This is a genomic window from Paenibacillus intestini (genome assembly GCF_030803945.1).
Lineage (GTDB): Bacteria > Bacillota > Bacilli > Paenibacillales > Paenibacillaceae > Paenibacillus > Paenibacillus polysaccharolyticus.
Map to the genome: position 1 here is coordinate 57,672 of NZ_JAURUN010000003.1, position 230,686 is coordinate 288,357.

The window sequence follows — 230,686 nt, forward strand, 5'->3', positions numbered from 1 at the left end:
ATTCTTCCATCTATGGCTCCCGGCATGATTAGCGGCGGAATGTTGGCTTTTTCCAGAGCGCTCGCTGAATTTGGCGCGGTTGTACTGGTTGCCGGTAATATTCCAGGCAGAACACTAACCGCTTCCGTCTTCATCTATGGAGAGATTGAAAGTGATAACCCGACAGGGGCAGCTGCGGTATCCGTATTGCTATTAACACTCTCCTTCCTAATCCTCTGGCTGATCAATCTCGTACAGATGCGGGGGAGAAGAAGATGAGAAGACTCTTAATCGGACTTACGTTTGTAGTGTTCACATTGCTGTTGATCATTCCTCTCGGACGAATTCTGATTGGCGCATTTGAGGATGGTGCAGGCGGCTTTGTTAAAGGTATTATGCGTCCTGAGGCGCTTCACGCACTGATGATGACAGGGTTGGTCGTTCTGGTGGTTACCCTGTTAAATACATTGTTTGGCATCATGATGGCGATTTATCTGGTCCGCGCAGGATGGCTGAGTGATCGGGTGAAAGGACTGCTTAACAGCATTGTCGATTTACCTTATGCGGTATCGCCGGTTATTGGCGGTTTGATGATTGTTTTGCTGCTTGGACCAAACAGCATCATGGGGGGATTTTTTGAGGGCATCGGATTTAATGTGGTGTACGCTTTTCCCGGCATGGTGATTGCCACGTTGTTCGTTACGTTTCCGCTGATGGTAAGAGAGGTCATGCCTGTATTGCAGGAGCTTGGTTCCCAGCAGGAAGAAGCAGCTTCCACACTTGGTGCTTATGGCTGGAGAACGTTCTGGAGTGTTACATGGCCTTCCATTCGCTGGGCGGTGGTCTATGGTTTGGTTCTGACGGTTGCACGCTCACTGGGTGAATTCGGTGCCGTATTGGTCGTATCCGGTAACATTATGAATAAAACGCAGACAGCAACAACGCTGGTCTATCAGGATGTAGAGAATTTCAATGTGTCTGCCGCAAACGGTGTGGCACTGGTGCTGGTAACCTTCTCCGTAGGACTGCTGCTCCTGATGGAATGGGCCAAGAAGCGAAAGGAAGTGCATTGAGATGCATGTAGAAGTTCGTGATCTGAACAAACACTTTGGTGATTTTCATGCGGTGAAAGATGTCTCGTTCGATATTGCCAAAGGCCATCTGATCGGTCTGCTTGGACCCAGCGGAGGCGGGAAAACGTCGATTCTGCGTATGCTCGCAGGGCTTGAAAGCCCAGGCTCGGGGGAGATCCGCTTCCACGGAAAAGTCGTGAATCATCTGCCGCCTCAAGAGCGAGGCATTGGATTTGTATTTCAGAACTATGCGTTGTTCAAACATATGAGTGTTTTTGATAATATTGCGTTTGGCCTTAAGGTGAAAAAGACACCCAAAGCCCAGATTCGTGATCGTGTGATGGAACTCGTTGAGCTGACTGGGCTGAAAGGTTTCGAACAGCGTTATCCGCACCAGTTGTCGGGTGGACAACGTCAGCGTGTAGCTTTTGCCAGAGCGCTTGCGCCAGAGCCGCAGCTGTTGCTGTTGGATGAACCGTTTGCGGCCATTGATGCAAAGATCCGTCAAGAGCTTCGTTCATGGCTGCGTGAGTTGATCGAGCGGGTAGGCATCACGTCCATCTTTGTTACTCACGACCAGGATGAAGCGATTGAAGTCGCAGACGAGATTATGATTATCAGCCAAGGACGTTTGGAACAAAAGGGTACTCCTTGGGATATTTATAAAAACCCGCAGACCCCATTCGTAGCGACTTTTATTGGGGAGTCTACCGTGGTGGAGGATGCCTCTCAGCTGAAAGGTTTCGAACATGCTGTGCATGGTGGCAATACGCGCGCACTGATCAGACCGGAGTATATCGAGATTGGACTTAAAAACGAGTTCACGATGTTGTCTGCAACGGAAAAAGGCATTGTGAAACATCTTCACTTCCGCGGTAGTGAATGGATGGTTGAAGTTGAGGTGGAGGGACATAAGCTCATCACCTATCGCTCATTGGAGAAAACGACACTGGAGATCGGGCAAACGATTCGTGTGCTTGTGCACCGCGCCTATTTGTTCAACGACTCGGAGAGCTGGGTTGTTGAGAACCGACTTAAAGAAGATCCGATGCCTGTCATGATCTAGAGCCTGTTATGTTAAGAATAAAGCAGAAATGAAAGAAGGAGCGGCCATGCAGACGAGCCAAAACAATAAGAAATTTATACCTCTATACGTGATCCTGATGCTTGTGCTCGTCTGTGTGACTGCCGGATGTAGCAAGCAGGAGCCAGGGCAGCCAGCCGGGGTTTCGAGTGGGGATTCTTCGAACACACTGGTTATTGGTGCATATAGCGTAGCGAAGGATGCGGTAGGTGAACTGTTGCCCAAGTTCCAGTCAGAATGGAAAGCCAAAACGGGACAGAGCATTAATTTTCAAGAGTCTTATGAAGCCTCAGGAACTCAAGCTAGAGCGATCGTCGGCGGGTTCGAAGCGGATGTAGCCTTGCTGGCGATGGAAAGTGACATCGATAAACTGGTGAAGGCCAAGCTGGTCACTACGGATTGGAAACAAACGCCGAATGAGGGCATGATTACCCGTTCGATTGTTGTTTTAGGTACACGAGCAGGCAATCCACTGGGGATTAAAGATTTCCAGGATTTAACCAAGCCTGGCGTAAAGGTGCTGTATCCTAACCCGAAAACATCCGGTGGTGCACAGTGGGATATTAATGCAATCTATGGTGCAGGATTGAAGCTTTCGGAGGAGAAAGAGGGCAAGAAAGACCCTGCCGCAGCCAAAGCATTTCTGGAAGAGGTGCACCAGAACGTTGAATCCCTGGATAAGAGTGGCCGTTCCTCGATGGCGGCATTTGAATACGGTGTAGGGGACGTCATCGTAACATACGAAAATGAATTGCTCGCTCGAATCGCAAAGGGTGTAGATTATGATATCGTGGTGCCGAAAGATACGATACTCATCGAAAATCCTGCAGTGGTGGTGGATAAATACGCTGACAAACATGGCAATCGGGAGCTGGCGGAAGCCTTTATCGCATACTTGCGGACACCTGAAGCGCAGCGTATTTTTGCGAAACACGGCTTCCGCTCGGTAGACCCGGATGTATTTGCCGAGACGAAAGAATCGTTCCCGACACCAGCGGGACTGTTTGATATCAACTATCTGGGTGGATGGGATGAGGTTCGTAAGACGCTCTATTCCAAGCGCGGCGTATGGTATCAGGTACTGGCGGGACTGTAGCAGCTAATGTGAACCTTCATTTTACGGCATGCCGAGATGGAGGTTTTTTACTACGAAAAGGTTATAATAGGAAGTATACTAATACACATGTTGGCATAATCGTAATTGCAGAGAGGTGTGACCGTAATGAGTACAGAGATCAAATTGTCCCAAAGCACAGCGATTCGGCTGGAGCAGGCCCGCGGCAAGGGCATGTCAGACGCGGATATATTAAAAGCGATTCAAGCCAAGGATGTAGCGGCATTTGATAGCGTATCCGAAGAGCATTATCGGTACGATACGTTTTTCTCCTATGCGGACGAGCATGGTGAGAATTTGGAAGAGGCTGTACGGAACGGGTATCGAATTACGTTTAATACGCGTGGAGGACTTGGCATCTGGCTGGAAAAAGCATTTAATCTGCAAGTAGACAAGGATTTCACGGTCGGTGAGGGGATCATTACCGGTTTGCAGTTGACTGCAGAACAGGCTGAGGTGCTAGAGCAACGTCTGGCATGGAACTGGGTCATCACGGATGCCTTAGAGGTTCCTGCTGGCCGTGAACTGACGTTGAAACTGCGTGCGCTGGTGTGAGCGGACGCATACGGAATCATCATGTCTGAGGCTGGGTTTCTCCAGCCCGGTCAGACGACAGACTTTCCCGGACAGCTGTGATGAGCTGCGAGTGGGGGAGTCTTTTTTTTGCAAAAGCGGAGGTAGGGGATTACAATTTACATAAAATATTTGTGGCACAACTTTGTTGATAACGAAGGAAGAGACATCACATCTGAGCTGAATCGGCTTCAGGGAGCGAGAGGGGAATGCGGAATGAATCAGCTCACATTTCTGGGCACAGGCGACGCCATGGGTGTCCCAAGGGTGTATTGTAGTTGTGAGGTATGTGCAGAGGCGAGGCAGACAGGAGAAAATCGACGAAAACGTTCATCGGTCATGATTCATGATGGTAGTCACGTGGAAGATCAGCCTGAAGACGGGATGTTTATGATCGACTGCGGGCCGGACTGGCGTTCCCAGATGGAAGATCAGGGAATGCGCATGGTGCATACGTTGCTGATTACACATGCGCATTTTGATCATATTGGCGGCCTGCCGGAATGGGCGGATGCGTGCCGCTGGCTAGGCATGAAGGGCAAACTGTATGCCCCGCGTGAGGTAATTGTTACGATACAGGGACAATTTCCGTGGCTCGCTCGTCACATGGATTTTATGGAAACGGATAACGGGATTGAACTCGGTGGATGGAAGGTTCGTTCCTGGAAAGTGTGTCATGGACATAACGGTTTTTCCTATGCATATCGGCTGGAGCGTGAGGGTTATGCGTGGGCGTACTGCTCGGACGCTATAGATTTGAAGGAAGAGGAGCAGGAACTGTTGCGCGGACTGGACCTACTGGTATTGGGCACAAGTTTTGTGCATGAGCTGGCGGAGTTTTCGACGCGTTCGGTGTATGATATGCAGGAGGCGCAGGAGCTTTTGCTAGAGTTGAAGCCGGGACACACCTATTTTACACATATGTCCCATGATGTAGATGTAAGGCAGGACTATAAACTGGATCAGGGCATTACCATAGCACGAACAGGCATGACGGTGACGCTGGGCTAAGATTCGATGTGAAATCAGGATTCGGCATTGAAATTGGAGAATTTGAGGTTGAGGAATAGATTTTGTTGTAAAAAATAAATTTAGAAGAGCGTATCCTTTTCAGGAGGTTCTTCGTTTACATAATGAAACACTTAATCAGGAACCAGCAAAGGGGGGCCCCCGAGATGGCCTTTGTGAAGTCCGCAGATTGCGAAGTCAACAGACTTGAGCATGAATGGAGTAACACGCGTAATTACAAGACGGATCATGTTGGAGATGGCGGAATTACCAATCAAATGAATCAAGCTAGTCCAATAAATCAGATTACTACAACGAATCAGAGATATGATATGGATTGTACAAAGGATGCTGATGGGAAACGTATTTCGCACCCCATGTTGCACGATATATTGCCTGATTTGATGGCTTCACTCTATGCATATTGCTTGTCATTGACCAAATCAGTGACAGAGACAGAGGATCTCGTACAGGAAACCTGTCTTAAGGGATTATCGTCAGAGGTGGTGCAAGCTTCCGAAAGATCAAACGCGTCGTTTAATTGGGAGGCTTATCTGATTCGGATTGCACGCAATACATGGATTGATGGAATTCGTAAGCAGGAGAAGCTTCGATCTATTCTCGCGGAGATGAAATCTGTGATGTCCGAATGTACGGAAGAAGAATCATTTGAAGAGCTGGAGTCTGCGGTGCAGCTGTTAGTTCACACCTTGCCACCGTGGCAACGAGCAATCTATATATTACGTGAAATCATGGGATATAAGGCGGCAGAAACCGCTGAGATGCTGCATACAACCGAAGGTGCTGTAAAAGCGGCATTAAGCCGTGCCCGTACAGCTTTAACCAAGGTTAGGCATACATTGGAGGAAGCAGGGATGGATGCTGCATTGGAACAGGGGACGATGAAAGAGTCCGCAGATCTGGAGCAAGAGCAGCTCCGCAATTATCTGATGGCTTTCCGTCAAGGAGATACTGCACGTCTAATTGATCTGTGCCTGAACCGTATGCATGATCCGATAGCTGTGGCGGGTACGATTCTGCAACAGGTTCTGCCGTCTCGAGCGATGCAGCCAGTGATGTACGGTTATGTCACTTCGAGCACGAATCCAATGTCTTATGGAAGTGCGTATACGGTCATCATGGCTGCCTAATATAAGGAGGCGACACATATGAACGTAGTACCTTACGTTGTTGAACAGACCGCTCGCGGTGAGCGGAGTTATGATATTTATTCACGTTTGCTGAAGGACCGCATCATTATGGTGTCAGGAGAGATTGAAGATCAGATGGCCAATGCCATTGTGGCCCAATTATTGTTTTTGAGTGCCGAGGACCCGGATAAAGATATTCAGATGTACATTAACAGTCCGGGGGGATCGGTGACAGCAGGTTTCTCCATTTATGATACGATGCAGTTTGTGAAGCCAGATATTTCGACGATCTGCACCGGTATGGCGGCGAGTTTTGGTACGATTTTGCTGGTGGGAGGCACTAAGGGGAAACGAATGGCGTTACCGAACAGTGAAATTATGATTCATCAGCCGCATGGCGGCACACGCGGACAGGCATCAGATATGCTGATACATGCTAACCGTATTATCCAGCACCGCCAGCGTCTGAATCAGTTGCTTGCAGACCATACAGGCCAGCCACTGGAGCGCATTGAAAAAGACTCTGACCGCGATTATTTCCTCACCGCAGCCGAAGCGGTGGAATATGGTCTGGTGGATAAGGTTGTTACAGGTGCGTAAGTGTCACCGTAAATGAAACTGAAGAAGCGAGTGGAACAGAAAACAAATATAATCGAAACAACGAATGTAAAGATTTGGACGACAGCGGACTGTCGTTCTTTTTTTTGTATTTTCTGATGGAGAGAAGAAAAATGGATAAAAATAGGTTGACCTTAACCAGGTATAGTGTGTATATTATATATATACACTATGCCTGGTTATTTATATGAAACAATGGCAATGAGGTGAAGGAACGAACATGAATATACGGATATCCAATGCATCGAGCGATCCCATCTATATCCAGATTTTATCCCAGATTCGGCAGAGCATTCTGAACGGAGAACTGGCAGCAGGAGACCATCTTCCTTCCATCCGTCAACTTGCGAAGGATTTGCAAGTCAGCGTCATTACGACGAAACGTGTGTATGAAGAACTGGAAAAAGAGCAACTGATTGATTCCGTGGTTGGCAAGGGAAGTTTTGTATCCGGTGCAAATCAGGATTTTATCCGCGAGAGACGTATGAAGCAATTAGAAGCGAAGATGCTTGAGGTTATTCAGGAGAGCAAGGAACTGGGCATGAGCGCACAGGATTTGATTCATCATCTTACTTTGCTGTTAGAGGAGGAATAGGCAAGATGAATGCGATAGAATTGCGGAATGTTACGAAAGGGTATCCGTTATTTAAGGTGGATAACATATCCACAGATGTGAAACAGGGATTTATCACAGGGCTCATTGGCCCAAACGGAGCTGGAAAAAGTACATTAATCCGAATGATTACCGGACTCATCCATCCTGATCAGGGGACATTGCGAACGCTGGGCAGTGAGAATCCGAGCGGTGATGTGGCTGTCAAGCAGCGGCTCGGTATTGTGTCCGATGAATGCTTTTATTATGAACATTTGACCATCAGGGAGATGTCAAGGTTAATCGCTCCTTTTTACAGTCGCTGGGACCATGCCGTATTCAAGAGTTATTTGGAACAATTCGAATTGTCTCCAAAAAAGAAAATCCAGAATTTATCCAAAGGCATGAAGATCAAATTCTCGCTTGCGGTTGCCTTGTCTCATGATGCCGATCTGCTTGTCATGGATGAACCAACATCCGGTCTTGACCCGGTTTTTCGGAGAGAGCTGCTTGATCTACTGGCCGGCATGATACAGGACGAGGCCAAATCCATCATTTTCTCGACACATATTACGACGGATCTGGAGCGGATCGCGGACTATATCGCTTTTGTTAATCAAGGCAAGCTGATTTTTAATGAGGCCAAAGACGACGTACTTGAGCGCTACACCATTGTGAAAGGCGATATGGATCTACTGGATGCGGATACCCGGCGTCAATTCGTTGGCATACGTGAAACAACGATTGGTTTTGAAGCGTTATCGGACAACAAAGTGGAGGCACAGCGCATGTTCGGCAGTGAGGCTCTTTTGCATAGGCCGGCGTTGGAAGACTTGATTTATTTCACGGCAAAAGGGGGGCGTCAACATGCTTAATCTGCTTCGTAAAGACTTTATTGCACTGAGAAGTTCTTTGTGGATTATTGCTCTGTATGTGGTGATTTTCAGTTGGGCGTTTATTCCGAAGATGGAAATGTCCATGTATCTCGTAGGGATTTATACGGCTTTTGGCTCGATTATGCTAGCTACGATGATTGATATCAAAAACCATAATCATAACTTTTTAGTTACACTTCCAGTCAGTCGCAAACAGATCGTGCAAGCAAAGTATCTGTCTTCCATTCTCTATTCCCTGTTTGGAGTGCTTGTATCCTACGGCATTCACACGATTGTTAACCTGAATTATCCTGAACTCAACAAACCTCATTATTCCCTGTTGGATATCCTTATTTCTATGGGGTTGGTATTTATACTGGTATCTATTTATATGCCACTTTTCTATGCACTCAGCAAAAAGGGAGCAGGCATTATTAATACGGTTTTCTTCGTTTGTTTAATTGTTCTTGCTCAACCGACTGCGTTTATTCTTGATGTTGCGGGTAAAGATGGGCTGATCACAACACCCATTATCGTGGGGATTGCCATAGCCATAGTGACCTTGTTTTTTGTTTCGTATGTCGTCACGATCCGGTTATTTGAGAGAAAAGATCTGTGAGCGGATTGACTTTAGGGACTCGAAGCGGGCGCTAACGATCACAGATGAGCCTATTTGCTCCATTTCAGGTGATTTAAGAATGTAACGATCTCAGGAGATGCTATTTTAGTTATTTCGATGGAAAATGGGTAAAAATCACATGTTTCCATTGAAATAAGGTCACTGGTGATCGTTACATTTTTTAGGTTGTGAAAAACGCCTAAATAAGGTTTCTGGTGATCGTTAGCGTTGGCATGAAGTGGACATCGATGTGCCCACAGAGGAAACAGCCGTTTTGATTATAGACAAAAAGTGGTCTGACCTAAGCCTTGGACACCTTTCCCCATTTTCGTTGACTCTCTGAGCTTTCGTTGACCCACTGTTAGTGGGTACATTCAGAATTCTGCACACTTCTAAGACTTGGCGAGGTTCAATCCACTCTCCAAACTTCCTTATCCAGCCTGAATTCCGGTACTCCTTCGAGTCTTTGTTGCTCTTACTAGTTCTCTTCATCGATTCAAAACGAAGTTTCTTTTTAACTTCTCGCCGCTAAAGTGATCAGTCTGTCCATGCCTTCCCGAATCTGCTGTTCACGGGCGTAGGAGAAGGAGAGACGGAGTTTGCGGCTACCTGATGCGTGTGAGGGATCAAACACGGTGCCAGGCACAAAAGCAATGGAGTGCTCCATGCTTTGGTGTAACAACCTACCTGTGTCGATCCCCTCGGGAAGCTCGGCCCAGATGTTCAGACCGCCCTCGGGGCGTGTCCATGTCCAGTCTGTCTCCAGCAGACACTGCTCCATCACTTCCATTCGAAGTTGAAGCGCAGTTCGAAGTTTGGACAGATGCTGATGCATACGATCCGACTGGAAATAACGAAGAAACAGCTTCTGATTCAGAAGTGGTGATCCGTTATCTGTCAGGGCTTTGATCGCCTGGAGTCCTGCCATGAGATGTGAACGGCACATAATGGCTGCGATTCGCAGACCCGGAACAACATATTTGCTGTAGCTACGGATGTACAGTGTATGTCCAGAAGTATCATAAGTGAAGATTGGCGCAGGCGGTTTTTCTTTAAAATAAATATCGTATGTGCTGTCATCCTCCACCAGGAAACAGCCATATTGTTCAGCCAGTTCAGGTAACTGTTTGCGTTGCTCTACAGATATGCTGATGCCTGTTGGGTTTTGGAACGTCGGTGTCATATAAAAGAGGCGTGGCTTCTCTGTTTTCATCAGATGCTCAATCTGCTCCAGATCATACCCTTCGGGATGGATATCGGTAAAAACAAGCCGTGCACCCTGTTTGCGGAAAATTTCCATGGCAGGGCCGTAAGTTGGTCGCTCAATCAGTACCCGATCTCCAGGCTTGACCAGTGCACGGGAGATGACATCAATCGCCTGTTGAGCACCGGATGTAATCAGTACTTCGTCAGAGGACAGGTAGAAGCGTTCTTTTGCCGTCAAATGGCTGGCCAGACTGGTACGAAGCTCTAGATCGCCTTGGATCGTTGAGTACGTACCGAGTAGACGAGGATATTGATCTAACAGATCGCGCATCAATTCGCCCCAATATCGGTTGGGTAGTAGTGCAGGATCGATTAATGATTTGGAAAACTGATATTCCGCTTCCAGTGATTGGACTCGGTCAAGTGTGTCCCAATGGAGCCAGGCCGACACGGAGGGATCATCTCCCTGATCTGTATCGGATAGTGGTTTGGCTGGACTGACGTAATAACCAGATTTGTCTCTAACATAGACGATCCCACGTTGTTTTAACTCCTGATACGCTTTGAAAACCGTTAGCCGGTGTACGCCGAGCAGTTCGGACAAGCTTCGTACCGAAGGCAGTTTTTCCTGTTCAACCCACTCCCCAGCCTCAATCCGTACCATGAGATAGTGGATAACTTGCTCGTACCGTTTCATGCTGTTGTCTGCCATCATTACCGTTCTGCTCACCCGACCCACGCTCCTTTTGATCTCCATTGTAACAGCAAAAGGGAGGTAACTGTTCTATTTTGTTCATTCTGTTCTATAGACCATGAGCTATGATGGAGAACAGATAAAGGAGTGGTTAACATGGTAGGGATTGCATTTACCGTAATGTGTCTCGTTTTTGGAACAACTTTTCTGGCGATTAAAATTGGTGTGGAGGCAGGCATGCCGCCTTTTCTATCTGCTGGACTGCGGTTTGTGATTGCGGGAGCTTTAATGTTTACATGGATGTGGATGAAGGGGAAAGTGAACTTGTCCCTGTTATTCCGCAAAGAAATGCTGATTACAGGTGCAGGTCTGACATTTGCGACCTTTGCTACGTTATATTGGGCGGAGCAACATGTCAGTTCCGGTGTAGGAGCTATTCTATCGGCAACAGGACCGCTGATGATTATGCTCATGCAAACGGCATTATTGCGGCAGAAAACCTCTGCCCGCATGGTGATTGGCTGCCTGATCGGGTTTACAGGTGTCGTACTAGTCGTTTTGCCAGGCGTATCGCTTGGTGCAGGTTCTTTATTTTTATGGGGATGCATCGCGGTACTGGTGGGGGAAGTCTGTTATTCCGCAGGTACGTTATATTCCAAAAAAGTCATTCATCAATTCAGTGAGATGAATCCTGTTGCCATTAATGCGGTGCAGATGATGTATGGCGGTGTGCTGTTATTTATCCTCTCTGCACTGACGGAATCCTGGAATATGTCGGCACTGGATGTGCTACCGGCCGTGTCGTCCGTAATCTATCTGACGGTCATCGGTTCAATGGTCGGGCACAGTCTGTTCTATTGGATTATGTCACGCACTAATCCGCTGTTCCCGGCAACCTGGTTATACATATCGCCTCCAATTGCCGTTGGGCTCGGTGCGATCGTGTACGGAGAGCATGTCAGCTGGGTGACGTGGGTCGGTGTCGTTTTGGTTATCTCGGGGCTGTTAACCATGAATGAGAAGGTGAGCGGCTGGTTGAAGAAAGGGAGACGTACGAAGGTGATTGTGCAAGGCTCCTAGAATACCGGATGAATCTCCTCTATAGTATGATAGTAAGAGTACTTACTTTGAGGAGTCGTGTATAGTTATGAGAAAAATCTTCCTGAACTTCGTAGCCAGTGTGGCTCTTTCTATCTTGGTATTCATTCTTGTTTTATTTTTCGTTCATATATCCGATTCAACGAATATCATGGTTTCGGTTGCAATTACTGTGTCGTTACAGATTTCTTTTTTAACCGCAGTATTGCTTGCCAAAAATAAAAAATAACAAGAAAGCCCGGAACCACAAATCATTGTGATATCCGGGCTTTCTTGTTTTTGTACAACTACTTTGGTTTATTCCGCGTTCAGTACAAACTTCTCGATAACCTCTTTAACACCGTCTTCGTTATTGCTCGCCGTAATATAGTCCGCTAATTCTTTCAGGGCAGGGATGGCATTGCCCATCGCTACACCAAGACCGGCAACTTCCAGCATCTCGTGATCGTTCCAGGAGTCGCCGATGGCGATGCACTCACTAAGCTCGTGACCGAAATGGTCAGCCAGGAACGTCAGAGCATGACCTTTAGTACCTTCTTTATGCATAATTTCGAGGAAATACGGCTTGGATTTGGTGATGTGCACTTCAGATCCCAGCAGTTCACGAAGCTCTACAGCGACTTGGTCCAAATAATCCGGCTCATCAATAATGAGCAGTTTTGGTGTTGGTTGTTCAATGACTTTGATGAAGTCAGACTCGATGTAATATTGCGTGCCGTTTAGTTTGGCATAATCAAGCAGTTTTTGGTTTTCTTCACGAGCATACAGCTTGTCGTCGATGTACGTTTGCAGATGCAAGTTTTTCTCCAGGCAGTAGTCGAACAATTTGCGGGAAGCTTCTTGCGGCACATAGCGCTCATAGAGCACTTTTTCATCAAGCAGGTTTTTCACCAAAGCCCCCTGATACGTAATAATCGGCACGTTCAGCTTGGTTTGGCGTGCAAGTGCCTGTGCGGAAGCGTAAGCGCGTCCAGTTGCGAGGGTTACTACTACTCCGTGTGCTACCGCTTGTTCCAAAGCCGTTTGCGTAGCGGGTGTAACTTCTTTGTTGTCGTTGATCAGAGTGTCATCGATGTCGATAGCAATGAGTTTGTAAGTCATATGATGTTTCTCTCCTTTTTTAGCTGTGTCTATTTCATTGAACGAAATAAATAGATTACACGAGTCACTCCAAACGCAGAACCACCGATGATTTACACGAACACTCCGAAGACAGAATAACCTTCCGATCGCTGTTATCCCCAGATTTTTTGAATCCCTTTTAGAAGGGAGAAAATCCGGTGATAAAGGCGAACGCTTCACTTCTCCAGGTTTTTTCTGTCTTCTCCGTTATTTTGTAAACGAATAGTTCTGCCTTTTCCGTTAGAGGTGTCATCGAAAATTCGTTCAAACAACCTGTACCCATCTAAATGTCGTATTTCCTTCTTTATTTACTCTTCCAGGAAAACAAGACCGATAAAGTCTTCCAGCTCCAGGTTGCCGAAGTAATGTTTCACATCGAGACCTTCCAGGGCTGAACGCACTTCAGTCTCGTCATAACGCTTGCCGCGTAACATGTCCTCGATATCCGCTACATCGCCAACACCGAAGAAATCGCCGAAGATTTTAATATCTTCGATACGCCCATCCTTGATGTTCATGCGCAGATCGATGATGCCCACCGGGAATTTGCGGGTATGCTTCACATTGCTTTCCGGTGACAGACCATAGTTCCAGTCCCAATTGTTATAACGCTCCGCTGAAATTTCTTTAATCTTATCCCAGTCCTTCTCGGTCAGCTTGTACTGAGGAACGTCCTGCGGCTCCATGCGGAAAATGTGACGAAGCAACTCATCACGGAACTCTTCAATCGTCAGATTGGTGTCAATCAGATCACGAATGTTGGCAACGCGGCTGCGTACCGACTTGGTGCTCTTGGATTTGAATTTCTCGGGATTGACGTTCAGAGATGCCTGAACGTGCTCCAGATTCAGATCAAACATCAGCGTGCCGTGACTGAACATGCGTCCGCGGGTAGCGAATTGGGCGTTGCCCGAAATTTTCTTTTCGCCGACTTGCAGATCATTGCGCCCAGTCAACTCGGCATTGACGCCAAGTTCGTGCAGCGCTTCAACTACAGGCTGGGTGAATTTGCGGAAGTTATGGAAGGACTGACCGTCATCCGCGGTAATGAAACTGAAGTTAAGGTTGCCCAGATCGTGATACACCGCCCCGCCCCCGGAAAGACGACGTACCACCTGCACACCGTTATCCTGAACGTATTCGATATTAATCTCTTCAATCGTATTTTGGTGTTTGCCAATGATGATTGACGGACGGTTGATGTAAAACAGCAGGTAGCTGTCATCCTCCATCGGCAGATGTTTCAAAATGTACTCCTCAATCGCGAGGTTTACAGAAGGATCTGTAATGCCCTGGTTATCTACAAACAGCATGGTCATTCCTCCATTAATGTATGTGAGAGGCGCGTAGCCCCTTATGTAGTGATACTCGTACAAAAGAATCAGAAAACTGAAGTTTCTGAAATTCCTCTTCTATTGTAAACGAATTGTCGTTGGGACACAAAGAAAACAAGTAGATAAAGGCGGATTTGGGCCCGACTCATGACAACCAGATGAATGGAGAAGGAATACAGGATTGACCCATCCCACGTACGCCATTCATAATAAAAAGAAGATACAGAGAGGATGACGGAAGAATGACCAGTTATATCGAAGTGTTCGGACATGGTGGAGATGTGGAGACCGCAGCTTCGAGGTTTGGAGGCAATGCAGCGGATTTTCTGGATTATAGCGCTAATATCAACCCTTTAGGCCCTCCCAAAGAGGTTTTGGAAGCATTACAGCAAGGTCTGCATTCGGTGCTTCGTTACCCTGACCCGGGCCATCGGGGATTCAAAGCGCTTCTGGGTGAACGTTTGGGAGTAACACAAGAGCAAATTTCCGTAGGGAATGGTGCGGCTGAAAGTATGGCATTGATCCTGCTGGCACTTGCTCCGCGCAAGGTTGGAACAGTGGAACCGGGTTTCTCGGAATATCGCGCTTTGGCACGGCAATTCGGTGCGGAGACTTTGCATACAGAAGGCCTTGAAGAGCTGAATTGGAAAGCGCCAGCTGAACATATCGAACAGTTGATGGAAAAGGTAGACCTGCTCTTTCTTGGACAGCCAAACAACCCAAACGGTGTACAATATCCGGTGGAGACACTGCATAGGTTAGCACGGAAAGCCGAAAAGACGGGTACCGTGCTCGTTATTGATGAAGCGTTTATCGATTTTATTCCACCGGCTCTGCGACAGTCACTTGCTCCTGATCTGAATCAATATCCGCATGTGATCATCATCCGTTCGATGACGAAGTTTTATGCGATTCCGGGCTTGCGTCTCGGATATGCTATAGGTCATTCGAAGTACATACAGGCGATGACGGAGAAACAAGTCACCTGGAGTGTCAACGGACTGGCTCTTATTGCAGGGGAAGCCTGTCTGCGCAGCGGGGAACGGTTCGAGCTGGACACGATATCGCAGATTACGATTGAACGGACACGTTTAATCCAGGTACTGGAGTCGTATGGGTGTAGCGTAACGTCTGGTGAAGCCAATTTCATTTTGGTGCGTGTGCCAGAGCCTTGGACGGCAGCTTCTATGCAGGAAGCTTTGGGGCGGCGGGGTATTCTGATTCGTAGCTGTGCCATGTATCCGGGGCTTGAGGCAGGACATGTACGTTTTGCGGTCAAAGGTGCTGAAGCCAACGATAGGTTGCTTGACGTGCTCGGAAGTGTGCTTGAACAAAGCGGGGATCAGGACGTGGATATGGCATCTGTCGATCAGGGGATTCAGCAGGGGCATACGCAACATTTTGAAAAAATAAAGGGAGGGAAGCGGTTGTGACACTCCCGTTTTATAACTATTTTACAGATGGAAATAGAGACGAGAATATCTACGTGTCCTCTTCCTGGCCGGGTCTGCACATCGCTGCCGATGAACGGCATGTTAAAGCTCAGAGTCCACAACCTGCTCTCGCACTTTCCAGCGCTGTATATGGCGGCGGGATGCTTGAATTAAACCGTGTCTTTAACATCTATGTGGACAAACATTACCGATGTGATGATCCACCCCGTGATATCGCAGAGGCGCTGTATGAATGGCAAGAGCAAGCCGATCAGTGTGCCGGATTGTTAACTGCGGTCAGATTGGAGCATACCTCCATTCAGGAGTATTCGAGTTCGGCATTTGGTCTATTGTGCTGTATAACTGCCGGCGTATCCAATGCAGCACGAGCAGGTTCCGATAGAACCGTGTTTGATGTCCATGGGAAAAAACAAAACAGAATTCCATATATCCCTGGTACGATTAATATCATGCTGTGGTTCAACGGACAGATGACCCCTGGAGCGATGGTTAATGCGGTTCAGACGGCCGTGGAGGCCAAGGCCGCTGCCCTTGCCGATGCAGGTATTGCCGATTCGGAGAACGGACTTCCTGCCACAGGTACAACAACCGATGCCATTGTGTTTGCTGTACGTCAGATTTCTGCAGATGATAGCCAGCCGCTTCACTCATATGCGGGCACGGCTACTGCATTGGGAGCGGTTATCGGCAGACTCGTATATGACACGGTGACAGAAAGCCTACAGGCCGGATTGCAATGGAAAGAAAGGAACGGACACAGTAATGACATTTGAATTGGAGCATCTATGGACATCATCGTTCTGGATTGGCATGTCTGGAGCGTGGATCATCATTCTTGCATACATATTAGACCGATGCATCGGAGACCCGCGCTGGATTCCGCATCCCGTTATTGGAATGGGGAAAGGCATCTCGGCATTGGAGCGTATTATTAGGGCACGTGTACATACAAATAAAGGACTGAAAAAAGCGGGGATCTGGTTCCCGATCTTGATTGCGGGAGGTTCTTTTGCTGTCACATGGGGGCTTTTGTTTCTATTAGGTCTGATTCATCCGATCTTTGCGGCTGCAGCCGAAATTGTTCTGATCGCAACAACGATTGCTTCCAAAGGGTTGCGTGATGCAGGCATGGAAGTGTACCGCCATCTGAAAGAGCAGGATTGGCCTGGAGCCAGGCGTTCACTCGGTATGATTGTGGGACGTGATACGGCACATCTGGACGAGCCGGAGGTAGTTCGGGGAACGGTGGAGACCGTTGCAGAAAACATTGTGGATGCCATTGTATCGCCGCTATTCTATGCACTCATTGGTGGTGCTCCGCTGGCTATGGCCTACCGTGCCGTCAATACGCTGGATTCCATGGTTGGATATAAAAATGAGAAATATCTGCATCTTGGGTGGGCCTCCGCACGGCTGGATGATTGGGCTAACTGGATTCCCGCTCGCATGACCGCTTTGCTGTTAATTGTAGGCGCATGGGTGCTGAAACTGGATGCCAAAGGCGCAGCGCGTATGGTTGCCCGGGATGCGAGACTACACCCCAGCCCGAATAGCGGTTTTCCCGAGTCGGCAGTCGCTGGAGCACTAGGCATTCGGCTGGGCGGGCATAACGTGTATCACGGCGTTGCTTCATTTCGAGCTTATATGGGCGAGGCTACGCGGCCGATGGAGTCGGAAGATATCGTGCGAACGACGCGGCTGATGTTTTGGTCGGCGGGAGCTTTTGTGGGCCTTTGTTTCATAGCATCCTTGGGTGTGTGGTTAGCAGGAGGTGCGCTATTGTGGTAATTAAAGAATTAGAACAGCTTGGATCAAAACAGTCTCCGTACAAGCGTAGCATCGTATTGATCCGTCATGGAACAACCCAGTGGAATGTGGAAAAAAAGTATCTGGGGCATACCGACATGGGGCTGTTGCCTGATGCACAAGAAGAGCTGGTTCAGCTACGCGAGCAGTGTCGCGAGCTTACATGGAATACGGTGTATTGCAGTGACCTGCTTCGTTGTCGCCAGACGCTGGCACACATTGCACCGCAGCTGATTGAACAGGCGAAGTTTGATTCGCGCCTGCGCGAGAATGATTTCGGACAATGGGAAGGCCTGAATTATGAGCAATTGAAGGATAATCTCTTGTACCGGGACTGGATTGATGATCCACACAAGGTAACTCCGCCTGAAGGAGAAGCGTGGCAGACTTTTGCGGAACGAGTGGATTCTTTTCTGTACGAACAGATCTGGTCGGAGCATTCACACGAAAATTCACACAAGACACTTATTGTGTCACATGGCGGTGTCATCCGTTATATGATGTCCCGGCTCATCCATGGCGTCGGGTTTTGGGATACACATGTCATCCCTGGACAGGCTATTCAGGTTGATCTTGAAAAGAAAGGGGATCACTGGCTTGGCAGACGAATGGATTTTCCGTACATCGGGTTGTAAGGTGCTGCAATATACCCTATAATCACAACAGAAGTGTGACTCGGACGGACATATTGGGTATGATGGGCTGAGACGCCTGAACTGACGTGATTCGTGCGAAGAGCACTGCGACAATGTTTGATCTGAATTAACCATCTTTAGCGACCAAGGGTCCCGCGTGCCAAGCCGTTGTTCATGAAGAACAAGGACAAGTTATCATGCGCACAAGGGTAAAATGGGGAAGCTGGTGCAAATCCGGCACGGTCCCGCCACTGTGAAACAGGAGCCATCCTGTAAGTCAGATTACCAGCCCTGGACGTACAAGCCGGTGTTCCTTCGAGGAAAGGACAACGTTTCGGGCCATTCTGTGCGCATGGACAGCTAGCCGCTGTTACATGTACAGATTGCCGTATGCGAGACGTCATCCCTGATCCTTGTTTTAAGGATAAGGGATTTTTCTTGTTGTACACGATGTGTTGAAAAGTACTATGTTACACGAGGCCACTCCGATTGCAGTACCATTTTCCGATCGCTGTTATCCCCAGATTTTTTGATTCCTTTTCAAAGGGAAAAATCCGGTGATAAATGCGAACACTTCGTTTCTCCAAATTGGTTCTGCACTCTCCGTTAAACGTGTACACGTCTGCATTTTCGTTTCATCTAAACACCAAGATGGGGTAGAGCAATAAGAGTAAGGTAATAAGCAACAACAATAGTACAGATAGAGAAGGGGAGTTTAAATCAATGATTAAGAACTGGAAAGCACTCACATCACTGTTGAGCGCAGCAATGCTGGCACTGGCGCTGGCTGGATGCGGTAATACCGCAACAAAAGAAGGTGCGGGCAGCTCACAGCAGCCTGCACAGGAGCAGTCGCAGGAACAAACGCAAACGGATTTGAAAACCCAATATCCACTTACGGTTACGGACGCAACGGGTGAGTCTTTCACTTTTGAAAAAGCACCAACCAAAATCGTCTCTGTATCTCCAGCTGAAACGGAGTCGCTGTTTGCCCTCGGACTGGATAATGAGATTATTGGCGTATCCGACTATGACGATTACCCGGAAGCGGCGAAAACAAAAGCAAAAATGGGCGGCATTAACAAGCCGAATGAAGAATCTGTTATTGCAGCAGATGCGGATATCGTATTCGGAGGCATTTCATTGAGCGAGGATGCAGTGAAAAAGCTGCGTGATCTGGGCATTACCATTTTCAAAACGGATCCTAAATCCATCGACGATGTAATGAATAATATCGAAACCTTCGGTAAAATTACCGATCATCAGGAGCAGGCACAGAAGCTCATCACACAGATGAAGCAGGAAGTAACAGATGTAACCGAAGCGGTAAAAGCCGTGAAACCGGAAGAGAAGAAAAAAGTATACATCGAGTTCTCCCCAGGCTGGACGGTAGGTAAAGGTGAGTTTATGGACGAACTGATCAACGTAGCCGGGGGCATCAATGTTGCTGCTGACAAAGAGAGCTGGTATCAGATTAACGAAGAAAATGTTATCGCCTCGAACCCGGATGTTATCCTGTACGCCAATGACGTAGTTGAGGACAACAAGACGCTGGATCAGATCATCAAGGCACGTAGCGGCTGGGATCAAATTACGGCGGTGAAAAACAATGCTGTGATTGGGCTGGATGCTAACTTGCTGAGCCGTCCAGGACCGCGCGTAACTCAAGGGTTGAAAGATGTTGCCAAAGCGATCTATCCTGACCTGTTCAAATGAGCAGAAAGCTGATCCTGTTCGGAACGATGGGCATGGCGCTGCTGGTGCTTACCGTGCTCATCTGCACGGGCATCGGTTCAGTGGCGTTGCCCATCCGGGACATCGCTGGTATTCTCGTTCACAAATTGCCATGGGTGGGCGACTGGATTACACCTGATTGGAACAAGGCCGCCGAACAAATCATATGGAAGGTGCGTTTCCCGCGTGTCTTGCTTGCGATGCTCGTAGGTGCTTCACTAGCAATTGCAGGGGCGGGGTTTCAAGGTGTATTACGCAATCCTCTGGCTGATCCATTCACACTGGGGGTTTCCTCTGGTGCTTCGGTGGGGGCGGCGTTCCTGATATTCTTTGGTTTGCAGTACGCTATCATTGGTATTTGGACACTGCCGCTGGTTGCTTTTTTGACCGGGGTAGTCACGTTATGGTTCGTGCTGTCGCTGGCTCGTGAAGGACGTAAAATACCAACGCATAGCCTCATTCTGGCAGGTGTGGTCATGCAAAGTTTCTTGGGGGCGGTCGTTTCCTTCCTATCGACCATGTCGAAGCAGACAATCAATGAAATTATATACTGGACGATGGGAAGTCTGGCACTGCGCGGGTGGTCGTATACGACCATCCTTTTCCCGTATTTTCTGCTTGGACTGATCTTTCTATGGAGCCGGGCACGTTCGCTGAATGTCTTGGCACTGGGTGAACGTCAGGCAGCGCATATTGGTGTTGGTGTGGACAGGCTCAAGTTATCTGTGCTGGCTGTAGGCACATTGCTAACGGCAGGAGCTGTTTCGGTTTCGGGAGTCATCGGATTTGTTGGCTTGGTAATTCCGCATATTTTGCGCTTGCTGGTGGGGCCGGACTATCGCTTGCTGGTACCTTTGTCTGCGATTGGCGGTGCGATTTTTATGGTATGGGCAGACACCATAGCTCGCTCCTTGCTGGCACCGACTGAAATACCGCTAGGCGTCGTGACTGCTTTTGTCGGCGCTCCGTTTTTTGCCTATTTGCTGCATCGGAACAAAAAGCTGCAGAAGGGGATGATGCCGTGACGACCGACAAAAATTATGCTGCCGCTTCTCTAGTATCTGTTGTCCGGGCGGGCAAAACATACGGTGAACATCATGCCCTGCATCCTACCGATTGGCAGATCGCAGAAGGAGATTGGTGGGGTGTCGTTGGCCCAAACGGAAGCGGGAAATCAACATTACTCCAGCTTATAGCAGGAACGGAATCGTTAAGTGAAGGCCAGATCAGCATCGCTGGTGGTGATATCGGATCTTACGGCCGTAAGGAACTGTCACGGATGATCGCGGTTTTGCAGCAGGATGGCTTACCCGCAATCTCCTATCCGGTTCGGGATGTCGTCGAAATGGGACGGTATCCGTACCAAAATTGGTTAGGCCGGGAAACGGCGGATGGAGCACGTGTGGTGGACAGAGTGCTCGAAGAGCTGGGACTAATGGAACTTGCGGATCGGCCGCTGGATTCCCTAAGCGGCGGACAACGGCAGCGAGTGGCCCTAGCCAAGGTCATGGCACAGGAGCCGCGATTATTATTGCTGGACGAACCAACGACGTTTCTCGATATCAAATATCAATTGCAGTTTATGGAGTTGTTAGCGGCATGGCAGAAGAAGAGCAGTATCACGATTGTAGCGGTGTTGCATGATCTCAATCTGGCTGCGTTGTTCTGCAATCGTATTTTGGCTTTGCGTGAGGGGAAGGTAGTGGGAGAGGGAACACCTCATAGTTTAATGACGGGAGAGCAGATTCAAGAGATTTTTCGCGTTAAACCTGCGATGGTATCCCATCCGGATCATGCTGTTCCCCAACTGTTGTTGCGGCGGGACATGGATTAAATGAGGACGAGAGAGCCTCTATTTTGATGAAGGAAGTGCTGGTTGAATGAAGACAGAAGAACAGAAGCTGGAGCAAGTATTAAATAAGATTGTTGCTCCTGACCCAACCATTGCTGCCGAAACGTCTGCTCATGTGGATATACTCACAAAGCCACCTGGTAGTCTCGGCAAATTGGAAGACCTTGTGATTCGATTGGCAGGGATGACAGGGCAGGCACGTCCGCGTTTTGATCGCAGGGCTGTGATCGTTATGGCTGCGGATCACGGGGTCGTAGCTGAAGGGATCAGTGCTTTTCCAGCCGAGGTTACACCGCAGATGGTCATGAATTTTCTGGCTGGAGGCGCTGCAGTCAATGTCCTTGCTCGTCATGCCAGAGCGGAGGTGATCTGTGTCGATGTCGGTGTAAATGCTGACCTTGATCACGCTAACCTGCTCTCCCGCAACATTCGTAAAGGCACGGCCAACATGGCTCAAGGAGCCGCGATGACTCGGGATGAGGCGATTCAGGCTATTTTAGTAGGTGTGGATGTCGTTACCGCGGAAGTAGCAAAAGGGACAGGGTTGTTTGTCACCGGAGAAATGGGGATTGGCAACACAACGGCAAGCGCCGCAGTGATGAGTGCGCTCACTGGTATTGCACCAGCATCAGCTGTTGGGAGAGGGACTGGCTTGGATGATGCAGGTATGCTACGCAAGGCTGCTGTTATAAGTCAGGCTTTGAGTGTTAATACACCTGACCCTGAGGATGCGCTGGATGTGCTATGCAAGGTGGGTGGATTGGAGATTGCAGGACTCGCGGGCGTTATTCTCGCAGCAGCGGCCCATCGTTGTCCAGTTGTTATAGATGGTTTCATCTCGACTGCGGCGGCACTAATCGCAAGAAAGCTGGCTCCCCTGAGTACGGCTTATATGATCGCTTCCCATACCTCCCATGAGAATGGACATGCGGCTCTGCTACGTGAACTTGATTTGAAGCCGATGCTGGATCTGGATATGCGCCTTGGAGAAGGCACAGGTGGAGTACTCAGTCTGCATCTCATTGATGCAGCATGTCTGATTTTGAATGAAATGGCGACCTTTGCAAGTGCGGGTGTGTCAGACGGAACGAATCAGGCTTCCGACTCTGATTCCAGTGAGAAAGAGCATTCGACTGGTTCCTCCATTTTAACGGTCTCACCTATTCAGGGAGATGGCTCCCGATGAGTGTATTGGTTACTGGCGGTGCTCGCAGTGGTAAGAGTTCGTTTGCCGAACGTCTATGCATGCAGCGTTCCTCCGAAGCCTGGTATGTAGCAACTGCTCAGGCGTATGATGACGAGATGCGTGAACGCATAGCAATGCACCAGAAGCAACGTGAAGATTCCGGTTACCTCTGGCGTACGATGGAGGAACCCTTGGCTTTGCCTGCTCTAATTCAGCAGATGGGGGAAGGGCATACGGGAACGTCCGCACCAACGATTCTGGTGGATTGCTTGACACTTTGGCTGACGAATGTGTTATTGGCCCATGAACATGACGAAGGTCATGTGTTGCAAGGTCATCTGGATGCACTGGTAGAAGCGGTCCAAACCTATCCCGGATTACTTGTGCTGGTTACCAATGAAGTAGGGGATGGAATTGTACCCGAATACAAGCTTGGTCGTGTGTATCGTGATCTGGCAGGTGTTCTTAATCAGCGCATTGCAGCAATCTGTCGTGAGGTGTTTCTCGTGACGGTAGGCATTCCAATCGAATTGAAAAGTAAGGAGTATCGCTTATGAAGCATGGCTCAGCGGGTTCAGCCGTTCCGCAGCGGAAACATGCGGCTGCAGCGGCCTTTCAATTTCTGTCTCGTTTTCCTGTGAAAATGCAGCTCGATTTTGTTCCGCCATTGCTACGCGAAAGTGTGGTGTATTATCCACTGGTCGGTGCTGCAATTGGTCTCTGCCTGTGGCTGGTCGCCGCACTGAGCGGTGCCCTGCTTCCGGCTTTTCCGGCAGCGGTTCTGACCTTGACCGTATGGGTCTGGCTTACCGGAGGATTGCATCTCGACGGATGGATGGATACAGCAGATGGCCTGCTCAGTTACCGCAGCCGTGAGCGAATGCTGGAGATTATGAAAGACAGCCGAGTGGGCGCGATGGGGGTTATTGCCTGTGTGCTGCTCCTTATGATGAAGGCGGCGCTGATTGCCGATATGATTGCCCGTGGGAACTGGTTGTACGGTGCGTTGCTGATTTTGCCTATGATCTGGAGCCGATGGTTTATGGTCTATGCCATGTCAGCCTGGCCTAATGCTCGTGGGGATGATGGGCTTGCCGTTCTATTCAAAGGGCTCGGGGAGCGGAATGAAGTCCAGCGAGCACGTAGCGCTGCGATTGGACTTACGCTGGTCTTAGGCGTTATTACAATTGCTGTCGTATGGCTGTTTAAACCGGATATTGCTATTGCCGATGCCATGGTCAGCGGGTTTGGGTCACTCCCTTGGTGGTTGTATCCTGTAACGTCAGTTATCGTACTGCCTGTGGCGTGTTATTATATAGGGCGATTTGTTGCTACCCGGATCAGTGCCCGGCTTGGAGGGCTTACTGGAGATACATATGGTGCCATGAACGAACTGTTGGAAGCGGCTTTATTGACGGTATTAAGCGTGCTTCAAGGACTGTTTTGGCTGTAGAGGTTGAGGTGTAGAGGTGGGCTGCCCAAAATTCCATTGGAGAATTTTCGTTTGGTTTGAGCATTATCGTTATGTAGCAAGTTAATCGCGCGAAAGACAGGGGTGAGGGACCGTGGAAGATCAGGTAAAACAACCAGCGGCTGTACTCATGCTGCAAGGCACGGCTTCTGATGTAGGTAAGAGTGTCATTACAACGGCACTGTGCCGGATTTTCAAGCAAGATGGCTTCAGCCCTGCTCCGTTCAAATCACAGAATATGGCGCTGAACTCTTATGTTACAGAAGACGGCAAGGAGATTGGTCGGGCGCAGGGGGCACAGGCTGAAGCCTGTGGCATTGAAGCTACGACCGATATGAATCCGATTCTAATCAAACCTGTGCGGGATATGCATTCACAGATCGTGGTGCATGGTGTTCCTTTTGCCCAGATGAGCGCATCGGATTATCGTCAGCATTTCTTACCTGAAGCGAAGCAGACCGTAATGGATGCATTAAATCGGTTGCGCGATACATATGACATCGTTTTAATGGAGGGAGCAGGCAGTCCGGCAGAGATTAACCTCAAAGATCGGGATATTGTGAATATGAACCTGGCTGGCTGGGCCGATGCGCCGGTTATTCTGATCTCTGACATTGATCGTGGCGGCGTGTTTGCTTCGATCGTGGGTACGCTCGAACTGCTGGAGTCACATGAGAAAGCCCGTGTAAAAGGATTTATCATCAATAAGTTCAGAGGGGATCTCTCTCTGTTGCAACCGGGGTTAGACTGGCTTGAAGAACGGACTGGAATACCTGTGCTGGGTGTGCTGCCCTATATAAGAGATATTCAGATCGAGGCAGAAGATTCGGTGGTGCTGGACTCTCTTCGACATGGCAAAAAAGAAGAGACAGAACTGGATATCGCTGTCATTCGTTATCCGCGCATCTCCAACTTCACGGACTTCGATGCATTATCCCGTGAACCGGACGTGAATGTACGTTATGTGACTTCACCGGAGGAATTGGGTAGCCCAGACGCCATTGTTTTGCCAGGCACAAAAGATACGATCGGAGACCTGATTTATGTACGAGAATCGGGATTGGAACAGGCGATCCATTCTCACTCAGAGCTTGAACATGTTCAAGTTGTGGGTATATGCGGTGGATATCAAATGCTGGGGCAACACTTGGTTGATCCGTATGCTGTCGAGGCAAACCAAGCTCAGGAAGCGGTGGGACTTGGCAAACTGCCTTTATCAACAACATTTCTTCAGCACAAACAGACGGTCAGAGCTATGGGTAACGTACAGCCTGAACATCCCATTCGGCTACATGGTGGAAAACAAGTTGAGCCTTCGGCCATATCTGTTAAGGGATACGAAATCCATATGGGTGTAACGGAATGTCACGAACCTGAACAGGTAACCGCTTTGTTTGAGATCGCTCATGCTGGCGGACAAGCATTTTTGGAAGGATGGGGCACATCAGATGGGAAAGTGTGGGGAACGTATCTGCACGGTTTGTTTGAAAGTGATCAATTCCGGCGTTCCTGGTTGAACGGACTGCGTACAGCAAAGGGACTTGCACCGCTGGAGGAAACATACAGTGCTCAGGAGCGCAAAGAAATGGAGTTTGATCGAGTAGCCACATCTTTGCGCTCATCACTGGATATGCAACGAGTGTATGAGATTATGGGCGTGACACAGCCTGAATAATTAACATGTGCACTTTGTTCAGGACTTATCTGTAATGATCCGAGTGAGAAATATGGATGAATAGCAAAAAACACCCCCATGACCCGCGACCTGTTCAGTCATTGAACGATTGCATCTGGTATGGGGGTGTTTTTTATTAGATTATTTACAATGTTTAATATAGCAAATGCAGGGTTATAGATATGTGATCATTATTGATGATTGTTGATGGATGATTCGATTGAAGCTTAATCAATCATTAGTCGATTTTAAACTTCTTCATCGCTGTTTGCAGCTCGACAGCTTGTTCATGCAGATGGCGCACCGTGCTCGAATGAGAGTCCATCTCGCTGAGTTGCATTTCTGCGGTAGTTGCAATCTGTTCCATGCTCTCACGAGACTTGGATGTAATCTGTGCTGTTTCTTCCACCGAAGCGCTAACTTCTTCTGCACCTGCAGAAACTTGCTGTGTGGAGGAGGAGACGGTTTGAATGGTGAGATTGACGTTCTGGATCAATTCATTGAGTTGCTGGAAGGCTGAACCTGCTTGCTGTACAACAGCAGTTCCAGAACCAATCTCTTGCGTTACCCGGTTCATCGCACTTACGGATCGTTCGGCATCTTCACGAATCGTACCGAGATAATCGGCGATTTCTTCGGTCGCTGTCTTGGATTGTTCCGCCAGCTTGCGGACTTCTCCAGCAACAACGGCGAATCCTCGTCCGTGTTCACCCGCACGGGCCGCTTCAATGGATGCGTTAAGGGACAGCATGTTAATCTGTTTCGTAATTTCAAAAATAGAATTGACAATGGTTCCGATGGCAACGGAACGTTCGTTCATCGTTTCGATATAACGCAGCGATTCGCTGGCGGTTTGTCCGACAAGTTCCATCTGATTCACTGCATTTTGTGCCAGTTGATTGCCGTTAAGCGCCTCTGTTGCAGCTTCATTGATTTGTTCGGATACTTCGGCGGCAGAAGATGCGATATGCATAATTCCTTGGGTGATCTCTTCCATCGCTCTTGCGTTCTCGGATGCACTGGAAGCGATACTGACACTACCTTTTCCAGCTTCTTCGGCAGCATGGCTGGAGTTCTGTACCATACCGGACATGGACTCTACACGCTCAAGCAAGTCATTGGAACCGACAACGACCTCATTAGAGGTAGTTAGGGCACGGCTAATCATTTCTTTGAGATTATGTGTCATCGTCTGGAAGCTGAAGGCCAGTTGGGCGATCTCGTCTTTGCCTTTAATCTGTAGCTCAGCGGTAAGATCACCTTGAGAGATTCGTTTACTATGTTCTACAAGTTTAATGATGGGTTTGGTGACTCTTTTGATCATACTAGTAGAGATGAGCCAGCCAAGGACAAATACCAACGCGGTAATACCAAGGCATAGCCAGAAAATTTGAGCAATTTTATCCTGAACAAACTTGGCATCCATGCTGACGGCCATGAGCATATTGCTTCCCGCAATCGGCATAAATGCTGCTTTATGTACACCATAAGAATCAGAGAAGACCGGGCTGATGACCACTTGTTTCTTCTCGCTTGCTTGTGCCATGGAAGGTTCTACATCAATAGCATCTCCGGTCTTGAACTTGGAGTTGATGCTAGCGACAACAACGGTGGCTTTGCCATCCTGCACGGCAATGACATAAGCCGCATCCAGGCTATGTTCTTTGGATTGATCAGCCAGGTAGGATCCGACCGTCATGGCCGCTCCTTCAGCGCCTGCACCGCCACTTTGGATCTGCAGAAGTTTGGATGAAGATGTATTTTTGTAAATATCCTGAATGGACGTATTCAGAACTTTGTCGAACTGAGGTAGCACGTAACTTTGAATAATATTCATGGATACGGCATAAAAACTGATACTAAACAACAGGGAGGCAACGAGTAACACTAGGAATAACGTGCCCCTGATCTTGCCAGCAACGGTGCGTTTGCGAAACATAGAATCACCCTTTCACGTCATCTTCAATAACATTGTCCCTTATTCCGTTCTCTATGGCCTTTTTTACTAACGAAGAAAGACCTATTTTTTGTATTTACGAAACTCTCGAATAAGCGGATATACCCATTTTACAAAATTAACCGCGGGTTGAATAGCAGAATTTTCATAAAACTGCATAATTATTTTCATCGATCCAGAATGATTAACATGGATATTACATAATATCAATTAATACCTACCAGAATAGTTTGATATATGTTATATTGTTCATTGTCACATTTGAAGGCCAAATATAAATTAGAGAATCGGTTCAACACCGATGATACATGTCTGAGGAGGAACAAAGGTAATGAATACATTTCTATTAATTGTGAATGTAGTGGTCATGCTGGCGCTGCTGGGTGTTCTCTACTGGATGCAGAAGAAACACATCTCGTTTACGAAACGTGTATTTGCGGGTCTAGGTATGGGTGTTGTGTATGGTGTTATTCTGCAATTGATCTACACATCGGGTTCGGATGTGATTACGAAGTCAGTCGATTGGTTTAATCTGGTCGGTTCAGGATATGTTCGTTTGTTACAAATGGTAGTTATTCCACTCATCATGGTGTCGATTATCTCGGCGATCATGAATCTGAAGGGCAAGCAAAACCTGGGTAAGATGAGTTTCTCCATCATCGCTATTTTACTAATCACAACAGCGATTGCTGCAGGAGTCAGCATTGCAACAAGTCTGGGATTCAACCTGACTTCCATTGAGATTCAAGGGGGAGATCGGGAAACGGCTCAAATCCAGAAGGTGGAGGAACGTTTGGCTGATGTGAAGGATCAGACGATTCCACAGCAGGTGCTGGAGTTCATTCCTTCCAATCCATTTGCGGATATGACGGGTGAACGCCGTACGTCTACACTGGCTGTCGTTATTTTCTCAGCCTTTATCGGTGTAGCTGTATTGGGACTGGATCGCAAGAAACCGCAACAGGCGGAAACGTTCCGTGGCATGGTGAATGCCGTCTACGCTGTTGTAATGCGGATTGTCACGCTGGTACTGAGGCTTACGCCTTACGGTATTTTGGCGCTCATTACGAAAGTAACGGCGACCACCAATGCAGAGGAAATTTTGAAGTTGATCAAGTTTGTCATTGCGTCTTACGTGGCGCTGGCGATTATGTTTGTCATCCACCTGATCATCATCTCCCTGTCCGGATTTAACCCGGTTACGTATGTGAAAAAAGTACTGCCAACGCTGGTATTTGCTTTTACTTCTCGTTCAAGTGCGGCAGCGATTCCGCTGAACGTGGAGACACAGACGAAGAAACTCGGCGTATCCGACGGGATTGCCAACTTGTCCGCAAGCTTTGGTGCTACGATTGGGCAAAACGGCTGCGCCGGTGTATATCCGGCCATGCTGGCGGTTATGATTGCTCCGACGGTCGGAATCGACCCTCTGAGCTGGGACTTCATCGTGACGTTGATCCTCGTAGTTATGATCAGTTCGTTTGGTGTGGCAGGCGTTGGCGGCGGGGCAACCTTCGCCTCCCTGATCGTCTTGTCCACATTGAATTTGCCTGTGGCTCTGGTAGGACTGTTGATTTCCGTTGAGCCGTTGATCGACATGGGTCGTACAGCGCTCAACGTGAACGGGTCCATGACATCCGGACTGCTGACAAGCAAAATTTTGAAAGAAAACGATCGGGACACGTTCAACGATCAAAGCCGTGAGCTGGATTCTGCTGCTCACGCGTAAGCTGCGCGAAGCTTGCCGCGCACGGCTTGTGCACTTGGTGAGGCAGCGTGCGCAGAGCGAGCTGTATTAGAGTGGATGCAAGGCCGTCCTTTGGAGACATTCCGGAGGGCGGCTTTTGCGTGTGGGATTACACCGGAACGTGCAGATGCGGCGCGAGTGGTGGGAGTCTTTTTTTCAACAGAGAAGGGGGATCGGGGTGATGGCGGGTTAGAGCGTGTGAGGATATATGTGTTGGGTTAACGGTGTTATGCAACGCTGGAGGGATTTAGTGCTGTTCAATGTTGAGGAAATGTGATAGAGTTATTCATGTTTTGGCGCTGCGCCAAACCGCGGTTCGTAACCATCCCGCGTAATCAAAACTAGGAAGGCAGTGTATGTATTCATGTTTAATTTGGTGTGGGGAGCGGTATTCGTTCTCGTGACGTATGGATTTTTTCTTCTATGTTATCGTCTGTTCGGCAAAAAAGGTCTGTATGCCTGGATCGGTGTAGCAACGGTCATTGCCAACATTCAGGTGACTAAAACGATAGACATTATGGGAATCGTCTTAACGCTGGGTAACACGATGTATGTTAGCATGTATCTGACCAGTGATCTTCTCAATGAAAAGTACGGGGCGGATGAGGCACGGAAGGCGGTATGGTTTGGATTTTTCACATTGATCATGACAACCGTTCTGATGCAGATGGTGTTGTTATTTAATGCGGCACCGACGGATTTTGCTCAGGATTCGATGGAAACATTGTTTGGTCTGTTGCCACGTCTGGCGCTCGGCAGTCTGTCTGCGTATTTCATCAGTCAGTTTCTGGATGTGCGTTTGTTCAGTTGGCTACGTAAAATCGCACCGGGACGTAATCAGCTCTGGATTCGAACGAACGGTAGCTCGATTATCAGTTCCTTTGTAGATACGCTTGTATTCTGCACGGTTGCCTTTGTGTTTATCTATCCATGGGATGTGTGGCTGGAAATTTTCCTGACGACCTACCTGATCAAGTTTGTGCTGACTGCGGTTGGAACGCCGTTTCTGTATGCCGCACGTAACTTTAAATTTGAAGATGAAGCTTAAAATAGGATCGCCACTTCAAATCCCTCTGCGGAGCCACAGTTGCAATATGGACTCTGCAGGGGGATAATTTATACAACAGAATTTGTTTCCTGATAATATACGTCTACGATTACATAAGACAAGGGGGATTGAGCATGTATTCCACACTGCGCTACAAACTGGAGAGCAATGGCACAACCTATGAGAATGATAGCCTTAATGCCTCGGTATTTGTGGACTTGATTACGGATCTGGAATTGCATGATTTTGTCGTTCTGCAACCGTCAGAACGGGTAGAGGGAAGTATGTATTTGCAGGCTGCTTCGCTTGAGGAACCGGGGCAAATGGTGGTAGAGACCCGTTTGCAGGAAGGTGAGAGCGGATTTCGGCATTACAGTTACACCACGGCAGATACAACCAAGGTGATTCAGTGGTTTTTGGATTACTGGGGGAAACAGGAGTTGCCTGAACTGGAGGATTGGCAGGATATAACCCATGAAATGGACTAACGAAGATGGAAGCTGATTGAGCATGGAATACAAAATTTACGCCTGACATAGCAACCCTCTGATCGATTCAGATCGCGATGGATGTGAACTCTAATAGACGCTGATCCCCATCGCAAGAATCAAAATCCCGCAAGCCAAGTTGTCATGGGTTGCGGGATTTTTTGTGCTAATTGAAGTTGCAGTTGTCTCATGTTTTGCGACTGCATACTTGCTACTTGCAGCTTAGTTTGTCAGGATTTGCAGTTCTTTGGGATACGTAGTAAGTACCTCTACACCTGTATCGGTGACAAGAACATCGTCCTCAATACGCACACCGCCTGCTGCGGTGTAAATACCCGGTTCAATGGTAAACACGGTTCCTGCCTGAAGCAGATCCATGTTCTCTCCATGCAGGGATGGATACTCATGCACATCAATGCCGAGTCCATGTCCGACACGGTGCATAAAACGCTCGCCGTATCCTGCATCAATCGTCACCTGACGAGCAGCGCGGTCAACGGATGCGCAGGTAATGCCTGGTTTAACAACCTGTATCGCGGCTTCGTTGGCGGCAAGTACGGTATTATAGATGGTGCGAAGTTCAGGTGAAATGTCTCCGAAGGCAAAGGTACGCGTAATGTCTGACGCATATCCACCAGCGTACACACCCATGTCAAACATAAGCAAATCCCCGTGCTGCAGTTTGCGATCCCCAGGCGTACCATGCGGCAGGCCAGTTTTTGGTCCAGTCAGCACCATTGTATCGAAGGAGGGACCGTCGGCACCGAGTTTTTTCATCTGGTATTCCATCTCAGCGACCAGCTCGATCTCCGTAACACCTGCACGTACATGGGTAAGACCTTGTCGTAGCGTTTCTTCAATTAAGTAGATGGCATGGCGAATACGAGCGACTTCTTCCGGTGTTTTGTTCACACGCAGTGCGCGTAGCAACGAACCAACATCTTCAAAACTTGCACCGCCGAGAGCGGAGTTTAGTTGCTCATAACGAGAGACGGTAACGTATTCTTTTTCCAAACCTACCCGGCCCAGCCGTCCTTGATATCGGTCAAACAGCGAGTAGGGATTATCCGTGTCCGAATGTGTAGCAATGTTGGATACAGTAGAAGCTGCCGCAGCGGCATCCGCGTCCAGTGCAGGCACAATCAGTAACGGATCTTCACCGCGTGCCAGCATCAGGCCCATAAAACGTTCATGCGGATTGCTCGCATATCCCGTCAGATAATAAATATGTTTTGGATCTGTGATGAGCATGGCATCGAGTCCTTGCTTGGACAGATCGGCTTCCAGTCTGGATAAAGGAGTTTGGTTCATATTAGATATATCCACCTTTCATATGTACGCTCTTTTAAATACACCGTGTTTTCTTAACACTATAGCGTCTGTTTCTTCTATTATAGAAGATGTTGAAAAAATTCTAAACTAGCGGCGACTTTTAAGCCGAGGAATGCCTGTTTTTACCGTTTAGGCGAAGAGTGGCAAGGGTAATACAGGGCGAAACCGCTTTACAGGTGGAACGTTGGCTGAAAGAAAAGACGCATATATACTAGACATATAGACCTTGTAAGACAGACAAACGATACAGAAACACAACGCGAGAGATAATACAGGTACAACATAGGCTTGCAATACATTCAGAAGACAGAGAGACACAGACAAATCGGGCAGCAGACCATGAATCAAAGACTCACACATAAGACTCGTCAGGACTTCAGGCAACATACGAAAATGAGGGAGAGAAGCTGATCCACTTTTTTACTCAATCCAATGAAGTTGAAAGGGGAGTTTAATTCGTCATGAACAATCGATTAACTGTGCCGCTTTATGCCTCATTGCTTAGCATGGCTTTGTTAACAGCATCCTGTGCTCCCGGCACCCCGACGTCAGATTCGCAACGGCTATCTCAAGGAGAAGGAACGGGTCAAGGACAGACGGCAACCGGAGGCAACGCTGAAACAGGTACTGAAGAGCGGGATGAGCAAGGGAATACAGTCGTTCCCTATCAGGCTTCCGTTCTGGTCGAGGGATTGAATGCACCTTGGGAAGTGGTGACGGTTGCAGATGGACGAATGTTTGTGACCGAGCGCCCGGGCGTGATCCGAGTTATTACGAATGGAAAACTGGAGTCAGAGCCGCTGATTGAATTCGAGGCACCCTTTAACGAAGAAGGCGAAGGTGGATTGCTCGGGCTGGAGGCAGATCCGGACTTTGAGAGTAACGGTTATCTGTATGTGTATCACTCGTACTTGGAGGGACAGGATATTGCCAATCGCGTGCTGCGCCTGAAGGTGACGGATGGAAAAGCGGTAATCGACAAAGAGCTATTGACGGGCATTCCAGGCGGGGTCAATCACAACGGCGGACGAATCAAAATCGGACCGGATCAGCTGCTGTATATCACTACAGGCGAGCGTTATGAACCGGAACTGGCACAGAACCGGGATAGCCTTGGTGGAAAAATACTGCGCATCGGTCTCGATGGGTCGATCCCGTCAGATAACCCTTGGCCGAATTCCCCTGTATACAGTATGGGACATCGTAACGCCCAAGGGCTGGCATGGAATCCGGATAACGAATATCTCTATGCGACCGAACACGGTCAGCGCAATCATGACGAGATTAACCGGATTGTTGCCGGGGAGAACTATGGCTGGCCCGAAGTAGAGGGCGACGACGATGATAACGGAACTTATCAGGCTCCGCTGGCGCATAGCGGGAATGATACCTGGGCGCCTTCGGGTGTAGCCTTCATTGCGGAAGGCCCGTGGGCGGGTTCATTAGTGGCTGCGAATCTGAGAGGGGAGCAGCTACTGCGGGTTGTATTGTCCGAAGACGGTACGAAGGTCGAGCAGGTGGTCCCTTTTTTCGAAGATGAATGGGGCCGTATACGTAATGTCACCGCTGGTGAAGATAGTAAGCTGTACGTGCTAACCAACAATCGCGATGGCCGCGGCACACCGCGTGAAGGTGATGATAAGTTGATTGTGCTTACGCCCGAAGGGTAGCGGTTATTTAGCTGGATTGGTTGGTAGATCGGCGTCACAGGGGGAGATTTATAAAAAAAAGCAGGGATTTGACCACTCTGAGTAACTGTAATCAGAGCCAAGTAGCGGACAAATTCACAAAAATAAATGGCTTACTCCTCATTGATTCGGTTAGAACAACGTTTTTATTGTGAAAAAGCAAGCATAGCTACAAATTAATTGATGGAAAGTCGTCTCCAGCAGGACATTTCTTCAATTCTTTTGTATGTGTCCAGATCGGTATTCATACAGGCTGTGTTGTGTTTATAATTAATCATACCCAATAAAAAACAAATGAGGTGTTCGATATGATGGGATGGTTTACACGTAAAAACAAACAGGAAGATGCGGTTGCCAAAGCGGATCGCGTAATGAACAAAGGGCTTACGGGCATGATGATGAAAGGATTTGTACCAAAGGAACATCGGGATGCCATCAACCAGAGTTTGGACTCGGCTAAGCAGGCACAACTCGCTGCAAGCGGATCGTTGCCTCTGACAGCAACTGGAACCGTGATCAGTGTAACGGATACGGGAAAATTAATTAATTTTGATCCCATTGTGGTGCTTGTACTTGAAGTTACTGAAACGGGTGGTCACACGTATCAACGCACAATGGAAACACTTGTATCCAAGCTGCAGATTCCGCGTGTGGGTGATCGTGTCGGTTTGGGACAGCATCCGGCGAATCCTTCTGAACTGATCTATATGGGACTTCTTTCGGTTTAGGTGGATTCATAGCGATAGATATTAATGCGACTATTCCGAATATAGGAAAAAATTTGAATTATTAGTTTACGTGTTACAGATAACAACGCAAAGGAAACATACACACCGAAGATATAACAAAAGATATCAAATAGTAAAAAGTAAAAAGATTTATACAGCATAAATTAGATAGATAGGGTGATAGAGATGAGTCGTTTTTTTAGAGTAATTGGCTTACTGATGGTATTTGGGACAGGATTTTCCCCGTTCATAGCTCAGTGGCTGTGGGATGATCCGTTTATGGTCATGCAGGCGTGGTGGTTTAAACCGATGCTTTTTGGAGGAATTGGTTTACTGGTCATTTCGTCTATATTCGGTACAAGTTTGGGTCAGCGCAAGATCAAATCAGGATTGCCGGCAGTGGGTGTGATCCAAAGCATTCAGCAGACGGGTACCTATATTAATGAGCAGCCGGAAGTGAAAATGATGCTGAAGGTGTCTCGTCAAGGCCGGGAAACATATGATACAGATTTAAGAACCATTATTCCTCTGACTTCGCTGTCTCAGTTTCAGCCGGGAGCTATCATTCCGCTTGTCGTTTCCGAGAAAGATGAGCGCAAAGTCGGGCTGGATCAGCATGGAACCGTGTCGCAAGAGCATATGCAGCAACTGTTGAATGAAAAGATGATGCAACAAGGTATAGCACCGGAAATGGTAGATATCGCACGTACAGGAGAGAAGGGGTTGGCTAAAATTCTCGACGTTACCCCTATGGGAAGTGGACAGAATGGCAACATCAAGTTACAGCTTAAACTTAGTATTACGAAGCCAAATGGTGAAACCTTTGAGGTGATTACGCAAAAAGAAATCCTGCCTTCTGCCATGTCACAGGTTCAGCAGGGACATATCATTAACGTATTTTATTCGCCGCAGGACCCTTCCAAAGTGGCCCTTGCTCTTCAAGTGCAGGAACAACAGTTAAATCATCTTTTCTCGTCTTAATATTCTCATCTTGATCTGCTTATCCTTAGCATCACTTTAAAAAAAGCTGTACAAAATGGAACTGTAGCATTCTCGCGGTTCATTTCAGGAAATTAGAGTTATATATTCGAGCGCCCTCCCCAAGTCAAAGCGGACGATGAACGGGAACGGCGCTCTTTATTTATATCTCTACAATTAAATTAAGAACGAGTGCTTGAAGAAGAGCGCATCAGCATTTCCCGGAAAGAGTGAAAAAGAGGCTGTGCGTAGTGTTCAAGCTGCTCCCGGCTGGGCTGTCCCTCTTCTGTTAATATATCGTGATCGAACCACACGACAGCATAATCATTGTCATCATTTGGTTTACTCGAATCCCAGCAGACAGGCCCCGCATGATCTTCATAGGAGGCAAATGGAATATATCCCGCCTTAACCAGTAATTCCGATGATGACCAGAGGTTTCGTAATTCCCGCAGGGGGTAGTCAGAAGGTAGATTCGGTAATTCGATCGTAAATCCTTCATAGCGAAGATACACATTCAGAACATATCGGCTACTCAGATAGGCCGTATAGAGCGGCGGCAGAGAGAAAGATGGGCTATACGTACCCGAACCAGGCTTAACATAATTAGCAACTAATTCGTTAATCTGATCTACTGTAATCTCCGAATCCAGCATTCTCCAGCGAACCCATTCCTCTTCATCCACCTCGCCATCATGCATATCCGAAGGAACGCCATAGTCCCCTTCTTCTATTTTGGCCGGATGAGACATTAGAATATCGCGGTGAGGAGAATCGAAATATGCGTCCAGCCAGCTTTTGATGAAAAGTCGATCTTGTTCCAGCACCTCTTTGTTAATCAAAGTGGTCACAACCCTTCAAGATTCATAATCTTATATTTTTATATTCTTATTCTTATATCCTCGTATGCTTTTATTTTAAACGATACCGATTCGCATGCGATAGGAGAACAGCACTTCTTTTGATTTTCCGTCAAAAACAAGCTCTGCCCGGCGTCTGAAATCGTCCGCCATGTCATTCAATTCTGTGGCGCCCAGCTTCAAAGCTGTCTGGAGTCCGCCTTGGCTAAGAGCCAGGTTGGCATAACGCTCAGCTGTGAATGGCTCCTGATGATGGAACATAATTTCCCGGCTGTAACGGAACAGCCCGGATTGCTGGATCTGCTGTAAATGGCCTTCTTTGCTCCATTTATATGCTTGTTGCTCTGTACTCGATAGACGTGAGGCGAGTTCATCCGCTGTACTCACCAGTTGCTGGTATGCTGCTTCAAGTTGCCAGTCCAATACAGGCGGCCAGTCACAGTCGTAGGCAGCAAAAATACCGCCTGGACGCAGTACCCGTGCGAACTCGCGTAAGGTGGATTCCGGCTCCATCCAGTGAAACGACTGGGAGCAGGTCAAAATATCTACACTATCATCCGGCAGGCCGAGGTCATGGGACATTCCCGCCGCAAAGCGAAGCTGATCCGGTTTGCCTGCAGCTTCCCATTTCGCAATGCCAACGGAACGCATATCCTCGCTAGGTTCCACGCCGATTACTCGCTCGGCATAATCCAGCCAGATCCAGGTGGATAAACCTGTACCACAACCAACATCAGCCACGAAGCGTGGCCTTTTGCCCAGATAATGAGTCAAAATATCGACGACTTCGCGGGGAGCAGCGGGTCTGTTTCGATCATACAGTGTGCCAAATCCTTTAAAGCGTTCTACGTTATTGTGTCTGATCTGCTGATTCATGTATGTCCTCCCAACATCGCTAAATTCCTGTCAATCCTAATTTAAAATGAAATGGTATAGATACATACTATATTGTATCATCATACTCGGTTTTGTGCCCATCATCTTCCAGTAAAAGTGCGACGGCCTCTTGATGTCTGCGAAGTAACTCTTTGCGCACCGTCAAAGGAGCAATCACCTTTATTTTTGAGCCAAAGGACAGTAAGAATGAATAAAGCTGTTCACCCTCATCAATTGGAATAGAAACCCTTAGTTTCCCATTCGCTTCTTGCTGAATAATGGCGGGATCCAGCAGATCGTAAACACGATAAGCGATCGTTTGTTCAAACAGAAGTTCGATCGGAGTCTGTTTCTCAGACGGTTGGTTAGACTGTATCTTGATGTCTTGGTTTTCTCCGTGATAAGGTTCTTCTTTAACTCGATCTCCCTCCCCTGTCGATGGCCGAGTATGCTCATATGCGCCGGGCACAAAGCGAAGTTTCGTGATCCGTTTGATTTTGTACGTGACGAAGGTGTCGGGCGAATTGGATGTCATAGGCTGGGGTTGCTTTAGACCCTTGAAGTACCATGTATTGTTTTTAAAAATAAGCTTCACCGGCAACGCCGTCTCCTCACTCGCTTCTCCATTGGAATCGATATAGTGAAATGCGAGCAACTGACTTGCGAATATCGCCTGTTTCACCTGATTAAACAGGTGCATCTCTTGCTCGGGAATACTGCCCCACGGAGAATACTCAAATTCAATCCAGTCCAGTTTATGATCAAAAAGGGTTGTTAACCTGCCCAGCATCCGGGCGCTGTTCAGATGAGGAATGGCGCTGACGCTGTACAAGCCGAGCAAAATTTCATTCTGTTCATCCTCGCTCAGCAACGACTTGTCCATGACATAGTTATCCATCAGATGAATGCCGCCGTGCTTGCCCGTTGTTGTATAGACGGGGATGCCTGCGGCACTCAGACGGTCAATGTCCCGGTAAACGGTGCGAACCGAGATTTCGAACAGGCGTGCAAGCTCCGGGGCGGTTGTTTTCTTTTTTTCCAGCAACAGCAACAACATTCGGAATAATCGGTTATGTTCCATGACCAAATTATATCATGACAACCCTTGTCAGGGTATGGGTGCTACACTTGTACTATAACGTTATAGTTCTCAGCGTATTTCAGTGGATTGAAGATCACAGACGTGCTCTAGTAGCCGTCAACATTTAGAGGAGGAAACGCATCATGAAAATGAAAGATGGATTCTTTTGGGGCGGCGCAACGGCTGCCAATCAGTTTGAAGGCGGATGGAATAAGGATGGCAAAGGGCCAAGCACATCGGATATGATGACAGGCGGAACGCATACCACGCCGCGCCGAATTACACCTGTTCTTGAAGAGGGCACCTATTATCCGAGCCATGAAGCGGTTGATTTTTATGGACATTATAAAGAAGACATTGCGATGATGGCCGAGATGGGTTTCAAAATGTTCCGCATGTCGATCAACTGGTCTCGCATCTACCCGAACGGTGACGATCTGGAGCCAAACGAAGAGGGTTTGAAGTTCTATGATAACGTCTTTGCCGAGTTGAAAAAACACAATATCGAGCCATTGGTGACGATCTCCCACTACGAGACACCGTTTGGCCTGACACAAAAATATAACGGCTGGGCTTCTCGTGAAGTGATCGAGTTTTACATCCGTTATTGTACAACCCTCTTCAATCGTTATAAGGATCAGGTAAAATATTGGCTGACCTTTAATGAAATTAACTGTCTGACAATGCCGCTTGGTGCATATATGGCAGGTGGATTGTTGTTTGAAGGTAAAGAAACATTGACGGACGGCGTAGATCAGCCACAGACTCGGTTCCAGGCGCTGCATCATCAATTCGTGGCCAGTGCCAAAGCGGTGAAGCTGGGACACGAGATCAACCCGGATTTCAAAATCGGCTGTATGGTTGCTTTCATGACAACGTATCCGAACACGTGCAACCCGGATGATATTTTGCTTGCACAGAAGAAAGATCAACTGTCCAACATGATCTGTGGCGATGTACAGGTTCGGGGAGCATACCCAGGATTCGCAAAACGTTTCTTCGCAGAAGAAGGCATTGAAATTCAAATGCAACCGGAAGATGAGCAGACGCTGCGTGAAGGCTGTGTAGATTTCTACTCCTTCAGTTATTACATGTCTCTCGTGGAAAGTGCGGATGCATCGCTGGATCGAGCGGAAGGAAATCTACTGGGTGGTATCAAAAACCCTTATCTCGAAGCTTCCGACTGGGGCTGGCAGATCGATCCGAAAGGACTACGCTATACGCTGAACCACCTCTATGATCGTTATCAGGTACCATTAATGGTTGTGGAAAATGGTCTGGGTGCGGTTGATGTAATTGAAGAAGACGGCTCCATTCAGGATGACTACCGGATTGATTATCTGAAAGGTCATATTGAGCAGATGAAAGAAGCGGTTGCAGACGGCGTTGACCTTATTGCTTATACAATGTGGGGCTGTATTGACCTTGTAAGTGCATCGACTGGTGAGATGAAGAAACGTTATGGTTTCATTCATGTCAACAAAGATAATGATGGCAAAGGTGACTTGAGCCGCACACCGAAGAAAAGCTTCTACTGGTACAAAGATGTGATTGCTTCTAATGGAGAGAAATTGTAATTCAACAGCTGTAATCAAAAGATAACAAAACCCCAACGATCTTTCGGTCGTTGGGGTTTTTAGCGATGATGCATGTAACATGCGACTAGGCGAAGCTTCTGGCTTGTAATTCGGACAGCCGCTGCAAATGACGTCTGTAGAACCAGATACAGGTGAATAACCAGCACCCGCTCAGAAAGTAACCGCCAACGACGTCACTAGGATAATGTACGCCCAGATAAATCCGGCTAATGCCGATCATCAGGATAAAGGCAGCACTAGCTGCAATCATACATACACGCCCGGTAAAGGTCGGGATATGCTTCCAGATCAGAAAAGCAAGTCCACCATAAAGGCTGAACGCCGCCATGGAATGTCCGCTGGGGAAGCTGTAACCGCTTACTTCGATAATGCGGTTAATAGTTGGGCGAGCTCGTTGAAACAGCAGCTTGATCACGGCATTCAATAGCGTAGAGCCTGCAAGCACGATGGCAAGAAAGAGCAGTTCGCGTTTGTGGCGTAGGAAAACATAGAGGATCAGCATAACAATGACCGTAATGACAACGACCTGAAGTTCGCTGCCGATCCAGGTGAAAAATTGCATAAATCGGGTCATGCCAGGCGACTCCATGCCTTGGATCAAGTCGATGAGTACAGCATCAAAGCGATGAATCTGGTTATCGCTAATGGACAGCGCAATGCTGATAAAAGCGGACAGGCATAACGCTGCAACGAGCAGCGGAATGGAAAATTTTTTCGTCAAATTGTGCTTCAAATGTTAATTCCTCCATGATGTAAAATGTCTTTTATGTATAGCTTCACCTGTTGAACGAGGGAGATGGTTTAGACGAAGACTTCGATAACAGTACAGCCTTTCCATTCAACCGATGCAGTCAGCAGTATATACATAACCTTTTAACATAGTGTTAACATTCTACAATAAATCAAACAAAAACGAAAATGGAGACGTTAGTAAGATAAGAGAGGCTTCAGGATAACTCAAAGGGGGAGAATGTAAGGATGAGGAGAGTGGGAGCGGCCGTTTTAGTTCTGTTGTTTTTTGTAGCAAATGTGATGGTTTGGCCAGGGGAGCGGGCATACGCGTGCAGTTGTGTCGAATCCAGTGTTAAGGAGAAGTTGGAAACGTATAGCGCTGTATTTACGGGGAAAGTAGTCGAGATCGGAGGCGACTCCATAATCAGTAGTAGGGAATATAAGAAATATACGCTGGATGTAGACACGACCTGGAAAGGCGTAGATGCAAAAAAGACAACCATATTGATTAATAATATGGGCGAAGGTGCCTGTGGAATAACATTGGCAAAAGATCAATCTTATCTTATTTTTGCTAATCAGGATGATAAGGATGGCAAATTATACAGCAGCCTATGTAGCGGTAATCTTCAGATTGAACAGGCTGGAGAAGCAATTAATATGTTGGACAAAGGCACTCCTGTAAGCTCTGATGATTTCACGGACAGCAGCAGTGGATATAGCAATCCGTGGATGATTTCGCTATATGCTGGGGGTGCAGTTGTCATACTTGCGCTGGTAGGTGGCTCGCTGTGGAGAAAGAAACAGCGGAGAGCATAATATTTATAGTTGAAGCATCTGTATTGTTATCATAGAAGAGTTGTATGTGATATATAGAAGGTTTGTATGAGAGCGGCCATATGAAGGACAAGAGCTGCAGTGAACGCAGCGTGCAGTGGAATTTACCTGACCAAACATCCCCTTATGGACCTATATACTCTCCGTAAGGGGATGTTGATTTTTCAGCTGTGTTTTTGATTTCGGTGGGTGATGACCATCCTATTCGGGATGATGCAACTCCATACTAACGCTGGAGCTGTACCATATAATCATGCGCAGTCACACCGAAGACCCGTTTGAAATGTCTGTTCAGATGGGTCAGATCGACAAAGCCGCAGTCGGCCACGGCGGTATAGATGTCTCTATGTTTCTCAAGCGATTGACGGGCATGTTCGACCTTGCAGTTCAGGAAAAATTGATAGGGTGAAAAGCCAGTATGGGCTTTGAATTCACGGATAAATTGAAACTTGGACAGGCCGAATTCAGCTGATAGATCTTCCAGTTTCAGCACGTCTGCGGTGCTGCAAAACATAATCTCTTTTGCTTTGCGAACAAGACTGTCCTGAGGTTTCCAGAGCCTTGCAGGCTGTTCCTCCTGAGCGAGCATATGCACGAGTTCAAACAACCGGGTGCTACACTCGGCTTCGTCCTGTCTGTGCTGCACGGCATCGTTCAGCATGAGAATGCTTCGGGCAAGCTTTGGATCATAGACGATGGGAGTGGAGAAGCGAAGTTCTTTTTTACCCATAATTTCTTCAACTAATTCAGCCTTCAGGTAAAGCATCACATAATCAATACCCTCTTTATCATAGGAACTTCCATCATGTAATTGCTCGCGGTTAAACAACATGACGCCGTTCGGATGTGAGGCCTGATAGTGACCTTCCAGATGATATTGCTGAATACCGCGCAGCGTTACACCTACGGCATATTCCTCATGGCAATGCTTTTTATAAGTAAAATCGGTGAAGCTGGCGGATAGAGCCAGCACGTCTTCTGTTCTTTTGTAGCTAAACTGTTCCATACCGCACACCTCCTCAGATGAAGTAAGTCGTTAGATTAGACCTGACACAATAATGGCTGAGTATATCAAAAAAAGAGCCATAAGCATACTACATGTTCGCTGGTAACGATTCAGCAAGGATCGAAAGATCGTGCCGAACACCACCCAGCTGGAGTAAGCCAGAAAACCAATACATGTAATCAGCATAACATAGAAGAAAGCAGACCATGATTCTGTAGCGACGTAAGGAAGTACATAAGCTGGAATGACAGTGAAGGTAAACAGCACCACCTTGGGATTTACGAATTGCATCATTACACCGTTCCAAAAGCCTAATATAGCCTGGGGAGCGGCTTCAGTAGAGCCCATTCGATAGACCTGATAAGCGAGGTATAACATGTAAATACCGCCGATGATCTGCATGACTTGCAAGATGCCTGGCAAGATGTCAGCGAGAAGCTGATTTAACAAAGCAGACGCGGTCAGCAACAGACCGAAAGCTAAGGTAGCTCCCCAGACATAAGGCATGGTGCGGCGTGCGCCTACTTTTTGTGTGGAGGAGAGAATGACAATATTGCTGGGACCAGGTGTGAAAGTGACAACGATGCAGTAGATTAAAAAGGTTAGTATATTCATGTTAAGCTCCTTCTTCGATGATAGATTAAATTAAACGATTATTGTCGTAATCATACGGCGGAGCAGACCAGAGCTATAGTACATTATTGCGCAGCGGAGCTTGAGATCATGAGGCGTGTTTCTCCTAATCATTGCGCTCTCTATAAAAGTTGTGCGTATTTTATTTACACGTTAACGGAGTGCACTGTGTAAATCTTTAGTCAACTTATAGAGAGAGGTTCCCTTTTTGAATGATTGCGTTTACAATCGATAACGGAGTGAGGGTGTACAGGTAGACATAGACCACTTGAGGAAGTGAACAAAAATGAAAAAAATGCTGCTGATCTATATTGTGCTGATTGCGGCGTTTGCATTGTATGTATTGAGATTTGAATATACCAGTCAGGTGAACAGCTCGTGGGAAAACCGCGGACTTCGCGGTGATCTGGGTGAGACGTACATGATGATTACGTTTCAGTCCGGGCTGGAATATTGGAAGAGCCCGCTGAAAGGTTTTGAGGATGCCGCGGATGCGCTGGGCGTGACCGTCGAATATCGCGGGGCTACACGGTATGATGCCAAAGAGCAGATCACGGTGATTGAGCAGGCCATTGCGCGCAAACCTGCAGGCATTGCTATATCCGCAATTGATCCAAAATCGTTAATTCCAGCGATCAATAAAGCTGTGGAAGCGGATATTCCTGTAATCCTGTTCGATGCCGATGCACCGGGGAGTCAGGCGTATTCTTTTTTGGGGACGGATAATTACAAGGCAGGCGTAACGGCAGCGGATAAAATGGCCGAGCTACTCGGTCGTGAAGGAGAAGTCGCTGTATTAACGTTGCCGGGACAGCAGAATCATGAGGAACGCACCAACGGATTCCGCGAAACGATTCAGCAGCGATACCCCAATATGCAGGTCGTCGAAATTGCGGATGGACATGGAGATACGTTGAAATCCCGGGATGAAACGATCCGGATGATGAAGGCACATCCGAAGCTGGCGGGTATATTTGTCACCGAGGCAACGGGAGGCGCCGGAGCCGGGGAAGCGGTGCAAAATACAGATCCAGGCAATGGCCAGAAGCTACGCATCATCTCGTTTGACACAAATAAAGCGACACTTGATCTGATCCAAAATGGTACGATATCGGCTACGATTGCACAAGGGACCTGGAACATGGGGTACTGGTCACTCCAATATCTGTTCCATCTGCACCATCACTTGACCGTGCCTGCGCCTTCGCCTTCAGGGGAAAATGCACCGCTGCCTGTAACGGTAGATACAGGGATCTCGGTCGTGACACGTTCAAATGTGGATGATTATTATGCCAAATAAACAGAGAACATGGCGCTCTGAGCTTGTGAACGGTGTACGCCGCCTGCGTCTGCGTAACATGCCATTACGATACCAATTGATGCTGCTATTTCTGCTTTTTGCCATCGTGCCGTCCGTCGGTTTGGGTCTGCTCGTGAATTGGACGGTAGAACGAGTCGTGGAGCGACAGGTAGAGGGACATACGATGCAGCTGATTGGCAAGGTCAATGAAGCGTTGAATACCAAGATGGAGAATTTGCAAAATATGACCTACCTGATTGCATTCGAACCAGATGTCAATGCTTTCATGGACGAGAAGATCGGCGGAGACGGGAACACACGTGAACATGAACGTGAACGCGTCGAAAGACAAGCCAGCCAAGCGTATACGGAATCTGAACAGAACCGTTTGTATGGCATCAAACAGACGTTGCAAGGATTCACCACATTGTACCCGGAAATTGCGGGCATCGTGCTTGTGAACGGCAACGGTGATTATATAAGCAATGAGATGTATCCTCGAACGGAGCAACGTCTGACCGAGGAAGAGTGGTATCGGAAGGCTGCAATGCAACCAGGGATTTTCACGGTACTGGGTCAGCCGCGGGAGCGCAACATGACCACCCATGTCCGGTATAAGGATGATGAGATTGTATCGGTCGCCCGCTCTGTCACGGATGAAACGACCGGGCTCGTGAAGGGGGCTGTACTAATTGACCTCAAGCTGAGGTCCGTTTCACAGGCGGCTCGTAATGTAACCCTTGGCAAATCCGGTTATGTCATGGTCACCGATGCCGAAGGACAAAGTGTATACAGACCCGAACATCCGCTCATTGAACATATTCCGGCGAGCTGGTTTGCTTCGGGAGAGGGCGGAACGTTTACGAAAGATGTGGATGGCGAAGCGTTATTATTCATGTATCAGTCATCTACCTTTACGGGCTGGAGAACGGTGGGGGTGTTTCCAACCAAAGAGTCGATCTCCGAGGTGCGACAGATTCAGTTCTATGTGGTTAGTTTTGTCTTTGTCGTGTGTTTGTTTGGTTTGAGTGCATCCTTGTGGTTTTCCCGCTCCATTGCGCAGCCGATCTTCCGGTTGATGTCTTATATGCGCAGAGCCGAAACGGGCAATCTCAACGCAGGCCGGTGGAGTGATCGTGCCGATGAGATCGGTATGCTGGGAAATAGTTTTAACCGAATGCTGAGCCAGATTCGTCAGCTGATTACGCTGAATGAACTGAGGGAACGGCAGAAACGGGATGCCGAGATGCGCAGTTTGCAGGAGCATATCAAGCCTCATTTTTTATATAATACGCTGGATACGATTCACTGGATGGCTCGAAAAGAAGGCGCTGACGGTGTGTCTAATATGGTTGGGGCACTGTCCCGTTTGTTCCGAATCGGACTCAGCAAGGGACAGGATTATATTCCCCTACACTCCGAGCTGGAACATATCAGCAGTTATCTGCAGATTCAGCAGACCAGATATCGGGATCGTCTTGGATACACCATCCATGTCCCGGAAGAATTGCACAACTTGTATGTGCTGAAGCTGTTACTCCAGCCTTTGGTAGAAAATGCGATATACCATGGGATCAAGGGCAGACGAGGCCCAGGCCACATTGTCATAGAAGGGAATGTGGAGCAGGGGCGGCTACATCTGACAATTAAGGACGACGGAGCCGGAATGAGCGAAGAACGACTGGCGGAGATGCTGCAGCTGCTGGATATGCCGATGGAGAGTCTGGAATCGACTTTACCGGAGTGGACGGGTAAAAGTTACGGGATGCTGAATGTACAGGCACGATTAAGATTATCATTTGGCAGTGACTATGGGATTTTGCTGGACAGCAGGCAGGGTGAGGGAACCCGCGTTACGATTATTCATCCACTGATGCGGGAAATGCCTGTAACAATACCTTCCCGGGTTGAGCCCCGAGATAACCAAGATCGACAAAAGAAGGAGTGAAGAAGGCTGTGGATTATACAGTGACACCCGTCAATGCCAATGCAATGGATAACCTGTATCGTGTGCTGATTGCCGACGATGAACCGATTATTCGAGAAGGAATCCGCGAAGCTATGGATTGGGCTACGCTTGGCATGGAGGTTGTCGGTGAAGCCGAGGACGGTGAAGAAGCACTCGAACGGGCAGTTAAGTTGAATGTACATGTCGTGCTAGTCGATATGAATATGCCGTTCCTGAATGGAATTGAACTGATTCGTGCTTTACAGGAACAGTGCCCCGGGGTTCGGTACCTGATCATATCGGGGCACGATGAATTCGCTTATGCGCAGGAAGCGGTTCGTCTCGGGGTGGAGGATTACATCCTGAAGCCTGTACAAGCAGACCAATTGAGAGCTGCACTGGAGCGGTTGCGTCAGCGGCTGGATGAGGAACATCAGCGGACAGCCTATGTCAGACAGGCGGCAGAGCAGATTGAACGAAATATCCCGCTGCTTCGTCAGCGATTTTGTCAGGAGTGGATGAAAGGACAGGTAGATGGTAATAGTCTGATGGAGCAACTTGCTTTTCTACATCTGCCTTCTGTATCTCCTGTACAAGTTGGAGTGGTGCGTTGGCCTGCTGCCGAGGCGCGTCAGACCATACTGAGGGAGAATGATCGTCAGCTGTTTCTGTATGCCATGGAAAATATCATAGCAGAACTGCTCGGAGATCATCCGCACGTGCTCTTTCGTGATGCTAGTAGTGTTATCGGGATCTGCCTGTGGCAGGAGACCCCTGAGGAGATTGCACTCCTGCTGGAGCAGCAGATTAGTGCTTGCCTGAACATCGCTGTTCATGCCCATGTTGAACCTCATAGGGGGACGCTGGAAGAGGTGCCGGGTACGTATCGGCATTGCCGTGAACAGGTATATGAAGAAGTGAAGCTCTCTCCGCTCGTTCGCAGGGCAAGGCAGCTGATTCAGGAGGAGTACGCAGAACGGGAGTTGACGCTGGAATCACTCGCATCCCGTTTGCAGGTGTCGGCGGTATATCTCAGTCGTGTGTTGAAAAAAGAGTTGAACGACTCGTTCGTTACTCTGGTCACTCATACTCGTATTCGTAAAGCCGCACAGCTACTGGACTCCACGTCGCTCCCGATCCATACCATCGCTGAACGGGTAGGGTATGATACACAGCATTATTTCAGCACAGCGTTCAAAAAAACGATGGGTATCTCGCCTGCCCAATATCGTAAAAATGGCGGAACAGACAGTTCCAGCGCAGGCTCTGTGTAGATTTCGAAGCTTCATCGGAAGTATGGATATCAATAGGCTAAAAACAAACCCACCTTTAAAGGTTAACCACCTGTGGTGGGTTTTTCGTTTGCCCTTTTCCATCAAAAGTTAAATTTTTATAAAAAAGGTTCAAAACCTGCAAAGACCTTGCTCGCTGCGAAATGCTACCATGGGATGCAGAGAGGAACAATAAGCAACTGCAAGATACTCCGTGTGTTGTAAGCGTTATCTTACGAATCATACCGAACGCGATGACGTGAGGAAAGGGGAACTTCATATGAAAAAAGGAGCAATACTCATCTGGCTTCTGGTAATGTCCGTCATGCTCTCAGCCTGTAATCTGGCTGAAAGTGATGTGGGAAGCAAGGAGAAAGGATATGTCGGCATATCCATGCCTACCAAATCATCGGAACGCTGGGTGGGAGACGGAGAGAATATGGTTCGTCTGTTTCAGGAGCAAGGTTACAAAACAGATCTTCAGTACGCCGAAGACGTGGTAGAGAATCAAATCTCTCAGATTGAGAACATGATTACCAAAGGTGTTGATGTCATGGTCATCGCTTCTGTTGATGGCAACACGCTAACCGATGTCATCAAGAAGGCGCATGATGAAGGCATTCAGGTCATCTCGTATGACCGGCTTATTCGTAACACGCCATATCTGACTTACTATGCTACATTTGACAACTTTAAAGTCGGGGTGCTACAAGCCTCCTATATTGAACAGAAGCTGGGGCTTAAGGATGGCAAGGGGCCGTTTAACATTGAGTTGTTTGGTGGATCACCGGATGATAACAATGCATACTTTTTCTTCGACGGTGCGATGTCGGTGCTCAAACCGTATATTGACTCTGGCAAACTGGTCGTCCGAAGCAAACAGATGACGATGGCGCAAATTGCCACACTGCGCTGGGACGGGGCTTTGGCCCAATCAAGGATGGATAACCTGCTGAGTGCTTACTATTCAGGCGATAATCTGGATGCGGTGTTATCTCCGTATGACGGAATCAGTATCGGGATTATCTCATCCCTGAAGGGCATTGGCTACGGCAAGCCGAACAAACCACTTCCAGTTATTACGGGGCAGGATGCGGAACTGGCATCCATCAAGTCCATTGTGGCCGGAGAGCAGACCCAAACGGTCTTCAAGGATACACGTAAGCTCGCCGAGAAAACGGTGGAGATGGCTAACAGCATTTTGCAAGGAAAACAAGCAGAGGTGAATGACACAAAGTCATATAACAATGGATTAATGATTGTACCTGCGTATCTGCTCGACCCGATCTCTGTAGATCGTACCAATGTGGAAAAAGATATTGTAGGCAGCAAGTATTACACGAAAGAAGAAATAGGATTGCCTTAAAGGTATATCCAGGAAGAGAGAAGGCTGCCGTAAGATACGATGCAAGTGATCGGGCTAGCGTAAAGCGTGGAGCAAAAGATCGGCTTGTTATAACGCATCATCCAAGGAAAGGAGCACATGCCATGACGGACATTATTCTTGAAATGAAGAACATTACCAAAACGTTTCCGGGAGTCAAAGCGCTGGAGAACGTCAACCTGAAGATCCGGGAAGGCGAAATTCATTCCATATGCGGAGAGAATGGCGCAGGCAAGTCTACGCTGATGAAGGTGCTGAGCGGAGTATACCCGCATGGAAGCTATGAAGGGGACATTTTATTCCGAGGTAAGACTTGTGAGTTCAAAGATATCAAACAGAGCGAGGATCTGGGCATTGTCATTATTCATCAGGAGCTTGCGCTGATCCCGTATCTCTCCATTGCGGAAAATATATATCTGGGCAATGAGCGTGCAAGCAAAGGCATCGTGAATTGGAAGGAAACCTTTATCGGGACACGTGAACTACTTGGCAAAGTAGGTTTGAATGAAAACCCGAACACGCTGGTATCCAGCATCGGGGTAGGTAAGCAACAACTGGTTGAAATTGCGAAAGCGCTCTCCAAAAAAGTGCGTCTGCTTATTCTGGATGAGCCTACCGCAGCGTTGAATGAAGATGACAGTGAAAATCTGCTACAACTGATGCTGGAATTCAAAAAGCAGGGCATCGCCTGTATCCTCATCTCTCACAAGCTGAACGAGGTGTCCAAGGTCTCGGATGCGGTGACGATCCTGAGGGATGGCAAGACGATTGAAACGCTCGATATGAAAAAGGATAACGTCACCGAGGATCGCATCATCAGCGGCATGGTTGGACGGGACCTGACGAGCCGCTACCCTGAACGTCATGCCACCATTGGTGACGTGGTGCTGGAAGTAAAAGACTGGACGGTGTACCACGAGCATCAGGCCGAGCGCAAGGTGCTGGATCAGATCAACATGAACATCAGACGTGGCGAGATCGTAGGGATCGCGGGACTGATGGGCGCAGGACGTACGGAGCTTGCAATGAGTATTTTCGGCAAATCATATGGCCGTAACATCTCGGGGCAGCTGATCAAGGATGGCAAGCCGATTCAGAATAACAGTGTGACCGAGGCGATTCAGAATGGTTTTGCTTATGTGACGGAGGATCGTAAGGAATATGGCCTTATTTTGATGGATGATATCAAACGCAATATTTCCCTCACCGGACTTGGTAAACTGACCCGTAATGCCGTTGTGAACGAGCAGGAGGAAGTGCTGGTTGCGGAAGAGATGAAGAAAAGCATGAACATCAAGGCTCCTAATATCCTGCAGAAAACCGGGAATCTGAGCGGAGGTAACCAGCAGAAGGTGGTACTGAGCAAGTGGATTTTTGCCGGGCCGGATATTCTCATTCTGGATGAGCCGACACGCGGGATCGACGTGGGTGCCAAGTTCGAAATTTATACGATTATCCACCGGCTTGCTGCCGAAGGTAAGGGTGTGCTGGTGATTTCATCGGAGCTGCCGGAAGTGCTGGGTCTGTGTGACCGGATCTATGTGATGAATGCCGGACGAATTACGGGTGAAGTCAGCAGGGAGCAGGCATCGCAGGAAACACTGATGAGATATATGACCAAGTCTGGAGGCGGTAAGCATGGAAACGGTAACTAAACTGTTCAAAAATAATATACGTCAATATGGCATGATCATTGCCCTTGTTGTCATTATGCTTCTATTTGAGGTGTTAACTAGTGGGCTGTTGCTCAAACCAATTAATATTACGAACCTGATTTTGCAAAACAGCTACATTCTAGTCTTGGCCATTGGTATGGTGCTGGTCATTATCACAGGGCATATCGACTTGTCCGTCGGTTCCATTGCGGCCTTTGTCGGTGCTGTAGCCGCCATTATGATGGTGAATTGGCAGTTGCCAGCTTGGCTCGCAGTCATTGCTTCCCTGCTGGTCGGTGCACTCATTGGTGCATGGCAGGGCTTCTGGATTGCGTATGTGCGGATTCCCGCCTTCATTGTTACGCTTGCCGGCATGTTGCTCTTCCGTGGTCTGACGATGATTGTACTGGAAGGGCAGTCGATATCCCCTTTCCCTGCAGGATTTCAAAAGATCAGCTCCGGTTTCCTGCCGGATGTACAATTCTCAGGCATGGGTCTGGTGTCCATTATTGTGGGGATTGCGCTTACGATTTGGTACATTGTGAATGAACTGCGGGAACGTGCTTCCCAGCGCAAGTATGGATTTGAAGTAGTATCGCAAGGGCTGTTCCTGCTCAAGCTGATTGTGGTAGCAGCAGTAACCAACCTGTTCACGTTTGTACTGGCAAGTTATGCGGGTATCCCGAACATTCTGGTGCTTCTGTTTGTTCTGATCGTGGTGTATTCCTTTGTCATGAATCGTACCGTGATGGGACGTCATGTGTACGCACTCGGCGGCAATGAGAAGGCTGCAGGACTGTCTGGCGTTAAAACGAAAAAAGTAACGTTCTGGGTGTTCGTAAACATGGGGACGCTTGCGGCTGTATCCGGTCTGATCTTCGCCGCACGTCTGAATGCGGCTACGCCAAGAGCGGGTACGAACTTTGAGCTGGATGCCATTGCAGCCTGCTTCATCGGCGGAGCGTCAGCTTCGGGCGGAATCGGTACCGTATTCGGTGCGATCATCGGTGGTCTGGTTATGGGTGTGCTGAACAACGGGATGTCCCTGATCGGCCTGGGTATTGACTGGCAGCAAGGAATCAAAGGATTGGTGTTGCTGCTGGCAGTGGCATTTGATATCTATAATAAAAATAAACGAGCTGCTTAAGAGTAGTGGGAGCTAAAGAAAGGACCCTGATCTAATGATCAGGGTCCTTTTGGTGCATAAGAACCATAAGTCGTCCACCATATGCCGTCCGTTATACTGCACAAGAAGCTACATCAGTGCGCCTATAAAACGTGTAGCAATACCAAAGTAGATAAACAGGGACAAGATATCATTTAGCGTTGTAATTAACGGGCCGGATGCCACTGCGGGATCAACCTTGAAACGGCTGAGCAGGAGCGGGATGCATGTGCCTGTCAGTGTACCGATGATTAGCGTGAGAAACAGGGATACACCGATAATCATCCCGAGCAACCAGTCCCCTTGCCAGAAATAAGCAATGACCGTAATGAGCAGACCGCAGACAAGACCGATCATCGTACCGACTTTAATCTCTCGTCCAATCAGAGCGAGTACCGTTGACTTGTCCAGCTTGCGTCCAATAAGTCCGCGTACGACGACAGCAAGGGATTGCGTCCCTGTATTTCCCGTCATACCCGCAATCATAGGCATGAAAAACGCAAGAGCCACAACCTGATTCAGTGTATCTTCAAAAAAATCCACAATGCTTCCCGAGATCAAGCCGATCAATAACAGCAAAATAAGCCAAGGCAACCTTCGTTTGACCGCAACGAGCGGTTTGGTATCAAAATCAATATCTTTACCGCCACCGCCCATTTTGGCGAGGTCTTCGCTGGCCTCATCCATAATGATGTCAATGACGTCATCCATCTGGATGATACCGCACAGCCTATTATTCTCATCGACGACCGGAACGGCGATGAATTCGTAACGTTGGAGCAACTGGGCAGCCTCTTCCTGATCCATATCTACGGTGGCGTGAATGACACGTCTGGTCATCAGTTGTTCCACTTTGGTTTTGTCATCGGCCAGAGCAAGCGAGCGGTAACTAACGACACCAGCTAGCTTCCCTTCATCGTCAATGACATAAAGGTAACTGGACGGGGAGAGGTGCAGCGTACCTTGTGATTGCTTCAGTGCTTCCTTCGCTGTGTCGTGGGTGGACAACGTACGATAGCGGTCGGTCATGATCCGTCCGGCAGTTTCTGGTGGATAGCTGAGTACAGAGCGAATGATGGCGGAGTGATCCAGATTCATGCTGGATAACAATTCTTCCCTGCGTTTTGCGGGCAGGTCGTGCATGAAGCGAATGAGATCACTTTTGTCCATCTGCTGCATGACTTCCAGCGTACGCTCTGGTCCGAGTCGTTCAAACAGTTCAGCCTGCTCGTGCAGCTTTAAGTTTTCGGCCAGATCGGCAAGTGTATCCGGTTTAAATAGAAGAAGAAAACGATTCTTTTCGTCTTCAGGGAATTTTTTATAGATGAGTGAAAGATCATAGGGACGCAGTTCCTTCACCAGTTTATAGAATTCTGGCAGATTCTGGGATTGTACATGCTGTGTCAGTTGCTGGGTGATCTCCTCAACGGAGAGCTCTTTATTGGTTTGAGAACCGTTCATAATGACACTCCTTTCCTGAATGGTGCGCTTCATATTTTTAAACGGAATGCATTCGTTGTTAAACAATATTGAAATATTGCTCAAACATTCGAGATGGGCTTACAAAAGAAAGCAGTCAGGATATACTTGTTTTACAGTAATCAACGAGGAGGTCCAGTGCCCTTGGAAACCGATATTCGAACACAACTGCTCAGCCTGGCTGAGCCGGAATATCAGAAATTCGCAGCTTCCCTTATACCGAATATTTCAAACGTGATGGGTGTGCGCTTGCCGACAATCCGCAAAATAGCCAAACAGATTGCCGTTGCAGACTGGCGTACGTACCTGGATACGGCGCAGGATGAGTATTTTGAAGAAGTGATGCTGCAAGCGATGGTGATTGGTCACGTTCAAGCAGATCTGGACGAATTGTTAAAACGTATTGCGGCTTTTGTACCCAAAATGGATAACTGGTCGGTATGTGACAGCTTCTGTGCCGGACTGAAATACACGAAAGAGCATATGGATGCGATGTGGAACTTCATTCAGCCTTATATCAAGTCGGATCAGGAATATGAAATCCGGTTTGGCGTGGTCATGCTGTTGAACTTTTATCTGGAGCCGCCTTATATTCATCAGGTGTTGCCGTTACTTGATCAGATTAAACATGAGGCCTATTATGTGAAAATGGCGGTGGCCTGGGCGATCTCGATCGCGTATGTGAAGCAACCTGAGGTGACCATGCCGTATTTGCAAAACAATACGCTTGACGATTTTACGTACAACAAAGCACTCCAGAAGATTACGGAATCGTACCGCGTGACACCGGAGGACAAACAAGTGATCCGCAGCATGAAACGCAAGGTGAACAAACAGACAAGTGCCCCCAAACAGACAAGCTCCTGACTCAGATATATATAAAGAAAGGTCGAATATGAAATGAGACAAAAGATGATGTATGCCACGATGTTGCTGGACGGTCGTCCCTGGAGTCTGCTTGCGACCGAAAAGGGACTGTGCCGGATCGTTATGCCGAACGAAACGCTGGAAGACTGGCACGGCTGGATTAGTAAAATTGCCCCGGGTGTTAAACTTGAAGAGAATGAGCAGGCATTAAGACAGACGGGCATGATGGACTGGCTGGAGTCCTATTTTGCAGGGGAAAAGACAGCTTACACAGAGGACATCCCGCTGGACCTGATCGGTACCGAATTTCAGCAACAGGTATGGAAAGCGCTCGGGCGTGTGCCATACGGTGAGACACGTACCTATGGCGATATCGCTGCCGTGATCGGACGACCTTCGGCTGTGCGGGCTGTAGGTGCGGCGAACGGGGCGAACCCCATTCCAGTGTTACTGCCATGCCACCGGATTATTGGTGCCAATCGCAAGCTGACGGGTTTTCGTGGTGGTCTCGAGATGAAGCGCAGATTACTCGATATTGAACAAATTGAGGGCGTGACAGATGGCGGACATGCACGGTTTAATTTTTAATTAAAGAGAAAAGAGAAATGAGGGAAAGACAATGCAACAGCAACAGGCATTCTGGCTGACCAATGTAAGATTGGAACAAGGATATATTCGTGAAGGAGCAGAGATGACGGGCACACAAACGGGTCTTGCTCATCTGCGGATTGAGAACGGAGTTATTGCTGCCATTGTGGACGCAAAGGCGCAATTGACAGAAGAATTGCCGCGAGTGGATGGCAAAGGTTTGTTATTGTTGCCTTCGTTTGAAGAAGCACATATTCATCTGGACAAAACCTATTATGACGGGCCATGGAAAGCGGTCAGACGCAGCTCCAGCATCTTTGATCGTATTGAAGAGGAGAAGGTATTACTACCCAAATTGTTACCCGATGCAAAACGGCAGGCGGAAAGCATCCTTGCACTAATACAGGGTTACGGTTCTACACACGTTCGCGCGCACTGCAATATTGAGCCAGTCAGTGGATTAAAACGTTTGGAAGCAACCAAGCAAGCCCTGGAGAGTTACACGGGTAAAATATCTTCAGAGATTGTCGCGTTCCCTCAGCATGGGCTGTTACGATCCAGCTCGGTCGAACTCATGGGACAAGCCATGACAGAGGGTGCAACACATGTAGGCGGACTTGATCCGTATACCGTAGATGAGAACATCGAAAAATCGCTGCATACCATGGTGGAACTGGCAGTCAAACATCAGGCAGGGATCGATATGCATCTGCATGATGGTGGTGAAGCTGGCAAGCAAACGTTACTGGAACTTGTAAGGCTGACTGAAGAAGCAGGGCTTCAGGGTCAGGTGACGGTTAGCCACGCGTTCTGGTTTGCAGGAGCGGAGAAACAGGAAGCCGAAGAGATGGCGAGCCGCATGGCATCGCTGGGAATGAGTGTGGCTTCAACCGTGCCGATTGGCAGAATAATGATGCCACTTCCGATGTTGCAACGTGTGGGTGTAAACGTGAGACTGGCGACAGACAGTCTGACGGATCACTGGTCTCCTTTTGGTAGTGGAGATATGCTTGAAAAGGCTGGACGCTTCGCCGAGCTGTATGGATATAGCGACGAGTTATCGTTGTCCCAGTCAATAGCTACGATTACGGGCGGAGTGACTTCGCTGAATGCAGCAGGAGAGAGCGTATGGCCAAAGGCAGGCGATGTAGCAAGCTTTGTTCTGGTGCAGGCGAGTTGTGCAGCCGAAGCGGTGGCAAGGCGATCTAGAAGGCTGGCTGTGTGGTATCAAGGACACTTGGTGAGTGGATCGCTAGCGTAACAGGCATCACCTTAAGATGTAATGAACAGTGTAAAGGTTAAAGATTAAGCTACGGATGCCGTAGCTTTTTTTGCATGAATAGGCATGAGTCGTGTGGAACTATTTTAGTTCAACATATATAGCCCATATAGAGGAAGAAATTATACGCATAACCCACATTCTGGGTTATGATAGATTATGATTTTACTATTGAAGCAGTCATAGTTGAAGGAGAATGAGATATGCGTGATAACATGATGGAGGAACAAATCACTTTGCAACCGATTACACGGGGAAATGAAAGTGAGTGCATCCTTCTGCAACCGAAGGAAGATCAGCTCACACTGGTAGCGAGCAATGCGGATTCCTTAATTCATGCGACCAAGGAAGTAACTTCAAGACCTTACGGGATCTATGCAGGGAATGAGATGGTCGGGTTTATTTTATTTGATAACGAGATCTATACAGATGGGCATTATTGGATTCTTCGTTTTATGATTGATTGGAAACATCAGGGGCAGGGTTATGGGAAACGTGCCATCCAGGAAGTTATTCACATGTTGCAGGAGCGAAGGGATTGTCGGCAAATCAGGGTATCTCATATCCCGCATAATGTTGCGGCTAATGCACTGTACAAGCGTTGTGGGTTCCAGGAAACAGGTGAATTGGAGGATAACGGCGATATTATTTTAGGTTATCAAGTTAGAGAGTAGAGGTGGTAAAAAATGATCAGAGAAGCCGAAGGCAGGGATGCAGCAACTATTGACAAATTGTACAGGGAGCTGTTGCCTAACCACGCGCATACTGAGGTGCTGGCTGAACGAATTGAAGAGATCAGGCGTCACGAACACAGCTTCCTTTTTGTGTACGAAGTCCGGGAGCAGGTGGTAGGTACGGCACATTTACATATCTGCTTAGACGCTCTGGCAGGAAATCGGCCGTTTGGTTTGGTTGAAAGGGTCATTATGTCTAGCGAGGTGCAGGGCAAGGGATACGGAACAGAACTAATGGAACATGTGGAACAGGTATGTTTGCAGATGGATGCATCCAAGATCCTCCTCGCTAGCGGAGCTTCTAGGCAAGGGGCCCATCAATTTTATCAAAAGCTAGGATACGATGGCGAGTCCAGCAAAGCCTTTAAAAAGTATCTATAAATTTATTTCCAGAAGAAGGACTAGTCCAACAAGATGATAGATAAACATGATCGAATTTTGAACAATAGATTTATTGCCTTAGCGTTCACATTGCTGCTTATGACGTTATGCTGTCTTGGCATTGCGGTGTATCTGTGTGCAAAGTCAGGATCGAATATGTATGCCTTCCTAGACTGGGATATGTTTCTGGCATGGGTTCCGTTTCTCATTTCAACGATGATTGCTCTTATCTTTCGACGTAAGGCTGTGAGACCCGGATGGATGGGTATGATGTTGACAGGTTTGCTCGGAATGATCTGGCTGTTCTTTTTGCCTAATGCGGCCTATCTGTTTACAGAAATGTTGCATGCATTCCGGTATTTTATTGCTCAGCCTGAGAGTGCTTTTTGGTTCGAGATGGATTTCTGGTTCAGTCTGGCCCTTACGTTTGGTGTAGCTATTGTAGGGTTGATGCTCAGCACATGTTCTATAAGGCAAATAGAACATGTGCTGCAATTGTTCGTACACAGGTTCGTTTGCTGGATTATTGTCGGATTCATTTTACTTCTAAGTGGTCTGGGCGTATATATCGGGAGATTTAATCGCTGGAATTCATGGGATATCGTGTCCAGACCCGGGCAGGTTGTTATCGATTTGATGAATGATTTTAGTTCAGCAAGCGGTCTTCCGGTGGCGTTTGTTACGCTGATGTTTGTGATCCAGGCATTTGCATATGTCATTATTTCATTGATAAGTGGTTCGATTACTCGGGAGGTAAGAAAATGAGCAATACTTCTGATTTTATCCATCAATTGCCCAGCATTTCTGAATGTCAGCGAATCTTCAAGGCAGTAGCGATGCTGGATGCAATTCTAATGCCAGAATGGGAGTACAGGTATTATTCGTACAATGCGCAGTGGGATGCGAACGAACAGATGGCTTCGATGAGAGATGGGCAGGGAGATCACTATTTCGCGTTATTTGATTCGAGCAACCGTTTAATCATCAAAGGTTACGACAAAGCTTATGCTTCCCTACATAAAGATCAACTTGGTGATGTATTGGAGGGTGTGCCGGCAGATTTCAAAAAGACGTTTCTGGACGAGCCTGCTTTTATGATGGATCAGATCACCTTCTGCGTCTGGCATGAAAAGGTACATAACGAGTGGACTTCGAGTCAACAGCTCGCGGATGAAGCTTATGTTCTTCTACAAGTTCTTGTGGGCGGTGCGGAGCACTACCATGCCTGGGCTCAGGAATACTATGAGATTGAACTTAATTTAGAGCCGATCCAGCATGTTTTTGCCATGAAACCGTTGGACGAACGACTGTTGCAGGCATTAAACCCGGAGATCGAGTTAGATGAGTTGGAAGAGGACATTGCGGAAATCGGATACCCGGTTAAGGAGGAATGACATATGACTTTGACAGAGTGGTCTGCTGACACGCTTCAATATGATTTATCAGATGAATACTCAATTCGGCTTGCGGATGTTACGGAGTGGGGGTTATTTTGCACCATTTATTATGATATGGGATACGTCGGGTTTTTTAGGGAAGAAGAATTCAGTTCCTCAAGATGCAGTGCGTACTGGATCTATCGTGGGGAAAGCAAAATAGGTGGTGTGCGAATGGAGCCTAACAAGATGTATCATTTGTTTCTCATCCCGCCATTCCAGCAAGGCTTTGAGATCGTCAAGCTGCTCAAACAGAAATTAATGCAGTGGTCGGATCGCAGCAAACGTATTCTGACATTTGAGATTCTTCCGGGACAAGTGGACTGGTTTGCGAGAGCGGGATTCTGGCCGGCCGAATTCAGATGCCGCTGGATGCAGCGGCCTACGGATCATTTCGAGGTGGATTGGGACAGCAGGGTGACTGTTAAGAGCCCAGAGATTATTGGAAAAGAATCAGGTGGCTTCAAATATGTAAACGAAGAGGAAATTGCCCAGTGTGATCTGGAAAGTTTCGGTGGAAGTCTAGAAGCAACGCGCAGAAAGCAGAGCTCTCTTGAAGATTTTACACCTGACGAAGATCCTAATTATACCAATGAAATCCTGACTCAGGCATCTACATTGGTATACGATCAAGCATCAGGTCAACTGGTCGCCAACTGCCGCTTATGTCTACAGGACAATCAGGCTGCGGTATACAGTATAGGCGTAATCCCCTCGTACAGAGGCAGAGGAATTGCTACCCAAATGTTACAAAGAGCATTAACGATGCTCAAGGGGCACTATCCATTTTTGCGACTGTATGTGATGGAAGGCAATGATGCCGAGTCTGTATATCTGAATCTGGGTTTTGTTCAAGGTGTGCAGGAGATTCAGACGATGTATGTTCCTGAGGAGGAAGCGGAATGAAGGTTGCCATTTTAACCGATATTCACGGAAATTCTCCCAGGAGTTCCTTATGACAACAGGTAGCATCTTCAAGCGTATCGAAAAAGAAAATTATTAACGACAGGGGCGATCTGGTGAGATCGCCTTATCTTGTTGAAGAGGTGAGGGTATGATTCATGATTTAAAAGGGGAGGAAAATATGTCTTCTGTCACGGGGATGCTTTTCGCCGTGGTTAAAGAGAACAGTGATCGTCTGAAATCCATCACGGATTCCATGTCACAGGATGAGGTCGATTACAGAGGACCTGGCAACCTATATAACAGTACAGCTCAGTTACTGAGACATATCACGTTCGTTGACCTGAACTGGGTGTATCGTATCAAAGGACAAACGTTACCTTACGATATGTTGGAGCAATACGGTCCCATGATTGATGAAAACAACAAACTTCCTTTCATAGCGGGGATATCCAGAGACACCCTTATTTCTCAACATCAGTTGATCATGAATATGCTACAGGAAACGTGCACAATTCTTACGGATGCGGATATGGATATCGTAGTTACTTTCGGGCATAGGAATGAAAAGCAAGCTTCTGTTCGCTGGGGACTTTGGCACATGGCTGACCACAATCGTTATCATCAGGCGCATATAAATCAGTTGCGGAAATGGTTCCATACTCATACATCTGATCGATGAAGAGAGGCTGCCATTGAATAAATGATAAAATAGGTTGTAACTAAAGTTCAATTCAGGTTGTTTTTATTGTAAGAATAGTGGGAGCCCGTGGAAACGTGGAACAGAAGATTATTGAACATCATAATTCGGTGCTGAGCATGTTTGCTCATGTGGTGGACATGGCACACATTACGAGGTGATGAAGAATGAATAACACACGAAATATCAAACGATTTTGGTTGGTTATGGGCACTGTGGTAGCAGCGCTAGCCCTGTACTTCGTGTATATGAACAACCGGTTTGTGGATATTGAAACCCCTTTATCTAGCGCGGAGATTGTCCATGCAGATACGAGCAAAGCGATATATACCAAGGGTGGCAGCGGAGTACAGATCCGTTTTGATGAGGCTGTTTTAAATGAAGCAGAAACAAGCAGAGTTGTTGATTGGTTGAATGAAGCTCCAGCCTCAGCGAAGACTGCTATAGATCGCATTGAGGGCAGCATTCATATGGGCATCGCTCTGAGATTGAAGCATAACAATCAGGTCATGATACAATACAACGGCAAACAGATTTATGTTACGAAGATTGGCCGTTTTAGCAAAATTTCGAGGTACGCACTGCACCATCAGGCGTTGGAGAGTTACCTGGATCAAGAGCTGGAGGGAACCTATTACGGAGGAAATCTGGCTAAGGAGGAACAGGGGGAGACGTAATGAAGATACATAAAAAAATATTCAATTTGTCGGCTTGGCTCGCTGTATTGGCTGTCTTTTTTATTCCGGGAACGTTGAATAATGATAACGAACCTTTAAGAACCGAGTATGGATTCCCGCTTCGTTTTTTGACGGATTATCATGTCTCGAATTCAAACGGATCAATCTGGTTTATATCCAATATGCATATTAATTTACTGGTTTATTTCGTGAATGTTCTGTTTATTTATGCTGGAATACATGTGATTGTCTATATCAAAAAAAGATTAACTAAGAAATCAGTGGAGTGAATAATAATCTATTGAATTGATCAAGAAGCTATAATGACCTAAGTACAGCAACATAGGAGGCTAAGGTATGGAAACCTTTTTTCGATACAACTGGATCGTCCGTGAACAGTGGTATGTGTGGTGTGCAGACCTGCCGCCAGAAGAATTGCTTCGACCGCGTACAGGTGGTGTGGGAAGTATCCTGAAGACTTTTTTTCATATCATTGATGTCGAGTGGAGCTGGCTTCAACTGCTACAAGGAAAACCGGATACTGCGGAGGATTTTGCAAACTACCAGACGCTCGAAGCTGTTCGTGAGCTGGACCGCAAGCTACATCAAGATGTAGAAGCATTTGTTTTATTGTGGGAGCCGAGCATGGAAAAGAGAACTTACATCGACCGCCGAACCGACGGACACGTGCATATCGATGCTTGGGGCGAAGTTATGCGTCATGTAATTGCACATGAAATTCATCATATAGGGCAGTTATCTGTATGGGCAAGAGAACTTGGCCGAGAGCCCGTATCTGCTAATGTTATAGGCAAAGGATTGATTGAACCTAACCATGGTAAAGGGCCGTGAGGTGAGTACAAGTGATACAACTTAGCAGTATTCGCTGGGTTCAACTGGATGAAGCGATTCGGCAGGAAATAGGTCAGGAGCATCGGATGATCCCGCTTAAGCCTGGATTGGAAGCGGATGTTATGCGTGTTGAACTTCATGATCAGCTGTATGTACTGAAAATCTGGAATAAGGACTCACGCCCGGATATTAGAAAACAATATCAGTTGTTGCATAGTCTCACACAAAGCGGGATTCAGGTTTCCAAACCATATGGCTGGGGAACAGATGAACATCAGAATCAAGTGCTGCTCACAAGTTACGATGGTGTGCCGGTTACCCGGCTAGATCAAGGGATATTAAGACGGCTTGCTCAGATTTTGAATGATATCCACCAGCATCCAGTCCGTGTTAAAGAGCCACAAAGGAAAGAAGCAAAACAAGATTACATTCCTCATTACAATTTCGTCGAATATTTTTTTCCTCAGCTGGCTAAGCACCGAGATATCCATCACATTGTTCATGACTTGATGAAACGTGTAAAGATCAGACAGGATCACTTCATTCATGGTGACTACAACCTAGGAAATATCGTAGAGATGGATGGAAAATACACCGTTATAGACTGGACCAACGGACAGTACGGAGACCCGAGATATGATGCGGCATGGTCTGTTTTTCTAATCACCATCTATAACGGAAGAGAGTTGGGAATGTTTTATCAGGCCGAATTACGAGCGGTTGCCGGCGATACGCTGGATGAGGAGGAGGGTTTTGAAGCATTGGCCTGGTTACGCTGGGTGTTACTCTCGCGCGAAGGCGATGTTCCGAGAAATGCAGAAGTCATGCGGCGAGTGTTTGATGTAGCTACTCATAACCCTTACCTCCAAGCAGACTTGTTGTAAATGAAATATCCTCTCTATAGAATTTTTTCTTAAAGTCCTAAAATTACGATTTGGTATTCGAAATATCTTTTTAAGGTGACCTACAAGCCTGTCCTAAACTCGCATTTTCTGCATACCTATGGTAGTAGAGGAGCGTGATGAGTAATGGAACAGAAGGTACAGACTTACTTTGAACTGAAACAGCAGCAGAAAGAGATCGAACAACAGTTATCTGTATTGAGAGATGAGATTGTGGCATACTGTGCTCAGCAAGGCGTATATGAGACCGAAGTAGGCGGATATAAGGTGAAAACGGTGCTCCAGCACCGCAAGGAATATGACGATCAGAAGCTATATGCATCCCTGCCCGACCCGGAGATTTGGAGGCTGCTGTCCAAGGTGGACAGCCATAAGCTGAAAAGCCTGATCAAGCTTAATGTACTCTCCGAAGAGCAAGTCAGCCCGGCATGTACAGTGAAGCAAGTGACTTTGCTACAGATAGACAAGTTATAACGTATATTGCCTGCATTTCTTCTTTTTGTGCTGAAATTGGTAGAATTTCAGGGGGGAGAAGGTTTATTTTGTTCAGGGAAAGCGCATTCATTATCCGTTATGATGAAGAAACAAATCTGCGAGGAGGAACCAGGATGTCTACCGAAATTCCGTCCCTACATACTGCTTATGCCGATGCGTTCAAAATAGGTGCAGCAGTACATACAAGAATGCTACAATCCGAAGGGGAATTTATTGCGAAGCACTACAATAGTGTTACTGCGGAGAATCAGATGAAGTTTGAAGAAGTTCATCCGCGAGAACATGAATATACGTTTGAGGCAGCAGATGAGATCGTTGATTTTGCAGTGGGCCGTGCGATAGGTGTACGTGGTCACACGTTGGTATGGCACAACCAGACGCCGGCATGGGTGTTTGAGGATGCTTCCGGCGGACCGGCTTCGAGGGAACTGATGTTGTCCCGCTTGAAGCAGCATATCGATACCGTTGTTGGCCGTTACAAAGGACAGATCTACGCATGGGATGTGGTAAACGAGGCGATCGAAGACAAGACTGACGTGATCATGCGAGATACAAAATGGTTGCGATTGCTGGGAGAAGATTACCTGGCACAGGCATTCCATATGGCTCATGAAGCTGATCCTGATGCATTGCTGTTTTACAACGATTACAACGAGACTAATCCGGTCAAACGGGAGAAAATATACAATCTAGTAAAATCACTGCTGGATCAAGGGGTTCCGGTTCATGGTATAGGAATGCAGGGTCACTGGAATATTCATGGACCGTCCATAGAAGAGATCCGTGAAGCCATTGAACGTTATGCTTCACTGGATGTGCAGCTTCACGTCACTGAATTGGATGTATCTGTGTTTCAACATGATGATACGCGAACTGATCTGACAGAGCCAACGTCTGAGATGATGGAGCTTCAGGAGAAACGGTATGAGGAGATTTTCAAGCTGTTCCGGGAGTATCAATCCAATATTACTTCTGTAACATTCTGGGGTGCGGCTGATCATTATACGTGGTTGGATAATTTCCCGGTACGTGGCCGCAAAAACTGGCCATTTGTGTTCGATACCAAGCAGCAACCGAAGGATTCATTTTGGCGCATTCTCGGGCAAAAGTAAGAAGAAAGCTAAGGCAAAATTTCAGGCTCAATTTAGATATACGTTTAAGCTAAGCATACAGCGCTCTGCTGAGTGTTTCGGAATTACAGCCTTACATGCGGACCCCATAAAAAGGGTTAAGCCTGTAAGGCTTTTTTGAAGTATCTTATATATAGAGCAGATATATTCGAATAATAGCATTGTCACATGGACGGTACGATGCCATACTGGAGAAAAAAAGGGGAAATGGCAGGTGAATCCAATGTACAAGGTCATTGTAGCAGATGATGAGCCGTTTATGCTGGAAGGCTGGAAAACGATGATCGATTGGCAAGGCTGCGGATATGAGTTGTGTGGAACTGCGACCGATGGAGAAGAAGCACTGGAACTGATCAATCATGTAAATCCGGATTTGGTGGTAACCGATATCCAGATGCCCGTGCTTGATGGACTGGGGCTGATCCGAACCATGCGTGAAGAGTTAAAATATGATTCCCAAATCGTGATCGTAACAGGGTATTCCGAGTTTGGTTATGCACAGCAGGCGATACGATATCGGGTGAATGAATATGTGCTCAAACCTTTGGTGCCAGAAGAAATTCACGAGTTATTACGGAACCTGATCGTACCGCTGGATACCCAGCGGCAGGAAATAGAGATCAAGCTTGCGGAAGAGCAATATCACGCCATGGAGATACTGGACTCAACTACGGATGAGGGCGGCATGCTGGATGAGGCGGATCTGGAGAAAATGGCATCGCGGGCGCGGCAGTTTATCGCTTTAATCGAGGCAGGAGATGTAACAGGCGTTGCTCGCTCTGTTGATGATATGCTACAGGAGATACAAGAATCTCGGGCCGCGATGATCTGGGCTCAAAGCGCAGTCAGATACATCCATGGAGAACTACTACGCAGATATAGCATGATCGGAGCAGATCAGACCCTTCTCCAAGTGCGAACCTGGCATCATACAGAGAGTTGGTTCATGGGGGACTTGAAGAAATTGTTTATTCGGATTACGGAAACGTTTGCTTCAATGGCTCAGGCTGATCCGGGTTCCAGTGGTCTGGTGGCAGAGGCTGTCCAGTATCTGAAGGAGCATTATCGTACCAAAATCAAACTGCAGCAGCTCGCTAATCACATTCATGTCAACTCGGCTTATCTAGGTCAGCAGTTCAAGCGTGAGATGGGAGTCAGCTTCAGTGAATATGTTCATCGTCTTCGTATTGAAGAGGCACGCAGGATGCTCCGCCGAACTAATATGAAAATCTCAGATATTGCATTTGAATTGGGCTATCATGATGCGGAGTATTTCACAGAAAAATTTAAAGCGCTTACAGGTGAGCTTCCATCTCTATATAAAAACAACAACCAAGGGTGATTATGTGCATAAGAAGAAGAGGACTTTTCATACGGTAAACGACATCCCCCTTCGATATAAATTTCTGCTGATCTATGTGGTCAGTATTCTGCTACCGATTATTGCGATTAATCTGTTTTTCTATCAACGAACATCTGCAGATATCAAAGTACGGGAACAGGAAAATCTGCGCAAATCGATTGATAGAGCCGCAGGAGAATTGGTTGGTATGATTGATGAGAGCGTGGCGCTAAGCCGTATGATTGCCGCCGATGATTCCTTATATGAAGCTCTGGATCGTACCTACGCGTCACCTGTGGATTATTACAACGAGTATCATGTTTTCCTGCGTGACAAATTGACACGGTATATGTCGGCCAACATTCTGCAAGTTCGAATTTATACGGATAACGATACCATTCAGACCGGGAGTCACTACATCGTCATGAAGGACGAGGAAACATCATTGCCAGGCATGGAACAGTTAAATCAAGCGAGCGGGGATATTTTAGTCATCGATCATGAGGAACAGACCGGCTTCAGCCGGGGGAAACGAATTAGTGTCATTGGGAAAATGAAGACCTTTACTTCATACGCTAACTATGCGAAATACTCCAAAATTGATCTGGAAGTGAATCGCATTTACAGCATCCTTAATCGTGAGACGAACAGTCTACAGCTCCGGCTTGTGGATGGCAATAGTCGTCCGGTCGTATCCAGTGCACGCTTCCCGACAGATGAACAATGGTCTTTAGATGTGAATTCCGAATATATCATGGAGAAGTCACTTGGCAATCTGGCTTATCTGGACGGCTGGAAGCTGATCGGAGTTGCCGATACGAGGCATGTGGATCAATTACTGGATGAAGCTCGTAATTCTATTTTGTGGCTCGCGGTCATCAGTGTCATCGTACCCTCGGTACTCATTTACTTTATTCTGCGTTCGTACCACTACCGTGTCCGTAAATTGTCACGGCATATGGAGAAAGTGCGGAATGAACGTTTTGATCTGATTGAGATCCAGGAAGGTCGGGACGAGATTGGCGGGTTAATTCGCACGTTTAATATGATGATTAGCAAAATCCATTCCCTGATTAACGACGTATACAAACTGGAGATCAGGCACAAGGATCTGGAACTGGATCAAGTCCGAACGGAGTTATCTATGCTCCAGAGCCAGATGAATCCACATTTTCTGTTTAATACACTGAACGCCCTGCTCGTCGTGAGCACTAAAAACGGCTATACCGAAGTATCTGAGATTATTAAAAGCTTATCTTTACTCATGAGACAGTTGCTCAGCAGATCAGACAACCTGATCCCACTCGAAGAGGAGTTACAATTCACAACACTTTATCTTCAAATTGAGAAGTTCAGATTCGGAGAGTTGTTTGATTATACTCTGGATATTGATCCAAAGGCTGCGGGCAAACGTATTCCGCGTATGAGTATTCAGCCGCTGGTGGAGAATGCGTGCAAACATGGATTGCAAGCACGCAAAAATGGGCGATTAATTCATATTACCGCAAAGCTAGGTGAATCCGGACTGGTTATTCGTGTTATCGATAACGGGATCGGCATGGAGCAGGATAAACTGCGGCAATTAATACAGGACGTACGCTCGGATCAGGCGAAGGACGGTTCACATGTGGGCATTCGTAATGTCTATCGCCGCCTGGAATTATTTTATGAAGGAGATGCAACGTTCACAATTCGCAGTGAGAAGGGCAGCGGTACAGAAGCCGGATTTCATATTCCGACAGATAGACTGTGACTGATGAACAAAGGGGGACAGCAAGATGTATAAAGTACTATTGGTGGATGATGAGCCTTTTGCGATTGAAGGCCTGCAGTTATTAATTGATTGGCGAAAATTCGGTTTTGAAATTAACGGTGTGTGCACCAATGGAGAAGAGGCAGTCGAAGCGATCCGTACGAGTAAACCTGATCTGGTTGTCACGGATATTCATATGCCAGCGATGAACGGACTGGAATTGATTGAAGAGGCACGCCGTCTGGGGCACGATTCCACAATGTTTGTCATTACAAGTGGCTACAGCGATTTTAATTACGCGAGGCAGGCTATTCGTCTTGGCGTCAGCAATTACTTAACCAAACCTGTGGATACGATGGAAGCGGACGATATGCTGGAGCGACTGGCGCAGGAGTTGAAGGAGAAGCAAGAGCGTGAAGTTGTTCGTGAACAGGCCAAAGTACAGGAAACACGGCATGTTTTGGCTACACTGGTTACCGGGCAGGAAGTTGAGGATGCAGAACAGATGGCTCACGATATCGCTCATTTGTATGAGCAAGCTCAGAAGTGGACGTATGTGAAAGTGAGATTTCAGCGTGCTGATTCTGGTCAGATTCGCTCGATGATTCATGAGACTGTAAGCCGTGAACCGTGCTGTTATGTGGTGGAAAATGAACAGGATGCCTGCGGTATTGTCTGGGGTGAAGTGTCTTCAGAGTTAGAAACATGGCAAGGAAAAGATCATCGGGATTTTGCGGAAAGGTTGTTGTCTGACTTAAATGAAGTTGTTCCAGACGGAGTTCAGTTTGCCGTAGGTTTGCCTGTGCAGCAACCGGAAGCCTTATCTCTTTCCAGAAGTATGGCTGTCGAGACGGAGCGTTTTTTGTTTCTGCACCAAGGGAATCTGCTATTCGCCGAAGATCTTCAGGAACAACGTCTAAGATTTAATCCCGAATCTCTCCGTGAAGTGGATCTCATTATGGAGCATCTGGAGAACGGTTCGCCAGAACAATTAAGTCTGTCGATTAGAGAAGCATTCCATCAATTTGTAATGAACAAGACTGCCCCTGAATTTGTGCACATATTCATGACCCAGATTTTATTCCGAGGTTTTTCTCTATGCAAGGAGCTTGGAGGAGAAACGAAGGATCTGTTGCTGGATACAGCCTTTCATTCCGATGACCGGTATCACTGGAACATCGGAAAATCAGCGAGTATGATGGAAAAGTTTTGCTTGAAGTGTCAAGCTGTGGCATCATCTCTACGTCAAAAGCAGCTTGGCGGAACACAGGCGATGGTAGCTGAATACTTGCAAGCGCATTTCAGAGAGACCTTTACCATTAAGGAGCTTGCCGAGCGATTCTTCATGCATCCTGTGCATCTGGGTCAATCTTTTATGCGCAAATATGGCAAGGGTGTTCTGGACATGGTACACGATCTTAGGATAGAGGAAGCGATGAGACTGCTCAGAGATTCAGACGATGCTTCATGTGCGATTGCAGAGCAGGTTGGTTATAAGAGTTACCAGCATTTCCTGAAACAGTTCGAGCGGAGAACAGGGCTGAAACCGGCTGAGTATCGCCTTAAGCATGCTAAGTAGAGCAAATATAAGGAGGTATGATCCGGTTCAAGACCTCCTGCAATTAAGGGGGGGAGATGCTTAAATCTGTTTATTTTGAAACCGCATACATTTCCTCATAATGAAATCAGTAAGGCAAACCACTTCCAAGGAGGCGCAATACATGGGGGGATTGAAGAAAAAGAAACTTTGGGGTTCCGTTTCTCTTGTTCTGGCACTAACTCTGGCACTGGCAGGATGCAGTGGAGAAGAGGCCAAAACGACGACACCCGATGGTAAGGAAGTATTAAACATCTCGGCATTTATTGGTACACCAAATCAGGCACCGGCAGCGGATAACCGCATCTACAAAAAGATTGAAGATGAGCTGGGTGTCAAACTAAACATGGAGTTTCTGGTCGGTGACTTGCAACAGAAGCTAGGTGTTATGGTTGCGGGTGGAGAATACCCGGATCTGATTACAGCAGATACCAAACTGGTTGCGGCCGGCGCGGTTATTCCACTGGAGGATCTGATCGAGCAACATGCTCCAAATCTCAAAAAGCATTACGCAAAAGACTGGGAACGGATGAAAGATTCCAGTGATGGACATATCTACTGGTTGCCAAACTATGGCGTATATACAGGTGAGTTCATCAGTAACTACTATTCCGGTCCTGCGTTCTGGATTCAAAAGCAGGTACTGAAAGAAGCTGGATATCCAACACCGAAAACGCTTGATGAGTATATGAAACTGATTCGTGATTACACTGCAAAACATCCAACAACAGCGGATGGACAGCCAACGATTGGTTTCACAACTTTGGCTTCCGACTGGAGAACCTTCCCACTGCTCAATCCGCCAGAGCACTTGACAGGTCATCCGAATGATGGCGGGGTTGTGGTTGATGATAAAGGTGTTGCAAGCGTATTCGCGGATAAAGATATTTCGAAAAGATATTATAAAGAGCTGAACAGTCTCTATAATGAAGGACTGCTTGATAAAGAAGCTTTCGTTCAGAACTATGACCAGTATCTGGCTAAAATCTCATCTGGACGCGTTGTCGGTATGTTTGACCAGCACTGGAACTTCCAGCAAGGTGAAGATCCGCTCGTAGCTCAGAACAAAATTGGTGAAACGTATGTTGGCTTCCCACTTGTATATGACACAAGCATTAAGGATCACTACCTGGATCGTCCGGTTATCAACTTGAACAACGGTTTTGGTATCAGTAAAGATGCTAAAGATCCTGTTGCAATCCTGAAATTCCTGGATAAGTTGATGGATGAAAAGTACCAAAAGTTGCTGTCTTGGGGTGAAGAGGGCGTAGACTACATGGTTAACGATAAAGGCAGATTCTATCGTACACCTGAACAACGTCTTCAGCAGGAAGACCCGGCATGGAAACTGGCTAACAAAGCAGAAGGTTTCTACGGTGCAGCACCGAAAATGGAAGGTACTTTCTCGGATGGCAACGCGATTGGTGCAACCAATCAGCCTGAAGAATTCTATGATGGCTTGAAGAAAGAGGATAAAGAATTGCTGGATGCATACGGTTTCAAAACATGGAGTGATTTCTTCTCTCCTGCACCTGAAAACCCAGTGTATTATCCAGCGTGGCAAGTGGACTTGAAAGAAGGTTCAGATGCTTCGGTAGCCAACAAACAAATGACCGATACATCGCTGAAGTACTTGCCTAGAGCGATCATGTCTAATTCAGATCAATTTGATTCGATCTGGAGCGAGTATGTGGACGCTTACAAGAAAATCAACGTGAAAGCGTATGAAGACCGAATCAATGAGCAATTACAATGGCGGATTCAGAACTGGACCGTGAAATAAATAAAAGCGGTTGTTGGATTAGCTCGGAAGGTGTCAGGTGCATGGATGTAAATCATGCCTTGTGCCTTCTGAGCAATTCATCCCCAAATCCGCTGTACGTTGATAGGAGGAGTGAAAGATGGCGAATACGCCGGGAGCCATACAGGAAAAATCTGCTCCAACCGTTGTGACCAAGACGCCTCTGATGAAGCGCCTGCGCAGTCAAAAACAACTGATGTTTATGTCTCTGCCCATCGTCGCTTATATTTTGGTTTTCTCGTATTATCCGATCTGGGGCTGGGTTATGGCGTTCCAGAATTACAGTCCAGCGAAGAAATTCTCGCAACAGGAGTGGGTCGGACTTAAGCACTTCAAGTTTCTGCTTACGGACGACGCGTTTCTGAACGTGCTTCGCAATACGATCGCGATGAGTTTAATTAACATGATTCTTGGCTTTGTAACAGCCATTGTTTTTGCGATTTTGCTGAATGAAATCAAACACAAGCTGTACAAGCGCACGATTCAAACGATCTCGTATCTGCCTCACTTCCTGTCATGGATCATCGTTACGGGCATTGTAGCCAGCTCGTTATCGGTTGATGGCGGGATTGTGAACGTGGTGCTGATGAAGCTCGGTTTCATTAAAGAACCGATTATGTGGCTCAGCGTTCCAGAGTATTTCTGGGGTATTGTCGGTGCATCACACGTGTGGAAAGAAGTCGGCTGGAATGCAATCATCTATCTGGCTGCGATCACTTCCATTGACCCTTCACTCTATGAAGCAGCTGAGATTGATGGAGCTAACCGGTATAAAAAAATGTTGTATGTTACGTTGCCTGGCATCAAGTCCATCGTCATTATCTTGTTGATTATGAACATGGGATGGATTCTGGAAGCCGGATTCGAAGTCCAGTACTTGCTTGGAAATGGTGTAGTTGTTGACTGGTCTCAGACCATTGATATCTTTGTCTTGAAATACGGGCTACAGATCGGTAACTATTCACTTGCTACCGCAGCTGGTATATTCAAAACGGTCGTCAGTATCACCCTGATATTTGCGGCCAACTCAATATCCAAACGATTCGGCGAAGACCGATTAATATGAGGAGGACACATCGATGGGAATAAACAAATCTCGAGTTGAGCCGATTGTCTTCCACACATTTAACGGCTTGCTGATGATTTTTATTGCAGTAGTAACCTTATATCCATTTTTGAACACACTGGCTATTTCTTTTAATGCGGGTAACGATACGATTCGGGGCGGAATCTATCTGTTGCCGAGGGAGTGGACTACCCAAAACTACAAAGCTGTATTTGCGGGTGGAACCATATTCGCGGCTTTTGGGGTCTCGGTTGCCAGAACTGTACTAGGTACTGTTCTCAGCTTGTTCCTCACTTCCATGCTGGCATATACGCTGAGCCGCAAAGACTATATTCTGCGCAAACCGATCACGATTATCGTTGTATTGACCATGTATTTCAGTGCAGGTCTCATTCCAACATACTTCCTGATCAAAGATTTGCACTTGCTTAACAACTTCCTGGTATACATCATTCCGGGTCTGATCAGTGCGTTTAATATGATCGTTATTCGGACGTATATCCAGACGTTGCCTGAAGGATTGATTGAGTCAGCCAAGATTGATGGTGCCGGCGATTTCAGAACATTTATGTCGATCATTTTACCGCTGTGTCAGCCAGTACTTGCAACGGTCGCGTTGTTCATTGCGGTAGGGCAATGGAACTCTTGGTTTGATACGTTCCTGTACGCTTCATCCAAGCAAAACCTGAGCACGTTGCAGTACGAGTTGATGAAACTGCTGTCCTCTTCTATGAACACCAACAGCAGTGCTGCGGTATCCAGCGGGGCAGATATGGGGCAAGCGCGTAACATGGTTACGCCGATATCAATCCGGGCAGCGATCACTATTGTTGCAGCATTGCCAATCCTGGTCGTGTATCCGTTCTTGCAAAAGTACTTTGTACACGGATTGCAACTGGGTAGTGTGAAGGAATAGTAAGAAGCAGCAATGATGAGTTATCATCGTTAGGAAGCGAATTATAGTAGGATCTAAAGAAGTCGGCCGAGTGAGGCCGGCTTTTTTTGGTATACGCATGTATAAGCAAAATGAAAAGAAAATGACATCTAATCATTTGCTGTATATGTTATAATTTTCAATAATATAGAGTAGTCTTGTGAGTCAGCGGTACAATGGAATGAAGATCGAGCCGAAACGATATATCTTGAAGAGTTATAAATCGAATTCAAGATGGAGTTGAATAAGATGGAAAGTATCCCTAATAATGCGTTAACGTTTATCGGAAATTTCGCGATGGCCTATTTTATTTTCGGAGAGGGAAGGGTCGTTAAACCGCTGATATTTGCGTTCTGGATGTTTATCTTAATGATGTGGATAGACTGGTATAAACGTAGAGGGAGTCATACGCTGAATTAGCATATGGTACCATGGAGCCGGTCCCGGCAGAGGATTGGCTATTTGGTGTACAATTTTGGAGAGGAGGTGCTGGATTGCTGTCACGACCGTTTTCGCTGGATTCATTCCGATGCTGGATGCAACGTAAACAGGAACAACTGCAGGTGCTCCAGATCTCTACGGAAGAGAGAAAAGGAAATCCTGAAAATGAGAAGGAGTGTACTCCCGATCCTTTCATTGGATATGTTCATGAATCGGAGAGAGCTATGGGGCAGGTCACGATATGGGCCTCTCGGCAGATGGAGTTTGAGGTAATAAACATCGACACAGAAGAACGTTTATTGTGGACGTATGTTGAGCAGATTGAAGAACAAGACGCAAATTTCGAAACGATGTTGGAGCCTTACTTCGGCGCGTTGCAGTCTGGAGTTAAAGCCTAACAAAGCTTGTCGGAATTGTGTATTGAGGACAGAATGAGGACACCCATTTACATCCGAGCCGTTGTTCATTACACTTGATAAGTAACGCTTATAAATAGGGTATATGTAATATCAATTCAGATTATCAGGAGGACGTTATTATGCATCAATCAGCACACATTCAGGAAGCACGCGATTACATATTAAACCGGATCAACTCCAAGCCAGTTGTAGGTATGATTCTGGGTTCAGGACTGGGAGCACTTGCGGACGAGATTGAGAATGCAACAGTGATTCCTTATACAGAGATTCCATATTTTGCTCAATCCGAAGCCATTGGACACGCTAATGAATTGGTGATTGGAGAATTAATGGGGAAGACCGTTGTAGCCATGAAAGGCCGCCTTCACTACTATGAAGGTTTTACCTTAGATGAAGTAACATTCCCGGTTCGCATTATGAAGGCACTGGGCGTTGAACAACTGATCGTCACCAACGCTTGTGGTGCGGTCAACACCGGTTTCGAACCAGGCCAGCTCATGCTGATTACGGATCATATTAATCTGGTTGGCAACAATCCCCTGATTGGACCAAACAATGCTGATCTGGGCGTGCGCTTCCCGGATGTGTCTCAAGTATACAACCGTGAATTGCGTAGTGTCGCTCTACAGATTGCTGAAGAGCAAAATGTAAGCCTGCAACAAGGGGTATATGCGTGGTGGAGTGGTCCAGCTTATGAAACACCTGCTGAGATTCGCATGATTCGCACGATGGGTGCGGACGCTGTAGGAATGTCTACTGTACCAGAAGCAATTGTTGCCATTCATGGCGGCATGAAGGTATTAGGAATCTCCTGTCTGACAAACATGGCATGTGGTATTCTGGATCAACCTCTCAGCCATGATGAAGTGATTGAGGTCGCAGCCAAAGTGAAAACAACGTTCATTGGCTTGGTTAAAGGTATTTTGCAAAAAATGTAATACAGCATCGCGCTATACTAGTAGAATCCATTCGCAGGCATTGTCTCATCAGAAACTTCTGATGGGGCAATGTTTTTTTGCAGAGAGGAGGCTGATGCAAGAATATATTCCTGCATCAGCTTGTGTGACTTATAACTTATAAGTTTTTAAAATGCCTGAAATGCGGTCCAGATGGCAAGGAGCATGCACAGGACGCCTCCTATTTTGCACATAACATAATAAAAATCACTTGGCTCGGGATTATTCACCCATACCCATTGGAAGGAAATCCAGAAGAGAGCCCGCTGAAATGATTCGTAATAAAACGTGCACCATCCGTAAATGAATACGGCAATGGCGAGGAATAGAAAAGCAGGCATACCTGGTTTCTTGTGGTACTCTGGGAAGGCGGCCGTTACGAGCATAACCGGTGTATATTGTTCCTCGCCCTCTGCAATTATGCGTTCCCCGTTTAGAACGTCACTTTGCGGAGGAGCCATATGACCTTTTTCATCATAACTCAATAAAGTGCCGTGTTGTTGCTCGACTTCATATTTGTTCCCTTGAGGGTAAAATACATTATACGTTGCAATAGGCTTGGAAGCGGTTTGAGTTACAGTGAAATTCTGCTCGCCAATCGTTACGATACGTTTGTGCTGTTCGACTTGTACCTGAATGGGGACTGCATCTTGGCTTCGATAGGTGATTGTTGTGCCGTCCTCATGGTCTGAACCATATTTATGTTGATCGATATAGAATACAGGCTGTGTAAAATAAGATTTCGAACTGATCCCGACAATGATGGATAAAACAGCAAGACAAGCTAGCATAATGAGGGTAGGCCCATGTTTTTTTAATAGAGAATTCACAGATGAATATCCAATCCTTTCCTGTAAACGAATGTTCTTTTTAATACGCAATGTGTGGTGAAGGGTTGCGTTTGTTCTGTTGGCGAGTAGGCATTTCGTATACAATGGAATAAGCATCTGAAAGGACAGACAGGAGGCAAAATTATGATTAAGGGATTGACCAAGGCAGGACTTGGCAAGCTGGAATCCGATGAACAATATATCACGTATGCTGCCAGGTATGGTTTTGGGGCAGTTGATTTGAATCCGCTCTCATTCTTACAGACGTATGGCATAGGACAAGCCCAGCATCTGCTGGAAAGCAATCAGGTTATCATTGGCTCAGCGGATTTTCCAGTAGAATGGCGCTCAGACGATGAACAATTCCGAGAGGGGCTGCCGAATCTCGTCGCGATGGCCGAAGCATCTGCCGCACTGAACGTAGACAAATGCTGTACCTACATTCTCCCCTCTACCGATCAGCCTGCAGCGACATTTATGGCTGCAGCGACCAAACGACTAAGACTTTGTGCTGATATTCTGGATGCTTATGGTATCCGGCTCGGACTGGAGTTTGTAGGATGTCATCACTTGCGTACGCAATGGAAGAATCCGTTTCTTTGGCGTGTAGGGGATACGTTGGACTGGATCGATACGATACATGCACCTAATGTGGGTCTGCTCGTCGATTCGTATCACTGGCACACGAATGGGATGGAGATGAATGAGCTACTGAAGCTAAAGCAGGAGCAGGTGGTTCACGTACACATCAATGATGCTTATGACCTGCCTATTGAGGAATTGAAGGACGGAGAACGGCTTTATCCGGGAGAAGGTACCATTAATCTAACAGGTTTTCTGAAAAATCTGCAGGCCATCGGTTATAACGATGTTGTGGCTCAGGAAGTGCTGGCACCTGCATCTGAACTGGATGTGGAGACACGGTTTGCCAAGTCAAAGGCAGGCTTTGATCGGGCGTTTGCTTCCCTTTAAAAAATGCGATAACCTTTGACCCATGCAATTCGTATGGGTTATTTGTTGTTGCAATCACGGGGCGAGCCGAATTGTAATGAAAATTTTACAATATGAATGTGTTTATATGAAAACATTGACAATGCGTTAACGATTCCAAGATTTCCTGTTTACAAATCCCTCCTATAATTACAAACGTGATAGGTCATTTTTACTATGAACGTGGATAGTTTGGGGGGATGAGGCGAACTAGCTCTCATATAGACGATACATGCAAACACACCAAGCAGGGCACAGCAATATCAGGCAAGATTATATGGAGAAAAGAAGGGTGACAAAAGCCAATGTCAATGAAGAAGACGTTAGTAGTGTCCATGGTAGCCACAGTATTAACAACCTCTGTGGCTCACGCAGTATCGGCTGCTCCTGCAACAAAATCTGTAGCTAGTACGAGTGCAGCTCAGGTGAAAAACTCCACGTTTACCATAAACGGTAACAGTGTCATTGTACGTTCCATTGTGAAAAATGGAGAAACACTTGTAGCCGTTCGTGATGTAATCCAAGCGATCGGTGCACAAGCTGAAATTGCAAACGGAGCGACGGTGATTCAATTGAATGGTCACACAGTCAGCTTGCAGAACAAGTCCAAGCAGCTTGTCGTGGACGGAGCTAAGGTGAATCTGAACCAGCCGGTTACGATCATTGGAGGAGTGAGTTACGTTGCTCTTCGTCCGTTGGTATCTGGCGTAGGTGGAACCGTTGGATTGAAGAACGGTCAGCTTGAAGTCAGTACGATTGCTCTGATTGAAGGTACAGAGAACCCACGTTTTGCAGGAGCAAATGAGCTAATTGTCTCCAAGAACGAGGATCAGGGCAGAAGTGACTACCTCGTGAATACAGCCACTGGAAAATATGAGCTGTTATTAACGACTGAAGGTGGTTCTGATCTCGTTGTATCCCCAAGCGGTAATCAAGCTGCCTATACGAATGCAGAAGGAGCCGTATACGTTATCGATCTGAAAACGAAGGCTTCCAAGCTCATTACGAATGATACAAGCATCAAGCCGGAACTGGTCTGGGCTGCGGACGAGAGTTCGATCTATTTCCTGCAAGGAGATAAAGGATCGGTGATCGCGAACTTGAATCTGGCGGACGGTACCATCAAGAAACTGGTGGAAGATAAAGTCGATTACAAAGAAAACCTGAATGTGTCACTGAGCGGCAAACGATTCGTCTATACCGTAACTACTCTGGGCAAAGTAACCGCAGATTCGACGAATGTAGATGCAGACAATGTGGATATTGATTTCTCGGCGAATCAACAGCAATTATTTTCGTATAACAACGCTTCTGAAAAACCAGCTGCGGTGAAGTTAACCACTTCAACGGATGATAAAGTATTTATCTATTCCGCAGATGGTCAGAAAGCCTACTACGTGAGTGTACCGTCTGAGGATGGTAATGCCTCCCTCATGTCCGTAGATGCATCCCAGAAACCAGTTACGGTGTATAGCGAACATGATGTAGAACAAGCAGTTTTGTCAGGCGGTACCTTATACGTACTTGCTGCGCAGGATGAAAAGAACAGCGTGATTCTGTCGATCGATACGGTGACCGGTCAACAATCCAAGCTCTACACGGTATCCTCTGACGTATCATCCATCGTTGTGAAGGGTTCGCAGCTCGCAGTTGTTGAGAACGGACGAGTACTGGTGCAAACGGACGGCAGCTGGAAAGCTGTAACGAAGTAAGAAACTGTAGTAAAAACAGACACTCCTAAATGAATGAAGTTGAACGAAAAAAATGATATCCCAATATGAAATGCACTGAAAATTAAAATTTAACGCAAAATTCGAGAGGAGCTTTTTACAATGAAAAAATGGATCAAACCTTTCACGGCCATGCTGATGGCTGTATCCCTGGTTGGTGGACTTGGTGGTGCAATGACAGCATCGGCTGCCAAAAGCACGGAGAAAGGCAAAATTGTCATCAATGGATCTTCTGCACTCCTTCCATTGACGCTTCAAGCTGCAAGTGAATTCAAGAAAGACAATCCAAAAGTTAAAATCTCCGCATCCGCTGCGGGTTCCGTAACTGGCCCACAATCTGTTCGCAAAGGCATTGCAGATATCGGTGCGGTAGACTGGGATGCATCCAAGGATGTTCCTGGCTTCAAAAAATTCGACGGACAGGTCGCTCATCCGGTAGCTGTAACTGTGTTTACTGCGGTAGTAAATACAAACGTGGGTGTAACGAATCTGACTACAAAACAATTGCAAGACATCTTCTCCGGCAAAGTAACCAACTGGAAAGAAGTTGGCGGTTCAGACGGTAAAATCGTTGTGGTTAACCGTAAGTTCGGATCAGGTACACGTGTTAACTTCCAACAAAAAGCACTCGATGGTAAAGACTTCATGAGCAAAGGGGACAACTACAAAGAAGTAGGTTCGAGCGGTGACATGAAAACGACGATCGAAACGACACCTAACGCAATTGGTTATATCGACCTGCCGTACGTAACAAGCAAAATGAAAGCTGTATCCATCAATGGCGTAGCACCAACAGAGAAAAACGTGCTGAACAAAACATACAAAGTATGGGGTATCGGATACTACATGACGAAAGGTCAACCAACGGGTGCAACGAAGGCATTCATCGAGTACATCCAAAGCAACAAATTCCAAAACGGTTCCCTGAAAAAGCTGAAATTCATTCCGCTCGCAGCCGTTAAGTAAAACGTTCAGTCTGATCTGAATCAGACTTCAACATCCTGCACCTGCATTTCATAAGAAAGGGATAGCCAGCTTCCGCGCGTGGTCGCCAAGCTGGCTTCTCTATGTGAAAGGAAGAGTCCTCTATGATGGAAATGAATCCACCGGCGAACAGCCCGGCTCCGAATGAGCTGGGTTCAAGCCTTGGCAAAGCGCCCGAGAAGAGACGACGTTTTGACCGTAAAGCCCGGCTCCGGTGGTCTAACCGCATGTTTCGCATCCTCTGCATTAGCAGTGCAGCCTTTGTCTGCCTCGTTCTGTTCTGTATTCTGGTGCTTATGCTTCGCACAGGTGTCCTTACTTTTGCAGACGTCTCGCTGAAAGAATTCTTTTTCTCCACGAACTGGGACCCGGAAAATGAGCACTACGGTGCACTGACATTTATTCTGGGCACGTTTGCTCTCACTGGGCTGACGATGCTGATGGCGATTCCTCTCTCCGTCATCATTGCTGTATTTCTGGCGGAAATGACACCAAAATGGCTTCGTCGCCTGCTGCGTCCGGTGCTGGATCTGCTGGTGGGTATCCCGTCCGTCGTGTACGGTTATCTTGGTTTGACGGTTCTAATTCCATGGCTTCGGGACTTGAGCGGACGTGATCTGGCAGATGGTCTGCTAGCAGCATCTATTGTACTGACCATCATGGTACTGCCGACGATTAGCCGGATTAGTGATGATGCGATCTCCGCCGTGCCGAACAAATACCGGGATGCGGCGTATGCACTCGGTACGAATCGGTTTCAAACGATTACCCGGGTCGTGCTTCCGGCGGCAAGAGGCGGTATTATGTATGCGGTCATTCTGGGTATGACACGTGCCATTGGTGAGACGATGGCAGTGGTTATGGTTATTGGTAACACGGCGCAGCTGCCGACCAGTCTGTTTACGCCAACTGCCGTGCTGACCAGTAACATTGTGATGCAAATCTCCAGTGTAGAATTCGATTCGATCTGGAATCATGGCTTGTATATGATGGGCTTTATTTTGCTGGCGATTTCCATCCTGATGATCGTTGCCGTGAGAATGCTGCAGAAGAGAGGGGGACGCCACCTGTGAGTGTGAAAAGAGAGGTTAATCCGGCTACTGCGTATTCCTTCGGCAAACGGCGATCGTCCTCGGCATGGATGGATCGGCTGTTTACGGGGACAGTGTGGGGCGTAGGTATCATCGTTATTTTATTTATTGTGGGATTGTTGTTTCTGTTGTTGCAAAAAGGGTTGCCGATGCTCAGCTGGGATTTCCTGTACGGTGTACCGAGTGAGATTGAAGAAGGCGGAGGCATTGGCCCTGCGCTGTTCAACTCTTTCTATGTGCTGATTCTGTCTCTTCTCATCTCGATTCCGATCGGGCTTGCAGCAGGTATTTATCTTGCTGAATTTGCACCAAACAACAAACTGATCGAGGTTGTGCGTATATGCGTGGAAGGGCTGTCGTCCGTGCCATCGATTATATTTGGTTTGTTTGGGATTGCACTATTTGTCGAGTATTTCGAGATCGGTCTGACAATTCTTGGAGCTGCGGTCAGCCTTGCCTTCCTGAACTTGCCTGTGTTGACCCGGGTGACAGAGGAAGCGGTTCGTGCTGTCCCGACCGAACTTCGTAACGGTTCGTTTGCACTGGGTGCAACGCATCTGCAGACGATTCGGCAAGTGGTTCTTCCTGTTGCGCTGAACGGAATCATGACAGGTATCTGTCTGACCGCAGGCCGTGCTTTTGGCGAAAGTGCCGTTATTATTCTGACCGCGGGTGTATCCACGTCCGGCGAGATATGGGATTTCAATCTGTTATCACCAGGCGGAACGCTGGCGGTGCATCTGTGGTATATCCAGTCCGAAGCCATTGTGCCGGATGCGGAGCAGATTGCCCAGAAATCCACAGCCGTACTGATTTTTGTCGTGCTGCTTATCAATATTTTATTCCGTGTGCCGCTGTGGTTTAATTCTCGTAAAAATCAAATGTAACGTAGTGCCCAAGTCTACGCGGGCAAACCTGTTATGTCTGCTATAAAAATAGTATATTCCAATTCATCGCCAGGAGGGCACATGGTGCAATCGATTATTGAAACGAATAAGCTGAACTTATTTTACGGTACCTTTCAGGCGCTGAAAGAAGTATCTATTGAAATTCCAGAGCGCGCCATTACGGCATTTATCGGTCCATCCGGCTGTGGCAAATCTACCTTGCTACGCACCCTGAATCGTATGAATGACCGGATACCTGGCACACGAATTGAGGGAACGGTGGCTGTTGGTGGAACGGATATTTACAGTGGTGACGTGCATGTGGAGACACTGCGCAAGAAGATCGGTATGGTCTTCCAGTCACCGAATCCTTTTCCGAAATCGATCTATGACAATATTGCGTTCGGACCGAGACAGCACGGGATTCATGGCAAAAAAAAGCTCGATGAGATCGTCGAACGCAGTCTGCGTTCCGCCGCTCTCTGGGACGAAGTCAAAGACAACCTGAAGCGCTCAGCGCTTAGTTTGTCAGGAGGACAACAGCAGCGCCTATGCATTGCGCGTGCTTTAGCGGTCGAACCGGATATTCTGCTTATGGATGAAGCGACAGCCTCTCTTGATCCGGTCTCCACCTTCAAGATTGAGGAATTGACACATGAGCTGAAGGAACGTTACACCATCGTGATGGTCACCCACAACATGCAGCAAGCCGCGCGTGTCTCCCAGCAGACCGTGTTTTTCCTGAACGGCGAAGTTGTAGAGTATTCGCCTACGAAGAGCATGTTCTCCGAACCCGTCGACGCGCGTACACAGGATTATATCAGCGGCCGATTTGGTTGAGATGGTGCAACTTATGCAGTAGACGAGAGCCTTTCAGAAATGGTCTGAAAGGCTCTTTTGTCGTTTACATTTTCCAGGGGAGACGAGGGTACTTGTAACGAAAAACGGTATTATTCTCATATTTAACATAAATCCATGGAGGCGGGACGGGGGTGCCAAACGCTTTGTATAAAGTTGTTCCGTCATCACTTGTTGAATATGGTTCTATGCTGTCCAGAAAGTCTTCCGCGTGCAAGTTTCCTTGATAAGACAAGGTCTGCCCCTGCGTGCTGATATGAGGTGCACCTGAGATGAATCTGTAGGTTGTATTGATCAAGCCCACCTTCTGGGAAGATAACATCATGAATTCGCTCAGGAGTAGTATGCTGATGAAAAGCATGAAAATTCCACTCGCAATCCAGCGTTTTATCTTCATTTGCAGACCTCCAGTATGATTATGATAGAATAAATAAACAAGGATGACGAAACAGTAGGGGACTGAATGAAACATGAACAAAACAGAGCGACAGCTCGCTATTACGTTGGAACTACAACGAACAAAACTGATAAGGGCAGAGGATCTGGCCGCTCAGTTTGAGACCAGTGTTCGTACAATATATCGCGATATCCAAGCATTAAGCGAGGCTGGCGTGCCCATTGCAGGTGCTCCGGGTCATGGGTATTCTCTGATGGAGGGATACTTCCTGCCCCCGGTTAGTTTTACTGCGGAGGAAGCCGTGTCACTGCTCATGGGAGCGAAGTTTATCGAACAGAGATGGGATATCGCCTATGTTATTCAGGCCAAGTCTGCACAGCGTAAGATTGAAGCGATTTTACCAGAAGCTGTTCGCAAACAGTCCACACGTGTACAGGAAACGATGCGTGTGCTTCATCCGATGGGACCTGATACAACGGGCATGGTGAGAACTTACCTTAACGATATACGTAACGCGATTCTGGAGCAACGTAAAATCAGCTTGATGTATCTGAAAAAAATGCCGGGCTCGGACGGGAAACGCTCGAATCAGCGTGTCGTGTCCCCATATGGGCTTACCTTGGTGCGGGAAAATTGGGTGTTGATCGGTAGGTGTGATCTGCGGCAGGATGTTCGTCATTTTCGTTTGTCCCGCATGTCGGAGCTTTCTGTTCTGGAAGAAAAATTTCGTATGCCGCCAGATTTTGATCTGAATCGGTATCAGCCGCCGGATGATCGTAACGAACATGTGCTTGTTCGAGCAAAATCAGAAGTTGCTGACAAAATGATGGAGACCCTTCATTTTTATATCGATCATGTGGAGGAACACGAGGACGGCATTCATTTCCACTTTCGTGTCCGCTATCCTGAGGAAATTCTGCATCATTTACTTGGTTTAGGTGGAGATATCCAAGTGATGGAGCCGGAGTCCCTGCGTGTACGTATGCGGGAGATGGCGACAAATATCTTGAAGCACTACTGACATACCCTTGTCAGTAGTGCTTTTTTATACTGGAATTATTCAAGATGAAGAGGAGTTGTTTGCAGGATGAAAAGCACAAATGAAATATTAAATTCTTTCGAGACTACAGTAGAGAGGTATGTAGCAGAATTAAATCTTTTGAATATGGATGAGTTACTACAAAAAGAGAATGAAGAAGAATGGTCGATCGGGCAAATGTACATGCATTTGATTCAATCGGCGCTGTTCATGCAGCTGCGTAACATTGACCATTGTTTGGCTAATAATGAGCACACCGTACATTCAGATGAGGTGAAAACAGAACTGGGCAGTCAGGTATTCGAGGCAGAACAATTCCCTCCTGTTCGGGTTAAAGTACCTGCTTCTTCGCAATATACACCATTGCAACCCGAAAGTAAGGAACAACTGGCCCAGGGGCTTCAGCAGGTTGTGGATCGGATGCGAAGTACAGCTTCTGTTCTTGCGCTAGAAGAATCGGCCACAGGCTCTAAAGTGCCTCACCCCCGTCTTGGAGCGTTAAACGCACAAGAGTGGTTCCACTTGATCGAAATGCACTACAAACATCATTTTTTACAGCTGGACCGCTTGAAAATGAATCTGGTAATGTAAATCGAATAGTCAATTATATAAGTCTAACCATCTATGTACACTTTAACGGAGAAGGCTTTATACATTTGCAATTTTTCTAAACAGTATGAAAAGAAGTGGCTCATAAATTGTTTTATGAGCTCTTTTTGTGCGCTATAGATCAAGCTGGATTGAATCCAAATCACAATAAAGAGCTCAATGGCAGGATGTGACATCTTAAGAAGGGGATAGTTAAGCGTTGTAGAATGAAGTAGTAATACTTCAAAGGAGTTGTCAGTTTATGCAGTATGATCGGGATATATTAACGGTTGATGATGTTTTTGACTATGAGTCTCATGAGGTAAGAAGTGTGTTACGGTCTGTTAGATATAGTATAAGGGTAGGAGACCCTTTTTTTATTATTACTCCTTACAATGATGAGATGTATGTTGTAGAAGAGATCGAGGAACATTATGACAGTTGGACTGTTATTTATAATGGAGGAAGAAGAGTAGCAGAGAAAGATGTATTTCCCCTATTCACCGTGGGTTCATTAATAAACATGTTATCTTATGATAATGAGTTTGATTTACGGACTGCTGGGGCTAAGTGGATTGTAATTATTGATCATTGCCATGAGTATGCTTCAGAGGAAAGTGAGCTTCTTGTTACATTTTTATGGTATGTGCTTGTTGATTTAAGTGTACGAGGACTAATTAGTCGTGATTAAGCAGACGAGAGGAAGATACCTGTGGTAGTCCCAAATACCAATCCCAAAGTAGATGAATATTTAAGCAAAATCAAAACGTGGAAAGAAGAATCCGTGAAGTTAAGGGAGATTATTCAGGAGTTCGACCTGACCGAAGATTACAAATGGATGCATCCATGCTACACGTTGAACGGGAAGAATGTGGTGCTGATTCATGGCTTTAAGGAGTACTGTGCGATCCTCTTTATTAAAGGAGCTCTGCTCAAGGACACCCATGGCCTCTTGGTTCAGCAAACAGAAAATGTGCAAGCGGGTCGTCAGATTCGTTTTACTAATTTGCAGCAGATTGTAGAGCAGGAAGACATGCTGAAATCGTATATTCAGGAGGCAATTGAAGTTGAGCAAGCCGGATTGCAAGTAGAGAAAAAGAAAACAGAGGAATATGCGGTTCCGGACGAACTCCAGCACCAATTTGATGCCAATCCTGCATTCCAGGAAGCATTTAAAGCGCTAACTCCTGGACGCCAGCGGGCCTATCTGTATCACTTTTCACAGCCAAAACAATCCAAAACCAAGACATCCCGCATTGAAAAATGTATGCAGCCTATAATGGAGGGAAAAGGGTTGAACGACTGATGCTTCAAAGCTAACACTGTCCAGGGATGACCCATAGATTTCATTTTGGGTCTATTCGCTTTTATATAGAATTTTTTACTTAATTTAGAATCAAAGGGGTATTTTTTCTTGTAAATATATGGTATGATGTGGGTACTTTAAGGCGTTAAAGTGTTGTCTCTTGAACGCGTTAACCTTATTTGGATTTGTTAGATGAATGTAAAAATGATAAGGAGAGAATAACTGTGGCTGATAGTACTAGTAGATTACCTGGTAACGAATCAGGTGATTTTTATGTTGATAGTACATGTATTGCTTGTGTGACTTGTGTTACGGTGGCTCCAGAATGTTTTAGTATGAAAAACAGTAACGAACATTCTATTGTTTATAAGCAGCCATCCAATGAAGAAGAGTATTCACTCTGCATCGAAGCTTTAGAACTATGCCCGGTTAGTGCTATTGGTGATGATGGATAGTCACCTAACAACCGAGGAGGGAGATTTATGGTGCTGTCTATCAATAAAAAAGTACTTGATTCTATTCTTACATTTCGTAACAAAACCTTATTTGTTGATTATACTCAAGCATTAGAAGTGACGTATGAGTCATTTGGTCAAAAAGTATGCAAGGTAATGGGTGTGTTGGAGGCGTATGAGATTGCTGAAGGTGAAGTAGTGGCCCTAATTGCAAACAATAGTGTAGACCACATTGTATGGACATACGGAGTTATGCTCTATGGGGCTGTAGTCATGCCTTTGAACCCTAAGCTTTCGCAAACAGAAATTTCTTATCTTACTGAGCATGCTAATCCGCGTTTGATTGTTAATGACGGAAGTGAACATAGATCTCTTGCTTCGATATATATAAAAGAATATGAGAATGAGGAATACAGCTCTTCCAACTATTTAAATCGAATTTTAAATTCAAACGGAGATGAACATGGTGGCCTCTTAATTTACACCTCGGGAACTACGGGGAAACCTAAGGGGGTTTTTCTAAATCTCTCTAATATTTACCATAACACAATGACAGCAATAGAATCTTTCAACTATAACAAGGAACATACAACCTTATGTTTGTTACCTCTGTTTCATACATTTGGTTTTATAAGTGATGTTTCAACTATGCTCTTTGCGGGTGGTTCGTCCGTTATTATGGATGTTTTCGACGCTTCCGCTGTCTCAAACATTACTAAAGCAATAAAAACCTATGACGTTAATTCCTTCAGTGCTGTACCTCTTATTTTTGAACTTCTCATCAAATTAAAATGTAATCTGAAACAAACGTCTATGAAGTTTTGTATTGCTGGTGCTGCTCCACTATCGAAGAGCACATCCGAAAGGTTTTTTGAGGCTTTTCAATTTGAAATTATTCCAGCTTATGGACTGACCGAAACGACATGTTTCTGTCTTATTACACCGATGCATGATATACGCTATGGATCGGCTGGAAAAGCAGCGAATATTGCGATAAAAGTAATCTCAGAACATGATCATGAATTACCGGCTAATGAAATCGGAGAAATAATCGTTCAAGGACCTAGTGTAATAACAGAGGGATACTTCAAAGATGATCGTGAGTGCTATTCAGTCAACTATCCAGGCTGGTTTAAAACAGGAGATCTTGGCTATTACGATGATGAAAATTACTTTTATATAACCGGAAGGAAAAAAAATATGGTGATTAAAGGAGGAGAAAAAATATACCTGGAAGATGTAGATAAATTTATATCTACAGTATCCGGAATAAAAGATAACGCTTCCATTAGAGTGGAGGATACCTTAATAGATAAGATAGCATGTTTTATTGTAAGAGAAAACGAGGATACATTGGATGAACATGATCTAAAAAAATATATAGTTGAACATTTGGGGAAATTGAAATGTCCAGATCTAATATTCTTTGTAGAAGAAATTCCTCGGACAGCTACAAACAAAGTAAGGATAGCACAACTACAAGATGAGATAAGGAGTAAAGCTATATTATGATATTAGATTGTCACAGTCATATTGCATCATTTAAGTATTTTCCTGTTGAGTTTTTTAGAGGATGGTCTGACACGATCAAAAGAACACTGCCGTATTCATTATCTGATTCACAATCTAGGAAGCTGGACTTGTTGTTTGATGGACTTATGGATGATTCAGAATGTGAAAGATTAAGCATGGAAATGGATGAAGCAGGGATAACAAAATCAATACTACTTGTTATTGATTTTGGTATTACTTATAAAAAGTATCAAGATGATATTGAAGAGATTCATAAATGTCATGTTGAAATCATGAGTAAAACTGACAAATTCATAGGGTTTTCAGGTGTAGATCCTCGGAGAGGGAAAGAGGGAATTGATTTATTCGAAAAAGCGGTAACGAAATGGGGATTCAAAGGATTGAAGTTATATCCACCATGTGGGTATTCTCCAAGTGATTCATTATTAGACCCATATTATGAGATTTGTTCTTCTATGGGTTTACCTGTGTTAGTTCATATAGGACCAACTTCAGCAGCACTCCCTTTTAGGTTCTCTCAGCCTATCGAATTAGACAGTGCTGCCCATCGTTTTCCAAAGGTGAACTTTATTATGGGACATGCGGGAGTGACACAGTATCAGGAGGCGGCTCTACTCGCTCAATATAGGCCTAATATTTATCTCGATATATCTGGATTCCAAGGTGAACTTAATCATGGTCAATTCAGCAAAATTATGAAGTGGAATATATCTAAAGGATTATCCAAGAGAGTATTGTTTGGTACAGACTGGCCTATTCATCGTTTTTTCGGCAGACAGAAAAAATGGGTTGAGGCGGTTAAAGATTTAGAGCGACAGCATATTTTATCCAAACAAGATTTAGAAAATATCATGTTTAACAATTTACACCAAATTTTATTTTCGGAGGCCCAGCATGGAGCAAAATAATCATTCCCAAGAAATTACTGTCATTAAGGAGCTCGTTTCTTCACTTGCAGAACCCTCACGGCCTGCAAATTCCATTACGAGAGATATGACAATCGAAAACGATTTAGGAATTGACTCGCTTCAATTTATACGTTTCATACTGGAAGCAGAAGAAAGATTAAACCGTAACATTTTCAATGTCGAAAATATCGCAGATATTGTAACGGTAGGCGACATCTTTGAATTAATTCAAAAATAAACACGAAGGGATAGATCTACATGCAAGAAGTAAAACTGATGCAAACTACTGAAGAAATTCAATCTACTTTTGACGTTATAAAATTACTTAGGCCTCATCTAATCGAAAGTGAGTACTATAAGCAAATCAAACGAATGCAGCAGGGAGGGTATCAGCTTGCAGCGGTTCTCTATCATTCAGAAGTGAAATCAGTCGCTGGTTTTCGGATCAATGAATCTTTGGCTTGGAAGAAATTTATGTATGTAGATGATCTTATTACAGTAACTGATGGGCGCTCTCATGGATTTGGAAAAACATTACTACACTGGCTTGAGAATTTTGCCAAGGAGAACGATTGCTCCCAAATTCATCTTGACTCTGGTGTTCAGCGTCATGAAGCCCATCGTTTTTACTTACGTGAACGTATGGATATCACATGTTACCACTTCTCGAAGTTGTTCAATGAAAGCTAACATGATGTTAAATGCATATACGGATTCGTTGTTACTCTTTCTAAATAGAATACAACAATTCAAGCATGATATAGAAAGCAAAGTTGAGCATTATTTCAACTATTTTAGTGTGAAATGGACAGGTGAATTTTTTGTTTCAGATTACCTGATACAACCGTTATCTGTGGGAGTTAAGAGACACTTTGGCATTACGTTAGAACTTGTCTCTGAAGAAGTGATTTTAAATGAAGTTGATTTGTATTTCAAAGAAATATTAGAACAAAATTCAATGGTATCAATGAAATGTAATGATCAAGAGTTAGAAGAGGTCATAGAGAAGCACTTTGCTATGATTTTAGAAAAAGAAACTCTCGACATGAAGAATGCAGAAGAGATTCTTCATACTTTTACGACCAGAAAATTAAAAACTTTAAATGGGACTGATGTTAATTACTATTTTGGAGGGAATGGAAACGAAGTGATTCTAATCATGAATGCTTTCGGACAAAGTATTCATTATTGGTGTTTCCTATTATACGAACTTATTAAAGATTACAAAGTAATCATTTGGGAACCGAGAGGCACTTACTGGAAAGAAGGCGGATGTTCTCAATATACTTCGTTTGAAAATCATATTGATGATATTGACATGATTCTGTCTGCTGAGGAAATTGAGCAATGTTATTTTTTAGGATGGTGTACTGCTCCAAAGGTTGCTCTACAATATTATGCCAAGCATGAGCACAGAGTTAAAGCTCTTATGTTTATCTCAGGGTCCTTCAAAGGAGTATCTCAATTAGAGGATTTTGATACAAATTATGAGAAGAATCTCCAAGAAATAAGCAAATTACTAGACAAGCAGCCCGGAAGTGAAGCTATCTTTCAAAGATCCATATTATCCTCCCTGAACAAAAAAACAATGATTGAAAGAAAAATAGATGCTGGTGATTGTGATGATATACACGATAGCCAATTTACTGAGGTTTTCACTTCAGCAAGAACAGAGATAAAGCCGCTTATTGGTGGCCCTTTTCAGAAGAAAGAAGAAATTATTCCATACTTTAGACAACTCTCTGAATTCTGGTCGAAGGATGTTCGAGAACTCATTCAAGGAGCAAAGATCCCTATGTTGTTTATTAGTGGAGACTTTGACCAAATGGCTTCATCAAAATCATCTGAACTTTTGGCTAGCATCTCATCACAAGCCGTATTTATTAAAGTGAAAAGAGGAAACCATTTTATTTTAATAGAGCAGAGCGAACTCATTTATAGAATAATACACAATTTCATCTTAGACCGTTTGCATGAGGTAAAGAGTAATTTTGTAAATATTCAGGATTATAGGGAGGGGATATGCTAAGTGTCTATTACAAATGTTCAACCAAAGGTGCCAGTGGTTAAAAAATTTACTGAGCTAATAATGGAGATAAAACAAGATTCTCAAAACGTAACAAATCTAAGAAAAGTTATAGATGGGATTATAACCTTTAACAAAAGATTTCCTCATGATTTAGGTTGGTTAAGTCTGAGCATTTTTCAACAATCCATTTATCAGGAAGCTGAACACATTGTAATTGAACCTAAAGACAGCATTACGGAACTAACCGAAGATTACTATGCTGTCGGAATGAAACCATATGGACGTATTATTTTAGGGAAATATGTAGAGAAAGAAGAGACTGACGATATATTTGGAGTGTTTAAATTGACTACTGCTGAAGAGCATATAATTAATGAAGTGTATCAGTCTTCTTGCATTGAGGAAACTAGACTTCGTGAAGAAATGAATAATTACTGGGAATTGCTATCACAAGCTGAGCAACATATGTTGTTTTCTAATGTCAAGAAAATGATTACACATATTGACCCGATCACAATCTATGTTGATCAACAAACATTTTCTTTATTCGGAAAATATAACAATTTACTGGGAGATCGTAACTCAGGAAGTGAGCATCTGTTTTCTTCCGATGGATCGGTGGATGAAACAAAGCTTGGTGAGAATGAAAAAGTTTTTCTGTATGCGATGAATCTTCTCCATGAAGCTGGATTTCGAAGTGAAGAATTTAATGGTTTGCAATTGAACCTTACCAATCTAGGTCGTTATTTTGATGAGCGCTTAGGATACTATCAATCGTTTGGTATAGATAAGTTACAGGGTGAAGGAGTCGAATTAGACGGTCTTTTTAATAAGGCATTAAGGCTAAAACAATTGAAGCAATCCATGCAAAATAATTTTCAAACCTATCGTGAAATCAACGGTTTAAATTTTAATAAAAGGGAATTTCTCTACAGTAAAGCAGAGCTAAATAATGATGAACTTAAAACATTTCAATTGATAAAAACTTTATTAATAAGTCGTACGGATAACAAAGAATATTTTAATCAATTCAACAATTCCTACGATTTATTCTATGCATGGTTACAAGATATCAAAATTGAGAGTACAGAACTATTCGATTACGAGGAGTTACTGAATGAAATAGTTGCTTTGGCAACAGAATATGTGAATGCAGACATAGGCATGTCCAGAGGTATTCGTGATATTAGTAAAATTAAAGATATTACAGAGGAGAGGATTTCCGCCGTTGAGGTGAGTGAATGGCCAGTGACAGAGTTTTATTGCTGTGTAGTACCTTCCAAGAAGATGAAAGACATGTTCAAAGGGCATCCTAAAAATCTACTTTTTACGATTGTTAATGCGATAGCGCAAAGAATGGATTACAACAGTTGGCATTATATGCCCGGACATTTTCCTCACGATAGTATACCTCTCAAACGAGATTATTACCTGCCTCCAAGAATGCCTGATACAGCGGAGTGGTCTAACTTGCATCATGCCGGCCACGTATTAGCAAACGTATTATATTCAATTCGTTCACCTAAGGAAATAGTTTGTAAAGACAGGGTTTTCTATGGTCTGTGTGATCTTCGATTCATGAGACAATCAGGAGAACCTTTTAGAGAAGAGACGCTAGCCGCTGCGATTGGTTTCACAGGTCACATCAGAGCTTTAAATCAGGCGTTATTAGATTACCTCATTAACAAAAAGACCTCAATACGTATACAGGCTTTCAACAAGCAATGGTACCAAGAACGCTATAAGGAGCAAATTAATTAAATGCGTACCTATTTAGAAGTAATTAAAATAACAATCAAAAATGCGGTTGTTCATAAATTTCATACTTCTATCTCAATATTAACTAGCATCTTCACACTATTAGTTCAAATTTTACTATGGAAGATGCTTCTCTCTACAAGTAATAATAACGTAGTGACGTTTGAGGAGATGATTACTTATCAAACAGTAGGAGTGCTGTTAGGTATTATATACAACAGTAATGTTGCTCATGAGGTAGGCAGTAAGGTTAGAGATGGATCGATATCCTTAGCGTTAATCAAGCCTTATTCTTTTAGTGCTTATATGTTTGCGAATACTATTGGCAGCACTCTGATTGAAATGATCATTAGAGGTATCTCATTAATATGCTTTGTAGCTTACTTTTACAATCCTGTGGTTCACCTTACGACGATGAATGTTTTGTTATTAGCTATCGTGATTCCAATGAATTTTCTTATGTTTTGGCTCTTTCATTATATTATCGGGCTACTCTATTTTATATTCATTAGTGCAAACTGGTTTGTAAGAATATTGAAAGATACCATTCTCGTATTTAGTGGTGCTATCATCCCGTTGTGGTATTTTCCAGAAATGTTAAAGACTATTTCAGAAATATTACCTTTTCAACTACTTTATCAATTTCCGCAAAGCTTATTAATTAACAAGATCAGTGAGTACGAGATTATACGAAACATTACATTAGAATGTACCTGGATTATAGTTTTAACCTTAGTAGCATGGTACTTATGGTCTTTAGGCGTTAAGAAGCTGGTCATCCAGGGAGGTTGAGTGCAATTCATTTAATGCAGCTTTATTTCATGTTTATGAAGTCGACCATAAAAGCGGAGTATCAGTACAAAACCAATTTCTTTTTTGGATTATTTGCGAATCTCTATACTTATTTTCTAACGTATATGTCCATTTGGATTCTTACACACAAATTCAGTGTGATCGATGGTTGGAATTACAATGAACTTGTTTTTCTTACAGCCTTGAATTTGTTTACGTATGCTATTGCGATAACTGTTTTATATCATTATGTATCTGGACTGGAAAATTATCTTTTAGAGGGGCGGTTTGATCGCATTTTAGTTAGACCTATTAATCCTATCATTAGCTTGATTTTTGATGGTTTTGCATGGATGGGAATAGGTCAGTTGTTAGTATCTAGCGTTTTTCTAATCAATTCGATGTTGGCTTTAGATATCCACTGGACAGCTTATAAAATTATCGTTTTTGTGTTCTGTTTAATAGGCGGCGTTTTGATCCAAGGAGCGGCCCTTATGATATTTGGAACATTAAGTTTCTGGGTTAAAAAATCTTATTCTTTATCTGTCATCTTGTTCTACAATCTAAAAACATTCATAAACTATCCCTTAACTATTTTTGGTCCATTTATACGAAATGTATTAACCTTTGTACTACCCTGGGCTCTCATTAATTATTATCCAGCTGTATTTGTATTGGGGAAACAAGATGAGTTAAGTATGGGTTATTTATTGACGCCAATAGTTGGAACTTTAATGATGATCGGTGCAATTCTTCTCACTCAAATCGGTGTGAAAAAGTACAATAGCACCGGAAGTTAAATTATATGAGGAGGATACTTGATGAAGATAGAGGTAAACCATTTGTCTAAACATTATCAAGTTCAGCGAAAACAGAAAGAACCCATATGGAAAATACTTTCAAGGAAGAGCTATGAAACAAAAAGAGTGGTTGATAATATTTCTTTCAATGTAGGAGAAGGAGAAATCGTGGGTTACTTGGGACCAAATGGTGCAGGAAAGTCGACTACGATTAAAATGCTTACAGGAATACTGGTGCCATCCGCAGGAGAAATCCTAGTCAATGGCATTGTACCTCATAAGAATAGAAAAGAGCATTCCAAACAGATTGGGGTAGTATTTGGACAACGTTCGCAGTTATGGTGGGAACTTCCTGTTATTGATTCTTTTAACTTGCTCAGGCATATGTATAAAGTGCCCGAAAAGCGCTTTAAACAAAAACTTGATTTGTTTCATGACGTTCTTGATGTCGGTTCCTTTTTGAACACGCCAGTTAGAAATTTAAGTTTGGGGCAGAAAATGAGAGCGGATTTTGCTGCCTCTCTACTCCATGATCCTCAAATTTTGTTTCTTGATGAACCTACCATAGGCCTCGATGTTATCGCTAAAGAACGGATCAGAGAGTTTATTCAGACCATTAACAAAGAGAACAAGGTCACTGTTATCCTAACTACACATGATGTAGGTGATATAGAAGCATTGTGCCATAGGACGATAATCATTGATAAAGGTAAGATTATCTATAATGGCGACCTAGGTAACATGAAAAGTCAATTTGGTAAATATCGAACACTTATTGTTGATATTAAAACAGAAAAACCGGTATATGTTGAGAACGCATCCATCTCTAAAATAGAAGGCAGTAAGGTTTGGATTCAATTTAACAGGAATGTAACAAATCCGACTCAAATCATTTCAAGTTTAATTAAAACCTATGAGGTTGAGGATTTTACGGTCGAGGAGCCTCAAATCGAAAATATTATCAAACAGATTTATGATGGGAAACACAGTTCACAATCTAATAATGAAGGGATTGATATAGGCTATGGAATCAATTAGCAATAGAATAATCGAAAAAATTTCGACAATAACCAATCATAATTCAGTCATGCCTGACCATGAATTGGAGAACGATATTGGAATGGACTCTCTCGGCTTTATTAGACTTCTTGTAGAGATTGAACACGAATACAATATTAGAATCGAAGAGACTTACTTAGATATCGGTATGTTTCCAACGGTCAAAAGTATATGTGAATTTGTAGAAAATCTACATGTGTCAGCGCAAGATAATGTATGAAGAAACCTATCTATATAACTGAAATTTTGACAGAACAGGTGACAAAGGGATTGAGTAAACCGATCACCGTCGTTGGGAATGACGGTGAAGTTTATTTTCTTAAAAAGCCTTGGATCATTGATCCTAAAACTAAGAAACAGACTTATTTGGATTGTATGTTCTTGCAAGAGGCTCTCGTTTCTGAAATTGCTGCTTACTTAAAGTTGAATATACCGGCATATGCAATAGTAGAGATAGATAGAGAGGCTATTGGGAAATTTTCAGTCTTAAGATTAAATGGGTTTTCAGAAGGGTTATATTTTGCTTCTACACGAATTAATAATGTCGAGACAAACTATATGGATTCATTGGATCTATCCTTGGATGAACATAAGATGTTATTAAAGCAAAGCTGGTTTGATTTTTATTCTCGAATTTCAAACAAAGACGATTTCGGGAAAATGATTGTTATGGATTTATTCGTCTGTAACTTTGATCGGTTTGGAAATGTGGGGAATCTTATTGTTTCGGTAAAAGAAGACAATAGGGAATTTTTCATTATTGATCACGGATTTACTTTCTGGGGTCACGTATGGGTAGATTCTAAAAAAAATATGATGAATCAGATCAGTAATAAAGAGCTATATCTAGATATGTACTTTAGAAAACTCATTGGTGCATCGGGATACCGGTTACCTATGAGTGGACTAGGCACTTTGTTTAGAGCTATTGATCAACATATTTATTTTGACGATGAAGGCGCACTTCCTATAATGCAAACGATTAGTTTAATAGAGCAGATTGATCAAAGAATGATAAATGAATGGATCAATAACATCCCTCTTGATTGGTTCGTTTCATATGATGATCAGGCGGAAAGGTATGTAGAGTTCTTATTATATAAGAAAAACTTGATTCGTGAATTGTTAAACACGATGGTTGCCAATGGAGCTTTTCGTAATTATAAAGGAGGGAATCTTCCTTGGAATCAACCCATGTAGGTCCCGAAACTCCTCTTTTTCCAGTCTACGCAAAATATAATGCCAAACTCTTAAAATGGGGAGAAAGATTATTACCTGCACAATATGATGGAATACCATTAGAGTATCAAGCTGTACGTAGTAAGGCTGGAATATGTGATATTTCCCATATGGGTAATATCCATATAACAGGAAAAGACGCCTATGTTTTTCTACAGTACGTTTTGACAAATGATGTGTCGGTATTAAAAGCCAATCAAGTTCAATTTACCTTAATGTGTAACGAACAAGGAGGTATAATCGATGACTTGCTTCTTTATATGATAGACGAGGAGCATTATATGTTGGTGGTAAACGCGATGAATATCAACAAAGATTTTCAATGGCTCATTAATAATGCACAGCATTATCCAAATGTTGAGATCGAAAATAGAACCTTTAATACAGCAATTGTAACCATTCAGGGGCCAGAAGCACAAACGATTTTACAGACTCTGATGGATGATGATCTTGGAGCTATTCCATTCTTACACTTTATGACTGATGTTAAGATCGGAAATGCATTAGGATTAATATCTCGGACAGGTTTTACCGGCGAGGATGGTTTCGAGATTTATATTCCTAAAGACGAAGCTGTTGATCTATGGGAATCTATCATGCTTGCAGGAAAAGACATTGGTGTGCTTCCGTTCGGTATGCTAGCCTTTGATCATCTGCGAATAGAATCGGGACTACCTCTGTACGGCAAGGAAATAGACATTAGTTTAAATCCTTACGAGGTGAGACTAGGCTTCGCTGTTAAGCTAAACAAGAGTGATTTTATTGGTAAAGAGATGTTGGAGTACTTATATTCTCAAGGAGTGAAAAAAAAGCTAGTAGGAATACAAATCTTAGATGAAAAAACTCCTCGCTACAACAATCCAATATTCGTCGGTGATGTAGAAGTAGGCAGGGTAACTTCAGGAATGTATTCTGAAATTCTTCAGAAGTATATTGCGCTTGCTATTATTTCAGTTGATTATACTGCTTTAGGTACAAACGTATGGATTGTTAATCGGCAGGTACATTTAGAGGGTGTCATTATAAAGTATCCATTCTATACTTCGGATTATAAATTTAAGATGAGGAATGAAATTTGAAAGGGGATTATGACAATGGTTTTAGAATTTAAGGTGAATGAAGAGGTAAAGCCAGAACAAATGGCAGAAGTTTTCAAATTATCAGGTATAAAGCGTCCCTATGAAGATTTGGAGCGCATGAAAAAGATGATTGATCAAGCAGATATCATCATAAGTTGTTGGGAAGGTGATCGGATTGTAGGGTTAGCCCGGGCAATTACGGATTATAGTTACTGTTGTTACCTTTCGGATTTAGCCGTTATTAAGGATTTTCAAAGGAAAAATATAGGTAAGGATCTTGTACTACATCTACAGAAAGTACTAGGGGATGGCGTGTCAGTTGTACTTTTATCTTCAGAACAAGCGTTGTCCTTCTATCCTCAAATTGGTTTTGAACTAGTTAATAATGGATTTCGAATGTCAAGAAAATTCTAATTCGTTCTGGAGGTGATGATCTTATGAAAATGTTACGTATGAATCCTTCCCCTTATCTAAATACATATAACTTATACGGAACTACTTTTTCTATTGCATCACATGATGAGGAGATCTGGCCTTGGGTTTACAACAATTTCATACAAATAAGATACGTACCTGAGTGGAAATCATATTTTTTTGATAATCATCATTTAATTTTTGATAATTGTCCATTCTATGCCAGGTACAGAATACCTCAATCGATGATGGAGATGAAATGGAAGTCTCTTAAGGAGTGTATCATTGATTCAATCAACTTAGACTGTTATGTATATTTGTATGTTGATCGGTATTTTATTTCTAAGTCAACAGTCTATCAGAAAAAGAAGGACATCTGGCATGAAATATTAATCTATGGATATGACTCCAATAAGGAAATATTTTATGTAGCTGATAATCTTAGGGAAGGAAAATACGTACTTACAGAGAGCGATTTTAATGAAATAGAGGTTGGATATAACAGTATACTGTCCGATAATGATTTTTATAAAGGCATTACATTCCTACAAAAACGAGATGGAGATTTCACTTTCAAAATTGGTCATGTGAAAGAGCAGCTATTAAATTACTTGTCCTCTACCCCAACTCAAGACATGGCCTTTAAAGAAGAGAGTATATTCGGAATGAATGCATGGATGCAACTCATTTCTGACTTGAAAGAGAAGACTAAGGTAGATAAACGAGCATTTCATTTGTTTTGGGAACACAAAAAAGTTATGGTGGATCGCATAACATATTTAGAAAGTGAGAAATATCTGAAACCAGAAGACGGTTCTTTTTTTAAAAATGAGTTTGTACTCATGGAAAAGAGAGCGTTTGTTCTAAGAAATTTGGCTTTAAAATATATGATTACACAGGAATATCAAATAAAAATACAATTAATTGAGGAGTTAGTGAGCTCCTTGGAGCGAGAGAACGAGTTAATCACCAAGCTCATTAATAATCTTGAAATAAAACAAAAGGAGGAGGATGAACATTTATTTACCGGTTAAACAAAAACCAATAATAGATACATATAGCTACCATGCTAATATTGTCTCTATTGTAGAACAGCATAGTGATCTTAAACCGTGGATATATCATAGATTTTTAAGGCTTGCTTATTGCATTGATAATGATTATCTTGATTTTTGTGACGGGGATTATTTTGATTATTATAGATGTAATATAGTCTCTTCTAATAATAACAAGTATTATGCGGAATATCGCAATCACACCTTCTTGGATGAGTATGATATAACAGATGATGTCCTCATTAATGTGGGTCAGTCAATAATACGATGCCTCGACAAGGGGTTTTACGTTATCATTCATTTAGATCATTATTACATTGAAGCTTCGGATGCTTACCATAAACGGAATAAGAATCATGAAACGATTGTTTATGGTTATGATATATCCGAACAAATTTTCTATGTATCTGATAATTTCATTTCAGGTAAATACGTTAGTGTCAAAGTTAAGTTTGCTGAAATGGAATTGGCACGAAGAAGCTCAGAGAGCATAGATCTGAAGAGGGTCTTACAAGTAGGGATCAAGCGAGATCAGAAGGTAGAGATGAATATTGAGGAAATATATAACAAATTAAGAGACTATATTGAGGGTAAGGATTCATCTTCGTACGGTATCATCACCTATGATGAAGAAGAACAATATGTTCATAATGGCTTCAAATATAACTGGCATTGGCCAACAACCGGCGATATGTTTGTTTATGGGATAGACATACATCGGTTTTTTATAGAGGATTTAGAAAATATACGTGTTAGTAAATCAAAGTTAGATGTTCGCCGATATCACACGATGTTGAATCATAAGGTGGTTCTTATGGAGTTTGTGAATTCGCTGAGTGAATCTTCATTCATCGGAAACATCGAAGAATTGAGGTTAATGTTAGAAGAAAGTAAAGCGAAAAATATTCTCGCCAGGAATACAGCTATTAAATATAACATAACGCAGGACTCAAACTTAATAGATTTGTTAGTTGATTTTCATAAGTGGTCTTTGGTATTTGAAGCTGAACTGATAAGGAGAATTATGTTTTATTTAGTAAGACGTCATAATGAGAGAATAACGGGTTGGGCAAGTTCTGATGCAGATAAGTTGTGTCTTAGTGTTGAGGAATAAATGACTTAAATATCGTTTTCCTAGCAGATTCATAACGTTGGTCTGCTTTTAATTCGAGATTTAAATTGGTGATCTTCTGTTGAATGAAATAGTCTTTAGGGATCTCAATGTGGAACTCTTATGCTATCTGATGTTTTTGAAATTGTTTTTTTGTTCAATTAGAGCTTTATAGACTCAGGCACTGAAGATTCAACGGTTGCTCCTTCAACATTAGTGAAATCAATAGTATATATTAGCGTTCCATTGGTTTGTTTATAGTGTTTATTACGAATAAATACTTCCTTATCGCTGGAATCGTGTCGTCAGTAATCTGACCTTCGTAATAGTAATCACCGACAGGGATCAACAGCTCCATCAGAAAGTAATTTTATTTTATGTATATCTATAGAATCTATGGCATCAGGAAAATAAATATTAACCTCTTTGGATTGAGAAAAATAGCTCTCTGTTGGAGCAGAGTTTTCTAAATGAATGGAAGAAGAATCATTTGGAGAACAGCCGATTAATAATAAGAAGATTAGCAACTAATTAGAAATTTTATCATGTTCCCTCCAAATAACGAAAGGCAGCTTATGCCACCTTTGTTTTTTATTAAATAGGGTTCGTAGCTAGCTAGTGTAGCCATGTGCTTTGGCCGCTCCGTCCCAAGCATTTCTTTTCTTCTGAATTATCGCAGTATCAACTAAGGATGGTACCTTGGCTTTAAGGTTTTTCCGGTATTGTCCTTTTGATCTTTCTCAGTAACTAATTGTACTCCATGAATGGATATTTCTCCATATTTATACTCTTCAGTAAGTGTTCGATTGTTATCAGTAGTATCTCATTCGGATGCCTAAATAGGAACAGCTAGAGATATAAGCATATGTTGATGACCTTTCAGAATGGGGCTAAAAAGCATACTGACTTCTAAATTATTCTCCTGCCTTGGGCCTATTTCATCACGCTGATCTCACCACACAGCATTAAGAACATCATCTACCTCTTTGATGCGATTAACGGATGGATTCTGAATCATATTACCTTTGACCATAACCATCGACATGTTGGATAAAGCTTCGATCTGTTCTAGTGGATTTTGATCCAGTACAATCAAGTCGGCCTGTTTGCCGATATCCAACGTACCCGTTATATCATCAATCCCGAGAATGTTGGCATTCGTATAGGTGACCATGTCGATGACCTTTTTAAGGGGTGCTGAACATGGATACGGTAAAACAGGCGGCGTATCATCTTCATTCGATGGAACAGGATCTGAACCGCAAGTTATTTGATGTCAGGCTGGAGAAGAGCATCTTGGCCCATCACATGAGCCAGTCTACATAATCGATTGAACGAAAGGACAGTACAGGATCATTCCCAAGATGATCTTGCCCTGTCCTTTTTATCTTTTCACCCGCCCCAAACCACTTCCAAATAAGCATTGACTTTCCACACCAATCCCCCTAAACTTCAATTATTAAAACACTTTTAAAAACTTCCATCCAATACTTTCTCGAATATGCAATCACCCATATACATACAAACGAAAGGAGGCACACAACAAATAATGTTACCCACTTCCCACAACACCCAACAGGTCAAACGGATTAACGTTGAAATTGTAAAAAATACACTCCGGTCGATGGGTGTAGGCACGAAGGCTTCCATTGCAAACCTGACCAAACTCAGCGTGGCGACTTGCGGAACGATACTAAATGAATTACTCCAGACAGGGGAGATCATTGATCTCGGCCCGGATGAGTCCAGCGGGGGCAGACCGGCGAGTCGATATCAGTTTAATGCGGACTACGCAAATGTGCTGTGTCTGATTATTCGTACGGAAGGCGGCATCCACTCGATCACACATACATATGCCAACCTGAACGGAGAGATGGCGGACGAACAGACACTTGTTTTAGATGAGATTAATGTCACGGTGGTGGAGGAACTCATTGCTGGGCTGATCGAGCAGCATCACAATGTGCAGTCCATCGGAATCGGGATACCAGGGGTGGCGCACAATGGTGTGATCGGTATCTGTGACGTACCAGAGTTGGCTAATCAGCCGCTCGGTTTAAGACTCAAAGAGCAATACGAAGACATCGAAGTGGTCATTGGCAACGATATGAATCTGACGGTGTACGGACTGTACAATGAACAGCAATTTGAGCAAGAGAAGAACTTTGCGGTGGTGACGTTCCCTGAAAATCATTTTCCGGGAGCAGGTTTTATTATCGATGGTCGGCCAATCACCGGGAATACGCAATTTGGGGGAGAGGTGTCCTTTTTGCCATTTGGCGTGTCACGGGAAGAACAGCTGCGCATGTTGAAAACGACAGACGGATTGCAGGAACTCGTCGTACAGACGCTGGTCTCCATTATTGCCATCATCAACCCGGCGGCCATTGTGGTGACGGGCGATACGATGGACCCAGCGATGCGGGATGGCCTGATCCAAGGCTGCCGGGATCACCATATTCCACAGGAGCATATGCCTGAGCTAATGATTCGCCGCGACACCCGGCGCGAGTATGTTACTGGGCTGGTAGCTGTAACACTCGAAAGCCTGACCTACCGCATTCAGGTAGTTGAGAAGCAGTGGTAGGAACGACTTATTATGAAGTGAAGTTAAGCAAAATTTTTTACACGAGAGCGGAGAGGGCAGAGCCAATCTGGAGAACGCCTTTATCACTGTATTTTCACCTTTAGAAAGAAATTCAAAAAAACACAGGGATAACAGCGGGCGGAAGATGGCACTGCAATCGGAGGTAGAGCGTGTAACCATTTTTCTGGACACAATGGAGGAACTTATTTTGAATCAGCAAGCAAGTACACAAGGCAACAAACGAAAGTTTAACAAGCTGTACGCCATGCAGCTGGCTACGATCTTTCTTGGATTTATCGTATTTGGCATATCGGAAAATATTAAAGGCCCAGCCATTCCGCGTATTCAGTTCGACTTCAATCTGGATGAGAAACAGCTCGGCACGTTGTTGTCCCTGAACGCACTGGGATATTTGATCGCCTGCTCGTTCACAGCTATATTGGTTCGCAAATGGGGCATCAAGGCGGTCAGCATCATTTCATTTGCCTCGATGATTCTGTCGGGTGTGTTCATCTATGTATCCCATACGTATCCACTATTTGCGTCATCGTATTTCTTCATGTACATCGGTAACGGGATGCTGGAGATTGCGCTGGCGATTCTCGGGGCGCGGATTTTTGTGAAAAATACAGGCACGATGATGAACCTGTCCCATTTCTTCTATGGACTCAGTTCAACCGTGGCGCCATTGCTGGCGACAGGCGTGATGTCGCTGACGGTATTTGGGCACCTGCTGGACTGGCGCGGCATGTATCTGGTTATGCTGTCGCTGTGCCTGCTGCCGATCATTGCGGCACTACGCAGTAAATTTCCGGGGGATGATCTTGCCCACGAAGATCGAACCTCGCTCAAGACGCTAACACGTGATCCGGCGCTGTGGCTGATGGTGCTTATTCTTTCTTTTGGCGTGGTATCGGAACTGGCGGTCGGAGGTTGGCTTGTTAACTTCTTGGAGAAAGCCTACACGTGGGACACGGTCAAAGCCTCTGGTCTATTGTCGGCATTTTTCCTTACGTTCTCGCTGGGGCGTTTGCTGCTAGGGCCGTTGACGGATCGCATCGGGTTCGTACTTTCGTTGATCTTGTTCTCGGCTTTCTCGGCGGTATGTACGTTTGTGGCGCTTGCTGGTGGGGAGAGTCTTGCTATCTTTTTCGCGATCTCGGGCGCAGGCATTGCGATGATCTATCCCACAGTAATGGCCTTTATCGCCCGCAGATATCCGAACGGCAGTGATACGGCGATTACATTCACGGTTACACTCATGGGGGTTGGCAGTGTCATCGGGAACTATGTGATTGGCTGGGTCATTGAAGGTGTGAAAAACATGTACGGTGCCACAACTCAGCTGGGTCTGCTGCGCGGACTTCAGGCTGGGTATGGATTCATTGGTTTATGTGCGGTCATTTGTGCGGTATCTGGCGTGGTGCTGTATGTGTATTTGAAAAGAAAGCAAGAACTGATTTAGCAAAAGAAGAAAAGGGTACTTTTATACTCGCATTCTTTAAATCTTAATGGTCTGGTGAATACAAAAGAAGAGAGGGGAAATCCCCTCTCTTTTTTCTACAACTGGAACAGTTTTTGGATAAGGATCAGTATAACACCTACAGTTACACCAGTAAGAACTCCTATAACATACTGCGCCAGACTGCCTTGCTTGTGTTGCCTTCTCTCGCTACGCTTTTTCATACGTTACCTCCATCAAAGAAGGCACGCACTCAAACTAGGCAGAACACAATTTTCGTTTTCCACATTTTGTGTGGGCTTTTCATTTCTCTTATAGATTAACATCATTTTAAATACTTCATTATCAATCGTTTATTCACTCATAAAGAGTGCATTTTCTATCGTCCCTTTAAGAATTGATAAAAAAATTCCAAGTAGGGACTCCTCCTTGTTACTGCAATAGATAAGAATACTTGCCTAAAAATTTGGAATCAGTGGCCACTAATTCTTTTTTAGTCTATACGAAGAATTCAATACAAACAAGGAATTATTTTACACTAGTAGGAGATTGACTATTTCGTGACCAAGACGCAATTTTATTTCTAAAGATATCTTAAATACTAAAGTCTAATAAAATTTAAGTGCTTTATATAGAGAGGGTCTGTTTTCTTTTTTCAATAATAAAGAAAAACATAACAAAAGCCCCAACGATTCTTACAATCGCTGGGCTTTGAAATTATCTATCTCCAAAAATGATGAGTACCAAATCCACCTCACCTACCAATCACACTTCCCTTAATTCAACAAGCCTCTGCCTTGTCTAAGCCGGTCTTTTTTTCCAACGTTTCAACAGCATGTACAGTCCAAAACCAATCAGGAAGATCATGCCTGCCGGGATGACATACGGTTTAACCACTTCACCGACGTTTTCCCATTGTGCTCCCAGTTTGTAACCGAGGTACACGTAGATGGATGTGATCGGAAGCATGGCGAGAAAGGTAAAGATGCTGAATTTGAAAACGTTCATCTTTGCCATACCGCAAGGGATGGAGATGACCGTTCGAATGCCGGGTACGAAGCGGCCATAGAAAGCGACCCCGCTGCCGTATTTTTCAAAAAATTTATCGGAAGCATCGACATGGTGGGGGCGAATGAGGAAGTATTTTCCGTATTTCTCCACCATCGGTCTGCCACCGTAGCGTCCGAGTGCATATAACGTTAATGGGCCAAATGTGCCGCCAACGGTTCCTGCCAGAATAGCCAACCATAGCTTCATATCCCCGAGATATACCCAATATCCCGCCATGGGCAGAACAAGTTCAGCGGGGACAAATTCAAACGATAGGGCAATAACAAGACCTGCATAGGACAAATCTTTAAAGAACAGTATGAATTGCGTGATCCACTCCGTCATGCTTTCCCTCCATGAATCTATCTATTTTTGATATAAGTAGACACTGCTCTCTTCAGAGTACCAAGGGCGAACAGCGCTTGTCAAAACTCACAGTTAAGGCAATTTATCCTTATCACCACCGTATATGTTAGCCTATACATAAGTCTAAGACAGCCCCTATATAGATACGAACGTTCACGGTTTAAGGTTTCTTATTTACTTATAATCGTTCTAGAGCCAATATGAATCTAGGTGATGAAGACACTCTGAAAATGTTTCCAAATATAGTATGATAAGACTATCGCTAGATTTGCCACACAGAGCCTGAATTAGTTCTGAAGCGATCAGACGAAGGCTAGTATAGTGTTCACGAAGACCATCCTATACATATAGAGAAGGAGAACCGAACATGAGTGTACAATCACAAATGATCATCGATCAGATTCGTATTGTTGAATACAACGCTTCTTATGCGGCTAGTTTGGCAGATATGTGGAACCAAAGTAATGAGAGCTGGGGAGGCGGCACAAGGCAGCGGACAGAGGAAACGATTCGTCAGGAGATGGAGAACTCCTCCAATCTGCATGTTTTTCTGGCGGTTCATGATGTAGAGGTCGTCGGTTTTTGCAGCTTTGCCCATTACCGTTTTGACGAGAATGCACTATATGTACCGCTGCTTAACGTACGCCCGGACTACCATGGGTACAAGATTGGTCGCAATCTGATCTTAAAGGCAGTGGAGAAAACGGTTGAGGCCGGATGGCCGCGTCTGGATCTGTTCACATGGCCGGGCAATACGAAGGCGGTGCCAATGTACAAGAAATGTGGTTTCTTTTGGGAGAAAAAAGATGATAGCGTACATCTCATGAACTTTATCCCGACCGTATTGCAGACCGAGGCGCTAGCACCTTACTTTGAAACATTAGACTGGTACGCTGACAGCACCCGTGAACTGGTGATCGAGCCGGATGGACGGCAGGAGCGTGGATTCGATTTTTTGGATTATACGTGGCAAAAAGAGGACCTCTCCCTGCGGGCATCTTTTGAAAAAACAGGCCGCGGCTTGGCCGCTCTCGAAACGCCGGATTACAGCATTCACACCGAAGTAGATCATCATGATCTGGTGTTTGGTTCGAGTTATCCCGTGCGTTATCATATCCAAAATAAATCCAACCTCGATCTTGAGTTCGAGATCAAAGGACAGGACGACAAAAATATCCGTTTTGCTATGGATGTTGTGCGAACGTTGCAACCAGACGAAACCATCACGGTAGAGGGGGAGTTTTACCTCGATCCGGTGACCGAAGAACAAAACAAGAATAAAACGCATCCGGTCATTAGCAGTACTTGGCTTATTGGCGGCAGGAAAGCTCAGTTCCGTATTGGCCTTCAACCTAAATTCCCTGCGAAGATTACACCAGTTCTCCCCGTGAAGGAACTATATCCGGGTATTCCGGCAGAGTTAATCCTGAACGTGGAAAACAATGTGGATGCGGAAACAGAATTTGTTATGGAACTGCCAGAAGAAGCATTTCTAGACTGGACAGAGCGCACACTGCGATTCACAGTACCTGCGAAGGGCAAACGCTCCGTGTCCGTTCCGTTTACACTGCATTCATATGGCATCTATGCACAGGATGTAGAGATTACCGCTGTTCCGGCGGGGGGATTGGAGATTTCTTTTAGAAGAAAACTCTCAGTGCTGATGAAGGGCATTGAAGGCAGGTATGGCGGTGAGGCGAATGGCCAGTGGATTGCAGTGAACGGTGCGTTCTCTCTCCATATGAACAAACATGATAATGTCATGTGGATCGAATATCCTGGGTCGCGTCACTCCTTCTGGTGGAATTATCCGAAGCTGGGGAAACCGTACTCGGAGGAGTTGTCCCTGAAAGAAGCCAAAGAAGTACGGATTGTTGCTGAAGGGAATCATCAGGTTATGGAAGCGGCCTATGAATTGGAAAATTTCCCGGGATTACTGCTGAAGACGGTTGCCAAACTGTCCGCTAACGGAATCGCTACGTTCTCCCATGAGGTTGTGAATACACGTGATACAGCATGGGAAGAAGAACTGTTCCTGATGGATCACTTCGGTTTCTTCGGCAATCGGCTCATTCTGCCCTATCAGGGTCGTTTTGTAGATATGGGGGATGATTATGCCGGGGATCCAAACCATTGGGATACGGGACAGATTACGGAGAACTGGCTATTTTGCAAGGAAGAGTACGGAGCGTGCGGCATCTATTGGGACCCTTCGCTGAAGCTGATCAAACCCGAATATACGCTGGCATTACAGCATGAGCTGGGACGTTTGGAGGCCGGGGCCTCGGTAGCCACGAAGGAAACGGTATTTGCGCTTAACACGTTTGCCAAGTGGACGGATTTCCGCGCATTCGCCCGTAAACAACCTAATGGAGTTATTCCGATGCTGGACAGTCATCTGGATGTGATGTTGAATGATGGCAATCCATTTGCTGCGGACGTACTACAGGCTGAATTGGTTGAGCGTAAGCTTGTTCAGCTTGCTGGTACGCTGGAGCTGTACGTACAGCAAGGTAAGGAACCCGAGATTAAAGCTCGTACGATCGAGTTCGATGCGACGGAGCAGTTGAACTCGGATAAGCTGGAGTTTTCGCCTGAGGAAACGGTAGTGGGAGCGCCGAAGGTAACGACAGCGGACCGCCTTGACCTGCAAGGGTCTGACACCCCCGACAGTACCAACCCATATGAGCAACTGAATATATGGAAAGTACGGGGCGTGTATCGTGGAGAAGATCGGATTCAGGAACGAATCTCTCTTTGGTTCCCGCAGACACGGTCTGAAGTGCTACAACGGATTGAAAAGGGAGTAGATGGTTCAGAGACGTTATATACCGTCAACAATGGTGTGTTATCTATTACGGCTGATCCGGCATTCGGGGGGATTGTACACTCTCTGAAAGTTCAAGGCGAGGAATGGCTAGACAGTTCATATCCTGAACCTGCCGCTCGTTCGTGGTGGAATCCGTGGTATGGCGGGATGGCTGTTGATATTCCAGGCATGAACGGCTTTAGCCGTCAATTGGAGCAAACGAGTCTATCGTGGTCGGAGCAGAAGGATCAATTCGGTAACGTGTGGAAAGGCTTGAAGGTGACCACTCGTATCGAGAAACATGAAGCGAACCGGGGAATGACCGTTCATCAGCATTATCTGATGCTGCCTGGCGTTCCCGTACTTTGCACCTTACTTGCGGTGACCAACAAGTCTGGTCTGACACGAGCAAATTATGCTCTTACAGAAGGTCGTTTCTTCAAACCTTCGGAAGTATATACAGAAGGCTGGATCGAGCAACCGGGTCAAGATCGTTTTCCGCTCGGCAAAGTAGACATTGGGCTTCCTTTGAAGCACATATTCCGAATAGGCTCCCTTTCACGTCAAAACATGCTACACGCGGTGAATCGTTACCCGAACCAGAATGCCTGGGCGTTTGCGAACAACCTGGTAACAGGACATAACGTAGCACATGAGCTTACGATACAAGATGGCGAAACCGTCTGGACAGAGCCGACCTATCTTGTTCTGGGGCCGATCTCGCTCAATACGGCAGATGTGCATGATTTGTTAAAACTGAACTTTGTAACATCAACAAGCGAAGAGGAGGCCACCGATGCCCATCATTGATATTCACATTCATCTATCCGATATCGACAGCTTTCACCGTACTGCGATTGATCTGTCCAAAGTAGACTACAGCGCGGCGGGTCTCAAGGCAGAATTTGATCGCAATGATGTTATTCTTGGCATTGGCATGGGGGTGAGCGAGCAAACGAAGGGGGCTTTCCCGGATTCCAGTTCCCCTAACCCGATGGGGCTGGATCTGGAAGAACAGGTTCCATCGTTTCTGATGGAATGTGTAGGCATTAACCCTAACCGACTGGACGGCAAACAAGCTCAAGACGAGCTGGACCGGATCGAAGCCAGATTGCAATCGCCCGAAGTTGCGGGAATCAAGCTGTACGCCGGATATTATCACCACTATGTGTATGACAAAATCTATACCCCGGTCTATGAGCTGGCTGCAAAATACAATCTGCCTGTGGTCATCCATACTGGAGACACCTACTCTATGAACGGGCTGCTCAAATATTCGCATCCGCTAACGGTGGACGAGCTTGCCTTGCAACAGCGCGGTGTAAACTTCATGATTTGTCATCTCGGTGATCCCTGGGTCATGGATGCTGCTGAGGTGGTTGCTAAGAACCCTAACGTGTACGCAGATTTATCTGGGCTTGTGGTGGGGGATCGTCCTCACTTCGAACGCTTTATGAACGAACCGCTGTTTATGGATCATTTCCGCAGGGCTTTGGTCTACTCGGATCATTATGAGAAAATGCTTTTCGGCACCGACTGGCCGCTTGCACCTATTGATTTGTATGCTGAATTTGTTCGCAGACTTGTGCCAGAACAGCATCATGAGAAAGTGTTTTACGAGAACGCGTTTAGCTTGTTTCCACGTATTAGTGAGCGTATTACGAAGCCATAGGAACCCCCAAACAAGCTCTTGCCATTCTGCTGGCAGGAGCTTGTTTTTCTTTTCAATATGAGAGATCGCTACTCATTGAGTCGTCACCATTCATTCCAATTAGTAATAAATTTAGATCATTAAAATTTTTTTTGTGCAAATGCTCCATACACTGTCAGATTATTAGGTCCATGCCGATATTAAAATATCAAATATTATATGGGTTCATACAAAAAGAGGATGGATGGTGGAAGTATTTATGTTTTTTGCAAAAGCAGGACAGCGACTAAGGAATATGTCTTTTCGGGTCAAATTACCATTAATGATCAGTCTTCTCGTGTGTATCGTACTGACCGTAACGGCTGTGCTGTGTTATAAGGTAGCTGAAGGAATTACACAGAAAAAGAGTAAAGATGAGATTCATGCCAATTCGGATCGAATTGGAGCAGGGCTGTTCACCTCCCTGCAGTTATCCAAGCAAGCCGCATTTCTAATGACGAAACATAAGGATTTTGAACAATTGCTGGCGATTCGGAGTGCGAATCAAGAGCAGGAAGCCAGTACCTTTTTCGAGGAAAATCAGAGCTTAATTAGTGAATCCAATGATATATTAGCTCAAAGTTTAGAAGGTATTGAGGGCGCTGTTGTGCTCATGCTGATTGATAAGAATGGCACGGTAGTCGCAGCGAACGACCCTAAGGCCGTGGGCGGAGATCGGGCAGATCGGGCTTATTTTAAGGAAGCAATTCAAGACCGTCAGGTAATCAGTGAAGGCATCATTTCCAAAACGCTGGGTACACTTGGCACGGTTTTTGCATCTCCAATGTATGATGAAAACAAGCAAGTAAACGGAGTACTTATTGCCACGATATCTACGTCATTTTTTGTGAACCAATTGCAGAACGTCAAGATTAATGATGAAGGTAAAGTGATTGTTCTGGATCGGGTGGGTAAGGTGATGTATCACTCGGCAGATGCAGATATGGCAGGGAAACCGTTAGAAAGCGCGGAATACAAGTCTCTTGTGGATTTGGCTCCAAGTGATAAATTACAACAGGGCGAGGTAAGCACGGACGAGAAAGTGGTGTTTTATTCCAAAATTCCACAATCGGATTGGACGATTATAGTTGAGGATTCCTACGTAGACGTCAATCAACCTCTAACAAGCATGGCGAATAAAATGTATATTGTTCTATTCAGTTCCATAGCCTTCTCAATCATTGTGGGGATTCTACTCTCACGGGTGATGACAAAGCCGGTTACATCCATTACCGCACTGTTTAAACAGCTTGCCGGGGGAGACTTGACGGTACAGGCGAAGGAGAAATACAGTGGGGAGTTCGGCGAACTCGCGGATAGCTTTAACACGATGGCTGAAGGAAACAGACAACTGATTGCCAGTATGAACGCTTCTATTGGTGTTTTGAATAAAAGTACGGCGGAACTGGATCAGTCTGCACAGCAGACATCTACATCGATTACCGATACCACAGCCACTGCACTTGAAATATCCCGTGCAATGGAGTCGCAGGCTAACGATACAGAGGCGATCGTGGATCAATTCATGAACGTGGGTAGCAAAATTGTAAATGTAAACGAGATGTCCCAGTCTGTCATGGCTAAAGCGGATGAAATTACAGATGCATTCCGAGATAATCATGACGTGATCGACGCCCTTATCGCCGTTAATGATCGGAATGAAGCAGAGGTGCATAACATCTCCAAGATAACCGTTCAACTCGCAGAGAGTTCATCCGGTATTCAGCAGATCACAAGCACCATTGCCGAAATTGCGAATCAGACCAAACTGCTTGCGCTGAATGCGTCCATTGAAGCGGCACGGGCAGGAGAGCAGGGCCGTGGATTTGCCGTAGTAGCCTCCGAAATACGCAAGCTGGCAGAACAGACAACCGCGCAATCCGAAGATATTCATCGCATCGTTATGCAAACGATTGAACATGTGGAGCAGAATAACCAGAGTGTACAGGCCATCGAAGCGATTGCAGAGCAGCATAAGAGCAGCGTGATGCAAACCAAGGAAACCTTTAATTTTGCAACGCGAAATATGCAAAATATGATGAATCAGGTGCAGGCGATTGCCTCCGAGATTGAATCGATTGAACGGGATAAAGACGAAGTCCTTGGCGCTGCGCAGAACTTGTCTGCTTCGGGCGAGGAAGTGTCCGCATCCATTGAAGAAGTCACCGCCACCATGGAGGAGCAGTCCGGAATGACCGAGCATTTGGCGGAGCTGGTGCAGACCATCGATGCTTTGACCAAACAGCTGGCCGAGGAATCAGCACGATTCAAGACGAGCTAGCAAGGATTGAATGAAGTATACCCAATGATACAACTTCAAAGATTTCATTAAATACATTAAACCTCCTATTCCAAATAGTGGATGGGGAGGTTTTTTATGTGTTGATGCTCGCACGGTAAAAATATTTATTATTGTTAAAGGGAGTATCTTTATTTTTTGCCTGGCTCTGATACCAGCGTGAAGTTATTAATGAACCCTTCTTTTTGCAGAAAAACAGTCTCTATCTCATCCGTTTTCATATCATAATAGTAAATACCTCTCTCGGTATCGCCATTCCCTTTTTCCCCAAGAAAATAAAATCCGTTACCGTCTTTGTCCAGAAATAATTCACTGCTGGCCTTGATCGGAAGATGAAGTTCCTTCCTTTGTCCTGTCTTCAGATCCACAAGACTATATCCGATGGGCATTTTATTAATGTGTTTTGCCGTTGCGATGAGAAGCTGGTTTCCTCTTGCGGATAAAGTGAGAATCTGTTCATCTTTGAGTTTGATGATTGCACGAGTTTGACTCGTTACGGGATCAATTTCGATAATGGTATGACTTGGTGGAACCATCGGTTTTTGGGTCTGATTTGATTTCTCCATCTGCTCATATTGTTCTTCCTCAGAGTATTGGATGGCGTATGCTTTTTCTGTTTCTGGATCATATGCGATGTCCCATGTGGTCGTATCTGAATCTTGCTCATTTAATATCGAGATTTTTTGTGTTGCTTTATCCAGAAACATGACCTTTACAGGGCGTTCTCCTTTTTGCACAGCAGCCATCATTAGTGTATTCTCAGTGACACCCGGGATTATTGCATTTATCGCAAATAAATTAGAACTTAATTGCTGCACTTGCTGTGTTCTCATATCATAAGCGAATAGCTCATCCCCTTTATTTTTGCCCTCACCCGAATAATACGTGGTGTCTTCTGCCAACGAAACTACGGTCAAGGGATATTGTGAGTTATATGGCAAGTCAGTCATTTTATTGAGAGCTTTGGACTCTAAGTCGTATGTATACACATTCATTTTCATTCCATCCGCGGAATCTGTCCCATTGACGTATTCGGTGTTCGTAATGGAAAGGTATTCGCGATTCTGTGCTTCGCCAGGCTTAATTGTTGGTGGAGGGGCTTTAGTGCTACTTTCACCGCTACTGCATCCTGAAATAAATATGAGTGAGATTATGAGTACGGGAATAGCTTGGTACAGGATATGGAAGTTTCTCATCGGTAGTCCTCTTTTCTTGAGTGTTACTGTGTTTAGGGCGCTTGTAAAATAAACGTTACAAGTCGTAGAAGGGTTTGGTTATCAATCAACATAATAATATAAAGAAATTGCTTGCTCTGGAATTTGGTTAATAAAGTAGATATACCAACAAAACCTCTCTTTCCGCAACATTGTGGGAGAGGGAGGTTCTGTTTCTAATCTTCATCCATGCAAAGTGATTATTTAATAGACCAATCCGTAGATTCAGACGTTACGTTAGCTACATCCCGCAGATCATGCACCTTTACGTTACTTCCGTAAATCATTGAATCACTGCTGAGACGGAAGGAAGGGAAGTTATTTTCGGATTGCAGACGTAAACAGGCTTCAAAGTGAATTTTTTGCTTTTTATTAATCACAAACGGAAGCGAACCTGCCTCAATAGGCACGTCATCACTGTCTCGTTCATTTAAGATCAGAAGTACCGCAATTCCATCAGAACTGCAACCATCAGTATCATAAAATAACTTGAAAAAGCCCGGCTGGTCGCCCAGTTGTTCAACCAGTCTTTCTTCTGCCTGCGGACTCACTTGAATGATCATGGCGTCGTCACACTCCTTTGTTTCCCAATGAATTCGCTTACAATTTAATATATGGACCATAATTGCCGATTAGAATGTAAAATAATATATAAGGAAAGGGGGAGAGGTAAGTTGAAAATACAGCAACTGAATCATGATCCCATTGAACATTATGCGTATTTGAATGCGATTCCTGGCGGCGAGGTCATTCAGGCTCAGCTTCCGATCTATCACGGTACATTAGATGGCTTGCCTAAAGGTATCGATGCACTGATTGTCACTTCGGATTTGCAGGGAATTGAACCTGTGATGGAGAAGGAATCTGATGCCGCCTCTGACACGGGGGCTACGGATAAGCTTTTGGGTGAGATGTTGCCTGCCTATATTCGTCTGCTGATGGAGGTGGAGTGGCCTGAGCTCGATCCGCAGAAGACGGGTGTGCTGTTATGTGGAGATATGTATGCCCTGCGCGGGAAAAGGGGAGCGACTGGCAATCCGGTTCCCGTCTGGCTTGCCTTCAGGGCAGCCTTCGGCTGGGTTGCCGGCGTCCACGGCAACCACGATATAACCGATGATGCAGACGCTCATCGGTTACACCACAGCGAGGGCATCCATTGCATGGATGGACCAGCTGCAATCATTAGCGCTGGCCACCCACCGGATGGCCTTGCGCCCCACGCCGCCAAGGCGCGTCAGCTACGCATCGCGGGCCTTGGCGGCATCATCGGCAGGCCTGACAAGCCGAACCGGCTGCCGGCAGAGCCGTACCTGCAATCCGTGCTCAAGTTGCTGAAGCAGCAACCGGATTGCTTGCTTTTGCACCAAAGCCCGGGCATCGCCGAGCTTGGGCTTAGGGGTGAACCGCTCATCCGGCAGGCCTTGGAGGCCGGGCCGGAGACGCTGGTGTTCAGCGGGCATACCCATTGGGATATGCCTTTGGTTCAACTGAGCAACGGCACACAAGTAGTGAATGCCGACAGCAAGCTGTTTATTTTCACACGCTAGGCATCTTGTAGAATGAAATGCATTTCATTCGTGATATCTTATCTGGTATGATAAGCAGGTAAATAGAGAAAAAAGGAAGGTTTCCCCCCTATGACATCGATCACCATATATGATATTGCGAAAGAAGCAAACGTATCTGTATCGACCGTCTCCCGGGTGTTGAATGATACGGCTCCGGTTCGTGCCAGCACGCGAGAGAAGATAATGTCGATTATCGAGAAACATCAGTTTCAACCGAACGCTCAGGCACGCAGCCTGATCAAGAAAGAGACGGGCACCATCGCCATCATTTTGCCGGATATCACCAACCCCTTTTTCCCTGAAGTGTTCTGGGGGGCAGAGAATGAAGCACGTGGACTCGGGTATACGTTCTTCTTATGTAACACAGCAGGGGACTCTAATCGTGAGTCTGAATATCTCTCTATTTTGCGTGAGAAACGGGTGGATGGCATTATCTTTCTCGGTGGACGTATCAATTTACAGGTCTGCCCTGATAACATGGCACAGGAATTGATGGATATGAGCAGGCATATGCCTATTGTGCTGGTCAATGGTAACATTGCCAAGAGCGGACTTCACCGGGTATACACAGACGAGGGAGCCGGTGCGGCTATGGCTGCAGAGCATCTACTTGAGCTGGGGCATCGGGAGATTGCTTTTGTCGGGGGAATGAAGGAGCTATCTACCACGATGGTCAAGGTGAAAGCGGTACAGAAGAAACTACGTGAACATGGGATTGAAATACCGAAAGAACGCCAGCTGTTAGGCGGTTTCTCGATTGACGACGGCAAGCGGGAGATGTCCAAACTTCTGAAGCAGGACAATCCGCCAACGGCAGTGATTTGTGTCAACGACAATAATGCGATTGGTGCAATTAAATCGACCATTGAGTATGGTTTGTCGATCCCGAAAGATATTTCGATCATCGGTTTTGATGATACACCGCTAGCGAGTGCCGTAATCCCTGAACTGACAACGATATCCCAGAATACGTATCAATTGGGCAAACAGGCCGTGGATATGTTACATGATCTGATCAATCAAGGCAAACCGAAGAAACAGAATGTATTGGAACCTAGGCTGATTATCCGCCAAAGTACAGGACCTGCCGCCCGGTAGTAGGTCTGCTTCTCCAAAAAAGAAAGCGTTGACATTTATTTGAAGCGTGAAATATAATGAGGGCGTAAATGAGACCCTTTTCATCCTGTGGAACGGGTTTTAATTTTCAACTTAATGAAACCGATTTCATGAAATGGGTTTCAAAATGTACACAACACGAGCAACTTCACAAAATGAACTACATCAACTTAGAAGATCTATGGATCACGAAAGAAGGAGTCACGATGGCACATCATGAACAGCGTTTCAGGGGCAGACGAGGTTTGGTATTCGCAGGTACAGCTTTGCTGGCCTTGGTAGCGGTAGGAGGAATGGCTATCAATCATTATATGAATTCAACTCCCAAGGCACTTGTATTCCAGGAAGATCCGGTGCGTCTCAAGCTGGAGCAGTCGTATGATCATTTTGAAGGCTGGGGTACGTCGCTGGCTTGGTGGGCGAATGATCTCGGTGGCTGGAAGGATCAGGCGAAGGTGGATGAGGTTATGGATCTGATATTTGATCCGGCCAAGGGCTTGGGACTTAACATCGTTCGTTACAATATAGGCGGTGAAGAGAACCCGGAAATGAACGCGCTTCGTCCAGGTGGTGACGTTCCAGGTTTTCAGCCTGAGCCGGGCAAGTGGGATTGGGAAGCGGATGCGGGTCAGCGTTCCGTAATGCAGGGTGCGATCAAACGCGGAGTCAACATCACGGAGGCCTTCTCCAACTCACCACCGTATTGGATGACGATTAGTGGCTCGGTCACTGGTGCCGAGGATGGCGGTAATAATCTGCGTGAAGATCAGTATGATGCGTTCGCCGACTATTTGACGGAAGTGGTGAAGCATTATCGGGATACGTGGGGCATTACATTTCGCACCCTTGATCCGCTGAATGAACCTTCGGCTAACTGGTGGAAAAAGGGGAATCAGCAGGAGGGCAGTCATTTCAGTACTGAGAAACAGGCCGAGATTATTAAGAAAACGGCCGCTTCTCTCCAAAGCAAAGGACTGGATGGCACGGTAATCAGTGCTGCGGACGATAATAGCATCGATGAGACCGTATTTAATTTCAGCCTGTATGACCAGGATACGATCGATGCGGTGAAGCAGATGAATACCCATTCGTATAACGGCAGCAAAATGGAAGAACTGCGTGCTCTGGCTGATAAACTCGGCAAAAAGCTGTGGATGTCTGAATATGGCACCGGCGGTACCGAGCCGCATAACCATGAGGACATGACCTCGGTACAGGAGCTGGCAGACCGTATCATGTTTGATCTCAAAATCATGCAGCCTTCCGCCTGGGTATACTGGCAGGCTGTTGAAGACGAAGGAGCGAATAACAACTGGGGTTTCATTCATGCGAATTTTAACGGAGATGAACAATATGAGATGACCAAACAATATTATGGTATGGCCCAGTTCACGAAGTACATTCGTCCAGGCGCGGTTATTATTCCGACGGATGAAGGCAGAACACTTGCAGCTTATGATGCCAAGGCACAGCGGCTTGTACTGGTGATTCGGAATGAGTTGTCAGCGGAAAACAAAGCATTTGACCTGACCGGCTGGGATGTTGCCAAAACAGGCTCCGCCCAGGTGTACCAGACATCACCGGAGCTCAATATGCAGAAGCTGGAGGATATCCCGGTGTACACTAACGGCATTGAAGTGCCAACCGCAGATAACTCCATCACTACTGTCGTGCTTGAAGGTGTTTTGCCATCTGCAGAGTAATAGCGGAGAACGCACCGATCTGCAAGTTATTCTAACATCGGAGTGATCCGTGTAAATTCGCAGTTCAATAGAGAGCGTTCTTTATCTATAAAAATGAGAAGGAGGGGATCGCGTTGACAGAACCAACATCACTTTTGTTTCAAGAACAAGAGAATAACAAGCTCAGCAGCAAGAATGATGTTCATACGGAGCTGACATATGATGCGCGCAGCTTTTATCTAAACGGTGAACGTATCTTCCTGAACAGTGCGACCATTCATTATTTCCGTATGCCTAAGGAAGAATGGCGTGATGTCTTAATGAAGGCCAAGCTGGCAGGAATGAACTGCATTGATACCTATTTCGCATGGAACGTGCACGAACCGGAAGAGGGACAATGGTCCTTCGAAGGCGATAACGACTGCGGTGCATTTCTTGATCTGTGTGCAGAGCTAGGTATGTGGGTTATTGCACGACCGGGTCCGTTTATTTGCGCGGAATGGGATTTTGGTGGATTTCCGTACTGGTTGGGAACGAAAGAGAATGTAAAATTCCGTGAAAATAATGAAACGTACCTTCATTATGTGCAGCTCTACTTTGATCAGATCATCCCTGTTATTCGTAAGCGTCAATTGTCTGCCGGAGGTACGGTAATCCTCGTCCAGGTCGAAAACGAGTACGGTTATCTGATGGATGATGATGCGGCAAGCACACATATGACCACACTTAGGGATGGGATACTGGAACGAGGGATAGACGTCCCGCTGATTACATGTGTTGGCGGAGCGGAAGGAACGATTGAGGGAGCGAACTTCTGGTCTGGTGCGGATGGACATTATGCGAATTTACGTTCGAAACAGCCAGATACACCAAAGATTGTTACTGAATTCTGGACCGGCTGGTTTGAAAATTGGGGAGGACCTTCGGCAATCCAGAAGACGCCTTCTCTGCTGGACCGAAGAATCATGGAAATTCTGCGAGCCGGATATACGGGGATCAGTTATTACATGTTCTACGGGGGCACTAATTTCGGTGGATATGGTGGAAGAACGCTGGGTGACAGCGATATATTCATGATCACATCGTATGATTACGATGCTCCGCTGAGTGAATATGGACGCGTGACGCCGAAATATGCAGTGACGAAAAACCTGTCTTATTTTGTGCGTGCGTTTGGATCACTGCTGATGGAATCTGAGGAGATCGTAGCTGAAAAGATTCAGGTTCGGCATCCGGGCGGCATTTCCGTACGAGGGAGGCAGGCGGAGGAAGAAAAAATCTGGTTCGTGGAGAGTCACAAGGATGAACGTGAGACAGTGAGCGTTACGCTTGAGGAAGGCCGTACGTTGCCGATATCGATTCATCCGGGACAGATTGTTCCATTGCTGGATCGTGTGCAAATTGCTGAACAGGTGTACCTTACCGCAGGAGCTTTAATAACCGGTAATGAGATGATTAATGGAGAACTGACGTTGTTCATCACAGCTGACCGTGGACAACGCTCGGTGGTTGAATTGGAACTGGGTGCAAAACAGGACGCGATGGCAGGAGGATTGATCCTGAAAGAAAGCACGATGCAAGTACTGATTGAACAGGATGCGGGGAGAAATGCATATCGTTTTGACCTATTCCATTTTCAGGAGCCGGGAATAATGCGTTTTGAAGCGAGTGGCATCGCCATTCGGTTCATCATTCTGGATCGTGACGCGATGAATCGCACATGGCGAATGGAATCTGCTGATGGCAAAAGCTTGCGTTATGCCATCGGTTTTGACGATGTGGATGTCACGGCGTCCGGGCAAGTGAAAGGCATGATCTCTGATCCCGAGCGTACAATGATGTTGCTGGGCGACTGGCAAGATGGCGAACAGACACGGACTGGACGTGAGTTTTTTACTCAAGAAGTGGAGACACAGCCTGAATCGGCATCTATTGCAGTTGAAGATCAGCCTGCTTGGGTGATTCCTCCTGCGCCGCCGGCTCCGGTGTTGCGCAAATCTCCTGAGATCTCCCGTGTTACATTAACGGCAAAGCAACGCTCTGCGAGCGGGCATCCTATCGATTTTTCCGAGTACGGTCAGGACTTTGGCTATCTGTTGTATGAATGCGATTTTGATAGTACGGTGGATGGAATGATGAATCTCGTGCTGCCTAACATACAAGATACCGCGAGAATTATCGTAAACGGTGCTGAGCAAGCGCTAGTGCGCCAGGTTGGTGCGGCGGCTGTTCCCATTCAGGTAACTCAGGGGGAGAATACGTTGCAATTGCTTGTACAGCATATGGGCCGACTGAACTTTTCTCCTTATCTTGGGGAACACAAGGGTGTAGCAGGAGCGGTGTACCTTGGCGGGCAAGTACAGGATATTCGCCGCGATTGGCAGATGGAGCCAGAGACAGGAACAGAAATAGGAACTATACATTTGGATGAAGTGAACTCCATTCGGGGAGGAACGGTGCTTCGTCGAAGTTTTACGCTGGATGGTATGGATCGGGCTGTACTTGTGGGTGCTCCGAGCAAAGGTTTGCGTATTAACGGCATTGAAATTCCGATGCCTGCTTATCAGGACTGGTTTGCGTTCCAGACGCTGGACATATCCGGCTACGTAAAGTCTGGAGTTGTAAATACGCTTGAGATGCCATATAGTCGGTCACCACTCAATCGACTTGAGCTGATTACTTATCTTCATGAGGGTGAGCTTCAGGATTGGCGAATGGCTGGTACGGATGCGTTACTTCCTGCGTCATGGGAGTCATGTGATCTCTCAGAGGATACACCAGGAGTGACTACACCGGGCGCTTCATACGGTCAGCCGGTATGGTATCGCTGGCGTTTTGCCAAACCTGTCACAGCCGGGCATCACAAAGTAAACTTGATGCTTCGCTTGACAGGCATGAGCAAAGGAACGATTCATGTCAACGGACACCATTTGGGCCGATACTGGCAGATTGGGCCGCAGGAGGATTACAAAATTCCTGTTGCGTGGCTGAGGGAAGAGAATGAACTGCTCATTTTTGACGAGGAAGGCAGAACACCCGAACGGGTAAGATTGCTGCTGGATGAGATGTCACGATATCCGTGGAGTACAGTGGGACAATAGAAATAGCAACTAAAAATAGCATGTAAAATAGAAGGGAAATACAGAATTTAAAATAGAATTGAAAATAGAAGTAAGAATATAAGTAAGAATAGAACTAGAAATTAGAAATCTTTTAAGAGCCATGCATCTAAGATGTATGCAATAGAGCAAGTATAAATAATATTGGATAACGATAGCCCTAGGTGTTAGCAATAGCCTTAGACTGTAGGAAATTGCCCCTCATTCTTATATATAAATCTAAATCATAGGAGAATTTGGTATAGATAGCGACTCTTGGTTCAAACTGATTTATATGAGAATGAGGGGATTTAAGCGAATTCATAAAGAAAGAAAAGTAGCAGTGCTTCATCTCTATGTTCAAGAGAGGGAGACAAAGATTATATTTTGTAAGCGTATACATAAAGCGTGTATTCCTGTAAAGGGGGTGATGTTTCATGTAAATGGGACGGGAGCAGATACCGTAACAGCTTCTTGGCAAAAGGAAGTATGTTCAAGCACACGCTTCGTTCAGTCAGAAGGTATTCCAATATGATTCTTATGCAGGATAAGGAGCTGGCTTCATGTTAACCAAAAGGAAACGCAGGGCACAGCGATGGGGCAAACATAGAGCTGTACTCTTACTCACGTTAGGATTGTTGATGATATTCACGATCACATTCCCGATTACGGTGAAAGCAACAACCAGTGTGTATACGATGACGGCTTTTACGAACACAAGCGAGTCCAACATGTATATCTATGAGTCATATAACGCGAAACACTACGGTTTGCTGAAAGGTCCAGCATATACCCCACCTGCGGCGGACTTAATTCGCGATCCCAGCATCATGAAACACACCGATGGTTTGTATTATGTGGTGTACACCACCAACTGGTCAGGCAATACGGTTGGTATCGCGTCCAGCCCGGACAAGATGAATTGGACGTTTGTCCGCAATATTACTTTGTCTACTACAACCCCGATTGCCCATACCTGGGCACCGGAATGGTTCAAAGACACGAATGGTAGTGTGAACATCATCGTCTCTCTCTCCTGGCAACTATGAGAACTTCAAGCCACATGTCATCACCGCATCAGGAAGCAATCTGGCATCCACAACGTGGTCTGCACCTGCGGTGCTTACAGGTCTTGCTTCCAATTATATTGACACTTTTGTAGTAAAGACAGGCTCGACCTATCACGCGTTTACGAAGAACGAAACGACTAAATACATTGAATATGCCACGTCCAACTCGCTGAAAGGGCCATACACGTTTAAAGGCACAGGTAATTGGGCGGGCTGGGGTTCCTGGGTAGAAGGACCGGCGTTGATCCAACTCGATAATGGTTCTTGGCGAATTTATTTTGATGGGTATGCAGATCACAAATATTATTACAGCGACTCGGCGGACAACTTTCAGAGTTGGAGTGGCAAACAGGAAATCGCGGGTCTGTCCGGCATGGTACGCCATATGACCGTACTGAAAGAATCCGGTCAGCCGGGTGATATTCGCAAGCTTGAATCGTTTAACGTACCAGGCAGTTTCATTCGTCACTATAACTATCAAGCTCGGATTGATGCCAGCGTGAGTCCAGCAGAGGATGCTCAGTTTCGGATCGTTCCTGGTTTGGCGAATGCGATGGGCATCTCGTTTGAAGCGATGAATTATCCTGGTTATTTCCTGCGCAATAATAATGGCAATGCCGTGCTGGTGAAAAATGACGGCAGTGCTGCGTTCCGCAATGATGCGACGTTCAAACGGGTTAACGGGCTGGCGAATGCGAACTGGACTTCGTATACCTTATTTAACAATTCGAATCTGTATCTGAGACATTACGATCAAGTGTTACGTTTGCAACCTGTTGTCACGGCTCTGGATAAATCCGATGCAACTTTCCGGGAGATCACTCCATAGCTATTGGCAAGTGTCAAGAATTAGCAGACGATTTCGATTTTAATAGTCAGGATGGTACCCGAATGTTTTTCCCCAATGGCTTAACTAAAATGTTTAAGGGGTGATGTAGATGAAGTGGTTGAAACGAATGAGTGCGGTGCTATTAAGTGGAACACTGCTGGTTGGAAGCTTGGGTTCAGGGTCCGAAGTATCGGCTGCTGGAGCTTATACGGCTGTGGCTGATCCATCGAAACAATATCAGACGGTGGAAGGTTGGGGAACATCGCTGGCTTGGTGGGGCAAGGTCGTTGGTGAATATTCAAATCAGGATGAATATGTGGAGAAAATGTTTAATCCAGCGACAGGAATTGGCATGAACATTCTGAGATATAACATCGGAGGCGGGGATGACCCTTCATCCAATGTCCTTGAATACCGTAAAGCGGTTCCTGGTTTTCAACCTTCTCCAGGTGTGTACGATTGGACTGCCGATGCAAATCAGCGTTACATGTTGCAAGCTGCCAAGGCACAGGGAGTCAACATCATTGAAGCTTTTGCTAACTCGGCACCTTACTGGATGACGATCAGTGGCGGTGTCTCGGGTGCGCCGGATGGCGGTAATAACCTCAAGCCGGATTATTATGATGATTTTGCTGATTATTTGACGGAGGTTGTGAAGCATTTCCGGGATCATTGGGGCATTACATTTGATACGGTGACCCCACTGAATGAACCAATCTCGAATTGGTGGAAACAAGGGAATGATCAGGAGGGCATGCACTTCGGCCTTGCTGAGCAGAATGCGATTCTAAGTCAGGTTCAGGCATCTTTGATTGCCAAAGGACTAACCACCAAGCTGAGTGCACCGGAAGAAAACAATCTGGATGATACCAACACCTCCTATAAAAGCTACAGCACTGCCGTTCAATCAGCGATCAGCCAGATTAACACACATACGTATAATGGTAGCAACCGGACAGCAATGCGTAATACGGCAGCATCTGCGGGCAAACACTTATGGACATCCGAATACGGAGATGGGGATGCAAGTGGCCTTACCATGTCACGTATCATTCTGAAGGATATGCGTAACATGGGGGCTACGGCTTGGGTGTACTGGCAGGCCGTAGATAGTGCGGAAGGCTGGGGATTTTTCAAAAACGTGCTGAACAATACACAAACGACCAGCTATACGGTTAATCAGAAATACTATGTTATGGGGAATTACAGCAAATTTATTCGTCCAGGTTACAAGATCATTGGCATGAGTGATGCGAATACGCTTGCGGCGTATGATGCGGCGTCCGGCAAAGTGGTACTCGTTACAACAAACTCGGAATCTACCGATACTTCGGTAACCTATGATTTAAGTCGCTTCTCAAGTGTAGGTTCGTCCGTACAAGTGTACCGAACTTCGGCAACGGAGAAATTACAACAATTGACGAACATACCGGTCCAAAACAAAAAGTTTACAACGACGTCTAAAGCGAATTCGGTAACTACTTATGTGATCTCTGGCGCAGCCTACAGTGGCAGCACAGGGTATGAAGCAGGGGCTATTTACAAGCTTGTTAACCGTAACAGCGGCCTTGTACTGGATGTGAATGGTGCTTCCTCAGCCGGAGGCGCGACCATTATTCAATGGAATGATAACGGAGCAGCCAATCAGCAATGGAAGCTGGAGCCGGCAGGCAACGGATATTACACCATCCGGAACGTTGGCAGCGGATTGTTGCTTGATGTCAATTCCGGTTCCACACAGGGCGGAGCATCGCTAATTCAGTGGCAGGCTAACGGAGGTTATAACCAGCAGTGGTTGCCGATTGATGTAGGCGGATATGTTGTTTTGGCGAATCGTAACAGCGGCCTTACTGTCGATATTAATCAAGGATCGATGAGTGCGGGTGCTTCTACGATTCAATGGGAGGATAACGGCGGAGCGAATCAACAATGGAGTCTGATTAAGGTGAACTAGAGTACAATCTCTTCGGTAGTGGCATGATGCACGAGGAACAGCTTGCTTATAGCAGGCTGTTTTTCATTTGAGAGGATCTACTGGCTTAGCAATTCGGGATTGCAACAAAATGAATCTCCCTTACGTTACAAAGGATATACCATTTTTACTGGGGGTGGGTACAAATGAAGCATAAATTCATATTAAGTAAGATGCCAGTTATGTTAGTAACAACTATGTTAGTAACGACCCTTATTCTCATCGGATGCGAGACTGAAGGTGATCGTGGAGTCATGGCTACCGGTGATGCAGGGATTTCAAATGAATCTGTCCAACAAAAAGTACATGAGGAACCCAATTTCGAAGCTATGGTTCTGGATAAAAATGAATCAACGATAACCGTATCACCTACTAAAAGTACGGAACAACAATACATATTGGGAACGACAGGAGTAGATTATAGTGCTCAGGTTGGTGACGTAGTGCGGGTTTGGACAACAGGTCAGTATGAGGATAGTTACCCTAGTCGAGGGGTAGCTACCAAAATAGATCAGGTGAAATGAAGTTATAGTTATAGTGGATACATCTGCCTTTTGATGTCTACTTAACCGGGCTATGACCACGTGCAAGCTGCTCTTTTTTTCTATAATGTAACCCTAATCCCCATACTGTGCAGCCATGGCTTGTAACTTGGAGCGAATTTGATCACGGACCTGCGGGGGATGCGTCACATGGGCATCTGTTCCCAAGCCAAGAAAGAAACCGACCACCCAAGGGGTGTAGCTTAGTTTGAGGTCACTGGATAAATAATGGAAAAACTTGCGTAACGCACTTTGTACTTCATTGTTAAAAGGTAGAGATTTATAGTTCTGTAACGATTGAGCGGCAAAAAACAAAGCCATAGCTTCATGCTCGGAAAAACTGATGGGTGGGAGCACCTTTTCTCGTAAAACACGATAACCACCATGAGGACCCACTTCGGAATAAAGGGGGATGCCCAGTCCGCTTAATTCCGCCAAATCTCGAATCATGGTTCGACGTGATACTCCGCATTCATCAGCTAGTTCTTGTACGGTAAACGTTCTGCGTTCATTCACTAACATAATTAACTGAACAAGCCTTTGTGCTTTGTGCATATATACTCCCTAAAATTTGTGATCATTCTATTATATGACTTGGTTAGATCTAGTTGACGTAGTAAAATAACACAGGGACTATAACATACATAAATGGAAGAGATTTCGCATGTAAAGGAGATTACGTATGAATACATTATTTACATTTGACACGTTTCCGCAAATAGAGACAGAGCGATTTATGCTCCGAGCAGCAACAGATCGTGACAGTGGAGATCTGCTGGCACTGTACTCAGATGAGACTGTCGTCGAATATATGCCCTTCACGCCATTCGAATCCGAACAGGATGCATTAGATGAGATGAGCTGGTATAAGAAGATTTTCAATCAACAGACGGGTTTACGCTGGATGATCGAAGATAAGCAGTCTCATCAAGTCATTGGAACGTGCGGATATCTGGGGTACGAAGAGCAACATCATCGCGCAGAGATTGGTTATGATCTGCTTTCATCGTGCTGGGGCAAAGGGGTGATGACTGAGGTTGCTCGAGCTGTGCTGGAATTTGGATTCAACCAGATGCAATTGAACAAAATTGAAGCGAAGGTGGACCCGGGAAATGAGGCGTCCATTCGTCTACTGCATAAGCTGGGGTTCCAGCAGGAAGGTCTGTTGCGGCAGCATGAGTTTGAGAAGGGCAGATACGTTGATCTCGCTGTTTTCTCGAAGCTACAGAGTGACAACTAGCCCCTGTCTTCCATTTCCATGTCCATCACATACTCAACTCCCATCTCAGTCCTTGTCACCATAATGTGATGTCTTGTCCCGTGAATCAGGCTCATGTTATATTGGAGAGATGTGAGGGGATGAGAATATGAAGCTGGTGTCCTGGAATGTGAATGGACTTCGAGCGTGTGTGAATAAAGGATTTATGGATTATTATCAACAAAGCGAGGCCGATATTTTCTGCCTTCAGGAGACGAAATTACAGGCTGGACAGATTGAGATGGATTTGGGCGAAGACGTCTATCAGTACTGGAATTATGCGATCAAAAAAGGATACTCCGGCACGGCTGTATTCAGCCGCATCAAGCCATTGTCTGTGTATTACGGTATGGAAGAGGACTGCGAGCCGGAAGGCCGGATGATTACGCTGGAGTATGATGCCTTTTATCTGATTAATGTCTATACTCCCAATGCCAAACGTGATCTGACCCGGCTGCCTTACCGTCTGGAGTGGGAAGACCGCTTCCGGTCCTATGTCCTGCAACTGGAGCAGACGAAACCTGTAATCATCTGTGGGGATCTGAACGTGGCTCATCAAGAGATTGACTTGAAGAACCCGAAGCCAAACATGGGTAACTCGGGATTTACGGATGAGGAGCGCGGCAGGATGACCGACCTGCTTGCATCAGGATATGTGGACAGTTTCCGTCATCTGCATCCAGATCAAACCGATGTGTACAGCTGGTGGTCGTATATGCCTAAGGTCAGAGAGCGGAACGTGGGCTGGCGCATTGATTATTTTCTTGTGTCCAATCAGCTTGCACCAAGTGTAGCCGAAGCCTATATCGACTGTCATGTTATGGGCAGTGATCATTGCCCGGTAGGCGTTAAGCTGAAACTGTGAGAACACACACTTAGCAAACAGAACCTGACAACCGTTTGTATCCCGATAAAGGGATGCAGGCGGTTTTTTTACGTTATCCTGCGCCTCAGAGGTAGGGGAGAGGAACTGGACTTTGGTTGGGGAAAGGACTGGACTCCGGATTGTTTCAATCCCGCCATTTCTTGGGTACGATTGAATCATACATATATTATAAATTGAATTGTTCAATGATACAGAAGGAGGAGGGTTGTATGAAAAAGTTCAAAGTCATCACCCGATTCCTATCGATCCTTGCAATAAGCTGTCTGATATCTTTGACGGTGTTATCGTTGTCAGTCATCTGGATTGACATACCGTAGATGCGTACACATTATTCAGCAGACAATGGAGTTCGACTAAACGAAGGAGGGATGGGCAATCAGCATACAGAAGCATACTTCAGATGTAAGAATGTGATTTGGAGAATGACAACATAAAACAACCAGAAGGAGTGATTTTTAATGGTGAAAAAGAAAAAAGTTTTGCTGGCCTGCGCTGCGCTGGCTATGATGGTGGCTTTAAGTGCGTGTAGCAGTGCTGCTGACGAGCCCAAAGGTGAATCTGAGAAGGTAAATAGTGAAGCAACATCTGGAACCGCTGAGCCAGCTGTCACAGAAAATACAAGCGAAGCAGCAACAGGTACAGGCACAGAAGCCGCATCCACACCGGCCACTTCGGAATCCTCCGCAATTAAAGGTGAAAGTAGTGCGGCGGAAGGCATGCCGGAATACTTGCCTAAAGATTTTCCACTACCAGACGATGCTAAGATTACAACAGCGACTTCCGGAGAGACTGAAGGGAAGAAATCGGCAATGATGATTTTTACTACGGAACAGGACATGAAGACGGTATCGAAGCTGTACAAGGATTATTTTACAGAGAAGAAACTGACAGACTCCGGACAGCTGATTGATGAGAAAAATATTGTTATTCAAGGGACTGATCCGGATACGAAGCAGGAATGGTCTATGATCGGTGGAGCACTGGCGAGTCAGGAAGGTGTCGTTGAACTCACGTTAACCTGGTCTGAGTCGTAAAATCAAAATAGAATCTTTATTCATGAACTTGTTTATTTACCCGCACCTTGTGGTGGTACAGCGTTAAAGCTGTCCCTCTGCAAGGTATTTTTGATTTACATCTGGAAACCTGACAAGTTACATGTTATGTTATATCCTTAGATAGACTTATAGACAAAAGATTCAGACAGGGAGAGGATTAAACATGATTAAAGTTGGTATCGTAGGTTACGGTAACTTGGGTAAAGGTGTCGAGAAAGCAATTACCCAGAATGATGATCTAGAGCTGGTTGCTGTATTTACACGTCGTAATCCAGAGCAAATGGTGGCTGAAGGTACAGAAGTTCGCTTTGAGCATATCTCTGCGGCTGAGCAGTACATAGGCAAAATCGATGTCATGATCTTGTGCGGTGGTTCTGCGACGGATTTGCCAGAGCAGACACCTGTAATCGCTAAGCTATTTAATACGGTAGATAGCTTTGATACCCACGCAAAGATTCCTGAGTTCTTTGAAGCTGTAAATGCGGCGGCTGAGCTAGGTGGACATGTAAGCGTGATCTCAACAGGCTGGGACCCAGGTTTGTTCTCGATGAATCGTCTTCTCGCACAATCTATTCTGCCGGAAGGGAAAGAGTATACATTCTGGGGCAAAGGGGTTAGTCAGGGTCACTCCGATGCCATTCGTCGTGTACCTGGCGTGAAAGCGGGTGTGCAGTATACGGTTCCTGTAGAAGAAGTGATTGACCGCATTCGTTCAGGTGAAACACCAGAATTGTCCACACGTGAGAAACATCTGCGTCAGTGTTATGTGGTAGCAGAAGAGGGTGCGAACCAGGATGAGATTCGTGAAACGATTGTGAATATGCCTAACTATTTCTCGGACTACGATACGACAGTTACCTTCATCAGTGAAGAAGAATTGAAATCCGACCATGCAGGTATGCCACATGGTGGCTTCGTTATTCGCAGTGGAATTACAGGTAACGGACAAAAACAAATTATCGAATTTGGTCTGAAGCTCGACAGCAATCCAGAGTTCACCGCAAGTGTACTTGTGGCATATGCACGTGCGGCGCAGCGTTTGAGCAAGGAAGGACACAAAGGCGCGAAGACGGTATTTGATATCCCGCTGGGTCACCTTTCTCCAAAATCCGCTGCGGATCTCCGTCGTGATCTGCTGTAATCTTAGTTAGTTTGGTAAATAGTCTTAGAAAAATAGCTAGTCCTTCCGTGGAAGGACTAGCTATTTTTCATTGTGCGCGTTTTTAGCGCCAATGGGAGGGTTTACTCAAATGGTCAGGTAGCAAGGTATCCGCACTTCCCATAGCAGCGTTCAGCTGAGACTGTGTCAGGAAAATTCCGCCGCGTAGATCGGCTCCCCCAAGATCTGTATCCCGCAAGTCTGCACCAATCCAATCGGCGTTTCGTACATCGGCGTTACGCAGGTTCGCCGCAATCATAAGCGCGCCCCGGAAGCTTGTACCTCTTAGGTCTGCTCCTTGCAAGTTAGCCCCCAGAAAATCCATTCCACTGCGTTTCTTGCCTTTGGGTTTTCCTTTTGCTTTTGTTGTTGCTGGAGCACTGCTACGTACGATCTCACTAGCCTGAATCAGCAGGGTATTCACATTTGCTCGATGGCTCGTGATGTCCAACTGTAGCAGAGCTGCCGGTTCGAGATCACTCAGACGCGCTACATCAGGATAGGCTTTTTCCAGTGAGGCATGCAGCGAAGACGTATCGGGCCGCATCATAACCTCTCTCATATAACTGATCAGCTCATGAATTTGACGTAGTACAGGCAGACAATCATACATTTCACGAGCCGTTTCGGGATGGGTACGCCAGCTTCTGTCCGCATACGTCACTTGTGATAGCTTCTGACCTGCACCAAAACAGTCATACACGGTGCAACCTTTGAAGCCCTTCTGTCGGAGCTGGGTGTGGATACCACATCGGTAGTCCTCCCGCAGATTGGGACAAGGTGTACCGCTGGACTTGTCAAAAGCAAAGTCAGAGGATTTGCCATAAGGCAAGGCCACGCAACATAATCCGTAACACTGCTCGCAGTCTGCTTGCAGATGAGGATGTTCAATGTGGTTTAAAGAATGGTTAGACAACATACACACTTCCTTATCATCAAGAAAAAGTTGATTTTAAATTCAAATGTACCGATAGATCATGTCATGTTCACTTTACCATTGGAAGGAAGTCACTTCAATTGAATAATAAGATCTATGCAGGGTAAGAAACTTAGTAGACTTATCGATCAGAAAGTTGTATGCAACATTGAACAACTACACTATAAAATTTCGTGGTGCTTGATACCATGCTACTTATTCATCTTCACTTTTGTATATGTAGGAATTTGTGTCTTACTGTGTTTATTTATTAATTCATCTAATAATTCAGATTGTTTGATCACCAATGGATGGCCTATCCCGTAAGAACTAACTAGTTCATACAAAACGGATCGTTCGTGTTCCAATTGCTCTTTGATAGAGTTACTTGACAAATCAATCACCTCTATACTAATCCTAACCACTTCTATTTAAATTTACTAATTTAGTAGATATACAAAAACTCAAAATAAAAAACCTCCAATCAGGAGGTTCTGAAGATTATAATTTTTTTTTACCAGCCGCCAGCACCATGTCCATTCGCTTTAACAGTGGTTACATCTGTTGGTGGTTTAGGATCATTGTTATCGGCCGATACCTGATTAAATGGTGTACATACTAAAATGGCTAAAGCTACAACAAAAGAAATGACAGTCAACTTCTTCATGTACCTCATTCTACCTCCCTCAAAATTGCTTTGAATCTATCTAGATCATCATCTGTGGCTAATTGCCTCATTCCTTCGAACAAACAAAAGCATCTGATCAAGTAACGATCATTATTTATCTTAGCAGAGATTGCCAAACTATCTAACACATAGAGTATACCAAAACTAGGTCTATTAGAATTTTTATAATATTCGGCTAAATCAGCCAGGAGGATAACGAATCCATCGTTAATAACTTGGGAAGTGTATGATCCTACCTTTTTTTGAGAATTGATCTGATTTTGAATCACGTCTTGATAACGATCTATGATGTGGTCTATGTTATAAGAATATTTTAGTGCTGCCTTAACAACCTTGAATAGTCCTATAAGTAGTTCATTATCATTATTTGCTAAGGAATTGATATAATCATCGATAAGGCAAGTTTCCCCTGTCATCACTCTGTAAAGCATTCGGTTAGCACTTGCCCAAATTAAAAATTGTTTTTTCGTTTGTTCAGCCTCTTCATCAGTTTCAACGATCCAACTGTGGTCCTCAAATTTATCTAAATGGAAGAATGCTTCCTCGTAGTTCTCATCCTCTTCAGCAACTGTCCCTAATATTACATGGGCATATAGAATATATCCGAATAAAGCTTTTCTTGGTTCTGTTCGATTGAGTTCATTCCCTTTCCGTTTATGTTTTAGATCGTATAGGACTCTAGCTATCCTGCCCATTTCAGAGCTCAGTTGCTTTGCCTTCTTCCACTTCTGTAAGGATACATACAAGTTAGCTAAATCTTTCAGGGCATCAAGTTGCTCTATTTCACTCAACCTTGTAACAAACGGTTCAAATACAAGAGCAAGTTCGTAGTTGAATTGCTGATCATCACCTAAAGATGCCTTGAAAATCCTATACTGGCATATGGCCAATCGTTCTGCATGTTGGTACCGTTCTTCTTCAGAGACTCTTCTATAAATGATGAGTGAAGCAGAGATATTACCTTCTTCATAAAGAGATTCGGCAAAATCAAATAAAGAAGAAATATAGTAAGACTTCTCCAGCATAAAATCAACAACTTTTTCAATGCAAGATAACTTGTTTAATTGCGAGCACCTAATCAGAAATGGCCGTATTCTTCTCCAATCTGTTGATGGGTCGAGTAGCAGCTCATCAGCATATAAATCATAGAAAGTACCATCTTTTAAACCCATCGTTAATGTCATTTTATCAAGTGCATTAATCGGAACTGGCTGAGAACCGTTGATGAAGCGACTAAGAGTTCCAGAATTTATACCAGAATTCTCAGCAAAATGATATATAAGTAACTGATTATTATCTATGTAGTTTAACAACAGAGAACGGATAGTTTGTTGCTTTTCGATTTTCAAGGAAGATTCCACCTCCATCTATAAAAAAACCATTATTTATAACTTTTACTCTTTATAGGTAATCATATGGATTATTCTACCATTGGTCAATGGTTCCTGCAAAATTCTTTGTTTTCTTCAATATTGCAGAATTTGTTTTCTTCTCTAAGAAGCTCCCAACTAGCTAAAGAATAAATAATAGGAATTCGCTTATGTAACCGACCCCTGATTATGATTATCCTCTTCTGAATTTGAATTCGATCCCACTCCTAGAAAAATTGTCTTATCGCTATTATTCAATTGATAAGCGAATTCAACAATTTACGATTTCTTCTTGGCAAATCTATTTCTACATTATTATTCAGTAAGATAATATAATATAATTCCCAGGCGTATTCATGCTTGCAAAAACTTTCGAATAGTTATTATGCTGGATTGATTGGGCATAAAAATTGATGGAGTACTGGCTCATGATTTTTTAAAGCGAACTCATTAAGATTATTTGATGCTCAGAGCCTTCAGTATATAGAATAGTTTTGTGCTCATCTTAGAAAACAGTATTAGAGCAAGAGAAAATATGGACTTACCACGAATGGAGGTAGCAGAACATGGATGAATTCAAGATACGTCAAGCTACCCAGGAAGATCAGGAGCAGCTGGCTAATTTACGGGCACTGGTGCTCTATGATGATTTGACGCGTTTAGGGCGCTATGATGAGATTCGGGTGAGGGAGCGCTTCCGCAATGCGTTCCAGCCGGAACATACACAAGTGTTGGAGCTGGAAGATACTTTAATTGGATGTGTGTCATTAAAACCGGGAGATGGAGAGTTTTTGCTAGAGCACTTCTACATTGATCCAGACTATCAGGGCAGGAAACTAGGCACAAAGGTGCTTAACATGTTGCTCGAACAGGAATCAGTCAAGGGCAGACGTGTGACGTTAAACGTGTTGCAAGGAAGTCCGGCGAAGCGTTTATACGAACGATTTGGGTTTACGGTGGATCATGAAGATGAAGTAGATGTGTTCATGTCTAGAGATTATCAAGGGATCGGGATCTCCAATAGTTGAGTATATTGCACGATAAAAAAAGAAGCCTCTTCTCTACTAGGCCGCTAGGCGACCATTGCATGAGAAGGTAAGGCTTCTTTTTGTATGAATCATTTAAAAATGCGGTGAAAAAAATTACACGACGCCTTGGGCAATCATCGAATCGGCTACTTTGAGGAAACCAGCAATGTTTGCTCCAGCAAGCAAGTTGCCTTCGCAGCCGTATTCTTCAGCTGCTTCTACGCAGCTTTTATAAATATTTTTCATAATGTCATGCAGTTTGGCATCGACTTCTTCAAATGTCCAGGACAACCGCATGCTGTTCTGTGACATTTCAAGAGCGGACACGGCTACACCGCCGGCGTTCGCAGCTTTTGCAGGGCCAAACAGCACGTTAGCACCAAGGAATACATCAATGGCAGCCAGAGTGGACGGCATATTCGCTCCTTCACCAATGGCTTTGACACCGCCTTGAACCAGAAGGTTTGCCGCTTGCTCGTCGATTTCGTTCTGTGTTGCACACGGCAGAGCGATATCACAAGGGATAGACCAGATGCCCTCGAAGCCTTCGGTATACGTCGCATGCGGGTGTTCTTTGACGTATTCGCTGATCCGCAGACGCTCAACCTCTTTCAGACGTTTTACCGTATCCAGGTTAATGCCTTGCGGATCATGTATGTAACCGCCGGAGTCGCTGCATGCTACAACGCGAGCACCAAGCTCCTGCGCCTTCTCGATAGCATAGATGGATACATTGCCGGAACCGGAGACAACAACGGTGCTGTCCTTGAAGCTAAGCCCTTTGGATGCAAGCATTTCATTAACGAAGTATACGCAGCCATAACCCGTTGCTTCTTTACGTGCGAGACTTCCACCGTACAACAGACCTTTGCCTGTCAGTACACCTGCTTCATGTCCGCCACGAATTCGTTTGTACTGACCAAACATGTAACCGATCTCCCGAGCGCCTACACCAATATCACCCGCAGGTACGTCAGCGTCCGGACCGATGTATTTGTACAGCTCTGTCATGAAACTTTGCGTGAAACGCATGATTTCCTGATCCGATTTTCCTTTTGGATCAAAGTCAGAACCGCCTTTACCGCCGCCGATTGGCAGGCCAGTCAGTGCATTTTTGAAAATTTGCTCAAAGCCCAAAAATTTGATGATGCCCGAGTATACCGATGGGTGGAAACGAAGTCCGCCTTTGTAGGGGCCAATCGCGCTGTTGAATTGTACACGGAAACCGCGATTCACCTGAACTTTACCTTGATCATCGACCCAAGGCACACGGAACGTGATAACCCGTTCCGGCTCAACAAGTTGCTCTAGCAGACTGTGGTTTCTGTATTTGGGATGTGCTTCGATGACGGGGATCAGTGAATCCAGGATTTCCTTAACAGCCTGATGGAATTCATTCTCGTTCGGGTTTCTTGCGATAACTGATTCATAGACGGAATGAACATATGCTGCGGCAGTAGTAACTTGAGATGACGTTGAACTTTCTTTAGTAATCGTGGACACTTTTTCAATGCACTCCTTTATCGTGTTAAAGTCTGTAGATACCTATTTGTACAATTTGAATAAAAGTTTGTAGTTAAATATACAGGAAAGGAAATAAAAATACGAGACAAAAATCCATAAAATGTTTTTTATGAGGCAATTAAAATGTTCTATAGATCTATCATTAAATGTAAAGAATATCGTGAAATGTTGGATAATATACCCAAAGTATAGAATTAAAACCCAAGTTAGCGGAATTGATTGGATTAATAATTTCATTTTGGTAAGATGGTAAGAAGAGCTCGTAATTCGGGCTCTTTTATTATAAGAAGGAGGACAACAGGATGATGATGGGTAACAACAAGCGAATCAACGTGGAGAACAAGGCATGTATAGGAGGTGAGATCTACTATGAACCGTAGGACTCCACTTGACAATTGCAGAGAAATGCTGGTGAGTCAGCTGTTGACCTTGGGCGAAGAGAAAAGAACTTTTCTTGACGCTTATTTTGACGTGCGTAATCCTGAGCGTATACTGCTGGATAAACAATTAACAGCCTATACAGACCGAGTAGAGCGATTACTTGCTGGTCCGGATGAGCTGTTAAGTTCCGTTGTGCTGATTGGTAGTCAGATTGAACTGGAATATGTTGATTTTCATACATCGGATAAGTTAACGATTGTTATGCCAGAGGAAGCAGACCCGGACGAAGGACAGATTTCATTCCTTTCTCCTGTGGGACGTCAACTGCTTCTGGGGAACAAAGGCGAAATGAGAGCCATCTCTACCCCTTCGGGTGACATGAAAATACGTATAGCAGACATTCAATGGGCTTTTGAACAAAGCTCAGAGCTGGTGCAGGAGCTTGAGCAGGCTGATGAGGCGAAACCAAATCCGCTGCAAGGCTTGACTCAGGGAGGTGCAAATCATGCACTTTAAAGAAACGGATCTGCCAGGCATTGGACGTAAATACTGGCTGCATACTCGCAGCGGGGAGCATCTTGTCATCGTGGTTCATAATGATGAGCGACGTGATTTGTTCCATATGGAATCTGGAGATCAAGCGGAAGATCTCGGAGATATGGTCTCTCTTGTAACCCTTGACGATGATGAGGCAAGAGCCGTAGCTGCTATAGTCGGTGGCATGACGTATAAACCTCAGTTCCAGAACGAACGGGAAGTTATGCTGGAAGGGTTGCTGATTGAGTGGCTACGCATCGAGCCACATGCGGCGTGCATCGGGAAGACGATTGGAGAGATGAACATCCGTCAGGTTACCGGTGTGGCGATCCTGGCGGCGGTTGACAAAGAGAAACAGAAACAATTCAACCCTGGGCCAGAGTATGTGTTCACCAGTGGGGCGACAATTGTTGTTGCTGGTGAACGTGACCAGCTTAAGCAGCTCAAACAATGGTTGACCGATGGGCGGATGTAGCGTATGGATATGCTCATATTTGAAGTGGGGGTTGCCATTGCGCTGATTACACTTACGGGATTAATATCTGCACGACTACGATTTTCGGTTATTCCATTTTACATTCTGGTCGGTATGGCCGTTGGACCGCATGCACCACAGTTTGGCATTGTGGATTTACGATTTATCGAAAGCTCGTCTTTTATTGAATTTATGGGCAGGCTGGGTATTTTATTTTTATTGTTTTATCTGGGATTGGAATTTTCGGTCTCACGGTTATTAAAATCAGGGAAAGCCATCCTCACCGGTGGCATATTCTATGTGGCTCTCAATTTTGTCTCAGGTTTGCTACTGGGCTGGTTCATGAATCTGCCATTACAGGAAACGATGGTCGTATGCGGGATCATGACGAGTTCATCGACGGCTATCGTTGCCAAAGTGCTCGTGGATTTGAAACGTACCGCGAATCCAGAGACAGAAATTATTATGGGCATGATTATGTTTGATGACTTGTTTATTGCCATTCATATTTCCATTCTGACTGGACTTGTGCTTAGCGGAGCTACTTCATTCGGAAGTGTCCTGCTGGTATCTCTATCGGCTTTGCTGTTTATTGTACTATTCCTGATTATTGGCAGGAAGAGTATTAAATATATCGATAAAGCATTGAACATTAAGTCCTCGGAGTTATTCCTGCTTACGATTATGACATTGCTCTTCCTCGTAGCAGGATTCTCGGAAACCTTACATGTGGCTGAGGCTATCGGTGCGTTGATGATCGGCCTTGTGCTTGGGGAATCCAGACATGTTAGCCGAATTGAGCAGCAGATTATGCCGTTCAAAGACTTTTTTGGTGCCCTGTTTTTCTTCAGCTTTGGCCTGACCATTGAGCCATCCTCCCTCGGTGGAGCTGTAGGGATGACACTGATTGCCGTCGTTCTGACGATTCTGAGTAACTTCGGTGCAGGTATGATTGCAGGAAAAATGGCTGGAGTATCGAACAAGGCCTCGTTAAATGTGGGCTTTACCCTGGTATCTCGGGGCGAGTTCTCGATCATCATGGCGAACATCGGCAAGGCTGGAGGTCTGATGGCATCCATTCAATCCTTCGCTGTGTTATACGTGTTGATTCTGGCTGTCCTTGGGCCTATTCTGACGAAAGAATCTCCTCGCCTCTATGCGAGGTATGAACGATTCCGAAATCGGGAGAAACGCAAGGAAACTGGATAAGGGTTAGAGAAGCGCGTCGCACGTTGCTGGAGAATGAATGTTCTCCCAAGTGCGGCGCTTTTTTATGCGATATAAAGCAGGACTTTAGATGTGATTTTTCGAAAATATATTTAAATATTTTAAAAATTATGTAAAATAATGTTATTCGTTGTCTGTGACAATGAAGAGTTATATTTTAGAATCACAGTCAAAATGATAGGGAGGGAATAACACAATGAGCAAGAAAAGTAGATTCCAGCGTTTCAGAAGGTCTGCCACAGGTATACTGCTCGGTCTTGTTTTGTTTGCTTTACCTGCATCTGCTGCTTGGAATGATACATATCAAGGGTATGCAACATACACGGGCTCGGGATACTCGGGCGGTGCTGTATTGCTGGATCCGATTCCAGCAGACATGAAGATTACCGCGCTCAATCCATACCAGCTTAATTATAATGGTGTCAAAGCTGCTTTAGCTGGAGCCTATCTGGAAGTACAGGGGCCTAAAGGGAAAACCGTGGTATATGTAACCGATTTATATCCGGAAGGAGCCAGTGGTGCTCTGGATCTCTCACCGAATGCGTTCAATCAGATTGGAGATCCCAAAGCAGGGAAGATCAATATCAGCTGGAAGGTAGTCAAAGCGCCGATTGAAGGGAACGTATCTTATCGCATCAAGGAAGGTAGCAGTCAGTGGTGGGCAGCCATTCAAGTTCGTCATCATAAATATCCTGTGCTGAAGTTTGAAGTGAAGCAGAAGGACGGTTCATGGCTTAATCTCGAAAAACAGGATTATAACCATTTCCTTGGCACGGGATTAGGTAAGGAAGAATTAAGTATTCGGATCACCGATATTCGTGGTAAAGTGGTGTATGATTCCATTCCCGCTCTGCCAAACGATGGATCAGGCGGCGCATATATCGTACCGGGTAACGTGCAGTTCCCGGATTAAATGAAATGTGGCATCAAAATAAGTATGATCATGGATGAGTCTTTAAGTCGTACATCGTACGGCTTTTTTGATGTAGAAAAAGGAGTGTACATATGCGAAAAAGCTTGCCTTCTTATAGAACAACACATTTATATTGGAAGCAGTATCAGTCATTTTTTCCTGAAGAAGTAAGATTGGATGAAAACAACTACCCGGAGGAGGAGTGGTGGGAAAGCCATGGAATCCATCTTCATATTGACCGTTTACCCGTGCCAGAATCACCTATCAAAATACTGTTCATTCATGGTGCCGGGGGGAATGGCAGGTTACTCGCCCCCTATGCACGAATGCTACAGCAACATGGATACGAGGTGATATCACCTGATCTGCCGCCGTACGGTCTAAGCTACGCAATGCACGGCACGCGGATGAACTATGAGTTATGGATTACACTGCTAGATGCCCTTATGGAGATGGAATACAAGAAAGACGGAAAGCCTTTCGTTGTGTTGGGCAGCAGCATTGGAGGCATGTTGGCTTATCATGCCAGTGTAAGGAACAAACATGTGAAGGGATTAATCGCAACAACATTTGTAGATACGAGTGATCCACATATGCGGGATCAGATTGCTCCGAATCAGTTCGTCAGTCGTGTAGGTAAACGTATGATGGATCTTTTCCCTGGTGTATTAGATGCTGCACGAATCTCGGTTAAACGGGTTTCTCGAATGGATCTGATTACGAACAACAAGGACCTGACCCGTCTCATTATGAATGATCCACAGGCGGCGGCTACGTCTGTTCCTTTGGAATTATTAAGAACTTTCCTGAATAAAACACCAGAAGTGAGCCCGGATCAATTCAGTCAGTGCCCGGTTTTGCTGGTTCATCCTGAGATAGACCCGATGACTCCCTTACACTTCAGTCAACCCTTTTTTGATCGTCTGACCGTGGAGAAGGAGTGTGTCATTTTGGAGGGAGCAGGTCATTTTCCGGTAGAGCAACCGGGTCTGAGGCAATTGGAAGAAGCGGTTCTACGATTTCTACAACAGATTCAATAAATGAAGGATATGATATTGCATGAAATACATAGTTCACTATCCTTATTACGGATAACACCTCCCTTTAAGGGAGGTGAATGATAATGTTTTTGATATGAATTGCGCTACCGCCAACCTGGATCTGAGTAATTTTATTGAAGCTGTCCAAAGTTAATCTGGCTCGGATCTCGGAGGGACAGTTCATAGTGTACCCCTGTCTAATTGTGTACGTGTGATGAAGAGGAGCTGTAAGCTGGTTGTAAAGATACAAATAACAGACCATGGCGCCATTGGATGTGCCCGTTGCGCTCTCTTCCGGTATATCATACAGTGGTGCAAAATTACGACATACTGTCAGAACGTCCATAACATTTGATTCGAGTGTAAACACGTGATAACCGATGGCATGATGAGCCCTGCTTATTTCTGTGATACGCTGGAAGTCAGGATCAATTTTGGTTAGAACATCAATATCTTTAACGGCTATCATGATATCTGGTAGTCCGGTAGACACAATCTGTACAGGCAGTTCAGAATGCAATTCTTCCGTAGAAATACGTAACGAATCGGCAATCTGCTGTCGATCGACAATCTCCCCAAACTCCGGCAACGTCTGAGACAGATAGACTTCTCCATTGACTTCAATAACGACTTTAAGAATTCCGGCTAGTGTCTCCAGTGTATATGTACCAACATCAACGAGATGCTGTGTCTTCATTAGATAAAATAAAGCAATCGTGGCATGCCCGCAGAGATCAACTTCGTCACTTGGAGTGAAGAAACGCACTTTGAAATCAGCCTGATCCGATGGCATAACAAACGCAGTCTCGGAAAATCCGACTTGTCTGGCAACCTCCTGCATCTGGGATTCAGACAAATGCGCTGCTTGTAAAACAACCCCTGCGGGGTTTCCACCAAGAGCTTTGTCCGAAAACGCATGTAATGTATTCACTTCAACCTCCATATGGTTACCTCGCTTCTTCAACTTTTAGATTAAGTAATGGACTAAGGTTTAACATAATCGATAATCGACATTATATCACGATTGTTGAACTGTATAGGAATCCCGGATTGTTATGAATTTTGAATGAATAGGTCAAGTGACCAATGGGAAGGGGTAATGAAGGGAGAGATAGCATAATGATAATCTAACGGAAAGGCTGGGATTTTTAATGAAAGCAATTGTTATTGAGGAATTTGGTGGAGCGGAACAATTGAAGGAACAAGAAGTAGCCAAGCCATCCTGTGGAGTCAATCAGGTGCTTATCCGAACGCATGCCACGTCGGTCAATCCGGTGGATTTCAAAATCAGACAAGGTTATATGAAAGAAGCAGCGGATCAGCTGCCGATGATTTTGGGCGGTGACGTGGCAGGGACTGTGGCTGAAGTAGGTTCGAATGTCACGCGGTTCAGAGAAGGTGATCGGGTATTCGCCCGCCCACGTCAATTCGGAACCTATGCGGAATATGTTGCTGTAGATGCAGATATCGTGGCCCGCATTCCTGAGCAACTCAGCTTTGAGGAAGCAGCAGCGATTCCACTTGCCGCGATGACAGCTTGGCAGGCACTTGTTGATCATGGTCGTTTGGGCAAAGGACAAAAGGTGCTCATACATGCCGGTGCTGGTGGAGTAGGCACATATGCCATTCAAATTGCCAAATCGTTGGGCGCTGAAGTGGCTTCCACGGCGAGTGCAGCAAACGAAGAACTGCTCCGCTCGTTGGGTGTGGATCATTTCATTAATTATAAAGAACAGGATTTCTCACAGATCCTCTCAGACTACGATGTTGTCCTGGATACGATGGGCGGTGACATCCAGCGAGACAGCTTCAAGGTGTTAAAATCTGGAGGACGTCTCGTATCTCTTGTACAACAGCCGGATGAACAACTGGCGAAGGAAGCTGGCGTGACGGGTAACGTGTTCATGATGGAGCCGAAGGGAGATCAACTGGAACAGTTGGCCGAACTTGCGGCTTCCGGGAAACTGAAGTCGATTATTGATGAAACCTATCCGCTCACTGAGCAGGGTTTACGTGATGCTCACGAAAAAAGTGAATCTCACCATACACGGGGCAAACTGGTCATTACTGCGGATTAGTCTGGAATGGGTGAGATGTTCGAGTGAGCCGAAGATGGACGTTGGTTTAAATATCAGAGGAATTAACGTTCTTCAGCCTATAGTTCAATCGCCGTTCTCCAAACAGGAGAGCGGCTTTTTGTCTTTTTTGTTTGGTTATATGTATTTTTCAAACCATATTTTCTACACAGAATCAATGCAACATGGGGAGCAAATATTTTTCAGTGAAGAGGAACCAGCTAATAGTTTGAAATTCAATCGTACATTGGATTTTGTAACAATTGATTATGGAAGAGGACGAAATGATGAAGGGGAAATAGGTTTACTTATGCCGAGATAAAGAAACTAAATTTGAGAAACAGTGTGAATGGCGAAGTTTCATTGCTACTGCATCATGAACGATCCGTACTGTTTGAGCATTTTAATCATTGCTGTCATAAAACATAAAATTAACTTTAATCGTAAATAATGTTAATTTTATGTCATTTTTAGGTTCATTTGCTCTGATATAATTTCTGCTAGGTAGACGAAAGGAGATTTTAGGATTGAAAAAAGTACTCGGTGTATTGATGGTGTTGAGTTTCATCTTGCTCTCAGGATGTGGTGGACCAGTTAAGCCTGCAACCGATACGCAAGGTTCGGGCGAGTTTCCCAGTAAACAAGTAACAACGCAGCAAAATAGTGATTACTGTTCTGTAGAGCGTACAAGTTTGGATAGTGAAACTGAAATTTATTTCTATGGAACTTGGAAAGTTGAGAAGCTTTTAGGATTTGCAAATTCATATAATGAAGCCTCTGAATATCCAACAGGTCAAAAATTTATTGGGGATGAAATCCTTGTCAAAAAAGACTTATTTTCATCAAAAGGAATTAAAAACTACAGTCAGTATCAAACTGAACTAAGAAACCCAGTATATGAGATTACAGCGACATGCAATAATAAAGATTCCTTTTATAGATCATATAAAATAGATATTCCAGACTTAAATGAAAATGATGTAGTAAAAGCAATAGATGTAAGTAACCCCTCTACAAAAATGAGTATACCTGTAAGTTTAAGTTTTTTTGTTGTTAATAATGAGAGGCTTATCTTGTTATCAGAGGCAACTATTTTTGAGCTTAAAAAAATTTCGGAGAAATAAAGAATGTCAGCTTTAAAGGCTGACATTCTTGTTTATATCGTAAAACGGTTAAACTATAGTGTATATACAGGATATTTGTGAGTATACCACTGACCTTTACAAAATAAAGTTGCTTCCTCATTTCTTCGTCTTTGTAAATTTCGATCATATGAAAATGCTTTGCTGACCAATTTTGAACATTGATCAATCTCATCGTTTGAAAGCGGGCCATAAAATGATGGATATACTTGGTTATATTCAAGCAGTTTTTTTACATCATTGGTGTTTAACACCCCAGCGCCTCCATTAAAAACAAGCGAAACGAGCGCATCAAATTGGGATTGTGAAAAATACATGCCTGTAGGAAGTGTCAAATTATTTACTGCTGCTACAGCACTTGCGGTATCATTGGTGAAAAATGTATTTGCCTGAGACTGAGAAATTGGAGAAGTGTAATTTAGCCCCAAAGAAGTTGATAGAGCATTCGCTTGTGCTTGGGTTAGAAGAGAATCATTTGGATTACCCGTTGTATTTTTAGTATATGTTTTAGTCTTTGTTATCAAATGTCCCCATCCAACTGTTGGATACCCATATGGATCTCCATAGAATTTCAAGGAAAAACCCTCATGCGATTTGATAAGGTCAGCTCCGCCACTACCTAAAGATTGATTAGCCATAATAATCACTCCTTGAATTAGTTTGGTAGAAGAACAATAGGGAGGAATCATAGCCAGAACACCATTCCCAAGTTTTCTGCAATGCCGTATTGGCCTTCACATCTATATAAAGAGAAATGAGTTTCTTTTTTTACAACCACTCTCCAAATTTTATCTAATATTAAAAGTTTGTATGACCTCAATCATTTTGACATAGAGTTCCTGTTTTAGATCCTCTCGATGATCGCTAGGTACTTGTCGTAAGGAGGCTTTAATCTTTGGTGTGAAAGATTCTAGAATATGTAATGTCGCCTCCTGATCATGGTGCTGCTGTGCTTGTACTAAAAGTTCGGCCAACATAAAATCACCTCTTTACATTTTTTTGTATTTCATTCTTTAAGCCATTAATAGCATCGCTTAGATCAGATATTTTTTTTTCAAATCGAATAAGTAGAAACAGAGTAATTGTAATCGGGAAGCCTAAATTAGCAATAATAGCAGCAATGTCACCCTCCATCATAATTCATCCCTTCCGTTATTAAGTTGCGCAATTTAGTTAGAGCTTTTAAGCGGTGTTTCGAGACATTTTGCTGGGATACTCCCAATATTCTGGCTATTTCCTTGTCATTTAGTCCTAGTACGTAAGCAAAAGATAAAATCTGTTGTTGTTGTGCTGAGAGGGATTCATAAGCTTGATAAAGCGAGTGATCCGCAATGTGATCTTTTAAATTTGGTGGCACAGATTCTGAGTCAAAAACTGCAAGTAAGGCAGAATCTATCTTCTCATCGGTATCTAAAGTTAGCTGGAATCGGCTGTCTTTCATTCGTCTCTTTTTGTCATAATTAATAGAGTTGTAGTATATAAGATTGGCCATATACGTGATAAAACGACGATTCAAGTCATTATCCGTTTTCAATATAATCCCCCCGTTCTTTTTAAAGAGATCATTCCTACTCTATAAAGAGAAATGAGAATCATTTTTTACAACCAATTTCCAAAATAAATAACATTTACCAAATAAAAAAGGGGTTTGATATGTGTTAACAAGTTCTTGGCTTCGTATGCTCAAAAAATGCAAGAACTCCTCCTAACAGTGAAGTGGATGTTGTTTGCGATAATAGTGGGTAAACCATCTTTAAAATGTGAATTAAATACGAAGTTATAGCAAGTTATTTTAAATCGATATAATAACGTAAATAAGAAGGTCGCTCATGTGAGCGGCCTTTTTGTATTGGAGGGAAGAGTATGGAAGGTCACTTTTACAGCAGAAATGAACCGGCTATTCCGAGGTCTTCAGAGAAACAACCTGAAAAATGGATGCTAACGTGCAATATGTATGTGGCATTTATTGACACCGCCGCTATCTCTTTATCGGAATAAGTGCTGAACTCTATGTTAATTTTTGGAGGTGAAACAATGTCTATTAAAAACTATCAAAAGATTATTCCAGTGTTGGGTTCCTTGGTAATATGTAAAGAATTCGCTTCCTAGGATAGGCAAGGCATGTACCTACTAACAAATTAACTCAGCTTCTTCACCAATGTGCAACGTTGATATATAATAGGGGGAAATTTATTCCATTCTGTATATGAGGTGAAACGGATGACCAACGAACTTATTCAAGCCATCCAGCTGTTGAAAGAAAAGAAATGGGTGGATCTGACCCATACCTTCGGTCCGGCATCGCCGCATTTTTCTGCCTTTGATGCTGCGGAGTTTGATACCCTATTTAACCACGATCAAGGTTTCTTCGCTCAAAGCTTCAAGTTCCCGGGCCAGTACGGCACCCATCTGGATGCACCGATTCATTTTGTTCGTGATACACGTTACTTGGATGAACTAGGACTTAAAGAACTAGTGTTACCGCTCGTTGTAATCGATCAGTCTGTTGAAGTGAAGAACAATCCCGATTTCACCTTGGAAGTGGAGCATATCCTCGAATTCGAGCGGGAGCATGGCAAGATTGAAGCAGGCAGTTTCGTAGCTCTGCGAACCGATTGGAGTAAACGCTGGCCGAATCATGAAGACTTTGACAACAAGGATACCGATGGGAACAGCCATGCACCCGGATGGTCTGTTGCGGCCCTGACGTTCCTGTTCGAAGAACGCAATATTCAAGCGATCGGTCACGAAACGTTTGATACAGATGCCGCGGTAGATTATCAGAAGAATGGTGCCTTGTTAGCGGAGTATTATGTGCTCGCACAGGACACATATCAGGTAGAATTGTTAACAAATCTGGATCAGGTTCCCGCTAAAGGAGCCGTCATCTTCAATATCGTTCCGAAAGCGGAGAAAGCATCAGGATTCCCGGTGCGCTCGTTTGCTATTCTGCCTTAAAGTTCTACAGACCAAAACGTAAGTGCAAGTTGCTATAACAATTGAAATATATGTAGTGAATCAAGGGAGGCTTAACAAGCCTCCTTTTTTAAGTTTGAATTCTATCTATTTATGACTTGAAGAGGTATCAGAGCTAAATCGCTGAGAGATGTTTTTCTTCGTCTTTCGCCGGCGCATCCATCGCTTGACCAAACCTTCCTCTTTGCGTTCCTGTAATGTTTCCTTCATGCCCTGAATCATGAACTCGGAGCGGCGTCTGTCGTCGCGGCTGATCTTACGTAATTCCTTGATAAATTTGTCGTCCATCGTATTATGCCTCGCTCATTCAGTGTATAAAAACATTATACCGAACATACGTTCTTTTATCAAGTTTTACCATATAATGAATTGCATTAACCCTACCCGTGAAAATAAGCACAGGTTTATTCGTCTATTTGTGAGAAGATGGCACAGTAAGTCCATTTATTTCAATGGCCTGTGCAAATAGAGAATACGAAGGGAGCGGTTCGCAATGACAGATCGATCAGAAAACTCAGGAAATTCAGGAAACTCAAACAACTCAGATAAATCATATCTTCTTGCAGCGATGCATGGCTTGCTGGGGCTTGAAGCAGTGATTGGGGGGTTCATGCTGATCTTAGATCCGTCGGGGAAAATGTTGAATATGCCTGTTTCTCTACTGGAACGCTCTCCTTTTTCCGATTTTTTAATTCCTGGAATGATCTTGTTACTGGTCCTTGGTTTATTCCCTATCGTTATTTGCATGGCTCTCCTGAGACGAATTCATTGGACATTAGTGGAAAAGTTAAATCTTTACCCTAAACGCTACTGGGCGTGGACGTTTTCCTTGTATACGAGTTATGCTCTGCTCATCTGGATCATCGTGCAAGTGTACATTATTCAAACCGTTTCCCTCATTCATTTGTTCTATTTTGCCTGGGGACTGGGTATTCAGATGGTTACTTTACTGCCTGACATACAACGAAGATACAGCATATAATCAGATGACAAGGCGGTGCTTAGTCTAAATAATGAGGTTTATTTTTCATATTGACAAGGAGATGTGATGTCTGCATACTTACAATATACACTTTATAAAGTATATTTATTAAGTTCTGAAAAGTATTCGCATCTTGAGAGGAGCAATGCAGTTGGCAACCTGGTTTTTATTGATCATCTATTTGGCATTTATCAGTTTGGGGCTCCCGGATTCTTTACTCGGTTCGGCGTGGCCGGTCATATGGCCAGAGATTGGCTCCTCGGTTGGAGCAGCAGGTCTTGTATCCATGATTGTTGCAGCTGGAACGATCGTCTCCAGTCTCGCAAGCGGTTGGATGATCCGCAAGCTGGGTACAGGCAACATTACATTACTTAGTTGTTTGCTCACTGCCGTTTCTCTGCTTGGATTTTCCATGGCTCCCTCCCTGGTCTGGTTTATTATGCTGGCTATTCCGCTGGGACTGGGTGCGGGTGCGGTAGATGCGGCGTTGAATCATTATGTGGCAGAACATTACGGGGCTCACCATATGAACTGGCTGCATTGCTTCTGGGGTGTAGGTGCAACAACGGGACCGTTCATCATGGCTGCTTCTATTGCAGGTCAGCACTCCTGGAGAGGTGGGTACGCAGCCGTTGCCGTTATTCAATTTAGTCTGGTCATTGTGCTCCTACTTACTTTGCCATTGTGGAAACGAGTGGCGGCGACCCGCCAGACTCCGAATCTGCTGGACAGCAAAGCGGTGGATGAAGCGGACGAGACCTTAACGACAAAGCTCCTGAATATAAAAGGGGTTAAACCTACACTTTTGGCTTTTCTGTTCTATTGTGGGGTTGAAATGACTGTTGGACTCTGGGGGGCTAGTTATCTTGTCGGTACAAGAAATGTTTCGGCAGAAGTGGCTGCAGGATGGGTTTCGCTCTATTATGCGGGGATCACATTCGGAAGGCTCATTACAGGCTTTATTACCTTAAAGGTATCTAACCTGCTGCTCATCCGCTACGGTCAATGGACCACCATTATCGGTGGAATTGTCCTATTGTTGCCCTTGCCTTCCGGGTTTGCTGCTGGCGGTTTGGTACTGATCGGCCTCGGATTGGCTCCAATCTATCCTGGACTTTTGCATGAAACCCCCACCCGTTTCGGTAAAGGAAGTGCAGCGAGACTGATGGGTTATCAGATGGCAGTTGCTTATACAGGCACCACATTGCTTCCGCCGCTTTTTGGATTGCTGGCATCGAAAGCAGGAACGGCTTCTTTTCCGATTGTTGTGCTTGTACTACTTGTTCTTATGCTGGTTTGTGCAGAAATTGTCAATCGATTAGTCGTGAGACCACAACAATTACACAAGAATTAAGGAGGAGAGAAAGATGGCTTATTTAATTATGGCTGTTGTCATCTGGGCAGGTGTTTACGCGAACATGGCTTTGTCCAAACAGTCGATGGACGTACAACCTGTACGATCTATAGATGACCTGTTTGAATGAGCATTATGTGCAAAGCAATGTATAATGTTATGATATGGAGTACGATAACATGAATACGATTGCTTTGGTCTTTTGAACCAGAGTGGAAACGAGAGGGTTATGAAAAAGGCAAACGCTACAATGATGAAACACATCAATATGAATAATGTGCGTGAAGTCATGCAGCAACAGGAAACCGCAACGAAACCGCAGCTTGCTTCATTAACGAATCTTAGTGTAGTTACCATTAACGCTCTAATTCAGGAGTTATGTGATGGCGGAGAGCTGATTCAAGATCAAATCGTTCCCTCGAACGGTGGTCGCCCTGCCCAAGCATACCGATACAATTACAATTATAGACGTGCGCTGGTTTTATCCATGAAAGAAATGAAAGGTCAGGGGTTAATCTCGGCCACGGTAATCAATCTCGAGAATGAGATTGTGCTGAAGGAAGAGAACATGCTACCTGTTTTTGATAAACAGCATGTGTTGCAACTTATAGCACGTTTTATTGCGGCACATCCTTCCATCCATATGATCGGAATAGGTATCCCGGGTCAGGCTGTCGACGGGGATATCACGGTAAGTAGCCATGACGAGCTTATTCATTCCCATCTGATTCGGGAGATTGAGCGTGAATTCCAGTTACCTGTTATTGTCGAGAATGATGTCAATGCAGCGGTTAGCGGCTACTACACACAACATATGCATACTAAGGGGCAGGATGTAGCGGGCATTTATTTTCCAAATCGTTACCCGCCTGGTATGGGCATGGTGCTGAACGGACAAATCATCCGTGGCAAAAACGGGATGTTCGGTGAGATCAAGTATCTTCCGTACTCACCCGACTGGAAACAGGAAATGAGCAACGAAGACTATACGGGTCATGTGTGCCGGATTCTACAAACGGTTAATGCGGTTGTTGCCCCTCATCAGATTGTCATCTATCAGGAGCGAGTGGAGACAGAGGTGCTCGACGCGGCGTGGAGACAATATGTAAAGGAGCATATGATGCCGACACTGCCTGAGATTGTATACCAGAACTCGTTTCAGGATGACTTTGATGCAGGGTTGAGAGGTGTGGTTCTTCAAGCTTTGAAATCCTCCATATTATCTGAAGTGTTATGATCCGCAGGACGAGTTCTGTGGATTTTTTTGCTGACATGAGTACACGACTTTCTTCGGAAATTTCTTGTTGACATGGAACCAGTTACACGGGATACGATTCTATTACGGCAAAGAGAACTTTCTGCACACTTTATAAATATTGTTTATAAACATCACCTATCAATCAACTGGAGGGACACATCATGATTAAACTGGTTGTAACCGATTTGGACGGAACTTTTCTAAACAGTAAAGGATCATTTGATATGGAGTTATTCAACGAAGTTCATGAGGGGATGAAACGTAAAGGCATTACTTTTGTAGCATGTACCGGAAAGCAGTGCGAGCGTGTTGAAAAATTATTTGGTGAGCACGGCAAGGGAGTTTGGATACTTGGAGACAGTGCGGCCAGAATCAAGAAGGATGGGCAGGTGGTTCGGGAGTTTAGCATGGAGCCTGCACTAGCATTGCAAGCTATTCAGGAAATTCAATCATTTGATCCCCAAATGACCATCATCGTTTGTGCAAGTGATGCCGCTTATGTGCATTCTTCCATATCGGATGAGATGTATGACGTTGTGAAAGGCTCGTATGAGCAGGTCATCAAAACGGACTCTTTTGCAGGTATCAGCACTTCTTTTATTAAAATTACGGTATTCGATACCCAGGGACGTTGTACAGCACTGCGAAAACATGTAGAACAGACCATGGAAGGACAAATCTATATTGTTGATTCTGAGCCAAGGTGGCTTGATATTACGGCACTGCACACACACAAAGGTGAAACGGTCAAAACATTGCAGGAGATGCTGGGCGTAACTTCACGTGAAACGATGTCCTTCGGTGATGGCGAAAATGATGTGGAACTGATGGCTATTGCCAAATACAGCTTTGCTGTGAGCAATGCATGCGAGAATACCAAACGTGCCGCGCAATTCATTACGAAATCCAATGATGAAAATGGTGTATTGCGAACGATTCAGGCGATCATGGATTTGCAGGAATAATCTATAGATGAGGGGGAATCGCGATGCGTGAAGAAGAGAGAATTATGAAGGGCATGTTATTCAGTCCGGCTGATCCGGAACTGAAGGACATCAAAAGGAAAGCTCATCATCTCAGTCAGCGTTATAGCCAAACCTTTGAAGAACAAACGGAGGAAAGACAGCAAATCTTACAACAGTTGCTGGGGGAAATAGGGGAAGGCGGATTTATGCAGGGCCCGATTTTCTTTCACTATGGGGTGCATACCCGGATCGGCCATCACTTTTTTGCGAATTACAATCTGACCATACAGGATGATGCACAAGTTACGATTGGAGATTACACCAGCTTTGGTCCCAATGTTACTATCGTTACGCCTGTTCACCCTTTGATTGCGAGTGAACGGAGGCAGATGCTGAATCAACATGGTGAGCTGAAATCACTCTGTTATGCCAAACCGGTTACCATCGGTAATGATGTGTGGTTGTCCGCGAATGTGACAGTATGCGGAGGCGTCACGATTGGAGACGGATGTGTCATTGGGGCAGGGAGCGTGGTTACACGTGACATTCCACCGCATTCGCTTGCAGCTGGTGTGCCGTGTAGAGTGATCCGCAGCATTACAGAAGCGGATAGCATGAGGCATTATCCAGACATTTTGGCAGATTGCCAAGTGCCGGAATGATGGATAGGAAAAAGGCTGTCACCGATGGATCTGCATGATCCTGGTGACAGCCTTTTGTGTTCAGGTGGTTTATTTTGACGCGTTATACTTGCTCAGGAATTCTTTCACTTTGGCTGGATCAGCCTTAAGTTCATTCCCGGTTTGTACAAGTGGGCTTACGGTGGAGTAAGCTTTCAGCTTGTTGTTTTTGTAGAATTGCAGAATCTCATCCTGATTAATGGAATAGAGTACCGCCTTTCTCAGATCACTGCTCTTGGCCACTTCACGATTGGCTGTGTTAAACAGCAGATAGGATACGGCATTACTTGGAATGCTTTGCAAGTGCAATTTGCTGTCATTCTGGATAATGTCGTATTTCGTCTCAGGTACACCGTAATACAGGTGGATTTCACTGCTACGAAGCGCAGAGAGAGCACTGTCAGCATCGGCAATGAAGCGTACGTTTACCTGATCAATCTTGCCTGCGAAGTCGGAACCTTTGCGGTATCCCGGGTTTTTCAGGAACACGCCTTCGTAGTCATTTTTATAAGAGAGGATATAAGGACCGCTTGTATAAAGTGTGTTGTTATAGTTGGCACCCTCGGTCACGGTGTTCTGATCGCCATAAGGAATATCCTTGTTCACATCGAAGGACGCGACATCATACGTATTGATGCTTTCGACTTGTTTCTTGGATACGATACCAGCCGATTGGTGCGCCAGATAGTTCAGCACTTGCGGGAACGGTTCAGTTGTAGTCACTTTAACCACTTGGTATTTGCCTGCACCGTTATTAGCCTGTTTTTTGTCGCTAACCAGTTCCTTGATATCGCTGTCGAGTCCTTGATTCAGAGCTTCCAGCACGGTTCCGCTACCCCCGGACTGTTTCACTGACTCCAGTGCGCTCAGGTCTGTAACGAGTTCCGCTTGTTTGATATGTTCATGCAGACTGTACGTGCGGTGATCCGGAATGGAATCTTTATTTTTGGCACGGTCGAGGGAGAAGATAACGTCATCTGCGCCTACACGTTCTCCGGTATCGACAGCCTTTTTGTTTTCGATTTTAGCAAAATTGATATCGTCACGAAGTACGAAATAGTATTCGGAATTGCCATCTGCAATCGTGAAATTACGTGAGAGCGATCCATCCGCTGTCAGTTGATCGTCATCCGTCAGATTCACCAAACGCACGTACATATTGGTATTGAGTTGGTTGATGGAACCGTCGTTTCCTTTGATTGGATCGAGGGAAGTCAGTACAGATGCTGCTTGTGTCAGAATCAACGGATCTTTACTGTTTTTGGAGCTGTCCTTGAACTCAATCGGTTCCCACGCCATGGCACGGGATTTGGACAGACGAACGGTATCGACATTCAGAATGTCCTTGTTCACCGCCTGACTTTTCAGAGAAATATACAGCGGAGCGATGTACGCCTGATCTGTAACCAAACGGTCTTCCAACTTTTTATACGTTTCTTTGTACTCATCAGGTGTCTGCGTAGCGGCCTGATCGATTAGTTTATCGATTTCTTGATCCGCCAGAATACTGTAATCCCCGCCTGTTTTGAAAAGAGAGCGAACCGCATAGTCCGGATTGCCCGTTACCGTTGTCCAGCTGGACAACGCGATATCATAGTTGCCTGCGTCCTGCTGGGACTTAAAACTTCCGTAATCCGGTTGCAGATTCAGCTTTACATTGAAGCCGTTTTTGGTCAGCTGATCACGGATGATGTTGACATCATTCTCGGAAGAGCTCATGGCGAGCAATTCAATGTCAACCGCTTTTGGTGCGGTCTCTGTTGTATCGGAAGGTTGGTTCTGCTCCTGCGATTCGGTTTTGGTTTTCACATTGCACCCGGAGATCACCAGCACGAGAATCAGCAGCAAGGCGACAAGTGTACGTTTTTTCATGAGAATACCTCCATTTTGTTAATAGATGTGATGTATCGATTTTTTTTTGAACTATTTCATTTACACAAAAACGGAGAGGACAGAAAAAACCTGGAAAAACGGAGTGCTCGCCTTTATCACCGGATTTTTCCCTTTAAAAAAGGGAATCAAAAAATCTGGGGATAACAGCGATTGGAAGGTTATTCTGTCATCGGAGTGCTCCGTGTAAACCTTTAGTTCAACTTAATAAATCCATCGTCACGCCTTCTCAAGCTTGGGATCAAGCGCATCCCGCAGTCCGTCACCGAGAAAGTTAAACGAAAGAACAAGCAAAATAATCGCCAGTCCCGGATAAATCGCTAGATACGAATGAGTCTCCAGATAGGTGCTTCCCAGCTTCAGAATGTTGCCCCATTCCGGAATATGTGGTTCTACACCCAGCCCGAGATAACTCAAACTGCTGGTTGCAATGACAGCTCCACCAATCGTCAGCGTGGATTTGATAATCATTGGTGCGAGCGAGTTGGGAATGATGTGTTTGAAAATAATTGTACGATTGGTATATCCCAAGGCACGCGCCGCTTCAACAAACTCAAAGGTCGATACATAGAGTACACTGGCCCGCATTGTTCGAGCATACGTTGGAATGGAGCCCAGGCTTAATGCGATGATCAGATTTACCGTGTTAGCACCGAAAGCTGCGATAATCGCGATGGCGAGCAAGATCCCCGGAATGGCGTACAGAATATCCAGCAGTCGCATGATGATGTTATCCGTATGTCTTCCGTAGAAACCCGAGAAGGCACCCAGCACACCGCCAATCACAACCGGAATCAGGGTTGACATCAAACCGACGATCAAGGAAATCCGTGCACCAAACACGATTCGGGAAAATAGACATCGACCGAAATCATCCGTTCCTAGCGGATAGGCCAGAGAAGGTGACTGAAGCAGGGCCGAATAGTTATTTTCTACCGCCATGCTGTAGTCGAAGGTGAAGAAACTGCAGATGGAGATCGAGAACAGGAAGATGATGAAAAAGAGTCCGGACATCGCGGTCATATTGGGAGCAAGACGCTCCCACAGGTCATTCCAGAAATTCGTTCCATGTTTCCCTTGTCTGCGGAGCCGGCGAAGGATCGAGATCCCCAGCAGCAACGCGAAAACGTTGCCCGTAATCACGCTAACGATCATCACTGCACCTACAACCATCATCCAGCGAGGCAGAGGAGAGGTCGCATCATACCTTGATACAATGATCAATACGATCAAATCAATGACGAGAATACATAACAGCGCCGCCATCGAAGGCAAAAAGGTATCCGCAACATAAGGCTTGAACAGATTCAGAGCCGATACACCGAACACAAATAACTGGGTTAACAGTGCGTATACAGCAAATGTATATTCAATACTTTTTCGTTTTCGAATCAGGTGGAAAGCAGCCGTTACAATGAAAATATTACCTGTCAAAGCAGCCAGCAACTGTACCCATGCGAGTCTGCGTGTCAGAACACGTATAACCCCGCGCTGTATTAAATCCTGTCTGATCCGAATAAGAAGCAGACTCTGAATGAGGGTGAAGAACAGATAAATGCCGGCCACTCCAGCTATAAATGGCTTGAACGCCTGCCCGCTCCAGTCATAACTGTTCAACAACAATAACAGAGTCAGCAGAACCGAAGTGATCCATGCGAAGCTGGCTTGACTGTATTCTTGCGAAGACTTGAGCCGGAAACGCATTTCCTGTGTAAGGGAGCTTGATTTTGTCATAGTACACCTGCTTTAATATTGTTTCATTTTGGAGCGAACCCTTGGATCGATAAATGCGTAAAACAGATCAACCACAACATTCACAATGGAAATCGTGATAGCTGTGTAGATTACTCCGCCCATAATACTCGGAATATCGGGTATGAATTGCTTATCCACGATGTAACTTCCCAGTCCGCTGATATTAAATACCTTCTCTGTTACAGCGGCCCCGCCAAGCATAGCTCCGAATTGAAGACCCACGACAGTAATGATAGGAATCAGCGCGTTACGCACCGCGTGCTTCAGCATCACTTGTCGCTCACTTAGCCCCTTGGCCCGGGCAGTCATGACATAATCCTCGTGAATGACCTCCAGTGTGGATGAACGGGTCATCCGTGCAACCGCAGCCGTAAGTCCTGTCCCCAGCACGATGACCGGCATAATCATGGACAGCCAGTTCTGAGGATTAAAGGTAGCGGGAAGCCACTGCATTTTGATCGAGAAATTCAGAATGAAGATCAGACCTTGCCAGAAGTTCGGAATAGACAGTCCAATGAGAGCGATGAACATAAATGTGTAGTCAAACCAGGAGTTAGGCTTGAGCGCCGAGATAATGCCAATAGGTAAAGCAATGACAATAGCTAACAGCAGGGAAATCACGGCAAGGGTTAGCGTAATGGGAAACTTTCGAGCGATTGTATCCGTCACGATCTCGTTTCCTGCAAACGACTTGCCAAGATCAAACATGGCAACACCCTTGATATTGTTCCAAAGCTGTGTCAGATAAGGCTGATCCAGGCCGTACACATGATTAAAGGCTGCAATCTGTTCTTGTGTTGCGGTTACGCCGAGAATGTTGGCCGCCGGGTTGAACGGAGACAAGTACAGAATCGTAAATACTAGCGTTGCTACACCCAGAATGACAAAGATGGTCATGAGTAGTCTTTCAAATATGTACTTTAGATAAGCATTACCATATACCAGAAGAGTCAGATACATTAGACAGCCCGGGATGATCGATAAGGCTAGAAACCAAGGTTTCGCTAGTAAGATACCGAATGTATCCTGAATTCCGAGACGATGTTTTCCCTTTTGTTCTAACTTGTGGGACGTTCGTTCCAGCAGTTCCTTCTGAAAAGTTTCCTCAAGCCAGCTCTCAGCCTCTTGTCTGAATGCTGCCTCGCTGACCTCTTGCTTGAAGAAGCGATGCTTGCGCCTCAGTTGTTCTTCCAGTTCCAATCGTTTGGTGTCACGGTAGGATGAGGTATGCATCTCCTGTTCAGCCTGTTGTTTTACAGCTGACCAGTCATCTTGTTTACGCTTGGAACGCCAGACCATATAAACGATCAGGTTGATCGGTAATCCGAGAACGATCAATACATAGCGATAGACGGGATGAAGCAGCATTTTACCATAAATGAAACGTAGATGATTCACCAGACGGGAGGTGTGATGACTTTCCGCTTCAGCTGTCAAACGGTAACCCTCCTTTCACTGAAGTATAAATTGCATTATTCCGATCAATATAGTATATATTATGTAGGGTATGTTTAATTGTCAAGGTATGGAATTGATTACATATGAGGAGATAGAGCAGATATGAAAGGAATGGTGCACGTCGTGGAACCTTTGCTGAGAGTAAATGATTTGTCCGTCTCTTTTTACACGGGTGATAGTGAGTTTCAGGCGGTCAAGCAGGTTAGCTTTGAACTGCGGAAAGGGGAAACGCTGGGCATTGTTGGAGAATCAGGCAGTGGTAAGAGCGTAACCGCACGCTCCATTATGAGATTGCTTGCTTCTCCCCCTTCACAGATGAAATCGGGTGAGCTTCTATTTAAAGGTGTGGATCTCGCCGGGAAATCACAAAAAGAGATGGAACACATTCGCGGCCGGGATATCGGGATGATCTTCCAAGATCCCATGAGCTCGCTTAATCCAACGATCAAGATTGGCCAACAAATCTCGGAAAGTTTGATCAAACATCAGAAGTTATCGAAAAGGGAAGCGAAAAAACAAGCCATCGCCATGATGGAACGAGTAGGTATCAAACAAAGCGCTATCCGTTATAATCAGTATCCACATGAATTTTCCGGTGGCATGCGTCAGCGGGTGATGATTGGTATCGCCCTTGCTTGCCGTCCTGAACTATTAATCGCCGATGAGCCGACTACGGCTTTGGATGTAACGATTCAGGCACAGATATTGAACTTGATGAAGGATATGCAGGAGCAGATGGGTACGTCGATTATTCTTATTACACATGACCTGGGTGTGGTTGCCGGCATGTGTGACCGGGTGGTTGTAATGAAAGAGGGAGAGATCGTGGAGACGGGTACTACAGAGGAAATTTTCGAGAGTCCAAAACATCCGTATACCGTCCGTCTGTTGAACGCGTTACCTCGACTGGATGAGAAGAAGAAACCGAAATTGCTCTCTCAGGTACCCAAAGACCTGAAGGACGATCAGCCATTACTGGAAGTCAAATCTCTCAAACAGTATTTTAACCTCGGCAAGGGCAATACGTTAAAAGCGGTGAATGATATCAGTTTTCATATCCGTCAGGGGGAGACACTCGGCGTTGTGGGTGAGTCAGGTAGCGGGAAATCTACCACGGGACGAGCGATTCTGCGTCTGCATGAGCCAACGGGGGGTGATGTGCTGTTCAAAGGCATTCCGTTGCAGCGACTCTCGACTGGTGAGATGAAAACGATGCGACGACATATGCAGATCATTTTCCAAGATCCGTATGCTTCTCTAAATCCCAAAATGAGAATTATGGACATCATTGGCGAGGCACTGGATATTCATCAGCTTGCAGGTAATGCTGCACAGCGACAGAAGCGAGTGGAAGAACTGCTGGAGATGGTGGGGCTTGAACCGTCACATGCACAGCGATATCCCCATGAGTTCTCAGGAGGACAACGTCAGCGAATTGGCATTGCAAGGGCGCTGGCGGTAGAGCCTGAATTTATCGTTTGTGATGAGCCGTTGTCGGCACTCGATGTCTCTATTCAGGCGCAGATTGTGCAGTTGCTTGAAGAGCTGCAACAGCGCTTGGGTCTAACGTATTTGTTCATCGCGCATGATCTGTCGATGGTCAAACATATCAGTGATCGTGTCGCTGTGATGTATAACGGGAAAATTGTGGAGCTGGCCGAGAGTGAAGAACTATATGCCAATCCGCAGCACCCGTATACGAAGGCCTTACTATCGGCAATTCCGGTTCCTGATCCGGCGGTGGAGAGGAATAAGCCACGTATCGCTTTGGTAGATCAGGAGAAGGAAACCAGTGGTACGGGAGACCGATATAATCTGGAGCATTCGCGCTGGGTCGAAGTGAAAGAAGGACATTGGGTCGCTTTGTCGAGTTAAACGGTTTATTTAGTTATGTAAAAAGAACAAAGAACCCCGGCATGATCTGTTCAGATCACAACCGGGGTTTTGGTTTTATTTGAATTGAACCGACTTCTTAATGTTATCGATCTCGGCTTTGCTGTCTTCGTCGAGATATGTGAAGATAAAGTTGAAGGCATAACCTTCAATAATTGTGCTGTAGTATTCCTGAGTGATTTTGCTTCCGTCTGCTGCATTCGTCGTGATCTGCATCAGATCCATTTCTTTGCCACCGATGGTTTCTTTGGTGAAGTCTTGGTACTCATAAGGGAAGTTGCTGTCTTCCATGAACTTCTTGGTAGCTTTCAGGTAGTCTTCCCCTGTACGAATGCCTTGCAACAAGCTAACTTTCTCGGCAATGGCCATTGCAGAAGGGCCGATCTGGCCGCCATCGAGCGGATATTGGGATGCCATAAGCAGGTTCAATGTCTTGGTTTGAGATAGTTCCATCTGTTTTTTCTTCTTTTCATCGTCACCGGCAATGGCTTCAGAGGAAGCACTCGTCAGTTGGTTCATGCCCTCGGCATCCTGATACTCCCATGCTTCAGGGAATTTCAGGGATACGCCAAAATAGTCATTAGTGTAAGAACCCTTTTGCGTTGTCCCCAGTTCTACTTTGGATGAGTTGTCAGATTCTTTGTTATCTTCGCTGGACGCTCCTGATTTGTCGGTATCGTCGGTTTTGGCTGTGCCGGCATCTGCGCCTGTAGTTGTTTTGGTTGCGGCAGGATCGTTTGATTTCGCATTGTTATCTGCTTTGTCTCCGCAAGCAGCGACTACGATCATCATCATGATGAGCATAGCGAATAAAGATGTTTTTTTCGTAATAGACATAATACCCTCCTGAGATGTGTGAGTTATTCTCTCTTTGTTGTGCTTACTAAAATTGTAGCACATGTGTTCTCTATTGCCACCTATAGGAAACTATAGGGGTCTCCTATAAATAAGACAATTACTCGCCATTGAAACAGCTTCTGTGCTGGATTGAACGCCTAACTTGTTAAAAATGACTTTTTTATGATAATTGACCGTACATTCCTTGATCTTAAGTTGCAATGCAATCGCCTTCACAGTCCATCCGCGGGATATCATCTCTAGAATCGTTAGTTGCCGCTCTGTGAATTCGACTTGGAGCTGTTTCTCATGATGTGCCATGCTTTGGCTCTGGTAACGGTTCTGCATATTTGCCGGGATCAACTTGGCTATGGCCATGAGTTCACGCTGCATATCCGCGTTTATTGTAGACACATCGAGATAACCGAAATGCTGTGACCCCATGTATAGAGGAACGGCATAACAGTGCCAGCTTTGAAAAAATGGACTTTCATGCTGCTCTGGTAGCAAAAATACGGGCGCATTATCCTCCATCGTTCTGGAGATGGCATTAACGCCACAGCTCTGGGCTGAAAAACTCAGTCCCGGTCGAATAGGAGATTGCTTTACGTGGGGTTCCAAATTAGAGCTGTAATCCATGGACAGCAGCACGCCGTTAACATCTGTTAGCAGGAACAGATAGGTACCTGTCAAATTCTCTTTGATATCCAAAATACTGCGGCGGAACGCATGAATTAGAAAATGATTGATTTTGCATAGTCGATCTATTCCGCTTTGAGCTAAATAGTGAAAGGAAGCAGGAGTTCCAGTATGAACTCCCGTACCGTATTCCAATGGCCTTGAGACCGATGTATGAGCAGACATGTCATTCCTCCTTGATGCAATTGCGTTGATTAGCCGATCGTTTTGATCACATTTCCTTCCTGATCTTTAATCTGCGTGGGCACAATCTCAATAAGGAGCTTGTCCAGTGAAGGGATCTGAAAGGAGCTGGCTTGTGGGCGAAGTTGCTCTACAATCTCGTTCAGTGCTTGCTGATTCACAGTCAGTCTGACCTCTCGCTCCGTTTCCATCAGAGAGGGAAGATCCCCAGCTTCAAAGACAATATTGATATCCGGCCCAATCAGGGACAACGTTGCTTTTTTGGCGATTCGGCTCCCCAGGATGCTACCCAGAAGAGTTGTCTGTTGGGCACCTAGCTGAAGCTTGGCAGGGATGTTTTTCTGTAACAGTTTTTTGCGCGGAGACTCCCAGCTCAATTGTTGGATGAACAAAAAGGCGGTGCTTGATCCGTCTTCCTCAATGCCACGCTCCGTAGCTTGGATAACCGAAGGGATATCTGCGTAGGAATTCCTCATCAGATCCGTTACATATTTAGGCATATAGCTTTCACAGGCAGCCAGGAAACCGCGGGTATTCCAGCTCTGAATCATCTCCAGTTCACGGCAGGTCATACCGACCATTTGGATAAATTGAACCGAACCATTCGGTGTATTCAGTTCAGGTAAATCTGGATCTTCTATGAATGCAAGTGCAGTCAAGAGTGTATCGGAGTTCAGGCAGATCGGGCCGTTGGCATCCAGATAATCTCCGGGCTGAAACAGGTTACCGCTGTTGAAGACATATCGCCCCATATTTTGGAGTAGATTGAGTGCCCAGGCCGGCGGCTCTGCTTCATTTTCACAGCGTGTAAGGCGAAAAGTAAGTTCAAAACCATATCCACTTCTCGATGCATCATCGCCCTCTTTGCCGTAGAGCTCCGAGAAACCATAAGTTACAAAATGCCAATGAGGCATCGGTGTATCTACCGCATAGGCACTTATTCCGTCCAGTGGGTCGGGTCCGCCAAGCATATATGGAATGGCTGTGCCATAATGTTTAGGTTCCTGTTCTCCGTACAATTGCTGTATAGCGTGGTCGATGGCGTCCCAGCCCGATGTGTTTTCTTCTTCGGTCATGATGTGTTCCTCCTTGATTGTTCTCTCCCTGAAAATCATTTAAAATTAAGTCTACTAGTTATAACAGCGACTACAAGCGGCTTAAGGATGAATTCTCTGAGATAGGACCAGGGAGTTACATATCTTAATGAGAAGGAGAAATGTTACATGAGTATGCAAGATATGTATTTGTCTGCATTTAAACAGGAGCACTGGGATACCTTTGTTGAACTATTTGATGAATGGTACGCTCAATTGCCCGATGAATGGAAAGAAGAGGCACGATTAAGAGGTATTCCAGAAGATATAGGCCGGGTACTTTTATGTGAAATGAAAGATTCCGCATTGAAATGGATAGATAAAAAGGTTCCAGCTCTGGGGGACCAAAGTCCTGCAAGTTATCTGGAAACGGAGGAAGGAACCAATGCCCTACGGGCAGCAATTTTGCGAATGCCACGTTAGAAATAGTTTTAAAAATGATGTTAGAAATAAGATAATAATTATTATAAATACGTTGTTAGATGATCTTAATGTGGCCGAAGGCCGCATAGTTTTGGTGAATTTGATTTTACAAAATAAATATGTTACGCTTACATCACAAGAGCAAAACAACAGAATACGTTATAACATCTTTTGATGGATTGTAACTGTGCAGACAGGCAAAACCTAAACTGATGGTGAAATGAAAGCCCCTTTTTTTGGTGCTATTTTACCCTGAGTTTAGGTTTTTCTTGTTTTCTGCTCTGTTTTGGAGTTGCTCTTACGTATGGAAAACCAAAAATTATTTCGAAAAGAGGTTGTTATGATGACCACGGCAAAAAAAGGATTCCCTGAAAACTTCTTGTGGGGCGGCGCTACAGCTGCGAACCAATTGGAAGGCGCATTCGATAAGGACGGAAAAGGTCTCTCCACAGCGGACATGATCGCTCATGTGCCAAAAGAAAAGCGTACGGGTGGACATGCCATGGAAATTTCCTCTTCCCGAATCGAAGAGATTCTCGCTGGCAAAATTGAAGAACGTTTCCCGAAACGTTTCGGTATTGATTTCTACCATCATTTTAGAGAAGATATTGCACTGTTCGCTGAAATGGGCTTCAAAGTATTCCGTTTGTCCATTCACTGGGCACGTATTTTCCCGAACGGTTATGACCAAGAGCCAAATGAAGCAGGTTTGAAATTCTATGATGAAGTATTTGATGAATTGCATAAATACGGCATTGAACCGCTCGTAACACTGTCTCACTATGAGACTCCGCTTGGTTTGACGCAAAAATACAATGGCTGGGCAAGCCGTGAAGTGATCGGACATTATGTTCGTTACGCTGAAACGGTATTCAACCGTTATAAAAACAAAGTGAAATACTGGCTGACATTTAACGAGATCAATGTGATGGTGTTCAGTCCGTACACTGGCGGCGGTATTCTAATTGATAAAGTGGACAATAAGCTGCAAACAACGTATCAAGCATTGCATCATCAATTTGTAGCAAGTGCTATGGTGACGAAGCTTGCACATGAGATCATCCCTGGCTCCCAAGTGGGCTGTATGCTTGCACGTATGGAAACTTATCCAGCGACTTGTAATCCGGTAGATGTTCAACTGGCTCAGCATGAGAATCAGCTTAACCTCTTCTTTACGGACATGCACGCTCGTGGTAAATACCCGAACTACATGGCGCGTTATTTTGATGAGAATAACATTGTCATTCAAAAAGAAGCAGGCGATGATGAGATTTTGCTGAACAACACGGTAGATTTCATCTCCTTCAGTTATTACATGTCTGTGACCAAGTCGGCTTCTGCGGATGCGGCTGAGACGGCAGGTAACCTGACAGGTGGCGTGAAAAACCCTTATCTGGAAGCATCTGACTGGGGCTGGGAGATCGACCCGATCGGTCTGCGCGTAACGTTGAACAACTTCTGGGATCGTTATCAAAAACCACTCTTTATTGTAGAGAATGGTCTGGGTGCGTATGACAAAGTGGAAGAGGATGGATCTATCCATGACTCGTACCGCGTCGACTACCTCAAAAAGCACATCGAACAGATGAAAGAGGCCATCAAAGATGGCGTTGAGTTGATTGGTTTTACGGCATGGGGCCCGATTGACCTCGTGAGTATGTCGACATCCGAGATGTCCAAACGTTATGGCTTTATCTACGTGGATCTCGATGATGAAGGTAACGGAACACTTGCACGCTCCAAAAAAGATTCATTTGATTGGTACAAAAATGTGATTGCCAGCAATGGTGAGCAACTGTAAACACCTGAAACAAAGATCTGATATTCAGCGATGACATTCTTAGGATTGTTACCGCACAGGGGCGGGCAAAACCTGACTTAAAAGTGTGATATGAGCTTTCGCTTCATACAACCCTTTTGGTTGGCGCTTGTCCGCTTTTTACTTTGCAATCAAACATCACATGAGCTGGAGGGGTTCTTTTGAAGAAGTGGAACAAAGGCATCAAACACGTTTCCTGTATGTTAGCACTAACGCTGAGTCTAAGTGTGATCTGGCCTGGGACAACAGGTGCAGCAAGCGCACAAGTGACGCAAATTCAGGCGAATACGTTTGTTGGTGATCCGGGTGAGATGGTCGAATCTTTCGACATTACGGTTTCAGACGTGGAAAAATACAAAAATCTGAAGGCATCGGACTTTGATATTACAGGGAATTATGACGGTTATCCGTTAAATGCTGCAGGAGAAATTGTGCAAGACAACTATGAAGATGATGGCATTACGTTATCCATGAAGGATCATACGATCCACATGACCGTGAAACCTTTCAAATATCCTGGAGGTCTGAAATCCGAGTTTGCCGTAACCAGCAAAACGTATCCAGAGCTTTCTTTTGATAAAAAAATGGTTACTCAGGTGAAAACACGTACCGTGGATGAGTTTGAAAAAGCACAATTCACAGCTAGCAATGGTGTAACGCTATCTTATAACCTGAAACGCAGTCCTTCCAAGGAAGCGAAGCCGCTTATGGTATGGCTTCACGGCGGTGGTGAAGTTGGAATGGACGGACGCAATCATTTAACCGCGAATCGCGGTGCAGTAGTCTGGACAGAATCAGGGTATGATACTTCTGTACTGGCGGTGCAATATCCTGAGAATTACAGCTTCAAAATTTACAACAATGCAGAGCAACTACCAATAATGAAGGCATATTTTGAAGCTCAGGTTGAGTTGATTCAAAAGCTTGTTGCCGAAGGTGAAGTAGACCCTGACCGGATCTATCTGTCTGGTGTATCCAGTGGTGGTGGAGGTGCATTCCGCTTCCTGATGCAGTATCCTGACTTGTTTGCTGGAGCAATTATCGTTGCTGCCAAAGATACCATTGCGGACTATACGGGTTCCGTTGATGCATTCAAGCAAGAACTGAAGGGCATTGTGGATGTGCCGATATGGATTATGCACGCTCAAAATGATCCAACAACAGATAGTCGTACTAGTTCACTTGCTTATCAGGCATTGACGGAGATGGGTGCTAAACAGGTGCATTTAACTTTATACGATGATGCATACATGGATAGTCATAGATTCTATGGAGGTTTGAAACATTGGTCATGGGTACCTGCTTTCAACAATAAAGAGGTTATCGCGAGTCTGTTCAAACTTCATAAAGGCACAGCTGGAGAGCAGACAGGTTCCTCATCAGAGCATGCTGTACAACCCTCTGAACCTGTAACACGCGCGCAGATTGCAATGGTTCTGGCTGATGCTCTTCAACTTTCGGAAGGAACTGAGGAATATCCTTATGTGGACAGCGCTCCCGACTGGGCTGCTCAAGCCATTGCAAAGGTGACCAAGGCGGGACTGATGAAAGGCATCGGCAATCAAATGTTTGCTCCAGAGAGCGAAGTAACACGAGCGCAGATGGCAGTTATTGTAGACCAGATCCTGACTAATAAGGATTGGAAGCCTGCTACAGATTCAGTGGAGCTGATGTTTGGCGATGTCGACAGTAAGCATTGGGCATATGCGGCGATTCAGAATAGTGCTCGTGCTGGTGTAATGGCGGGTGTGAGCAAAGGCAAGTTTGATATGAAGCAAATCGTAACAGGTGCACAGCTTGAGCAAATCATGCAGCGACTTGAGCAAGTGGGCACAAAATAAAGTTTGGAACGGAAATAAAATACATTCTAGATATTCAATTGTTGAGAGGATGAAGCAAAATGACTACACCATTTCCGAAGGATTTTCTGTGGGGCGGCGCGGTAGCGGCCAACCAGCTTGAGGGAGCTTATAATGCCGATGGCAAAGGTCTGTCTGTACAGGACGTTATGCCACATGGAATTACAACACCAAGAACAGAAGGCCCTACTGAAGATAACTTGAAATTGATCGGGATTGATTTCTATAACCGCTACAAAGAGGATGTCAAACTGTTTGCTGAGATGGGCTTTAAGGTGTTCCGTACATCCATTGCGTGGTCTCGCATTTTTCCAAAAGGGGACGAACTTGAGCCGAACGAGAAAGGTCTGCAATTCTATGATGACCTGTTCGATGAGTGTCACAAATACGGCATTGAACCGCTCGTAACGATCTCTCACTACGAGACGCCACTACATTTGTCTAAAACCTATGATGGATGGGTTAATCGTAAAATGATTGAGTTTTACGAACGTTATGTCACTGTGCTGTTTAATCGTTTTAAAGGCAAAGTGAAATATTGGTTGACGTTTAATGAGATCAACTCCATTCTGGAAGAACCATTCATGAGTGGTGGTATCTATACACCGAAATCCGAATTGTCCAAGCAGGATCTGTATCAAGCGATCCATCATGAATTGGTAGCCAGTGCGCTTGCTGTCAAACTGGGCCATGAGATTATGCCAGAAGCGAAAATCGGGTGCATGGTGCTGAGCATGCCGACATATCCGCTCACACCGAATCCAGACGACGTTGTTGCAGCGATGCACGCGGAGCAACGTAATGATATTTTCGCCGATATCCATGCACGTGGGTATTATCCAAAATACATTAATCGCTATTTCAAAGCGAATAACATCAACATTAAGTTCGAAGATGGGGATGAGGAAATTCTCAAGCACACCGTAGATTTCATCTCCTTCAGCTATTATGTAAGTATCTGTGAGACCGGTGATCCGGAGAAACGTAAAGAGGGCAAAGGAAACCTGTTTGCAGGAGTTCAGAACCCTTACTTGAAAGCAAGCGAATGGGGCTGGCAGATTGATCCTCAGGGCTTGCGTGTAACCCTCAATAAATACTGGGACCGTTATCAGAAACCATTGTTTATTGTCGAAAACGGTCTGGGTGCTGTCGATGAGCTCATTACAGATGAACACGGCAATAAAACAGTCCATGATGACTACCGCATTCAATACTTGAATGATCATCTGGTGCAAGTTGGTGAAGCGCTTGAAGATGGTGTCGAAGTCATGGGATACACGTCATGGGGCTGCATTGACTTGGTAAGTGCATCTACAGCAGAGATGAAGAAACGTTATGGTTTCATTTATGTAGACCGTAATAATGATGGTTCTGGTACACTGGACCGTTATAAGAAAAAATCGTTCCACTGGTACAAAGAAGTTATTAGTACAAATGGCGCAAGTCTTGTCGATAATAATGCAAAAGCATAATTCCAAAGTCATTGTTGTAAGAGTGCCTTTTATGTCGCATTAACGCACATTAACCGCTTTCAGAAAAACGTTGTCACATGCGATTTAATATGGTAAGATAGGCCCAAGGCTAAAGAATACTGGATTGTTACTGTTCAATCAGGCAAAACCAGAGGCAGGCATACTTCATGACCTGTTTTGGTTTTGCCTTTTACTACTTTGACGGTGCAAGGTGATGTGAAGAAATGAAAATTGAGAAGGTGCTCAACAACAATGTAGTCACTGTAATTGATCCGGGAGGTAACGAACTGGTCGTTATGGGGCGTGGAATTGCCTTCAAAAAGCATACTGGTGAATTCATCGACGAGAGTCTTGTCGAAAAAATATTTTCGCTCGAAAGTAAAGAAGTATCTCAGAAATTGAAGACGCTTCTGTCTGATATTCCGGTTGAATATGTGGAATGCTCGGATGAGATTATTCGTTACGCTGAGACGGTACTGGGTGAGAAGCTTCATGAAAGCATCTACATTTCACTGACGGATCATATTCATTTTGCTATTGACCGACATCGTCAAGGATTGCAGATCCGCAATGCATTATTTTGGGAAATCAAGCGTATGTACCGGAAGGAATATGCGATCGGTCTCAAGGCATTGCAGATTATTGAAGAAACGCTAGGTGTTCTTCTTCCCGAGGACGAATGTGCATTCATCGCGATGCATCTGGTTAACGCCCAGATGAATGGTGAGATGAGAGAAACGATCAGCATTACGAATATCGTGAAGGATATTCTCAACATCGTTCGGCGCAGTTTCGTGATCGAACTCGACGAAGATTCACTAAGTTATTACCGATTCCTGACCCATTTGAAGTTTTTCGCTCAACGGGTACTGCAAGGTACAGCGATTGAAGACAAGGAAGAGGATAATCCGCTTCATGATCTGGTGAGTAAACAATATCCGGAAGCACATGCTTGTGCAGTCAAGATTAACGATTATACACGTAAAATCTATAATCGGGTCTTGTCGAAGGAAGAAGTGTTGTATCTCACGATCCATATCGAACGTATTGTCCGAAATGAACAAACAATCGAATAATTTGGGATTGTTACTGCAAAAAAGGCAAAACCTAAACGTTGAAACATGATAAGCTATTCTGCTTTGTCATGATTCGGTGTTTAGGTTTTTTTTAAACCTTCAATACACATAAAAGGAGCAAAACACAATGGATAAACAACAATTGTCCAAAGATATTCTGAAGCTTGTTGGTGGCGAAGAAAACGTAGATCAAGTGACCCACTGTATGACAAGACTCAGATTTAACTTGAATGACAACAAAAAAGCGGACAAAGAAACATTAAAAAATACACCTGGAGTTATGGGTGTTATGGAGAATGGCGGACAGTTCCAGGTTATCATCGGTAACGATGTACCGAAGGTATACAACGCGCTGGTAGGCAACATGTCCAAAGGTGCAAACGCCGGATCTTCTACGGCTTCTACAGGCCCGAAACAAAAGAGAAATCCAATAAGTGCCCTGTTTGACTTCATCTCAGGCGTATTTACTCCAATCCTCCCGGCGATTACCGGCGCAGGTATGATCAAAGGGATCGTGGCAATCCTTGTTGCGTTTGGCTGGCTGTCTGATAAGAGTTCGACTTATGTTATCTTATCTGCGATCGGTGATGGTGCATTCTACTTCCTGCCAATCATTCTTGCCATCAGTGCTGCTAAGAAATTGGGAAGCAATATGTATATCGGTGCAGCGCTTGCAGCCGGGATTATGCATCCAACCATTACAGCTTTACTGGCAGAGGGAAACTCATCGTTCGCGGGGATTAAAGTCGTCGCAGCAACCTATTCCTCAACGGTTATTCCGATTGTTATTGCGATCTGGATTGCTGCTTACGTGGAAAAAGCGGTTGACCGCATTACCCATTCATCAGTAAAACTCATCGTCGTACCAACGGTGACCTTGCTGATCATGGTTCCACTTACATTGATTGCGATTGGACCACTGGGTTCCATTATCGGTAATGGTATGTCTGGCGGTATTGCTTGGTTGTTCGATAATGCGTCCATCCTTGCAAGTATTCTGATTGGTGGTACAATGTCGCTGTTAATCATCACAGGTATGCACTACGCCTTGTTGCCAATCATTGTAGGTTCTATGACACAATTCGGTTATGACTTTATTATTCCTTTGATGTTAGCAGCAAACTGGGCTCAAGCGGGTGGAGCCCTTGGTGTAGGGCTTCGTTCCAAAAATGGACAAACGAAATCACTGGCTTATTCCACAAGTCTGACAGCATTTATGGGGATTACTGAACCAGCGATGTATGGTGTTAATATGAGATACAAAAAACCGTTTATTGCGGCACTCATCGGTGGGGCAATCGGTGGTGGCTTTATGGGTATTGTTAAGGTTAAAGCATTTGTACTAACAGGCCTTGTAGGTTTGCCGGGACTTGCAGCATTTATCAGTCCGTCCATCAGCACATTGATTTATGGTATACTGGGTGGTTTCATTGCGATTGCTTCTGCAGCATTAATTACGTACATCTTGGGATTCCAGGAAAATAATGCTCCGCAAGCAGCTGCAACTTCAGCTTCTACAGAAACTGTAACGTCAACAACAACGACTACTCCAGCAGTAACGGAAGAAACACAAGCACAAGATGAGCAAGTATTTAGCCCGATCACGGGTGAAGTGAAACCGCTTAGTGAAGTTCCTGACCCTGCGTTTTCTGAAGAAATTATGGGTAAAGGTTTTGCAATTCAACCGACAGAAGGCCGCGTTGTTTCTCCAATCAACGGAACGGTATTCTCATTATCGAAGAGCGGACATGCCATTGGTCTCGTAAGTGATACAGGTGCGGAAATGCTGATTCACATCGGGATTGATACGGTGAAGTTGAAAGGCCAGTTCTTCTCTCCTAAAGTTCAGGCAGGCACCAAGGTTTCTGTGGGTGATGTCTTGATGGAATTCGACCGGGAAGAGATTGAAAAAGCGGGTTATACAACGATTACACCGGTAATCATAACCAATATGCATCAATATGCTTCTATTGAGTCTGCTGGTCGTACAACCGTTAAGGAACAAGAACTGTTGTTCACGGCAAAAGCATAATTCAATATAACAAAAGCAGTTGCTTCCTGGAATATATCCAGAGAAGCAACTGCTTTTTTCATTTTAATTATGCAGATTTCTCTATGTACATTGTAGAGAGGCCTGTGCAATCTGAATCAGTTTTATTTTAAAGGAAACATAGTTAGATGGTTATTTGACGATAATTTTACCTTGTCCTGCGAGCATGCGCATTTCCCGGGACAGGCGATCCTGATCTTCAACTGCGATTTCAAGTTGCACACCGTAACGCCATACCATGTTATATTCCATCCCCCAGCGAAGTGTGCCCTCAATATATAATAAGTCTTCAAACAGCTTCAAGTTGATGCCGATGCGAATATCGTTATCTTCTACAGGGAGGGACAGTGGAAAAGCAAGCTGACAGCCCGAACGACTGATATCACGTAATTCGGCCTGAATAGGCTTGGAAGGACCGTCCATGCCATTAATGCTCAGGATATAGATTTCGAAGTGCATAGGTTCTTTCAGAGTATAACGAAAAGGTTCTTTCCTATTATTAATTGGCATAGATTCCTCCATCAAGTTCAAAAAAATTCCGTTATGGATATATCGTCAGTTGTTAACCAGAAATGAAGAGTAACGTTACAGAGATGGTTCGGGAGTTCGATTTTATGTGTGGGGCTGGCTTGTTATAATAAAAAAATGAAGGAGAGGATGAACATGCAAGGAACATTTCAGATGGATACGGATACAGCCACATTATGTTGTTATGATCTGGCGTCATTAGAGCATCGTCTCCAGGATACACCTGACTGGTGGTCGATCCCGGATGATGAACTGGAGGAGGTCAACGCAGGTCATTGTCTGTTCCTGAATCTGGGTGAGGACGGAACGTATGAAGTGCACTGGAATGTGCAAGAAACGATTTTGGAAACCGGGAGTGAAGCGGAGCCGAGACAGATATATTATTTTCAGGTTCCTTCGGGCACAGTTTACTTAGGGGCAGCAGATGATGTCAGTGGCGGTGAACTGGAACCGGATGAATTATCCCAAGGGGTTTTCTTACAGCTAAACTCTGGAAATTATGCGTGTACTGTGTTTAAAAAGGAAAATCAGATATCGGTTACGATCCAACCTAGTGACCAAGGGAAGAACAAGCTACAGGATTTGATCCGACTATAGCATGGTCTTGCATGGATTAATTTAATTACACTACATACTTATATAAGTCATTTTTAGGAGAGATGGATATGCATCATTGGAGCGGGACACCGATCATGAATGCTTCTCTTTTGCACCAGCGGATAAGAGCGCTTGCGGCACTTGATATCATTCTGTCAGAGGAGGAATGGCTCCGCGTACATCGTTATCACCATAACATTCTTCAGCCAGATACAGCATGGGGAAGTGTAGATAACGGGGCAGGGGACCATCTGCATGCTATGTTTACGAATACGGGCACGTTACTCAAAGGGTTTGATCATGAATCTCCGCTTAGTCCGCATAACCGTGAGGATGGTGAAATCTATCCGGGAATGTACGATGAGGTACCAGAGGATTTCATACGTCTGTTAGATCAACACGAGGAAACGCTGGCTCGAGAGGATGTGACCTTCTGTATTTGGCAGGAAGGGCACAGTCCTGAGTGGAAAGTAGGCAGTTGGATTGGACTTGCTATGGCTCAGGAGGACGAATCGGATGCTGAGGGTGGGGTAGCATTTCTGCTCGGTTATATCGAGGAAACACCGGAATCATACATCGATTGGGCAGAAGATTACTACGATATACAGGGGATGTCTCTGACTTCGGTGACTGAAATATATAACGATGCACCGATTAGTGCTGACCTGATCCGAGAATTGAATCCAAAGCGTGATGTGTTCGTTGCAATGGATGAACTACAACAATCTGGATACGCAGTGCAGCGAAGTGAAGCCCGGTAAACGATGTTTGAGGGAGGAATCACGTTATGGGTTGGGAGTATGGGATCAGAACGAAGGAGCAGGAGCACGGCAGGTTGACTGAGATCTTGACGCGACTGGCGGCTTCGCTGACACATAACAGGATGTACAGCGTAGAACAACATATGGATGGTTTTGTTCTTTTGCGTGACGATGCATCCTGGCCCAAAGCTTTGGAAGTATGGCTGGAGGAAGCGAACAATTTGGATGAAGTAGCGGAGGGTGAAAAATACATCTACTGCCTGTTCCATATATGGGGGGAGGAAGGACGAACCTGGAAGGAGCAGATGGAGGGTGTGACGAATCAGTATGCAGAAGTATTTGAATGGTTCGAATTGTGAGTGCCTGAAGTGGTGTTCCGGGAAAGGAGTGAATGTTGTGCAAAGACAAGCCAAAAGTAAAGTTCCGGTACTTCTTTATCAGTATGAAGGCCCGGAGAGGAATATCGGGTTTACCTTGTCTCCCCTATACCTGAACGAAGAGATGCATGAGATAAGACAGGAGGATATGCTGTTCATCTATGATGAGGATTTCAAGCATATTCGTCCGGCAATCCATCGTGTTTTCCCTTTAACGGACCCGCAAAGTGGAGAAGAGCTGCAGGCGTTTGATCCCTGTTGGGATAATCCGATGGTGAAAGAGGTATGGCCGGGCATTTTAGCTGAGTTGGAGCAGGTGGAAGTTGTTGAACCGGAACTGCGGGTGTTCCTGGATTCGTTGACAACCTGGATTCGGAACGTGCTGGCTTCAGCTGACGGGATTGAAGTTACGGGTAATCTGTAAGTAGATGTAATTCGATTACGAGTGCAGGAATAGCAGCTCCTATCTATGGATGGGGAGCTTTTTTTCGTATGGAAAATAATGAAAACGGTTTGGTCGGTTCGTCCGTCTTATACCACAGAGAGAGAGAAGGAGGGGAACAGGATGGATAGCGAGACAGGGATGAAGCAGATGAACTGGATACATGTGCACGATGAATCAGCGTTTATTAATTCCGTTACGGAGCATCAGGATACGTTATTATCCATTGCCTATAGCTATTTAAGGAATCGGCAGGATTCACTGGAAGCTATACAAGAGATGACCTGCAGAGCCTGGATTAAACGTCGTACGCTAAAAAACGAGAAGGCATTTAAATCATGGATCATTCGAATTTTAATTTATGTCTGTATTGATGAACAGCGTCGCCGCAAGCGAACTATACCTCAGCCGGATGAGAGCATGGAGAATAATATCCCGGCTTCGTGGATGATTAGTGCCCAAGATAATCGTATAGCCATGCAGTCTCTTTTGCTGAAATTACAACCGAAGTATCGGCATGTATTGTTGCTCAAGTACTACAACGATATGACACTTACAGATATTGCTTCAATTCTTGGCAAACCGGAAGGCACGATTAAGACATGGCAGCATAAGGGTCTTGAACAATTACGGAAGCTGATGAAGAATAGGAGGGATTGGCATGACCACTAGCCCGGAGGAAAAAGCATTGCTGGCAGATGCATATGAGGTTAACAAAGAGCGTAGAGAATTAGATTCGGCGAATACGGCTGCTGCCATACAACGCGGCTTGGCGGAAGCCAGAACGAGTAGATCGAGTAAAAGAAGACGAGGACAATGGATCGCAGTGTTATGCGCTGTATCACTTGCTGTGGCGGGTATTATGTTCGCATCACTTGGAGACCTCGGTCAACAACGGTTGACCTCTTCCGAACCTGAAGTTCATTGGGGGGGATTGGAGCCTTTTCGTGGATTGCTGCGCACAGATCAGGAGAGTGCTACCCTTACCTCAGCTCTTAACCATAATTATGTTCAACGTGTTGATCAGACGGTGACGATGGGAAAATACACGTTTACGCTGGATGCGTTGATGGCGGATGAGAATCGAGTTATCCTCTTATACTCAGCAAGGACGGATACTCCGAGTGGTGTATATTCCATGGCGAACACGAAATTGACGGATGCCTCGACAGGACATGTGATTGATAACGGCAGCATTAGCAGCATTCATTTCTCAGATCAGAATAATGTCCTCCGAGGTCGTACCACATTTGACCGAAGTCGCAGCACGGCGCTTCCGGAAAAATTAAATTTTGAATTTCAGCTTTCCTCTGTCGTTCCTGATCACCTTGATGATGACAAGGGCGAGGGAAATGGAATAGAACGGGAGAAGCAGAGGGAGAATTCGCAGGAACGTAAGTACGAATTTTCTAAAAAAATGAACGTTATGGTTGCATTAGACCCTAAATTTTCTATTCCTAAAACGGAGATTATTCCTGTCAATAAAACGTTCAAGTTTGGGGAGTACGACGTATTGATCTCGAACGTGGAAATTTCGCCGCTGGTTACACGGGTACATTTTGAATATGATCCCAAACAAAAGCTTAATGATGAGAAGGAGTCATTCATTAGCGATATCATTCAGCCGATTGAGATTGTAACAATCTCCAAAAAAGGGGAGAGGACAATCTTATCTAGGAATGGAGGCGGTGGAACCGATACTGCCATGACGTATTCGTTCGCCAGTAATTTTCTTGATGAACCTCAATCGATTATATTGAAGGTGCAAGGAAAGCCAGGAAAGGTCTATGACAATTTACAAGATGTCGCAAAAGATCAATTCGAAATCAAAATTAAATAGATGCTTCAGGATAGATGGGATGTGTTCATGAGTCAGGCGTGACATGGTCTCATCTTTCTGTTTTTTCACGATATCTGACCTGCTGTTGCAAAAAAGATAAAATAATTGTCTTTTTGCAATGATGGTATTGTCACAATGCAGGTTACAAGCTATAATCGAGTTGTTTAAGGGACAAATTACAAAGGATGGTGATATTTTGAAGAAGTTTTCATTACTTTTACTCGCAGTCACTTTATTGTTGTTAACGGTTTCAACAGCCCCTGCTACATATGGTGCGGCTAACTTTCCCAACACGGGCACAAATGGTTTAACTGGTTTTGCAGGTAATGCGAAGAATGAGAACGGTGTATCCAAGGCGGCGACAACAGGAGGCAGGAACGGTCAGGTCGTGTATGTCAGTAATCTGAATGATCTGAGAACACACATGGCAGGCTCTACAGCTAAGATTGTCGTTGTGGAACAGAATATTTCTTCATCCAGCTTGCAAAAAGTTGAATTTGGTTCCAATAAAACATTGGTAGGTTCTTTTGACAGACATACATTAACGAACATTCACTTCAGATCCACTTCGGGATCAAGCAATGTGATCTTTCAAAATCTGACGTTTAATCACTCTGCGAACATCAATGCCAACGATGATATCCAGATGTACATCACTTCCGGCTCCAACTATTGGATCGACCATGTTACCTTCTCGGGTCATAACTACAGTTCTGGCGGCAGTGACCTGGATAAGCTTCTGTATATCGGTGACCGCGCAGACTATATCACGATCAGTAACTCCAAATTTGCGAATCACAAATACGGCATTATTCTAGGACACCCGAATGACGGTAATAGTAGTTATAATGGTGTGCCACATGTGACCATGTCCAATAACTATTTCGAAAACTTGTATGTACGTGGCCCTGGACTTATGCGTTATGGTTTCTTCCACATCAAAAACAATTACGCCAATAACTTCAATCAAGCGATCACGATCGGAGAAAAAGCCCGTATTTATTCCGAAAACAACTACTTTGGTGCAGGAGCTGAAAAAGGCGGCATTCTGGACGACAAAGGTAAAGGAGAATTTACGGATAAAGGTAGCACACCTGCTCTGAACAGCCCGGTTTCTCCAAAAACCAACTGGAGACCAAGCAATAACTACAGCTATCAGGTTGAAAGCGCGGCCTATGCACGTGAGTTTGTTACGAAATATGCCGGATCATCAAATACAACATTGGTATTTGGCAAGTAACAGCCGGAAGGCATATGAGATCACTATAAAAGATAAAGATGGAGTAAAGAGTCTGCTTTTATGCGTACCTACGCATGAGCAGGCTCTTTTTTTTGGTGCACATTCAGGGAATTTTATTTTGTTAACATATATTTATTAAGACATATTAATTTTAGACATAAATTGCCGATATACATAAAGTGGCGCTGACTGCACGTTTATGAAGTTAATATGTACTATGCTAAAGGCGCAGGAGTTACGGAACTACGTATAAGCAGGACTATGGACTGAGAATAAACTTATAGTGGCCTACATGTGTTAATTTTTTTAACTTACATAAAGGACGGGGTAAGCATGAATCGTATTGATGAGATCACTTGGCAGAGAAACAAACTAGTAAGTTACATGATGTGGGCCATAACGGCCATCAGCGCGGGGATTACGATTATTGTTCCCGATCTATGGCTATCCACGCTACTCTCCGTTGTAGTTACTCTAGCAGTTACTGTATGCAATTTCATGAAAAAAGGTATACATATCATTCCATGGTTTGTGACCGTAGCGGTGATCGCCAGTGGAATTTACGTAAGTCGTGACGCGATGAATGCCGTGCAAGGCATTCTAATTGTTTCACCGCTCCTGCTGTATCCGAATAGCAAGCACTATAACACTGCTTTTTCGGTGATGCTTGCCTTTTTCACGGTTCAGTTGGTTCTTGTGTCATCTGCAAGTATCGAGCAACTCTTTGCCGATTTGATTAATTTCAGTATGTATATCGTAACCGGAATTATTATGATCACCGTGTCAAGGGTAAACAAACGATTGTTCATGGACAGTGAAGCACGGGGAGCGCAGGTGGAAGAGTCACGCACCCGCGTGGAAATCATGTTGCAACGGGTGAAAGAAGCTGTTGCAGGGTTGTCCCGCTATACGGAGCAATTGAAACAAAAAGTGGATGAGACCGGTGCCATCACCAACGAAGTGACGGTCGGATTCAGCGAAGTTGCAAGAGGTGTCGAGTTTCAGGCGACCAGTATTGCCGAAATCTCCGAATCGTTATCTCAGTCTGACCGTCATATTAAGGACGTAGCGTCATATTCCCAACAGATGAAAGAGCTGTCCGCAAGTATGGCCTCAAGTACACAGACGGGTAGTGCTCAGATGGGTCACCTGAACGAACAGATGCATGAATTGTACGAGACAATAAACACGACAGCTGATGATATGAAGAAATTCAATGATCAGAGTGAATCGATGACGTTAATGCTGAACAGTATCTCGGATATCGCCACTCAAACCAATCTGCTTGCGCTGAATGCAGCTATTGAAGCAGCACGGGCAGGTGAGCATGGACGCGGATTTGCCGTCGTTTCAGAGGAAGTCCGCAAGCTCGCTGAGAGCTCAGGCCAATCGGCGAGTGAGATTACCTCGATCCTCACCAGTCTGAGAACACAGACACAAGCATTGACAAGCCGGTTTGAAGGGGTTCGTCAGTTGTTGCAAGTTGGAGCAGAAAGTGTTCTGACAACGGAGCGGGTATTCCAGTCCATTAACAACAATTCACAAAATGTGTTGACTCAGGCCACAGAAATTGAAACAAGTTCAGCAACGATGAAGGAATCCTCGACTCGGGTGGTTAATGAAGTATCCGAAATTTCCAGTGTAACGCAACAATCCAGTGCTGCAACGGAAGAGATTCTGGCGAGTATGGAAGAGCAACGTAATCTGACACAAAATATGGTGGCAAGCTTTACCGAACTGGAGAAGCTTATTGTTAATCTAGGTGATCTCGTGTCCAATCATCATGCTTCGAGACCAGATAACAAATCCGAGATAGATTCATCCATTGCGGCAAAGGTTGTTCCAATCCCTACGATATCAGCCTAAGTCTGACTTTCGTCTTGCAAGAGATTGTTAACCGATCATATTAGGTTTATGCCAATAGGCCCGTCCATGCGTAATTACTCGCTTTGCGGGCTTTTTTGGCGTTCAAAGGTCTCTTGTAGCGATCTATATTTTTAGATAGAGTAGGTGTAGAAATAGAAAAGTAGTGAGGAGAGATCATTTTGAATTGGACAGATATTAGTAAAATCAAAGATATAGAGCATCTTTGTGAAGTTATAGCTTCATCCTCATTGGATGTCAATGAACGGGATGAACGCGGACGAACACCCCTTATGCTCTTCTTGACTAATCGTGCGCCTCTTGAGGGCATTCGCTGTCTGCTGCAAGCCAATCCTGAACTGGAATTGGAGGACAAACTCGGGGATACCGCTTTGAAAAAAGCCGTAAGGTTCAACCAGCCTGAAGCGATTCGTTTATTGCTTGAACATGGGGCGAGACTGGATTCTCCCAACGGCATTCTAGCTACAGCCTGGAACCTGGCAAGAGGGCGCAATCCAAACATGGCAGAGATGCTGCTAGATACACCTGGAGCCATACGTTTGATTTTGACGGCTGAAGAACAACAGATTGTGGATGACATTGTTTACGAGGAGTCTTCCGATGCAGCCTGTGAGAAAATTCGGATGCTGGACTCAGAAGTATTGATACATGCAGTGGTGAATGGCTTTAATTGGGATGATAGTCCCGGACCGATGGTTGTAGCAGCTGAGCATCCCAAATGTGCCGAGATCACAAAGTTTGATATGGCTGAATTGATGGAGGCAGATTACTGGCTGGAGATGGATCTGGAAGAAGTGAACAGAAGAGTAGATGGGTCTACATATCGCCACCTCGCGGCATTTTTGACTAGAAAGGGTTGATTCAAAAATGGGGCATGACTCTTTCCATGAGCAGAACAAAAAGCTAGAGCAGTTGCAACAGGAACTGAAGGAAGGTAACATCGAGCATTTTTACATTACGGAGCCTATGCAGCATCAGAGCCAGCAGTTGATGCTGGCAGGCAGTTTTGACTTTTCGTATTATCACAATGTGGAGATCACCTTTCATGAGGTAGAGTTCATTCTGTGTCCGGCGACGATATTTATCGTGGAAAGGTTTCGACTGGCCACGGAAGAAGAGATCGTTCAGATAAATTCGGTGATGTATGGTTTTGAAAGGAATGGTACAGTCTTCTGCCTGGAAAATGAATTTGAAGAGCAACGATTTTATATCGTGGCGAAGCAGATGACCTATCAGTTCGGCATGGTTTATTACTATGATCGGCCGAATCTGGAACCGGGAGAACGGATTGCTACATTTGTGACCAAATCGGAGAACGTTCATGAGTAAAGCTAATGAGGAGACTCGCGTTCGATTATACGATCGACTTTCGCTTCACACCATGGATTGGCCCGATACGAAGGATGCGAGGTACGCACGGGCGTATTTAGAACCGATGATGATGCAAGGAACTACAGAATACATGACTAACGTAAACACCACGTTGCTCCTTGCCCGGATAGATAATCTTGTGCTGCCTGTGACCGTGAATGATGAGGAATATGATAATGCTTATGTTTGTTCCCCGTATACTCACTATGTGCGGTACGCCAAACAGGAGCTGACCATGTTACAGAAGCCGATGCTGGAAAAAGGACTCTCCATGCTACTCAGTTTAATAGGCTGGGGCATGAAAAAATCCCGGATCAACAAGGTTGTACATGTGAACAACTGGCTGTTATCTACTAATCTGTATCCTGCAATGACAGCTGAGCAGGCCACGAATTTACTTGAGACGGTAAAAGAGCATTATCCAGGGCATACGGTGATCTTTCGCTCTTTGAGTTCCGAACTGCACTCGAATCTGATAACAGGGCTTCAGGAAGCGGGATGCCGCTCTATACCGAGCAGGCAGATTTATCTGTATCAGGCATATGATCCGAATTTCGGCAACGCCAAGTCGCGCTGGTTGCTTAAAAGGGATCAGGCATTGCTGAACAAACATGGCTATGAATTGGTTTCTGGTGCAGATATTGCGGAATCAGATATCCCGCGAACTGTACCGGATGCTTTATTTGGAAAAGTACTCCTATGACAACCCGCAGTTCAACGAGCGTTTTATTGCTGGAGCCAGAGCGAACGGAACATTGAGTCTACAAGGCTTGCGTAAGGAAGGGCGCTTGGATGCAGTGATGGGTTATTTTTCCCGCAACGGTGTGATGACCACGCCACTGTTCGGCTATGATACCACCATTCCCCAATCTGTCGGTTTGTACCGCATGTTGTCTGCTTGTCTCATTGGACAAGCCCAAAACAACAGAGTGTTACTACATGAGAGTGCTGGTGCAGCGCAGTTTAAACGTAATCGCGGCGCGATAGCGGATTTTGAATATTCCGCAGTATACGACCGGCATCTCTCATTCCGCAGACGATGGTGCTGGGCATTACTAGACCGATTGTTGAACAGCATAGGTGTGCCACTGATGCGTCGCATGAAGCTGTAAAGTGGATGTATGCCCTATTTCAGATGCTCGGCCAGCTGTACCTCGAACCCATCCGGGTCTACAATGTAGATAAAACGTAGACGTGGGTTCGGCTCTACAGGTCCGCGCAGAATAGGGATTTGCATGTTTTCAAGATGCTTCATGGTTTCATCCAGTGACGTTACTTCGTAACCGATTGAGATGCCAGCATCCGGCTTCAATACCTGCTCACTACCTTCAATTAACTCTAGTGAGGTCTCACTCGTCTTACCCAGACCAAGCATGGCAATCTGACGCCCACGGCTTTCAAATCTGCGCTGAACGATAAGTCCAAGTAAATTGTGGTAGAATTGAATCGATGCTTCCAGATTACGCACACGTAGTGTAATCCAGTTGAGTTTGATTAACATGTTGGGTCTCTCCTTCGGAGTTGCGTAGTGTCGGTTCTTGTTTATTATACAAGAAGAAAGGCAGTTCATCTGAATTTATTGAAAAAATTTACAAAAATATATATGTAAGCGTTATTTCAAAGTGTATAATACAAGTTAATATTGAGAGGAGGAATGAAATGAAGACGAAGGTGTTTAAAAAAATGAGTTCAACCCTGCTGGCAACGATGCTGGTGATGACGACGGTTCCTTTTCAGCAGGCTGCTTTTGCGCAAGAACAACAGATTGAACAGGGAGCAAGTTCTGGGGCTGCGGCGGTTTCTGGGCAGAACCTCAAGGTGCTTCAAACCGATTTTGAGGATGGGACACTTCAAGGCTGGCTTCAGCGTGTTGGCAGCGAAAGTTTGACCGTTTCAGAGCAGGCAGCGCATCAAGGTACTCGGAGTATGCTTGTCTCGAACCGTCAGCGCTCCTTTCATGGGCCAATGCTGAAAATGAAAGGTCTGTTGAAGCCGAATTCTACTTATAACATTTCATTCTATGTCAGGTTTACGGAGAAACCAGCTTCAGATCAGACGATTCAGCTAACGGCCTACAAGAAGAATGGGGCAGAGAGCTGGAACATGCTGGACAAGGTCACGATTCCCAAAGACGACTGGCAGCAATGGCATAAGGTTACGGCCACGTACCAATACAGCGATAATCCCGAGGAGTTGAATTTCTTTATTGAAACACCTTATGTTTCCGACGACACGGTAGATACATTGTCATTTTATGTGGATGATTTCACAATTGAGGAAGCCGCACCACTCGCTATTGAGACCGATATTCCTTCCTTGCAAGATCTGTACCAGACTGAATTTCCGATTGGAGCCGCGGTATATCGCTGGCAACTTGAAGGAGCTTACGGTCAATTGTTAACCAAACACTTTAACAGTTTGACCGCAACGTATGAGATGAAACCGAAGTTTGTGTCCCCTTCCAAAGGCGTGTATGACTTCCAAGCCTCGGATGAATATGTGGACTTTGCACAGAAAAATCAAATGGGTTTACGTGGACATGCCTTGCTCTGGCATATTGATGCCGCAGAGTGGATGTTCAAGGATGACCAGGGCAACCCTGCGAGCAGGGATCTGCTACTCAGTCGGGTTCAGAACTACGTAGATACGGTCATGAAACGATATAAAGGCAAAATTTACGCCTGGGACGTTGTGAATGAAGCGATTGCAGATAGTAACGGGGATGCAAACGGAATGCGCAAAAGCCCGTTCTATGAGCTGATTGGCCCGGATTATGTTGAGAAAACGTTTGAGTTTGCACGTGCCGCCGACCCGGATGCGAAATTATACTACAACGAGTATTTCACCGAAATTCCTGAAAAAAGAGAGCATATGTATCAACTGGTGAAAAAGTTGAAAGAAAAAGGGCTGATTGATGGCGTGGGTCTGCAATCCCACTATAATCTTGAATCTCCGCCGATTGACGAGATTGAGAAAACAATCAATCTGTTTGCTGGTCTTGGACTGGATATCCAAATCACAGAACTGGATGTCGATAGCGGAATTCCTTATGGTGAGACATTACCTCAGGATGTTGCAGTGAAGCAGGCTTACCGATATAAAGAGCTGTTTGACCTGTATCAAAAACATAGTGACGTCATCTCATCGGTGACCTTATGGGGATTACAGGATGAAAAATCGTATAACAATCAAGCCTTTTTATTCGATAGTGCTTTGCAATCCAAACCGGCCTATTGGGGGTTGGCAGATGAATCAAGCCTGCCTATTTTGACGAACCGGGCGGTTACGTTGTCTGGTACACCAAATACGAAGGCAGCCAAACAAGATCCACTCTGGAACAAGGCTGTTTCCACAGCTTTGAAAGGCAATTCGGGTTCAGCGGCGTTCCGTACGTTGTGGGATAAAAATAATATGTATGTTCTGGTTGACGTAAAGGATACGACCAAACATGCCAAAGATAAAGTGGAGCTGTTCGTTGATCTGAACAATGGCAAAACTCCTGTGTATGAGGCAGATGATCGACATATCACCATAAGCCGTGAAGGCAAAGTGACAGGAGCTAAGCCAAATACGTATCGCGTTCGTGAAGCGGCGGACGGTTATCAGGTTGAATTATCCATACCATTGACTAATGCACAAGGGGCACTTGCACGTGAAGTTGGCCTGGATGTACGGGTGACGGATGGTGGAAACAACAGTTCAGGAGGACAGCAGGTTCTGTACTGGAATGACCGCACACTATCCCAGGATCAAGACACCAGCAAATATGGCGTTATTCAGTTTGCGAGTATGCCTAAGTCTGCGAAAGCCTTGCAAGGAACAGTAACGATAGATGGTGAGAAGGATGCAAAATGGAATAAGGTTACGCCATTCCATATTACACCACTGAATCAGAGCGGAGGAGCATCCGCTGAGGCCCGTGCGATGTGGTCTGGTCAGGATTTATATCTGTTCATTGATGTCACTGATCCACAAATTATAACCAACGCTAATGATCCATGGGATCAGGATTCGGTTGAGATTTTCCTGGATGAAAATCATCAGCGTACACCGTTCTATCAATACGATGATGCCCAGTTCCGGATCAGTGCAGATAATGTAGGTACGTTTGCTGGCAGTGCCTCTCCGGGAAGGCTCCAAAGTGCTGTGAAGAAAACGTCCAAGGGGTATCAGGTGGAGGCTAAGATCAGATTACAGTCCCTCCTGCCGAAGGAAGGCCAAGTCATGGGATTTGAACTTCAAATTAATGATAATCAAGGAAACAATAACAAAAGTACGGCAAAATGGAATGATCTCACCAATGACAGCTGGAAGAACACTTCCCAGTATGGCATTCTGACGTTTTCAAAATAAATCGTTTGACTGACTATGAATAAGTAAGCAAGAAGAGTCGCACATTCAGTCATTCTATCTATCATCCAATCATCAGAACAACCCCCCAAGCCTGACAAGTTCGTCTCGTCAGTGTTCGGGGGTTTGTTTATTCGCTATGCCGCTTTTATTGGATCAGATCTACAGCGCCCTGCGGTACAAAAGCTTCTACACCGTTATACACGATCACACCTTCAAGAGCTGTCTTTTTGCCATTCACGAGTGCAATGTTTTTGTAGATTTGCAACTCCAGTTTGGTGTTGTCTTTTGTTACGAGAATCTTCGGATTTTTAACATCCGTCAGATCCAGTTTGTATGTGGCCCCTTTGGCTGTAAACGCCTGTTTGGCAGGTACGAACAGTTGCTTGCTTACACTCTCCAGATCCAGATTGAGGACACGTGCCATGTATTTGGCTACATCTGTATTATCTATGACACCAAATGGACGATCATTATTTGGAGCATACGTGTACAGTACAACGTCTCCGCCCGTGTGTCCGCCAGTTGTCCAGCCGATACCGGCACGTTTGCTGATCATTGGGCCTACGACATAGTTCAGGCTACCTGGCTCGGCGGCTTTAATTGCAGCAACCTCATCGGAAGTCAGATCGGAAATGCCGTAGTATTGTTTCATGACTGCTTTGATGTTGGTGCGTTTCGCATCCAGTTTCGCTTCTACACCTTCACCTGTCAATTTAGCCTTTTTCAAAGGTCCGATAAAAGTGGACAACGGCTCTTTGTCATACGTGCCTGTTGTAGATGCATTACCAATCGTAAGTCCACCATTTTGATGGTCAGATACGGCTACAACAGCAGTTTGCCCATCGGCTTTGGCGAAGTCCATTGCTACTTTTACAGCATCATCAAAAGCGAGCACGTCACTGATAATCCCAATCGGATCATTGGCATGAGCAGCCCAGTCTACTTTACTGCCTTCGACCATCAGGAAGAAACCGTCCTCGTTTTTGGAGAGAACTTCAATCGCTTTGGATGTCATCTGAGCAAGACTTGGTTGCTTGGCTGGATCACGATCCATGTTGTATGACATGCCTGCAGGAGAGAACATACCCCACAATTTGTTGGAAGTTGATGCTTTCATCGCCGCAGGTGTAGTTACATAATCGTAGCCGAGTGCTTTAATGGAGGCAACGAGATTGTTACCGTCTTTGCGTCCAGCTGGTTCCAGATACTTACTGCCGCCGCCCAGTACAACATCGATGCCATTGAAGACTTGTTGTTTGCTGAGTGCATCGTAGTTTTTACGGTCAGGATAATGGGCAGAGAAGTCTGCCGGTGTTGCATGCATAATTTCGGAGGTAGCTACAATACCCGTTGCTTTACCCGCAAGTTTGGAAGCTTCTAATACGGAAGCAACAGGTTTCCTTTCGTCGCCTTTTGCAATCGGTTTTTGTCCAGGCATGGTAGCCTTGTCCGGCAAAACACCGACAAAACCGGTATGAGATTTATGTCCTGTTGCAAAGGCTGTTCCTGCAGGAGCCGAGTCCGCAATCGGCGCATCCGCAGAGTGTGTACGAACCATGCCGCTTGCCATGGAATCAATGGTCAGGGATGAACCTTTATACCAACGAGCCAGTGCAGTAGCATCATTAGCCATACCGTCAGGAATAAGAATGATTACATTTTTGATAGGTGATGCAGAAGTTGTTGAAGTACCGTCTTTCGCAGCCCAAGCTGCACTACTGCCTCCCAGCGTAGCTGTAACAATGGTGGTGACCGCGAGCATCATTTTGGCTGCACGGGTATTGAAGCGATTTAACATGAACATCCTCCTAATAAATATGTATAGTTAGTCCCAGAACCCAGTGTATAGGGCAATTGCTAAACGAGCGTTAGCTTTAGGTTAATTAATTGTAAAAATTACGATTATAAGTCAAAGCTTACATAATAGACAAACTGGACAAAACGTTGAGCACTCTAGTATGGTAAGGATGAAATCGGACATGCAGGAACCAAAGTCCAATGATCATTTTGAGGTGGTTCAAAATGAAAGAATGGTCAGAAGCCATTCGGTGGTGGAATAACAATCAAGTGAAACTGATCGATATCCGCCATAACGTATTGCATTCAGAACAAGAGTTATCGACAACCATTTTACCGGCTCCGGCTTTTTTGATCCTAAGTAAAGGCGAAGCAGACATTCAATTCGGGATAAACCGATTCACATCGGATCAGACACTCATTCTGCATGGTGAAAAAGGTACGTCATTGCGGATTCGTTGTATGAAGCAACCGTTAGATTATTATTTACTGCTATATAAACCGCAATCAGCCCCGTTACCTCTTGAATCATCGGAAGATGGAAGTATACGAGGCGTGAATGCGTTTCAGGGTGGAGAGCCTTATTATTTTGCAGCATCATATCCATTAACGCTTCTTACGATCGTGGAAAAAATGGCGGAGTTCTGGATGTCTAGTGATGAACTGGAACGGTTGCAGGTGACAGGATTGTTCTATCAATTTGTGTACGAGCAATTTCGGCAGTGGAAGATGGCACGTCAGCGGCAGGTCGAATCGCTAGAGCTGGCGGAGCAGATTGAAGCTTACATTCAGGAGCACTACGCTCATTCTATCTCCATGGAAAATATGGCTACGCATTTTCATTACAGCACGCATTATCTGGCTAGGGTATTCAAACGCAAGTACGGATGCAGTCCCATGGACTATGTCATTCAGACTCGAATCAAGCGAGCGAAACGTTTGCTGACCGAGACAGAAGCACAGATCCGGGAGGTGGCTGAAAGTGTTGGTTACAAGGATTTGTACTACTTTAGCCGTATTTTCAAACGTATAACAGGTGAGACGCCAGCACAGTATAAAATGCACAGTCATCGAATCAAAGGTTCAAATCGTACGAATAAGAAGTCTGAATCGTTCATTGATGACAGGGTCATCGATAGTTATATTGGTAATAACGATAATCATTATCAATACAACACATGGAGCGTGGACGAGTTGAACCTTCGTTTTAAGCCAACATTGGCGGTTAGTTTATTATTTAGTTTATCGCTGCTGCTCGCAGCATGCGGGGCGGGAACTGAACAGTCACAGCCTGCAACGAGTGCAGAACCGGTACAGGAATCTACTCGAACGTATACAGATGCTACAGGAAGAAAGGTTGAGATTCCGGCGCAGCCTTCCAAACCAGTTATCATAACCTATGGCGGATATCTGTTACCTCTCGGAATGAAGCCAGCAGGTGCAAACACGGAAACATTGGAGCAATATCCAGAAGAACTGGCAGGTGTTCCGGACATCGGCTCAGGCAACGGTAACGTTGAAATGATATCAGGTCTGGAACCAGACGTGATCATTGTACCGGACTATACAAGCAAGGAAATTGTAGATACGTATGCCAAAATCGCACCAACGATTACGGTGGCCTGGGGCGGTGATCCAGATGTTATTAATACCCTGAGAACGATGGGGGATATTATGGATCGTAAGGATGAAGCCGAGCAATGGATTGCGAAGTTTGAAGCGAAACTGAAGAGCATTCGCAGTGAACTGAACATTAATATTAAACCGGGCACAACAGCCATGTCGTTTGTGATCTACAATAAAGAGGTATTGCTTGGCGGCGAGGGCGGTACGTTGGGCAAGCTAATCTATGAAGATTTTGGTTTCTCCATGCCTGAGCAGTATAAAATCTATTCGGATGGCGGCACAGTACTGTCCTTGGAAAAACTGGCAGACAAGCCTGCCGACTACTTCTTCACTCAGATGGAAGATGAAGAGATGGATCAGATGATGGAACTGTTCGAGGAACCGGTATATCAGAGCATTCCCGCGATCAAACATAATCGAATTATCAACGTGTCCAGGAACTACTGGAACTATGGGCCGTATCTGGTGGATAAGGGTCTGGACAGTTTGATTGAACAAGTGAAAAAGCTCCAATAGCTGTAATTGCTGTACTAGCAATAACTGAGAGGTTAGCTAATACTGCCTGATCGTAACAGAATACCATGCACGTAACACCATGAATGTATCCATCCGGATTTGTTCATGGTTTTTTTTATAGCATGAGCCGAGAACTGTAAGCAGTGATACTTTTTTTAAAAAGATATTGCTAGCGCTTTCATTCTATGCTAATATCACGGTAATAACAGGATTGTAACCGATCTCAGGGCAAGACCTGTTCCAGTTCATTCGCTTCGTTTGGAAAATCAGGCGATTGATTGCGTATTACTATATAAGATGAATGATTTCTTTTACACGTTAACGAAGAGGGCAGAAAAAACCTGGAAAAGCGAAGCGTTCGCCTAAAAGCTTTCTGCAAGAAAGCTACATCGGAAGCATATACTTATCACCGGATTTTCCCCTTTAGAAAAGGGAATCCAAAAAATCTGGGGATAACAGCGATTGAAAGGTTATTCTGTCATCGGAGTGGATTGTGTAAAATTTTTAGTTTAACTTATATAGAGTGACAATAATTCAATATCACACCTCATTATTCTCAGGGTTGTTACGTATTGCAGGCAAAACCTGAATTGAGGGCAATAGACGATGTGATCCAACGTCTGTGTGCCTTTGATTCAGGTTTTTTTATATATGATCCGCCTGAATGTCATAACCGAAGGGTTACAACAGTTCATGTCAGCAGAAAGGAGGGCCGCTCTTCCGTTCTTCCAAGACCAAGAAATAGAATGATCCAAACCTTGGAATACTGTACCGAGCGGTGCAATATTTCGAAACTATTTTTCCATCATACACGACTAGACAGCGAGGAGAATAACCAATGAAAAAAATGAAACGTTCTATTGCAGTAGCAGCGATTCTGAGCATGTGTGTATCGGGTCTACCCGCTTATGCAGCAGGGAATACAGCTCCATCCTTGTCCCCGGCTATGGACAAACTGGTAAAAGCCGAGCTTATTCGCGGGAATGGGCAAGGCGTGAACGCTGCTTACCTGAGTAAACATGCCACACGTATTCAAGCCGCGGTGCTTTACTTGCGTTTATCAGGTCTGGAAAAAGAGGCTCTGGCCTATCAAGGAACCGAAACGTATACGGATGCCGCTCAGGCAGGCAAGGTGTTGCAACCCGTCGTTGGATACTTGAAGCAGCATCCTTATTTAGCTGGTGTGGTCACGGATACGGAACATTTTGCGCCTAATGCTCCACTGACAGCAGAGGAATATGCAGATTTGCTACTCAAGGCTCTTGGTTATGAAGCAGGCACGGATTACACATCAGGAGAAGCTTCCGCATTTGCGGCAAGCCATGGTATCCAATCCCTTCAAGGAAAAGGAACGACACAACTGACCAACCGTTTAATGGCTGAAGCCACGGCACAGGCTTTGCAGGCTCAGCTCAAAAATGGTACAGGTACGCTCGAACAACTCTGGTCCAAACATAAACAGGCGGGAGCGTTTAAACCTCAAACGCTGCAACAAACAAAATACGGTGCCATTGATGGTAAAGCCTATGATCAATACGGCACGCTTGGCTGGCTTGGCGTTCCATATGCGGCGCCTCCGGTAGGCGAACTACGCTGGAAAGCACCACAAGAACCGAAGGCTTGGACAGGCACAAGAGAAGCCAAAGAGTTCGCGGCAAACAGCTTGCAAATTTCCGGTAAAACTACAGTGGGTAGTGAGGATTCCTTATATTTGAACATCTGGCGTCCGAATACAACCAGCACAAAACTACCAGTCATGGTATTCCTGCACGGCGGCGGCAATATGACTGGATCAGGCAAGGACTTCCAGGGAGAACAGCTTGCACGCAATACAAACAGTATCATTATCTCGGTGAACTACCGTTTGGGAGCACTAGGTTTCTTCCAAAATGCTGCGCTGAAAACAGGCAATGCTCTGGATGATTCCAGCAACTATGGCTTGTTGGATGCGTTCCGTGCATTAACGTGGGTGCAGGATAATATTGCAGGTTTTGGCGGCGATACAGGAAACGTGACACTTGCGGGTCAATCTGCCGGGGCACGTGATGTTCTCGCAACGCTTATCTCACCGCTTAGTAAGGGATTGTATCAAAAAGCAATTGCGTTCAGCGGTGGTTTGACGACGGCATCACCTGAAGAAGGACAGCAGAAATCCGAGGATGCTATCGTGAAGTTGCTTGTGCAAGAAGGTAAAGCTGCAAATGAAGGCGAAGCCAAAGCTTGGATCAGCAAGCAAACACCTGCACAGCTGGAAACTTATCTGCGTGCATTGCCTGCGGATAAACTGGTGACGGTATTTGGCGCAACGGCCATCCGTATGCAGCCATTCCCGCATTTGTTCCGTGATGGTACGGTCATTCCAAAAGAAGGTTTTGATGCGATCAACAGTGGCAAATATACGAAAGTGCCTGTATTGCTGGGCAGCTTGGAAACGGAATTCTCTGCTTTTGCCTTCGGTGATCCAAACTTTGCTCCATCGATCAATGATGGTACATTGTTTACGGATCAGACGAAAGCAGCTCAATATGCGGCTGCAATCAAATATGGTAGCGAGGCGTACGCAGGCTTTAATGCGGAGCGAGTTGCTGAAAAGTTAACCAGTACGGCGGGTCAGCCGCCGGTATATGCATATCGTTTTGCATGGGGAACCCAGCCTGGCGTCATCTCTGAACGTTTGCGTACCTTGTTAGGGGCTCCGCATGGTGCCGATATGGACTTCTATACAGGAAAAGCAGCAGGTATTGCGGCTTACTTCCCTGAAGGTTATTTCAGTGATGCCAACAAGCCGGGACGTGAGCAACTGTCTGCTGCGATGGCAGCTTACCTGAAGCAGTTCCTGTATACGGGCAAGCCAGGTACGGGCGGAACGTCTGAACTTGCTGCATGGACGCCATGGACGAAAAATGCCAAAGCACCGGTCATGCGCCTGGATGCGAATAACACAACTGCCGAGATCGGCATGTCCTCCCAGTATAATCAAGGCAAAGAAGCTGTGAACGCGAAGATGAAGCAAGAATTGCCTGAAGAGACGTACAAACTGTTGAACGAAAAAGTGCTTGCAGGCCGTTTCTTCTGGGAGTAAGTGAAAAACCACAAAAATTAAGTTAAGAAAAATGACAGCAATTAACTTAAAATGAGAAGGAAGGACAGGGGATCCATGCTCCTGTTCTTTTTATATTGCCTTAAGAATTGATTACATAACTCTGACTTTATGTTCTCTAGCATGCTACCCTTGACTTTCCCCTGCACGGGAGACTGTATACTCACGTTAAGCTAATGGATTGGAGATGATATATTGTTCAAAATCAGTACGTTTGCCAAACTCAGCAAGCTTTCTTTAAAAACGCTGCGCTATTACGACCAGATCGGTATCCTCAAGCCGCGTAAAGTAGACGAGGACACAGGCTACCGATATTATTCCGCAGATCAGTTGCTCGAACTTAACCGGATTCTGATCTACAAGGAATTGGGCTTTACACTGCCGCAGATCACGCAGCTAGTGAAGGAAGACATCTCGCATGAACAGATTCAGGGCATGTTGAGACTGAAGCGAAGTGAGATTCAGCAAATGATTGATATGGAACAAGCCAGGCTTGTCCGCATTGAAGAACGCATCCAGCTTATGGAAAGCGAAGGACTATGGGAGACAGGCCAGGAGATCCGAATTAAAGCCGAGGCTGCTCAGACCTTCCTGTTCTTTACTGGAAACGGGGGAGAAGAGCGTATTCCGGAACTGCTGGGTCATCTGGATTCACTGCTAACCAAAGACCTGCGCCAATGGATTCAGGGACCACAGGTTGTGTTGTGGCGAGAGGTGGATGGAAAAGAGGATGAATTCGAGTACGAAGTCGGTTACTTCTTAACGGGTCAGCCTCCTGCAGTTACTGAGCCGTTTCAGATCAGGAATCTACCGCCGGAACCGATGGTCGCCTCTATGGCGTTTCATTCGCATTCCACATTTGATGGGGCAGCCTGTGTGCATTTAGCACGGTGGATCGAGAAAAACAACTACCAGATCAAAGAGAATGAGCCGGGCAGAGAATACTATTTGCCCTTATCTCCTGAACAGGATGCACAGTACATCGAGATTCAGATTCCTATCACGTGCAGGTAACTAGAAGGCTTAAGTGAAAATGAACATATAGAAGATGGAGTGAGAAGGGTTGAAAAATAAAGGAACGATTTATATTCTGGCACTGGCTGTGTTTCTAATCGGCACCATTGAATACATTATCACCGGAATTATTGAGATGATGGCCGCCGATCTTGGCGTATCTACGGCGGAAGCGGGCTTGCTTGTCACGGTATTTGCTCTTGCAGCAGCTATTGTTGCACCTATTTTGATCGCCGTAACCATTAATGCTGACCGAAGGAAACTATTGCTCCTAACCTTTGGGGTATTTATTGCCAGCAATGGCATCATGATGTTGAATCTCTCGTATGAGGCGATGATCTGGATACGTATCATTCAGGGAGCGAGCGGTGGCATGACAACGGTCGTTGCGATGGCGGCAGCAACAAGGCTTGTGGAGAATGAAAAGCGTGGTAATGCGATTGGGATTATTCTAATGGGATTAAGCAGCTCACTTGTGCTTGGTGTGCCGATCGGTACATTTTTCAGTGAAATGTTTGGATGGAGAATGTTATTTATTGTCATAGGTCTGCTCAGTGTTATTCCATTTTTGATTATCTATCAAAAGGTTCCTTCCATCCGCGAGCAAGAGAAGGTAACCGTGAACATGCAGCTCTCGTTGCTGAAAAACAAATCGATTATAATCGCATTGATGATGTCACTGTTATATGTGGGCGGTTACGCAACTTTGTTCACGTATATTACGCCGTTTTTGCAAACGACTTCGTCCCTTACCATGACCGAAATTAGCCTGATCTTGTTTTTGGCAGGGATCTGTAGTTTTATGGGTTCCAAATTGGGCGGACAACTGGCGGATGCCAGAGGATCGAAGTTCACCATTTTTCTTGGGTTGGTGTTGCAAGGTCTGACGCTTCTGTTATTTGCTGTGACGGGTGCACATCTGATCTTGCTGATCCTGGTTCTGATGATATTTATGTTGGCTACATGGAGCATCTCTCCTGCCCAGCAATTATATCTGGTGACGTTAGCCCCTCGTAGTCCGGACATTGCGCTAAGTTTGAATACGTCATTTATCCAATTTGGCTTTGCACTGGGTTCCGGGTTGGGCGGGATTGTGATCAGCCGTTCATCGGTTCTGGCATTGAATTGGGCAGGCTTTGTTGCGGTAGGTTTAGCCGTTTTATTAGCAGTACTACAGTTTGGGGGAGCAAGCAAGAGGAAAAGATTAGCGACTTCTGGACAGGAGATCAATACGCAGTGAGTTGCGGTGAAGTATCAAAAATTGGTCAGACAAAGTCAAAAGGTCAGATTTGGTCAAAATAAATGATACAACGATCTATGTTAATGTATTTAACCAAAATCGCAGATTATTGCCTTAAATCGCATTTTATCGGCTTTGAACCATCGTAGCATCATGAATACAATAATAGATGTAAGCAACAACAAACCCAACCACATTTAAGGAGATGATGTTCATGTTTGATCTGATTCCATTTCGCAGAAGAAATGATGACCCGTTCGGACAGATGCTGAAATCCTTCCATGACATGGTTGACACTTCATTCCTCTCTTCGTTTGGAAGCAGTATGCAACCATTCCGTACCGACATTCGTGAGGAAAACGGCAAATATCTGGTCGAAGCCGAATTGCCTGGCTTTGCCAAAGAAGACATTGATATTCAGGTGCAAGGCAATGAACTCGTCATTCGCGCCAAACGTAATGAACTGGTTGAGCAAAAGGACGACGATAATCGAATGATTCGTCAAGAACGTCGTGCCGGGGAATTTGTCCGCCGTTTCTACGTGGATCATATTGACGAAGAGAATATCAAGGCACGGCTGGAAAATGGTGTGCTGAAGCTGGATATTCCGAAACGTCCAGATGATGAACAGACACGCAGACGTATTCAGATTGACTGATGAAGGCATAAGCATAGTCATTCTTAGGAATGCAAGATAGGATTTAAGACGTAAAATGAAATGCAAAAGGTATGCAAAAGGACTTAACATCAGAGAACTGATGTTAAGTCCTTTTTATGTAATACATGTTTCATGTTCCGCAGGCAGGAACGAATTCCCTTGAGACGATTGGTGGAGCAAGTACATGAAAGGAGTCTGTTCCTGAACAGGAATGCTGGTTTTATTTTTCAGCAGCGGCTTGCATAAGCGCATAAATTTTACGCGTCGTATTAACGTTTCTAACCGTCATGTACGAATAAATCTTCGAGCTTGCAAGTTTATTCATGCCGCTCCGTGTTGCTTCCTCTCGACCAACTGAATACAGGAGCGCACCAGGTACATAAATAAGCTCGCCTACACCGGGTTTCAGAGGCAGCTTCTCCAGAATATCGACATCGTTAATTTCCTCCCACAAAAAGAAAACATCACTTTTGGCCTGATCATCATTGGTCCAACCGGAAGGCAGTGCCTGCATGACAGATGTGATCTCATCCATGTCACGCACGAGAACTTTAATCTGTAAGCCAAAATCCGCAGCAATGGCCTGTTCCAGAATTGCAGATATTTCAGCATGGGCATCGCTTCGTACCTGATCATCGGCAAAGATGATATTGCCAGAATTGATGTAAGTCACTACCTCTTGCATACCAGCCTGTTCAAACGTTTCTTTCAGCTGTTTCATCCCGATTTTGTTATTGCCGCCCACATTAATACCCCGTAGCAAAGCAACGTAGATCATGTATACATCCCCCAACCACTTGAAAATTTTTAAAAATGAAAAACGCTACTGACATACTGTTGGCAAGAGAGGGTCTTTATAATCAAGATACATATCAAGCAAGCGAGGTTATGTATAAGATCTTAGCAATCTTTGATTAACCCAATATAAAGGAGGACGTTATTCATATGTCAGTCATTGGACCCGATTTCATTTCACTTCAGGTGACCAATCTTGAAAGCTCGGCAACATTTTATCAAAATCATCTTGGTCTGGTCCGTTCACAAGCTGGACCGCCTCATGCAGTCGTTTTTGAAACAAAGCCCATCGCGTTTGCTCTTCGTGATCTTATGCCAGGAGTAAAACTTGGTGCAGACACGCAGCCTGGGCTTGGTGTCGCTCTGTGGCTGCATGCCCCTGATGCACAAGCCATCCACGACAAGCTTCTCGCAGCAGGTGTAAGAATTACATCCGCGCCAATCGACGGACCATTCGGGCGCACCTTCACATTTGCTGACCCCGATGGTTATTTAATCACTCTTCACAGTAAAGCCTGATATACGACTCCCCAAGTGGAACACAGCTAAATTGTAAAACTGTTACTGTAAGGGGAGTTTTTTTAGTTCCTTATTGTCTATAAAACCATCCCAATTCTCTTCCTCATTCTCATATACTTCATAAAGATAGATACTCGATAAGGTGTTTTGTATGTACTTCTCCGAGCAGTTCCCTTAATTTTGGCTGCACCTGGACAAGATATTCAGGTTTGGTTTCGTAAGTTTCTTCGTCCTTCACTTCTCCTGAAAATGAACACGCGCTTTCAATCAGGATGGCAAGCGCGGTACAAAAGTCGGCTAGGGAATCCGCAACTCGTTTTGGTTCTCCACCCTCAAAGGCAGCGTAGACAGGAGAATGGGAAGCTTCTACGTCAACGATGATCGGATCATCATTCACATTGGCAATGACAATATGATTGGGTGACCAAGAATCGGATTCCTTGTAAGGTTCCTGCATACCGACCCAGCGAAATCCCAGCTGCTGGCGATGCAGATGCTCGGGAGCGACGAAAAAGAGCAGAGCGGCATCGCCGATTTCGACAGCTGCGCTTTTCATTTTCAGTGTTCCTTCGGCTTGAGCGTCTACCATCTCGTAGTGACTATAGAGGTACTCAAGCTCCGGCGAAAGGGAAATACGCTTGTCCACTTCTGGCTGAACTGGAAGCACCCGAGGGCGAAGATCGTGATTTTGAAAAAGTCCGTAGGTTTCATTATATAAGTCTTGTTGTTCTACGAAACGGGTTAAGGCCGCATTCAGTGATTGCATGATATGCCTTCCTCCTAATCAGTTTGTTATGACTCATGTAATAGTTACGAAGGGGGAATGCTTTAGCTTTGGATGCCAGACCAGAACACATTCCAGGTAATAGCCATCGCTTGCTCATATGATTGCCTTGTCTCGTACACGAGTTGTATATCAAGACCGTCCATCAGAGTGACAAAAGCTAGCGTTGCTTCTTCCGGGCTCAGACGAATCCCCTCATGACTTGCGAACAAAGCGGTTACTTCTTTTTTTAAGGTGCCGAGATATGTCCGGTATTGAGCCAAAACAAAATCATTCACTTCTAGCGGCGCCATAAAGGACAGAATGTACATAAAGGCTACATTGGGCTGAGTAAGGAAGCGATTTTTATGTTCGAGCAAAAAGGCATATAATCTCTGCTCCAGCGTATCTCCTGCAGTGGAAATTCCCAAGAAATCTTGTACAAACTGTTGCTCCTCTTGCACAACTTCCTCATATACTTCCAGCAACAAGTCCTTTTTGGAAGAATAATGATAAGCCAGTGATTGTTTACGGATACCGGCTTCTTCGGCAATTTGTGCCATCTTGGTCCCTTCATAACCAAAACGATTAAAATGCTGAATCGCAATCTCTTTAATTCGTTTTTTACTCAATGTGTACCCCCAGTGATCGGTCTTCGAACTGCTTCTGCTTTAGAGCGTATACCGAATATAACAAGATGTATATCACTAAAACAGCGATAGAGATAGTATACACTACCGTGTAGGAGAATGCAGATGCCACCAGACCCAGAACCAAAGAGCCGCCGCCGATGCCGAGGTCAAAAAAATTAAAGAATGAAGCCATTGCACTTTCATGCTCATGTTCTTCCACGAGATTGACACACCATGTTTGGATGGCGGGGAAAATGGCACCAAACCCAAAACCGTACAGTGCGCCAGCAATCAGAAAATGGATCTGGTTCTGTGAGATGATCAGAACGAGGAGCCCGGCGATCGCGAAAAATGCTGAAGGAAGAAGTACGGACCCTGGACCTAGGCGATCAAACATAGTTCCTGAGAATAGTCTGACGACAAAGCTGGCAATCGCCACAATAAAGAAAAACCAGGCAATATTGCTGAACCCCTTCTCCGCAGCAAACAAAGCGACAAAAGACATGATCGAACCGGCCGCAACGCCAACCATCAGGATGAGCAATGAAGGAAATAATACCTTTTTCTCAATAAGTTTTACGGAAGTGGCAGGATGAACGGAAGATTTGTCCTCAGACTCCCTCTGAGAGTTTCTGGATACAAAAACGGTCATCAGAAGTGCCAATAACAAGATACACATTCCGCCCAAGAACAGGCTCTGGTAGTTGTATTGAAGGAGCAGGCTTGTTCCAATCAATGGACCAACAGATATAGCGACGGTTTCTCCAACTCCGAAATATCCCATGCCTTCCCCACGTAGGCTTTTCGGAATGTTTTCCGTAGCAATTGTTGCAAAATAAGTCGTTGCCAGACCAAAACCGAATCCGTGGATTACACGTAGTACAAGAATTATTCCTATACCTGACGAGAGGTAGTATGCGCCAGTAGCTAATGCACAGATGGCGATGCCAATAATCAAGAGGTACTTTTTGTCCATCTTTGTTGCCAAAACGGAAGTGAAAGGTCGAACTAATATGGCTGAAAACATAAAAATGCCGGTTACAAGCCCGATCTTTGAAGCATTTCCTCCCAAGCTGGAAACGAATAAAGGTAAGGTGGGGAGCAACATTTCAAAGGCCATAAACAAAAGTGCATTGGCCAGCATGATAAAGATAAACGATTTTCCCCAAAGTTTCTGCGGTGATATGTCTGATGTTAGGGTGTTCATGATATTCCTCCAAAATATGTTCTAATATCGCGCGATATGATGGTTGATTTTATCTGACGATAGTCAGGTTGTAAAGGTGTTTTTTCAATTTGAAACAACTATTTTATATTTAACAGAGTAAAAATATTAACATTTTTAACCCTAATTCCAACATTTTCCGATATAATACTCTGATAAATTAAAATTATAATCTCTCTGAGAGGTGAGTGAGATGACGGTTGATGTCCTTGTACGCAACAATGTAAATGTACTTGGTACAGGCAGTCAGACGATTATGTTTGCGCACGGCTTTGGGTGTGATCAGGATATGTGGCGACATATTGTGCCTGCTTTTTTTGAACAGTACCGGGTTGTTCTCTTTGATTATGTAGGCTCCGGGGAGTCCCAAATTAACTATTATGATGCGCTTAAATATAATGATCTTCATGGCTATGCCCAGGATGTACTTGAGATTATGGAAGTGCTGGAACTTCGGGATGTCATCTTTGTCGGGCATTCCGTCAGCAGTATGATTGGTATGCTTGCCTCCATTCAGGCACCACATTTCTTCAAAAATATCGTTATGCTGGGGCCTTCTCCGCGTTATTTGAATGATCTGCCCCATTATTATGGTGGATTTGAGCGGCGGGATATAGATGAACTGCTGGAGATGATGCAATTAAACTTTATCGGCTGGGCAAGTTATCTGGCCCCTATCGTGATGCAGAACCCGGAACGCAAGCATCTAACGGAAGAGTTGGAAAAGAGCTTTTGCTCCCGTGATCCGCACATCGCCCGGCAATTTGCCGAAGTTACATTCCTGTCTGATTGCCGGATCGAACTGGATCTGGTGTCGGTGCCTACCTTGATTCTGCAGTGCTCAGATGATAGTATCGCTCCTGTAGAAGTGGGAGATTATTTGCATTCCCATCTGAAGAACAGCAGGCTCACTCAGATGAATGCCAGAGGACATTACCCTCATCTGAGTGAACCCGGCGAGACGATTCGATTAATTAAAGATTATCTGGCTAGTGCATAACGTATAGAGGAAAGGCTGTTTTTATGGACATTCAATTAGATACGGCACCTTGTGGATATTTTTCAATATCGGATTCGGGCGTCATTATGTCGGTAAATCAAACGTTACTGGACATGATTGGGCGTGAACGGGATGAATTGATGGGCAAACATATTGAATCCGTGATGTCCGTCACCAATAAAGTGTTTTTTCATACGTATTTCTATCCGTATATTCAGTTGTATGGTCATGTGGACGAGATGTATTTTTCGTTTCGCAATCGTGACCAGGAAGACGTCCCGGTGTTGCTCAACGGGGTGCGTCAGATGCGGGACGGGCAACATATAGTGGACTGTGTAGTCGTCATTATGCGTAAACGGATTGAGCATGAAAAGGACATTTTAAATACCAAGACCAAGCTGCAGGAGTTATATCAGGCAACACAAGAGGCGAACCAAGAGCTGGAGCGTCTGCATGAAGAATACAAAATCAAAGAGCAGGCGCTGATTAAAGTCAATGAACAATTGGAATTGATGGCGTCTACGGACTTGCTGACAGGTCTCAAAAACCGTCGGTTTTTCCAGGAAAAAATGGCTCATCATCTATCTCTTTATCATGAGGAACAGCGTGAATTCTCCCTGCTTGTGATGGATATTGACCACTTCAAAAGCATTAACGACACCTACGGACATCCTATCGGTGATCTGGTACTGGGTAACTTGGCTACTCTATTACTATCCATTTCGCGTGAGGTCGATGTGGTGGCACGTTACGGTGGTGAGGAGTTTGTGATCATTCTGGCAAATTGCGGAGAGGAACAAGCCATCAGCATCGCAGAACGATATCGGTCACAAGTAGCTTCTGCGGATTGGGGGGAATATCGCGTTACGGTGAGCATCGGCGCGGCAACGATCTCGGCAGCAGATACGGAGCTGTCTGTGTTTCAAAAGGCAGATGATGCACTCTATGCATCCAAGACGGGCGGGCGAAATAGGGTAACCCATGCCGCTAGTTTGGTCCGGCGTTAAGCCGGGCTAAGCATCATAAAAACGGATCAGCAGGCAGAGAATCTTTGCTTACTTGATCCGTTTGTTTATTAGTATAGACGATGGTCAGAAAAGTAAGACAACGTCTATCTCGGGGCCAGATAGCCGTAAGCTTTGGCTGGAGAGCCTGTTCGCAGGCGATAATCTCCTTTTGAGCTGTTCACAAACGCTGGATTGACGTAGCGTGAGTGTGTGTCATTGCCTGTTCCTTGTTGGTACGCTGTAAAACCGGAATAGCCTTTATTTTTCCAAACCCAAAGGGCATCCTGCGCCTCGCCGTTAACGTAATAAAGGTTGTGGTCGAACACATTGCCTGTATTGCTTGTGTACTCGTTGTAGATCAACACGTCTGAGCTGCCAGCGGCAACAATATTACGGGTGAAGGTGTTATTTTGGGTATGTGACTGGATCAGGAGCTGTCCGTTGCCTGCGTTTAACGTATCATTGTGTGCGAGTGTATTGTACATGATCTGGCTGTTTTCCGTTGCGCCCCGCTCTTCGTCATAACCTCCTATAGCAATACCGGTTAGTCGATTGGCATAGATCAGGTTATCACGAACGGTGATGTTGCTGGTGGAACGACCGGCGTGCTCCGAAGCTATCTCGATTCCGATATCATTCCGGTATACTTTGTTGCGATCGATGATGTGATGGGTGCCGCCGTCTACATAGATCGCTCCGGCCGAATTACTTTTATTCGGAAGTGGAAGCCCGTAAGATGGATTGCGGGTTGATGTGATGTTGTAGATGGTGTTGCCGCGAACGATGCCGTTTCTCGCCCGATCATACGTGTCATCCTCTGAAATGCCCTCATATCCAATCAGATCAATACCGATGTTGTCCGTATCATGGATGGTATTGTTTATAATGGCGAAGGTGTCAACATTGCCGTTAACCGCAAGTGATTCGCTGGAACCTAACACGAGGTCATATAATTCGTTATCTTTAATGATGATATCGCGTAGGGCCTTTGGATGCTCTGTGCCATAGATGGCGATTCCGTGTGCATCTCTGCCTTGCAGTTCATCGCCTTTTGGCGTTGCCCGGCTAGCTATGGCATGAATTTGGTTGCCGAGAAGCTGCACGTTCTCCCCTGCTCCATGTACATAAATGCCGACAGGGACTTGTCCCGTCTGAGTGGTGGAGAAGCCACGAATCTCCAGATTTGAGATCGTAACATGGCTGACATTGTCCAGTTCGACCATGCCTTCGACGCCGCGTACAGATAATTTCTTGCCATCGAGAATTGCTTTCTCTCCAGGATAACTGGAGATTAGCGTAGGTTTGCCTGAAGAAAGCCCGCTACGGGTTATTTTGACTTTCTGGGGGTAGACGCCTTGGCGCAGATAGATCGTACTACCGGGAGAAGCATGATCCGCTGCATACTGAATCGTCTTCCATGGAGAATGGACGGTTCCGGGATTCTTATCGTTTCCCTGTGGTGAAATATAATAGATGGTCTGATCATTCGTTTCGGTTCGGACATCTGGTTGTTGAGGAATAGAGAAGGCTCAATCCTGGCAGCCCGAAGATGTGAACAACGTGAGGATTAGAGCAGGGAGCAGGATGAAACGAAACAAGGATATTCCTCCTTTAATTACAATCTGAAAGCTAATTATATCAGATTTGAATGGTAGAATAAGCCATGATATGCTTGGAAAAGTCATGAAATGGAGAGGAGTTGTGGAATGATGAATAATCTGTCTGCTGATGAATTAATCGATCGGGAAAATCACGCCTGGCCGGAGCTTAAAGCGCTTATGGATCAGGGGGGAAATACATATACCTATGTTCCGGCAAAGCCGGAGATGGGCAAGAATACGCTGCACCAGCTCCAAGTGAGCAGGCGTTCCTATCTGGGGGCTGTCGCCTATGAGACGGAGGGCATGGTGGTGGATTATGGATGGATTACGTTGCTGGGCGCAGGCGGTGAGAGTGTATATGGCAGTCTGGCCAGCTGGAATGGCTTGAGTGCTGAACCTGCTGTAGAGGCATTGCCGGGCATGATGGTCGTGGCCTATGATGTGGCTGGAGGTTTTTTTGCTCTGGATACCGGGAAGTTCGATGGCTCGGGACAGATTTATTATTTTGCACCGGATGCCTTGGAGTGGGAATCAACGGAGCTCTCGTACTCCGAGTTTATGACTTGGCTGGCTGAGGGTGATCTGCAATTATTTTACGAAACGTTTCGCTGGAAAGGCTGGCAGGAAGATATGGTGCAACTGGACAAAGGCCAAGTGTTTGCTTATTTTCCTCCGCTCTGGACGAAGGAAGGTAGCGGAAAGAAAAGCAGTAAAACGCCAGTTGATATTGCTGAAGCTTGGAAAGCGGCACTTGAAGCGAAAAACTGATCAAGCTTAGAGAGGGCGAATAGGGATGAATGACCAGAATGATCGTGCAAGTGTGACGCGTATTCAGTCTCATTATGGTATTGTTTTTCCACAGGACTATCTGGACTTTATTCAGCTACACGGCGATGCTTCCTTTGATCTGATCCAGGGCACAGAGACGGAAGATTGGGACATTCGTTTTCATGCACTGGATGATCAGTTTATCGTCAATAATGCTGCGTTGGTGGACGAGGTCAATCCTGATCCCCGGCGAATTATTCCGATTGCGTGGAGTGTCAGCAGCGGCAACAACTACTTGCTCGATTATCGGGAGAACAAAGTGTCCCCTTCTGTACTGGTGATGGAGCATGAACTGGCGATGGTGCGTGAAGATGCGGAGAGTGAAGCCGAGACGATGGAAGAGGCACAGCAGTTGATGGAGGAAAATGTGAAGCTGCTTGCTGCCCAATTTCAGTCATTTGTGGCCCTTCTCCAGGTACGGCCACCGCAAGCGTAGGGTTTGTATTAGAGAAAGCAAAATAAGCAAAAGGCTCGCAAACAGGTGCGAGCCTTTTTTACATAAGTTGAACTTGTAATTTTAGCGGTACACTCCGACGACAGGAGCACGCTTCATTAGCGACCCGAGGGTACAGAGGTTAAATCACGATTAGAAACTGAAGCAGCTTTACTATGCCATAACGTCAGTCCAAGCGAAATGAGACATACGACCAGCAGGCAGCCGTATACTACATGATAAGCTTCTTGTAGCGTTACTCCGGGTATGGCGTGCAGAAGCAAACCACACACGGCGACAGACACTGAACCACCAAAGAACTGGATCAGCTGCAGCAAGCCCATGCCAGAACCAATCTGGTTTCTAGGCAGTACACGTGAAGCTTCGTTATTCAGGGAGGCCATGGAGGCTGATAGTGCTGGCGAGAAGAACACGTAACCGCCTGTAATGATCAGGGCAGACTGGTCAAGTCCAAGCATAAACAACACCAGAACTGCCGCCAGCATACACTGCCCGATCAGCATAAACCGCATATTGCCATACCGATCTATCCAGCGACCGACATAACGGGTACAAAATGCCGAGATGATCGCTCCGGGGGCAATGAGCAAACCGATGGCAAGAGCAGAGCGATGGTACAGATCCGCAAGCACTAACGGCATAAGGAACAGATTTCCGAGATTAACCACGAGTACGCAGAACCCAATGATAATAAGCCTGGTGAAACCCGGTGTCCGAAATACCTGTGGGTTCACAAAAGGCAACCTTGCTTTGCGAATATACAGAATATGAGTAGCCAGAGAGACTATGCCGATGACAAGCCATATCCATGACCGCTGTGTGATGGCTACCAGCAAGGTGGTTGCATTAACAATGGTGAGTAGTGCGCCTGTAAGGTCAAATGGCTGTTCTTTGTTCACGGTCTCCCGTGGTAAAAAATAGAGCAATACCGGCAGGGCCAGTAGCACCAGCACCGTAATCGCAAACAATCCGTTCCAGCCCATGTACTCGCTGATCAGTCCGCCAACAATGGGACCAAGACCAAAAGCCATTGCGCTACCTGATGAGATGAGAGCCAGAGCTGCACCACGTCGTTCCACCGGAATGTATCGGCTTGCAATGACCAGACCGAGTCCAGCCATAACTCCGGCCCCTGCAGATTGCAGAATACGCGTCGTGAGCAACAAGGCAAAGTTATGTGCGAACAGACCAAGTACGGACGAGCAACCGAGAATCAAGAGCCCAACGGTGACCAGCTTACGTACCGGAATTCGGTCAGACAAGCGGCTGTAAATTACGGTAGACAAGGCATATCCGATAGAATAACTGGAGATAACCCAGGAGCCCAGGTCAGAAGTGATCTGAAGATCACGGATAATGACAGGCAACGAAACATTAAACATGGTTGTGTTCATGACCACGATGAACAGACAACATGTCCAGAGTGGCATTACAATTTTTTCTTTCACGTAACCATTCCTGTCTTGTATGAAGTTATTGTATGATATGAACAGACTTTGACATTAGTATTACATACGATGGAGACAAAACAATATTCTATTTTACACCTCCAATGTTAATATGGCAATAGTGTCATATTTATTCGAGTGATTACATAACAGGCGTAATCAGGTTTAAGAACAATTAGGATGAAGGAGATTAGTATTATGAAGCCAGAATTATTAGAGTCCCACAGTGTGTTCCCAACCCTTGATATGAGGAGAACGGCTGCATTTTATGAAGAAAAATTAAAATTTCGTGTCGTTGAATACTTGGATGTCGCAGAGCCGCATGTCTGTCTGTACCGTGATTCTACCGAGATTATTTTAACCCAAAGCAATGGACAAAAGGTGATTCCGAATAGAGAACTGTATGGCTACGGATACGATGCCTATTTCATTACGAAACAGCAGGAAGAACTCGAACAAGAGTTGATCGATGCGGGTGTAACGATTGTTCGTTCCTTCCATCATTCTGATTATAATAACAAAGAATTTGTGATCGAGGATATTGATGGAAGATGGATCGCCTTTGGCATCAAGCAGGGGTTGTAGAAGGTACTGGCCAAACAATCTATCTATGGTATGAAAAAATAACCCGGATAAACAAACAGGCGCCCTTCCAAAAAGGGCGCTGTTTGTTTATCCAATCTATAAAAGCTTACAACGGTGTACAACGATACATCGTGTATCAACTAAGCCGCCGTGGTTTGTTTGCCGCGATTGCGAATCCATTTGATGATATCCATCAGGATAACCGCGCCGAGCGCAAGCCCACCTGCGATCAGGAGCTCATCCCAGCCGAAGGTGTCAGGAATGGCAAAGATGCTGCGTACACCCGGAATCAGTGTAATGCCGTAGAGGCAGAGACAGACCACAATCGAACCAAGCACGAGCTTGTTGGTCAGGAAGCCCACCTGGAAGATGGTCTGGGTGTTGGAACGTGCCGCGAAGGTTTGCAGACTGCGCGCCAGGATCAGTGTAGTAAACGCCATCGCAACACTCATCTCTTCCGAGATACCGAGACCGATATATTGCGACACAATTACGGCAACGCCGATGAGCAACCCGCGGGTGATAACAGCCTGCAACGTTCCGCCTGCAAAAATGCCCTCGTTAATGTCACGCGGCTCGCGTCGCATCACATCCGGTTCAGCCTTCTCCGTGCCGAGTGCAATAGCTGGCAAGGAGTCGTTAACCAGGTTAATAAACAGCAGCTGTAGCGCTGTGAATGGATTGACCCAGCCGACAACCAGTGCGAAGAGGATGGCGATAATGGCGCCAAGATTACCGGCGAACAAATAGGCGATAGCCTTTTTAATATTATCAAATACCATCCGTCCAACGCTGACCGCATTCACAATGGATACAAAATTATCGTCAGTCAGGATCATCGCCGCCGCATCTTTGGCGACATCCGTTCCACTTCCCATGGCTACGCCGATATCGGCCTGTTTCAGTGCAGGAGCATCGTTGACGCCGTCTCCGGTCATGGCTGCAACTTTACCTTTGCGCTGCCATGCACGCACGATCCGAATTTTATTTTCGGGGGATACCCGTGCATAGACGGAGATATGCTCCAGCTGCCTATCCAGCTCTTCATCCGTCATCTTATCCAGCTCGGCACCGGTGATCGCGAGATCATCTTTGTTTGCCAGTCCGATATCAATACCAATAGCCTGCGCTGTAGTTTTGTGGTCACCCGTGATCATAATGGTGCGAATGCCTGCTTTTTTCGACTCCTCAATCGAGCCATAAACCGCTTCACGCGGTGGATCAATCATGGCTGTCAGGCCGACTAATGTCAGATCGGATTCGTCTTCGGGAGTGACCTCTTTTTTGTCATCGAAACGTTTGTAAGCGTAGGCTAGCACCCGGAAAGCGCGTTTGGAGAAGGCCTCATTTTTTTCTTCGAATTGAGTACGAATCTCAGGAGTCAACGGTTGTACTTCACCATGGATAAATACATGACTGCAGCGACTGAACAACACATCCGGGCCACCTTTGGTCAGCAAAGCAGTCTGTCCCTCAAAGGTATGCACCGTGCTCATGAGCTTGCGGTCCGAGTCAAACGGAAGCTCGGCTTCCCGTGGAAACTGATCCCGGATTTCGTTGTAATCCTTGTTCACGCTGTTGCTAAACGCAATGAGTGCAACTTCGGTGGGATCACCAAGCTCCTTGCCCTCCTGGTTGATGTTCGAATCATTGCAAAGTACGGCAATATGTAACAACCGACGTTCTTCTTCCGTCCATTCGGCAGGATCATCGGGAAACTCGTCTTTTGTACCATGGGGAATGTAATAATCCACAACGGTCATTTTATTCTGAGTGAGTGTACCGGTTTTATCCGTGCAAATAATGCTGGCCGATCCCAACGCTTCCACCGCGGGCAATCTGCGAATAATCGCATGTTGCTTGGCCATCTTGCTGGTACCAAGAGAGAGTACAATGGTGACGATGGACGAGAGAGCTTCAGGTATGGCGGCCACAGCGACGGCTACAGCAAACATCAGCGCATTGATCAGCGATGGTCCTATATTTTCGGTGCCTTCTGTCAGCCACACCCGTCCTGCCTCAATGGCAAAAATAAGAATCGACAGACCCAGGATGAAAAAGCCCAGTTTTTTGCTGAATGATTCCAGTTTGCGTTGCAGTGGTGTTTCCTTCGCCTCCGCATTTTCAATCAATTCAGCGATTTTACCGATTTCGGTTTTTAGTGCCGTACCTGTAATGACAATCGTGCCGCGACCATATACAACTAGCGATCCACTGAATGCCATATTGCGCCGATCCCCAATTCCAGCCTCTTCCGGAATCACATCCGCATGTTTTTCTGCAGCTTCGGATTCACCAGTCAGCATGCCTTCGTTGATTTTGAGACTGCCGGATTCCAGAATACGCCCGTCTGCCGGTACGTAATCCCCTGCATCTAATAGAACGATATCACCTGGAACCAGTTCCCGTGCAGGAAGCGTCTGCTTCTGACCATCTCGAATGACCTTGGCCTCGGGGGCTGACATCTGGCGAAGGGCATCTAGTGAGCTTTCCGCTTTCTTGGTCTGCACCACGCTAATGATAGCGTTAAGCAGAATGACGAGAAAGATGATCAAGGATTCGATCAGATGCCCAAGCACAACTTGTACAGCAGCTGCGATGAGCAGCACGATGACCATCGGATCTTTAAAATTTTCAAGGAACAGTTTCCAGATCGGTGTTGCATCTTTTCCTTTTAACTCGTTATATCCTACGGATTCTAATCTCTTCGTTGCTTCGGATGTGGAAAGACCTCTCTCGGAACTTTGTAACTCCTGCAATACTTCGTCTGCACTGCGCCTGTAATGTTGCAATCGACCAGCTCCTCGGCATGTGATTTATATGTGTATTACCCGGATGGACAAAATCTAGAATCGCCAAGGGATGTTGTTTTTCAACATTTTATATGTAGTTTGACGATAAACTTGGGCGACATTAGTTGTCTATGTCATTATTCATATTTCCAGTGATACTTATGCGTAGAGACAGCATCACTGGAATGAAAGTTTTGATTTTAGATCGGACCTTGATGCCAGATCGATCTCGTTTCAAAGTGTGTCGTCATACTGGTAATTGGATGGATGATAGTCTGATATAAGTTTTAAAAGGGATAATATGGGTGTTAGTTTGAAAAACTGTGTGTAATATCACAATTGTCTGCCTCCAGCTCTGTTACGCTATTTCATAACAAGGAGTTAATTTGGTTTGGAGGGAATTAATATGTTTTGTTATCAATGTGAACAGACACCGAGTGGTGGATGTAAAGTAATTGGGGTATGTGGTAAAAACGAAACGATTGCCAGCTTGCAGGATACGATGATCTTTGCACTGAAAGGGATTGCGGCTTACGCAACACACGCACGGCAGCTTGGTTATACCGATCCTGAGGTGGATCGGATCACACACGAAGCTTTATATATGACGCTTACGAACTCAAACTTTAATCAGCAGGAACATTTAGAGATGGCGATGAAAGTCGGTAATGCTGCTATTCGAATCATGGATGTATTGGATCGTGCGCATACCGATCGATTTGGTATTCCACAGCCAATCACGGTGAGTCAAAATCAGATTGAAGGTCATTGTATCGTCGTGACGGGTCACAATCTGTACGCCCTCGAAGAATTACTGCGTCAGACAGAAGGCAAAGGCATCAACATCTACACGCATTCCGAAATGCTGCCTGCGCATGGTTATCCGGCATTAAAGAAATATGCTCATCTTAAAGGGAATATCGGTAAAGCCTGGTACGATCAACGCAGACTGTTTGAGGAATTCCCGGGTGCGATTCTGGCAACAACCAACTGCGTTATGCCGATCAAAGGCACATATGCCGATCGATTCTTCTCTTATGAAGTAGCTGGTCTCGAAGGAGTAACGAAAATTGAAGGCGAGAATTTCTCACCTCTTATTGAGCGAGCGTTGTCACTGCCAGTAGCGAACATCCAATCCGAGCAAGTATTAACGACAGGTTATCACCATGAGACCGTGATTGGACTTGCACCCGAGATTATCCAGGCCGTCAAAGACGGACATATCCGTCGTTTCTTTGTCATTGCAGGCTGTGACGCACCGGGTAAGGGCGGTAACTATTACCGTGAACTCGCTACGTCGCTGCCGAATGATACAGTTATTCTCACCACGTCTTGCGGTAAGTTCCGCTTCAATGATGTGGATTACGGTACGGTGGGAGACACGGGCATTCCGCGGTATATCGACTTGGGTCAATGCAACAACTCCGGTTCAACTGTGAAAATCGCAATGGCTTTGGCCGACGCTTTTGGCTGCACGGTGAACGAGCTTCCTGTAAGCATTGTGCTGTCATGGTTTGAGCAAAAAGCGGTAGCAATTCTGCTTGGCCTGTTCAGCCTTGGCATTCAGGATATCCGGATCGGGCCTAAACCGCCTGAATTTATTTCAGAAGGTGTACTGGATGTGCTCGTAGACATGTTTGGTCTGAAACTGATCACGACAGCAGAAGAAGATATGAACGCAATGCTGGCTTTATCTTAATTAAACCTAGCTATATGAGTTAGATTGGATAAAAGAGTCGTGCTTCCTGCACGGCTTTTTTGGTGTTGTTAGACAATTCCGGCATAGGATTGCACAGCGATTCCGATTCAGGTAGGATGAGTTCAAACGTTGGATGTGAGTATGGGGAGCATGACGAATAGAATAGTTGGATCAGGAATGGGCCTGCATGCGTGTAGGCTTTTTTCAGGAGTATGATCGTGAAAGGATAAGGATATGCCTCAGAATATGGAATGGATCGCTCAGTGGAGGTCAACCAAGGCATTAAACAATACATGGATATCCGCCGGGGAGCGGCATTACTTTGCCAGTCACAGCCTGATATTTATTCTGGATGGCAAAGCGACATGGAGTATTAATGGCCAACGTGTTCACGCCTCCTTTGGAGAATTAATTGCGCTTGAAGAGAAATCGGTTCTGGAGGTCATTGACGGAGGAGATATGGATCTGGCAGGATGGCATGTTCAGTTCGATACTTACGCTGTATTTGAGGAAGGAAGAGAAGTAGAGAAGTACGATTGGCATGTACCTTCGGGGGAAGCCTATCAGAAAGTGCAACTTCCAGGGGGAAGTCTGGCTAGCATTATTCAGCATATGAGTGAAGAAAACACGGGTGAGGGGAGGGTGCCATGGGTTGGAAATCAGCACTTGTTATATGAACTGTTGAATAATCTCTATCAGCAAAAGCGGGATAACGAACTGAGACCGGAAGATGGTATACTCCGTTCCATCGATTATATGCGGGAGCATTATGATCAGGTGATTACGAGGGGACAGTTGGCGCAGATCGCAGGCATTACGCCGTGGCACTATTCCCGCAAATTCAGTGAGCAATATGGTAAGTCGCCCCTGGATTATCTGGCTCATTATCGGATCTATCGTGCTCAGGAAGAACTGTTATTAACTTCAGCCACCTCACAGGATATTGCTAAAAAGTCCGGGTTTGAGGATGCTCATTATTTCAGTCGTCGCTTCAAACAACTGACAGGGGAATCACCGAAACAATATAGACAACATTTGAAGCATCGTAGAATAGTAGTGCTTTCCCCAATCTGTGCAGAGATGATGATTCATCTGGGTGTTATTCCATATGCCGTTATGGTCACTGAGATCCTGTTGTCTCCACATCAACGTGAGCAATTTATCGGGCATGGGGTGAGACTGCTTGAGGTTACGCAATATGATATGGATCTGGAACTTGTAAGGCAAGTCCAACCAGAGATTATTGTGGGCAATAGTATGACAGAAGAGATTAAAAGAAAACTGCGCACAATTGCACCACTTTTGACAGGACTTCATCAGAACATAGAGCCTTTGCTCTATCAATTGGCAGCTTGGTTCCATAAGGAAGAAGAAGCCCAAGGAATTCAGTTACAATTGAAACAACAACTTAGCGTAGCACAACAGAAGTTGCAACCCATCATTCAATCCGCCTCGACAGTTATGCTGCTAAGGGTAGAAGCTTTTGGTTACCGTTATTTGGGTGGGCACTCATACGGAATATCACAGTTGATATATAATCAGCTCGGATTAGCAATTCCGCAAGCACTGGAACAAGGTACAGCCTGGTTCAATCCTTGCTCACTTGACTTGTTGGTAAAGGCCAATCCGGATTATCTGTTTGTTGAGAAACGAATGATGCAACATTTCAGTGCGGACGAGAATATGAGAAAACTGGTGGAGAGTTCTCAATGGAATGAACTGAAAGCGGTAAAAAACAAGCGGGTATTCTACATCGATACTCATCTATGGGTCGACGGTCATGGCATCACGGGCCAAAATTTGATTCTAAATCAGATGATCAGCAATCTGGTAGATACCGTATCAGAATGAGCACAATAATCCATCTGAATACGCACGATAAGCTATGGATGCAACACTTCTTATTTGATAGTATTTGATAATAATTATCATTATCAATACATATAAGGAGCGAAGCATAATGTTACGAAGTTTTAGAGGATTCGGTATCATGCTGGTGGTGATCTGCATTTTGCTGGCGGCATGTTCCAGCGGAACCAAAGAGGAGACAACAAGTACAACAAAAGTTGAACCGAATAACAGTGAAACCAAAGTGGTGAAGGATCAGTTTGGAGAGGTGACCATCCCTGCCCATCCTCAAAATCTGGTTGTGTTTGATTCGATCTATGCCGAGTATTTAATTGAGATGGGAGTTACACCACAGATCGTATTGTACACGCCAGAAGTCGAAGCGGAATATCGACCCGCCTATTTTAAAGAACACGGTGTTCAGACGATAGAAGTAGAACAATATCAATACAATTATGAGCAGTTGCTTGCATTATCTCCGGATATGATTCTTACAGCCGGCGAGGGTATGGAACAGGGCGTATACGACGAATTATCCAAAATCGCTCCGACTGTGGCACTGGATGCCAATAGTGAAATGGAGCGGGCGATGCCCAAATTAGCGGCCATCTTCGACAAGACTGAGGAATCTGCTAAGGTACTGGCCGAATTTGAAGAGAAGGCTGCACAGGCCAAAGATAAGATTGCAACTGCTCTGGGGGACAAGACGGTATTAGTTCTGCGTGTGGAGCACAATCGTTACCGTTTCATGGGTCCCAAAGGGGGAAGCAGCAGTGTCTTTTTCTATGAAACCCTCGGTTTAAACAGCCCGGAGGCCATTAAAGACTCTACAGATTGGTTCAGTCAGTTCTCTCTGGAATTTTTGCCTGAGTTGAATCCGGATTATATCTTCTTGGAAGACAGAACCCTCGTAGGTTATGACACGAAGAAATCCATGGAAGATCTGAAAGCAAGCCAGGTGTGGGCGAATCTGAAGGCAGTAAAGAATGATCATGTTTTCCCACTGAAAACCAGTGAATTTGTATCCGGTGTGGGCCCGATAGGTTCGGTTAAATTAATGGACTATGTTGTTGGAAAGTTGGTGCCTTAATGAATACAGAGAAGCAACTGGACATTTATGATATTACGATCGTAGGCGGTGGGCCTGCTGGAATGTACTCTGCATTCTACAGCGGAATGAGAGCCATGCGTACTAAAATCATTGAAGCCAAACAGGAACTCGGCGGATTTATGCGTACCTATCCAGAGAAGTTAATCTGGGATGTGGGGGGAATCGAGCCTGTACGTTGTGAGAAATTGATTGAATCTTTGGAGGTACAAGCGAGAACATTCGACCCCACTATTGTATTCGGCCAACAGATTGATCAGATGCATCGGCGTGAAGATGGTGTATTCGTGCTGACAACCAAGACGGGAGAGCAACATTACACACGCACCATCCTTTTATGTGCAGGTCGGGGAATGACACAGGTTCAAAAGCTGGACATTGAGGGTGCGAACCGTTATGAACTAACCAATCTGCATTACACGGTTACAGACGTTTCCCGTTTTATCGGCAAACGGGTTCTGATCTCGGGAGGTGGCGATTCTGCCATTGATTGGGCCAATGAAATAGCCAAAATTGCGAATGAAGTGGTTGTGGTACACCGGCGGCATGAGTTCACTGCACATGAAACGCCAGTCGCCCAGATGAAAGCTCATGCTCAGGTCTTTACGCCCTATGGGATATCTCATTTATACGGTGCGGGTGACCGGATAAACCGTGTTGAACTCAAACATATGGAGACTGGGGAATTGAAACAGCTCGACATGGATGAAGTTATCGTGAGTCATGGGTATGATCGCGACTTCGGCAATCTTGTAAAGTGGGGACTCGAACGTGAAGATTATGGGGTGAGCGTTGATGCGCGCATGCGTACCAGCATTCCAGGTGTGTTTGGAGCCGGTGATTTTATCACTTATGGAAGCAAAGTGCGACTGATCGCAGGAGCCTTTAACGATGCAGTGCTTGCAGTTAACAGTGCCAAGATGTATCTGGAACCTGCAGCATCCGATATGGCGGGTGTGTCTTCTCATAATGCCCGGTTCTTTGAGAAAAACAAAGCTATTACCAACAGATAGACAGTCCTATGTGTCTGTCAGGAATAGGAGAGAGTGCGAGGTTCATAGGATGAAAGTCAATATCCTTGCCAGCCACCCGAGAAGTTCTTGGTGTGGCTGGCAAGGTTTTTTTGTTATGTTTCAAGTTATATTGGCAAGTTAAATGCGGGATTGCAAGATTAGGCGAATCGCCTGTTTTATTGATTGGAATCAAGGAAAGGGAAATATTTTTCTGTCATTATGGAATTATAAATCATCCATGGGGGGGCGCAACGATGTTGGAATATACATTTGAGGATATGAGAAAGATGAATCGTGAAAAGCTGGGAAATATGGTGCCGCTGGAACTGTTCCGTACGATTCGGTTAATTGGATTAAATCAGGGTTTGCCGATGGGCGGCAAAGGTACCACACTTACCATTGGACGTAAAATTGGAGAGAATCTGCCTGTACATACGGTCGAGGAATTATTGCAAATGTTTGAAGAACTGCGGATTGGTATTCCTCGGGTAATAGAAAGAAATGAGCATAAGATCATTGTTGCCGTGGATGACTGTTTCTGTAAAGGACTGCCTACACTTGAAGATGAGAAAATGGTATGTGATCTGGAGGGGGCAATTCTCGAAGGGGCACTGACTAAGATGATGAAACGAAGAGTGACAGTAAAAGAAACCAAGTGTAACCTAAGCGGTCATGAACATTGCGAATACGAGATCAAGCTGTAATTACATGATATAATTATTACAAGAAGGCTCAATCAAAGAACTAAAAATGTGAATATATGGTGACGTGATCTGTTGAATTCGTCCGGGATATCTCCTTTTCTTATATAATTAAAGCAATAAGAAAGGGGTTGCCAAATGAAAAAATCGTTATGGATTATTGCCAGTGTGACACTTGTAATCGTACTCGGAACCTACTTGATCGCCAATACGGCAGGCCAAAAGAAGACCGAACAGGCGGATGCACCGGATATCCGAAAGCTGGTTGAAGATATCAGTACAGGCCGAGAAACACCGCAGTCTGCTTCAATCAGTGCCACAACGTTAACCGTGACAGATGCAGGAAACCAGAAAACGTCCTACGATTTGCCAGAAGATGAATTTTTCCTCTCCATTGCTCCTTATGTAGACCAGACACATCCCTGTGAGATTCATAGTTTAACGGGTTGCCAAGGAGAGATGGCGAATGAACCATTCCGTGTGACGATACATGATTCCGAAGGCAACACCTTGATGAAAGATGAAGTGTTGAAGTCCGGTGCCAATGGATTTATGGATTTGTGGGTACCACGTGATAGAACGTATTCAGTCCGTATTGTTCACGGCGGAAAGGTGGCTGAAACACAATTATCTACATACAAAACGGATCAGACCTGCATTACGACAATGCAGTTAATCTAAGCTGAGGTTCAACCCGAACAAGTATCAAGCCAAGAATAGGCAGATCAACATACGAACTAATGTTATAAAGATACGATAAAGACAAGGAAAGGCTGGCCTACAGGGCATGTCTTTCCTTTTTCTGATGTCATTAAAGAATGTGAAAATTATGAGGCAACGTTGACAAAAAAGAATAGCATGGGTGATAATGATAATTGTTATCATATAAATACATACAAACATAGAGGAGATTAGAGATATGAAAAAAGGGTTACATGCACTATTCATCATGATGGCATTTGTTTTAGTTCTGGCGGGATGTGGTAAAAATGCCACAACAACAGAACCAACTAAAAATACGGTTTCGGGCGGTGCTCCTGCTGAAGAGTCTGCTGGACCGGTTACTGTCCAAGATAATCGTGGGGAATTTACATTGGACAAGCCGGCTAAACGTGTCGTGACATTGGAATGGACATATACGGAGGATGTTGTTGCTCTAGGAGTTCAGCCTGTCGGTAATGCAGATAATGCCAACTATAAAGTGTACGTAACGGACCAAGCTGCTCTGGATGACAGTGTTACGGATATTGGAACACGTAGCGAGCCTAATATGGAGGCTATTGCAGCACTCAAGCCGGATCTCATCATCGCCAACGCAGACAACAATTCGAATGTGTATGAACAGTTGAAAGCTATTGCTCCAACACTGGAGTTTGATCCATATAACGGTGATGGTTATAACTATGACAAGATGACGACCATTTTTAATACAATTGCAACTGCTTTGGGCAAAGAAGATAAAGCAAAAGAAGTGCTCGGCAACTTGGATCAGCATTATGCAGAAGCCAAAGAAAAGCTGGCTGCAGCAGGTAAAGAAAACTTTCATTTTGCACTAACACAGGCATTTACGTATCAAAATGCAGCTTCCCTGCGCATGTTCAGTGACAACTCGGTTGTAGTGGGTACGTTGAACAAAATTGGCATGGTGAATGACTGGCAGCCGGATAAACTTGAAAACTACGGTTTCTCTACAGTTGGGATTGAATCTTTATCGACAGTGCAAGATAGCAATTTTATCTATATTACACAGCCAGACGATGATGTTTTTGGTACAGCGATGAAAGATAATTCCGTTTGGAAAGGTCTGAACTTTGTGAAGGAAAAGCGCATCTATCAACTGGGAAGTACGACATGGACATTTGGCGGCCCGATTTCTTCCAAGGTATTGGTAGACGGCGTGGTTGAGGCGATTACCAAATGAGTCTGACTCAACAAGGAACGAAGCCAGCAACGAACTGGCGAATGATAAGCATCTATGGGGGCGGTCTAACCGCCCTTATCGTGCTTTTTTTTGTAAGTCTGTGTTATGGTGAGGCAGCAATTTCGTTGCATGACGTTTGGGGCGCGCTTACAAACAGACAAGACACACTCGAACATAACATGGTATGGGATCTGCGTATGCCGCGCACCGCAATTGGTATTCTTGCAGGAGGTGCACTGGCAGTTGCCGGTGCATTGCTACAGACGATCACTCGTAACCCGCTTGCGGCTTCGGATACACTCGGGATTAATGCCGGAGCGTATTTTGTTGTAGTGCTTGGGGTTATTCTATTTCCAAATATACTCAGCCAGTCCCCGTTTCTTTTTGCCGCCATGGGAGGTCTGCTTGCAGCATTCGCAGCTTATTTTATGGGCGGTGGACGTACGTCAACGCCGGTACGACTAGCGTTATCGGGTATGATCGTGTCCATGGTGCTAGGTTCATTTACAAGTGCCTTGCATATTTTTTTCTCAATGGAAACTCAGGGCTTATTCCTATGGGGTTCAGGGACCCTAGTCCAGAATGATTGGACAGGTGTGAACTATGTCTGGCCTTGGGTTACGGGAGTAACGCTGCTTGCGCTTATTCTGTCCAAACAGTGGGATATGTTGGAGTTGGATGAATCAACCGCCTCTTCTTTGGGTCAGAGAGTTGGACTTGCTCGAACAGGTGGGCTGATCATTGCCGTTATTCTGGCTGCCGTGATCGTCAGTGTAATTGGGCCTATCGGCTTTGTAGGTCTGGTTGCTCCACATCTGGTTCGTCTGAGTGGAGTTCGCTCCAATCGGCTTTTAATTCCGGGTGTATTCATCTGGGGGGCAGCGTTGCTGGTGGGGGCAGATGTCATTGCCAAGATGATACATAACTCCAGTATGGAATTGCCAACCGGTGCTGTGATGGCGATCATTGGTGCACCTTGGCTGATCTGGCTGGTGCTGACTCGCATGAAAACAGGAAATGGTGCTGGCATGACGACATCGATGAGTACGGGTGGGCGAGTACGGCGTTTTGCCTTTACACCTATCGCTATTCTGTTTTCTGCCATTACGATTATATTGCTGCTGCTCAGTACGATGTTCGGTGGAATGCGTATTCCACTAGCCGACCTGCTACCGAGTTTATTTCAATCGGATGGGTTATTCTCTGGAATTGTACAGCTTCGAATCCCTCGTACCTTGGTGGCTGCAGGAGCAGGGGCGGCTCTCGCCATCAGCGGGGTGTTGATCCAGATGGCTGTACGTAATCCACTCGCTGATGCATCGATTGTAGGTGTATCTTCCGGTGCGGGACTTGGTGCCATGATGGTGTTCATTCTATGGCCTGGACTGCCAATGTATGTGTTGCCTCTTGCAGCCATTGCAGGTGCCGCTATTGCCGCTGCGGTTGTATTCTCGCTTTCTTGGAAAAAAGGATTGAATCCTTCCGCCGTTGTATTGCTGGGCATTGCCATGTCGGCCATTGCTGGCGCAGGTATACAGATTCTGATCGTACGCGGTGCCGTTTACGGTAGCAGTGGTTATATCTGGCTGACAGGCAGCACGTATGCCCGTACATGGGACCAGGTCAAAGTAATCGGTATATTCCTGCTCATTTTGGTGCCAGTGGCCTGGTGGCTTGCTCGCAAGTTTGAACTGCTTGTCTTTGACGACAATAGCGCTTCCGGGCTTGGGATGAATGTACGTCGTACTCGCTTACTGGCAATGACTGTAGGAGTACTGCTCGCGGCTGGTGCGGTCGCTTGTGTTGGAACAGTTGGATTTATCGGCCTGATTGCACCACATATGGTTCGGCTGCTGACAGGACATAAACTGAGACAGTCGATGTTTCTGTCCGCGCTGGCTGGAGCCGTGATGCTGGTGCTCGCAGATACGATTGGCAGAACGGTGATGGCGCCAACGGAAATACCGTCAGGCATTCTCATTGCGATCATCGGTACACCTTACTTCCTGTATCTGATGTACCGATCGAACTGGCGCAAAGCAGTGAAGTAAAGGTTGAAGTAAAAAAGCACCAAACCCGAATCAGAAGGGTTTGGTGCTTTTACTTTTGTTTCAAAACAAATCTGTATTACATGCCACACTACATCCTAAAAACTACAATCTACCTGCTTAACTCTTCAGGAATCAACATACCGCTCGCTTCTACGTAGTGAAGAGCTTGTTGCAGTTGATCCATATCCTGAACGAGAGCAAGTCTGACGTATCCTTCACCTGAAGGACCAAAGGCACTGCCTGGTGTAACAATGACACCTGCCCGTGTGACGAGATCGGTGGCAAATTGCTCTGAGGTGTCATAATGTGCCGGGATTCGTGTCCAGATGAACATTGTAGCTTCGGGTTTGCTGATCGGCCATCCTAATTTGGCAAAACCTTCGCAGAGCATGTCCCGTCGTTCTTCATAGATGGATCTTACTCGCGCTACATCACTTTGGTCACCTGAAATGGCCGCTATTGCTGCCTTCTGAATCGGGATAAACATACCGTAATCCATATTGGATTTCAGCTTTTTAAGCATGGAAACAACTGCCGAATTCCCCATACAAAAACCGATTCGTGCTCCAGCTAGCCCATACGTTTTGGACAGGGAGTTGAATTCAATGCCTACATCCATGGCACCGGGAAAGGCCAGAAAACTACCGCATGTTTGTTGGTCAAACACAAGCTCGCTATACGCGTTATCATGCAATACGATAATATCGTATTTCTTGGCAAAAGCGATCAAATCCTCATAAAAAGAATCTGGAGCCATCGCTGTTGTTGGATTGTTCGGATACGATACAAGCATGAACTTAGCCCGTTCGGCTATTGCCTCAGGGATGTCTTGCAATTGGATAACATAGTTGTGTTCCTCTTTTTGCGGCATATAATATAACTCAGCCCCAGCCAGAAGGGGGCCATCTGCAAACACCGGATAACAAGGATCAGGTACAAGAACCAGATCACTTTCATCGACAATCGAGAGAGAGATGTGCGCAAGTCCTTCCTGCGAGCCGAGTAGCGAGCAGATTTCTGTCTCCGGGTTCAACTCGACTTGATATCGCTGCCTGTACCAGTCACTTGCCGCCTGAAGAAGTTCCTTCTGGTCGTTTACAGCATAGATGTAATTGGCCGGATCAGCGGCGGCTTCACCGAGTGCTTTCATAATGTGCGGAGCCGGCGGGATATTGGGTGTTCCGACGCTAAGATCAATGACGGGTTGCCCGTTCTCCAGCCGGCGGCGCTTAATATCCAGTAATTTGGTGAAGATGCCTTCACTAAAGTGATCCATTCGTTTTGCAAATCTCATGATTAGTCCATCAGCCTCCAGTGCTCTTCGTACGCATGTATTTAATAATAAATGGATCGCGTACAAAAGAGAAGAGCAGGAGGGGAGTACAGCTTATTCCACTTTAAAATGACTCAATTCTTCCTGCAGTTTAGCAGATAGTTGATTCAACTGATTGGACAGATCCGCCACTTGTTGAATACTTTCCAGTTGTTCCTGTGTGCTCGCGCTGACTTCTTCCGTTGAGGCAGAGTTCTCTTCAGTAGTGGAAGAGATGATCTCCAGCGCCTGAAAAATCTCATCTTTGTGCTGATGCACACTAGAGGTGCTGTTCGTGATCTGTGCCATACGCAGCTTCAGTTCTTCCAAATCTTTATTGATGTTGTAGAACACCTGCTTGGTGTCTTCTACAGACTTGGTATTCTCTTCGGCAATTTTCATTCCTCGCATCGTGTGTTCTACAGACAAGGATGTTTTCTCTTCAATGACACTTACTTTTTTGTTAATCTCCTCTGTAGCTTGAGCCGTTTGTTCTGCCAGTTTGCGAACTTCTTCTGCAACGACAGCGAATCCTCGGCCATGTTCCCCGGCGCGTGCAGCTTCAATAGAAGCATTAAGCGCAAGCAAATTGGTCTGAGAAGCAATTTGTTTTACCGTATCTACAAAACTGGAAATCTCATTCCGGCTCTGATCGATCTCTTGAATAATGGAAGAGATGGATTGAGTGGAACTGTGGTTCTCCGCAGACCATTTGGATAGTTGCTCCACAACCGCAAGTCCTTGGCCGCTTTGATCAACAGAGGTTTGCACCATAGACCCCATCGCTTGTGCATCAGCGGCAATTTCATCAATTTGGCTTGATAATGAGCCTGTTTTACGTAAAATGTTCTCCGTTTCAATCGACTGATAATTGGTTGCATTCGCGATCTCATTGATCGCCGTAGATGTATCGTTCATGGTTACAGCGGTTCTGGAGGATATCGACTGCAAGTCATTGGATGAATGATTCAGCACTTGAGCAGAATTGCCAACAATCTTCAACATGTCTTGAATCTTCTTCACCATGGAGTTCAGGCCAGTCGCAATTTGCCCAATCTCATTATTGGATTTGATATCGAGTTCAACGGTTAAATCACCTTGCTCAATCTGTTTGATCTTACTAAGTAGCTGCGGGATGGTGCGCAATAGACGACGAAGCGTAATGTAACTGATAATGACCAAAAGAATTGCAGCTGCAGCAAAACCGCCAAGGGTAATCCAGGTGAATGTTCTGAGTTCTGCTAAAACTTCTTTCTCCGTAATCGTCAGACCTACGGACCATCCCGTGTCTTTACTGGTTGCATACCCGACGTAACGACGTTCCCCATTGTCGTTAATCAGCTGTATACCGGATTCACCAGCGATCATTTTTTTACCGACTTCTCCCATATCACCTGTAGTGTTCTTGATATTTTCCTTCAGAACTTTACTCTCGTCCGGATGATACAGAATATCCCCACTCTTGGATAACAATATGGAATACCCGGTGCTACCCAGAGAGTAACTCTCCATAATACTCGGGATGTTACTAAACAGAATATCTGCTGCGGCAAAACCGATCATGTTGTTGTTATCATCCTTGATTGGATAAAAAATACCCATGAGTACTTTGCCTGCCGAAATGTCAATGTACGGATCAGAAAAATAAAGTCCATCGGTGTCTTTCACCGGTTGGTAGTAAGGGCGTGCCTGGATATCGAAATCCGGTGCTGAAACGACCCCGTCATTTTGTATCCAGAAGCCTTTACCATCCATACCGCCAATCCAAGCATCGTTGAAGGAGGGCTCTGCCTCTACAATCTTGGCCAGTGTATCCCTTGTTTCTGCAGCATAAGTAGAAGTGGCTGCTTCTGCGGCTGATTTCGTTGTTTCTATGTATTGCCTGAATAATTTATTAGTGGACATTTGTTTAACGAGTGAGCCTTTTTCCTTGAATAGGGCATCGAACTCACTGACAATCGCTTGTGTTTTGGTCTGGAGCATGGATTCCTGCTGTTGAACCAGAATGTTCCGTGTACTTGTGAACATGAATGTTCCGAGTACAGCGAATACGACAACAATAATGATGAGTAGTACAAGAGCCAGTGTGTTCGCCATACTGGATGTACGAGCTCCTGTTTTCCCCCGCCTTTTTAAAGTCTTTAACATATTCCATCTCCCCAGATTCTTAATAAGAAGTTCCCAACTCCTGAGTTATATGTCGGCATATAATATAGATTTATGTATATTTTTGTCGAATGAAAAAAAATTTAATGAAAAGCCAGAACATCGTTGGGTGGTTCGTTTAGGGAAGGTTGTTTATAATGGAATGAAGAAAAAATGAACCAGGCGGTGCAGCATTTGCGCCGTAGGGCAACGGTTCATTATCGTGTTGGCGTGGATACGTATGAGGATTTGACCGAATTGGATATGAACGTTTTTGCAGCCAGGCATGATCTGATTCTTCATATTTCGAATGCGGATCCTAAAGCGGAGTATCCATCGAGCTTTCTTGGGCGATTAGCGCAGTTGAAACATGTATCCGCTTTACAGCTGGACTGTGCACAGGTGCAGGATCTGACAATTCTCGGAGCGTTGAAGCAACTGGTATTTCTGAGAGTGAATTCACCCGCCAAAGCGATCGATCTGAGTTTTATCGAGCACTATCAACAGTTAACGTATCTTGAACTGCACGGTAAATGTAAAGGCATGACCGCGATAAGAAAATGTCAAAGTCTAGAGACCGTCATCCTGAACTGCCCGGTGGACTGTCTCGAGAATTTAACAGAATTGCGGAAACTACAGTATGTGTCCCTTGATCATTGTGAGTTAAAGAGTGAGCTTGATGTACTGGCACAGTCCACCATTCGGATGCTCAAGCTTAGCTCGGTGCGGAAACTGATGAGTATCCAGGGACTAGAGCAGATGCACGGACTTGAGTATTTGCATGTATCCTTGCCGAAGCTGGAACAATGTTGTGATTTCTCGCAGATGCCCCGGCTCAGACAGCTTGAACTGGTTTACATGAAATCGCTTCAAGATATCGAGTGTTTATGGACAGCCCGTGCACTGGAAGTCTTGGAGCTGAAAGAGATCAATACAGCCATCAAAGCCGCTTCATTTGTTAGACTGGCAGAGCTTGAGAGATCGAACATTTATCTCAATATTTAATGTGAAGAAACGCGAATATAATACAATAGATCAATCCTGTTTACTACGTATTGATATCCGTAAGGGCAGGAACGTTAATCTCTTTCACACAGGCTGCATTGGACAGGCTGACGATACACCGGACGATCGAAACCATGTCTTGAAGCGGAATGCGCGTTCCGCCATACTCGGATAGTGCGCGTTCCATTCCTTCTTCATAGGGGATCTCTGCTGCCAGTTCTCCCGGATTAATGCAGGTTACGGCGATGTGATCCCGCCGGGTATGTTCTCTCAATGCTTCTGTAATTCCACGGATCGCAAATTTGGAGGCAACAAAAGAAACCTGAGTATTCCCCGCATTGCTTAGGCCTGCTGTAGAGCCGATGAGAATGATCTTGCCTGCGGCAGACTTGCGAAGCTGAGGCAGTAGAGCTTGGATGCATACAATGGTGGACGTTATATTCACATGGATCAGCTCTTGAATATCAGAAGGCTCATCCTGATCAAAGGTGTAGTGTTCCTCAAATCCTTCCTTTTCCCAAATACCTACGTTATAAATAAGCACATCCAACGTTTCGTTGCGTAGCTGCTCTGCAATCTGTTTGGCAGCCTGAAGCTCCGAGAGATCGGCCTGAATCCATACGCGCTGTACACCGTCCTCCAGTTGCAGACTTTCTGGTTTGCTGCGGGATACAACCCACACTTTATCTCCTGCCTGCGGCACCCCGCGGACAAATGCGTCTCCCAATCCTTTACTGGCACCAAATACAATATATTTTTTCATACGTAAAAACCTCCTGATGGCACAGATGGGATTCATTACTCCAGCGTCCTGTTTGCTATGGCAAAGGCGTTACTTCAAATGAGTGTGGTATAAGAGGAATCCAACCTACATCAAAATTAATAATTATAATGATATTTTACTATATAAGAGGGATATGGGAGATGAAGGTTACATGAGAGATGCTTCATTCGTAGAGCTCCGTTTGTTCATCAGATAACAAAACAATGTCTTCTCCTCGTTGCTGCCTGAGCGCAATATTATCTCTTCCCCAGGTACACATCACATCCACAATTGTATTTGCTGTCACACCATATTCCGTAAGACTGTACTCCACCTTGGGCGGCATTTGCTGATAAACATGTCTTGTGACAAGACCATCGCGTTCTAGTTCGCGTAATTGTTGAATCAGTACTTTTTGAGAAATGCCGGGCATGCTGCGCTCTAATTCTCCTGTTCTTTTGACACCGGACATTAATAAACAGATGATGATGGATTTCCATTTGCCGCCAATGATTTCGAGTGTGGCTTCAATGCCCAAACGATATTCCTTCATTCATATCACCTCGTTGTATTTATACGTATTTACAGGGATAACTATTTATTTTCTCACAGTTACAAAACAGAAGTCCATACACACCTTGAGGTAAGTATCTTACTTCATTGTGTGTATTTTCTTTTGGGGTGACGGGGTGGATAATGATCCGTATATCAAGGAAAGAAATCAAATTGTTTTGGAGAGAGGAAGGCATGCAATGAAAACACTGGTTATTCTGGCACATCCGAATATGACAACTTCAAGAGTGAATCGCCGCTGGAAAATGGAGCTGGAGCAGCACCCAGATGAGGTGAATATCCACGAATTATATAAAGCTTATCCTGACTGGAACATCGACATTGCTCACGAACAGGAGCTACTGGAGGCACATGATCATATTATCTTGCAGTTTCCGTTCTATTGGTACAGTTACCCGCCGTTACTCAAAAAATGGCTGGATGAAGTATTCACGCATGGATGGGCTTATGGATTAAAGGGCAATCGATTGCATGGAAAGCAGATGGGACTGGCAATGACAATCGGGGATCAGCGGGAGAATTACGGAAAAGGACAGCCGGTAGGTTTTAGTGTAGAAGAACTGATTGCACCGTTCAAGGCAAGCATGAATCATGTGGGCGTTACTGCACTGCCGCATTATGCTGTCTTTGGTGCCTCATTCCAGGCAAGTGATGAAGAGATTAACCACAGTGCTGAAGCGTATATCCAATATATTAAAGCGTTCAAGTGAGATGTTTCCGTAAAAATAATGAAAATGACCTGGCTCCGCACATAGCGGAATTCCAGGCCACAGTTGTACTTCAAGTGTACTTCAAGTGTACCTCGATTCGCAGTACTGATTCTAAAGATCAGCAGTACGTTCATCACGCTTACTCCACACGGAAGAAGTCAAAATCAGCGTAGCCTCCGGTAGATTTGGTTGCGTAGTTAAACAATGCAAAGCGATAACCCATAAAGTGTGGCAACGTATAGGACATCTGTAGCGTATTGCCAATGGTTGTCCAGTTCGTTCCATTCAGACTATAAGCAAAATAGGCTTTATCTGTCTGATTGGTGAAATCACAGATGACCCGCAGATAAATTTTATTCTGGTTCAGGGGCACACTTGCCACCTCTGTCATCGTGCCGGAACTGGCATTTGTCATTACGATTGACTTGGTATTGCCTGTCATCTTGACGCCTACAAAGCCATATTTGGCCTGAAAAGCGGCTAGGCCGGCATAATCGCCATCCTTCATACCTGCCGTTTCCAAGGCGGTAATGCCTGTACTTTTTGGCCCAAACGTGCGTTGTGTCAACGTATTGCGAGCCTCCAATATATTTTTGCTGAGCTTGCCTGTGGTCAGCCGCATGAAACCTGGACGCTGGCTCAAGGACCATTTTGACGGGTCAGGATTATGATTCCACTGCCAGAACTTCGAGAGAATAGATGTGCCCGAAGGCGCATTAAACTCATCTGAACCGAAGATTTTAGCGGCTGGCTGTCCTTCCACAGGCATGTTCATCGTCAATGGAACTTTGCCATTCACCCCGAATACGGGCCAGTTATCCGACCAGGTTACCGGTACCAGATATGGAATGCGTCCAACGGCTCCTCGGTCGCGAAACAGGAAACCATACCATGCACCAGAAGCGGTATCCACGATACCTCCTTGCGCGATGCCCGAATCTCTGAGCACCACTTTGCCAGTATACGGCCCTGTCAATGAGTTCGCACGATAGGCGAGCTGGATTCGTCCATCACCGGCAGGCCAAGCAATCAAGAAGACGTAATACATGCCATTAATCTTCTGAATGTGTGCGCCTTCTGCCTTTACAATCATATTGGAGCCAGCGATATGACTAGCATTCGGGATCAGCACCTGATTCAGGCCGCCGGATTTCACAGCTTTGGCATCAGGTGTTAACTCAACGATGCTGATGTTATCACTGCCGTGGACAAGAAACGTACGGTTTCCGTCAAAGAGCAGGGAGGGATCATGGTAATAACTGTTCAACGTGTAAGGCGTCCATGGTCCAGTTTCGATGTTACTAGTCTGATAGATGTACGTTCTTCCTGTGGAAAGGGAACCGAATGCGACGTAGTAGGTGCCATTGTTGTAGCGAAGGCTACTGGCCCAAGATCCGCGCCCGTATTCGTTCTGACCGTTATTCAGGTTCTGTACATCACCGTTGCCAAGTGTGTCATATACATAGTTCACAATGCTCCAGTTGACCAGATCGGTTGACTTCATGACAGGAACGCCCGGGTTCATATGCATGGTGGTACTGGTCATATAAAAGGTATTGCCCACGCGGATGACATCGCTGTCCGGCACATCTGCATAAATGACCGGATTGTTAAACGTTGCCGCAGAGGCAGACTGCGGGGTCAATGGCAATGATGTTAACAGCAGAGGAAGTGTGAGCAGGAGCAACCCGATTTTTTTCCACATAACTAACCCTCCTGGAATGTCAAAATCGACAGATCATTATGAATGATTACGAAATTTCAAGATAATCGATGTAAGCATCCCAGGTACCATTATCCGTGGTCACAACCAGTTTGATTTCCTGATTCCCTGTGGCATGTGTGATGTTCGGCAAAGTTTGTACCGTTGGCTGTGTTCCAGTAAAAAAGAACGAACCAGCGGTTACCCCGCCAATAACCAGATCAACACGGGCTGTACTATTGTTGTTGGAAGCCCCGCGAAGAGAGAACTGATGTGTAGGGTTAGCAAAGAATTGATTGTAAGACGCAGAATCATTGTTAGCATAGAGCGCCACACCGTTAAAAGGAGAACTAATCAACCCGGCATATTGACCGGCAAGGGTCATGCTTTCCGCTTCAACGCGAGTCACGTTTGGATTTGGATTAGGGTTTGGATTTGGATTGGGGTTACCACCGGAACCGGAAGTAAACTGCCAGTAATCCAGATTGAACAGATTTCCGTTACCTGAGCCTGTAAATACCAGATACAGATGATGACGTCCTGTTGTGTTGGTGATATTGGTTTCGAGCTCACGCCAGTTCTGCATGCCACCTGTTGAAGTAACGTTAAGCGTGCCGATCAGAGTACCTGTCGGGCTGCCAAGGCGGAGTTCAATGTTACCATTTCCGGTAGAAGCTACGTTGGCCTTGAATTTCGATGCACCTGTTGAACCAAAATCCACATTACTAACAGCGACCCAGTCCCCATTATTGATATTCGTCACATTTTGGTTGGCCGTTGGTCCACCGCTTGCTTGAGTCGGCTGTGTATTGATGCCAGCTTGCCAAGCAATGGTCTCGGCTTCCACTCTGTTATACGGATTAAGGTTAGCTGTCTGAGGCACACCGGTCATGTTCCCCTGCACTTCCTGAATCGATCCGTCTGCGTTATGTGTCAGTCTGTTGATGTGGGTAGAACGGTATCCTTTGCCATCACCGAGGAAGGCTTTACTCACGGTTTGTGCATGATATGCGACATACCATTGGTTATTAAACTGGAACACGGCATGGTGGTTGTTACCGCCTACACCGAAGAATGCCCCCGGATTTTTGAGGAAATGTCCTTTGTATGTGAAAGGCCCCATCGGGCTGTCACTTACCATATATCCGATTTCACCTTTTGGGTAGGCTGCCGGATGGTTTCCAGCAAAGTTGATGCAATATGAATAGTAATATTTGCCGTTGTACTTATGAATACCTGAATCTTCGAACAGATAAGGTGCGTCAATGGTCGTGGCACTACCAACTACACTGGTCATATCGGCGCCAAGACGAATGACACGTGCTGTTTTTGGATTTGCAATGGAAGCTGCATTATTTTCGTTCGGAATACCGCCGCCTGCATACAGATAAGCGGAGCCGTCGTCATCAACAAGTACAGCCGGGTCAAAGAGCCAAGTTACACCCGACATGCCAGGCGTTCCATGTGTGACAAGTGCACGTCCGAGTGGATCAGACCAAGGGCCGATTGGAGAATCAGCAGTCAGAACACCGATACCTGCACCCGAGTTGGCGAAATACAGGAAAAACTTATCTTTGCCCGCGATGGTTTTCTTGGCCATCGCTGGTGCCCAAGACTGGCTTGCCCATCTGGCAATGCCTTGTCCATTGTTGGCATTGTTTGCACCGGCTACCGGAATGTAGCCGTGGTCGGTCCAGTTCACCATGTCAGCCGAGGAGATCACGCTGATTCTGCCGATGGTGCCGTAGTTGTTTTCGCGAACAGATCCGTCGTTGTTGTAGAGGTAGGTATCCCCTGTCATATATACGTAGACCCGATTGTTGTGAACGAGTACGTAAGGATCAGCTCCCAATTTGTGATCGACGAGCGGATTGGCATTCACAGGCGTCTTGGCAACAGCATTATTTGCTGCATAGCTTGACTCGGCAGGTAGAGTGGAAAAAATCAAAATTAGTGACATCAGCAGAGCTAATGGTTTACGGATCTTCATACGTTCGCCTCCATTGAATTAGTATGGAATAGTGTTATTGAGTGTTACGCTGAATGGTTGAACAGAGCTGTTTGATGAGGGAGCTACAGTGAGAAGAACAAGAAGAATGATGAGTAAATGTTCTTTATCACACCTCCTTTCAAAGAAGAGATCGATTGAATCGTTCATGTTTGTGATCTATGGCTTAAGCCATACAACCTGTACAGAGAATAGCTATCTACTGTAGCAAGTTGACAGCGGTAACCCAGGAATAGGGTGGGGGAAGTACGAACTTGTGTGTGAAAAAGTATATAATTTGTCCTGTTGTTTAATGTAATCGCTTTCAATAGAATGGTTTTAAAAAGAAAAAAACAGAGTTGTGACTCGTTTTATGTAATTATTTTTCATTTTTGTTTAAAAATGTTTTTGTATTTGACGATATCATATCACATTTCTGCCACAATACAATCATTTTCTATCAAAATTTGTAAGAAAAAGTTAGGTGGAGGTTTATTCATTTGTAAGAGTGACATCAATAAGATGTATCCAATGGTGGCCGTAGCTCCTTCATTTCATGAGGAACGGTCATTTTTGGGTTGAAATAAGCACGGATTATACATATTTGCAAGCTCTGTATGGATGAAGTTTTAGGTATTAATGGCACTTATGGCTTGATAATGGTGAACTGTCCCCTGTCTATGGTCCACACCGCTGATCTAGTGAATGAATATGACTAATATGTGATCCATGATGTCAAGTAATGCTAGAGTAAGAGGTTCACAAAAGGTGGGATGGGAAAATGGCTATATTATCAACTGGACCGATCGAAAATAATGCCGTTTCCGGGGTTAGACCGACACAACAGGTAACGATCAGATTGGTGAGCCGGGCTGCTGTAGATGCGGTAAGTGTATCCGTTCAGGGTTATGTGCTGAGTACAACAAGAACGCTGTATGTAAGTGAAGTGATCAGTATTGCACCTAATGAAGCAGTGACCCGAAATTATTTTGCAAATCTAGATGCTTTTGAATTTGTGTTTGGATTAAGCGATGAACGAGTGGGAGACGTCGGAATTTCAGTGTGGGGCAAAGATGCGTCCGGTCAATTGGTGGATGCACACCGGGTAGTGGAGCACGAACAAACAGTTAAAGATCTGTAGAAAATACTTTTTTCGAAAGAAGGGAATGTAGCGATGAGCTTTTTATCGACAGGGCCGATCGAAAATAACGCTGTTAGTGGTGTTAGACCAACTCAATCCGTAACGGTTAGAATTGATAACCGCAGTGAAGTTACATCCTCAACTGTACAGATACAAGGGTATTATATGAGTGGCGGATTGAGAGTTTTGTATGTCAGTGAATCTTTGGACATCGCACCAAATCAAGTGATAACGAACAACTATTTTGCCAATCTGGATGCCTTTGAATTCACGTTTACTACTACAGCGACGGTTAATGATCCTCTTCAAGTCTCCGTATGGGGAAAAAGCAGCACAGGCTCTTTGGTAACAGCACATCGTTTAGTTTCTTCTGAGTTGCTGGGGGAAACTCCGAGTATGACAGGAGTCACAGGCGCAACCGGTGCTACGGGAGCGACGGGTGTGACTGGAGCTCAGGGAGTAACCGGGGCGACAGGTCCGACTGGTGCAACGGGTGCAACCGGAGCGACGGGGCCAGCAGGAGCAACCGGGGGAGCTACGGGAGCAACAGGAACAACGGGTGCAACCGGAGCGACAGGTCTAGCAGGAGTAACGGGTGCAACCGGAGCGACAGGTCTAGCAGGAGTAACGGGTGCAACCGGAGCGACAGGTCTAGCAGGAGTAACGGGCGCGACCGGAGCAACAGGTCTGGCAGGAGTGACGGGTGAGACCGGAGCGACAGGTCTGGCGGGAGTGACTGGTGCGACCGGAGCAACAGGTCTGGCAGGAGTGACGGGCGCGACCGGAGCAACAGGTCTGGCGGGAGTGACGGGCGCGACCGGAGCAACAGGTCTGGCAGGAGTGACGGGCGCGACCGGAGCAACAGGTCTGGCAGGAGTGACGGGCGCGACCGGAGCAACAGGTCTGGCGGGAGTGACTGGCGCAACCGGAGCAACAGGTTCTGGAGCGATTATCCCTTATGCATCTGGGTTACCAGCTTCGTTGACTACGGTGCTGGGCGGACTTTTGAATACCTCCAGCTTGGTTGGCTTTGGTAATAATGCGTCTGGAGTGACGATTAATGGAGGAATCATTGATCTCACAGGCGCTGCTGGAACCTTGCTGAACTTTGCTTTCTCTGCTCCGCGTGCAGGGACGATAACCTCACTGGCTGCTTATTTCAGTACGACAGCTGGACTCAGCTTGGTTGGATCTACAATAACACTGACTGCACAATTATTCCGTTCAACTACACCGAATAATACGTTTACGGCTGTACCGGGAGCCCTTGTAACTTTGGCACCAGCACTGACAGGCGTGTTGTCATTAGGCACGATCGCCAGCGGTTTGACTACAGGGTTGAGTATCCCGGTAGCCGCCGGTGACCGTCTGCTTATGGTCTTCTCTGCATCAGTAACCGCCGGAGTTGATGTGGCTTCAACGATTGCGGGATATGCAAGCGGTGGCCTTACCATCACTTAATGAAATCTTTTACAGTACAATTTATCAATTCTAGAACACACAAAAAGAACCTTTCGCCATATGGTGATAGGTTCTTTCATCTGAGTTTACTTATAATTATGCTCACTTCATTTACATGCAGGGTCTGTAGTTATTTCATAACGGAGAGCATGCCAGAATGTAGAGTAAAAGGATTGTTCTATTTTTAAATTCAACTTACAATAGATAATGTAGAAAAATACATAATTTAGGGAGAAAAGAATGAGAAGAAAATGGTTGGTAGCGTTATTAAGTGTGATCATGTTGTTAGGTGTAGTACCTGTATATGGGGCTGAGGATTCCGCTAAAACTTTAGTATGGGAAGGTTATGAAGATGACGGAGATTTGATGGGCATCAACGTTACAACATTCACAGGTAATAGAAGCAAAACAGAGTCTATATTCCCTAAGCGAGTTTCAGATGTAAAATGGGTTGGAGGGTGGATCTATTTTCTGATTGAAAATGAGCAAGACCCTTGGAATCGTCAGATGGCTAAAATTAAGAAAGATGGATCGGCATTAACCTCACTTAACAAAGAGGATAATTTTGCAAGGTTTACTGCTGTAGGAGATACGATTTATTTTGTTAAAGATGAAAGGACTGCGGAAACGCCAGATGCGTTGTCTTTCGGCTCAATGAAAACAGATGGTTCAAACGAACAAACGATATTGTCTAAATCTCCTTTTTATAATTTTAAAATAAACAACGGACATATCTATTATACAAACAGGGATAATGACAAGTTTTATCGTATGAATTTAGATGGTACAGGGTTGAAGAGCTTATCTTCTAAAGGTGTGGAGTTATACGAATTTTATGGGAATGTTATGTTTTTTTTGGAGATCGTAGATGGA

216 protein-coding genes, 2 pseudogenes and 1 riboswitch (2 of these 219 only partly in view) are annotated in these 230,686 nt (G+C 45.3%); of the genes and pseudogenes, 164 read left to right on the top strand and 54 right to left on the bottom strand.

Going from position 1 to position 230,686, the window contains the following annotated elements; genetic code table 11:
• The 11 genes from cysT to J2T16_RS09560 form a co-directional block, all read left to right on the top strand.
• A protein-coding gene (gene cysT, locus J2T16_RS09510) for a sulfate ABC transporter permease subunit CysT (protein WP_090918051.1) crosses the window boundary here: on the top strand, positions 1-258 show its 3' portion. It extends 558 nt beyond the left edge of the window; only the last 258 of its 816 coding nucleotides appear in the window; its start codon lies beyond the left edge, outside the window; it ends in the stop codon at positions 256-258.
• Entirely contained in the window at positions 255-1,052 is a 798-nt protein-coding gene (locus tag J2T16_RS09515; RefSeq protein WP_090918049.1) for a sulfate ABC transporter permease subunit, read from the top strand. The genes cysT and J2T16_RS09515 overlap by 4 nt, the downstream gene beginning before the upstream one ends.
• A gap of 1 nt (position 1,053) precedes the next feature.
• Positions 1,054-2,118, top strand: coding sequence for a sulfate/molybdate ABC transporter ATP-binding protein (locus J2T16_RS09520; RefSeq protein WP_154890902.1), 1,065 nt, complete (start codon positions 1,054-1,056; stop codon positions 2,116-2,118).
• A 46-nt stretch (positions 2,119-2,164) separates the two neighbouring features.
• A complete protein-coding gene (locus tag J2T16_RS09525; RefSeq protein ID WP_499018229.1) occupies positions 2,165-3,232 on the top strand; it encodes a sulfate ABC transporter substrate-binding protein in 1,068 nt (355 codons plus the stop codon).
• A 126-nt stretch (positions 3,233-3,358) separates the two neighbouring features.
• A complete protein-coding gene (locus tag J2T16_RS09530; RefSeq protein WP_499018230.1) occupies positions 3,359-3,805 on the top strand; it encodes a hypothetical protein in 447 nt (148 codons plus the stop codon).
• A gap of 234 nt (positions 3,806-4,039) precedes the next feature.
• Complete coding sequence (locus tag J2T16_RS09535; RefSeq protein ID WP_499018231.1) at positions 4,040-4,834, top strand: MBL fold metallo-hydrolase; 795 nt, start codon at positions 4,040-4,042, stop codon at positions 4,832-4,834.
• 164 nt (positions 4,835-4,998) lie between these two features.
• A complete protein-coding gene (locus J2T16_RS09540) occupies positions 4,999-5,982 on the top strand; it encodes an RNA polymerase sigma factor (RefSeq protein WP_499018232.1) in 984 nt (327 codons plus the stop codon).
• Between the two features lie 18 nt (positions 5,983-6,000).
• Complete coding sequence (gene clpP, locus J2T16_RS09545; RefSeq protein ID WP_123063326.1) at positions 6,001-6,582, top strand: ATP-dependent Clp endopeptidase proteolytic subunit ClpP; 582 nt, start codon at positions 6,001-6,003, stop codon at positions 6,580-6,582.
• Positions 6,583-6,820: 238 nt separating this feature from the next.
• Complete coding sequence (locus J2T16_RS09550; RefSeq protein WP_090918040.1) at positions 6,821-7,195, top strand: GntR family transcriptional regulator; 375 nt, start codon at positions 6,821-6,823, stop codon at positions 7,193-7,195.
• 5 nt (positions 7,196-7,200) lie between these two features.
• Entirely contained in the window at positions 7,201-8,067 is an 867-nt protein-coding gene (locus tag J2T16_RS09555; RefSeq protein WP_499018233.1) for an ABC transporter ATP-binding protein, read from the top strand.
• Positions 8,060-8,686, top strand: a complete 627-nt coding sequence (locus J2T16_RS09560) for an ABC-2 transporter permease (protein ID WP_221790225.1) — start codon at positions 8,060-8,062, stop codon at positions 8,684-8,686. The genes J2T16_RS09555 and J2T16_RS09560 overlap by 8 nt, the downstream gene beginning before the upstream one ends.
• A 514-nt stretch (positions 8,687-9,200) precedes the next feature.
• Here the strand turns inward: J2T16_RS09560 and J2T16_RS09565 are convergent.
• Positions 9,201-10,622 carry an aminotransferase-like domain-containing protein gene (locus J2T16_RS09565; RefSeq protein WP_418792661.1) on the bottom strand — a complete coding sequence of 474 codons (1,422 nt, stop codon included), beginning with the start codon at positions 10,620-10,622 and terminating at the stop codon, positions 9,201-9,203.
• A 120-nt stretch (positions 10,623-10,742) separates the two neighbouring features.
• Between J2T16_RS09565 and J2T16_RS09570 the strand changes: the two genes are divergently transcribed.
• The gene (locus tag J2T16_RS09570; protein ID WP_090918031.1) at positions 10,743-11,666 is read left to right on the top strand and encodes a DMT family transporter; all 924 of its coding nucleotides are present in this window, start codon (positions 10,743-10,745) and stop codon (positions 11,664-11,666) included.
• 315 nt (positions 11,667-11,981) lie between these two features.
• Here the strand turns inward: J2T16_RS09570 and J2T16_RS09575 are convergent, their stop codons facing one another.
• On the bottom strand, positions 11,982-12,785 hold the full coding sequence (locus J2T16_RS09575; RefSeq protein ID WP_499018234.1) for a Cof-type HAD-IIB family hydrolase: 804 nt from the start codon (positions 12,783-12,785) through the stop codon (positions 11,982-11,984).
• Between the two features lie 329 nt (positions 12,786-13,114).
• Positions 13,115-14,119 carry a lipoate--protein ligase gene (lplA, locus tag J2T16_RS09580; RefSeq protein ID WP_090918025.1) on the bottom strand — a complete coding sequence of 335 codons (1,005 nt, stop codon included), beginning with the start codon at positions 14,117-14,119 and terminating at the stop codon, positions 13,115-13,117.
• Between the two features lie 263 nt (positions 14,120-14,382).
• Here lplA and cobD point away from each other — a divergent pair, with 263 nt between their 5' ends.
• From cobD to J2T16_RS09635, 11 genes are all read left to right on the top strand, one after another.
• A complete protein-coding gene (gene cobD, locus J2T16_RS09585; protein ID WP_499018235.1) occupies positions 14,383-15,573 on the top strand; it encodes a threonine-phosphate decarboxylase CobD in 1,191 nt (396 codons plus the stop codon).
• The gene (locus tag J2T16_RS09590) at positions 15,570-16,367 is read left to right on the top strand and encodes an adenosylcobinamide amidohydrolase (protein WP_499018236.1); all 798 of its coding nucleotides are present in this window, start codon (positions 15,570-15,572) and stop codon (positions 16,365-16,367) included. The genes cobD and J2T16_RS09590 overlap by 4 nt, the downstream gene beginning before the upstream one ends.
• Before the next feature lie 37 nt (positions 16,368-16,404).
• Positions 16,405-17,382: an adenosylcobinamide-phosphate synthase CbiB gene (gene cbiB / locus J2T16_RS09595; protein WP_221790425.1), complete on the top strand. Its 978-nt coding sequence runs from the start codon at positions 16,405-16,407 to the stop codon at positions 17,380-17,382.
• Positions 17,376-18,035: a histidine phosphatase family protein gene (locus J2T16_RS09600; protein WP_499018237.1), complete on the top strand. Its 660-nt coding sequence runs from the start codon at positions 17,376-17,378 to the stop codon at positions 18,033-18,035. Before cbiB ends, J2T16_RS09600 begins: the two co-directional genes overlap by 7 nt.
• 190 nt (positions 18,036-18,225) lie before the next feature.
• A riboswitch (cobalamin riboswitch) is annotated at positions 18,226-18,342 on the top strand.
• A 416-nt stretch (positions 18,343-18,758) separates the two neighbouring features.
• Positions 18,759-19,751: an ABC transporter substrate-binding protein gene (locus J2T16_RS09605; protein ID WP_499018238.1), complete on the top strand. Its 993-nt coding sequence runs from the start codon at positions 18,759-18,761 to the stop codon at positions 19,749-19,751.
• The gene (locus tag J2T16_RS09610; RefSeq protein ID WP_154982780.1) at positions 19,748-20,794 is read left to right on the top strand and encodes a FecCD family ABC transporter permease; all 1,047 of its coding nucleotides are present in this window, start codon (positions 19,748-19,750) and stop codon (positions 20,792-20,794) included. Before J2T16_RS09605 ends, J2T16_RS09610 begins: the two co-directional genes overlap by 4 nt.
• Complete coding sequence (locus J2T16_RS09615; RefSeq protein ID WP_221790404.1) at positions 20,791-21,603, top strand: ABC transporter ATP-binding protein; 813 nt, start codon at positions 20,791-20,793, stop codon at positions 21,601-21,603. Before J2T16_RS09610 ends, J2T16_RS09615 begins: the two co-directional genes overlap by 4 nt.
• A 46-nt stretch (positions 21,604-21,649) precedes the next feature.
• Positions 21,650-22,807 (top strand): nicotinate-nucleotide--dimethylbenzimidazole phosphoribosyltransferase, encoded by a 1,158-nt coding sequence (gene cobT, locus J2T16_RS09620; RefSeq protein ID WP_336120805.1) that lies wholly within the window; start codon positions 21,650-21,652, stop codon positions 22,805-22,807.
• Positions 22,804-23,364 carry a bifunctional adenosylcobinamide kinase/adenosylcobinamide-phosphate guanylyltransferase gene (gene cobU, locus J2T16_RS09625; protein WP_154958475.1) on the top strand — a complete coding sequence of 187 codons (561 nt, stop codon included), beginning with the start codon at positions 22,804-22,806 and terminating at the stop codon, positions 23,362-23,364. Before cobT ends, cobU begins: the two co-directional genes overlap by 4 nt.
• Positions 23,361-24,260, top strand: a complete 900-nt coding sequence (locus tag J2T16_RS09630; protein WP_499018239.1) for an adenosylcobinamide-GDP ribazoletransferase — start codon at positions 23,361-23,363, stop codon at positions 24,258-24,260. The genes cobU and J2T16_RS09630 overlap by 4 nt, the downstream gene beginning before the upstream one ends.
• Positions 24,261-24,408: 148 nt before the next feature.
• Complete coding sequence (locus J2T16_RS09635; protein WP_499018463.1) at positions 24,409-25,953, top strand: cobyric acid synthase; 1,545 nt, start codon at positions 24,409-24,411, stop codon at positions 25,951-25,953.
• Positions 25,954-26,191: 238 nt separating this feature from the next.
• Here the strand turns inward: J2T16_RS09635 and J2T16_RS09640 are convergent, their stop codons facing one another.
• Complete coding sequence (locus J2T16_RS09640; RefSeq protein WP_154890917.1) at positions 26,192-27,892, bottom strand: methyl-accepting chemotaxis protein; 1,701 nt, start codon at positions 27,890-27,892, stop codon at positions 26,192-26,194.
• Positions 27,893-28,241: 349 nt separating this feature from the next.
• Between J2T16_RS09640 and J2T16_RS09645 the strand changes: the two genes are divergently transcribed.
• From J2T16_RS09645 to J2T16_RS09660, 4 genes are all read left to right on the top strand, one after another.
• The gene (locus tag J2T16_RS09645; protein WP_090918005.1) at positions 28,242-29,639 is read left to right on the top strand and encodes an L-cystine transporter; all 1,398 of its coding nucleotides are present in this window, start codon (positions 28,242-28,244) and stop codon (positions 29,637-29,639) included.
• 12 nt (positions 29,640-29,651) lie between these two features.
• Complete coding sequence (locus tag J2T16_RS09650) at positions 29,652-29,879, top strand: hypothetical protein (RefSeq protein ID WP_499018240.1); 228 nt, start codon at positions 29,652-29,654, stop codon at positions 29,877-29,879.
• Between the two features lie 142 nt (positions 29,880-30,021).
• Positions 30,022-30,705, top strand: a complete 684-nt coding sequence (locus J2T16_RS09655; protein ID WP_221790396.1) for a queuosine precursor transporter — start codon at positions 30,022-30,024, stop codon at positions 30,703-30,705.
• Positions 30,706-30,839: 134 nt separating this feature from the next.
• Positions 30,840-31,193, top strand: coding sequence for a hypothetical protein (locus tag J2T16_RS09660; RefSeq protein WP_154958471.1), 354 nt, complete (start codon positions 30,840-30,842; stop codon positions 31,191-31,193).
• Between the two features lie 222 nt (positions 31,194-31,415).
• Here J2T16_RS09660 and J2T16_RS09665 read toward each other — a convergent pair whose 3' ends face one another.
• A complete protein-coding gene (locus J2T16_RS09665; RefSeq protein WP_336120802.1) occupies positions 31,416-32,504 on the bottom strand; it encodes a M24 family metallopeptidase in 1,089 nt (362 codons plus the stop codon).
• A 482-nt stretch (positions 32,505-32,986) separates the two neighbouring features.
• Here J2T16_RS09665 and J2T16_RS09670 point away from each other — a divergent pair, with 482 nt between their 5' ends.
• From J2T16_RS09670 to J2T16_RS09680, 3 genes are all read left to right on the top strand, one after another.
• Positions 32,987-34,195 (top strand): PQQ-dependent sugar dehydrogenase, encoded by a 1,209-nt coding sequence (locus J2T16_RS09670; protein ID WP_221790392.1) that lies wholly within the window; start codon positions 32,987-32,989, stop codon positions 34,193-34,195.
• Between the two features lie 326 nt (positions 34,196-34,521).
• Positions 34,522-34,941, top strand: coding sequence for a hypothetical protein (locus J2T16_RS09675; RefSeq protein ID WP_186809599.1), 420 nt, complete (start codon positions 34,522-34,524; stop codon positions 34,939-34,941).
• Between the two features lie 219 nt (positions 34,942-35,160).
• On the top strand, positions 35,161-35,922 hold the full coding sequence (locus J2T16_RS09680) for a hypothetical protein (RefSeq protein WP_499018241.1): 762 nt from the start codon (positions 35,161-35,163) through the stop codon (positions 35,920-35,922).
• Positions 35,923-36,101: 179 nt separating this feature from the next.
• Here J2T16_RS09680 and J2T16_RS09685 read toward each other — a convergent pair whose 3' ends face one another.
• From J2T16_RS09685 to J2T16_RS09695, 3 genes are all read right to left on the bottom strand, one after another.
• Positions 36,102-36,761, bottom strand: a complete 660-nt coding sequence (locus J2T16_RS09685; RefSeq protein ID WP_221790388.1) for a hypothetical protein — start codon at positions 36,759-36,761, stop codon at positions 36,102-36,104.
• Between the two features lie 75 nt (positions 36,762-36,836).
• The gene (locus tag J2T16_RS09690; RefSeq protein WP_221790386.1) at positions 36,837-37,655 is read right to left on the bottom strand and encodes a class I SAM-dependent methyltransferase; all 819 of its coding nucleotides are present in this window, start codon (positions 37,653-37,655) and stop codon (positions 36,837-36,839) included.
• 67 nt (positions 37,656-37,722) lie between these two features.
• Positions 37,723-38,736 (bottom strand): helix-turn-helix transcriptional regulator, encoded by a 1,014-nt coding sequence (locus J2T16_RS09695; RefSeq protein WP_221790384.1) that lies wholly within the window; start codon positions 38,734-38,736, stop codon positions 37,723-37,725.
• A 143-nt stretch (positions 38,737-38,879) separates the two neighbouring features.
• Here J2T16_RS09695 and J2T16_RS09700 point away from each other — a divergent pair, with 143 nt between their 5' ends.
• Positions 38,880-40,313: a glycoside hydrolase family 1 protein gene (locus tag J2T16_RS09700; RefSeq protein WP_221790383.1), complete on the top strand. Its 1,434-nt coding sequence runs from the start codon at positions 38,880-38,882 to the stop codon at positions 40,311-40,313.
• A gap of 85 nt (positions 40,314-40,398) precedes the next feature.
• Here J2T16_RS09700 and J2T16_RS09705 read toward each other — a convergent pair whose 3' ends face one another.
• Positions 40,399-41,067, bottom strand: a complete 669-nt coding sequence (locus tag J2T16_RS09705; RefSeq protein ID WP_336120799.1) for a phosphatase PAP2 family protein — start codon at positions 41,065-41,067, stop codon at positions 40,399-40,401.
• 245 nt (positions 41,068-41,312) lie between these two features.
• Between J2T16_RS09705 and J2T16_RS09710 the strand changes: the two genes are divergently transcribed.
• Positions 41,313-41,885, top strand: a complete 573-nt coding sequence (locus tag J2T16_RS09710) for a hypothetical protein (RefSeq protein ID WP_221790381.1) — start codon at positions 41,313-41,315, stop codon at positions 41,883-41,885.
• A gap of 244 nt (positions 41,886-42,129) precedes the next feature.
• Here J2T16_RS09710 and J2T16_RS09715 read toward each other — a convergent pair whose 3' ends face one another.
• Together J2T16_RS09715 and J2T16_RS09720 are read right to left on the bottom strand one after the other, a co-directional pair.
• The gene (locus J2T16_RS09715; RefSeq protein ID WP_221790380.1) at positions 42,130-42,909 is read right to left on the bottom strand and encodes an AraC family transcriptional regulator; all 780 of its coding nucleotides are present in this window, start codon (positions 42,907-42,909) and stop codon (positions 42,130-42,132) included.
• Between the two features lie 30 nt (positions 42,910-42,939).
• Positions 42,940-43,524, bottom strand: a complete 585-nt coding sequence (locus J2T16_RS09720; RefSeq protein ID WP_221790379.1) for a LysE family translocator — start codon at positions 43,522-43,524, stop codon at positions 42,940-42,942.
• A 304-nt stretch (positions 43,525-43,828) separates the two neighbouring features.
• On the opposite strand from J2T16_RS09720, the gene J2T16_RS09725 reads away from it, so the two are divergent.
• The 6 genes from J2T16_RS09725 to mmsB all read left to right on the top strand — a co-directional run bounded on the left by J2T16_RS09725 (position 43,829) and on the right by mmsB (position 52,247).
• Positions 43,829-44,842, top strand: a complete 1,014-nt coding sequence (locus J2T16_RS09725) for a substrate-binding domain-containing protein (RefSeq protein ID WP_090915399.1) — start codon at positions 43,829-43,831, stop codon at positions 44,840-44,842.
• A complete protein-coding gene (locus tag J2T16_RS09730) occupies positions 44,823-46,790 on the top strand; it encodes a cache domain-containing sensor histidine kinase (RefSeq protein WP_221790378.1) in 1,968 nt (655 codons plus the stop codon). Before J2T16_RS09725 ends, J2T16_RS09730 begins: the two co-directional genes overlap by 20 nt.
• 44 nt (positions 46,791-46,834) lie before the next feature.
• Positions 46,835-48,064 (top strand): response regulator, encoded by a 1,230-nt coding sequence (locus J2T16_RS09735; RefSeq protein WP_499018464.1) that lies wholly within the window; start codon positions 46,835-46,837, stop codon positions 48,062-48,064.
• Between the two features lie 277 nt (positions 48,065-48,341).
• Complete coding sequence (gene chvE / locus J2T16_RS09740; protein WP_221790376.1) at positions 48,342-49,427, top strand: multiple monosaccharide ABC transporter substrate-binding protein; 1,086 nt, start codon at positions 48,342-48,344, stop codon at positions 49,425-49,427.
• A 122-nt stretch (positions 49,428-49,549) separates the two neighbouring features.
• Positions 49,550-51,100 (top strand): multiple monosaccharide ABC transporter ATP-binding protein, encoded by a 1,551-nt coding sequence (gene mmsA, locus J2T16_RS09745; protein WP_221790374.1) that lies wholly within the window; start codon positions 49,550-49,552, stop codon positions 51,098-51,100.
• Complete coding sequence (gene mmsB, locus J2T16_RS09750) at positions 51,084-52,247, top strand: multiple monosaccharide ABC transporter permease (protein WP_221790372.1); 1,164 nt, start codon at positions 51,084-51,086, stop codon at positions 52,245-52,247. The genes mmsA and mmsB overlap by 17 nt, the downstream gene beginning before the upstream one ends.
• Positions 52,248-52,355: 108 nt before the next feature.
• Here mmsB and mgtE read toward each other — a convergent pair whose 3' ends face one another.
• Positions 52,356-53,726 carry a magnesium transporter gene (gene mgtE, locus J2T16_RS09755; protein WP_090915385.1) on the bottom strand — a complete coding sequence of 457 codons (1,371 nt, stop codon included), beginning with the start codon at positions 53,724-53,726 and terminating at the stop codon, positions 52,356-52,358.
• Positions 53,727-53,888: 162 nt separating this feature from the next.
• Here mgtE and J2T16_RS09760 point away from each other — a divergent pair, with 162 nt between their 5' ends.
• From J2T16_RS09760 to J2T16_RS09870, 23 genes are all read left to right on the top strand, one after another.
• A complete protein-coding gene (locus J2T16_RS09760; RefSeq protein WP_336120794.1) occupies positions 53,889-54,611 on the top strand; it encodes a DNA alkylation repair protein in 723 nt (240 codons plus the stop codon).
• Between the two features lie 33 nt (positions 54,612-54,644).
• A complete protein-coding gene (locus J2T16_RS09765) occupies positions 54,645-55,199 on the top strand; it encodes a methylated-DNA--[protein]-cysteine S-methyltransferase (protein ID WP_154957957.1) in 555 nt (184 codons plus the stop codon).
• Between the two features lie 31 nt (positions 55,200-55,230).
• Entirely contained in the window at positions 55,231-56,460 is a 1,230-nt protein-coding gene (locus J2T16_RS09770; protein ID WP_336120793.1) for an amidohydrolase, read from the top strand.
• Positions 56,461-56,681: 221 nt separating this feature from the next.
• Positions 56,682-57,152: a GNAT family N-acetyltransferase gene (locus tag J2T16_RS09775; protein WP_499018246.1), complete on the top strand. Its 471-nt coding sequence runs from the start codon at positions 56,682-56,684 to the stop codon at positions 57,150-57,152.
• Positions 57,153-57,164: 12 nt separating this feature from the next.
• On the top strand, positions 57,165-57,593 hold the full coding sequence (locus J2T16_RS09780) for a GNAT family N-acetyltransferase (protein WP_499018247.1): 429 nt from the start codon (positions 57,165-57,167) through the stop codon (positions 57,591-57,593).
• 33 nt (positions 57,594-57,626) lie between these two features.
• Positions 57,627-58,358 (top strand): DUF1361 domain-containing protein, encoded by a 732-nt coding sequence (locus tag J2T16_RS09785; RefSeq protein WP_336120790.1) that lies wholly within the window; start codon positions 57,627-57,629, stop codon positions 58,356-58,358.
• Positions 58,355-58,987 carry a hypothetical protein gene (locus J2T16_RS09790; RefSeq protein WP_499018248.1) on the top strand — a complete coding sequence of 211 codons (633 nt, stop codon included), beginning with the start codon at positions 58,355-58,357 and terminating at the stop codon, positions 58,985-58,987. Before J2T16_RS09785 ends, J2T16_RS09790 begins: the two co-directional genes overlap by 4 nt.
• A 3-nt stretch (positions 58,988-58,990) precedes the next feature.
• On the top strand, positions 58,991-59,935 hold the full coding sequence (locus J2T16_RS09795) for a GNAT family N-acetyltransferase (RefSeq protein ID WP_499018249.1): 945 nt from the start codon (positions 58,991-58,993) through the stop codon (positions 59,933-59,935).
• A 148-nt stretch (positions 59,936-60,083) separates the two neighbouring features.
• Positions 60,084-60,614, top strand: coding sequence for a DinB family protein (locus J2T16_RS09800; RefSeq protein WP_336120787.1), 531 nt, complete (start codon positions 60,084-60,086; stop codon positions 60,612-60,614).
• Between the two features lie 185 nt (positions 60,615-60,799).
• A complete protein-coding gene (locus J2T16_RS09805; RefSeq protein WP_499018250.1) occupies positions 60,800-61,309 on the top strand; it encodes a hypothetical protein in 510 nt (169 codons plus the stop codon).
• Positions 61,309-61,599, top strand: coding sequence for a hypothetical protein (locus tag J2T16_RS09810; RefSeq protein ID WP_154957947.1), 291 nt, complete (start codon positions 61,309-61,311; stop codon positions 61,597-61,599). Before J2T16_RS09805 ends, J2T16_RS09810 begins: the two co-directional genes overlap by 1 nt.
• A gap of 67 nt (positions 61,600-61,666) precedes the next feature.
• Positions 61,667-62,161, top strand: a complete 495-nt coding sequence (locus J2T16_RS09815) for a DinB family protein (RefSeq protein ID WP_499018251.1) — start codon at positions 61,667-61,669, stop codon at positions 62,159-62,161.
• An 11-nt stretch (positions 62,162-62,172) separates the two neighbouring features.
• Complete coding sequence (locus J2T16_RS09820; protein WP_499018253.1) at positions 62,173-63,045, top strand: aminoglycoside phosphotransferase family protein; 873 nt, start codon at positions 62,173-62,175, stop codon at positions 63,043-63,045.
• Between the two features lie 144 nt (positions 63,046-63,189).
• A complete protein-coding gene (locus J2T16_RS09825) occupies positions 63,190-63,537 on the top strand; it encodes a hypothetical protein (RefSeq protein ID WP_090915355.1) in 348 nt (115 codons plus the stop codon).
• A gap of 134 nt (positions 63,538-63,671) precedes the next feature.
• Entirely contained in the window at positions 63,672-64,670 is a 999-nt protein-coding gene (locus tag J2T16_RS09830; RefSeq protein ID WP_499018254.1) for an endo-1,4-beta-xylanase, read from the top strand.
• Positions 64,671-64,911: 241 nt separating this feature from the next.
• Positions 64,912-66,030, top strand: a complete 1,119-nt coding sequence (locus tag J2T16_RS09835; RefSeq protein WP_499018465.1) for a response regulator transcription factor — start codon at positions 64,912-64,914, stop codon at positions 66,028-66,030.
• A gap of 4 nt (positions 66,031-66,034) precedes the next feature.
• Positions 66,035-67,783 (top strand): sensor histidine kinase, encoded by a 1,749-nt coding sequence (locus J2T16_RS09840; protein ID WP_336120781.1) that lies wholly within the window; start codon positions 66,035-66,037, stop codon positions 67,781-67,783.
• A gap of 25 nt (positions 67,784-67,808) precedes the next feature.
• Complete coding sequence (locus J2T16_RS09845; RefSeq protein WP_336120780.1) at positions 67,809-69,362, top strand: response regulator transcription factor; 1,554 nt, start codon at positions 67,809-67,811, stop codon at positions 69,360-69,362.
• Between the two features lie 142 nt (positions 69,363-69,504).
• Positions 69,505-71,163 carry an ABC transporter substrate-binding protein gene (locus J2T16_RS09850; protein WP_154887671.1) on the top strand — a complete coding sequence of 553 codons (1,659 nt, stop codon included), beginning with the start codon at positions 69,505-69,507 and terminating at the stop codon, positions 71,161-71,163.
• A 184-nt stretch (positions 71,164-71,347) separates the two neighbouring features.
• Positions 71,348-72,247 (top strand): ABC transporter permease, encoded by a 900-nt coding sequence (locus J2T16_RS09855; RefSeq protein ID WP_090915693.1) that lies wholly within the window; start codon positions 71,348-71,350, stop codon positions 72,245-72,247.
• Positions 72,248-72,260: 13 nt separating this feature from the next.
• Entirely contained in the window at positions 72,261-73,163 is a 903-nt protein-coding gene (locus J2T16_RS09860) for a carbohydrate ABC transporter permease (protein WP_090915344.1), read from the top strand.
• A 512-nt stretch (positions 73,164-73,675) separates the two neighbouring features.
• Positions 73,676-74,020 carry an immunity protein TriTu family protein gene (locus J2T16_RS09865; protein WP_336120779.1) on the top strand — a complete coding sequence of 115 codons (345 nt, stop codon included), beginning with the start codon at positions 73,676-73,678 and terminating at the stop codon, positions 74,018-74,020.
• Between the two features lie 140 nt (positions 74,021-74,160).
• Positions 74,161-74,979 carry a purine-nucleoside phosphorylase gene (locus tag J2T16_RS09870; protein ID WP_336120778.1) on the top strand — a complete coding sequence of 273 codons (819 nt, stop codon included), beginning with the start codon at positions 74,161-74,163 and terminating at the stop codon, positions 74,977-74,979.
• A gap of 146 nt (positions 74,980-75,125) precedes the next feature.
• Here J2T16_RS09870 and J2T16_RS09875 read toward each other — a convergent pair whose 3' ends face one another.
• Positions 75,126-75,827, bottom strand: coding sequence for a DUF6199 family natural product biosynthesis protein (locus tag J2T16_RS09875; protein ID WP_499018255.1), 702 nt, complete (start codon positions 75,825-75,827; stop codon positions 75,126-75,128).
• A 144-nt stretch (positions 75,828-75,971) separates the two neighbouring features.
• On the opposite strand from J2T16_RS09875, the gene J2T16_RS09880 reads away from it, so the two are divergent.
• From J2T16_RS09880 to pstB, 6 genes are all read left to right on the top strand, one after another.
• Complete coding sequence (locus tag J2T16_RS09880; protein WP_336120776.1) at positions 75,972-76,799, top strand: sugar phosphate isomerase/epimerase family protein; 828 nt, start codon at positions 75,972-75,974, stop codon at positions 76,797-76,799.
• A gap of 329 nt (positions 76,800-77,128) precedes the next feature.
• Entirely contained in the window at positions 77,129-78,529 is a 1,401-nt protein-coding gene (locus J2T16_RS09885) for a stalk domain-containing protein (RefSeq protein WP_499018256.1), read from the top strand.
• Positions 78,530-78,649: 120 nt separating this feature from the next.
• Positions 78,650-79,513 (top strand): phosphate ABC transporter substrate-binding protein, encoded by an 864-nt coding sequence (locus tag J2T16_RS09890; protein ID WP_123062783.1) that lies wholly within the window; start codon positions 78,650-78,652, stop codon positions 79,511-79,513.
• A 122-nt stretch (positions 79,514-79,635) separates the two neighbouring features.
• A complete protein-coding gene (pstC, locus tag J2T16_RS09895; RefSeq protein WP_154887679.1) occupies positions 79,636-80,604 on the top strand; it encodes a phosphate ABC transporter permease subunit PstC in 969 nt (322 codons plus the stop codon).
• A complete protein-coding gene (pstA, locus tag J2T16_RS09900; protein WP_499018257.1) occupies positions 80,601-81,509 on the top strand; it encodes a phosphate ABC transporter permease PstA in 909 nt (302 codons plus the stop codon). Before pstC ends, pstA begins: the two co-directional genes overlap by 4 nt.
• 81 nt (positions 81,510-81,590) lie before the next feature.
• Complete coding sequence (pstB, locus tag J2T16_RS09905; protein WP_154887683.1) at positions 81,591-82,349, top strand: phosphate ABC transporter ATP-binding protein PstB; 759 nt, start codon at positions 81,591-81,593, stop codon at positions 82,347-82,349.
• 64 nt (positions 82,350-82,413) lie between these two features.
• Here the strand turns inward: pstB and J2T16_RS09910 are convergent, their stop codons facing one another.
• Positions 82,414-82,764: a hypothetical protein gene (locus J2T16_RS09910; RefSeq protein WP_499018258.1), complete on the bottom strand. Its 351-nt coding sequence runs from the start codon at positions 82,762-82,764 to the stop codon at positions 82,414-82,416.
• A 73-nt stretch (positions 82,765-82,837) separates the two neighbouring features.
• On the opposite strand from J2T16_RS09910, the gene J2T16_RS09915 reads away from it, so the two are divergent.
• The 20 genes from J2T16_RS09915 to J2T16_RS10010 all read left to right on the top strand — a co-directional run bounded on the left by J2T16_RS09915 (position 82,838) and on the right by J2T16_RS10010 (position 99,932).
• Positions 82,838-83,785: a helix-turn-helix transcriptional regulator gene (locus J2T16_RS09915; RefSeq protein ID WP_499018259.1), complete on the top strand. Its 948-nt coding sequence runs from the start codon at positions 82,838-82,840 to the stop codon at positions 83,783-83,785.
• Between the two features lie 66 nt (positions 83,786-83,851).
• Positions 83,852-84,394 (top strand): DinB family protein, encoded by a 543-nt coding sequence (locus tag J2T16_RS09920; RefSeq protein WP_499018260.1) that lies wholly within the window; start codon positions 83,852-83,854, stop codon positions 84,392-84,394.
• 259 nt (positions 84,395-84,653) lie between these two features.
• The gene (locus J2T16_RS09925; RefSeq protein WP_154887691.1) at positions 84,654-85,082 is read left to right on the top strand and encodes a hypothetical protein; all 429 of its coding nucleotides are present in this window, start codon (positions 84,654-84,656) and stop codon (positions 85,080-85,082) included.
• Positions 85,083-85,103: 21 nt separating this feature from the next.
• Positions 85,104-85,697 carry a YdeI/OmpD-associated family protein gene (locus J2T16_RS09930; protein WP_221790350.1) on the top strand — a complete coding sequence of 198 codons (594 nt, stop codon included), beginning with the start codon at positions 85,104-85,106 and terminating at the stop codon, positions 85,695-85,697.
• Positions 85,698-85,921: 224 nt separating this feature from the next.
• Positions 85,922-86,152, top strand: coding sequence for a ferredoxin (locus J2T16_RS09935; RefSeq protein ID WP_221790348.1), 231 nt, complete (start codon positions 85,922-85,924; stop codon positions 86,150-86,152).
• A gap of 27 nt (positions 86,153-86,179) precedes the next feature.
• Complete coding sequence (locus J2T16_RS09940; RefSeq protein WP_499018261.1) at positions 86,180-87,664, top strand: class I adenylate-forming enzyme family protein; 1,485 nt, start codon at positions 86,180-86,182, stop codon at positions 87,662-87,664.
• Positions 87,661-88,593 carry an amidohydrolase family protein gene (locus J2T16_RS09945; protein ID WP_336120768.1) on the top strand — a complete coding sequence of 311 codons (933 nt, stop codon included), beginning with the start codon at positions 87,661-87,663 and terminating at the stop codon, positions 88,591-88,593. The genes J2T16_RS09940 and J2T16_RS09945 overlap by 4 nt, the downstream gene beginning before the upstream one ends.
• On the top strand, positions 88,580-88,831 hold the full coding sequence (locus J2T16_RS09950; protein WP_221790342.1) for an acyl carrier protein: 252 nt from the start codon (positions 88,580-88,582) through the stop codon (positions 88,829-88,831). Before J2T16_RS09945 ends, J2T16_RS09950 begins: the two co-directional genes overlap by 14 nt.
• A 20-nt stretch (positions 88,832-88,851) precedes the next feature.
• Positions 88,852-89,283 carry a GNAT family N-acetyltransferase gene (locus J2T16_RS09955; protein WP_221790341.1) on the top strand — a complete coding sequence of 144 codons (432 nt, stop codon included), beginning with the start codon at positions 88,852-88,854 and terminating at the stop codon, positions 89,281-89,283.
• Positions 89,284-89,392: 109 nt separating this feature from the next.
• Positions 89,393-90,622 (top strand): alpha/beta fold hydrolase, encoded by a 1,230-nt coding sequence (locus J2T16_RS09960; protein WP_499018262.1) that lies wholly within the window; start codon positions 89,393-89,395, stop codon positions 90,620-90,622.
• A complete protein-coding gene (locus tag J2T16_RS09965) occupies positions 90,623-92,383 on the top strand; it encodes a hypothetical protein (protein ID WP_499018263.1) in 1,761 nt (586 codons plus the stop codon).
• A complete protein-coding gene (locus tag J2T16_RS09970; protein ID WP_221790338.1) occupies positions 92,384-93,172 on the top strand; it encodes an ABC transporter permease in 789 nt (262 codons plus the stop codon). It begins immediately after the preceding gene.
• Entirely contained in the window at positions 93,169-93,972 is an 804-nt protein-coding gene (locus J2T16_RS09975; protein ID WP_434349138.1) for an ABC transporter permease, read from the top strand. Before J2T16_RS09970 ends, J2T16_RS09975 begins: the two co-directional genes overlap by 4 nt.
• Positions 93,973-93,993: 21 nt before the next feature.
• Positions 93,994-95,010 carry an ABC transporter ATP-binding protein gene (locus J2T16_RS09980; protein WP_260511071.1) on the top strand — a complete coding sequence of 339 codons (1,017 nt, stop codon included), beginning with the start codon at positions 93,994-93,996 and terminating at the stop codon, positions 95,008-95,010.
• On the top strand, positions 94,997-95,251 hold the full coding sequence (locus J2T16_RS09985) for an acyl carrier protein (protein ID WP_221790335.1): 255 nt from the start codon (positions 94,997-94,999) through the stop codon (positions 95,249-95,251). Before J2T16_RS09980 ends, J2T16_RS09985 begins: the two co-directional genes overlap by 14 nt.
• Positions 95,248-96,231 carry a HipA family kinase gene (locus tag J2T16_RS09990; RefSeq protein WP_499018264.1) on the top strand — a complete coding sequence of 328 codons (984 nt, stop codon included), beginning with the start codon at positions 95,248-95,250 and terminating at the stop codon, positions 96,229-96,231. The genes J2T16_RS09985 and J2T16_RS09990 overlap by 4 nt, the downstream gene beginning before the upstream one ends.
• Entirely contained in the window at positions 96,213-97,349 is a 1,137-nt protein-coding gene (gene gcvT, locus J2T16_RS09995; RefSeq protein WP_499018265.1) for a glycine cleavage system aminomethyltransferase GcvT, read from the top strand. The genes J2T16_RS09990 and gcvT overlap by 19 nt, the downstream gene beginning before the upstream one ends.
• Positions 97,350-97,364: 15 nt before the next feature.
• Positions 97,365-97,763 carry a GNAT family N-acetyltransferase gene (locus J2T16_RS10000; protein ID WP_499018266.1) on the top strand — a complete coding sequence of 133 codons (399 nt, stop codon included), beginning with the start codon at positions 97,365-97,367 and terminating at the stop codon, positions 97,761-97,763.
• Positions 97,764-97,786: 23 nt separating this feature from the next.
• A complete protein-coding gene (locus tag J2T16_RS10005; protein ID WP_499018267.1) occupies positions 97,787-98,797 on the top strand; it encodes a hypothetical protein in 1,011 nt (336 codons plus the stop codon).
• Entirely contained in the window at positions 98,775-99,932 is a 1,158-nt protein-coding gene (locus J2T16_RS10010; RefSeq protein WP_499018268.1) for a cysteine peptidase family C39 domain-containing protein, read from the top strand. Before J2T16_RS10005 ends, J2T16_RS10010 begins: the two co-directional genes overlap by 23 nt.
• Before the next feature lie 949 nt (positions 99,933-100,881).
• On the opposite strand, the gene J2T16_RS10015 is transcribed toward J2T16_RS10010, so the two are convergent.
• Entirely contained in the window at positions 100,882-101,103 is a 222-nt protein-coding gene (locus J2T16_RS10015) for an amidohydrolase family protein (protein WP_499018269.1), read from the bottom strand.
• A gap of 29 nt (positions 101,104-101,132) precedes the next feature.
• Here J2T16_RS10015 and J2T16_RS10020 point away from each other — a divergent pair, with 29 nt between their 5' ends.
• The 3 genes from J2T16_RS10020 to J2T16_RS10030 all read left to right on the top strand — a co-directional run bounded on the left by J2T16_RS10020 (position 101,133) and on the right by J2T16_RS10030 (position 103,981).
• Positions 101,133-101,255 carry a hypothetical protein gene (locus J2T16_RS10020; RefSeq protein ID WP_499018271.1) on the top strand — a complete coding sequence of 41 codons (123 nt, stop codon included), beginning with the start codon at positions 101,133-101,135 and terminating at the stop codon, positions 101,253-101,255.
• A gap of 223 nt (positions 101,256-101,478) precedes the next feature.
• Complete coding sequence (locus J2T16_RS10025; protein ID WP_221790327.1) at positions 101,479-102,516, top strand: ROK family protein; 1,038 nt, start codon at positions 101,479-101,481, stop codon at positions 102,514-102,516.
• Between the two features lie 265 nt (positions 102,517-102,781).
• Positions 102,782-103,981, top strand: coding sequence for an MFS transporter (locus J2T16_RS10030; protein WP_221790420.1), 1,200 nt, complete (start codon positions 102,782-102,784; stop codon positions 103,979-103,981).
• Positions 103,982-104,076: 95 nt separating this feature from the next.
• Here the strand turns inward: J2T16_RS10030 and J2T16_RS10035 are convergent, their stop codons facing one another.
• Both J2T16_RS10035 and J2T16_RS10040 read right to left on the bottom strand, forming a co-directional pair.
• On the bottom strand, positions 104,077-104,202 hold the full coding sequence (locus J2T16_RS10035; protein ID WP_260511069.1) for a hypothetical protein: 126 nt from the start codon (positions 104,200-104,202) through the stop codon (positions 104,077-104,079).
• A gap of 577 nt (positions 104,203-104,779) precedes the next feature.
• Complete coding sequence (locus tag J2T16_RS10040; protein WP_221790326.1) at positions 104,780-105,373, bottom strand: DedA family protein; 594 nt, start codon at positions 105,371-105,373, stop codon at positions 104,780-104,782.
• 388 nt (positions 105,374-105,761) lie between these two features.
• Between J2T16_RS10040 and J2T16_RS10045 the strand changes: the two genes are divergently transcribed.
• The 3 genes from J2T16_RS10045 (at position 105,762) to J2T16_RS10055 (ending at position 112,174) form a co-directional block, all read left to right on the top strand.
• Positions 105,762-109,013 (top strand): GNAT family N-acetyltransferase, encoded by a 3,252-nt coding sequence (locus J2T16_RS10045; protein ID WP_221790325.1) that lies wholly within the window; start codon positions 105,762-105,764, stop codon positions 109,011-109,013.
• Positions 109,000-109,875: an amidohydrolase family protein gene (locus J2T16_RS10050; RefSeq protein ID WP_221790324.1), complete on the top strand. Its 876-nt coding sequence runs from the start codon at positions 109,000-109,002 to the stop codon at positions 109,873-109,875. Before J2T16_RS10045 ends, J2T16_RS10050 begins: the two co-directional genes overlap by 14 nt.
• 238 nt (positions 109,876-110,113) lie before the next feature.
• Positions 110,114-112,174: a methyl-accepting chemotaxis protein gene (locus tag J2T16_RS10055; RefSeq protein ID WP_221790323.1), complete on the top strand. Its 2,061-nt coding sequence runs from the start codon at positions 110,114-110,116 to the stop codon at positions 112,172-112,174.
• A 149-nt stretch (positions 112,175-112,323) separates the two neighbouring features.
• Here the strand turns inward: J2T16_RS10055 and J2T16_RS10060 are convergent, their stop codons facing one another.
• Complete coding sequence (locus J2T16_RS10060) at positions 112,324-113,388, bottom strand: hypothetical protein (RefSeq protein WP_499018273.1); 1,065 nt, start codon at positions 113,386-113,388, stop codon at positions 112,324-112,326.
• A 218-nt stretch (positions 113,389-113,606) separates the two neighbouring features.
• Positions 113,607-113,969 (bottom strand): iron-sulfur cluster biosynthesis family protein, encoded by a 363-nt coding sequence (locus J2T16_RS10065; RefSeq protein ID WP_221790322.1) that lies wholly within the window; start codon positions 113,967-113,969, stop codon positions 113,607-113,609.
• 51 nt (positions 113,970-114,020) lie between these two features.
• Between J2T16_RS10065 and J2T16_RS10070 the strand changes: the two genes are divergently transcribed.
• From J2T16_RS10070 to J2T16_RS10105, 8 genes are all read left to right on the top strand, one after another.
• Complete coding sequence (locus tag J2T16_RS10070; protein WP_499018274.1) at positions 114,021-114,953, top strand: metallophosphoesterase family protein; 933 nt, start codon at positions 114,021-114,023, stop codon at positions 114,951-114,953.
• A gap of 90 nt (positions 114,954-115,043) precedes the next feature.
• A complete protein-coding gene (locus tag J2T16_RS10075; RefSeq protein WP_499018275.1) occupies positions 115,044-116,072 on the top strand; it encodes a LacI family DNA-binding transcriptional regulator in 1,029 nt (342 codons plus the stop codon).
• A 224-nt stretch (positions 116,073-116,296) separates the two neighbouring features.
• Positions 116,297-117,793: a glycoside hydrolase family 30 protein gene (locus J2T16_RS10080; RefSeq protein WP_221790317.1), complete on the top strand. Its 1,497-nt coding sequence runs from the start codon at positions 116,297-116,299 to the stop codon at positions 117,791-117,793.
• Between the two features lie 113 nt (positions 117,794-117,906).
• Positions 117,907-120,873, top strand: coding sequence for a beta-galactosidase (locus J2T16_RS10085; RefSeq protein ID WP_499018276.1), 2,967 nt, complete (start codon positions 117,907-117,909; stop codon positions 120,871-120,873).
• A 560-nt stretch (positions 120,874-121,433) separates the two neighbouring features.
• On the top strand, positions 121,434-121,919 hold the full coding sequence (locus J2T16_RS10090) for a hypothetical protein (protein ID WP_499018277.1): 486 nt from the start codon (positions 121,434-121,436) through the stop codon (positions 121,917-121,919).
• Between the two features lie 70 nt (positions 121,920-121,989).
• A complete protein-coding gene (locus tag J2T16_RS10095; RefSeq protein WP_499018278.1) occupies positions 121,990-122,769 on the top strand; it encodes an AbfB domain-containing protein in 780 nt (259 codons plus the stop codon).
• Positions 122,770-122,878: 109 nt separating this feature from the next.
• Positions 122,879-124,723 carry a glycoside hydrolase gene (locus J2T16_RS10100; RefSeq protein ID WP_336120758.1) on the top strand — a complete coding sequence of 615 codons (1,845 nt, stop codon included), beginning with the start codon at positions 122,879-122,881 and terminating at the stop codon, positions 124,721-124,723.
• Between the two features lie 200 nt (positions 124,724-124,923).
• Positions 124,924-125,265 (top strand): hypothetical protein, encoded by a 342-nt coding sequence (locus J2T16_RS10105; protein WP_336120757.1) that lies wholly within the window; start codon positions 124,924-124,926, stop codon positions 125,263-125,265.
• A 93-nt stretch (positions 125,266-125,358) separates the two neighbouring features.
• On the opposite strand, the pseudogene J2T16_RS10110 reads toward J2T16_RS10105, so the two are convergent.
• Positions 125,359-125,475 (bottom strand): annotated as a pseudogene (locus J2T16_RS10110) (WCX domain-containing protein); the annotation flags it as partial.
• Positions 125,476-125,490: 15 nt separating this feature from the next.
• Positions 125,491-125,838: pseudogene (locus J2T16_RS10115) on the bottom strand (helix-turn-helix transcriptional regulator); the annotation flags it as partial.
• A 127-nt stretch (positions 125,839-125,965) separates the two neighbouring features.
• On the opposite strand from J2T16_RS10115, the gene J2T16_RS10120 reads away from it, so the two are divergent.
• The 4 genes from J2T16_RS10120 to J2T16_RS10135 all read left to right on the top strand — a co-directional run bounded on the left by J2T16_RS10120 (position 125,966) and on the right by J2T16_RS10135 (position 129,623).
• Positions 125,966-126,523, top strand: coding sequence for a GNAT family N-acetyltransferase (locus tag J2T16_RS10120; protein WP_499018279.1), 558 nt, complete (start codon positions 125,966-125,968; stop codon positions 126,521-126,523).
• A 127-nt stretch (positions 126,524-126,650) separates the two neighbouring features.
• The gene (locus J2T16_RS10125) at positions 126,651-127,406 is read left to right on the top strand and encodes an exodeoxyribonuclease III (RefSeq protein ID WP_499018280.1); all 756 of its coding nucleotides are present in this window, start codon (positions 126,651-126,653) and stop codon (positions 127,404-127,406) included.
• A 479-nt stretch (positions 127,407-127,885) separates the two neighbouring features.
• Positions 127,886-128,461 carry a hypothetical protein gene (locus J2T16_RS10130; RefSeq protein WP_336120754.1) on the top strand — a complete coding sequence of 192 codons (576 nt, stop codon included), beginning with the start codon at positions 127,886-127,888 and terminating at the stop codon, positions 128,459-128,461.
• Positions 128,462-128,645: 184 nt separating this feature from the next.
• A complete protein-coding gene (locus tag J2T16_RS10135) occupies positions 128,646-129,623 on the top strand; it encodes a diaminopimelate dehydrogenase (protein WP_499018281.1) in 978 nt (325 codons plus the stop codon).
• A gap of 82 nt (positions 129,624-129,705) precedes the next feature.
• Here J2T16_RS10135 and J2T16_RS10140 read toward each other — a convergent pair whose 3' ends face one another.
• From J2T16_RS10140 to J2T16_RS10155, 4 genes are all read right to left on the bottom strand, one after another.
• Complete coding sequence (locus tag J2T16_RS10140) at positions 129,706-130,560, bottom strand: pentapeptide repeat-containing protein (protein ID WP_336120752.1); 855 nt, start codon at positions 130,558-130,560, stop codon at positions 129,706-129,708.
• A gap of 209 nt (positions 130,561-130,769) precedes the next feature.
• The gene (locus J2T16_RS10145) at positions 130,770-130,982 is read right to left on the bottom strand and encodes a Spo0E family sporulation regulatory protein-aspartic acid phosphatase (protein ID WP_434349141.1); all 213 of its coding nucleotides are present in this window, start codon (positions 130,980-130,982) and stop codon (positions 130,770-130,772) included.
• A gap of 89 nt (positions 130,983-131,071) precedes the next feature.
• The gene (locus tag J2T16_RS10150; protein WP_221790310.1) at positions 131,072-131,233 is read right to left on the bottom strand and encodes a hypothetical protein; all 162 of its coding nucleotides are present in this window, start codon (positions 131,231-131,233) and stop codon (positions 131,072-131,074) included.
• The gene (locus J2T16_RS10155; RefSeq protein ID WP_221790308.1) at positions 131,230-132,594 is read right to left on the bottom strand and encodes an XRE family transcriptional regulator; all 1,365 of its coding nucleotides are present in this window, start codon (positions 132,592-132,594) and stop codon (positions 131,230-131,232) included. Before J2T16_RS10155 ends, J2T16_RS10150 begins: the two co-directional genes overlap by 4 nt.
• Positions 132,595-133,181: 587 nt before the next feature.
• On the opposite strand from J2T16_RS10155, the gene J2T16_RS10160 reads away from it, so the two are divergent.
• A complete protein-coding gene (locus J2T16_RS10160) occupies positions 133,182-133,643 on the top strand; it encodes a GNAT family N-acetyltransferase (RefSeq protein WP_499018283.1) in 462 nt (153 codons plus the stop codon).
• A gap of 114 nt (positions 133,644-133,757) precedes the next feature.
• Here the strand turns inward: J2T16_RS10160 and gdhA are convergent, their stop codons facing one another.
• A complete protein-coding gene (gene gdhA, locus J2T16_RS10165; RefSeq protein WP_418792660.1) occupies positions 133,758-135,146 on the bottom strand; it encodes an NADP-specific glutamate dehydrogenase in 1,389 nt (462 codons plus the stop codon).
• Positions 135,147-135,536: 390 nt separating this feature from the next.
• Between gdhA and J2T16_RS10170 the strand changes: the two genes are divergently transcribed.
• From J2T16_RS10170 to J2T16_RS10190, 5 genes are all read left to right on the top strand, one after another.
• Positions 135,537-136,064 (top strand): GreA/GreB family elongation factor, encoded by a 528-nt coding sequence (locus J2T16_RS10170; protein WP_090915211.1) that lies wholly within the window; start codon positions 135,537-135,539, stop codon positions 136,062-136,064.
• The gene (locus J2T16_RS10175) at positions 136,054-136,560 is read left to right on the top strand and encodes a cation:proton antiporter regulatory subunit (protein ID WP_186809605.1); all 507 of its coding nucleotides are present in this window, start codon (positions 136,054-136,056) and stop codon (positions 136,558-136,560) included. The genes J2T16_RS10170 and J2T16_RS10175 overlap by 11 nt, the downstream gene beginning before the upstream one ends.
• A gap of 3 nt (positions 136,561-136,563) precedes the next feature.
• On the top strand, positions 136,564-137,769 hold the full coding sequence (locus J2T16_RS10180; RefSeq protein ID WP_154887760.1) for a cation:proton antiporter: 1,206 nt from the start codon (positions 136,564-136,566) through the stop codon (positions 137,767-137,769).
• 214 nt (positions 137,770-137,983) lie between these two features.
• Positions 137,984-138,700: an expansin ExlX gene (gene exlX / locus J2T16_RS10185; RefSeq protein ID WP_221790300.1), complete on the top strand. Its 717-nt coding sequence runs from the start codon at positions 137,984-137,986 to the stop codon at positions 138,698-138,700.
• A 92-nt stretch (positions 138,701-138,792) separates the two neighbouring features.
• Positions 138,793-139,740, top strand: coding sequence for an alpha/beta hydrolase (locus J2T16_RS10190; protein ID WP_499018285.1), 948 nt, complete (start codon positions 138,793-138,795; stop codon positions 139,738-139,740).
• A 64-nt stretch (positions 139,741-139,804) separates the two neighbouring features.
• On the opposite strand, the gene J2T16_RS10195 is transcribed toward J2T16_RS10190, so the two are convergent.
• Complete coding sequence (locus J2T16_RS10195) at positions 139,805-140,671, bottom strand: PhzF family phenazine biosynthesis protein (protein ID WP_499018286.1); 867 nt, start codon at positions 140,669-140,671, stop codon at positions 139,805-139,807.
• A gap of 220 nt (positions 140,672-140,891) precedes the next feature.
• Here J2T16_RS10195 and J2T16_RS10200 point away from each other — a divergent pair, with 220 nt between their 5' ends.
• The 3 genes from J2T16_RS10200 (at position 140,892) to J2T16_RS10210 (ending at position 142,939) form a co-directional block, all read left to right on the top strand.
• Entirely contained in the window at positions 140,892-141,818 is a 927-nt protein-coding gene (locus J2T16_RS10200; protein ID WP_221790295.1) for an NADP-dependent oxidoreductase, read from the top strand.
• Between the two features lie 34 nt (positions 141,819-141,852).
• Positions 141,853-142,137, top strand: a complete 285-nt coding sequence (locus J2T16_RS10205) for a hypothetical protein (protein ID WP_221790426.1) — start codon at positions 141,853-141,855, stop codon at positions 142,135-142,137.
• Between the two features lie 205 nt (positions 142,138-142,342).
• Positions 142,343-142,939 carry a hypothetical protein gene (locus J2T16_RS10210; protein ID WP_221790293.1) on the top strand — a complete coding sequence of 199 codons (597 nt, stop codon included), beginning with the start codon at positions 142,343-142,345 and terminating at the stop codon, positions 142,937-142,939.
• A 53-nt stretch (positions 142,940-142,992) separates the two neighbouring features.
• Here the strand turns inward: J2T16_RS10210 and J2T16_RS10215 are convergent, their stop codons facing one another.
• The 4 genes from J2T16_RS10215 to J2T16_RS10230 form a co-directional block, all read right to left on the bottom strand.
• Positions 142,993-143,595, bottom strand: a complete 603-nt coding sequence (locus J2T16_RS10215) for a lysozyme (RefSeq protein WP_221790292.1) — start codon at positions 143,593-143,595, stop codon at positions 142,993-142,995.
• A gap of 150 nt (positions 143,596-143,745) precedes the next feature.
• Entirely contained in the window at positions 143,746-143,934 is a 189-nt protein-coding gene (locus tag J2T16_RS10220; protein WP_074097102.1) for a helix-turn-helix domain-containing protein, read from the bottom strand.
• Positions 143,935-143,938: 4 nt separating this feature from the next.
• A complete protein-coding gene (locus tag J2T16_RS10225; RefSeq protein ID WP_260511074.1) occupies positions 143,939-144,091 on the bottom strand; it encodes a YvrJ family protein in 153 nt (50 codons plus the stop codon).
• Positions 144,081-144,491, bottom strand: coding sequence for a sigma-70 family RNA polymerase sigma factor (locus J2T16_RS10230; RefSeq protein WP_221790290.1), 411 nt, complete (start codon positions 144,489-144,491; stop codon positions 144,081-144,083). Before J2T16_RS10230 ends, J2T16_RS10225 begins: the two co-directional genes overlap by 11 nt.
• A gap of 686 nt (positions 144,492-145,177) precedes the next feature.
• On the opposite strand from J2T16_RS10230, the gene J2T16_RS10235 reads away from it, so the two are divergent.
• The gene (locus J2T16_RS10235) at positions 145,178-145,915 is read left to right on the top strand and encodes a cyclase family protein (protein ID WP_221790289.1); all 738 of its coding nucleotides are present in this window, start codon (positions 145,178-145,180) and stop codon (positions 145,913-145,915) included.
• A 105-nt stretch (positions 145,916-146,020) separates the two neighbouring features.
• Here J2T16_RS10235 and J2T16_RS10240 read toward each other — a convergent pair whose 3' ends face one another.
• On the bottom strand, positions 146,021-146,221 hold the full coding sequence (locus tag J2T16_RS10240; RefSeq protein ID WP_221790288.1) for a hypothetical protein: 201 nt from the start codon (positions 146,219-146,221) through the stop codon (positions 146,021-146,023).
• Between the two features lie 205 nt (positions 146,222-146,426).
• On the opposite strand from J2T16_RS10240, the gene J2T16_RS10245 reads away from it, so the two are divergent.
• The 5 genes from J2T16_RS10245 to J2T16_RS10265 all read left to right on the top strand — a co-directional run bounded on the left by J2T16_RS10245 (position 146,427) and on the right by J2T16_RS10265 (position 151,154).
• The gene (locus J2T16_RS10245; RefSeq protein ID WP_499018287.1) at positions 146,427-146,915 is read left to right on the top strand and encodes a hypothetical protein; all 489 of its coding nucleotides are present in this window, start codon (positions 146,427-146,429) and stop codon (positions 146,913-146,915) included.
• 151 nt (positions 146,916-147,066) lie between these two features.
• Entirely contained in the window at positions 147,067-148,269 is a 1,203-nt protein-coding gene (locus tag J2T16_RS10250; protein WP_253492068.1) for an MFS transporter, read from the top strand.
• A gap of 253 nt (positions 148,270-148,522) precedes the next feature.
• On the top strand, positions 148,523-149,506 hold the full coding sequence (locus J2T16_RS10255) for an ROK family protein (RefSeq protein WP_499018288.1): 984 nt from the start codon (positions 148,523-148,525) through the stop codon (positions 149,504-149,506).
• Positions 149,507-149,688: 182 nt separating this feature from the next.
• Complete coding sequence (locus J2T16_RS10260) at positions 149,689-150,492, top strand: HAD-IIB family hydrolase (protein WP_499018289.1); 804 nt, start codon at positions 149,689-149,691, stop codon at positions 150,490-150,492.
• 23 nt (positions 150,493-150,515) lie between these two features.
• Positions 150,516-151,154, top strand: coding sequence for a sugar O-acetyltransferase (locus J2T16_RS10265; protein WP_336120747.1), 639 nt, complete (start codon positions 150,516-150,518; stop codon positions 151,152-151,154).
• Positions 151,155-151,223: 69 nt separating this feature from the next.
• Here the strand turns inward: J2T16_RS10265 and J2T16_RS10270 are convergent, their stop codons facing one another.
• The 3 genes from J2T16_RS10270 to J2T16_RS10280 form a co-directional block, all read right to left on the bottom strand.
• Positions 151,224-153,044: an ABC transporter substrate-binding protein gene (locus J2T16_RS10270; protein ID WP_499018290.1), complete on the bottom strand. Its 1,821-nt coding sequence runs from the start codon at positions 153,042-153,044 to the stop codon at positions 151,224-151,226.
• A 237-nt stretch (positions 153,045-153,281) separates the two neighbouring features.
• Positions 153,282-154,796, bottom strand: a complete 1,515-nt coding sequence (locus tag J2T16_RS10275; RefSeq protein ID WP_154887787.1) for an ABC transporter permease — start codon at positions 154,794-154,796, stop codon at positions 153,282-153,284.
• A 12-nt stretch (positions 154,797-154,808) separates the two neighbouring features.
• Positions 154,809-156,185 (bottom strand): ABC transporter permease, encoded by a 1,377-nt coding sequence (locus tag J2T16_RS10280; RefSeq protein ID WP_154888581.1) that lies wholly within the window; start codon positions 156,183-156,185, stop codon positions 154,809-154,811.
• Between the two features lie 213 nt (positions 156,186-156,398).
• On the opposite strand from J2T16_RS10280, the gene J2T16_RS10285 reads away from it, so the two are divergent.
• A complete protein-coding gene (locus J2T16_RS10285) occupies positions 156,399-158,150 on the top strand; it encodes an ABC transporter ATP-binding protein (protein ID WP_499018468.1) in 1,752 nt (583 codons plus the stop codon).
• Between the two features lie 75 nt (positions 158,151-158,225).
• On the opposite strand, the gene J2T16_RS10290 is transcribed toward J2T16_RS10285, so the two are convergent.
• The 3 genes from J2T16_RS10290 to J2T16_RS10300 form a co-directional block, all read right to left on the bottom strand.
• Complete coding sequence (locus J2T16_RS10290) at positions 158,226-159,005, bottom strand: hypothetical protein (protein ID WP_499018291.1); 780 nt, start codon at positions 159,003-159,005, stop codon at positions 158,226-158,228.
• A 90-nt stretch (positions 159,006-159,095) separates the two neighbouring features.
• Positions 159,096-159,869 carry a helix-turn-helix domain-containing protein gene (locus tag J2T16_RS10295; RefSeq protein ID WP_499018292.1) on the bottom strand — a complete coding sequence of 258 codons (774 nt, stop codon included), beginning with the start codon at positions 159,867-159,869 and terminating at the stop codon, positions 159,096-159,098.
• A 29-nt stretch (positions 159,870-159,898) separates the two neighbouring features.
• On the bottom strand, positions 159,899-160,963 hold the full coding sequence (locus J2T16_RS10300; protein ID WP_499018293.1) for a suppressor of fused domain protein: 1,065 nt from the start codon (positions 160,961-160,963) through the stop codon (positions 159,899-159,901).
• 147 nt (positions 160,964-161,110) lie between these two features.
• Between J2T16_RS10300 and J2T16_RS10305 the strand changes: the two genes are divergently transcribed.
• From J2T16_RS10305 to J2T16_RS10330, 6 genes are all read left to right on the top strand, one after another.
• Positions 161,111-161,404, top strand: a complete 294-nt coding sequence (locus J2T16_RS10305; protein ID WP_154887795.1) for an antitoxin Xre/MbcA/ParS toxin-binding domain-containing protein — start codon at positions 161,111-161,113, stop codon at positions 161,402-161,404.
• Between the two features lie 343 nt (positions 161,405-161,747).
• Positions 161,748-163,205 carry a glycoside hydrolase family 1 protein gene (locus J2T16_RS10310; protein WP_154888585.1) on the top strand — a complete coding sequence of 486 codons (1,458 nt, stop codon included), beginning with the start codon at positions 161,748-161,750 and terminating at the stop codon, positions 163,203-163,205.
• Positions 163,206-163,423: 218 nt separating this feature from the next.
• Positions 163,424-165,064, top strand: a complete 1,641-nt coding sequence (locus J2T16_RS10315; protein ID WP_222592166.1) for an S-layer homology domain-containing protein — start codon at positions 163,424-163,426, stop codon at positions 165,062-165,064.
• Between the two features lie 59 nt (positions 165,065-165,123).
• Positions 165,124-166,554 carry a 6-phospho-beta-glucosidase gene (locus J2T16_RS10320; protein WP_154887799.1) on the top strand — a complete coding sequence of 477 codons (1,431 nt, stop codon included), beginning with the start codon at positions 165,124-165,126 and terminating at the stop codon, positions 166,552-166,554.
• Between the two features lie 224 nt (positions 166,555-166,778).
• Positions 166,779-167,630, top strand: a complete 852-nt coding sequence (gene licT / locus J2T16_RS10325) for a BglG family transcription antiterminator LicT (RefSeq protein ID WP_090915167.1) — start codon at positions 166,779-166,781, stop codon at positions 167,628-167,630.
• 127 nt (positions 167,631-167,757) lie between these two features.
• A complete protein-coding gene (locus J2T16_RS10330) occupies positions 167,758-169,662 on the top strand; it encodes a beta-glucoside-specific PTS transporter subunit IIABC (RefSeq protein WP_499018294.1) in 1,905 nt (634 codons plus the stop codon).
• Positions 169,663-169,812: 150 nt separating this feature from the next.
• Here J2T16_RS10330 and J2T16_RS10335 read toward each other — a convergent pair whose 3' ends face one another.
• Complete coding sequence (locus J2T16_RS10335; protein WP_090915162.1) at positions 169,813-170,190, bottom strand: PilZ domain-containing protein; 378 nt, start codon at positions 170,188-170,190, stop codon at positions 169,813-169,815.
• A gap of 153 nt (positions 170,191-170,343) precedes the next feature.
• Between J2T16_RS10335 and J2T16_RS10340 the strand changes: the two genes are divergently transcribed.
• From J2T16_RS10340 to J2T16_RS10395, 12 genes are all read left to right on the top strand, one after another.
• Positions 170,344-170,805 carry a DUF6386 family protein gene (locus J2T16_RS10340; RefSeq protein WP_261769223.1) on the top strand — a complete coding sequence of 154 codons (462 nt, stop codon included), beginning with the start codon at positions 170,344-170,346 and terminating at the stop codon, positions 170,803-170,805.
• A 68-nt stretch (positions 170,806-170,873) separates the two neighbouring features.
• Positions 170,874-171,566, top strand: a complete 693-nt coding sequence (locus J2T16_RS10345; RefSeq protein ID WP_336120743.1) for a hypothetical protein — start codon at positions 170,874-170,876, stop codon at positions 171,564-171,566.
• 26 nt (positions 171,567-171,592) lie between these two features.
• The gene (locus J2T16_RS10350) at positions 171,593-171,925 is read left to right on the top strand and encodes a hypothetical protein (protein WP_336120742.1); all 333 of its coding nucleotides are present in this window, start codon (positions 171,593-171,595) and stop codon (positions 171,923-171,925) included.
• Between the two features lie 37 nt (positions 171,926-171,962).
• Positions 171,963-172,367: a hypothetical protein gene (locus J2T16_RS10355; RefSeq protein WP_154887811.1), complete on the top strand. Its 405-nt coding sequence runs from the start codon at positions 171,963-171,965 to the stop codon at positions 172,365-172,367.
• A 141-nt stretch (positions 172,368-172,508) separates the two neighbouring features.
• The gene (locus tag J2T16_RS10360; protein WP_261769224.1) at positions 172,509-173,057 is read left to right on the top strand and encodes a sigma-70 family RNA polymerase sigma factor; all 549 of its coding nucleotides are present in this window, start codon (positions 172,509-172,511) and stop codon (positions 173,055-173,057) included.
• The gene (locus J2T16_RS10365) at positions 173,047-174,225 is read left to right on the top strand and encodes a DUF4179 domain-containing protein (RefSeq protein WP_336120741.1); all 1,179 of its coding nucleotides are present in this window, start codon (positions 173,047-173,049) and stop codon (positions 174,223-174,225) included. The genes J2T16_RS10360 and J2T16_RS10365 overlap by 11 nt, the downstream gene beginning before the upstream one ends.
• A 196-nt stretch (positions 174,226-174,421) precedes the next feature.
• A complete protein-coding gene (locus J2T16_RS10370; protein WP_090915149.1) occupies positions 174,422-175,465 on the top strand; it encodes a pectate lyase family protein in 1,044 nt (347 codons plus the stop codon).
• A gap of 333 nt (positions 175,466-175,798) precedes the next feature.
• Positions 175,799-177,331 carry a methyl-accepting chemotaxis protein gene (locus J2T16_RS10375; RefSeq protein WP_336120740.1) on the top strand — a complete coding sequence of 511 codons (1,533 nt, stop codon included), beginning with the start codon at positions 175,799-175,801 and terminating at the stop codon, positions 177,329-177,331.
• Between the two features lie 179 nt (positions 177,332-177,510).
• Positions 177,511-178,209, top strand: a complete 699-nt coding sequence (locus J2T16_RS10380; protein WP_336120739.1) for a DUF4274 domain-containing protein — start codon at positions 177,511-177,513, stop codon at positions 178,207-178,209.
• Between the two features lie 7 nt (positions 178,210-178,216).
• Entirely contained in the window at positions 178,217-178,678 is a 462-nt protein-coding gene (locus J2T16_RS10385; protein WP_336120738.1) for a hypothetical protein, read from the top strand.
• Positions 178,671-179,423, top strand: coding sequence for a hypothetical protein (locus J2T16_RS10390; RefSeq protein WP_499018297.1), 753 nt, complete (start codon positions 178,671-178,673; stop codon positions 179,421-179,423). Before J2T16_RS10385 ends, J2T16_RS10390 begins: the two co-directional genes overlap by 8 nt.
• Positions 179,404-179,832 carry a hypothetical protein gene (locus J2T16_RS10395; RefSeq protein ID WP_499018298.1) on the top strand — a complete coding sequence of 143 codons (429 nt, stop codon included), beginning with the start codon at positions 179,404-179,406 and terminating at the stop codon, positions 179,830-179,832. The genes J2T16_RS10390 and J2T16_RS10395 overlap by 20 nt, the downstream gene beginning before the upstream one ends.
• Positions 179,833-179,846: 14 nt before the next feature.
• Here J2T16_RS10395 and J2T16_RS10400 read toward each other — a convergent pair whose 3' ends face one another.
• Positions 179,847-180,221: a VOC family protein gene (locus tag J2T16_RS10400; protein ID WP_499018300.1), complete on the bottom strand. Its 375-nt coding sequence runs from the start codon at positions 180,219-180,221 to the stop codon at positions 179,847-179,849.
• Positions 180,222-180,379: 158 nt separating this feature from the next.
• Between J2T16_RS10400 and J2T16_RS10405 the strand changes: the two genes are divergently transcribed.
• Positions 180,380-183,073 (top strand): endo-1,4-beta-xylanase, encoded by a 2,694-nt coding sequence (locus J2T16_RS10405; RefSeq protein WP_336120735.1) that lies wholly within the window; start codon positions 180,380-180,382, stop codon positions 183,071-183,073.
• 145 nt (positions 183,074-183,218) lie between these two features.
• Here the strand turns inward: J2T16_RS10405 and J2T16_RS10410 are convergent, their stop codons facing one another.
• Positions 183,219-184,838, bottom strand: a complete 1,620-nt coding sequence (locus J2T16_RS10410) for an alkaline phosphatase (protein WP_418792767.1) — start codon at positions 184,836-184,838, stop codon at positions 183,219-183,221.
• Positions 184,839-185,095: 257 nt separating this feature from the next.
• Here J2T16_RS10410 and J2T16_RS10415 point away from each other — a divergent pair, with 257 nt between their 5' ends.
• The 5 genes from J2T16_RS10415 (at position 185,096) to J2T16_RS10435 (ending at position 193,024) form a co-directional block, all read left to right on the top strand.
• A complete protein-coding gene (locus J2T16_RS10415; RefSeq protein WP_499018301.1) occupies positions 185,096-187,012 on the top strand; it encodes an AraC family transcriptional regulator in 1,917 nt (638 codons plus the stop codon).
• Positions 187,013-187,850: 838 nt separating this feature from the next.
• Positions 187,851-190,094, top strand: coding sequence for a carboxylesterase/lipase family protein (locus J2T16_RS10420; protein ID WP_499018302.1), 2,244 nt, complete (start codon positions 187,851-187,853; stop codon positions 190,092-190,094).
• A 213-nt stretch (positions 190,095-190,307) separates the two neighbouring features.
• Positions 190,308-191,126: a MerR family transcriptional regulator gene (locus J2T16_RS10425; RefSeq protein ID WP_221790255.1), complete on the top strand. Its 819-nt coding sequence runs from the start codon at positions 190,308-190,310 to the stop codon at positions 191,124-191,126.
• A 49-nt stretch (positions 191,127-191,175) separates the two neighbouring features.
• Complete coding sequence (locus tag J2T16_RS10430; protein WP_221790253.1) at positions 191,176-192,366, top strand: MFS transporter; 1,191 nt, start codon at positions 191,176-191,178, stop codon at positions 192,364-192,366.
• Positions 192,367-192,580: 214 nt separating this feature from the next.
• Positions 192,581-193,024, top strand: coding sequence for an Hsp20/alpha crystallin family protein (locus J2T16_RS10435; RefSeq protein WP_154887840.1), 444 nt, complete (start codon positions 192,581-192,583; stop codon positions 193,022-193,024).
• Between the two features lie 220 nt (positions 193,025-193,244).
• Here J2T16_RS10435 and J2T16_RS10440 read toward each other — a convergent pair whose 3' ends face one another.
• Positions 193,245-193,802 (bottom strand): DUF1697 domain-containing protein, encoded by a 558-nt coding sequence (locus J2T16_RS10440; RefSeq protein ID WP_221790251.1) that lies wholly within the window; start codon positions 193,800-193,802, stop codon positions 193,245-193,247.
• Between the two features lie 167 nt (positions 193,803-193,969).
• On the opposite strand from J2T16_RS10440, the gene J2T16_RS10445 reads away from it, so the two are divergent.
• Positions 193,970-194,338 (top strand): VOC family protein, encoded by a 369-nt coding sequence (locus J2T16_RS10445; RefSeq protein ID WP_154983275.1) that lies wholly within the window; start codon positions 193,970-193,972, stop codon positions 194,336-194,338.
• A gap of 118 nt (positions 194,339-194,456) precedes the next feature.
• Here the strand turns inward: J2T16_RS10445 and J2T16_RS10450 are convergent, their stop codons facing one another.
• The 3 genes from J2T16_RS10450 to J2T16_RS10460 all read right to left on the bottom strand — a co-directional run bounded on the left by J2T16_RS10450 (position 194,457) and on the right by J2T16_RS10460 (position 196,940).
• Positions 194,457-195,104, bottom strand: coding sequence for a hypothetical protein (locus tag J2T16_RS10450; RefSeq protein WP_499018304.1), 648 nt, complete (start codon positions 195,102-195,104; stop codon positions 194,457-194,459).
• 62 nt (positions 195,105-195,166) lie between these two features.
• Positions 195,167-195,733, bottom strand: a complete 567-nt coding sequence (locus tag J2T16_RS10455; protein ID WP_154887848.1) for a TetR/AcrR family transcriptional regulator — start codon at positions 195,731-195,733, stop codon at positions 195,167-195,169.
• Positions 195,726-196,940: an MFS transporter gene (locus tag J2T16_RS10460; RefSeq protein WP_499018305.1), complete on the bottom strand. Its 1,215-nt coding sequence runs from the start codon at positions 196,938-196,940 to the stop codon at positions 195,726-195,728. The genes J2T16_RS10455 and J2T16_RS10460 overlap by 8 nt, the downstream gene beginning before the upstream one ends.
• A 211-nt stretch (positions 196,941-197,151) precedes the next feature.
• Between J2T16_RS10460 and J2T16_RS10465 the strand changes: the two genes are divergently transcribed.
• Both J2T16_RS10465 and J2T16_RS10470 read left to right on the top strand, forming a co-directional pair.
• Complete coding sequence (locus J2T16_RS10465; RefSeq protein ID WP_154957865.1) at positions 197,152-197,958, top strand: alpha/beta fold hydrolase; 807 nt, start codon at positions 197,152-197,154, stop codon at positions 197,956-197,958.
• 23 nt (positions 197,959-197,981) lie between these two features.
• The gene (locus J2T16_RS10470; RefSeq protein WP_499018307.1) at positions 197,982-198,965 is read left to right on the top strand and encodes a sensor domain-containing diguanylate cyclase; all 984 of its coding nucleotides are present in this window, start codon (positions 197,982-197,984) and stop codon (positions 198,963-198,965) included.
• A 104-nt stretch (positions 198,966-199,069) separates the two neighbouring features.
• Here the strand turns inward: J2T16_RS10470 and J2T16_RS10475 are convergent, their stop codons facing one another.
• Positions 199,070-200,485 carry a right-handed parallel beta-helix repeat-containing protein gene (locus J2T16_RS10475; protein ID WP_499018469.1) on the bottom strand — a complete coding sequence of 472 codons (1,416 nt, stop codon included), beginning with the start codon at positions 200,483-200,485 and terminating at the stop codon, positions 199,070-199,072.
• A gap of 189 nt (positions 200,486-200,674) precedes the next feature.
• Between J2T16_RS10475 and J2T16_RS10480 the strand changes: the two genes are divergently transcribed.
• Together J2T16_RS10480 and J2T16_RS10485 are read left to right on the top strand one after the other, a co-directional pair.
• Complete coding sequence (locus J2T16_RS10480; protein WP_499018308.1) at positions 200,675-201,334, top strand: DUF2625 family protein; 660 nt, start codon at positions 200,675-200,677, stop codon at positions 201,332-201,334.
• A 25-nt stretch (positions 201,335-201,359) separates the two neighbouring features.
• Positions 201,360-201,830, top strand: a complete 471-nt coding sequence (locus J2T16_RS10485; protein ID WP_499018309.1) for an SMI1/KNR4 family protein — start codon at positions 201,360-201,362, stop codon at positions 201,828-201,830.
• Positions 201,831-201,946: 116 nt separating this feature from the next.
• Here the strand turns inward: J2T16_RS10485 and J2T16_RS10490 are convergent, their stop codons facing one another.
• Entirely contained in the window at positions 201,947-203,296 is a 1,350-nt protein-coding gene (locus J2T16_RS10490; protein ID WP_499018310.1) for an MFS transporter, read from the bottom strand.
• Positions 203,297-203,494: 198 nt separating this feature from the next.
• Here J2T16_RS10490 and J2T16_RS10495 point away from each other — a divergent pair, with 198 nt between their 5' ends.
• A complete protein-coding gene (locus tag J2T16_RS10495; protein ID WP_341181159.1) occupies positions 203,495-203,881 on the top strand; it encodes a VOC family protein in 387 nt (128 codons plus the stop codon).
• Positions 203,882-204,021: 140 nt separating this feature from the next.
• Here the strand turns inward: J2T16_RS10495 and J2T16_RS10500 are convergent, their stop codons facing one another.
• The gene (locus J2T16_RS10500; RefSeq protein WP_499018311.1) at positions 204,022-206,673 is read right to left on the bottom strand and encodes a cation-translocating P-type ATPase; all 2,652 of its coding nucleotides are present in this window, start codon (positions 206,671-206,673) and stop codon (positions 204,022-204,024) included.
• Between the two features lie 406 nt (positions 206,674-207,079).
• Here J2T16_RS10500 and hcp point away from each other — a divergent pair, with 406 nt between their 5' ends.
• The 8 genes from hcp to J2T16_RS10540 all read left to right on the top strand — a co-directional run bounded on the left by hcp (position 207,080) and on the right by J2T16_RS10540 (position 217,014).
• Positions 207,080-208,372, top strand: a complete 1,293-nt coding sequence (gene hcp, locus J2T16_RS10505) for a hydroxylamine reductase (RefSeq protein ID WP_090915103.1) — start codon at positions 207,080-207,082, stop codon at positions 208,370-208,372.
• Between the two features lie 246 nt (positions 208,373-208,618).
• Positions 208,619-210,223, top strand: coding sequence for a helix-turn-helix domain-containing protein (locus J2T16_RS10510; RefSeq protein WP_499018312.1), 1,605 nt, complete (start codon positions 208,619-208,621; stop codon positions 210,221-210,223).
• A 109-nt stretch (positions 210,224-210,332) separates the two neighbouring features.
• Positions 210,333-211,310: an ABC transporter substrate-binding protein gene (locus J2T16_RS10515; protein WP_499018313.1), complete on the top strand. Its 978-nt coding sequence runs from the start codon at positions 210,333-210,335 to the stop codon at positions 211,308-211,310.
• Positions 211,310-212,341: an NAD(P)/FAD-dependent oxidoreductase gene (locus J2T16_RS10520; protein ID WP_499018314.1), complete on the top strand. Its 1,032-nt coding sequence runs from the start codon at positions 211,310-211,312 to the stop codon at positions 212,339-212,341. Before J2T16_RS10515 ends, J2T16_RS10520 begins: the two co-directional genes overlap by 1 nt.
• Positions 212,342-212,595: 254 nt before the next feature.
• Positions 212,596-213,045, top strand: coding sequence for a V4R domain-containing protein (locus J2T16_RS10525; protein ID WP_499018315.1), 450 nt, complete (start codon positions 212,596-212,598; stop codon positions 213,043-213,045).
• Positions 213,046-213,180: 135 nt separating this feature from the next.
• Positions 213,181-213,723 (top strand): CueP family metal-binding protein, encoded by a 543-nt coding sequence (locus J2T16_RS10530; protein WP_499018316.1) that lies wholly within the window; start codon positions 213,181-213,183, stop codon positions 213,721-213,723.
• Positions 213,724-213,961: 238 nt separating this feature from the next.
• On the top strand, positions 213,962-214,963 hold the full coding sequence (locus J2T16_RS10535) for an ABC transporter substrate-binding protein (RefSeq protein WP_221788161.1): 1,002 nt from the start codon (positions 213,962-213,964) through the stop codon (positions 214,961-214,963).
• A 2-nt stretch (positions 214,964-214,965) separates the two neighbouring features.
• A complete protein-coding gene (locus J2T16_RS10540; protein ID WP_418792765.1) occupies positions 214,966-217,014 on the top strand; it encodes an iron ABC transporter permease in 2,049 nt (682 codons plus the stop codon).
• Between the two features lie 109 nt (positions 217,015-217,123).
• Here J2T16_RS10540 and J2T16_RS10545 read toward each other — a convergent pair whose 3' ends face one another.
• Positions 217,124-218,308 carry an aminotransferase class I/II-fold pyridoxal phosphate-dependent enzyme gene (locus tag J2T16_RS10545; protein WP_499018317.1) on the bottom strand — a complete coding sequence of 395 codons (1,185 nt, stop codon included), beginning with the start codon at positions 218,306-218,308 and terminating at the stop codon, positions 217,124-217,126.
• A 93-nt stretch (positions 218,309-218,401) separates the two neighbouring features.
• Positions 218,402-220,474: a methyl-accepting chemotaxis protein gene (locus J2T16_RS10550; RefSeq protein WP_336120721.1), complete on the bottom strand. Its 2,073-nt coding sequence runs from the start codon at positions 220,472-220,474 to the stop codon at positions 218,402-218,404.
• Positions 220,475-220,645: 171 nt separating this feature from the next.
• Here J2T16_RS10550 and J2T16_RS10555 point away from each other — a divergent pair, with 171 nt between their 5' ends.
• Complete coding sequence (locus J2T16_RS10555; RefSeq protein WP_499018318.1) at positions 220,646-221,476, top strand: leucine-rich repeat domain-containing protein; 831 nt, start codon at positions 220,646-220,648, stop codon at positions 221,474-221,476.
• 43 nt (positions 221,477-221,519) lie between these two features.
• On the opposite strand, the gene J2T16_RS10560 is transcribed toward J2T16_RS10555, so the two are convergent.
• Complete coding sequence (locus J2T16_RS10560; RefSeq protein ID WP_090915079.1) at positions 221,520-222,239, bottom strand: SDR family NAD(P)-dependent oxidoreductase; 720 nt, start codon at positions 222,237-222,239, stop codon at positions 221,520-221,522.
• A 184-nt stretch (positions 222,240-222,423) separates the two neighbouring features.
• Positions 222,424-222,792: a winged helix-turn-helix transcriptional regulator gene (locus J2T16_RS10565; RefSeq protein WP_154887885.1), complete on the bottom strand. Its 369-nt coding sequence runs from the start codon at positions 222,790-222,792 to the stop codon at positions 222,424-222,426.
• Between the two features lie 199 nt (positions 222,793-222,991).
• On the opposite strand from J2T16_RS10565, the gene J2T16_RS10570 reads away from it, so the two are divergent.
• Complete coding sequence (locus tag J2T16_RS10570) at positions 222,992-223,522, top strand: NAD(P)H-dependent oxidoreductase (RefSeq protein WP_154957852.1); 531 nt, start codon at positions 222,992-222,994, stop codon at positions 223,520-223,522.
• 139 nt (positions 223,523-223,661) lie between these two features.
• On the opposite strand, the gene J2T16_RS10575 is transcribed toward J2T16_RS10570, so the two are convergent.
• Together J2T16_RS10575 and J2T16_RS10580 are read right to left on the bottom strand one after the other, a co-directional pair.
• Positions 223,662-225,227 carry a glycoside hydrolase family 43 protein gene (locus J2T16_RS10575; RefSeq protein WP_499018319.1) on the bottom strand — a complete coding sequence of 522 codons (1,566 nt, stop codon included), beginning with the start codon at positions 225,225-225,227 and terminating at the stop codon, positions 223,662-223,664.
• A gap of 46 nt (positions 225,228-225,273) precedes the next feature.
• Positions 225,274-227,214 (bottom strand): carbohydrate-binding protein, encoded by a 1,941-nt coding sequence (locus J2T16_RS10580; protein ID WP_154957850.1) that lies wholly within the window; start codon positions 227,212-227,214, stop codon positions 225,274-225,276.
• Between the two features lie 778 nt (positions 227,215-227,992).
• Here J2T16_RS10580 and J2T16_RS10585 point away from each other — a divergent pair.
• The 3 genes from J2T16_RS10585 to J2T16_RS10595 form a co-directional block, all read left to right on the top strand.
• Positions 227,993-228,352 (top strand): hypothetical protein, encoded by a 360-nt coding sequence (locus tag J2T16_RS10585; protein ID WP_253492297.1) that lies wholly within the window; start codon positions 227,993-227,995, stop codon positions 228,350-228,352.
• A 33-nt stretch (positions 228,353-228,385) separates the two neighbouring features.
• Positions 228,386-229,813, top strand: coding sequence for an exosporium glycoprotein BclB-related protein (locus J2T16_RS10590; RefSeq protein ID WP_499018320.1), 1,428 nt, complete (start codon positions 228,386-228,388; stop codon positions 229,811-229,813).
• 240 nt (positions 229,814-230,053) lie between these two features.
• Positions 230,054-230,686 carry the 5' portion of a DUF5050 domain-containing protein gene (locus tag J2T16_RS10595; protein ID WP_154887894.1) on the top strand. The gene runs 312 nt beyond the window's last position, so only the first 633 of its 945 coding nucleotides appear in the window; it begins with the start codon at positions 230,054-230,056; its stop codon lies beyond the right edge, outside the window.

Excerpts from the sequence above, each read along its gene's own strand:
- lplA (WP_090918025.1), bottom strand. The coding sequence starts at position 14,119 with ATGCTGTTTGTAGATAACCAGGGCATTACAGATCCTTCTGTAAACCTC.
- J2T16_RS09955 (WP_221790341.1), top strand. The coding sequence starts at position 88,852 with ATGCAAGAAGTAAAACTGATGCAAACTACTGAAGAAATTCAATCTACT.
- J2T16_RS09725 (WP_090915399.1), top strand. The coding sequence starts at position 43,829 with ATGAAAAAAATGCTGCTGATCTATATTGTGCTGATTGCGGCGTTTGCA.
- J2T16_RS10215 (WP_221790292.1), bottom strand. The coding sequence starts at position 143,595 with ATGGCTAATCAATCTTTAGGTAGTGGCGGAGCTGACCTTATCAAATCG.
- J2T16_RS10080 (WP_221790317.1), top strand. The coding sequence starts at position 116,297 with ATGGCACATCATGAACAGCGTTTCAGGGGCAGACGAGGTTTGGTATTC.
- J2T16_RS09940 (WP_499018261.1), top strand. The coding sequence starts at position 86,180 with ATGGTGCTGTCTATCAATAAAAAAGTACTTGATTCTATTCTTACATTT.
- J2T16_RS10555 (WP_499018318.1), top strand. The coding sequence starts at position 220,646 with ATGAACCAGGCGGTGCAGCATTTGCGCCGTAGGGCAACGGTTCATTAT.
- J2T16_RS10175 (WP_186809605.1), top strand. The coding sequence starts at position 136,054 with ATGCACTTTAAAGAAACGGATCTGCCAGGCATTGGACGTAAATACTGG.
- J2T16_RS10140 (WP_336120752.1), bottom strand. The coding sequence starts at position 130,560 with ATGTTGTCTAACCATTCTTTAAACCACATTGAACATCCTCATCTGCAA.
- J2T16_RS10060 (WP_499018273.1), bottom strand. The coding sequence starts at position 113,388 with ATGAGAAACTTCCATATCCTGTACCAAGCTATTCCCGTACTCATAATC.
- J2T16_RS09885 (WP_499018256.1), top strand. The coding sequence starts at position 77,129 with ATGAAGAAGACGTTAGTAGTGTCCATGGTAGCCACAGTATTAACAACC.
- chvE (WP_221790376.1), top strand. The coding sequence starts at position 48,342 with ATGAAAAAAGGAGCAATACTCATCTGGCTTCTGGTAATGTCCGTCATG.
- J2T16_RS09980 (WP_260511071.1), top strand. The coding sequence starts at position 93,994 with ATGAAGATAGAGGTAAACCATTTGTCTAAACATTATCAAGTTCAGCGA.
- J2T16_RS10440 (WP_221790251.1), bottom strand. The coding sequence starts at position 193,802 with ATGATCTACGTTGCTTTGCTACGGGGTATTAATGTGGGCGGCAATAAC.
- J2T16_RS09655 (WP_221790396.1), top strand. The coding sequence starts at position 30,022 with ATGTTTAATTTGGTGTGGGGAGCGGTATTCGTTCTCGTGACGTATGGA.
- J2T16_RS09550 (WP_090918040.1), top strand. The coding sequence starts at position 6,821 with ATGAATATACGGATATCCAATGCATCGAGCGATCCCATCTATATCCAG.
- J2T16_RS09710 (WP_221790381.1), top strand. The coding sequence starts at position 41,313 with ATGAGGAGAGTGGGAGCGGCCGTTTTAGTTCTGTTGTTTTTTGTAGCA.
- J2T16_RS09640 (WP_154890917.1), bottom strand. The coding sequence starts at position 27,892 with ATGTTTCGCAAACGCACCGTTGCTGGCAAGATCAGGGGCACGTTATTC.
- J2T16_RS10070 (WP_499018274.1), top strand. The coding sequence starts at position 114,021 with ATGGACCATAATTGCCGATTAGAATGTAAAATAATATATAAGGAAAGG.
- J2T16_RS09695 (WP_221790384.1), bottom strand. The coding sequence starts at position 38,736 with ATGGAACATAACCGATTATTCCGAATGTTGTTGCTGTTGCTGGAAAAA.
- cbiB (WP_221790425.1), top strand. The coding sequence starts at position 16,405 with ATGTCTGGAGCGTGGATCATCATTCTTGCATACATATTAGACCGATGC.
- J2T16_RS10465 (WP_154957865.1), top strand. The coding sequence starts at position 197,152 with ATGACGGTTGATGTCCTTGTACGCAACAATGTAAATGTACTTGGTACA.
- J2T16_RS10445 (WP_154983275.1), top strand. The coding sequence starts at position 193,970 with ATGTCAGTCATTGGACCCGATTTCATTTCACTTCAGGTGACCAATCTT.
- J2T16_RS10545 (WP_499018317.1), bottom strand. The coding sequence starts at position 218,308 with ATGAGATTTGCAAAACGAATGGATCACTTTAGTGAAGGCATCTTCACC.
- J2T16_RS09555 (WP_499018233.1), top strand. The coding sequence starts at position 7,201 with ATGAATGCGATAGAATTGCGGAATGTTACGAAAGGGTATCCGTTATTT.
- J2T16_RS10205 (WP_221790426.1), top strand. The coding sequence starts at position 141,853 with ATGGACGTTGGTTTAAATATCAGAGGAATTAACGTTCTTCAGCCTATA.
- J2T16_RS10270 (WP_499018290.1), bottom strand. The coding sequence starts at position 153,044 with ATGAAAAAACGTACACTTGTCGCCTTGCTGCTGATTCTCGTGCTGGTG.
- J2T16_RS10100 (WP_336120758.1), top strand. The coding sequence starts at position 122,879 with ATGAAGTGGTTGAAACGAATGAGTGCGGTGCTATTAAGTGGAACACTG.
- J2T16_RS10435 (WP_154887840.1), top strand. The coding sequence starts at position 192,581 with ATGTTTGATCTGATTCCATTTCGCAGAAGAAATGATGACCCGTTCGGA.
- J2T16_RS10220 (WP_074097102.1), bottom strand. The coding sequence starts at position 143,934 with ATGTTGGCCGAACTTTTAGTACAAGCACAGCAGCACCATGATCAGGAG.
- J2T16_RS10280 (WP_154888581.1), bottom strand. The coding sequence starts at position 156,185 with ATGCTGCTTCATCCCGTCTATCGCTATGTATTGATCGTTCTCGGATTA.
- J2T16_RS10065 (WP_221790322.1), bottom strand. The coding sequence starts at position 113,969 with ATGATCATTCAAGTGAGTCCGCAGGCAGAAGAAAGACTGGTTGAACAA.
- J2T16_RS09630 (WP_499018239.1), top strand. The coding sequence starts at position 23,361 with ATGAAGCATGGCTCAGCGGGTTCAGCCGTTCCGCAGCGGAAACATGCG.
- J2T16_RS10305 (WP_154887795.1), top strand. The coding sequence starts at position 161,111 with ATGAGTATGCAAGATATGTATTTGTCTGCATTTAAACAGGAGCACTGG.
- J2T16_RS10090 (WP_499018277.1), top strand. The coding sequence starts at position 121,434 with ATGTTAACCAAAAGGAAACGCAGGGCACAGCGATGGGGCAAACATAGA.
- J2T16_RS10240 (WP_221790288.1), bottom strand. The coding sequence starts at position 146,221 with ATGGACGACAAATTTATCAAGGAATTACGTAAGATCAGCCGCGACGAC.
- J2T16_RS09990 (WP_499018264.1), top strand. The coding sequence starts at position 95,248 with ATGAAGAAACCTATCTATATAACTGAAATTTTGACAGAACAGGTGACA.
- J2T16_RS10515 (WP_499018313.1), top strand. The coding sequence starts at position 210,333 with ATGTTACGAAGTTTTAGAGGATTCGGTATCATGCTGGTGGTGATCTGC.
- J2T16_RS09675 (WP_186809599.1), top strand. The coding sequence starts at position 34,522 with ATGATGGGATGGTTTACACGTAAAAACAAACAGGAAGATGCGGTTGCC.
- J2T16_RS09815 (WP_499018251.1), top strand. The coding sequence starts at position 61,667 with ATGGAAACCTTTTTTCGATACAACTGGATCGTCCGTGAACAGTGGTAT.
- J2T16_RS10565 (WP_154887885.1), bottom strand. The coding sequence starts at position 222,792 with ATGAAGGAATATCGTTTGGGCATTGAAGCCACACTCGAAATCATTGGC.
- J2T16_RS09525 (WP_499018229.1), top strand. The coding sequence starts at position 2,165 with ATGCAGACGAGCCAAAACAATAAGAAATTTATACCTCTATACGTGATC.
- J2T16_RS09915 (WP_499018259.1), top strand. The coding sequence starts at position 82,838 with ATGAACAAAACAGAGCGACAGCTCGCTATTACGTTGGAACTACAACGA.
- J2T16_RS09660 (WP_154958471.1), top strand. The coding sequence starts at position 30,840 with ATGTATTCCACACTGCGCTACAAACTGGAGAGCAATGGCACAACCTAT.
- J2T16_RS10580 (WP_154957850.1), bottom strand. The coding sequence starts at position 227,214 with ATGAAGATCCGTAAACCATTAGCTCTGCTGATGTCACTAATTTTGATT.
- J2T16_RS09720 (WP_221790379.1), bottom strand. The coding sequence starts at position 43,524 with ATGAATATACTAACCTTTTTAATCTACTGCATCGTTGTCACTTTCACA.
- J2T16_RS10365 (WP_336120741.1), top strand. The coding sequence starts at position 173,047 with ATGACCACTAGCCCGGAGGAAAAAGCATTGCTGGCAGATGCATATGAG.
- J2T16_RS10460 (WP_499018305.1), bottom strand. The coding sequence starts at position 196,940 with ATGAACACCCTAACATCAGACATATCACCGCAGAAACTTTGGGGAAAA.
- J2T16_RS10330 (WP_499018294.1), top strand. The coding sequence starts at position 167,758 with ATGGATAAACAACAATTGTCCAAAGATATTCTGAAGCTTGTTGGTGGC.
- J2T16_RS10180 (WP_154887760.1), top strand. The coding sequence starts at position 136,564 with ATGGATATGCTCATATTTGAAGTGGGGGTTGCCATTGCGCTGATTACA.
- J2T16_RS09850 (WP_154887671.1), top strand. The coding sequence starts at position 69,505 with ATGGGGGGATTGAAGAAAAAGAAACTTTGGGGTTCCGTTTCTCTTGTT.
- J2T16_RS09575 (WP_499018234.1), bottom strand. The coding sequence starts at position 12,785 with ATGACTTACAAACTCATTGCTATCGACATCGATGACACTCTGATCAAC.
- J2T16_RS10275 (WP_154887787.1), bottom strand. The coding sequence starts at position 154,796 with ATGACAAAATCAAGCTCCCTTACACAGGAAATGCGTTTCCGGCTCAAG.
- mmsB (WP_221790372.1), top strand. The coding sequence starts at position 51,084 with ATGGAAACGGTAACTAAACTGTTCAAAAATAATATACGTCAATATGGC.
- J2T16_RS10495 (WP_341181159.1), top strand. The coding sequence starts at position 203,495 with ATGAAGCCAGAATTATTAGAGTCCCACAGTGTGTTCCCAACCCTTGAT.
- J2T16_RS09910 (WP_499018258.1), bottom strand. The coding sequence starts at position 82,764 with ATGAAGATAAAACGCTGGATTGCGAGTGGAATTTTCATGCTTTTCATC.
- J2T16_RS10040 (WP_221790326.1), bottom strand. The coding sequence starts at position 105,373 with ATGACGGAGTGGATCACGCAATTCATACTGTTCTTTAAAGATTTGTCC.
- J2T16_RS09790 (WP_499018248.1), top strand. The coding sequence starts at position 58,355 with ATGAGCAATACTTCTGATTTTATCCATCAATTGCCCAGCATTTCTGAA.
- J2T16_RS10560 (WP_090915079.1), bottom strand. The coding sequence starts at position 222,239 with ATGAAAAAATATATTGTATTTGGTGCCAGTAAAGGATTGGGAGACGCA.
- J2T16_RS10120 (WP_499018279.1), top strand. The coding sequence starts at position 125,966 with ATGAATACATTATTTACATTTGACACGTTTCCGCAAATAGAGACAGAG.
- J2T16_RS09830 (WP_499018254.1), top strand. The coding sequence starts at position 63,672 with ATGTCTACCGAAATTCCGTCCCTACATACTGCTTATGCCGATGCGTTC.
- J2T16_RS09730 (WP_221790378.1), top strand. The coding sequence starts at position 44,823 with ATGATTATTATGCCAAATAAACAGAGAACATGGCGCTCTGAGCTTGTG.
- hcp (WP_090915103.1), top strand. The coding sequence starts at position 207,080 with ATGTTTTGTTATCAATGTGAACAGACACCGAGTGGTGGATGTAAAGTA.
- exlX (WP_221790300.1), top strand. The coding sequence starts at position 137,984 with ATGAGCAAGAAAAGTAGATTCCAGCGTTTCAGAAGGTCTGCCACAGGT.
- J2T16_RS09670 (WP_221790392.1), top strand. The coding sequence starts at position 32,987 with ATGAACAATCGATTAACTGTGCCGCTTTATGCCTCATTGCTTAGCATG.
- J2T16_RS10000 (WP_499018266.1), top strand. The coding sequence starts at position 97,365 with ATGGTTTTAGAATTTAAGGTGAATGAAGAGGTAAAGCCAGAACAAATG.
- J2T16_RS09985 (WP_221790335.1), top strand. The coding sequence starts at position 94,997 with ATGGAATCAATTAGCAATAGAATAATCGAAAAAATTTCGACAATAACC.
- J2T16_RS10310 (WP_154888585.1), top strand. The coding sequence starts at position 161,748 with ATGACCACGGCAAAAAAAGGATTCCCTGAAAACTTCTTGTGGGGCGGC.
- J2T16_RS09770 (WP_336120793.1), top strand. The coding sequence starts at position 55,231 with ATGCAACAGCAACAGGCATTCTGGCTGACCAATGTAAGATTGGAACAA.
- J2T16_RS09735 (WP_499018464.1), top strand. The coding sequence starts at position 46,835 with ATGGATAACCTGTATCGTGTGCTGATTGCCGACGATGAACCGATTATT.
- J2T16_RS10590 (WP_499018320.1), top strand. The coding sequence starts at position 228,386 with ATGAGCTTTTTATCGACAGGGCCGATCGAAAATAACGCTGTTAGTGGT.
- J2T16_RS10260 (WP_499018289.1), top strand. The coding sequence starts at position 149,689 with ATGATTAAACTGGTTGTAACCGATTTGGACGGAACTTTTCTAAACAGT.
- licT (WP_090915167.1), top strand. The coding sequence starts at position 166,779 with ATGAAAATTGAGAAGGTGCTCAACAACAATGTAGTCACTGTAATTGAT.
- J2T16_RS10320 (WP_154887799.1), top strand. The coding sequence starts at position 165,124 with ATGACTACACCATTTCCGAAGGATTTTCTGTGGGGCGGCGCGGTAGCG.
- J2T16_RS10045 (WP_221790325.1), top strand. The coding sequence starts at position 105,762 with ATGAGTGTACAATCACAAATGATCATCGATCAGATTCGTATTGTTGAA.
- J2T16_RS10340 (WP_261769223.1), top strand. The coding sequence starts at position 170,344 with ATGCAAGGAACATTTCAGATGGATACGGATACAGCCACATTATGTTGT.
- J2T16_RS09535 (WP_499018231.1), top strand. The coding sequence starts at position 4,040 with ATGAATCAGCTCACATTTCTGGGCACAGGCGACGCCATGGGTGTCCCA.
- J2T16_RS09690 (WP_221790386.1), bottom strand. The coding sequence starts at position 37,655 with ATGAATCAGCAGATCAGACACAATAACGTAGAACGCTTTAAAGGATTT.
- J2T16_RS09945 (WP_336120768.1), top strand. The coding sequence starts at position 87,661 with ATGATATTAGATTGTCACAGTCATATTGCATCATTTAAGTATTTTCCT.
- J2T16_RS10480 (WP_499018308.1), top strand. The coding sequence starts at position 200,675 with ATGAATAATCTGTCTGCTGATGAATTAATCGATCGGGAAAATCACGCC.
- J2T16_RS10520 (WP_499018314.1), top strand. The coding sequence starts at position 211,310 with ATGAATACAGAGAAGCAACTGGACATTTATGATATTACGATCGTAGGC.
- J2T16_RS09920 (WP_499018260.1), top strand. The coding sequence starts at position 83,852 with ATGAAAAGCACAAATGAAATATTAAATTCTTTCGAGACTACAGTAGAG.
- J2T16_RS10105 (WP_336120757.1), top strand. The coding sequence starts at position 124,924 with ATGTTAGTAACAACTATGTTAGTAACGACCCTTATTCTCATCGGATGC.
- J2T16_RS09890 (WP_123062783.1), top strand. The coding sequence starts at position 78,650 with ATGAAAAAATGGATCAAACCTTTCACGGCCATGCTGATGGCTGTATCC.
- pstC (WP_154887679.1), top strand. The coding sequence starts at position 79,636 with ATGATGGAAATGAATCCACCGGCGAACAGCCCGGCTCCGAATGAGCTG.
- J2T16_RS09635 (WP_499018463.1), top strand. The coding sequence starts at position 24,409 with ATGCTGCAAGGCACGGCTTCTGATGTAGGTAAGAGTGTCATTACAACG.
- J2T16_RS10075 (WP_499018275.1), top strand. The coding sequence starts at position 115,044 with ATGACATCGATCACCATATATGATATTGCGAAAGAAGCAAACGTATCT.
- J2T16_RS10485 (WP_499018309.1), top strand. The coding sequence starts at position 201,360 with ATGAATGACCAGAATGATCGTGCAAGTGTGACGCGTATTCAGTCTCAT.
- J2T16_RS09560 (WP_221790225.1), top strand. The coding sequence starts at position 8,060 with ATGCTTAATCTGCTTCGTAAAGACTTTATTGCACTGAGAAGTTCTTTG.
- J2T16_RS10030 (WP_221790420.1), top strand. The coding sequence starts at position 102,782 with ATGCAGCTGGCTACGATCTTTCTTGGATTTATCGTATTTGGCATATCG.
- J2T16_RS10450 (WP_499018304.1), bottom strand. The coding sequence starts at position 195,104 with ATGCAATCACTGAATGCGGCCTTAACCCGTTTCGTAGAACAACAAGAC.
- mmsA (WP_221790374.1), top strand. The coding sequence starts at position 49,550 with ATGACGGACATTATTCTTGAAATGAAGAACATTACCAAAACGTTTCCG.
- J2T16_RS10035 (WP_260511069.1), bottom strand. The coding sequence starts at position 104,202 with ATGAAAAAGCGTAGCGAGAGAAGGCAACACAAGCAAGGCAGTCTGGCG.
- cobD (WP_499018235.1), top strand. The coding sequence starts at position 14,383 with ATGACCAGTTATATCGAAGTGTTCGGACATGGTGGAGATGTGGAGACC.
- J2T16_RS10150 (WP_221790310.1), bottom strand. The coding sequence starts at position 131,233 with ATGAGGTACATGAAGAAGTTGACTGTCATTTCTTTTGTTGTAGCTTTA.
- J2T16_RS10170 (WP_090915211.1), top strand. The coding sequence starts at position 135,537 with ATGAACCGTAGGACTCCACTTGACAATTGCAGAGAAATGCTGGTGAGT.
- J2T16_RS10570 (WP_154957852.1), top strand. The coding sequence starts at position 222,992 with ATGAAAACACTGGTTATTCTGGCACATCCGAATATGACAACTTCAAGA.
- J2T16_RS10315 (WP_222592166.1), top strand. The coding sequence starts at position 163,424 with ATGTTAGCACTAACGCTGAGTCTAAGTGTGATCTGGCCTGGGACAACA.
- J2T16_RS10400 (WP_499018300.1), bottom strand. The coding sequence starts at position 180,221 with ATGTTAATCAAACTCAACTGGATTACACTACGTGTGCGTAATCTGGAA.
- J2T16_RS10010 (WP_499018268.1), top strand. The coding sequence starts at position 98,775 with ATGAACATTTATTTACCGGTTAAACAAAAACCAATAATAGATACATAT.
- J2T16_RS10375 (WP_336120740.1), top strand. The coding sequence starts at position 175,799 with ATGAATCGTATTGATGAGATCACTTGGCAGAGAAACAAACTAGTAAGT.
- J2T16_RS09870 (WP_336120778.1), top strand. The coding sequence starts at position 74,161 with ATGCATCAATCAGCACACATTCAGGAAGCACGCGATTACATATTAAAC.
- J2T16_RS10025 (WP_221790327.1), top strand. The coding sequence starts at position 101,479 with ATGTTACCCACTTCCCACAACACCCAACAGGTCAAACGGATTAACGTT.
- mgtE (WP_090915385.1), bottom strand. The coding sequence starts at position 53,726 with ATGAACGGTTCTCAAACCAATAAAGAGCTCTCCGTTGAGGAGATCACC.
- J2T16_RS10125 (WP_499018280.1), top strand. The coding sequence starts at position 126,651 with ATGAAGCTGGTGTCCTGGAATGTGAATGGACTTCGAGCGTGTGTGAAT.
- J2T16_RS10575 (WP_499018319.1), bottom strand. The coding sequence starts at position 225,227 with ATGTGGAAAAAAATCGGGTTGCTCCTGCTCACACTTCCTCTGCTGTTA.
- J2T16_RS10225 (WP_260511074.1), bottom strand. The coding sequence starts at position 144,091 with ATGGAGGGTGACATTGCTGCTATTATTGCTAATTTAGGCTTCCCGATT.
- J2T16_RS10050 (WP_221790324.1), top strand. The coding sequence starts at position 109,000 with ATGCCCATCATTGATATTCACATTCATCTATCCGATATCGACAGCTTT.
- J2T16_RS10530 (WP_499018316.1), top strand. The coding sequence starts at position 213,181 with ATGAAAAAATCGTTATGGATTATTGCCAGTGTGACACTTGTAATCGTA.
- J2T16_RS10005 (WP_499018267.1), top strand. The coding sequence starts at position 97,787 with ATGAAAATGTTACGTATGAATCCTTCCCCTTATCTAAATACATATAAC.
- J2T16_RS09845 (WP_336120780.1), top strand. The coding sequence starts at position 67,809 with ATGTATAAAGTACTATTGGTGGATGATGAGCCTTTTGCGATTGAAGGC.
- J2T16_RS10130 (WP_336120754.1), top strand. The coding sequence starts at position 127,886 with ATGGTGAAAAAGAAAAAAGTTTTGCTGGCCTGCGCTGCGCTGGCTATG.
- J2T16_RS10015 (WP_499018269.1), bottom strand. The coding sequence starts at position 101,103 with ATGGTCACCTATACGAATGCCAACATTCTCGGGATTGATGATATAACG.
- J2T16_RS10405 (WP_336120735.1), top strand. The coding sequence starts at position 180,380 with ATGAAGACGAAGGTGTTTAAAAAAATGAGTTCAACCCTGCTGGCAACG.
- J2T16_RS10470 (WP_499018307.1), top strand. The coding sequence starts at position 197,982 with ATGGACATTCAATTAGATACGGCACCTTGTGGATATTTTTCAATATCG.
- J2T16_RS10420 (WP_499018302.1), top strand. The coding sequence starts at position 187,851 with ATGAAAAAAATGAAACGTTCTATTGCAGTAGCAGCGATTCTGAGCATG.
- J2T16_RS10245 (WP_499018287.1), top strand. The coding sequence starts at position 146,427 with ATGACAGATCGATCAGAAAACTCAGGAAATTCAGGAAACTCAAACAAC.
- J2T16_RS09860 (WP_090915344.1), top strand. The coding sequence starts at position 72,261 with ATGGGAATAAACAAATCTCGAGTTGAGCCGATTGTCTTCCACACATTT.
- J2T16_RS10525 (WP_499018315.1), top strand. The coding sequence starts at position 212,596 with ATGTTGGAATATACATTTGAGGATATGAGAAAGATGAATCGTGAAAAG.
- J2T16_RS09520 (WP_154890902.1), top strand. The coding sequence starts at position 1,054 with ATGCATGTAGAAGTTCGTGATCTGAACAAACACTTTGGTGATTTTCAT.
- J2T16_RS09795 (WP_499018249.1), top strand. The coding sequence starts at position 58,991 with ATGACTTTGACAGAGTGGTCTGCTGACACGCTTCAATATGATTTATCA.
- J2T16_RS10255 (WP_499018288.1), top strand. The coding sequence starts at position 148,523 with ATGAAACACATCAATATGAATAATGTGCGTGAAGTCATGCAGCAACAG.
- J2T16_RS09570 (WP_090918031.1), top strand. The coding sequence starts at position 10,743 with ATGGTAGGGATTGCATTTACCGTAATGTGTCTCGTTTTTGGAACAACT.
- J2T16_RS09780 (WP_499018247.1), top strand. The coding sequence starts at position 57,165 with ATGATCAGAGAAGCCGAAGGCAGGGATGCAGCAACTATTGACAAATTG.
- J2T16_RS09605 (WP_499018238.1), top strand. The coding sequence starts at position 18,759 with ATGATTAAGAACTGGAAAGCACTCACATCACTGTTGAGCGCAGCAATG.
- J2T16_RS10390 (WP_499018297.1), top strand. The coding sequence starts at position 178,671 with ATGAGTAAAGCTAATGAGGAGACTCGCGTTCGATTATACGATCGACTT.
- J2T16_RS09540 (WP_499018232.1), top strand. The coding sequence starts at position 4,999 with ATGGCCTTTGTGAAGTCCGCAGATTGCGAAGTCAACAGACTTGAGCAT.
- J2T16_RS09680 (WP_499018241.1), top strand. The coding sequence starts at position 35,161 with ATGGTATTTGGGACAGGATTTTCCCCGTTCATAGCTCAGTGGCTGTGG.
- J2T16_RS10290 (WP_499018291.1), bottom strand. The coding sequence starts at position 159,005 with ATGTCTATTACGAAAAAAACATCTTTATTCGCTATGCTCATCATGATG.
- J2T16_RS10585 (WP_253492297.1), top strand. The coding sequence starts at position 227,993 with ATGGCTATATTATCAACTGGACCGATCGAAAATAATGCCGTTTCCGGG.
- cobT (WP_336120805.1), top strand. The coding sequence starts at position 21,650 with ATGAAGACAGAAGAACAGAAGCTGGAGCAAGTATTAAATAAGATTGTT.
- J2T16_RS10535 (WP_221788161.1), top strand. The coding sequence starts at position 213,962 with ATGAAAAAAGGGTTACATGCACTATTCATCATGATGGCATTTGTTTTA.
- J2T16_RS10385 (WP_336120738.1), top strand. The coding sequence starts at position 178,217 with ATGGGGCATGACTCTTTCCATGAGCAGAACAAAAAGCTAGAGCAGTTG.
- J2T16_RS10295 (WP_499018292.1), bottom strand. The coding sequence starts at position 159,869 with ATGTCTGCTCATACATCGGTCTCAAGGCCATTGGAATACGGTACGGGA.
- J2T16_RS09835 (WP_499018465.1), top strand. The coding sequence starts at position 64,912 with ATGTACAAGGTCATTGTAGCAGATGATGAGCCGTTTATGCTGGAAGGC.
- pstB (WP_154887683.1), top strand. The coding sequence starts at position 81,591 with ATGGTGCAATCGATTATTGAAACGAATAAGCTGAACTTATTTTACGGT.
- J2T16_RS09700 (WP_221790383.1), top strand. The coding sequence starts at position 38,880 with ATGAAAATGAAAGATGGATTCTTTTGGGGCGGCGCAACGGCTGCCAAT.
- J2T16_RS10345 (WP_336120743.1), top strand. The coding sequence starts at position 170,874 with ATGCATCATTGGAGCGGGACACCGATCATGAATGCTTCTCTTTTGCAC.
- J2T16_RS10235 (WP_221790289.1), top strand. The coding sequence starts at position 145,178 with ATGACCAACGAACTTATTCAAGCCATCCAGCTGTTGAAAGAAAAGAAA.
- J2T16_RS09645 (WP_090918005.1), top strand. The coding sequence starts at position 28,242 with ATGAATACATTTCTATTAATTGTGAATGTAGTGGTCATGCTGGCGCTG.
- J2T16_RS09880 (WP_336120776.1), top strand. The coding sequence starts at position 75,972 with ATGATTAAGGGATTGACCAAGGCAGGACTTGGCAAGCTGGAATCCGAT.
- J2T16_RS10350 (WP_336120742.1), top strand. The coding sequence starts at position 171,593 with ATGGGTTGGGAGTATGGGATCAGAACGAAGGAGCAGGAGCACGGCAGG.
- J2T16_RS09715 (WP_221790380.1), bottom strand. The coding sequence starts at position 42,909 with ATGGAACAGTTTAGCTACAAAAGAACAGAAGACGTGCTGGCTCTATCC.
- J2T16_RS10200 (WP_221790295.1), top strand. The coding sequence starts at position 140,892 with ATGAAAGCAATTGTTATTGAGGAATTTGGTGGAGCGGAACAATTGAAG.
- J2T16_RS09805 (WP_499018250.1), top strand. The coding sequence starts at position 60,800 with ATGAATAACACACGAAATATCAAACGATTTTGGTTGGTTATGGGCACT.
- J2T16_RS09665 (WP_336120802.1), bottom strand. The coding sequence starts at position 32,504 with ATGAACCAAACTCCTTTATCCAGACTGGAAGCCGATCTGTCCAAGCAA.
- J2T16_RS09825 (WP_090915355.1), top strand. The coding sequence starts at position 63,190 with ATGGAACAGAAGGTACAGACTTACTTTGAACTGAAACAGCAGCAGAAA.
- clpP (WP_123063326.1), top strand. The coding sequence starts at position 6,001 with ATGAACGTAGTACCTTACGTTGTTGAACAGACCGCTCGCGGTGAGCGG.
- J2T16_RS09775 (WP_499018246.1), top strand. The coding sequence starts at position 56,682 with ATGCGTGATAACATGATGGAGGAACAAATCACTTTGCAACCGATTACA.
- J2T16_RS10135 (WP_499018281.1), top strand. The coding sequence starts at position 128,646 with ATGATTAAAGTTGGTATCGTAGGTTACGGTAACTTGGGTAAAGGTGTC.
- J2T16_RS10415 (WP_499018301.1), top strand. The coding sequence starts at position 185,096 with ATGAAAGAATGGTCAGAAGCCATTCGGTGGTGGAATAACAATCAAGTG.
- J2T16_RS09610 (WP_154982780.1), top strand. The coding sequence starts at position 19,748 with ATGAGCAGAAAGCTGATCCTGTTCGGAACGATGGGCATGGCGCTGCTG.
- J2T16_RS09800 (WP_336120787.1), top strand. The coding sequence starts at position 60,084 with ATGATTCATGATTTAAAAGGGGAGGAAAATATGTCTTCTGTCACGGGG.
- J2T16_RS10360 (WP_261769224.1), top strand. The coding sequence starts at position 172,509 with ATGGATAGCGAGACAGGGATGAAGCAGATGAACTGGATACATGTGCAC.
- J2T16_RS10300 (WP_499018293.1), bottom strand. The coding sequence starts at position 160,963 with ATGACCGAAGAAGAAAACACATCGGGCTGGGACGCCATCGACCACGCT.
- J2T16_RS09855 (WP_090915693.1), top strand. The coding sequence starts at position 71,348 with ATGAAGCGCCTGCGCAGTCAAAAACAACTGATGTTTATGTCTCTGCCC.
- J2T16_RS09530 (WP_499018230.1), top strand. The coding sequence starts at position 3,359 with ATGAGTACAGAGATCAAATTGTCCCAAAGCACAGCGATTCGGCTGGAG.
- J2T16_RS10510 (WP_499018312.1), top strand. The coding sequence starts at position 208,619 with ATGGAATGGATCGCTCAGTGGAGGTCAACCAAGGCATTAAACAATACA.
- J2T16_RS10335 (WP_090915162.1), bottom strand. The coding sequence starts at position 170,190 with ATGCCAATTAATAATAGGAAAGAACCTTTTCGTTATACTCTGAAAGAA.
- J2T16_RS09765 (WP_154957957.1), top strand. The coding sequence starts at position 54,645 with ATGAGACAAAAGATGATGTATGCCACGATGTTGCTGGACGGTCGTCCC.
- J2T16_RS10410 (WP_418792767.1), bottom strand. The coding sequence starts at position 184,838 with ATGATGCTCGCGGTCACCACCATTGTTACAGCTACGCTGGGAGGCAGT.
- J2T16_RS09785 (WP_336120790.1), top strand. The coding sequence starts at position 57,627 with ATGATAGATAAACATGATCGAATTTTGAACAATAGATTTATTGCCTTA.
- J2T16_RS09515 (WP_090918049.1), top strand. The coding sequence starts at position 255 with ATGAGAAGACTCTTAATCGGACTTACGTTTGTAGTGTTCACATTGCTG.
- J2T16_RS10190 (WP_499018285.1), top strand. The coding sequence starts at position 138,793 with ATGCGAAAAAGCTTGCCTTCTTATAGAACAACACATTTATATTGGAAG.
- J2T16_RS10020 (WP_499018271.1), top strand. The coding sequence starts at position 101,133 with ATGGATACGGTAAAACAGGCGGCGTATCATCTTCATTCGATGGAACAG.
- J2T16_RS09970 (WP_221790338.1), top strand. The coding sequence starts at position 92,384 with ATGCGTACCTATTTAGAAGTAATTAAAATAACAATCAAAAATGCGGTT.
- J2T16_RS10055 (WP_221790323.1), top strand. The coding sequence starts at position 110,114 with ATGTTTTTTGCAAAAGCAGGACAGCGACTAAGGAATATGTCTTTTCGG.
- J2T16_RS10550 (WP_336120721.1), bottom strand. The coding sequence starts at position 220,474 with ATGTTAAAGACTTTAAAAAGGCGGGGGAAAACAGGAGCTCGTACATCC.
- J2T16_RS09950 (WP_221790342.1), top strand. The coding sequence starts at position 88,580 with ATGGAGCAAAATAATCATTCCCAAGAAATTACTGTCATTAAGGAGCTC.
- J2T16_RS09810 (WP_154957947.1), top strand. The coding sequence starts at position 61,309 with ATGAAGATACATAAAAAAATATTCAATTTGTCGGCTTGGCTCGCTGTA.
- J2T16_RS10160 (WP_499018283.1), top strand. The coding sequence starts at position 133,182 with ATGGATGAATTCAAGATACGTCAAGCTACCCAGGAAGATCAGGAGCAG.
- J2T16_RS09925 (WP_154887691.1), top strand. The coding sequence starts at position 84,654 with ATGCAGTATGATCGGGATATATTAACGGTTGATGATGTTTTTGACTAT.
- cobU (WP_154958475.1), top strand. The coding sequence starts at position 22,804 with ATGAGTGTATTGGTTACTGGCGGTGCTCGCAGTGGTAAGAGTTCGTTT.
- J2T16_RS10265 (WP_336120747.1), top strand. The coding sequence starts at position 150,516 with ATGCGTGAAGAAGAGAGAATTATGAAGGGCATGTTATTCAGTCCGGCT.